187 protein-coding genes and 1 pseudogene (2 of these 188 only partly in view) are annotated in these 230,686 nt (G+C 67.3%); 97 read left to right on the top strand and 91 right to left on the bottom strand.

All coding sequences use genetic code 11. The features are described from left to right. The 6 genes from KA712_07155 to KA712_07130 form a co-directional block, all read left to right on the top strand. A protein-coding gene (locus KA712_07155) for a transporter (GenBank protein ID MCG5052722.1) crosses the window boundary here: on the top strand, positions 1 to 749 show its final stretch. It extends 904 nt beyond the left edge of the window; 749 of the gene's 1,653 nt are visible here — the last part of the coding sequence; the start codon falls outside the window, past its left edge; the stop codon is at positions 747 to 749. A gap of 74 nt (positions 750 to 823) precedes the next feature. Next, on the top strand, positions 824 to 1,843 hold the full coding sequence (locus KA712_07150; protein MCG5052721.1) for a CAP domain-containing protein: 1,020 nt from the start codon (positions 824 to 826) through the stop codon (positions 1,841 to 1,843). After that, a complete protein-coding gene (locus KA712_07145; GenBank protein ID MCG5052720.1) occupies positions 1,840 to 2,586 on the top strand; it encodes a carboxypeptidase-like regulatory domain-containing protein in 747 nt (248 codons plus the stop codon). Before KA712_07150 ends, KA712_07145 begins: the two co-directional genes overlap by 4 nt. Positions 2,587 to 2,595: 9 nt before the next feature. Beyond that, the gene (locus KA712_07140; protein ID MCG5052719.1) at positions 2,596 to 3,717 is read left to right on the top strand and encodes a hypothetical protein; all 1,122 of its coding nucleotides are present in this window, start codon (positions 2,596 to 2,598) and stop codon (positions 3,715 to 3,717) included. A 40-nt stretch (positions 3,718 to 3,757) separates the two neighbouring features. Next, positions 3,758 to 4,396, top strand: coding sequence for a sigma-70 family RNA polymerase sigma factor (locus KA712_07135; protein MCG5052718.1), 639 nt, complete (start codon positions 3,758 to 3,760; stop codon positions 4,394 to 4,396). Beyond that, on the top strand, positions 4,393 to 5,130 hold the full coding sequence (locus tag KA712_07130; GenBank protein ID MCG5052717.1) for a tetratricopeptide repeat protein: 738 nt from the start codon (positions 4,393 to 4,395) through the stop codon (positions 5,128 to 5,130). The genes KA712_07135 and KA712_07130 overlap by 4 nt, the downstream gene beginning before the upstream one ends. Here the strand turns inward: KA712_07130 and KA712_07125 are convergent. The 7 genes from KA712_07125 to KA712_07095 are packed head-to-tail and all read right to left on the bottom strand — an operon-like array spanning position 5,125 to position 13,194. Next, the gene (locus tag KA712_07125; GenBank protein MCG5052716.1) at positions 5,125 to 5,574 is read right to left on the bottom strand and encodes a hypothetical protein; all 450 of its coding nucleotides are present in this window, start codon (positions 5,572 to 5,574) and stop codon (positions 5,125 to 5,127) included. The genes KA712_07130 and KA712_07125 overlap by 6 nt on opposite strands. A gap of 15 nt (positions 5,575 to 5,589) precedes the next feature. Continuing rightward, positions 5,590 to 9,381, bottom strand: a complete 3,792-nt coding sequence (locus tag KA712_07120; GenBank protein MCG5052715.1) for a hypothetical protein — start codon at positions 9,379 to 9,381, stop codon at positions 5,590 to 5,592. A gap of 50 nt (positions 9,382 to 9,431) precedes the next feature. Continuing rightward, positions 9,432 to 10,316 (bottom strand): hypothetical protein, encoded by an 885-nt coding sequence (locus KA712_07115; protein MCG5052714.1) that lies wholly within the window; start codon positions 10,314 to 10,316, stop codon positions 9,432 to 9,434. 12 nt (positions 10,317 to 10,328) lie between these two features. Beyond that, positions 10,329 to 10,505 (bottom strand): hypothetical protein, encoded by a 177-nt coding sequence (locus tag KA712_07110; GenBank protein ID MCG5052713.1) that lies wholly within the window; start codon positions 10,503 to 10,505, stop codon positions 10,329 to 10,331. Positions 10,506 to 10,538: 33 nt separating this feature from the next. Beyond that, entirely contained in the window at positions 10,539 to 11,783 is a 1,245-nt protein-coding gene (locus KA712_07105) for a radical SAM protein (protein ID MCG5052712.1), read from the bottom strand. A gap of 47 nt (positions 11,784 to 11,830) precedes the next feature. Further along, the gene (locus tag KA712_07100; protein ID MCG5052711.1) at positions 11,831 to 12,892 is read right to left on the bottom strand and encodes an IS4 family transposase; all 1,062 of its coding nucleotides are present in this window, start codon (positions 12,890 to 12,892) and stop codon (positions 11,831 to 11,833) included. Between the two features lie 17 nt (positions 12,893 to 12,909). Next, on the bottom strand, positions 12,910 to 13,194 hold the full coding sequence (locus tag KA712_07095; GenBank protein ID MCG5052710.1) for a PqqD family protein: 285 nt from the start codon (positions 13,192 to 13,194) through the stop codon (positions 12,910 to 12,912). Between the two features lie 172 nt (positions 13,195 to 13,366). Between KA712_07095 and KA712_07090 the strand changes: the two genes are divergently transcribed. The 11 genes from KA712_07090 to KA712_07040 all read left to right on the top strand — a co-directional run bounded on the left by KA712_07090 (position 13,367) and on the right by KA712_07040 (position 34,263). Continuing rightward, positions 13,367 to 14,434 (top strand): SMP-30/gluconolactonase/LRE family protein, encoded by a 1,068-nt coding sequence (locus tag KA712_07090; protein MCG5052709.1) that lies wholly within the window; start codon positions 13,367 to 13,369, stop codon positions 14,432 to 14,434. 187 nt (positions 14,435 to 14,621) lie between these two features. After that, the gene (locus KA712_07085; protein MCG5052708.1) at positions 14,622 to 20,348 is read left to right on the top strand and encodes an SDR family NAD(P)-dependent oxidoreductase; all 5,727 of its coding nucleotides are present in this window, start codon (positions 14,622 to 14,624) and stop codon (positions 20,346 to 20,348) included. Then, the gene (locus KA712_07080; GenBank protein MCG5052707.1) at positions 20,260 to 20,865 is read left to right on the top strand and encodes a polyketide synthase dehydratase domain-containing protein; all 606 of its coding nucleotides are present in this window, start codon (positions 20,260 to 20,262) and stop codon (positions 20,863 to 20,865) included. Before KA712_07085 ends, KA712_07080 begins: the two co-directional genes overlap by 89 nt. 21 nt (positions 20,866 to 20,886) lie before the next feature. Beyond that, positions 20,887 to 21,072 (top strand): hypothetical protein, encoded by a 186-nt coding sequence (locus KA712_07075; GenBank protein ID MCG5052706.1) that lies wholly within the window; start codon positions 20,887 to 20,889, stop codon positions 21,070 to 21,072. 167 nt (positions 21,073 to 21,239) lie between these two features. Then, positions 21,240 to 27,344: a 1-acyl-sn-glycerol-3-phosphate acyltransferase gene (locus tag KA712_07070; GenBank protein MCG5052705.1), complete on the top strand. Its 6,105-nt coding sequence runs from the start codon at positions 21,240 to 21,242 to the stop codon at positions 27,342 to 27,344. Between the two features lie 75 nt (positions 27,345 to 27,419). Then, positions 27,420 to 28,235: a hypothetical protein gene (locus tag KA712_07065; protein ID MCG5052704.1), complete on the top strand. Its 816-nt coding sequence runs from the start codon at positions 27,420 to 27,422 to the stop codon at positions 28,233 to 28,235. A gap of 141 nt (positions 28,236 to 28,376) precedes the next feature. Continuing rightward, positions 28,377 to 28,847 (top strand): NfeD family protein, encoded by a 471-nt coding sequence (locus KA712_07060; GenBank protein ID MCG5052703.1) that lies wholly within the window; start codon positions 28,377 to 28,379, stop codon positions 28,845 to 28,847. Further along, on the top strand, positions 28,844 to 29,821 hold the full coding sequence (locus tag KA712_07055; protein MCG5052702.1) for a paraslipin: 978 nt from the start codon (positions 28,844 to 28,846) through the stop codon (positions 29,819 to 29,821). Before KA712_07060 ends, KA712_07055 begins: the two co-directional genes overlap by 4 nt. A 51-nt stretch (positions 29,822 to 29,872) precedes the next feature. Continuing rightward, the gene (locus KA712_07050) at positions 29,873 to 30,895 is read left to right on the top strand and encodes a paraslipin (protein MCG5052701.1); all 1,023 of its coding nucleotides are present in this window, start codon (positions 29,873 to 29,875) and stop codon (positions 30,893 to 30,895) included. A 92-nt stretch (positions 30,896 to 30,987) separates the two neighbouring features. Then, the gene (locus KA712_07045; protein ID MCG5052700.1) at positions 30,988 to 33,837 is read left to right on the top strand and encodes an insulinase family protein; all 2,850 of its coding nucleotides are present in this window, start codon (positions 30,988 to 30,990) and stop codon (positions 33,835 to 33,837) included. 198 nt (positions 33,838 to 34,035) lie between these two features. Then, positions 34,036 to 34,263: a hypothetical protein gene (locus KA712_07040; protein MCG5052699.1), complete on the top strand. Its 228-nt coding sequence runs from the start codon at positions 34,036 to 34,038 to the stop codon at positions 34,261 to 34,263. Positions 34,264 to 34,486: 223 nt separating this feature from the next. On the opposite strand, the gene KA712_07035 is transcribed toward KA712_07040, so the two are convergent. Together KA712_07035 and KA712_07030 are read right to left on the bottom strand one after the other, a co-directional pair. Then, positions 34,487 to 35,326 carry a peptidoglycan-binding protein gene (locus KA712_07035; protein MCG5052698.1) on the bottom strand — a complete coding sequence of 280 codons (840 nt, stop codon included), beginning with the start codon at positions 35,324 to 35,326 and terminating at the stop codon, positions 34,487 to 34,489. Then, the gene (locus KA712_07030; protein ID MCG5052697.1) at positions 35,323 to 35,646 is read right to left on the bottom strand and encodes a hypothetical protein; all 324 of its coding nucleotides are present in this window, start codon (positions 35,644 to 35,646) and stop codon (positions 35,323 to 35,325) included. Before KA712_07030 ends, KA712_07035 begins: the two co-directional genes overlap by 4 nt. 337 nt (positions 35,647 to 35,983) lie before the next feature. On the opposite strand from KA712_07030, the gene KA712_07025 reads away from it, so the two are divergent. Together KA712_07025 and KA712_07020 are read left to right on the top strand one after the other, a co-directional pair. Then, positions 35,984 to 36,337 carry a GMC family oxidoreductase gene (locus KA712_07025; protein MCG5052696.1) on the top strand — a complete coding sequence of 118 codons (354 nt, stop codon included), beginning with the start codon at positions 35,984 to 35,986 and terminating at the stop codon, positions 36,335 to 36,337. 118 nt (positions 36,338 to 36,455) lie between these two features. Beyond that, complete coding sequence (locus tag KA712_07020) at positions 36,456 to 38,144, top strand: hypothetical protein (GenBank protein ID MCG5052695.1); 1,689 nt, start codon at positions 36,456 to 36,458, stop codon at positions 38,142 to 38,144. Positions 38,145 to 38,209: 65 nt separating this feature from the next. On the opposite strand, the gene KA712_07015 is transcribed toward KA712_07020, so the two are convergent. The 10 genes from KA712_07015 to KA712_06970 all read right to left on the bottom strand — a co-directional run bounded on the left by KA712_07015 (position 38,210) and on the right by KA712_06970 (position 52,821). After that, positions 38,210 to 41,449, bottom strand: a complete 3,240-nt coding sequence (locus KA712_07015; protein ID MCG5052694.1) for a family 78 glycoside hydrolase catalytic domain — start codon at positions 41,447 to 41,449, stop codon at positions 38,210 to 38,212. Positions 41,450 to 41,523: 74 nt separating this feature from the next. Next, complete coding sequence (locus tag KA712_07010) at positions 41,524 to 42,663, bottom strand: AAA family ATPase (GenBank protein ID MCG5052693.1); 1,140 nt, start codon at positions 42,661 to 42,663, stop codon at positions 41,524 to 41,526. Next, positions 42,660 to 43,577 carry an arsenic transporter gene (locus KA712_07005; protein ID MCG5052692.1) on the bottom strand — a complete coding sequence of 306 codons (918 nt, stop codon included), beginning with the start codon at positions 43,575 to 43,577 and terminating at the stop codon, positions 42,660 to 42,662. Before KA712_07005 ends, KA712_07010 begins: the two co-directional genes overlap by 4 nt. 83 nt (positions 43,578 to 43,660) lie before the next feature. Continuing rightward, positions 43,661 to 44,671, bottom strand: a complete 1,011-nt coding sequence (locus KA712_07000) for an NAD-dependent epimerase/dehydratase family protein (protein ID MCG5052691.1) — start codon at positions 44,669 to 44,671, stop codon at positions 43,661 to 43,663. Further along, positions 44,647 to 46,341 (bottom strand): AMP-binding protein, encoded by a 1,695-nt coding sequence (locus tag KA712_06995; GenBank protein MCG5052690.1) that lies wholly within the window; start codon positions 46,339 to 46,341, stop codon positions 44,647 to 44,649. The genes KA712_07000 and KA712_06995 overlap by 25 nt, the downstream gene beginning before the upstream one ends. Next, a complete protein-coding gene (locus KA712_06990) occupies positions 46,338 to 47,291 on the bottom strand; it encodes an alpha/beta fold hydrolase (protein MCG5052689.1) in 954 nt (317 codons plus the stop codon). The genes KA712_06995 and KA712_06990 overlap by 4 nt, the downstream gene beginning before the upstream one ends. Further along, positions 47,285 to 48,301, bottom strand: coding sequence for a 3-oxoacyl-ACP synthase III (locus KA712_06985; protein ID MCG5052688.1), 1,017 nt, complete (start codon positions 48,299 to 48,301; stop codon positions 47,285 to 47,287). Before KA712_06985 ends, KA712_06990 begins: the two co-directional genes overlap by 7 nt. Positions 48,302 to 48,428: 127 nt before the next feature. Further along, the gene (gene acs, locus KA712_06980; GenBank protein ID MCG5052687.1) at positions 48,429 to 50,408 is read right to left on the bottom strand and encodes an acetate--CoA ligase; all 1,980 of its coding nucleotides are present in this window, start codon (positions 50,406 to 50,408) and stop codon (positions 48,429 to 48,431) included. A gap of 111 nt (positions 50,409 to 50,519) precedes the next feature. After that, positions 50,520 to 52,013 carry a hypothetical protein gene (locus KA712_06975; protein MCG5052686.1) on the bottom strand — a complete coding sequence of 498 codons (1,494 nt, stop codon included), beginning with the start codon at positions 52,011 to 52,013 and terminating at the stop codon, positions 50,520 to 50,522. A 154-nt stretch (positions 52,014 to 52,167) separates the two neighbouring features. Beyond that, positions 52,168 to 52,821: a hypothetical protein gene (locus KA712_06970; GenBank protein MCG5052685.1), complete on the bottom strand. Its 654-nt coding sequence runs from the start codon at positions 52,819 to 52,821 to the stop codon at positions 52,168 to 52,170. Between the two features lie 78 nt (positions 52,822 to 52,899). Here KA712_06970 and KA712_06965 point away from each other — a divergent pair, with 78 nt between their 5' ends. The 6 genes from KA712_06965 (at position 52,900) to KA712_06940 (ending at position 60,600) form a co-directional block, all read left to right on the top strand. After that, positions 52,900 to 53,619 (top strand): hypothetical protein, encoded by a 720-nt coding sequence (locus KA712_06965; protein MCG5052684.1) that lies wholly within the window; start codon positions 52,900 to 52,902, stop codon positions 53,617 to 53,619. Positions 53,620 to 53,700: 81 nt separating this feature from the next. Then, positions 53,701 to 55,044, top strand: coding sequence for an IPT/TIG domain-containing protein (locus KA712_06960; GenBank protein MCG5052683.1), 1,344 nt, complete (start codon positions 53,701 to 53,703; stop codon positions 55,042 to 55,044). Further along, positions 55,041 to 56,954, top strand: a complete 1,914-nt coding sequence (locus KA712_06955) for a HAMP domain-containing protein (GenBank protein ID MCG5052682.1) — start codon at positions 55,041 to 55,043, stop codon at positions 56,952 to 56,954. Before KA712_06960 ends, KA712_06955 begins: the two co-directional genes overlap by 4 nt. A gap of 8 nt (positions 56,955 to 56,962) precedes the next feature. After that, positions 56,963 to 57,907, top strand: coding sequence for a hypothetical protein (locus KA712_06950; protein ID MCG5052681.1), 945 nt, complete (start codon positions 56,963 to 56,965; stop codon positions 57,905 to 57,907). Further along, positions 57,904 to 59,679 (top strand): hypothetical protein, encoded by a 1,776-nt coding sequence (locus KA712_06945; protein MCG5052680.1) that lies wholly within the window; start codon positions 57,904 to 57,906, stop codon positions 59,677 to 59,679. The genes KA712_06950 and KA712_06945 overlap by 4 nt, the downstream gene beginning before the upstream one ends. 60 nt (positions 59,680 to 59,739) lie before the next feature. Next, complete coding sequence (locus KA712_06940; GenBank protein ID MCG5052679.1) at positions 59,740 to 60,600, top strand: N-formylglutamate amidohydrolase; 861 nt, start codon at positions 59,740 to 59,742, stop codon at positions 60,598 to 60,600. Positions 60,601 to 60,606: 6 nt separating this feature from the next. On the opposite strand, the gene KA712_06935 is transcribed toward KA712_06940, so the two are convergent. Next, positions 60,607 to 62,106, bottom strand: a complete 1,500-nt coding sequence (locus KA712_06935) for a SpoIIE family protein phosphatase (protein MCG5052678.1) — start codon at positions 62,104 to 62,106, stop codon at positions 60,607 to 60,609. A gap of 119 nt (positions 62,107 to 62,225) precedes the next feature. Between KA712_06935 and KA712_06930 the strand changes: the two genes are divergently transcribed. Genes KA712_06930 through KA712_06920 form a run of 3 tightly spaced genes read left to right on the top strand, consistent with a single transcriptional unit; the run spans position 62,226 to position 64,077 of the window. Next, entirely contained in the window at positions 62,226 to 62,771 is a 546-nt protein-coding gene (locus KA712_06930; GenBank protein MCG5052677.1) for a hypothetical protein, read from the top strand. Then, positions 62,768 to 63,148 carry a hypothetical protein gene (locus tag KA712_06925; GenBank protein ID MCG5052676.1) on the top strand — a complete coding sequence of 127 codons (381 nt, stop codon included), beginning with the start codon at positions 62,768 to 62,770 and terminating at the stop codon, positions 63,146 to 63,148. The genes KA712_06930 and KA712_06925 overlap by 4 nt, the downstream gene beginning before the upstream one ends. Positions 63,149 to 63,168: 20 nt before the next feature. Then, entirely contained in the window at positions 63,169 to 64,077 is a 909-nt protein-coding gene (locus KA712_06920) for a sensor domain-containing diguanylate cyclase (protein ID MCG5052675.1), read from the top strand. Between the two features lie 41 nt (positions 64,078 to 64,118). On the opposite strand, the gene rlmB is transcribed toward KA712_06920, so the two are convergent. From rlmB to KA712_06905, 3 genes are read right to left on the bottom strand one after another with little or no spacing between them, the layout of a single operon-like run. After that, complete coding sequence (rlmB, locus tag KA712_06915; GenBank protein MCG5052674.1) at positions 64,119 to 64,907, bottom strand: 23S rRNA (guanosine(2251)-2'-O)-methyltransferase RlmB; 789 nt, start codon at positions 64,905 to 64,907, stop codon at positions 64,119 to 64,121. 1 nt (position 64,908) lies between these two features. Then, a complete protein-coding gene (gene pyrF / locus KA712_06910) occupies positions 64,909 to 65,643 on the bottom strand; it encodes an orotidine-5'-phosphate decarboxylase (protein ID MCG5052673.1) in 735 nt (244 codons plus the stop codon). Beyond that, positions 65,640 to 67,382 carry a proline--tRNA ligase gene (locus KA712_06905; GenBank protein MCG5052672.1) on the bottom strand — a complete coding sequence of 581 codons (1,743 nt, stop codon included), beginning with the start codon at positions 67,380 to 67,382 and terminating at the stop codon, positions 65,640 to 65,642. The genes pyrF and KA712_06905 overlap by 4 nt, the downstream gene beginning before the upstream one ends. Before the next feature lie 157 nt (positions 67,383 to 67,539). Between KA712_06905 and KA712_06900 the strand changes: the two genes are divergently transcribed. The 3 genes from KA712_06900 to KA712_06890 all read left to right on the top strand — a co-directional run bounded on the left by KA712_06900 (position 67,540) and on the right by KA712_06890 (position 70,753). Then, positions 67,540 to 67,719: a hypothetical protein gene (locus tag KA712_06900; protein ID MCG5052671.1), complete on the top strand. Its 180-nt coding sequence runs from the start codon at positions 67,540 to 67,542 to the stop codon at positions 67,717 to 67,719. Between the two features lie 95 nt (positions 67,720 to 67,814). Next, the gene (locus tag KA712_06895; GenBank protein ID MCG5052670.1) at positions 67,815 to 69,743 is read left to right on the top strand and encodes a penicillin-binding protein activator; all 1,929 of its coding nucleotides are present in this window, start codon (positions 67,815 to 67,817) and stop codon (positions 69,741 to 69,743) included. Between the two features lie 50 nt (positions 69,744 to 69,793). Further along, positions 69,794 to 70,753, top strand: coding sequence for a COX15/CtaA family protein (locus KA712_06890; protein ID MCG5052669.1), 960 nt, complete (start codon positions 69,794 to 69,796; stop codon positions 70,751 to 70,753). Positions 70,754 to 70,777: 24 nt separating this feature from the next. Here KA712_06890 and KA712_06885 read toward each other — a convergent pair whose 3' ends face one another. After that, positions 70,778 to 71,722 carry an NTP transferase domain-containing protein gene (locus KA712_06885; GenBank protein MCG5052668.1) on the bottom strand — a complete coding sequence of 315 codons (945 nt, stop codon included), beginning with the start codon at positions 71,720 to 71,722 and terminating at the stop codon, positions 70,778 to 70,780. Between the two features lie 266 nt (positions 71,723 to 71,988). Here KA712_06885 and KA712_06880 point away from each other — a divergent pair, with 266 nt between their 5' ends. Together KA712_06880 and KA712_06875 are read left to right on the top strand one after the other, a co-directional pair. After that, entirely contained in the window at positions 71,989 to 72,687 is a 699-nt protein-coding gene (locus KA712_06880) for a hypothetical protein (protein ID MCG5052667.1), read from the top strand. Between the two features lie 87 nt (positions 72,688 to 72,774). Continuing rightward, on the top strand, positions 72,775 to 73,254 hold the full coding sequence (locus KA712_06875; protein MCG5052666.1) for a hypothetical protein: 480 nt from the start codon (positions 72,775 to 72,777) through the stop codon (positions 73,252 to 73,254). A gap of 132 nt (positions 73,255 to 73,386) precedes the next feature. Here KA712_06875 and KA712_06870 read toward each other — a convergent pair whose 3' ends face one another. The 4 genes from KA712_06870 to recC form a co-directional block, all read right to left on the bottom strand. Beyond that, complete coding sequence (locus KA712_06870) at positions 73,387 to 78,075, bottom strand: Ig-like domain-containing protein (protein MCG5052665.1); 4,689 nt, start codon at positions 78,073 to 78,075, stop codon at positions 73,387 to 73,389. A gap of 239 nt (positions 78,076 to 78,314) precedes the next feature. Then, the gene (gene recD, locus KA712_06865) at positions 78,315 to 80,165 is read right to left on the bottom strand and encodes an exodeoxyribonuclease V subunit alpha (protein MCG5052664.1); all 1,851 of its coding nucleotides are present in this window, start codon (positions 80,163 to 80,165) and stop codon (positions 78,315 to 78,317) included. Beyond that, on the bottom strand, positions 80,162 to 83,776 hold the full coding sequence (gene recB / locus KA712_06860) for an exodeoxyribonuclease V subunit beta (GenBank protein MCG5052663.1): 3,615 nt from the start codon (positions 83,774 to 83,776) through the stop codon (positions 80,162 to 80,164). The genes recD and recB overlap by 4 nt, the downstream gene beginning before the upstream one ends. Next, the gene (recC, locus tag KA712_06855; GenBank protein MCG5052662.1) at positions 83,773 to 87,156 is read right to left on the bottom strand and encodes an exodeoxyribonuclease V subunit gamma; all 3,384 of its coding nucleotides are present in this window, start codon (positions 87,154 to 87,156) and stop codon (positions 83,773 to 83,775) included. The genes recB and recC overlap by 4 nt, the downstream gene beginning before the upstream one ends. Before the next feature lie 342 nt (positions 87,157 to 87,498). Here recC and KA712_06850 point away from each other — a divergent pair, with 342 nt between their 5' ends. The 3 genes from KA712_06850 (at position 87,499) to KA712_06840 (ending at position 89,579) form a co-directional block, all read left to right on the top strand. Then, on the top strand, positions 87,499 to 87,729 hold the full coding sequence (locus tag KA712_06850; GenBank protein ID MCG5052661.1) for a hypothetical protein: 231 nt from the start codon (positions 87,499 to 87,501) through the stop codon (positions 87,727 to 87,729). A gap of 64 nt (positions 87,730 to 87,793) precedes the next feature. Next, the gene (locus KA712_06845) at positions 87,794 to 88,723 is read left to right on the top strand and encodes a DUF692 domain-containing protein (GenBank protein ID MCG5052660.1); all 930 of its coding nucleotides are present in this window, start codon (positions 87,794 to 87,796) and stop codon (positions 88,721 to 88,723) included. Then, positions 88,713 to 89,579: a putative DNA-binding domain-containing protein gene (locus tag KA712_06840; GenBank protein ID MCG5052659.1), complete on the top strand. Its 867-nt coding sequence runs from the start codon at positions 88,713 to 88,715 to the stop codon at positions 89,577 to 89,579. Before KA712_06845 ends, KA712_06840 begins: the two co-directional genes overlap by 11 nt. On the opposite strand, the gene KA712_06835 is transcribed toward KA712_06840, so the two are convergent. Both KA712_06835 and KA712_06830 read right to left on the bottom strand, forming a co-directional pair. After that, positions 89,560 to 90,222 carry a hypothetical protein gene (locus KA712_06835; GenBank protein ID MCG5052658.1) on the bottom strand — a complete coding sequence of 221 codons (663 nt, stop codon included), beginning with the start codon at positions 90,220 to 90,222 and terminating at the stop codon, positions 89,560 to 89,562. The two genes, KA712_06840 and KA712_06835, sit on opposite strands and share 20 nt — an antisense overlap. A 15-nt stretch (positions 90,223 to 90,237) precedes the next feature. Beyond that, positions 90,238 to 91,437, bottom strand: coding sequence for a CDP-alcohol phosphatidyltransferase family protein (locus tag KA712_06830; protein ID MCG5052657.1), 1,200 nt, complete (start codon positions 91,435 to 91,437; stop codon positions 90,238 to 90,240). Positions 91,438 to 91,792: 355 nt separating this feature from the next. On the opposite strand from KA712_06830, the gene KA712_06825 reads away from it, so the two are divergent. Beyond that, a complete protein-coding gene (locus KA712_06825; protein ID MCG5052656.1) occupies positions 91,793 to 98,680 on the top strand; it encodes a hypothetical protein in 6,888 nt (2,295 codons plus the stop codon). Between the two features lie 13 nt (positions 98,681 to 98,693). Here the strand turns inward: KA712_06825 and KA712_06820 are convergent, their stop codons facing one another. Continuing rightward, the gene (locus KA712_06820; GenBank protein ID MCG5052655.1) at positions 98,694 to 100,133 is read right to left on the bottom strand and encodes an NAD(P)/FAD-dependent oxidoreductase; all 1,440 of its coding nucleotides are present in this window, start codon (positions 100,131 to 100,133) and stop codon (positions 98,694 to 98,696) included. An 88-nt stretch (positions 100,134 to 100,221) separates the two neighbouring features. Here KA712_06820 and KA712_06815 point away from each other — a divergent pair, with 88 nt between their 5' ends. Beyond that, entirely contained in the window at positions 100,222 to 100,731 is a 510-nt protein-coding gene (locus KA712_06815) for an adenine phosphoribosyltransferase (protein ID MCG5052654.1), read from the top strand. Here KA712_06815 and KA712_06810 read toward each other — a convergent pair. Next, a complete protein-coding gene (locus KA712_06810) occupies positions 100,726 to 101,535 on the bottom strand; it encodes a ribonuclease H-like domain-containing protein (GenBank protein ID MCG5052653.1) in 810 nt (269 codons plus the stop codon). The two genes, KA712_06815 and KA712_06810, sit on opposite strands and share 6 nt — an antisense overlap. Beyond that, on the bottom strand, positions 101,532 to 102,143 hold the full coding sequence (locus tag KA712_06805; GenBank protein MCG5052652.1) for a Smr/MutS family protein: 612 nt from the start codon (positions 102,141 to 102,143) through the stop codon (positions 101,532 to 101,534). The genes KA712_06810 and KA712_06805 overlap by 4 nt, the downstream gene beginning before the upstream one ends. A 169-nt stretch (positions 102,144 to 102,312) precedes the next feature. Between KA712_06805 and KA712_06800 the strand changes: the two genes are divergently transcribed. Continuing rightward, on the top strand, positions 102,313 to 104,769 hold the full coding sequence (locus tag KA712_06800) for a glycogen/starch/alpha-glucan phosphorylase (GenBank protein MCG5052651.1): 2,457 nt from the start codon (positions 102,313 to 102,315) through the stop codon (positions 104,767 to 104,769). 19 nt (positions 104,770 to 104,788) lie between these two features. On the opposite strand, the gene KA712_06795 is transcribed toward KA712_06800, so the two are convergent. From KA712_06795 to KA712_06765, 7 genes are read right to left on the bottom strand one after another with little or no spacing between them, the layout of a single operon-like run. Next, positions 104,789 to 105,373 (bottom strand): hypothetical protein, encoded by a 585-nt coding sequence (locus tag KA712_06795; protein MCG5052650.1) that lies wholly within the window; start codon positions 105,371 to 105,373, stop codon positions 104,789 to 104,791. Next, positions 105,351 to 106,361, bottom strand: a complete 1,011-nt coding sequence (locus KA712_06790) for a phytoene/squalene synthase family protein (protein MCG5052649.1) — start codon at positions 106,359 to 106,361, stop codon at positions 105,351 to 105,353. The genes KA712_06795 and KA712_06790 overlap by 23 nt, the downstream gene beginning before the upstream one ends. A 5-nt stretch (positions 106,362 to 106,366) precedes the next feature. Next, complete coding sequence (locus tag KA712_06785; protein ID MCG5052648.1) at positions 106,367 to 107,881, bottom strand: phytoene desaturase; 1,515 nt, start codon at positions 107,879 to 107,881, stop codon at positions 106,367 to 106,369. Further along, a complete protein-coding gene (locus tag KA712_06780) occupies positions 107,874 to 108,902 on the bottom strand; it encodes a polyprenyl synthetase family protein (protein MCG5052647.1) in 1,029 nt (342 codons plus the stop codon). Before KA712_06780 ends, KA712_06785 begins: the two co-directional genes overlap by 8 nt. Then, on the bottom strand, positions 108,899 to 110,074 hold the full coding sequence (crtY, locus tag KA712_06775) for a lycopene beta-cyclase CrtY (GenBank protein ID MCG5052646.1): 1,176 nt from the start codon (positions 110,072 to 110,074) through the stop codon (positions 108,899 to 108,901). The genes KA712_06780 and crtY overlap by 4 nt, the downstream gene beginning before the upstream one ends. Next, positions 110,067 to 110,753 carry a TRAP transporter TatT component family protein gene (locus KA712_06770; GenBank protein ID MCG5052645.1) on the bottom strand — a complete coding sequence of 229 codons (687 nt, stop codon included), beginning with the start codon at positions 110,751 to 110,753 and terminating at the stop codon, positions 110,067 to 110,069. Before KA712_06770 ends, crtY begins: the two co-directional genes overlap by 8 nt. 42 nt (positions 110,754 to 110,795) lie before the next feature. Next, entirely contained in the window at positions 110,796 to 111,350 is a 555-nt protein-coding gene (locus tag KA712_06765; GenBank protein ID MCG5052644.1) for a sigma-70 family RNA polymerase sigma factor, read from the bottom strand. A 160-nt stretch (positions 111,351 to 111,510) separates the two neighbouring features. Between KA712_06765 and KA712_06760 the strand changes: the two genes are divergently transcribed. The 4 genes from KA712_06760 (at position 111,511) to KA712_06745 (ending at position 116,539) form a co-directional block, all read left to right on the top strand. After that, positions 111,511 to 112,473: a MerR family transcriptional regulator gene (locus KA712_06760; GenBank protein ID MCG5052643.1), complete on the top strand. Its 963-nt coding sequence runs from the start codon at positions 111,511 to 111,513 to the stop codon at positions 112,471 to 112,473. Then, the gene (locus KA712_06755; protein ID MCG5052642.1) at positions 112,470 to 113,930 is read left to right on the top strand and encodes a DNA photolyase family protein; all 1,461 of its coding nucleotides are present in this window, start codon (positions 112,470 to 112,472) and stop codon (positions 113,928 to 113,930) included. Before KA712_06760 ends, KA712_06755 begins: the two co-directional genes overlap by 4 nt. Beyond that, positions 113,927 to 115,144, top strand: a complete 1,218-nt coding sequence (locus KA712_06750) for a glycosyl transferase family 1 (GenBank protein MCG5052641.1) — start codon at positions 113,927 to 113,929, stop codon at positions 115,142 to 115,144. Before KA712_06755 ends, KA712_06750 begins: the two co-directional genes overlap by 4 nt. A gap of 207 nt (positions 115,145 to 115,351) precedes the next feature. Then, positions 115,352 to 116,539, top strand: coding sequence for an HDOD domain-containing protein (locus KA712_06745; GenBank protein MCG5052640.1), 1,188 nt, complete (start codon positions 115,352 to 115,354; stop codon positions 116,537 to 116,539). Here the strand turns inward: KA712_06745 and KA712_06740 are convergent. The 4 genes from KA712_06740 to KA712_06725 all read right to left on the bottom strand — a co-directional run bounded on the left by KA712_06740 (position 116,518) and on the right by KA712_06725 (position 119,809). Continuing rightward, positions 116,518 to 117,174 carry an HAD hydrolase-like protein gene (locus tag KA712_06740; protein ID MCG5052639.1) on the bottom strand — a complete coding sequence of 219 codons (657 nt, stop codon included), beginning with the start codon at positions 117,172 to 117,174 and terminating at the stop codon, positions 116,518 to 116,520. The two genes, KA712_06745 and KA712_06740, sit on opposite strands and share 22 nt — an antisense overlap. A gap of 334 nt (positions 117,175 to 117,508) precedes the next feature. Continuing rightward, positions 117,509 to 118,123, bottom strand: coding sequence for a hypothetical protein (locus tag KA712_06735; protein ID MCG5052638.1), 615 nt, complete (start codon positions 118,121 to 118,123; stop codon positions 117,509 to 117,511). A 418-nt stretch (positions 118,124 to 118,541) separates the two neighbouring features. Beyond that, positions 118,542 to 119,258 carry a hypothetical protein gene (locus KA712_06730; protein ID MCG5052637.1) on the bottom strand — a complete coding sequence of 239 codons (717 nt, stop codon included), beginning with the start codon at positions 119,256 to 119,258 and terminating at the stop codon, positions 118,542 to 118,544. Between the two features lie 35 nt (positions 119,259 to 119,293). Beyond that, entirely contained in the window at positions 119,294 to 119,809 is a 516-nt protein-coding gene (locus KA712_06725; protein ID MCG5052636.1) for a hypothetical protein, read from the bottom strand. 804 nt (positions 119,810 to 120,613) lie between these two features. Between KA712_06725 and KA712_06720 the strand changes: the two genes are divergently transcribed. From KA712_06720 to KA712_06705, 4 genes are all read left to right on the top strand, one after another. After that, on the top strand, positions 120,614 to 122,437 hold the full coding sequence (locus KA712_06720) for a hypothetical protein (protein ID MCG5052635.1): 1,824 nt from the start codon (positions 120,614 to 120,616) through the stop codon (positions 122,435 to 122,437). A 203-nt stretch (positions 122,438 to 122,640) separates the two neighbouring features. Next, a complete protein-coding gene (locus KA712_06715) occupies positions 122,641 to 123,093 on the top strand; it encodes an RNA-binding protein (GenBank protein MCG5052634.1) in 453 nt (150 codons plus the stop codon). 158 nt (positions 123,094 to 123,251) lie between these two features. Then, positions 123,252 to 124,340 carry a thioredoxin domain-containing protein gene (locus KA712_06710; protein MCG5052633.1) on the top strand — a complete coding sequence of 363 codons (1,089 nt, stop codon included), beginning with the start codon at positions 123,252 to 123,254 and terminating at the stop codon, positions 124,338 to 124,340. A gap of 155 nt (positions 124,341 to 124,495) precedes the next feature. Continuing rightward, the gene (locus KA712_06705) at positions 124,496 to 125,398 is read left to right on the top strand and encodes an HDOD domain-containing protein (GenBank protein ID MCG5052632.1); all 903 of its coding nucleotides are present in this window, start codon (positions 124,496 to 124,498) and stop codon (positions 125,396 to 125,398) included. A gap of 38 nt (positions 125,399 to 125,436) precedes the next feature. On the opposite strand, the gene KA712_06700 is transcribed toward KA712_06705, so the two are convergent. Further along, positions 125,437 to 126,120, bottom strand: coding sequence for an RNA pseudouridine synthase (locus KA712_06700; protein ID MCG5052631.1), 684 nt, complete (start codon positions 126,118 to 126,120; stop codon positions 125,437 to 125,439). Between the two features lie 133 nt (positions 126,121 to 126,253). Here KA712_06700 and KA712_06695 point away from each other — a divergent pair, with 133 nt between their 5' ends. Beyond that, positions 126,254 to 126,682: an HIT family protein gene (locus KA712_06695; GenBank protein ID MCG5052630.1), complete on the top strand. Its 429-nt coding sequence runs from the start codon at positions 126,254 to 126,256 to the stop codon at positions 126,680 to 126,682. Between the two features lie 58 nt (positions 126,683 to 126,740). Here the strand turns inward: KA712_06695 and gnd are convergent, their stop codons facing one another. From gnd to KA712_06670, 5 genes and pseudogenes are all read right to left on the bottom strand, one after another. Then, complete coding sequence (gene gnd, locus KA712_06690) at positions 126,741 to 128,165, bottom strand: decarboxylating NADP(+)-dependent phosphogluconate dehydrogenase (GenBank protein MCG5052629.1); 1,425 nt, start codon at positions 128,163 to 128,165, stop codon at positions 126,741 to 126,743. A gap of 79 nt (positions 128,166 to 128,244) precedes the next feature. After that, positions 128,245 to 128,823 carry an HAD hydrolase-like protein gene (locus tag KA712_06685; protein MCG5052628.1) on the bottom strand — a complete coding sequence of 193 codons (579 nt, stop codon included), beginning with the start codon at positions 128,821 to 128,823 and terminating at the stop codon, positions 128,245 to 128,247. Further along, positions 128,820 to 129,149: a hypothetical protein gene (locus KA712_06680; GenBank protein MCG5052627.1), complete on the bottom strand. Its 330-nt coding sequence runs from the start codon at positions 129,147 to 129,149 to the stop codon at positions 128,820 to 128,822. The genes KA712_06685 and KA712_06680 overlap by 4 nt, the downstream gene beginning before the upstream one ends. Positions 129,150 to 129,261: 112 nt before the next feature. Then, a pseudogene (locus KA712_06675) lies at positions 129,262 to 130,771 on the bottom strand (Ppx/GppA family phosphatase). Between the two features lie 224 nt (positions 130,772 to 130,995). Next, positions 130,996 to 131,190, bottom strand: coding sequence for a helix-turn-helix transcriptional regulator (locus KA712_06670; protein MCG5052626.1), 195 nt, complete (start codon positions 131,188 to 131,190; stop codon positions 130,996 to 130,998). Between the two features lie 663 nt (positions 131,191 to 131,853). Here KA712_06670 and gluQRS point away from each other — a divergent pair. Then, positions 131,854 to 132,867: a tRNA glutamyl-Q(34) synthetase GluQRS gene (gene gluQRS, locus KA712_06665; GenBank protein MCG5052625.1), complete on the top strand. Its 1,014-nt coding sequence runs from the start codon at positions 131,854 to 131,856 to the stop codon at positions 132,865 to 132,867. Positions 132,868 to 132,886: 19 nt separating this feature from the next. Here gluQRS and KA712_06660 read toward each other — a convergent pair whose 3' ends face one another. Together KA712_06660 and KA712_06655 are read right to left on the bottom strand one after the other, a co-directional pair. After that, positions 132,887 to 133,759 (bottom strand): hypothetical protein, encoded by an 873-nt coding sequence (locus KA712_06660; GenBank protein ID MCG5052624.1) that lies wholly within the window; start codon positions 133,757 to 133,759, stop codon positions 132,887 to 132,889. Next, positions 133,756 to 134,748 carry a serine/threonine protein kinase gene (locus KA712_06655; protein MCG5052623.1) on the bottom strand — a complete coding sequence of 331 codons (993 nt, stop codon included), beginning with the start codon at positions 134,746 to 134,748 and terminating at the stop codon, positions 133,756 to 133,758. The genes KA712_06660 and KA712_06655 overlap by 4 nt, the downstream gene beginning before the upstream one ends. A gap of 196 nt (positions 134,749 to 134,944) precedes the next feature. Between KA712_06655 and KA712_06650 the strand changes: the two genes are divergently transcribed. The 5 genes from KA712_06650 (at position 134,945) to KA712_06630 (ending at position 140,802) form a co-directional block, all read left to right on the top strand. Continuing rightward, positions 134,945 to 136,099 (top strand): hypothetical protein, encoded by a 1,155-nt coding sequence (locus tag KA712_06650; GenBank protein MCG5052622.1) that lies wholly within the window; start codon positions 134,945 to 134,947, stop codon positions 136,097 to 136,099. Between the two features lie 78 nt (positions 136,100 to 136,177). Then, on the top strand, positions 136,178 to 136,426 hold the full coding sequence (gene xseB / locus KA712_06645; protein MCG5052621.1) for an exodeoxyribonuclease VII small subunit: 249 nt from the start codon (positions 136,178 to 136,180) through the stop codon (positions 136,424 to 136,426). Next, positions 136,423 to 137,274, top strand: a complete 852-nt coding sequence (locus KA712_06640) for a polyprenyl synthetase family protein (GenBank protein MCG5052620.1) — start codon at positions 136,423 to 136,425, stop codon at positions 137,272 to 137,274. Before xseB ends, KA712_06640 begins: the two co-directional genes overlap by 4 nt. Positions 137,275 to 137,523: 249 nt before the next feature. Beyond that, a complete protein-coding gene (locus KA712_06635) occupies positions 137,524 to 138,321 on the top strand; it encodes a diguanylate cyclase (GenBank protein ID MCG5052619.1) in 798 nt (265 codons plus the stop codon). Positions 138,322 to 138,381: 60 nt separating this feature from the next. Continuing rightward, on the top strand, positions 138,382 to 140,802 hold the full coding sequence (locus tag KA712_06630) for a tetratricopeptide repeat protein (protein MCG5052618.1): 2,421 nt from the start codon (positions 138,382 to 138,384) through the stop codon (positions 140,800 to 140,802). A gap of 21 nt (positions 140,803 to 140,823) precedes the next feature. On the opposite strand, the gene KA712_06625 is transcribed toward KA712_06630, so the two are convergent. After that, the gene (locus KA712_06625) at positions 140,824 to 142,623 is read right to left on the bottom strand and encodes a hypothetical protein (protein MCG5052617.1); all 1,800 of its coding nucleotides are present in this window, start codon (positions 142,621 to 142,623) and stop codon (positions 140,824 to 140,826) included. Between the two features lie 167 nt (positions 142,624 to 142,790). Between KA712_06625 and argC the strand changes: the two genes are divergently transcribed. Next, positions 142,791 to 143,786, top strand: coding sequence for an N-acetyl-gamma-glutamyl-phosphate reductase (gene argC / locus KA712_06620; protein MCG5052616.1), 996 nt, complete (start codon positions 142,791 to 142,793; stop codon positions 143,784 to 143,786). 1 nt (position 143,787) lies between these two features. On the opposite strand, the gene KA712_06615 is transcribed toward argC, so the two are convergent. Both KA712_06615 and KA712_06610 read right to left on the bottom strand, forming a co-directional pair. Further along, entirely contained in the window at positions 143,788 to 144,636 is an 849-nt protein-coding gene (locus KA712_06615) for a hypothetical protein (protein ID MCG5052615.1), read from the bottom strand. Further along, positions 144,633 to 145,238, bottom strand: a complete 606-nt coding sequence (locus tag KA712_06610; GenBank protein MCG5052614.1) for a hypothetical protein — start codon at positions 145,236 to 145,238, stop codon at positions 144,633 to 144,635. Before KA712_06610 ends, KA712_06615 begins: the two co-directional genes overlap by 4 nt. A gap of 156 nt (positions 145,239 to 145,394) precedes the next feature. Here KA712_06610 and KA712_06605 point away from each other — a divergent pair, with 156 nt between their 5' ends. From KA712_06605 to KA712_06575, 7 genes are all read left to right on the top strand, one after another. After that, a complete protein-coding gene (locus tag KA712_06605) occupies positions 145,395 to 147,008 on the top strand; it encodes a serine/threonine protein kinase (GenBank protein MCG5052613.1) in 1,614 nt (537 codons plus the stop codon). A gap of 7 nt (positions 147,009 to 147,015) precedes the next feature. Further along, positions 147,016 to 147,831, top strand: a complete 816-nt coding sequence (gene argB / locus KA712_06600) for an acetylglutamate kinase (protein MCG5052612.1) — start codon at positions 147,016 to 147,018, stop codon at positions 147,829 to 147,831. A gap of 208 nt (positions 147,832 to 148,039) precedes the next feature. Further along, positions 148,040 to 149,737, top strand: a complete 1,698-nt coding sequence (locus tag KA712_06595; protein MCG5052611.1) for a sigma 54-interacting transcriptional regulator — start codon at positions 148,040 to 148,042, stop codon at positions 149,735 to 149,737. Between the two features lie 96 nt (positions 149,738 to 149,833). Beyond that, on the top strand, positions 149,834 to 150,154 hold the full coding sequence (locus KA712_06590) for a hypothetical protein (protein ID MCG5052610.1): 321 nt from the start codon (positions 149,834 to 149,836) through the stop codon (positions 150,152 to 150,154). Between the two features lie 93 nt (positions 150,155 to 150,247). After that, positions 150,248 to 151,342 carry a hypothetical protein gene (locus tag KA712_06585; protein ID MCG5052609.1) on the top strand — a complete coding sequence of 365 codons (1,095 nt, stop codon included), beginning with the start codon at positions 150,248 to 150,250 and terminating at the stop codon, positions 151,340 to 151,342. A 46-nt stretch (positions 151,343 to 151,388) separates the two neighbouring features. Continuing rightward, a complete protein-coding gene (locus KA712_06580; protein MCG5052608.1) occupies positions 151,389 to 152,150 on the top strand; it encodes a CDP-alcohol phosphatidyltransferase family protein in 762 nt (253 codons plus the stop codon). Continuing rightward, on the top strand, positions 152,147 to 152,560 hold the full coding sequence (locus KA712_06575) for a hypothetical protein (GenBank protein ID MCG5052607.1): 414 nt from the start codon (positions 152,147 to 152,149) through the stop codon (positions 152,558 to 152,560). Before KA712_06580 ends, KA712_06575 begins: the two co-directional genes overlap by 4 nt. A 9-nt stretch (positions 152,561 to 152,569) precedes the next feature. Here KA712_06575 and KA712_06570 read toward each other — a convergent pair whose 3' ends face one another. Continuing rightward, positions 152,570 to 153,193 carry an AgmX/PglI C-terminal domain-containing protein gene (locus KA712_06570; GenBank protein MCG5052606.1) on the bottom strand — a complete coding sequence of 208 codons (624 nt, stop codon included), beginning with the start codon at positions 153,191 to 153,193 and terminating at the stop codon, positions 152,570 to 152,572. 358 nt (positions 153,194 to 153,551) lie between these two features. On the opposite strand from KA712_06570, the gene KA712_06565 reads away from it, so the two are divergent. The 4 genes from KA712_06565 to KA712_06550 all read left to right on the top strand — a co-directional run bounded on the left by KA712_06565 (position 153,552) and on the right by KA712_06550 (position 156,335). Further along, positions 153,552 to 153,839, top strand: a complete 288-nt coding sequence (locus tag KA712_06565; protein MCG5052605.1) for an integration host factor subunit beta — start codon at positions 153,552 to 153,554, stop codon at positions 153,837 to 153,839. A gap of 48 nt (positions 153,840 to 153,887) precedes the next feature. Then, a complete protein-coding gene (locus KA712_06560; GenBank protein ID MCG5052604.1) occupies positions 153,888 to 154,622 on the top strand; it encodes an RNA-binding protein in 735 nt (244 codons plus the stop codon). Positions 154,623 to 154,688: 66 nt separating this feature from the next. Further along, positions 154,689 to 155,738 carry an RluA family pseudouridine synthase gene (locus KA712_06555; GenBank protein MCG5052603.1) on the top strand — a complete coding sequence of 350 codons (1,050 nt, stop codon included), beginning with the start codon at positions 154,689 to 154,691 and terminating at the stop codon, positions 155,736 to 155,738. A 96-nt stretch (positions 155,739 to 155,834) separates the two neighbouring features. Continuing rightward, positions 155,835 to 156,335: a cysteine rich repeat-containing protein gene (locus KA712_06550; GenBank protein ID MCG5052602.1), complete on the top strand. Its 501-nt coding sequence runs from the start codon at positions 155,835 to 155,837 to the stop codon at positions 156,333 to 156,335. 147 nt (positions 156,336 to 156,482) lie between these two features. Here KA712_06550 and KA712_06545 read toward each other — a convergent pair whose 3' ends face one another. Further along, entirely contained in the window at positions 156,483 to 156,836 is a 354-nt protein-coding gene (locus KA712_06545) for a hypothetical protein (protein MCG5052601.1), read from the bottom strand. Positions 156,837 to 156,849: 13 nt separating this feature from the next. On the opposite strand from KA712_06545, the gene KA712_06540 reads away from it, so the two are divergent. After that, on the top strand, positions 156,850 to 157,188 hold the full coding sequence (locus tag KA712_06540) for an OmpA family protein (GenBank protein ID MCG5052600.1): 339 nt from the start codon (positions 156,850 to 156,852) through the stop codon (positions 157,186 to 157,188). Beyond that, positions 157,118 to 157,312, top strand: coding sequence for a hypothetical protein (locus KA712_06535; protein ID MCG5052599.1), 195 nt, complete (start codon positions 157,118 to 157,120; stop codon positions 157,310 to 157,312). Before KA712_06540 ends, KA712_06535 begins: the two co-directional genes overlap by 71 nt. Before the next feature lie 96 nt (positions 157,313 to 157,408). On the opposite strand, the gene KA712_06530 is transcribed toward KA712_06535, so the two are convergent. After that, positions 157,409 to 159,613: a thioredoxin domain-containing protein gene (locus KA712_06530; protein MCG5052598.1), complete on the bottom strand. Its 2,205-nt coding sequence runs from the start codon at positions 159,611 to 159,613 to the stop codon at positions 157,409 to 157,411. 193 nt (positions 159,614 to 159,806) lie between these two features. On the opposite strand from KA712_06530, the gene lipB reads away from it, so the two are divergent. Beyond that, positions 159,807 to 160,454: a lipoyl(octanoyl) transferase LipB gene (lipB, locus tag KA712_06525; protein MCG5052597.1), complete on the top strand. Its 648-nt coding sequence runs from the start codon at positions 159,807 to 159,809 to the stop codon at positions 160,452 to 160,454. A gap of 1 nt (position 160,455) precedes the next feature. On the opposite strand, the gene KA712_06520 is transcribed toward lipB, so the two are convergent. From KA712_06520 to murA, 5 genes are all read right to left on the bottom strand, one after another. Then, complete coding sequence (locus tag KA712_06520) at positions 160,456 to 160,629, bottom strand: hypothetical protein (protein MCG5052596.1); 174 nt, start codon at positions 160,627 to 160,629, stop codon at positions 160,456 to 160,458. Positions 160,630 to 160,715: 86 nt separating this feature from the next. Beyond that, positions 160,716 to 161,849, bottom strand: coding sequence for a bifunctional methionine sulfoxide reductase B/A protein (locus tag KA712_06515; GenBank protein MCG5052595.1), 1,134 nt, complete (start codon positions 161,847 to 161,849; stop codon positions 160,716 to 160,718). A gap of 66 nt (positions 161,850 to 161,915) precedes the next feature. Further along, positions 161,916 to 162,614, bottom strand: coding sequence for a hypothetical protein (locus KA712_06510; protein ID MCG5052594.1), 699 nt, complete (start codon positions 162,612 to 162,614; stop codon positions 161,916 to 161,918). Positions 162,615 to 162,681: 67 nt separating this feature from the next. After that, positions 162,682 to 163,539: an ATP phosphoribosyltransferase gene (gene hisG / locus KA712_06505; GenBank protein ID MCG5052593.1), complete on the bottom strand. Its 858-nt coding sequence runs from the start codon at positions 163,537 to 163,539 to the stop codon at positions 162,682 to 162,684. A 4-nt stretch (positions 163,540 to 163,543) separates the two neighbouring features. After that, complete coding sequence (murA, locus tag KA712_06500; GenBank protein ID MCG5052592.1) at positions 163,544 to 164,806, bottom strand: UDP-N-acetylglucosamine 1-carboxyvinyltransferase; 1,263 nt, start codon at positions 164,804 to 164,806, stop codon at positions 163,544 to 163,546. A 57-nt stretch (positions 164,807 to 164,863) separates the two neighbouring features. On the opposite strand from murA, the gene KA712_06495 reads away from it, so the two are divergent. The 7 genes from KA712_06495 (at position 164,864) to KA712_06465 (ending at position 172,951) form a co-directional block, all read left to right on the top strand. Continuing rightward, on the top strand, positions 164,864 to 166,786 hold the full coding sequence (locus KA712_06495) for a TldD/PmbA family protein (protein MCG5052591.1): 1,923 nt from the start codon (positions 164,864 to 164,866) through the stop codon (positions 166,784 to 166,786). Between the two features lie 18 nt (positions 166,787 to 166,804). Then, entirely contained in the window at positions 166,805 to 168,025 is a 1,221-nt protein-coding gene (locus KA712_06490; GenBank protein MCG5052590.1) for an acetyl-CoA C-acyltransferase, read from the top strand. A 51-nt stretch (positions 168,026 to 168,076) separates the two neighbouring features. Continuing rightward, a complete protein-coding gene (locus KA712_06485) occupies positions 168,077 to 168,409 on the top strand; it encodes a hypothetical protein (protein ID MCG5052589.1) in 333 nt (110 codons plus the stop codon). 600 nt (positions 168,410 to 169,009) lie between these two features. Beyond that, positions 169,010 to 169,840, top strand: coding sequence for a hypothetical protein (locus tag KA712_06480; GenBank protein MCG5052588.1), 831 nt, complete (start codon positions 169,010 to 169,012; stop codon positions 169,838 to 169,840). After that, the gene (locus tag KA712_06475; protein ID MCG5052587.1) at positions 169,803 to 170,606 is read left to right on the top strand and encodes a hypothetical protein; all 804 of its coding nucleotides are present in this window, start codon (positions 169,803 to 169,805) and stop codon (positions 170,604 to 170,606) included. Before KA712_06480 ends, KA712_06475 begins: the two co-directional genes overlap by 38 nt. Further along, positions 170,551 to 172,167 (top strand): HEAT repeat domain-containing protein, encoded by a 1,617-nt coding sequence (locus tag KA712_06470; GenBank protein MCG5052586.1) that lies wholly within the window; start codon positions 170,551 to 170,553, stop codon positions 172,165 to 172,167. Before KA712_06475 ends, KA712_06470 begins: the two co-directional genes overlap by 56 nt. Next, positions 172,109 to 172,951 (top strand): HEAT repeat domain-containing protein, encoded by an 843-nt coding sequence (locus KA712_06465; GenBank protein ID MCG5052585.1) that lies wholly within the window; start codon positions 172,109 to 172,111, stop codon positions 172,949 to 172,951. The genes KA712_06470 and KA712_06465 overlap by 59 nt, the downstream gene beginning before the upstream one ends. A 93-nt stretch (positions 172,952 to 173,044) precedes the next feature. On the opposite strand, the gene KA712_06460 is transcribed toward KA712_06465, so the two are convergent. The 5 genes from KA712_06460 to KA712_06440 form a co-directional block, all read right to left on the bottom strand. Further along, positions 173,045 to 173,866: a hypothetical protein gene (locus KA712_06460; protein ID MCG5052584.1), complete on the bottom strand. Its 822-nt coding sequence runs from the start codon at positions 173,864 to 173,866 to the stop codon at positions 173,045 to 173,047. Positions 173,867 to 173,990: 124 nt separating this feature from the next. Further along, the gene (gene rny / locus KA712_06455; protein MCG5052583.1) at positions 173,991 to 175,550 is read right to left on the bottom strand and encodes a ribonuclease Y; all 1,560 of its coding nucleotides are present in this window, start codon (positions 175,548 to 175,550) and stop codon (positions 173,991 to 173,993) included. Continuing rightward, the gene (locus KA712_06450; protein MCG5052582.1) at positions 175,547 to 176,179 is read right to left on the bottom strand and encodes a 5-formyltetrahydrofolate cyclo-ligase; all 633 of its coding nucleotides are present in this window, start codon (positions 176,177 to 176,179) and stop codon (positions 175,547 to 175,549) included. Before KA712_06450 ends, rny begins: the two co-directional genes overlap by 4 nt. A 138-nt stretch (positions 176,180 to 176,317) precedes the next feature. After that, positions 176,318 to 176,602 carry a cell division protein ZapA gene (locus tag KA712_06445; protein ID MCG5052581.1) on the bottom strand — a complete coding sequence of 95 codons (285 nt, stop codon included), beginning with the start codon at positions 176,600 to 176,602 and terminating at the stop codon, positions 176,318 to 176,320. A 53-nt stretch (positions 176,603 to 176,655) separates the two neighbouring features. Then, complete coding sequence (locus KA712_06440; GenBank protein MCG5052580.1) at positions 176,656 to 177,027, bottom strand: PilZ domain-containing protein; 372 nt, start codon at positions 177,025 to 177,027, stop codon at positions 176,656 to 176,658. Positions 177,028 to 177,313: 286 nt separating this feature from the next. On the opposite strand from KA712_06440, the gene fliD reads away from it, so the two are divergent. The 5 genes from fliD to truA all read left to right on the top strand — a co-directional run bounded on the left by fliD (position 177,314) and on the right by truA (position 183,454). Further along, on the top strand, positions 177,314 to 179,041 hold the full coding sequence (fliD, locus tag KA712_06435; GenBank protein MCG5052579.1) for a flagellar filament capping protein FliD: 1,728 nt from the start codon (positions 177,314 to 177,316) through the stop codon (positions 179,039 to 179,041). Between the two features lie 52 nt (positions 179,042 to 179,093). Continuing rightward, positions 179,094 to 179,927, top strand: a complete 834-nt coding sequence (locus KA712_06430; GenBank protein MCG5052578.1) for an MBL fold metallo-hydrolase — start codon at positions 179,094 to 179,096, stop codon at positions 179,925 to 179,927. A gap of 29 nt (positions 179,928 to 179,956) precedes the next feature. After that, positions 179,957 to 181,819: a chloride channel protein gene (locus KA712_06425; GenBank protein ID MCG5052577.1), complete on the top strand. Its 1,863-nt coding sequence runs from the start codon at positions 179,957 to 179,959 to the stop codon at positions 181,817 to 181,819. 94 nt (positions 181,820 to 181,913) lie between these two features. After that, the gene (locus KA712_06420; protein MCG5052576.1) at positions 181,914 to 182,696 is read left to right on the top strand and encodes a hypothetical protein; all 783 of its coding nucleotides are present in this window, start codon (positions 181,914 to 181,916) and stop codon (positions 182,694 to 182,696) included. Further along, positions 182,696 to 183,454: a tRNA pseudouridine(38-40) synthase TruA gene (truA, locus tag KA712_06415; protein MCG5052575.1), complete on the top strand. Its 759-nt coding sequence runs from the start codon at positions 182,696 to 182,698 to the stop codon at positions 183,452 to 183,454. The genes KA712_06420 and truA overlap by 1 nt, the downstream gene beginning before the upstream one ends. Here truA and KA712_06410 read toward each other — a convergent pair. Then, positions 183,448 to 184,200, bottom strand: a complete 753-nt coding sequence (locus KA712_06410) for a 1-acyl-sn-glycerol-3-phosphate acyltransferase (GenBank protein ID MCG5052574.1) — start codon at positions 184,198 to 184,200, stop codon at positions 183,448 to 183,450. The two genes, truA and KA712_06410, sit on opposite strands and share 7 nt — an antisense overlap. A gap of 25 nt (positions 184,201 to 184,225) precedes the next feature. On the opposite strand from KA712_06410, the gene pssA reads away from it, so the two are divergent. Next, positions 184,226 to 185,131 carry a CDP-diacylglycerol--serine O-phosphatidyltransferase gene (gene pssA, locus KA712_06405; protein ID MCG5052573.1) on the top strand — a complete coding sequence of 302 codons (906 nt, stop codon included), beginning with the start codon at positions 184,226 to 184,228 and terminating at the stop codon, positions 185,129 to 185,131. Here the strand turns inward: pssA and KA712_06400 are convergent. The 6 genes from KA712_06400 to KA712_06375 all read right to left on the bottom strand — a co-directional run bounded on the left by KA712_06400 (position 185,128) and on the right by KA712_06375 (position 191,460). Then, the gene (locus KA712_06400; protein MCG5052572.1) at positions 185,128 to 186,408 is read right to left on the bottom strand and encodes a PAS domain-containing protein; all 1,281 of its coding nucleotides are present in this window, start codon (positions 186,406 to 186,408) and stop codon (positions 185,128 to 185,130) included. The two genes, pssA and KA712_06400, sit on opposite strands and share 4 nt — an antisense overlap. 2 nt (positions 186,409 to 186,410) lie before the next feature. After that, complete coding sequence (locus KA712_06395) at positions 186,411 to 186,839, bottom strand: hypothetical protein (GenBank protein ID MCG5052571.1); 429 nt, start codon at positions 186,837 to 186,839, stop codon at positions 186,411 to 186,413. A 101-nt stretch (positions 186,840 to 186,940) separates the two neighbouring features. Beyond that, on the bottom strand, positions 186,941 to 188,323 hold the full coding sequence (locus KA712_06390) for a M23 family metallopeptidase (GenBank protein MCG5052570.1): 1,383 nt from the start codon (positions 188,321 to 188,323) through the stop codon (positions 186,941 to 186,943). A gap of 64 nt (positions 188,324 to 188,387) precedes the next feature. Then, on the bottom strand, positions 188,388 to 190,169 hold the full coding sequence (gene recN / locus KA712_06385) for a DNA repair protein RecN (GenBank protein MCG5052569.1): 1,782 nt from the start codon (positions 190,167 to 190,169) through the stop codon (positions 188,388 to 188,390). A gap of 105 nt (positions 190,170 to 190,274) precedes the next feature. After that, positions 190,275 to 191,138 carry an NAD(+)/NADH kinase gene (locus tag KA712_06380; protein MCG5052568.1) on the bottom strand — a complete coding sequence of 288 codons (864 nt, stop codon included), beginning with the start codon at positions 191,136 to 191,138 and terminating at the stop codon, positions 190,275 to 190,277. A 145-nt stretch (positions 191,139 to 191,283) separates the two neighbouring features. Further along, positions 191,284 to 191,460: a hypothetical protein gene (locus KA712_06375; protein ID MCG5052567.1), complete on the bottom strand. Its 177-nt coding sequence runs from the start codon at positions 191,458 to 191,460 to the stop codon at positions 191,284 to 191,286. Positions 191,461 to 191,838: 378 nt separating this feature from the next. Here KA712_06375 and rpsU point away from each other — a divergent pair, with 378 nt between their 5' ends. The 7 genes from rpsU to ffh all read left to right on the top strand — a co-directional run bounded on the left by rpsU (position 191,839) and on the right by ffh (position 199,126). Then, positions 191,839 to 192,054, top strand: a complete 216-nt coding sequence (gene rpsU, locus KA712_06370; protein ID MCG5052566.1) for a 30S ribosomal protein S21 — start codon at positions 191,839 to 191,841, stop codon at positions 192,052 to 192,054. A gap of 142 nt (positions 192,055 to 192,196) precedes the next feature. Further along, a complete protein-coding gene (locus KA712_06365) occupies positions 192,197 to 193,321 on the top strand; it encodes an aminotransferase class I/II-fold pyridoxal phosphate-dependent enzyme (protein MCG5052565.1) in 1,125 nt (374 codons plus the stop codon). Between the two features lie 11 nt (positions 193,322 to 193,332). Next, the gene (locus tag KA712_06360) at positions 193,333 to 194,220 is read left to right on the top strand and encodes a 50S ribosomal protein L11 methyltransferase (protein ID MCG5052564.1); all 888 of its coding nucleotides are present in this window, start codon (positions 193,333 to 193,335) and stop codon (positions 194,218 to 194,220) included. A 13-nt stretch (positions 194,221 to 194,233) separates the two neighbouring features. After that, on the top strand, positions 194,234 to 195,019 hold the full coding sequence (locus tag KA712_06355) for a 16S rRNA (uracil(1498)-N(3))-methyltransferase (GenBank protein ID MCG5052563.1): 786 nt from the start codon (positions 194,234 to 194,236) through the stop codon (positions 195,017 to 195,019). Positions 195,020 to 195,067: 48 nt separating this feature from the next. Then, the gene (locus KA712_06350; protein MCG5052562.1) at positions 195,068 to 195,598 is read left to right on the top strand and encodes an RDD family protein; all 531 of its coding nucleotides are present in this window, start codon (positions 195,068 to 195,070) and stop codon (positions 195,596 to 195,598) included. A 1-nt stretch (position 195,599) separates the two neighbouring features. After that, positions 195,600 to 197,459, top strand: a complete 1,860-nt coding sequence (locus tag KA712_06345; protein ID MCG5052561.1) for a hypothetical protein — start codon at positions 195,600 to 195,602, stop codon at positions 197,457 to 197,459. A gap of 59 nt (positions 197,460 to 197,518) precedes the next feature. Continuing rightward, complete coding sequence (ffh, locus tag KA712_06340; protein ID MCG5052560.1) at positions 197,519 to 199,126, top strand: signal recognition particle protein; 1,608 nt, start codon at positions 197,519 to 197,521, stop codon at positions 199,124 to 199,126. 71 nt (positions 199,127 to 199,197) lie between these two features. Here ffh and KA712_06335 read toward each other — a convergent pair whose 3' ends face one another. The 7 genes from KA712_06335 to KA712_06305 all read right to left on the bottom strand — a co-directional run bounded on the left by KA712_06335 (position 199,198) and on the right by KA712_06305 (position 208,140). Beyond that, positions 199,198 to 200,211, bottom strand: a complete 1,014-nt coding sequence (locus tag KA712_06335; GenBank protein MCG5052559.1) for a class I mannose-6-phosphate isomerase — start codon at positions 200,209 to 200,211, stop codon at positions 199,198 to 199,200. 36 nt (positions 200,212 to 200,247) lie between these two features. Further along, positions 200,248 to 201,264 (bottom strand): FHA domain-containing protein, encoded by a 1,017-nt coding sequence (locus tag KA712_06330; protein MCG5052558.1) that lies wholly within the window; start codon positions 201,262 to 201,264, stop codon positions 200,248 to 200,250. A 3-nt stretch (positions 201,265 to 201,267) separates the two neighbouring features. Then, positions 201,268 to 201,795 carry a histidine phosphatase family protein gene (locus KA712_06325; protein MCG5052557.1) on the bottom strand — a complete coding sequence of 176 codons (528 nt, stop codon included), beginning with the start codon at positions 201,793 to 201,795 and terminating at the stop codon, positions 201,268 to 201,270. 8 nt (positions 201,796 to 201,803) lie between these two features. Continuing rightward, a complete protein-coding gene (locus KA712_06320; GenBank protein ID MCG5052556.1) occupies positions 201,804 to 202,319 on the bottom strand; it encodes a hypothetical protein in 516 nt (171 codons plus the stop codon). 71 nt (positions 202,320 to 202,390) lie between these two features. Continuing rightward, positions 202,391 to 203,443: a prolipoprotein diacylglyceryl transferase gene (locus KA712_06315; protein MCG5052555.1), complete on the bottom strand. Its 1,053-nt coding sequence runs from the start codon at positions 203,441 to 203,443 to the stop codon at positions 202,391 to 202,393. Positions 203,444 to 203,580: 137 nt separating this feature from the next. Further along, positions 203,581 to 205,491: a molecular chaperone DnaK gene (gene dnaK / locus KA712_06310; protein MCG5052554.1), complete on the bottom strand. Its 1,911-nt coding sequence runs from the start codon at positions 205,489 to 205,491 to the stop codon at positions 203,581 to 203,583. A 159-nt stretch (positions 205,492 to 205,650) separates the two neighbouring features. Then, positions 205,651 to 208,140 (bottom strand): MMPL family transporter, encoded by a 2,490-nt coding sequence (locus KA712_06305; GenBank protein ID MCG5052553.1) that lies wholly within the window; start codon positions 208,138 to 208,140, stop codon positions 205,651 to 205,653. A 201-nt stretch (positions 208,141 to 208,341) separates the two neighbouring features. On the opposite strand from KA712_06305, the gene KA712_06300 reads away from it, so the two are divergent. Next, positions 208,342 to 210,048: an alkaline phosphatase family protein gene (locus tag KA712_06300; GenBank protein ID MCG5052552.1), complete on the top strand. Its 1,707-nt coding sequence runs from the start codon at positions 208,342 to 208,344 to the stop codon at positions 210,046 to 210,048. A gap of 18 nt (positions 210,049 to 210,066) precedes the next feature. On the opposite strand, the gene KA712_06295 is transcribed toward KA712_06300, so the two are convergent. From KA712_06295 to KA712_06280, 4 genes are all read right to left on the bottom strand, one after another. After that, a complete protein-coding gene (locus KA712_06295) occupies positions 210,067 to 211,152 on the bottom strand; it encodes a hypothetical protein (GenBank protein ID MCG5052551.1) in 1,086 nt (361 codons plus the stop codon). A gap of 139 nt (positions 211,153 to 211,291) precedes the next feature. After that, positions 211,292 to 213,745, bottom strand: a complete 2,454-nt coding sequence (gene lon / locus KA712_06290; protein MCG5052550.1) for an endopeptidase La — start codon at positions 213,743 to 213,745, stop codon at positions 211,292 to 211,294. Positions 213,746 to 214,041: 296 nt separating this feature from the next. Further along, positions 214,042 to 215,253: a recombinase RecA gene (gene recA / locus KA712_06285; protein ID MCG5052549.1), complete on the bottom strand. Its 1,212-nt coding sequence runs from the start codon at positions 215,251 to 215,253 to the stop codon at positions 214,042 to 214,044. A 56-nt stretch (positions 215,254 to 215,309) separates the two neighbouring features. Beyond that, complete coding sequence (locus tag KA712_06280) at positions 215,310 to 216,638, bottom strand: CinA family nicotinamide mononucleotide deamidase-related protein (GenBank protein MCG5052548.1); 1,329 nt, start codon at positions 216,636 to 216,638, stop codon at positions 215,310 to 215,312. 175 nt (positions 216,639 to 216,813) lie between these two features. Between KA712_06280 and KA712_06275 the strand changes: the two genes are divergently transcribed. Then, positions 216,814 to 217,578 carry a Stp1/IreP family PP2C-type Ser/Thr phosphatase gene (locus tag KA712_06275; protein ID MCG5052547.1) on the top strand — a complete coding sequence of 255 codons (765 nt, stop codon included), beginning with the start codon at positions 216,814 to 216,816 and terminating at the stop codon, positions 217,576 to 217,578. Between the two features lie 13 nt (positions 217,579 to 217,591). On the opposite strand, the gene KA712_06270 is transcribed toward KA712_06275, so the two are convergent. Together KA712_06270 and KA712_06265 are read right to left on the bottom strand one after the other, a co-directional pair. Then, a complete protein-coding gene (locus KA712_06270) occupies positions 217,592 to 219,166 on the bottom strand; it encodes a HAMP domain-containing histidine kinase (GenBank protein ID MCG5052546.1) in 1,575 nt (524 codons plus the stop codon). 36 nt (positions 219,167 to 219,202) lie between these two features. Further along, positions 219,203 to 219,691 (bottom strand): transcriptional repressor, encoded by a 489-nt coding sequence (locus KA712_06265; protein ID MCG5052545.1) that lies wholly within the window; start codon positions 219,689 to 219,691, stop codon positions 219,203 to 219,205. Between the two features lie 228 nt (positions 219,692 to 219,919). On the opposite strand from KA712_06265, the gene KA712_06260 reads away from it, so the two are divergent. The 4 genes from KA712_06260 (at position 219,920) to KA712_06245 (ending at position 225,796) form a co-directional block, all read left to right on the top strand. Further along, positions 219,920 to 220,657 (top strand): HEAT repeat domain-containing protein, encoded by a 738-nt coding sequence (locus KA712_06260; protein MCG5052544.1) that lies wholly within the window; start codon positions 219,920 to 219,922, stop codon positions 220,655 to 220,657. Between the two features lie 35 nt (positions 220,658 to 220,692). Further along, positions 220,693 to 224,013: a carbamoyl-phosphate synthase large subunit gene (carB, locus tag KA712_06255; GenBank protein ID MCG5052543.1), complete on the top strand. Its 3,321-nt coding sequence runs from the start codon at positions 220,693 to 220,695 to the stop codon at positions 224,011 to 224,013. Continuing rightward, positions 224,006 to 224,491 (top strand): transcription elongation factor GreA, encoded by a 486-nt coding sequence (gene greA / locus KA712_06250; GenBank protein MCG5052542.1) that lies wholly within the window; start codon positions 224,006 to 224,008, stop codon positions 224,489 to 224,491. Before carB ends, greA begins: the two co-directional genes overlap by 8 nt. Positions 224,492 to 224,593: 102 nt before the next feature. Next, entirely contained in the window at positions 224,594 to 225,796 is a 1,203-nt protein-coding gene (locus tag KA712_06245; GenBank protein ID MCG5052541.1) for an MFS transporter, read from the top strand. Positions 225,797 to 225,829: 33 nt separating this feature from the next. Here KA712_06245 and KA712_06240 read toward each other — a convergent pair whose 3' ends face one another. Continuing rightward, entirely contained in the window at positions 225,830 to 227,101 is a 1,272-nt protein-coding gene (locus KA712_06240) for a rhomboid family intramembrane serine protease (protein MCG5052540.1), read from the bottom strand. 140 nt (positions 227,102 to 227,241) lie between these two features. On the opposite strand from KA712_06240, the gene KA712_06235 reads away from it, so the two are divergent. Next, a complete protein-coding gene (locus tag KA712_06235; protein ID MCG5052539.1) occupies positions 227,242 to 227,598 on the top strand; it encodes a hypothetical protein in 357 nt (118 codons plus the stop codon). 7 nt (positions 227,599 to 227,605) lie between these two features. On the opposite strand, the gene KA712_06230 is transcribed toward KA712_06235, so the two are convergent. Continuing rightward, the gene (locus tag KA712_06230) at positions 227,606 to 229,078 is read right to left on the bottom strand and encodes a TIGR01777 family oxidoreductase (GenBank protein ID MCG5052538.1); all 1,473 of its coding nucleotides are present in this window, start codon (positions 229,076 to 229,078) and stop codon (positions 227,606 to 227,608) included. Positions 229,079 to 229,158: 80 nt separating this feature from the next. Continuing rightward, a complete protein-coding gene (locus KA712_06225; protein MCG5052537.1) occupies positions 229,159 to 230,124 on the bottom strand; it encodes a sugar kinase in 966 nt (321 codons plus the stop codon). A 93-nt stretch (positions 230,125 to 230,217) separates the two neighbouring features. Between KA712_06225 and KA712_06220 the strand changes: the two genes are divergently transcribed. After that, on the top strand, positions 230,218 to 230,686 hold the 5' portion of the coding sequence (locus tag KA712_06220; GenBank protein ID MCG5052536.1) for a serine/threonine protein kinase. The gene runs 1,589 nt beyond the window's last position; only the first 469 of its 2,058 coding nucleotides appear in the window; the start codon lies at positions 230,218 to 230,220; its stop codon lies off the right edge, out of view.

The raw sequence follows: 230,686 nt of genomic DNA, 5'->3' as shown, positions 1-230,686 counted from the left end.
GCGAGCTCGCAGGACGGACGGTGCGCGAACTCGAGCTCGAGCGCCGCTTCAACGCCCAGATCACCCGGCTGCGGCGCGCCGACCTCGACATTCTGCCCTCGGCAGACATGCGCCTCGAGATCGGGGACCGCTTGCGGGTCGTCGCGCCGCGGAGCCAGCTCAAGGCGCTCGGTGCCTACTTCGGCGATTCGGAGAAGTCGCTCGCCGAGGTGGACTTCGTCTCGCTGGCGTTGGGCATCGTGCTGGGCTTGGTGCTCGGGCGCGTTCCGTTGCCCGCGCCTACGGGCGCGATCACGCTGGGCATCGCGGGAGGCCCGCTGGTGGTGGCGCTCGTGCTCGGGCGCCTCGGCCGCAGTGGCCCCTTCGTTTGGACCATGCCCTACGAGAGCGCCGTGGCCCTTCGTGACTTTGGTCTTCTGCTCTTCCTGGCCGGCGTGGGGGTGAGCGCGGGCACCTCACTGCGGCAGCTGCCCGGGCGCGAGGGGCTGGGCATGGTGGCCCTGGGGGCCCTGGTCACGCTGATCCCCACCCTGCTCGTGCTGAGGGTCCTGCCGCGCCTGGCCGGCGGCACGCTGACCGGGGCGCTCGGCACCTGCAGTGGCCTGCAGACCCAGCCCGCCACGTTGGCAGCGGCGTACGAATTGTCGGGGCGCTCCGACGCCACCTACGTGGCCTACGCCGTGGTCTATCCCGTGGCGATGATCGGCAAGATCCTCATCGCACAACTGCTGCTGCTTGGCATACCCTGACGAATGTCAGGCGACCGTGCGGCCCCTCACTTTCCTCGTGACCCGGCAGGCGCGAGCGCGGCCTCCGTCCTCCCATGACCCCTCGGCTCGAAGCTGTTCACCGGCGCTGTGGCAGGCCCAGCGCCTTCTTTTCCAGCCTACGTGCCCGCCCGCTGCGTGCTTTCGCGCGCGGCGTTCTGCCCCTGTTTCTCGCAGCCGCCGTGCCCGCGCTTGGCTGCTCCGATGGGGATGACGGCGGTGAGGCCTCGAGCGACGAGCCAGGCGGGATGGGCGGGATGGGCGGGATGGGCGGGAGCGGACAAGGGGGCAACGCGCCCCCCGCGCCCGGGAGCGGAGGACGAGGCGGCTCGGGGAGCCAGGGAGGCCAGGCAGGCAGCGTCGACAACCCGGGGCCTTCGACCGGAGGCCAGGGCAGCGGGGGCACAGGCGGAAGTCCCAACCCCGGCGGCACCGCGGGCATGGGAGGATCCAGTAAGGGGGGCGCTCCGGGAGGCCCCCCCGGCGCCGGCGGCGCCACGGGCAAGGGCGGAAGCGGGGGCCCCGGCGCGGGAGGCCGCGGGGGAAGCGCTTCAGGCGGAAGCGGGGGCACCTCGATGCCCCCACCCATGGGCGGCACGGGAGGAAGCCCTCCCGCGCAGACCGCCGCCTGTTCAGTCACCAAGCCCAATGCCACCGGGAACGAGCCAGGCGGCGTGATTCCGGTGTGTTGCACGCCCAACGCCACGGACAAAACGATGATCGACGAGGCGTTTGCTCTGCTCAACGCCCACCGCATGGCGAACGGCCGCTCGGCCCTGGCCTACGACACGAAACTCGAGCAAGCGATCCAAGGGCACTGCCAGCACATGGCGCAACACTCGTTCTTCGATCACGGCGCCCCCGAAAGCTCGGTGTCGAAGTTCACGGATCGGGCGCAGGCCTGCGGCGCATCGGCGTTCGGAGAGAACATCGCCTACAACCAGCGCACGGCCGCCCAGGTGACGACCGGCTGGAAGAATAGCTCCGGCCACAACATGAACATGCTGAACACGAGCTACAAGCGCGTGGGCATCGGTCTTTCCCAGTGGCGCTGGGGCCAGATCTTCGGCCGATGAAGAACGTCAAGCGCCGCGTGGCCGGCGCGACGCTCGCCACGGCGGCTCTGGTGCTCCTTGCGTGGCGGCTCCTTCCCGCGCCTCCCCCGAAGGTGGCGCCCGCCGTCGAAACGTCGGGCGCGCACGAGGAAGCCCCCACGCCCGTGACCCAGCCCCCCTCGCCCCCCACACGGGGCGCCGATGGGGCGCCTCTGCGCTCCCTCAGGGGCCGCGTAGTGTCGGACGAGGGCTTGCCCGTGGCGGGTGCCCTCGTGGGCAGCACGGCACCGGCCGCGGAGACGGCACGCACGGATGCCGCCGGGCAGTTCCGCATGCACGGCGTGCCATCGGGCTGGATTCAGGTGTACGCCGTGGCCCCAGGCCACGCGGATCGCCATGTCCTGCTCGAGCCCGGCCAAAGCGACGTGGAGCTGGTCTTGCCTCGAGAGGCCAGCATCCTGGCAAGCTTGCGCGGTCCGGCGCCCTCGGAGCTTCTGGCCTCGATCTGCCGCCCGCTAGACCCCATGCAGGACACCCCGTTCTGCCTGGCCCGCGTGGTGGTCCAGGCCGGCCAGCAAACGTTTTCTCTCGCGCGCTTGCCTTCGGGCGCGCACGAGCTGTGGATCGAAGCGGGGGACCAGATTCTGCTCAAGGTGCCGGTCGAGACCCGCGCGGGTGAGCAGCTCGAACTGCGAGGGCTGGAGATGAACGCCGCAGGTGGGACACGCGAGCAGGTCGCGGACCAGGAGGCGACGCGCTTATAATGACGGCTCGTGCTGCGGAAGACCTCAACCTGGCGTGGACGGGCCCAAGCCCTCGTCGCCGCCACCCTGTCTTGGGGGCTCGGGGTCGCCAACACGGAGGGAACGGCGGCCGCCGAGAGCCCGCCCAAGCTGCGGGTGCTGTTTCTGTGCACCGCAGCTGCGCCTTGTGAGGGCTTCAGGGCACGGCTCAAGGGACAAACCAGCGACCTGCGGCTGAGGCTCGTGGAGGACGAGCTCACCGAGACGACGCCTGCCCGCTCACGTGACGACGCGGTGGCGGCTGCCGAAGGTTTGGCCATCCAGCACGAAGCCCAGGTGGTGGTGTGGTGGCGGGAGGGCGCGCTCCTGGCGCTGCTCCGGGAGCCCGCGCCTGGGCGCCTCCTGGAACGAGAGGTGGTGAAGAGCGCCAAGGCCACGGCTCCTCCCGGCACCGCCGAGCTGGAGGCGGGCTCGCTCATTGCGCGCAGCGCAATCGTGGCGGCTCTGCGGGGCACACCCATCGGCGAACCCCTTCCACCGCCCCCGCCGCCGGCCCCTGCGCCTCCGCCGGAGCCTCCGCCCGCCCCCCCGCCCCCGCTTCCGCCCCCTGCCGCCCCGCCGTGGCAGGTGAGTGCCAGCCTGGGCTGGCAGGGCCTATGGGATGGCCTGCCCACGGAGCCCAGCCATGGCCTGGAGCTGCGCCTCGGCGGCCGCCGGGGGCGCCTGGTGGTCGGCGGGTCGTGGATCGAACGGAAAGAGGTCTCGATCCGTCTGCCCGAGGCGCGGGGCGCCATAGGCAGCCGGCAGCTGGGAGCCTTCGGTGGCTACGAGCCCTTCGTGCGGGGCCCCCTTGCGCTGTCCCTGGAAGCGCGCCTGGGTTGGCTTTTGAGCCGGGTCGAGGCCCTATCGGGCCCACGCCAGGGAGAATCGCCCAGTTACTCCCATCTTTTCGCCGGTTTGGGCACGCGGGTGCGCTACCAGGTCGCGTCGCGCTGGCTCTACGGCTGGGCTGCCGGGAGCGTTGACTTCGTCCAAGACGCATTCTTCGTCGGCTTGCGTTCGGGCACGACCTTTCGGGCGATCTGGGAGCTGTCTCGGGTTCAGCCGTCCGTGGCGATCGGGGTCGAGATGGTTTTTCCCGAGGGGCGTTGACCCGGTTTGCCGTCCGACGGTCTCTTCATGACGAAACCGGATGCTGCCCCTCACTCACGCCCTGCAACTTGTGCCCGCCCTGTGGGGGCGGGATAGGCAGCGGAACGTCGTGAGCACCACCCTCGAATCCCTCCTGCCGCGGGCCGTGGCCGGGGAGGCGGCCGCCCTCGAGGCGTTGCTGACCAAACTCGTGCCCCGGGTGCGCAACCTGGTGCGGTATTTGGTATGGCGAGACTCCGATGTCGACGACCTCACACAGGAAGCTTTGCTGGTGGTCCTCGACGGCCTTGCCAGTTACCGGGGCGAAGGCAGCTTCGAGGGCTGGGTCGACCGTGTCGCCGTGCGCGCCGTGTTCCGCAACCTGAAACGCCTCCGGAAAGAGCCTTCCCGCGTGCAAGGCACAGAGCCTTTCGACGGGGCCGAGCTCGTCGCAAGCAATCCCCACCCGGACGAGTACTTGAGCCGCCGCCAGGCCGTGGCCGCGCTCGACCGCCTCTCACCCGAGCAGCGCCACGTTTTGGTTTTGCACCACGTGCTCGACCTCACCGTTCCCGAGATGGCGGCCCAGCTCAAGATCCCCGCCGAAACGGTGCGCAGCCGCTTGCGCCTCGCCCGCCAAAACCTGCGCGCGCACAACCTTGCCCCGGGCGAGGCGTCGCGCACCGAGGAGACCCCGTGACTCATCTTTTCGAGCCAACGGATACCCCCGCGCCCCGTCTGCTTCCCGAGCTGGACGATGGTGCAGGCCCGGCGCCGCGGATCTCGGCGCAAGCAACGAAGGCCCTGGTCGCAAGCACGCTACGGGCTCATGAAGCCCGCAGGAAGGCTTCGGGATTCAGGCTGTGGCAGATGGCCGCAGGGCTGGTGCTGTTCCTTGGGGTCTCGGGGGTCTCGGCCGCCTTGCTGCTTCGCCCTTCCGCCGCGCCTCCCGCCTCGCCCCCGCGCTTCGTGAGCTCGCACGTCACCGTACCCGAGCAACCGCCCCCGCCCGAGTCGCCCGCTTCGGGCCCAGAAGAGCCGGTACGCGAGCGACGCGCTTCCACGACGGCCGATCTGCTGGCCCGCGCCAACCACTTGCGCAGCCAGGGGCACTGGAAGCTGGCGGCCCGGACCTACGGCAAGGCCATCGCTGCCGGACCGCGCGCGCCCGAGGCGTACGCGGCCTTGGTGGCGTCGGGAGCGCTCTACCTCGACAAGTTGGGCGATGCCCGCCGCGCCACCGCGCTCTTCCGCCAGGCGCTTGCGCGTCAGCCGCGGGGCCCCTTGACCGAGGAGGCGCGCTGGGGGCTTGCGCAGGCGTACCGGAAGCTCAGGAACAAAGGGGCGGAGGCCACCGCGTTGCGGATGTTCCTGGCAAACCATCCGCAGAGCGTCTTCGCGCCTCAGGCCGAAGCCCGGCTGCGCGATCTATGAAGCCAGGGCATTCGGTGCCACGCGAGCGACCGCAAGCCGCAGGCGCGCCCAGGCATGCAAGAGCACGAGAGCCCGTGGAAGCCACAGGGGGCGCTCGACACACTGGAGCCTGCCGAGCAAGCTGCTTTCGGGCAAAGGCCCATCGACACAAGGCAGAGCGTCGCCCTTCGTAACGAAACCCGGTACCTCACCCTCCGTCGTGCGGGCCACCAAGCGGTGGAGCAGGAGCCGCCCTTCCGTCATGAAGAGGTAGACCTCGCCGGTCCGCAGGAGCCGGGGCGAGCAAGGCTCGACCCACACGACGCTGCCGTTGGGAATGGCAGAACCCATGGACCATCCGTACGCGCGAAAGCGCACCGCGATGCCGCGGCCGAGCAGGTCCGACACGACCTCGACGAACGGGGAGACCTGGGAACGCGGTTTCGTCGATGACGGGTTCGGCATGCGCTGAGGGCCTCCTCACGAGGGCCGCCGGCGCGCACGCCAGAGCCACGACACCACGAGTAGCCACAGGGGCGAGCCAGGACCGCCTCCGGCCGAGGAGCAGCCCCCGAACGGCGGATCGGCCGCGGGCGGGGGCGATGCCGGGAGGTCCGTTGCCGGCGGAGGCGATGCCGGGACCGGAGGCAGCTCGGTCAGAGGTGGCAGGTGCGGGGGTTCGGGGGACGGAGCGGGCGCCTCAGCCCCCGCAGGAACCCAGGGCAAGAGCAAACTGGGATCCCCGAGCAGCGTGAAGCTGAGGGAGGTATCCGAGACGGGTAGCTCCGCGCGCGCAGCGCGAATCGCATCCCCCAGGCGACGGGCCTGGCTGCGGTTCACCTGGCGCGCCAGCGCCTCGCTCAGGCGTTGCTGAACGACGGGGTCCGTCATCCCGGTAGACGCCCACACGGCCACCGCGGGACCATGAGGCGCGGTCAGCAGTGACTCTGCGAGGCTCCGCGAAAACAGATCGTGGAAGAAGCCGTTCAGGCAGGTCAGCAGCGCAAAGACTGAGGGAGGTCCCGTTTCGCGGACGAGGGTCGCTGCTTCCTTCGATGAAAATAGGTTTTGCCGGCCCCAGGTCTCGACCGAGCCGTGCCCGAAGTAGGTGATGAGACGAGCGGGCCGGGAAAGAGCCTCGAGCAAAGAGCCCCGCGCCAGTACCGGATCGCCGGCGAAAGAGATGTGCTCATTCGCCGTGCCCATCGCCGTCTTGAAACCTTCACCGAGCGCGCCGAGGTCGATCTGCTCGTCGTCGCCCGTGAGCATGAGCGTTTCGTCGGTCCAAGCGTTGGTGTCCGTGGCCTCGAAACGTCGCAGCGTCTCCAGCACCACGGCGAGCTGCTCGACGTCCTGGACCGGCAGCCGGCCGAGCGCCACGTTGGGCCGCCCGTCGCCGTCGAAGTCGGCGTAATAATCGTCGTAGGCAGTCTCGAGCCCGCGCGCGTTGCGCGTGGGGACGGGAATCAGGTCGGGCAGGCCCTTCCCCAGGTGATCGAGTGGATCGAAGTGGCCATCACCCACCAGCAACACGAAGCCCCACTCTCGTGCGAGGAACGTGGCCTCGAGGGCGGCCCGGATCGCTTCGGGATCCTTGTGCCCACTCGCGTAGGCGTCGTAGATCGCCTGCGGCGTGGTCAAAGCGACGCGCAAGCCCTGCGCTTCCCGCAAGGCCACGTACGGGCCCAGCGTCTCGTGAAACGCGGCGGGCGCGATGATGAGCAGCTCCGTTTGCGTATCCGCGCGGTAGGGCGCCGGAACGCCGAGCGCGGGCTCGTGAGGCACCGGCCCCTCCCACAGCACGACCTCGTGCACCCCCTGCCCCGGCAGGACGACGCTCCCCGATGCGGGCGCGCGCAGTTCGGTGACCTCGTCGTTCGTGAGCAGCCACAGCCGTGCGGCTTTGCCCCCTGCCGCGAGCGCCACCGCAGACCCTGAAGGGACCTCGAGCACGGTTCCGCCAGGCGTGGGCCGCGCGGCGCGGGCGTACGTGACCCTCACCGACGAGATCGCCACCATGTCAGCCGGCCCCCCGCGGGTGCGAAGAGACAGCGTGGCCTGCGCAGGCAACGAGAGCTCGGCCACGGCCACGCTCCGCCCCTCGAAGAGCGTGGTGCCTACCACCTCGTCGTCGGCGCGCAGCTCGACATCGTGTGGGACCAAGGAGACCCCTTGAAGCTCGATGCGGATGTGGCTTGGGCGCTCGGCAACGCGATCCGGAAGGGTGAGCGGCACGACCACGCCGTTCGTGCCGATCAAGGGACCCACGAAGTTGTCGCGGGGGCCGTTGTTGAGGGCCGCGAGATAAAGCGACTTCGGCGCGTGCGCCCACACACTCGAGCCCTCTTCCACGGGTTGTGCGCCCTCGGGTGCGGGCGCAAGGCGCGTTTTGACCCGGGCCCCGCCCACGCGCCAGGTCAGCGCAAAAACCGTCTGCGCGCTCCACAGCGTGGGCCTGTGTTCTCCCCAGAACAAAAGCGCGTCACGCGACGAAAGCAGCCCATCACCGTCGTCCTCCAAGAGCAGGGGCACGGGCGCCCCCCGGTAGGCCAGCGCGAACGCCTCGAGCGGGGTTCCAACAGGCAGCCCCTGCGCCAGCAACGCCGCCCCCGAGAGGCGATGGACGCCCGTGTCTTCGATCGATACGGCAAGCGCGTGGGGCGGTCCGGCCTGCGCGAGCACCGTGGGTGCCCCGCCCACCGGGGCCCGCCGACGCCGGGGCGGAAAAGCAGACCACACCCCGCGGAGCTGACTCAGCGTGGGCGTGGGCGCCCGGCCTGGCTCCGCCCGCACCGACGCGGGGGCGTCCGACACGGGCACGGGACCGTGCCACGAGGAGCGACCGCGCGCGTCCACGGCCTCGATGGCGTACGGGGCTCGCAGGGAGACCGGCCCGTCGTCCACGAACTCATAGTCGGTGGCGGCGTATCCCACCGTCCGCGAGGACCGGAGCGAATGGCTGGCGATGAGGTCCTTGCCCAACCTCACCCATCCGCGGGTCCGTTTTTTCCACACCGCAAAACCGAGGTTGTCGGTCTCGTGGGCGACCTGCCACGCGACGCGGGTGCCTGCCCCCTCGCGGTAGGCGCGGGCCCACGCAAAACCCACGGCGAACTGAGGCGCGTCTTCCTCCGCACCCACGGCGTGAAAGGTCGAGGGGCTGCTTTGGTTGTTGTACGACGTCTTGAGGTAATCGCCGCTCTTGCCCACGTTTCCCAGCCGAACCTCGTCGAGCAAGCCGCCCCAATAACGGGCGTTCGGCACGGCGTCGTTGTTTCCGATGACCACGGGCTGCGTGTTGGAGCTGAGCGTGCCTGACTTGTCCCCCGTCACCTCGCGTTCGCCGTTCAGGAATAGGCTGAGATCGGTCCCGTCCCAGGACATGGCCACGTGGTACCAGGTGTTCTGTGACATCGTGGTGACGCCCGTGAAGGTCGCTGCACTGGCGCCGCCGGTGGCCAACCTCCCCCGCAGGCGACCCGTGTCCGTCACGCCGAGCGAGAAGATGTAGTTGCTGTCGGGAAAGACACTGGAGGCCTTCGAGATCACGCGGTCATCACCGCTGCCGACCCGGTACACCCAGGCCTCGACGCTCAACGCGGAAAGCCCGCTCATGTAGTCGCCCGTGTCGATGTAGTCGTTGACGTCATCGAAATCGAGACACTGCTGCACTTGGCAGGCCACGAGATCTCCAGAGGTCATGCTTCCCACGCTCGTGCCATGGCGGCCATTCGACGTGCTGTCCAAGATCTGCGGGGCTGTTCCGGAAGGATCTTGGCTCATGTGCCAAACAGCCTCATAGGCGCTTCCCCACACGGCTTGCGGCCGTTGCGTGCTGCTCGTGATCTCGCTGTTGCCGTAGTAGAGGTAAACCACCGTGTCGGTGCCCGCCAAGTTGGTGTTCACCGAGGGCACCCTCACCCAGGCCACCAGGCGGCCGGTCGCGGGCTCGTAGCTCTCGAGCTCGTGATCCAGGGTGCACACGGCGTCGCCTCCACAGGTCGTCGTATCCAGGGCACGAAAGACGATGTCGTGGCCCTCTGCACTCACCACGTGGCCGCCGTTCGCCTGGGTCCGCAGCTCCGGCAGCTGCACCGACACCAACATGGGGAAGTTGGCGAGCGTGGTGTTTTCGGTGCCACTTTCCCCCACGCGCGTGCGGTCGAGCGTCAGGCTCATCCGGTAGCCGAAATCGGCGCGGACTTCGATGGGCGCGCTCACGCTGCAGAGCACGACGACCCAGGCGCTCAAAAGACACCGGAAGGCAGGCATGTGTCGCCCTCCCTGGGCATCGGCGCTTTCGCCGATCGGCTTGACTTTTGCTAAGGCGCGGAGCTTGACCGATCGTGCTGGCGCAGCAGCCACGTCACGACCGATGGGTCAGGCACGAAGTCGAGTTGGTTCATGGGCGTCCGCGCGACGACCGCCGCCAGGGTCTCGAGCAGCGTGGTGGTCACGGAACGGCTGTGGTAGCTGAGAAAGGTTGCGACAAGCAACCGAGAGAGCGCCTCGGACGCAGGCACGGGCGTTCCCCGGTTCTGCGCTGCCTTGCCGAGAAAGTACACGCGCGCGAGCCGTGTGGGGCCCGGGAACACATGCCGCCCCTCACCGTGCCAGGGCGTGCCATGAATCCAGAATGATCCGTCCTTAGATCGGGTGAGGACGGTGCGTTCGTCGCTCAGCACCTGGAGCTGGCCCGAGCGCGCGCACAGCCCACTCAGCGTGGTTTTGCCCCCGCCCGAGGGCGCCACGAAAAGCACGCCCTCCCCCGTCGCCGTGGTTGCCGCGGCCGCATGGAGGGACACGGCGCCCGCATCGGCGAGGCTCGTTTGCCACAAGAGCTCGAGCATGGGGTAGTCGAGCCCCGCGAGAGGGCGGGTGGCGGGAAAGGCCTCGGGGTGCACACGCAGCGCCGCTTGCGCCTGCTCGCGATCGAGCGACAGGGCGGCAAAGGGGGCCCCTGGCACGCGGGGGCTGTAGAACACCCACTCCCGGCGGCTGCCGGCTTCACGCACCTCCCAGAGCCCTCCGCTCGCGAACGCCGGGGGGCCCAGGGGCACGGGGGGGATCGCCCGGGCAATGTCGACCGTCAGGTCGGGGGCGGCGTGCGACGCAAACGGGGCGAAGGCCGCAGGCCAGGTGATGGGGTCCGCGCTTGCGAACGCCAGGGTGTGCCCGCCGATCGTGTACACCCCCGCAAAGGCCATGGCACGCGCCCGTCAGGAGCCGATCGAGCTGCACATGGTGATCATGCAGTCTTCGGAGGCGGGGCCTCCGAGCCCGAAGCTCTTGCAGGCGCCGAGCACGGCCTCCTCGGGCCGCAGCGGCACCTTGGAGAGCTGCGGTTTGCTGTAGGGCCGCTTGCCCGCGGGTGGGGAGTCATTTTCGTTCGGCATGTGTCACTCGTCGTTCGGGTTGTCTACCAAAGCTCAACCGCAGCCACAGCCCGAGCCGCAAGCGCCGGCGCCCTCTGCAACCAGGGGCAAGCTTCGCGGACGTGGGCTGGGCTCGCGAGGGGCCGCCAGTTTCTGGCCCCGCGCCTCGAGCGCCTGGCGGGCGTCGGGCGCGCAGTGCGCGCAGGCGCCGTGCGCGGGGACCTCGAGGCCGAGCGTGGCGGCCCGCAGGTGCGCCACCTCGCACAGAAACTCGACCGGCTCCTCGGGATCGCCCCCCGAATGCATCTCGGCGTTGGCGGGGCACATGCCGCACATGGATTTCAGAGCGCAGTGGTTGCATTTCGTGGGGCGCGTGATCGGACGCGCGCGCACCTGCCGCAAAAAGCCGTTCCAGGCCTCGGACAGGCTCCCGCTCCGCCAATCGTAAAACTCGCGCGCCGACAACACGCACATCGAGATGCGCCCGTAGGGATCGAGCGCAAAGGACGTGATCCCCGCACCGCAATGGTACTGAAGGTCGGCTTGGGCGCTCGGAACACCATGGCTGAGGTGAAGCGCCCGCCACGCGTCCACGCGCCGTGTGTCCTGGAGGTCCAGGGCGACGATCTCGTCGGCGGTGAGCCGCACCCGCAAGGGGCTCGAGGAGCAGTCCGTGCGGGGGTTCACGAGCGCGTCGAACTTGAACGCGACACCCAGGCGATCGGCCACCTCGCGCATGCGCGGCAGGTCTTCCAGGTTGTGGGTGGTGGGAACGGTCTTGAGCTTGAGAGGCAAGCCCGCGGCCTTGAGGGCCTCGAGGGCGCGCAGACAGCGGTCGAACCCGTCGCGCAGGCCCGTCATGCGCTCGTAGGTGGCGTTGCTGGCACCGTAGAGGGTGACCTCGATCGAGAAAGGACGCCGCGCGGACAAGCGCTGCACCACGGACTCGTTCACCAAAACGCCGTTCGTGAACAGCGTCACGAGCATGCCGCGGTCGTGGGCGTATTCGTAGATCGGGAAGAAGTCTTTTCGCGCGAAGATCTCGCCTCCCGTGTAGAGCATCCACAGACTGCCGGCCGCCACGAGCTCGTCGACGAAGCGATGGTGTTCGGCTACGGAAAGCTCTTGCCGCGAGGCCGGATCGTTCTGGGGAAGGTTGTTGTAGCAGTGGCGGCACGCCAGCGGGCAGCGGTGGGTCAGCTCGACGGCGGCGCTGAGCGGACGGCGCGCAGAAAGAGCCGCGTTGCGGACCGCGCCCGTGAAGGCCGTGTAGCTGATCTCGTTGACGGGAAAGGTCATGGGCTTGGCTCCGGATCGGGGATCGCACTAACCACAATGCTGTTCACTTAAGCACCACCCCTTTGGATGGTGCGACCGAAGGGACGTTTGCACTCCCTCGGATAGTGCCTGTCTTGTTGTGGGGCGTACGCGAACATTCGAAGGGCGGCGATGTCATCGTCCATCTGTTCATGGATGGATTTTCCTGAAAGCATCGCAGAGAGCAGATCACCGGCCGCTCGTAGGCAGTCTGCGCGAACGACGCGTCGGCCATCAAGGGTACGCTCCGCTTCTGCTTGAAGGAACGATGCCAGGGCTATCCAGATCATCGCGGAAATGAGTTCCTGTTCACATCCTTGGACGCTCTTGCTGTGGAAGTCCTCGGTCTGCATGAAGCTCTTCATTTCCTTGAAGAGAGATTCGATTCCCCATCGAGAGGCGTAGAGCTTGATGATGTCTTTGCGATCGAATCCGTCCTTTCCGCTCAAGGTGGACACGATGACCATCCTTTCGTTCTTCGTGCCTTTCCTCGGGCGGCCTGGCTTTGCGTCGCGCTCGACGACGCGCACCTGAAGCTCAATGTTCCCTCTCGCCCCCGGAAGCGTCAGTGTCACTTTCGCGGTCTTCTTGTTTGAAGACAAGAATGGCTTGAGCTCTTTCCACGCCGTCGCCTTCGATGCGCTCATTCTCGCAATGATGTCAACGCCATGTTCAATCAAGGCTGAGAACAGGTGGCGACTCGGAAACCCTCTGTCCATGACGGCCACGTCGCCTGCCTTGAACGGCAATCGGTGAACCAGCTTCTGCATGGACGTCCTCTCGCCGATGCCTTTTCCGGTCAGGGACCAATCCAACGGAAGACGGCGAAACACATCCGCAGCCATCACCACCAACCCTTGTGGATTGTGCACCGACGTCCCATTCGGCCGCTTCGGCCGCGCCATCTTCCTCGCTGTATCCGCGCTGCGCGGCAACACAACCCGCGTTCCATCGAACGCGATGAATCGACGTTTCCCCCACGGGGTTTTCGGAGTCGGCATGATGGACTCGCACCGCTCGACCAGCTGGTGCAGCAACCCACGGCATGTCTCGATCGAGACCTTCTTTCTTGCTTCACTGATGGACGACAACGTCGGTACCTTCGGCACTAACCAGGGCTGTCTTCGACCAGTCCCTCAGTTTTCCACTGCGCGAGCAGGCTCTCCACATCCGCGCGGGCCTCGGCTTCGGTGACGTCGTAAGTGGCTAGCAGGCGCGCCACGAGATCATCGAGCGAGGCCGCCTGCGGTAACCACTGCCACAAGTCGGCGGCCGTCTCGTTGAGCACGTAGATCGCTTCGAGGTCGGCCACGTGCCGTCGCAAGGGCACCACGATGGTCTCGCCACCTACCTGCCGCGAAACCAAGTCCGGGTGCTGTCGAACCCATGCCACACGCGCAAGATTAGGTCCGCGCTCCGTGACTGGCAACATATTGCGCCGCGAGAGCCTGAGGGACCGTTGTAAGGCGGGGTGGGCGAACGTGGTGATGCTGACCCCACGCGCACCTGGCGTCCGCTTCATTTTGGCGCCAGCCAGCGTGCACGCCGATGTACCATGCCTCGCCATGTCCGATTGCTCGGGATCTTCCTCATGTCCGCGGCGGACGGTGCTTGCAGCCTTCGCCTGGCCTCTCGCACATTCGTCAGCCGCCCACGCCCGCACCTTCGGCCCCGATGCGCCGCCGGTGCGCTACCCCGAACCTGACGTGGTGGTGCTGGATCCACGCTTCGCGAAGTACAAGTTGGGCAACGCCCCCATCGAGAGGGTGAGCCACGGCATGTTGTTCGCCGAAGGTACGGCCTGGAACGCCGTTGGTCAGTACCTGATATGGAGCGACATCCCGAACAACCGGCAACATCGCTGGCTCGCCGAAGACGGGCACACCTCGGTGTTTCGTCGCGACGCGGGCTACAGCAACGGCAACACCTTCGACTTTCAGGGCCGGCAGCTCAGCTGCGAACACGGCTCGCGCAGCGTCGTGCGCTACGAACACGATGGCAGCAAGAGCGTGTTGGCCTCGAGCTTTCAGGGCAAGCGCTTGAACGCGCCCAACGACCTCGTCGTGCACCCGAACGGAGACGTTTGGTTCACGGATCCGGGCTATGGCAGCCTGATGAACTACGAGGGTTACAAAGGGGCGCTCGAGCTCAAAGAAGCGGTGTACCGCATCGATGCGCAGGATGGCACCCTCCACAAAGTCACCGACGAGATCGTGAAGCCCAACGGTCTGTGCTTCTCCCCCGATTACCAGAAGCTCTACGTCGCGGACTCGGGCGCCACTCACGTGCCTTCCACTCCCAAGCACATCAAGGTGTGGGACATCATGGACACCAAGAAGCTGGCCAAGGGGCGCGCCTTCGCCTCGATGATGTACAAGGGCAAAGGCGCCTTCGCCGATGGCATTCGCGCCGACGTGGACGGCAACATTTACGCCAGCACGGGCTGGGTGGGCGATGGCTACGACGGGGTTCACGTGTTCGCGCCCAACGGAGAACGCATAGGCCTCATTCGCTTACCCGAGACGGCGGGCAACTTGTGCTTCGGAGGGCCTCGCCGCAACCGCCTGTTCATTGCCGCCAGCGCCTCGATCTACGCTGTGTACCTGGAAACCCAGGGTGCGCACATCACGTGAGCCGAAACGCAGCGCCCACGAAAAACGCTGCGCCGAACGCCAAGTCCCCCCTGCCGTTGAGCCCACCAAGAGGACGCGCCGCGACATGTCGCCGCGAACCATCCACAATCGCGCCCTTCCGGGGGTGTCGCAGCGCGGTTCAGCCTCTATACTGCCGCGTTCTCAAGGAGCTCTCCCCCTGTCCGAGTTGCCCAAGCCCGCAAGCGTCCCCCCGAGGGACCAACACCCCGTAGCGCCCCCCCTTTCAGAGGCGCCGATCGCGGTGGTGGGCGTCTCGGCGCTCTTCCCCGGTTCGCTGGGCAAGGAGGGCTTCTGGCGGGACATCTTGGCGGGACGCGATCTGGTCACCGATGTGCCGGCCACGCACTGGCTCATCGACGACTACTACGACCCCGACCCGCAGGCCCGGGACAAAACCTACGCCAAACGGGGCGCCTTTTTGCCCGACGTGGACTTCGACCCCGTGGCCTGGGGCGTGCCACCCACGATCGTTCCCACCACGGACACCACGCAGCTCTTGGCCCTGATCGTGGCCCAGCAGGTCCTCGAGGACGCCTGCGGGGGACAGTTCGCGCGCATCGATCGGAAGCGCACGAGCGTCATCCTGGGCGTGACGTCGTCTCAAGAGCTTCTGGGCAGCATGGTGAGCCGGCTGCAAAAGCCGGTGTGGGTGAAGGCCCTGCGCGAGATGGGCTTGCCCGAATCTGAAGTGCAAGAGGCCTGTGACCGCATTGCCTCGCACTACGTCGAGTGGAAGGAGAGCACCTTCCCGGGCGTGCTGGGCAACGTGGTGGCGGGGCGCATCGCCAACCGGTTGGATCTCGGTGGCACCAACTGCATCACCGATGCGGCCTGCGCCAGCAGTTTTTCCGCGTTGGCCATGGCGGTGGCAGAGCTACGGCTCGGCCAAAGCGATCTGGTGATCACGGGTGGCGCCGACACCATGAACGACATCTTCATGTACCTCTGCTTCAGCAAAACGCCCGCCCTGTCGCCCACGGGAGACTGCCGGCCGTTTTCCGACGCAGCGGATGGCACCCTGCTCGGCGAGGGCATCGGTATGGTGGCGCTCAAGCGCCTGGCCGACGCCGAGCGCGACGGCGATCGCATCTATGCTCTCGTCAAAGGGGTGGGCAGCTCGTCCGATGGGCGCGCCAAGAGCGTCTACGCACCCGTGCCCGAGGGCCAGGCCGTGGCGCTGCGCAGGGCCTACGATCAAGCCGGCTACGGCCCCGAGACCGTCGAGCTGATGGAAGCCCACGGCACCGGCACCAAGGCCGGCGACGCCGCCGAGTTCGAAGGGCTGCGCCAGGTGTTCGACGAAAGCGGTCGCACCGATCGCAATTGGTGTGCGCTCGGTTCCGTCAAGTCGCAGGTGGGACACACGAAGGCGGCCGCGGGTGCGGCGGGTCTGTTCAAGGCCGTCATGGCGCTTCACCACAAGATCTTGCCCCCCACCATCAAGGTGAAGCGTCCCGATCCCAAACTGAAGATTGAAGCCAGCCCCTTTTACCTCAACACCCTGCCTCGCCCCTGGATTCGCGGAGAGCACCCACGCCGGGCTTCGGTGAGTTCCTTCGGCTTTGGGGGCTCGAACTTTCACGTGGCCCTCGAGGCGTACGAAGGTGAGGGCCTCACGCCGGCGCGGCTTTGGCCCGAAGGTGGGCACCTGGTGCTGGTGGGCGGCGCAACCTCCGCCGACGTCGCCAACGCCTGCACGTCGCTTGCGCGAGAGGTCGAGGCCTTCGGAGATCCCACTGGCGAGGGCTTGTTGGCGTTTTTGGCTCACGAGAGCCAGCTTCGTTTCGATCCTCACGCGCAGGCACGCTTGGCCCTCGTGGCCCAAAATCACGGTGACCTGCGGGACAAGCTGGAACAGGCAGCCCGGCTGGCGCAAGCGGAACGGGAGGGGCAAACGCCCACCGGCGTGGTGTTCTCGGTAGCACCTGCCAGCCCGCACGTGGCATTTTTGTTCCCCGGTCAGGGCAGCCAGTACCTTCACATGGGTGCCGCGGTGGCCATGGGCTTTGCGCCCGCGCAGGCCGCCTGGGATCGTGTGGCGCATGTCGCACGCGGCGCGGGCGCGCTCGCGCGGGTGGTGTTTCCTCCCGCCGCGTTCGACGACGCGCAGACCGAGCAGCAAAAGAAGACTCTGACCGATACCGCCTGGGCGCAGCCTGCGATTGGCGCCACGAGCCTCGCGCATCTCGCGCTGCTCGACACGCTGGGGGTGCGGCCCACCTGCGTGGCAGGGCACAGCTTCGGTGAGGTCACCGCCCTTTATGCCGCGGGCGTGTTCGACGAAGCCGCGTTCCTCGGCATTGCCCGGCAGCGAGGGCAGCTGATGGCCGAACAGGCTCAGCACACCCAAGGGGCGATGCTGTCCGTGGCGGCCCCGCGCGACGAGGTCGAGCGCCAGCTCGGGGAGCTTGGCCTGGCAGAAGTTCTGGTCCTTGCCAACCACAACGGCCCGCGCCAGGTGGTGCTTTCCGGCCCCGTGGAGGCGATCGAAGCGGCCTCACGGCGCTTGCAAGGCCAGGGGCTTTCGACCACACGTCTCGAGGTGGCCACCGCTTTCCATTCGCCGATCGTCGGGGGCGCCAGCCAGCCTTTCGCCGCGTTTTTGGAAGCGGTGCCGTTCTCGGCCCCCCGCGTGCCCGTGTTCGCCAACACCACGGCGGCCCCGTATCCCCACGATGCGGCCGACATGCGACGCTTGCTGGCCGAGCAGCTCGCAAAGCCCGTGCGCTTCGTCGACCAGATCGAAGCCATGGCCCTGTCGGGGGTGAGCACGTTCCTGGAGGTGGGACCAGGCCACGTGCTCACCACGCTGGTGAGCCAAATTCTGGAAGGGCGCCCTCACCGGGCGCTGGCCCTCGACCGCAAGGGACGCCCAGGTGTGCCCGCCTTCCTGCAAGGAGTGGGGGCGTTGGCGGTGGCGGGTGTGCCCATGGACTTCGCCCGCCTCTGGGCGCCCTTTGCCGTCCCCACCGATCCCCGATTGAAACCGAAACCTGCCTTGACCCTGAAGGTCAATGGCGCGGGGTATGGAAAGCCCTACCCGCCGCCCGGAGGAACAACCGCTTTGCCGAAGCCCAACGAACCCGCTCCCGTTTCGCAACCTGCCCCGCCTGCACCCCTCGCGGCCGCGCCGGCCCCGGCGCCCGCGGTCGAGGCCTCGGTGCAGTACGCGTGGCTCATGGCCATCGCGGAAAGCCAACGCCAAACGGCCGAGGCGCATGCCGCATTTCAACGGGCGATGGCCGAGTCGCATACGGCCTTTTTGCGGGCGGCCGAGTCGACGCTGCTCGGGCTCTCGCACGCGATGGGGGCCCCAGGGCACTCACCCCTGCCCCTGCCCGCGCCGGCCTTCGCGCCCCCCGTGCCGGCCTTCGCCCCCCCGCCGGTGCCCGTCTACGCGGCACCGATGCCCGCCTTCGCGCCCTCGCCGACGCCCGCCTTCCCGGCACCGATGCCCGCCTTCGCGCCCTCGCCGGCGCCCTACGCGGCTCCCGCGCCGGCGTGGATGCCCACGGCACCTTCCCTCGCAGCACCGCCCGCGCCCGTCGCGACGCCGCCCTTTCCGCCGCCCGCGGCCCCAGCCCCTGCGCCAGGGGTGGCCCTGGCACCCGCAGCGCCCGCGGCCACGCCCGACAAACGGCAAGGGCTCGAACGGGGGCGGGCTGACCCTGGAGGCCCTGCAGGCGTTGATGTTGAACGTGGTTGCCTCGCGCACGGGTTACCCCGAGGACATGTTGGGCCTCGACATGGATCTCGAATCCGACCTTGGGGTCGACTCGATCAAGCGGGTCGAGATCCTCTCCGCGGTGATGGAGCAGGCGCCGGGTCTGCCCGAAGTGAACACGGCCCGCATGGGTGCCATGCGCACACTGCGAGAGATCGTGACGTTCCTCGCCCAGGAAAGCGGCCTTGGCGCCCCGGAGGGCGGCCAAGAGGGGCACAGCAACGGAAAGCCTCATACGAACGGCGCCGGGGAGGCTGCCGCGCGCCCTTTAGGCGCAGCGCCGAAGTAGCGGCGCCCAAGGTCGTGCTTTCCCGGGCCGAGGTGCAGGTGAGCCCCGCGCCGGCGCTGGGCTTCGCCACGCCAGGGCTGCGCAGCGCCAGCCTCGTCGTGATCACCCAGGATGCGCCCGGCCATTCCGCAAGCGTGGCCCACGCGCTGGCGGCGTGCCTTCGCGCCCACGGCGTACAGGCGAAGGTGATCGAAGGTCACGACGTCCCTGACGACGCCGAGGCCGTGATCTGCCTTCAGGGGCTCCGCGCGCTTGCCCTGCCGGAAGAGGGCGTTCCCAGCGCCGAGGCCCTCGCGCACGCCGCTGCGCTCAACCACGATCTTTTCCGCGTGGCGCGCGCCGTGGCTCCGCGCTTTTCGGCCCGCGGGGGCACCTTCGTCACCGTCCAGGATACCGGCGGTGATTTCGGCCTTTCGGGTTCGCCGCGCGCCTGGATCGCCAGCGCCGCAGCCCTCGCCCGTACGGCCGCCGTGGAGTGGCCGGCATGCACGGTACGCGCCATCGACCTTGCGCGGGAGGGGCGCAGCCCCGAGGCCCTCGCCGCAGCGTTGGCGCACGAGTTGCTCTTCGGCGCGCCCGAACCCGAAGTGGGCCTGCGTGCCAACGGCGAGCGCTTGCGGGTCACGCTGAACGCTCGGGCCGAGGCGCCAGGGCCCACGGCTGCAGCAATCGACGGCGCGCTCGATTTCGTGGTGGCCACCGGGGGCGCCCGCGGCGTGACAGCCGCATGTGTGCTCGAACTGGCCCGGGCCGGTCGGGGCCGCTTTTTGCTGCTGGGACGCACCCCCCTCGAAGCAGAGCCAGCTTGCTGTGCGGGGGCGCTGACCGACGCCGCCCTCAAGCGCGCGTTGCTCGACGAAGCGCGTGCGCGCGGCGAAGCGATGAGCCCCGCCGCGCTCGGGCGCCGGGCCGATGCCGTGCGCGCCGGGCGCGAGGTGCGCGCAACCTTGGAGGCGATCCGCGCCCTCGGCAGCGAGGTGGCCTACGCGGCGGTCGATGCCACCCAGGCCGAAGCGCTGGCGGCCGTGCTGGCCGATCACAGGAGCCGCTTTGGCCCCGTCACCGGCGTGATTCACGGGGCGGGCGTGCTGGCCGACAAGCTCATCGCCGAAAAAACCGATGAACAATACGAACGGGTCGTGTCCACGAAGGTGAAGGGCCTGGCCTCCGTCATGGCAGCTACGGCCGAAGATCCCCTGCGCTTCGTGTTCTTGTTTTCCTCGGTGGCGGCCCGTTCGGGGAATCTTGGGCAAAGCGACTACGCGATGGCGAACGAGGTGCTCAACAAGGTGGCGGGACGCCTGCGCCACGAACGCCCCACCTGCGTGGTGCGCGCCCTCGGCTGGGGTCCCTGGGAAGGCGGCATGGTGGACGAGGGCCTCAAAGCCCGCTTCGCGCGCCTGGGTGTGGCGCTCGTCCCGGTGGAGGGCGGGGCGCGCGCTTTCGTGGACGAGCTGCGTCAGGGGCCCCGGCGCTGCGGAGATCCTGATCGGCGGCCCGGCGCTGCCTGGCGCGCACGCGCAGCACAGCCTGGCCGGCCCGAGCGCCCGTCCCTTCGAGGCCGAGCTGTGGCTGTCCCGCGACACCCACCCCGAGCTCGATGGCCATCGCATCAAGGGTGTGCCCGTGGTGCCCGTGGCCTGGGTGCTCGAGTGGTTCGCGCGTGCCGCCGCGCGCGTGCATCCGGAGCTCACGCTCGCGGCCCTGCGCCACGTGAAGGTGCTCCGCGGGGTGCGCCTTTTCGGCTTCGACGAGGGGCGGGGCGAACGGGTGCGGGTGCGGGTCCGCCCCTTGTCCGAAGGCGAGCCCAGCCCCACGGAGCGGCTTGCCCTCGAACTGGTCTCGGCCGAAGGGGCGCCGCTTTACACCGCGACCTGTGAGCTGCGCGAGCGCCCGCCAGGTCCCGGCGTGGCGCCCTTGCCTTCCGAAGGACTCGCACCCGCGATTCGCCCGCTTTACGGCGAACCGCCCCTCTTTCACGGCCAAAGCTTCCAGATGCTGCGCGCCCTCGACGCCCATGGCCCTTTGGGCTTGACCGCGCGCACGGAAGGCGTGGCGGCGCTGGGATGGTCGCAGAGCGGCCCCTGGCATACCGATCCAGGACTCGTGGACGCCGCTTTGCAGCTGGCCCTGGTCTTCACGCACGAAACCCTCGGGGGGGTGTCCTTGCCGACGGGGCTCGACGAACTCAGCCTGCACCAAACGGGCGCGGCGCCCGGAACGCTCCGGGCGATCCTGCGCAGCCACCTACGGAGCAGCCGCGACCGGTGCGTGTGCGACGTGGCCTTCGTGAACGAGGCCGGCGTGCTCGTCTGCGAAGCCAAAGGCGTCGAGACGCACGTCATTGCCAACGCCGAGACGCCCTCCCTTGCCAAGCCCGTGCTGCCTCCCGTGTAAACGGCCCCCTGCGCGATGCCCATGACCCCGATTGCCATCGTTGGCCGCGCCTGCGTCTTGCCCGGCGCGCTCAGTCCCGAAGAGCTATGGACCCTGGTGGCCGAAGGCCGCGTGGCCACCGCGAGAGGTCCCCGCCTCGCGCTGGGGCGTGCGCCCGGCGCTGATGCGCGGAACGAGCAAGGACACCGCCGACAAGGCCACGAGTGACGTGGGCGGCTACGTTCACGGCTTCGACGCCGTGTTCGATCCCCACGGTTTTCATCTGCCGGCGGACTTCATCACGGAGCTGGATCCCCTCTTTCGCTGGCTGCTGCATACGGGCCGCCAGGCGCTCGTCGGAGTCCGGGTACCGGGGCGCCGGGGATCGCGTGGGCGTGATCGTGGGCAACCTGTCTTACCCCTCGGAGGCCCTCGCGCGCTTCGCAGAGCGGGTGTGGCTCGAAACTCTGCCCGATCCCCGCACGGGCGCCGTGCCCCCGAAGAGCCTGCTCGAGACGCTGGGGCTTAGGCAGGTGGATCCTCACAACCGCTTCATGTCGGGCTTGCCTGCGCACCTTTTGGCCCAGGGCCTGGGCCTGGGGGCCGGCGCATTCGCGCTCGACGCCGCGTGTGCCTCGTCCCTCTACGCGCTCAAGTTTGCCTGCGACGCCCTCGCCAACGGCCGCGCCGATCTCATGCTGGCAGGGGCCGTGAACCGCGCGGACGATCTGTTCATCCACGCGGGTTTTTCGGCCTTGGGCGCGCTTTCGCCCACGGGCCGCTCGCGCCCCTTCCATGCCGAAGCCGACGGTCTCGTGCCCGCCGAAGGCGCCGCCCTGCTCGCCCTCGTACGCCTCGAGGAGGCCCTGGCCAAGGGGCAACGCATTTACGGGGTGATTCGCGGCGTGGGCTTGTCGAACGACGGACGCGGGCGTGGCCTGCTCGTGCCCTCGCAGGCAGGTCAGGTGCGCGCCTTGCGGGCTGCGTACGCCGCCGCGGGCCTTCATCCTGACCGCGTATCGTTCGTGGAGTGCCATGCCACCGGCACGCAAGTGGGCGACGGCGTGGAGCTCGGCACCTTGAGCGAGGTGTTCGGCACGCGCAACGACTTGGCCATCGGCTCGCTCAAGGCGAACCTCGGACACCTCATCACCGCCGCCGGCGCGGCGGGCCTCTTGAAGGTGCTGGGGGCCTTTGCGGCTGGCATCAGGCCCGGCACGCCCTCGGTGTCGCCCATGTCGGCTCTGCCTGCGTTGAGGACAGGCGCCCTCAAGCTTCTGCAGACGAACGAAGCGTGGAACGACGAAGGGGGCCCTCGGGTGGCGAGCGTGAGTGCCTTTGGCTTCGGGGGCAACAACGCGCACGTCATCGTCGAGGAGCCCCCCGCGGCCGGAGCCCCGGTTTCCGTGGCCCTGCCCGCACCCGCAAAAACACGAAGTCCCGTGGCGATCGTGGCCCTGGGCGCCCGGGTGGCCGACGGCCAAAACGCCGCTGATTTCGCCGAAGCGCTGTGGAGCGGAACCTCCCGCGTCGCTCACGGCGCCGCCCCGGCCACGGAGGTGGCGATCTCGCTCGCCGGGCTGCGCTTTCCTCCGCGCGATCTCGAAGAGACGCTGCCGCAGCAGCTCATGGTGTTCGCCGCCGCGCACGAAGCTGTAGCCGCCGTCGCCTCTCTGCCCGCCGAACGCACGGGGGTGTTCATTGGCATGCAATGCGATGCCGAGATCGCGCGGCACGGCGCCCGTTGGCGCGTGGCCGAGTGGGGCGCCAGGCTGGGCGCGCCCGCGGGATGGGTGGCGCGCGCACGGGAGGGATTCGTGCCGCTGCTCGGCGCGGCCGGCGTGGTGGGGGCGATGCCCAACATCCCGGCCAACCGCCTGAGCAGCCAGCTGGATCTTCAGGGGCCCAGCCTGACGTTTTCGTCAGAAGAGCTGTCGGGCCTCCGGGCGTTGGTGCTGGCGCAGGACCTGCTTGCACGAGGCGAGCTGGACGCGGCCCTCGTGGGTGCCGTGGATCTGTGTGTCGAGCCCGTGCACCTGGCAGCCGCCAAGGTGCTCTCGCCCAAGCGCCAGGTGGGCGGGGATGCGGCCGTGGTGCTGGTGCTCAAACGCCTCGAAGACGCCGAGGCCGGCGGCGATCGCATCCTCGCGGTGCTCGACGGTACCCCCTCGGATCCCCAGGCCGAAGACCTGTCTTTCGGTGACGAAGAAGGTGCCTTGTCCCTGCAGTCCCTGTTTGGCCACGCCCACGCCGCTTCGGGCCTGCTTCACGTGGCCGCCGCGGCGCTCTGCTGCGAACGAGGGGTGCGGCCCCACGTCCCACGTGCGGCCGTGGCGACGGCCGAGGGCCCGGCGCGCCTGCCGTGGCAGCCGGCCGGTGAACGCCGCGCCCGGGTGCACGTGACCGCGCTCGGTGACGAGCAGGTCACGATCGGGCTGCGGGCCCACCGACCTGCGGCGACGGGGGACCTTCCCGGAGGCCTCGCACCGGAACCGGCCTACACACCTCGGCCCCCGATACTCGCGTTTGCCGTCCACCGGCCTCACCCCACGTTGCCCGCTTTCGCGGCCGTGGCCGCCGCGCCCCCAGCGATCCTGCAGACTGCCACGCCGGACGCCCCGGCGCCTTCGCCGGCCCTCGAGGCCGCCTTGCCCCCAAACGCCGTCATGCCCCCCGCGACCCTCATGCCCCCTGCCCCCGCCCTGCCCTCCGCGCGCACGAGCCCGCCGCGCGCCGAGGCGCCCGTGGCCCTGCCTCTGCCAACGCCGGAAGCTCCGGCGGCCGCGGACTATTCCCCTCCTCTGCTGCAAGCGCTCGCGCATCGCCAGAACGTGACGGCCTTGCACCACAGCTTCATGGCCCATCAAGCGGCCGCCCACGCGCACTTCCTGAGGATGCGCACACGCGCCGTGGATCTCTTGCTGGGGCATGCACCGGCTCCCCTGCCCGCGCCCACACCTCCCCCCGCACGCGGGGGAGACCACGCCGCGTTGCCGCCGTCACCCGCACTGCTCCTGTCACCCGCGCCACCACTTTCACCCGCGCCACCCGCGTCGCCTGGCCCCGACGCCGTGCCCACGCCGGCTTCGGGCGCCCCGCCCCTGCGCACCCCCTCGGGCCCCTGTTTTTCTCGAACGGAGCTCGAGGTGCACGCCTCCGGGCGCATCTCGCAGCTCTTCGGCCCCGCGTTTGCTGGGCAGGACGAACACCGCCTCCAGGTGCGTATGCCCGAGCCGCCCCTGCTGCTCGCCGATCGCGTGGTGGGTCTCGCCGCCGCGCCGGGCTCGATGGGACGCGGCACGGTGTGGACGGAGACGGACGTGCGCCCTGACAGCTGGTTCCTGAACCGCGGCTACATGCCCGCGGGAATCATGATCGAAGCAGGCCAGGCCGATCTCTTCCTCATCTCGTACTTGGGGATCGATGCCCTCAACCGCGGCCAACGCGCCTACCGGCTTTTGGGCTGCGAGCTCACGTACCACGGATCTTTGCCGAAGCCCGGCGACACGCTTCGCTACGAGATCCATGTCGATGGGCACGCCCGGCAGGGCGACATTCGCCTCTTCTTTTTCCACTACGACTGCAAGGTGGGCGACAGGCCGGCCTTGACGGTGCGGCAGGGCCAAGCCGGCTTCTTCAGCGAAGACGAGCTGGCCCACTCTGCCGGGGTGCTGTGGAGCCCCGAGGAGCAAGAGATCACACCCCACCCCCGCCTGGACCCGCCGCGCGTGTTGGCAAAAGGGCGTGCCTTCGATGCGGCGGCCGTGCGCGCGTTCGCGGCCGGCGATCTTTACGGGTGCTTCGGTGAAGGCTTCGAGCGCGGCCAGACGCACACCCGATCACCGGCCATTCAACAGGGGCCGATGCTGCTCGTGGACCACGTGGCCGCCTTCGATCCGCAGGGGGGCCCGTGGGGTCGTGGCTACCTGAAAGCCGTCACACCGATCGCGCCCGATGACTGGTTCTTCGCGGGGCACTTCAAAAACGATCCCTGCATGCCGGGCACCTTGATGTTCGAGGGGTGCTTGCAGGCGATGGCGCTATACCTTGCGGCCTTGGGCCATACCCTCCCGCGGGACGGCTGGCGCTTCGAGCCCGTGCCCGAGGAGAGCTTCAGGCTTCAGTGCCGCGGCCAAGTGCTGCCGGATGCAAAGGAGCTGGTGTGCGAGCTCTTCGTGGAAGAAGTGCATGACGGCCCCTACCCCACGCTCTATGCCGACTTGCTGGGCACCGTCGATGGCCTCAAGGCCTTCCACGCCCGGCGCGTGGGCCTACGCCTCGTGCCCGATTGGCCGCTTTCGAGCTTGCGGTGGGATGACGAAGCCCCCCCGGAGGTGAAGGCCTTGAAGGACGTGCCGCCCGATCCCCGGGTGGCCGTGGTGGACGGATTCGCCTTCGACTACGCGTCGCTGCTGGCGTGCGCCTGGGGACGACCCTCGGACGCCTTCGGCCCGATGTACCAGGTGTTCGATGACACGCGCCGGGTGGCGCGGCTCCCCGGTCCGCCCTACCATTTCATGAGCCGCGTCGAACGCGTGGACGGTCCTATCGGGGTGTGCAAGCCCGGCACGACGATCGAGATCGCCTACGACATACCCGCGCTCCCCTGGTACTTCCGGGAAAACGCCGCAGCGGTCATGCCCTACTGCGTGCTGCTCGAGGCGGTGCTGCAACCTTGCGGCTGGCTGGCGAGCTTCGTGGGCAGCGCGCTTCTCGGCCGAAGCGATCTTTCCTTTCGCAACCTGGACGGTACCGGGCGGGTGCTGCACGAGATCACGCCCGAGACGCTCGAGGCCGCCGGCACGCGCACCTTGCGCACGGTCACCACACTCACGAGCGTGTCGCGCTCGGGCGACATGATCCTCGAGACCTTCGACGTGACCTGCTATCTGGGCACGACGAAGGTGTACACGCTCACGACGGGCTTCGGCTTTTTCCCGCAGGCCGCGCTCGAAAACCAGGTGGGCCTGCCCACCACCGACGGGGAGCGCGGCACGCTGCGACTCTCCGGAGGCACCTGCGTGGACCTGACCACGCGGCCCGCCCGCATGTGCGCGGGGGCCTTGCGCCTGCCCGAACCCATGCTGCTCATGCTCGATCGCGTGGTCACCTACGATTCGCAGGGGGGGACCGCGGGTCTCGGCTTCGCGCGGGGCGAAAAGGACGTGGACCCGAACGAATGGTTCTTCAAGGCCCACTTCTTTCAAGATCCCGTGCAGCCGGGCTCGCTGGGTCTCGAGGCCATGGTGCAGCTGCTGCAGTTCACGATGATCCACGACGAGCTCGGTGCGGGCTTTTCGCACCCCCGCTTCGAGGCGATCGCCACGGGGCAAGAGATGACCTGGAAGTACCGAGGCCAGGTGATCCCGGAAAACCGCGTGATTACCACCACGCTCGACATCACGAAGCGCGAGCGCGACGACCGCGGGTGCCCCGTGGTGACGGCGAACGCCAGCCTCTGGGTGGACGGCAAACGCATCTACAGCGCGAGCGGCCTGGCGATGCGGGTGGTGGAAGGCACCACCCCTGCCGGGCGCGCGCGGCCAGCGGACACGCAGACGCTGGCACCAGCCGCCCTCCTGCCGCACCTGCGCGCGTACTGGGCCCGGGCGCTCGGGGCGCTGCCCGCGCCCGTGGACGACCTCTTCTCCGCGCTCGTCAGCCGCTTCATCAACGCGGTTCACGTGTCCCCCCCCACGCGGGCACGTCTGGCAGAGGGGCCCGTGCTCTTCGTGGGCAACCACCAAACCGCGATCGAATCGACCCTCTTCGCCATCATCGCCTCGGCCTTTTCGGGCGCCACCTTGCTGACGCTGGCGAAGGTCGAGAATCAGGAGTTCTGGTTCGAGCGGCTCATGCAGCACGCCTTCGCGTACCCGGGGCTTCACCGCCCCGTGACCACGCGTTACTGGAACCGCAGCGACGCAACCGCCTTGCCAGGGGTGATCGCCGAGATGGCCGATGCCGCCCGCACCCGCGGCGCAAGCGTGATGGTTCACGTCGAAGGCACCCGCGCGCTTTCGTGCACCGAGCCTGTCCGCCGCATGAGCGGCACCTTCATCGACATGGCGCTGGACCTCGGCTGCCCGATCGTGCCCGTACGCTTTTCCGGAGGCTTGCCCCGCACCCCGGTCCGTGAACGCCTCGACTTTCCCGTGGGCCTCGGCAAGCAGGACATTTTCATGGGCCCGCCGATCGAAGCGGACACGTTGCGGCCCTTGCACTACGGCGAACGTCGTGAACGCGTACTGGCGGCGCTCAACGGCCTGCCCCCTGGGCCCGACGACGAAACGCCCTTTGCACCCGACCCCGAGCTCGAGGCGGCCGCGCACGCGTGGAACGCCCGCACGGGGGTAGGCTTTGGCCACGCCGTCATCGCAACACTCTTGTCGCGCGGACCGAACACCTCCCTGGCCCTGCAGGAGTCGGCTTCGGTGTCGCCCCGCGACCCGGCCGCGCACGCCTGGTTCGCCGAGCTCTCGCGGAGACTACGGGGGTAAGGGCCGCCACCTGCGTGGCAACGAGTTCATTCCGCGCCACGTCCGATGTACGATGCGGACACGTCGAAGTGTTGCGTGCGTTCCTGGGTGCAAGGCGGCCTGCTGGCCGCTGCCTTGGTGATGGGGTCCGGTTGCGAGGACGAGGAGAGCTCTCGCCTCCCCCCTGACGCGAGCGTCATCGGGCCGGGAGGTCCGGACGCAGGGGTGCTGGACAGCGCTGCGGATCGCGGAGCCGCCGACGTATCGCCCCTGGCCGACGCCCTCGGGGAGGACGCGCCCCCGTCTGACGCCGGTGCGGACGCGCTCCCCTCTGACGCCGGGGGTGACGCCACAGCCGCCCTGCCGCTCTGCACGCTTCCGGCAGAGGCGCAGAAAACCGCCATTCTGCGTGTGACTGCCGACGATTACGTCCGCATCTGGTTCAATGGGGCCCTCGTGGCCGAGCCCAACTCGCTGTGGGGCGTGCTCAAGCAGTACGACGTGCAGGTGTTCCTGAACGGCGGCAAAAAGAACGTGATCGCGGTGGAAGCGCGCAACGAATGGAAACAGTCCGGACTCGACCGTGGCTTCATTGCAGAGCTGGCGTACACCGTGGCCGACGTGACCTCCTTCGTGAACACCGACGCCTCCTGGAAAGTCAGCACAAGCGAGGCCGCGAACTGGACGGCGCTGGACTTTGACGACAGCGCTTGGGCCACACCCGTGGTGCTCGGCCCCTCGGGCATTGCCCCCTGGGGGCCGGTGGTCTTCAACACGAACGCCGCATGGTTGTGGAGCTACCTGCCCAACCAAGCGGCGGAAGCCAAGGTCGACAAAGAGACGTTGTGGTTCCGCAAGGTGTTCTTCATGAACGACCAAGGCCTGGCGTCCGACGTGCAGCCTTGCCGCTGAGACGCAACCTGCGTCATCCGAAGGTGGGTTGATCCACCTGACGCAGGCACGGCACCCAACTTCGGCTGGATCGAGGAAAAATCGAGGGCAGCTGTCCCGGTTTGCCTTGAGGCGCCCCGACCCGTGTGGTTGGATCGGGTGATGTCCGTGGAGACTGTGACGTGGGTATGGTTCGGTGCCGGGGTGCTGCTGATGGCGCTCGAGCTGCTGCTGCCAGGCCTCATCTCCGTTTTCCTGGGCCTCGGGGCAGTGACCGTGGCCGTGGGCCGCTGGGTGGGCCTGGTGCACGGTCTTGGCGCTTCACTCATCACCTGGTTCGTGAGTTCGATCCTGCTCACGCTCGCGCTGCGGAGCGTGCTGACACGCTTCGTGCCGGGCGCCCGCGAGCGGCAGGGCACGGACGAGGACGTAGATGCCTTCGGCGAGGTGGTCGATGTCACGAACACGGTGACGGACGGGCCTGGCGGACGGGTGCGCTTGCACGGCACGACCTGGCAGGCGCGCACCGCCGAAGGGAGCATTCCGGCAGGCAGCCAAGCCCGCATCGTCTACCGCGACAACACGGCCTTTATCGTCGAGGCCGTCAGCCCGAAAGAGGAGCCCGCTTCATGACTTTCTTTACGATCCTGTTCGCCGTCGCGTTGTTCGTCCTGTGGAAGACGGCAGCGATCGTTCCCATGCGCGATGCCTACGTCAAGGAGAGGCTCGGCAAGTTCAGCGGGGTCTTGCAGCCCGGCTTGCACTTCCTGATCCCCTTTGTCGACAGGATTGCCTACAAGCAAGAAATGCGGGAGCAGGTGCTGGATATCCCTCCGCAGACCTGCATCACCCGCGACAACATCCAGGTCACCGTGGATGGCGTCGTTTACCTCAAAGTCATGGACGCCGAGCGCGCGTCCTATGGCATCGAGGATTACCGGCGGGCCAGCGTGAACCTGGCGCAAACCACGATGCGCTCGGAGATCGGCAAGCTGGACCTGCATGAATCCTTCGCCGAGCGCGAAAAGCTCAACGAGGCGATCGTGCGCGAGATCGACCGCGCCAGCGATCCCTGGGGCATCAAGGTGCTGCGCTACGAGATCCGCAACATCGAGCCTTCGGCGCACGTGGTCCACACGCTGGAAAAAGCCATGGAGGCCGAGCGCTCACGGCGCGCCGAGGTGACCTTGGCCACGGCCCACAAGGAGGCCACGATCGCCAGCTCGATGGGACGCCGACAGGAGGCGATCAACCTCTCGGAAGGAAAGAAGCAAAAAAGCATCAACGAGGCCACGGGCCACGCCCGCGAGATTGGCATTCTGGCGGATGCCACGGCGGAGGGACTCAAGAAGATCGCGGCGGCGATCGCCCAACCCGGCGGTGACGTGGCCCTCAAGATGCGCATCGCCGAACAGTTCACGGATCGGCTCGCGCAGGTGCTCTCGACGGCCAACGTCTCGGTGGTGCCAGAAGGGCTGGCCAACCTTCAGGGCTTCTTCGCAGGGCTTGGCGAGACCTCCCGCACCATGAACGGACAGCCCGCGATCAACGGTGCCGCCGCGCAAGGTGGTGGCCGCGTGCGGGCCGAGGGGGCCTCGCGCAGCTAAAGGCGTCGCCTGCCCCGAAGCCCCCCGCACAACCTCCACGAGGAAATGGTCATGTCTGAGTTCGATCTGTCTTTCGACAACCCCTGGGATCTCGTCAACCTGGGCTTTTGGGCCCTGGTGTTTTTGGCTTTCGTGCGCGCGCTGATTTTGTCCGTGCAGCTGGTACCCACGAAGAGGGCCCACGTGGTGGAGCGCCTCGGCCGCTACCACACCACCTTGCGGGCGGGCTTTCATGCCCTGCTGCCCTTCATCGACCGGGTGGTCTACAAGATGGACCTGCGCGAGGAAACGATCGACGTGCCTCCTCAGGACTGCTTCACCAAGGACGAAATCAAGGTGGAGGTCGACGGGGTCCTCTACATGAGCGTGATGGAGCCGGTCAAGGCGGCCTACGGCGTCACCGACTACCGGCAAGCGGCCACGCAGCTGGCACAGACCACGACCCGCTCGGTGATCGGCACCCTGGAGCTCGATCGCACCTTCGAGGAACGCGAACTCATCAGCGCGCGCGTGGTCGCGGCCCTGGCGGAGGTGCAAGAAGCTTGGGGCGTGACGGTTCACCGCTACGAAATCAAGAACATCGCACCGCCGCTCACGGTGACGGAGGCTATGGAAAAGCAGGTGACGGCCGAGCGTGAGCGGCGCGCGATCGTGGCGCGTGCAGAGGGCGAGAAGCAGGCGCACATCAACCGCTCGGAAGGCACACGCATGGAGCTGGTCAATGCCTCCGAGGGCGAGATGCAGCGGCGGATCAACGAAGCCGAAGGCCGGGCCGCAGCCATTTTGGCCATCGCGGAGGCCACGGCTGACTCCCTTGGCAAGCTGGCTTCGGCCGCGTGCGTGCCGGGCGGCAAAGAGGCGGTGCAGCTGTCGCTCTCCGAACGGCACCTCGACTCTCTCGGCAAGCTGGCTTCGCCCAAGGTCAACGTGCTGTTGCCAGCCGACCTCACGAACCTGAACGCCTTGCTCTCGGGACTCGGCTTGCCCGGGCAGGGCCAGCCCGAGCTGCCCAAAGCCCGGCCGCTGGCCGCCGAGGAAAGAGCCGGGCTGGAACATGCGGAGCATGTAGCGTAACTCGGCTTACGATTGACTGGATTCCTCACCGGGCGCAGCCTGCAAAGACATCCGCCGCTGCCTTGCGGCACTCGAATCGCTACAATGGGCGCATGCGCCCGCCACGGAAAGTCCATGCTCTGCCCTCTCGATGCGCCGCCTTGGGCCTTTTGGGCCTGCTCTTCGGCGTAGGCTGTGCAGCCACGCAGCTGCCCGATGAGCCGGTCCTGAAAGATCACGCGCTCGCGCAGCGCGTGTTCGAAATGAAGAGCGGCCTGCGGGTGTTGGTGCAGCAAGATCACACGTCGCCACAGGTCGTGGTCACGTCGACCTTTGCGGTGGGCAGCAAGGACGACCCCGTGGGCAAGGAGGGCCTGGCCCACTTCGTGGAGCACCTGGCCTTTCGCTCGAAGCCGGGGGGCGAGCAGGTGTGGGATCACCTCAAGCGTACGGGGGGCGCCTTCAACGCCTTCACCGCCGCTGACATCACGGAGTACTACACGATCACGCACAAGGATCAGCTGCCCTTCCTGCTGCAGCTCGAGGCGTGGCGTTTGGCGCGCACGCTCGAGGGCGTGACGGAAGACGTGTTCAAGGTGGAACGCGAGGTGGTCCGCAACGAGCTGCGACAGCGCGGTGAGACCACCGTGGGCTCGAAGGTGTTCGACGAAACGCTCAAGCAGATGTTCCCCAAGGGGCATCCGCTGGGGCGCACCTTGGCAGGCACCCCCGAATCCATGCTGGCCACGCAGCTCGAAGACGCAAAGGCCTTCGTCAAGCAGCACTACACGCCCGACAACTGCACGATGGTCATCGCGGGTGATGTGAACCCGGACGAGGTGGCAAAGCTTTTGGGCATGTGGCCTGCCGAGGTGCTGTTTGGCCCGGACGGGCCGGAGGGCCCGGCGGTCAAGCCCCGCAAGCGCTTCAACGAACTGCCCAGTGCCGAGCCGCCGCCTCCCGTCAACACGAAGCTGGTGAAGGTGAAGGGGCCCGTGCTCGAGCCGCTCCTCATGATCGGCTGGTCGTTGCCCGGTGGGCTGCGCGGCAAGGACAGCAAGATCTCATTTGCCGCCCAGGCGTTGAACGTGGCGCTGGGCATGGGCCTCGAAAGGAAGTTCAAGGACGCCTTGCAAGGCGTGGGCGCCTTTGGTTACCCCATGGTGGACGGCTCGATCATGGTCATCCAGGCCTCGCTCAAGCAGGGCGCCGACCCCGAGAAGATCCGGCGCCGGCTGCTCGACGCCGTGGCCAACACCTGGGCCGGCGACGAGGACGTACGCCTCACACAGCAGGCATACTCACTTTATGGCAAGTGGGGCACGGCCACCGAGCTGGTGCGCGCCAGCGGTGATCTGGTGACGAGCGCCCTGGGCCTGGCCGAGCACCTGGCCGCCACAGGTCGCTACACGTTCTTCAAGGACTCGCTCGAAGATCTGGCGTCAGTGAAGAACACGGACGTGAAGGAGTTTGCGTACAAGTACCTCAAGCGAGAACGCGCGGTGGCCGTGTTGTTCGAGCCTGAGCATGACGAGGTCAACGCCAGCGCGAGCCCCGCAGGCGGAGGGCACCGCTTCGGCGCAGGCTCGAAGCCCAACATTTCAGGCATGGGCCCCGACGAACTCAGGCAGATCCTGCGCAAGCCCGAGCTTGCCGGCGTGGCGCACGTACAGCTGGAAAACGGGCTCACCCTGTACACGGTACCGCGCAAGAACATGCCCGTGGCGCGGATCAAGCTGCGCCTGCCGGGCGGCAACGCCACCACGCAGCCCTACGCGCTGGCGCGTTTTGCCAAGGCCCTTTCCTACACGCGCTGCCAGAACCACGGCAGTTTGTTCCCGGTGGGCGGGCGTTTATGGGATTCCGGAGGTGACATGTCCTCCACGGTCGATGTCGAAGTGCTCGCGGGCAACTTGGTCAATGGACTGGCCGTCATGGCGGACACCGTGTCCTGCCAGGAGGCCAGCGAGGAGTACTTGATGAACGCAGGCGAGGCCTTCGACGCCATCGCCGAACGGATGACGTACATCCGGAAACGACAGCAATACAAGGCCTCCGCGCGCCTGTGGCAGGAGCTTTACCCTGGCCATCCCTACGGCCAAATCGCCGAGAACGTCGACGAGATTCGCCGCGTGCGCTTCTCAGAGTTTCAGGCGTTCATCCAGGGGCACTACCGGCCCGACGCCGCGGTGGCCGTGGTGGTGGGGGACGTGTCGGCCCCCGAGGTGGAGGTGATGGCCCGCAAATACCTGGGGCCCTGGACGCGGGGCCGCTCGGGCGCAAGTACCGCGCCGCCCGTGCCCGCGGCACCGGCAGAACGCAAGGTCATCGTGTACGACCGCCCCGGGGCGAGCCAAACCATGGTGGGCCTGGCGTGCCGGCTTGCCGATACGAGCGCCGAGACGTTGCCGGCCGCGGACCTCGCCGAGTCGATCCTCACCGAGTCTTTGTGGGAGCTGCGTGAAGCGTGGGGCGCGACCTACGGCATGTACGCGGCCATCAGCAGCCGCCCCGGAGGGACCACGCACATGGCGATGGGGGGCGCAATCGAGACGCCCCAAACCGGGGCAGGCCTCAAGGCCATGCTGGACCTCGTGGCCAAAACGGCCGACGCGGGCCCGCACGTGGTCACGTTCACCTCGGCCCGCTGGGATCTGGCGCGGGCCTTCAACCGCCGCTTTGCCGATGCAGACGCCGCCGGCAACGCCATCCTGACCGCCGTGGCCAATGGGTGGTCGCCCGCGATTTGGGACGAGTACCCCGAGCGCCTCGCCACGCTGACCCGTGCCGACGTCAAGAGCGTGGTGGAGCCTTGCGCGGGGCATGAGATCGTGGTGCTGCTCGGTGACGCCAAGGTGATCGGGCCTCAACTCGAGGCGCAGGGTTTGACGGTGACGGAGACGGTGGAGGAAGAGCCCACAGACGACAAAAAGAAAGCAGGGGACGAGGTGACGTCCCGCTGAGGATCCCCGATGCGGCCATCGGCCGCGGGTGACTCGTATGCACTGCAATCATCTCTCGTCGGCGGCGGCGGGGTCGTCTTTCCCGCTTCGGAGCGGGTCCTTAGGGGAGGCTGGCGGGCCGTCCGGAAGAGATTACCTTGCGGCACCAACGGTTCTTTGGCGATGCCCTGCCCAAGAGGCGATACCGGAAAATCACATTTGTCGAGTGCTCCTTTTGGGCGAGTCAGGCTCAAGAGTCTCAGCGATTTCGCGAAGGAGTACGGCAACGCCTTTCACCGCATCGAGGCGCTGTCGAAAGTCGACAGTGTCATGCGCGTCCTGGACATGAAGCGCGAAGACGTGCGCGAGGCGGTGCTCTACCGCGAGTGCGAGGCGGTCGAACTTTACCGGTCGGAGCTGGGAGTGGACTACGAGCCGGGAGAGTAACGGGCCCGGCTTCTTGCACAGCGGCACTGCTGGTGTGGGCGACCGCCCCGTGGGTCCACTCGGCCGCCGGCTCGGCGCGATTAAGTAGCCGGGTCATCAATGAGGTCCACCACGAGGAAGTGCGGACGCTGGGGGTGGACTGAGAAGCGTCATGGAGAGGGTCGTTCTTCCACAGATGAACCCTCAACGATTCTGATCCCTCGAAAAACGCGGGGCACTTTCGTCATGGGCCGCGGATGCCGAAGTACCTCTCCGTCTCGGAAGGCCTTTCGGGCACCATGCACATCTTGCGGTCATCATCATAAGCCTCGGGAACTGGAAGGCGGATGAAGCAGTGGACGAGGGTGGTCGACCGTGACTTGCGTCGGCAGGTCGTCCCTTCGCGGCTGCCTTGCTCATTCGTATTCCCTTCGATGGTCTCGATTTGCTGCGCGCTCGTGACGCTTTCCACGATGCCGATGTGCGAGAAAGTAAAGACGACGATGTCGCCTTTGTGTGGCGAGAACTTCGGATCACCAGGCTCGAAGATCAAGCACGACTGCGCGGGTGCCCACCTCGTGCGAAACATGGTCACGCTGGCCACCCGGGGGGCCTTCACCTGCCGGAAGATGAGGCTCGTGGCTATCAGTTTCTGCACGCACAAGGAAACGAAAGCCGCACACCATGCATAGCCGTCGGTAGCGCCGTCTTCACCCTTCAGCGCATCGGCCTCGAAAATCTCGCGCATCCGATCATCGTTGCCCATCCGGTTAATCGGCGACTCTGTGGCGCCGATGTAGGTCGCGGCCACGTCGGCGAGTGGCTCTTGCGGACCCGCGCGGTAGGTGAAGATCATTCGACTCGCCGGGTTCTCGAGCAGCTTCCTCCAGGTAGCGCGGCCAACGACTCCGTCGACCTTCAGAAACACCGTTCTCTGGAAGTCACACACGGCCTCTCTTGTCGCTGCGTCGAACTTCCCTGTTACCGTCATTTGCGGTTTGAGCTTCACCGCCGCGTTCAACATCTCCTGGAGCTTCCTGACGCGCTGGCCGGTTGCCCCTTCCGCAAGGAGCTTGAAGCTCATGGCCGTTCCTCCTGACGCTCGTAACGGATCCAGAGGCTTTTAGGAATTCCTGAGACGCCACTGTCGCGTTCAAACACCAAGATAGCGTCCGGCAAGCCGATGATGGTGATCTTCTCCCCCGTAAGGGCATTCTCCGAGACCCTCAGTGTCTCGTATGTGGCGGTCGAACTCTTGAGGCCCGGCTCTTTGAACTGCCGCTTGAAGCCGGGGGCTGTGCCCGCAGTGATCTCCCCCCGCAAGACTGCGCCACCAATCTCGGCTGCGTACTTCCCCGGCTGCACAGGCTGCCCATGCGCCAGATGCGGCTGCAACGGCTCCACATCGGTTCCTATCAGCACTTGCTGCGGAACGTCTTTGAGCTCGGGGGGAGTTTCCTCTCGTTGAGCTGTCGCATCTTGACCGGACGCTCCAGGGGCGATCTTCGGAGAGGGGGACTTAGCAGGGGGCGAAACATCAGAACCTGGAGGCGCCTGAGAAACAGCGGCCCGACTGCAGCCAGCTCCCGTCTGCAGCAGAGCCAAGCACAAGAGGGCTTTGCAACTCGTCTTCATTCTCATCGCAGCGTACAGGAAGCTCAAGCACCAAGTCCACTCGCGTCATAAGGATGTCAACGCAAAGTAGAAATGTACGCTTTTGTGCAAAGTAGAAATGTCCTTCATGCGGCGCGTTGAGGAGGGGGTAGCGAAGTGCAGGGCCGCGCCCTTCATCGCCGACGCCAACGCGATCAAAGACGCCGTGATTGCGGCGTTGGAGGGGCAAGCCCTTCCGGGGCAAGACGTGAGCTTGAAGCCAGGCGGTTTGGGCGGCGTGGCCCACGAGGTGGGCACGCTGCGCATGGGTCTGCCTGGCGAAGCCGTCGTTGACCCTCAGTTGAAGGTGAACGCCTACGACAACATCTACGTATGCGACTTGTCGGTGTTTCCCACCTCGCCGGCGGCGAACCCCACCCTGACCTTGGCCGGGCTTGCCATGCGCTTGGCGAGCGAACTCAAGCAGCGCGGCGGGTGGTGAAGGCGGTACCCCACGCGCTGTCGTTTGAAGCATGCTGCCTGTTCGTGTTAAGCTTTGAGGTCGCCTTTGGATGGCAGGCCTTCCGGGCCGTCCGAAGCCGCGCGCACGAGACCTCACCGTGAAGTACCTATCGTTTTGCTTCGTTGCGTCCGTTCTCGTGGTGCTGACCGCTTGTGGCAGCAGCGACCAGCAGGAGGACGAAGCAGGCACGGGCGGAGGAGGCGCCGCAAGCCTGTCTGGTGGCGCTGCGGCCGGGGGCAGAGCGGCCGGAGGGAGCATGGCATCCGGAGGCTCCACAGCGTCTTCTGAAGGGGCCACAGCCTCTGGAGGCGTCCCAGCGTCCGGAGGCTCCCCTGCGTCGGGAGGCGTAGACGGCGCAGGGGAACTTGCGGGGCGGATGACGCCTCCCAAAACCTACAATCCCACCACGAAGTACGAATGGACCGCGCCGGCTGCCGATGTGGTGGTCAACGCCCTCAGCGCGGGCGCCGCGGGGGCCGTGACGCTGGCTGACGCTCTCGCTTCCGCGGGTCACGGCACGGTGATTCGCATTGCCCCCTCACTTGCGGGGGCCGTGCTCCGCACGAACGCCCCGCTGGTCGTCGGCAAGTCCGTCACCCTCGACGCAAGCCAAGCCCCGGGTTTCACCATCGACGCCGGCGAAACGAAGGGTGGCCTGCGCGTGGGTCGCGACGTGCACACGCGCTTCATTGGTTTGACCATCAAAAACGTCCGCACCACCGACGTGGGCGGCGGTCTGTATGTGGATCAGGCGGACGGCGCCGAACGGGGAAGCGTGGAGGTCATTGGCTGCACCTTCGAGAACAACCATGGGGCCGCAACGGGAGGCCTTTACATTCGCCGTAGAATGAACGCGATCGTGAGAGACAGCGTGTTTCGCAAGAACCGCGGGCTCAACGCGCAAGGAGACGACCTTGGCAAAGCCGGCGGCGCGATCTCGTCCCGCGCCGAGGGCAGCCTACGCATCGAGCGGGTGGTCTTCGTGGAAAACGACAGCCCCGAGGCCGGAGCCCTCTATAGCATCGGCCAACCGTTGACCGTCATTCACAGCGTGTTCCTGGACAACGGTGGGACCGCAGGGCACGGCGCCATTTTGAGCGACGGCGGCTCGCCCTTGCAGCTCGAAGGGGTGCTCTTGCAGGGCAACCACGGCGCGGCCTTTGGAGGGGCGATCCAGCTTTACGGTTACGCCAAACAGGGGGATCACGTCATCGTGAAACGCTCGGTGTTCGTCGACAATTGGACGACCAACAACAAAGGGGGCGCGGCCTATTTGATCGGCGCCAAGATCGACATCGAGTCGTCAGTGTTCGTGCGCAATCGATCGCTCGTGGACGCGGGCGCCATTTACTTTCCCGGGGCAGGTGACGTCCGGATCACCAACAGCGTGTTCGGAGACAACGTGTGCACCTCGCGCTCCGGGGGTGGGTTCCGTAAGGACGGCGGGGGCCCCGTGACCATCGAGCGCAGCCTCTTCGCCTACAACCAGGCGGGCGAGTCCGGCGGGGGCTTCTGGATGCAGCCGACCCTTGCCGTGAGTTTCGCCAAAACAATCTTCACCGAGAACAAGGGAGGCCCCTTCGTGGGCGCTGCCGCCACCAACGCAGGCGGCAATCTGTTTTTCCCGGTGGTCAACAACCCCCAGGGCGCCCTCGCCAACAGCACCTTCGCCGACCCGCGCCTGGGCCCGCTCACGGAAACGAATGGGGTGTATTGGTATCCCTTGCAGGCTGGAAGCCCTGCCGCGGACATCGGGCCGTCGTTTCCGGAAACGCAGGGAAACTAAAGCGCCCCCGTAAGCCCACCGCTCTGCGCGCGGACGGGCGACCCCGCACATCGCCCCGGCTGCACTCACCGGCCTGCGACCACCGCATAGCGTCCAGGCCCCGCCTCGAAGCTATAGCCGCCCTCGGGAAGCTTGCGGGCGCCCAGGCCGGGGACGTCGTCGATGGCACGCCCATTGAGCGTCACCCTGGCGCCGGGGGCGGCGGGCACGCGAAGGGTTGCCCTGACGGTGGTCGGCACTTCGAAGGCGAAACGCACGCTGTCGCCCTCGCGCTCCCACCGGGAGAGCACCTTGCCGCGCACGGTGTCCACGCTGGCCTCGACTCTGTCGAGCTCCGGCACCACCTCGGGCGCCAACGTGACGTGCGCAAAGCCAGGCGCACTGTCGTCGGGCTGTATGCCGGCCAGCACTTCGTAGTACCAGGCGTCGATGTCGCCGAAGAAGACGTGGTTGCGCGAGCTTTCCCCGCTCCAGGTCTCCCACAACGTGGTTGCCCCCTGGTCGATCCAGTGGCCCCATCCGGGCGCCGTCCGCCGGTTCGCCACTTTGAAGGCCACATCGGCATGCCCCGCCTTCGACAGCGCCCGCAAGAGCGCCCCTGCGCCCAGCACGCCCGTATCCGGATGAAAGTCCGTCTTTTCGACGCTGGCAACGAGCCGCTGCACCACCGCCGGCCGCAGCGTTTCAGGCACGAGCCCCTGAAGGAGTGCCAAGGCCAGCGCCGTTTGCTGATCGTCGGCCACCTGTCCGGTGCGGGCGTTCACGAAGGCGCGCTGAAACGCTTGTGAGATCTTGTCGGCCAGCGCCGTATAGCGCTTCGCGAGGTCAGGCTGGCCGAGCGCGCCCGCGGTCTTCGCGGCCAGGGTAGCCATCAGGTGGTAGGCCGCGGTGGACGTGACCGCCACGGGCGTTTGGGTCTTCCAGTGCGACCAATCCCCCAGGCCAAAATCGACCAGGCCCTCGGGCGCCCGCGCTTCGAGGGAGGCCAAGTACTTTTGCTGCGCGCCGAACGCCAGCATGAGGGCCGTGCGATCCCCCGTGAACTTGTAGACGCTCCACGGCACCACGAACAAAGCGGCGTCCCAGGCGGGTCCGCTCCACTTGTCTTCGTAGCCCCAGCCCGGCGACGGCACGATGCCCGGCAAAGTGCCCTTGGGGCTCTGCGCCTCCGTGAGGTCGCGGATCCACTTGAGGTAGGCAGCCGCGTTGTCGAAGTTGAACAAGCCCGCGTCGATGGCCAAGTGAGCGTCGCCCGTCCAGCCGTTTTTTTCCCGGTGCGGGCAGTCGGTGGGAATGCCCACGTAGTTGCTTCGGTACGACCAACACGTGGCCGCGTGGATGCGGTTGACGAGCGCGTCCGAGGTCTCGAAGTGGCCCACGCTCGCGAAGTCCGTATGCACCACGCGGCCCTCGATCGCGCTTGCCGGGGGTGTGCCCGGGAACCCCTCCACTTCCACGTAGCGGAAGCCGTGGTACGTGAAGCGCGGCTCCCAGACCTCCTCGGGGCCACCGCGCAAGATGTACTGGTCTTCCTCGAAGACGCCTTGGCGCAGGAGGCCCTCGAGCGCCTTGCGATCCAGGCGGCCGTCAGGCCCGAGCTTCTCGCCGAAGCGCAAGGTGAGCTTCGTGCCGGTGGGCCCCTGGACGCGCAGACGCGCCCACCCCGCGATGTTCTGCCCGAGATCGAAAAGGTGCACCCCCGCGGCCACCTGCTGCACGCTGCGCGCCTCCAGCGTCTCGGTCACCCGGATCGGGGGAGCTTCGCGCGGCACCAGGCGCCCCCGGGGCGGCCCGACTTCGCGCACGGGGCGAGCCCCTGGCGCCTCGAACCCGGCTGTGGCGAAGCCGGGCCTCTCGAGACGGGCATCGTAGTGCTCACCGTTGCGAAGACCATCGAAGCGAATCGGCCCGTCGGCGGCTTTCCAGGTGCCATCGCTTGCCACCACGAAGCGCTCGCCCGTCTCGGTGAGCGCCTCGATCTGTACGCGCACCTTGGGCTCGTCTCGCCACGGCGCCTTCTCGTAGTTCCACACGTCCGCCGCGTGTTGGTTGTAGTACCCGTTGCCCAGGATGATGCCCACACCGTTGTTTCGGGGCTCGAGCAAGCGCGTGACGTCGAAGACGGTGTACTCGACGGTTTTGTCGTAGTCGCTGAACGGCGGCTCGAGCACGTGATCGCCCACCCGGCGGCCGTTGAGGTAAAGCTCGTAGTAGCCGAGCCCCGCGACGTAGGCGCGCGCCCGCGTGATGTGGGCCGGTGCCGAAAACGTACTGTAAAGGTAGGGCGCGGGCGCTGCCCACGCGGGCAGCTGAGGGCGGCCCGCGAAGGGAGGGGCGCCGAACTTGGCGATCACTTCGGCGTCCCCGAAGCCGCTCGGCTCGCCGACCTGCTGCCAGTCGGCCCCGGGCCGCGCGGCGGCTTGCCACCCCACGTCCCCCGTGTGAATCGCGAACGTGCCGCCTTCAGCCGTGGTGAGCTCGAGCGCCAGCAAGAGACCCGCGGGCCCTCCCGTGTTGTGCACGTCGGCCGCAACCACGTTGCGCCCGGGGCGCAGCTGGGCGGCCACGTCCACGGGCGTGGCGAGGCGGCTCAGGGACCCGCTGGTCACCTTTTTCCCGTTCACGAAGACCTCGGCGCTGTCGTTCGCCCCCACCCACAACACCGCGTGCTGAATGTGGCCCCCGGCCGGCAGCGTGAACTCGTTGCGGAAGTAGCGGTGCCCCACCGGGGCCGCGTTCCGCGCGTCTTCGCCCGCCGCCCACACCCAGGACGCCGCCCGCAGGGGCGCCGCGGGATCCGCCGCTGCGCCTTGCCGGGAGGCGCCAATCCACTTTGCCGTCCAATCGCCGGGCGCGAGCAGGCCGAGCTCGAAGGGGGCCGGTGCGGACAAGGGCGAGACGTTGCCGCGTTGGTCCCACACGCGCACCGCCGCGAAGCCCCGTTGGCGCGACGACAGCGGGGCCCCCGCCCAGGGCACACCCGCCGCCTGGGAGCCCTTGACCTTGCCACTGTCCCACAGGCGCCCCTCGCCGCTGTAAAGCCCCTCGGGCGTGGTGGCCGCTACGACCTGGTAGGCGGTCTGCATCGTGCCCGGCAAAGTGGACTCCAGCCGCCACGACACGCGCGGCGGGCCCGCGAGCCCCAGGGGCTCGGACATTCCGTTCAAGCGCAGGTCGCGCACCGCCAGCGTGGCAGAGCCGTCGCTGCGTTTGATGACGCCGCTCGACTGGCACGAGAGGGTCACGAAGAGCAGGAAAGCCACGCCGGAAGCCCGCGGGGCCAATCGAAACAGGATCGCTCGCATGTCGCGAGGGGGACCCTACAACATGAACGGCGTCCCGGGTGGCGCCCCCGGGGCCCGGGGGCCCGGTCGCCCGCTCACATGCGGAACGTGCGGCCCATGAGCAGGTCCGCCAGGGACAAGAGCGCCTCGAAGGCGCTGTTTTCCCGGGTAAAGCGCGGCAGCACCCACAGGGGGGCCCGGCCGGCGAGCCGATCTCGCAAGCTGGCGGCCAACGCCGCGTCGCGGTCCACACCGTGGGCTTCCACGGAGGCAAGCGCCCGCAGCTTCGCGAGCGCGCTTTCCTCCACTGGGCCCCGCAACGGCGGCAGGCGTTCGGGCGTGGGATACGGCAAAGACGCGGCAGGCGCCAAGCTTTGGTTGAGCACGTACCCACCGATCCGCACACCAAGCTCCCGCGTCCGCGCCTCGAAGTGAACCGCCTCGTCCACGGCGGCCTGGGCCGGAGACGTGACCAGCAAAAACGCCACCTGTTGGCTGGCGAAGAAGCGCTGCATCTCTTCCTGGTTGCGGTTGAGGTGCCGCAAGATCACCTGAAACAGCGACAGAAACTCCTGCAGCTCGACCCGGGACTCCTTGCCGAGCCCCAAGTCCAAGATCTTGTTCACCAGCGCCGTGCCGGCCCTCCGGAAGATGTTCGATTCGGAGGGCAAAAACACGCTGAAGATGCGAGGATCCAAAAACGCGTTGGCGCGCGAGGGCGTGTCCAAAAAGCGGATCGCGTTGCGAGAGGGCGGCGTGTCCAGCACGACCAGATCGTAGTGGTCGTCGCGAATGAACCCGTGCAGGGCTTCCACCGCCGTGTACTCGTGCATGCCCGCCACGAGCGTGCTCACGTTCTGGTAAAGCCGGTTTTGCCGCATGCGCTGCTGCGCCTCGGGATCCTTCGTCACGGCGCTCACCACCTGATCGCAGACCAGCTGCGGATCCAGCATCCAGGCCGAGAGGGTGCCCGGAGGCGTGACGCCCACGGCCGCGAGCCGCTCCGCCGAGAGCATCGTGGGGCTCTGCTGGTGCTGCGAGACCCCCAACGCCTCGGCCAGGCGGCGGCTGGGATCCACTGTGATGGCGAGCACCCGCAGGCCTTCCCGCGCGGCGGAGAGCGCCAACGACGCCGAGACGGTGGTTTTGCCCACGCCTCCCGCCCCGCAGCACACGATCACCCGGCGGCTCGCGAACAAGTCCGCGACGGTGGGGGGTGAGCGGCCCTCGTTCACGACGGCCCCTCCCCCTGGCGCAGGGCCAAAAACTGCGCCACCAAGCCCTCGCAGGCGTTGCCCTGCTCGGGAGGCACCTCGGTGAGCCGCACCAACGGCAGGTGGGTTGCGTCTTCGAGGCGCCGCACGGATTCTCCCGCCATGAGGATGCGTTCGAACGCGAAGCGCCCGCGCAGGCGCTCGGCGGCAAGCCACGCGGAGGCAGCCTCTCTCTCGGCTTGGCTGAAGGGATCCCGCAAAAAACGGTTCAGGATCACGCCGCCCAAAGGCACCCGCGAACGCCGCAGGCCTTCCACCAGTTCGATGGCTTCGCTGACGGGCAGCGGTTCGGGCAGAGTGACCACCCACGCGGCCGTCTGAGACGCGTCGTAGATGAAGCCCTGGCCTTTGCGCATCGCCGTGGCCACGGGTCCGCGCGGCACCACCCGCAGGGCCACCTCGGGCAGCGTGGTGAGCGCCAGGGTGTGCCCGGTGGCCGGCATGTCCACCACCACGGCATCGTAGCGGGGCTGTCCGGCGTCCTCACGCTCGAGCAGGTGCAGGAAATGGTAGAGAATGCCGAGCTCGTAAAACGAGGGCGCGGCGCGCATGAAGCGACGAAGCGGCTTCGAACGCATGGCCGCCGACACCAGGGGGCCCGCAGGAATCACGGCGCGGGCAAAAAGCTCGTGCCCCGTGTTTGCCCACAACTGGCATGCGTCCACACCGGGCGCCACCGCGCAGGGCTCGTCCGAAAGCCGCACCCCGGCGAAGTATTCCCCCAGAGGGGAGAACGCATCGTCGGCCTCGCCCGTCTCGGTGAGCAAAACCCGGCGTCCCGCACGCGCCAGCGCGCGCGCCAACGCCACGGACACGATCGTCCGGCCCACGCCGCCCTTCCCGGTGATGAGATGTATGCGCTGCTGGAAATTCAACGGGCCGATGGGGCAAGCGTAACGCGCCTGGCGAGCCGCCACCACTTTGGCCCGCCGAAAAGCCGGCCGCCCCGCGGAGGGCCTCAGCTTCCGAAGGCGTCGCGGCGAAGGCGCGCGAGCCCCGTGGCGATCGATACCCGGGGCTCGTATCCGAGGTCCCGGCGGGCGGCGCTGATGTCGAACCAGTGGGCGGAGGTGAGCTGCCGGGCCACGAAGCGCGTGAGGGGGGGCTCGCGATCCCAGATGCCGCGGACCCTCCACCAGGCCTCCGCCGCAGCGCCCGCCCGGCGCAAGATCCAGGGTGCGACGGTGGGGAAAGGGCCCGGGATGCCCACCGCTTCGAGTACCTGGGTGATGAGGTCTCGCTGCGGCAGGGGCTCGCCCTGGCTGATGAAATACGCCCGCCCTGCACAGACGGCCCCGGGCGCCAACCGCGCGAGGGCAGCCAGGTGGGCGTCGACGGCGTTGTCGACGTAGGTGCAGTCCACCCGCTTGGCGGGCCCCCCGGGCAAGCGCAGAGTGCCGGCGCGCGCCCGCGCCACGACCCGGGGGATGAGCTGCGTGTCACCCGGCCCCCACATCAAGTGAGGCCGCAGGGCGAGCGTGGCCAGAGCGCGGCCGTTGGCGGCCAACACCAGCCGCTCGGCGATCGCCTTGGTGCGCGGGTACTCGGCGTCGAAGGCCTCGGCGTAGCCGTGGCTTTCGTCGATGCCTTCACAATCACCCCGGCCGTGGGCCACGGACGGCGAGCTGGTGAACACCAGGCGGCGCACGCCGTGCTGGAGGCACGCGGCGATCACGTTCCGGGTGCCCTCCACGTTGGTCCGCTCGAAGAGCGCGGGGCGTCCCCAGCTGCCCACCTGGGCGGCGGTATGAAACACGGCCTCGCAGCCCGCCACCGCCGCCGCCACGTGGGCGGGGTCGGCCACGTCGCCGCACAGCACCTCGACGCCTTCGGCGCGCAGGGCGGGGCGGGCGCGTCGCCCGAAAACCCGGACACCGTCACCGCGGGCCAACAACCGACGCGCCAGCGCGCTGCCCAGAAAACCGCCGCCCGTCACGAGCACGTTCACGAGACGCGCCCTCTCGCCCACAGCGCGAGCGCTTCACGATCGATTTTGGCGTTGTGCCGAATGTCCACGGGGAACCCAGGATGCGCAAGGAAGTGATGAATGCGCTGCGTTTCAGGGCAGGCCTGCCCGAGCGCCCGCAACGCGGTGGCGAGCCGCGGCCACGCGCCCGCCGCGGGGTCACGCTCGACGCACACGATGGAGTGCGTTTCACCCCCGAGCGTCACACCCACGAGCGCAGAGCGCCGCACGGCGGGGTGCGCGTTGAACACACCCTCGCAGGCGACAGAGAACAAAACGTGGCCGTCAGCCAGCACCACCCGGTGCGCTTTGCGGCCGCAAAACCACAGGCGCCCTTCGTCATCGAAGGCGCCCACGTCGCCCATCCGGTGCCAAAAACCCACCCCGTCGGCGGTGGGGATCTTGGCCAAGGCGTCGGCCTGGGGCCGTCCCCAATACGACCGTGTGACTTGAGGGCCACGCACCACGATCTCTCCGCGCGTAGGCGGCGGCAAGCGCAGCTCGTCACGCCATACACCGATGGGCTCGTCATGGAGCGGGATGATCGCCACGTCGACACCGGCCACCGGACGGCCCACACAAATGCCCTGCCCGGCCGCGCTGCGCGCGCCCACGCGCAGGATCTCGTCGCTTTCGATCACGGCCACGGGCAACGCCTCGGTGGCGCCGTAGGGGGTCACGACCTTGCCGTTCGGCATCAGCTGCAAGAGCTCTTTGACGAGGGCTGGGGACACGGGGGCGCCCGCCGAGACGATGCGCCTCAGGCCCCACACCCGTTCGCCCGCAGGCACCGCATACCGCACCAGGGTGCGCAGCAGCGCCGGTGACGCGAACATGTTCGTCACGCGCCTTGCGGTGAGCGCCCGGAGGATGCGCCGCGGGTTGGCGCGGGCCGGCCGCGTGAAATCCATCTGCGGCACCACGGTCGACATGCCAAGGGCGGGATCGAAGAGCGCAAAGAGCGGAAAGGTGGGCAGATCGATCTCGGCGTCACCCAGTCCCGCGATCTCGCGAATCGCCGCGACCTGCGCCGCGAAGTTGGCCTGCGTGTAAACGGCCCCCTTCGGCACACCCGTGCTGCCGCTCGTAAACAGGATGGCCGCGACGTCTTCGGCCCGCGTGGGCGCCAGAGCTGGGCCGCGCGCCTCGGCCCCTCGCCGCAGCACTTCGGACCAAGAGACCCCCGCACGACCGCCCCAGACCCGAGAGCCTCCCACCACCACGTTCATCCCGACGGTGCGCTGGCCCCAGCCGAAAAGGGCGCGCGCCACGTGGGCCTTCGGCGAGCCGATGAACGCTTCGGGTGCGGCTTCGTCGATGCAGGCGGCCAGATGTTTACGGGGCAGGCCGGGATCGATCATCACCGGCACCACACCCGCCTTGGCCATGCCGAAGGCCAATGAAAAAAAATGCGGCCCCGGGGGGACCATCAAGACGGCCCGCACCCCCTGGCCGATCCCGATCGCGGCCAGCCCGCGCGCCACCTGGTCGCTTTGCTCGTCGAGCTGGCGGTAGGTGAGTTCACGGTAGCGCCCCCCTGCCCCCGCAGGCTCGGCCAGCGCGAGCCTTTCGGGCTGCGCGGCCGCGATCTGCGGCAGGCACGCGGCGACGTTCACCACGTCGCCCCGCTCCGGCGCCACGGCGGGAGGGGAGGACACGGGGGGCGCGTTCATGTGGGAAGCGAGGGTAGCGGCGAAGGTGGCGCGAGCGGATGCTCCGCGAGGAACGCCGTCACCCGCGCGCACACTTCGTCGGGCGCATCCTCGAGCAGGTAGTGCCCACAATCGTCGAAGGCCTTGACCTCGGCCTTGGGCCAGCGGGCGCGCCACGACGCCAGCACGGCCGGGGTGAACACGAAATCATGCATGCCCCACAGGAGCAACGCAGGCGTGTCGCGGAACTGCGGCAGTGCCGCCTCGGTCTCGCTCACGAGCGCGTAGGAGGGATGCGTGGGCTCCGCGGGGATGTCTTGCACGAACCGCAGCGTGGCGAGGCGTGTCTGCCAGGAGTCGTACGGCGCACAGTACGCCGCGCGCACGTCGGCGCTGAGCTTCGTGCGGTGGGTGCACACGCGCGCCGCCATGCGGGCGAACGCGTTGAGGCCCAAAACGGCCAAGGGGCCAAGGGGTGTCTTGCGAAGCGCCTGAAGAGACAGCGGAATCTTGGAACCGGCAGGCACGTGAAACGCGGCCGTGTTCATCAGCACCAAGCGAGCCACCCGCTGCGGATGGCGGGCAGCATAGGCCATGCCGATCATGCCGCCCCAATCGTGCAACACCAAGGTGAGAGGCGGCCCCGCATCGAGCCCGAGGTGAGCAATCAACGCCTCGAGATCGTCTACGCGGCTCTGTAGGCGGTAATCGTAATCCTCGTCCTGCGGCTTATCCGAAAGCCCCATCCCGATGTGATCCGGCACCACCGTGCGGTAGCGGCCGTGCAGCGCCCGCACCAGCGCGCGGAAGTGAAACGACCAGGTGGGGTTGCCATGCACCATCACCACCGGCTCACCCTGCCCTTCGTCGATGTAGTTCATGCGCAGGCCGCGCCGCACGAAGCTGTGGGGAGCAAAGGGGTAAAGCGCCGCGCTCACGCCTGCGGGTAAGGTCTTCTGTGTGCTCACCACGAAACCGCTCCTGCCGTACAGTTGAGGCCACTGCCAATGCCTGCCAAGATCACCCGATCGCCCGGGTTGAGGGTGCGGGCCTCTTGTGCCCGGCTCAAGACCAGGGGCACGGAGGCCGGTCCCACGTTCCCGTATTCGGGGTAAACGAGGGGGGCTTTGCCCACAGCGAACCCCAGCGTGCGGGCCAGCTCCTGCGTGTGCAGCTCGCTCACCTGATGAAGGGCGAAAAGATCCACGGTGTCGCTGGGCCACCCGAAAACGGCCTGGGCCTGCTGCCACGTGCGGGCAGCCAGGGCCACACCGTTGACGAGCAGACTGCGTGTGTCCGTCAGGCCCACGTCGGCCTGGCCGCGGCACAGGCTGTTGTGCTGCGTGGCCGCCAAACTCACCGTACCGTGAAATCTGTGGCCCCACGGCGCCACCCGGCTGTGGGCCAACACCATGGCCACGGCGCCAGCGCCCAAGGTCAGCGTGGCCAGCTGTTCCTTCAACGTTGCGGCGTCGCAGTGGGGCGCCTGCAGGCGTTCGAGGGTGCGCTCCACCACGAAGCGACCGCTCTCGCCGTCGACGATGAGACCGTAGTCGATCTGACCCCGCTCGATCATGTTGCCCACCACGCACATACCATCCAGGAACCCGAGGCAAGCGTTCGCGAGATCGAAGTTGAGGCAGGTCTCGGGCAGGCCCAGACGGTGGTGAACGAAACACGCGACGGACGGCTCGAGGTAATCCCGCGAGACGGACGTGTTCACGAGAGCCCCCACCTCCTGCGGCATAAGCTGCGCGGCGGCGAGCGCCTTTTCACCTGCCCACGCGGCCGCCTCGCTCGGCAGGGTCTCAGGATCCCAAAACCGTCGGGCCCTCACGCCGGTCAGGCTCTCGAGCAGCCGCGCGGGCAGGCCCAGGCGCGCGTACGTCTCGGCCAGGGCGCGATCGAGATCCTCGGTAGGCACCCGGTGGGGGGCATCCACGTGGGCCAGGCCCACGATGTTGACGCTGTCGAAGCGCATGAAGCGGGGCGGACTGTAGCACCCCCGCGCGGGCGCGGGACCGCGAGGCGAGCACTTCTGCCCCAAGGAAGCCGCGGAAGCCCCCGGCACGAAGGCGGGCGGCGGCTTCCGCGGAACGAGAGGCGCCTCAGTCTTCGTCCGAGTGCTTGGCGGCGAGGCTCGACAAGACGTTCAGGTCCTCGAGCGTGGTCGTATCGCCCACGGCCGCACCACCGGTGGCGATCTCGCGCAACAAACGCCGCATGATCTTGCCCGAACGGGTCTTGGGCAACGCATCGGCAAAGCGGATCTCGTCAGGCCGTGCCAGGGCGCCGATCTCCCTCACCACCTGATCGCTCAGCTTCTTTTTCAGCGCATCGGTGGGCGTCACGCCGGCCTTCACGGTGACGAAGGCACAAATGGCTTGCCCCTTGATCTCGTGGGGCGGCCCCACCACCGCAGCCTCGGCCACTTCTTCGCAGGCCACGAGGGCGCTTTCGATTTCGGCCGTGCCCAGCCGATGCCCCGAGACGTTCAGCACGTCGTCCACGCGGCCCATCACCCAGAAATATCCATCGCTATCCTGGCGGGCGCCGTCGCCCGTGAAGTACGAGCCCGGCATCTCGGACCAGTAGGTCTTCACGAAGCGCTCCTTGTCGCCGTGAATGCCGCGCAGCATGCTGGGCCAGGGCTTGCGCATCACCAAAAACCCGCCTTCGTTGGCCGCGCAGGGCGTGCCATCCTTGTGCACGATCTCGGGCGCGATGCCGAAGAAGGGTATGGTGCAGCTTCCAGGCTTGGTGGCGGTGATGCCCGGCAACGGCGTCATCATGATGGCGCCGGTTTCGGTCTGCCACCACGTGTCCACGATGGGACAGCGCTCGCCGCCGATCACCCGGTGGTACCACATCCAAGCCTCCGGGTTGATGGGCTCGCCCACGCTGCCGAGCAGGCGCAACGAGGACAGGTCGTGCTTCGTGACGAAGTCGTCGCCCCAACGTATGAAGGCGCGGATCGCCGTGGGCGCGGTGTAGAACACCGTGACCTTGCGCCGCTCGATGAGGGACCAAAAGCGATCTTTGTCCGGCGCGTCCGGCGCGCCTTCGTACATCACCACGGTGGCTCCGTTCGAAAGGGGCCCGTAGATCATGTAGCTGTGCCCGGTGATCCAGCCGATGTCGGCCGTACACCAGTACACGTCGTCCTCCTTGAGGTCGAACACGTACTTCGACGTGAGGTGCGTGCCGAGCAGGTAACCGCCCGTGGTGTGCTCGATGCCCTTGGGCTTGCCCGTGGTGCCAGAGGTGTAGAGGATGAACAGCAGCTGTTCGGCCGGCAAAGACGCCGCAGGCAGTGTCTCGGGGGCGTTCGCCACGGCGTCGTGCCAATAGATGTCCCGGCCCGCCTGCATCGGCACGTCGCCGCCCGTACGATTCACCATGATCACGCGGGTCACCGAGGGCGTCTGGGCCACGGCGCGATCCACGTTGTCCTTCAAGTTGATCACCTTGCCGCGGCGGTATCCCCCATCCGCGGTGACCACCAGCTTGGCCCCACAGTCGTTGATCCGATCGCGCAGGGATTCTGCGGAAAAGCCGCCAAACACCACCGTGTGGGCCGCGCCGATGCGCGTACACGCCAGCATGGCCACGGCGGCCTCCGGGATGAGCGGCATGTAGATCGCCACGCGGTCGCCCCGTCCGATCCCCTGGGCCAAAAGGGCCGCCGCGAACTTGCACACCTCGGCGTGCAGCTGTTTGTACGTCAGGATGCGCTCGTCGCCGGGCTCACCTTCCCAGACGATCGCCGGCTTGTCGCCGCGAGCCGCGAGGTGACGATCCAGGCAGTTCACCGAGACGTTGAGCTCGCCATCCTCGAACCAGCGCACGAAGGGCATCTCGCCCGACAGCGTCTTCGTGAAGGGCTTTTCCCACGCAAGCTCCGTGCGCGCTTGTTCCGCCCAGAAGGCCTCCGGCTCGTCGAGCGAGCGTTGGTACATCTGCCGGTACACCGCGGGATCCGACAGGCGCGACGCGCCCACGAAGGAGGCCGGCGGCGGGAACTTACGGTTTTCCTGCGAGATCGAAACGATGCTGCCCGATTCGTTGCCTGCTTTGTCGTTGCTCATGTTCTCCTCAAAATGTGAACCGGCCGTTCCTGCCGGTTGCGAACCCATTCCGCCAAGCCGCCGGGGAAGGCCCGAGGGCGCGCGGCGCTCTCACGCGCTCGCCCCAGGGGCTCACGGCTGTCCCTCCAGGCGGCACCCGGAGGTCAGGCCCTTAATGGGGGCGCGGCCGGGCGTCGTGGGCCTTTCGTTAGCGCGGACCCAGACCAACTCCGCCCCCCCCGGCCCCGCCACGCACGTGAACACCCACTGCCCCCGCGCGTCCACCATGGACGCCGTGGGCGGTGACGGCAGCGTCGCGAGCAACGGGGTGGCCGCCGCGGCCACGGCGAAGAGCCCCCCACCCGCCTCGCCCTGGTCCTGGGCACTTACGAACACCTGGGCCTCCACGGGAGGCGTACGGATGGCGGCGCCGCTTGGTAGAGGACGCGCCGGCGAGACCGCAAGCGCCACGGGAAAGGAGGCCTCCCCCAGGGCAAAGCGTCGCGCTCCGGTGAGCGGGGCCTGCAGGGACCCGGCGACGCTGAACGCCGTCACGTGCGCGGGCCCGAGGGAGGGCTCCGCCGTTTTTGGAGTGCTCCCCGACAAGACCCACAGGGTGCGTCCGTCGGGCGAAAAAGACAGGTCGACGAGGGGCGGGGCGGACACGGCGGTGTCCACCTTTTCGTGGGCCACCAACCGAGCGTCGGCGCGGTCCGACAACGCGAGCAGGGCCACGTGGCCACTCCCCGCCAGCGCCACGGCGAGGTGCTGGCCATCGGGGGAAAGCGCCGCGCCCACCGGACGCCCGGCGCGCACCTCCGGGGGAAGGGGCCGGGGGCGGCTGCGGGGTGGCCGCAACGCCTCCGTCGTATCGAGAACCATCACGTCCTCCTCGCGCACGAGTGCCAACACGGGCGCGCCGCGAGAGGCTTCGAGCCCCAAGACCGGCGTGCCTTCGAGTTCGAGTGCAAACACGGCCCGCGGCCCCCCCTGGGCCGTCATGTCCACCACGGTGAGCCGGCGCCCGTCGGGCCCCACGACGTAGGCGGCGCGCCCGTCGGACGAAAACGCAAGGTGCGCCACGAGGGGGACGGAAGGAGCGAGGCCCGCCAGCGGCGCGGGCACACCGGCGTCCACCCAGGAGAGCTGCCCCGCCGCGTCCCAGGCGGCCGCGAAGCGCTTGACCTCGACCACGGTCTCGGCCTGCCCAGCGGCCGTGCGCACCGAGAGAGCCTGCCGCCCCGTCGCCGCGCCGGCCGGCACCCGCACCACGAGGCCACCGTCGGCCGTAAACCCCAGCACGGGCGTGACCTCACCGCCCAGCCGCACCGTGGGCTGGCGCCCGAAGCCCGGGCCGCGGAGCCACAGCGCCTCTCCCACCACGGCCACGCCGTCACCGGCTTCGAGAGGCTGCACCTCGCCCCGCACGGCCGCACCGCCCAACTCGACGACACGTTCGATGCGGGGACGGGACGCCCCTTGGCTGAGATCGCGAGGCGGCACCAGCAGCCCGGGCCGCGCCGGCGCGCAGCTTGCCAGCCCCAAGGCAATGACCGAGGCGGCCGTCAGACGACGGCAGAGCCGGGCACCCGCGTCGTGCGCACGCCTGGCCCGGGGGCTCACCATGTCCTGAAGGTGTCGATAGTCAGGCATCCACTCCCCAATCAGCCGACCAACCTTATCGCATACGCGCCGCGCTGAAAACCGCAGCGACGGTCGCGCACGCGGGGGCCGCGCACGCACCGGGGCACGGCCGCGCCTCGCGAGACGCCCTTCTCGCTCAGGGGTGACCGGGCGGCGTGCCGCCGTGGGGACTTGGGCCGCCCCGCATGCCACCGCCCAGCACCTGGTCCTCCGCCTGGAGCGTGCCGAGTTCGATCTGCACGTCCTTCGAGCCGACCTTCACACCGTTGACCTCGCCGAACACATCGCCCTTGCGGCGGGTCATGGGGTCGCCGTCCTTGTCGACACGAACGGAGATGTTCACCTCGCCGTCGAACTTGCTGCCGGGGATCATGGCGTCGCGGCCACTCACCACGAAGGGCATCGGGAAGTCCTCCGCCACCAGCTTTTGCACCGCCAGCATCGAGCCCGGGCCCGGGGCGCCGCCTGCACGCCGCACGATGAGGAAGAGCATATCGCCCTTGGCCACGTCCTTTTTGCGGGCCTTGGGCACGACGATGGTGCCGCTCACCGATTCTTCCTCCTTCGGAGCCTCAGGCACGGCCTCGGCTTCCGCCGGAGCCTCGGGGGCTTTGGCCGGCTCCGCCACAGGCGGGGGCGCCTTCTCGGCGAGGGCGGGTGCCGGCGGCAGGGCCGCAGGCTTGGGCGCAGAGGACTCCGACTTGCAGCCGGCACTCCCGAGCGTTGACACGGACAGGCCGGCCAGTGCCAGCCCACACAACAAGGACGACTTAGCCCCAATGGCGCGCATGCCAGCCAAACTACTGCAATCGAACCGGATTGTCAGGCCCCGGGTTCCGACGCCCGCCTGCTATAAAGTCGCTCTCCCATGTCCTCTGGCCCGCTCAACGCCCAACTTACTTCCGTGTCGCCGGTCTCCGGCGATGTCAGTGACCTTCGCTTTGCCATGGTCAGCCCGCCTCGTCTCGCGTTCGAGCCCGGTCAGTTCGTCACGCTCGCGGTCGGCACGGACGCCGCCGGGCAGCCCATCCGCCGCAGCTATTCGTTGGCGAACCTCACCCGCCGGGGTGACGAGCTGCGGCTGCTGATCAAGCTTCTGCCCGACGGCGCCGCCTCCGACTTTTTCGGCCACCTCGCCCCGGGGGCCGAGGTCTACCTCACGGGACCGCACGGCTTTTTCACCCTCGACGCCGCCCACGCAGGTGACGTGGTGTTCGCGGTCACGGGCACGGGCCTCGCGCCGGTTTTGCCCATGCTCGACGAGCTGGCGGACAGGCCCCGCACGGGCCGGCGCCTGCTGTTTTGGGGCCTGCGCAGCGAAGCCGACATCTTCATCCGGGAAGAACTCGAAGCGCTCTGTGCCCGGGCCGGCGCCGAGCTGCGCCTGCATCTGTCTCAGCCCGGACCCGCCTGGCCGGGGGGCGGGGGCCGCATCGTGCAGCCCGTGCTGCAGGCCTTGCCCACGCTCGAGGCGCCCACGTTTTACATGGTGGGCAACGGCGCCATGATCCGGGAGCTCAAACAAAGCCTGATCGACCTTGGCGTAAACCGGAAAAAGCAGATCAGGACCGAAGCGTTCTTCGATTGACCTCGCGGCGGGCGATGTCCGTCACGGCGGGTGCGCGGCGGCGTGGTGCATTTTCGAGATGAGTTCTACAATCCGGGCCTGATGGGCATGTTTTGGCCCCCGCGCAGCCCCCGCCGTTTTGCCGTACCTGCCCTGGGGAGGGGGCGCCCGACCTGCCTTCGCGGAGGTCGGCTCGCCGCCCTCGTGGCCGGGTTGGCGCTGGCGGGATGCGAGCCGGAGGGTCCGCAACCCACGCTCGCGAGGATCGAACCACAAGAGGCCTACAGTGACCAGGACACGCTGGTGCGGCTCGTGGGCACGCAGTTCGTACCGCCCTTCACCCTGGATTTGGCGCAGGACCTGAGGGTGCCACAAGCGAGCGGCTTTTCAGGTGTGGTCTTTGGCGCGGGGGGCTCGGCCCGCCTGCGGGACGTGGTGTGGAAGAGCCCCACGGAGCTTGAAGCCGTGCTGGAAGCGGGACTGTCAGGGGCCCCGGGCTACAGCGTGACCGTACGTGACCCGCGCGGGCAGCAAGCCACCTTGGCCAACGGATTCATCGCGCTCGGCGCCGATACGGTTCCGCCCGACCTCGTCATCGAAGCCCCCACCCCCACCAGGCTGCTCGGGCCCGGGGTGGCGGTGCGGGTGGACGCGGTGGCGCAGGACTTCGGCCCCGGCAAGCTGTCCGACCTGAGGTACGAGATTGCGCTTGGCCCTCGGCGGCTGGTCGATGGCCGCTGCGCGCTGGCGGCTCACGGGGGCAGCACCCGCTGCAGCTTCGATGCGCTCGCCCCGCCCGAGGCGGCCCCAGGCGCGCTCTTTCGCATCACCGTCAAGGCGATCGACGCAGGGCCTCTGGCGAACCAGGCGACGCAAACGCTGGTCTTCGTGCTCTCCCCGCCTCCCAGCCTCTCGGCCATCGCGCCTGCGAGCGGCAGCCGAGAGGGCGGCACGGACGTGGTCATCACGGGGAAAAACTTTGCACCTGCCAGCCAGGTGCGCGTGGGGGGCGCCCTTCTTTGGCCTGACGGAGGCCGGATGCTCGACGCACAAACGATCGTGGGCCGCACCCCCCCGGGGGCCGTGGGCGCCGTCGACGTGACGTTCGAGGGCCCCACGGGAACCTCCACGACGGCGGGGGCCTTCACCTACCTCGAGGCGCTGGCGGTGACGGACGTATCGCCGGGGCAGGTGGCGGCAGCGGGCGGGACCCTGCTCACGATCGCGGGCGACGGGTTCACGAAGGACACGTTGATCCTCTTCGGAGACCGCCCCACGAACGCCGTTCCGCTTTTGGACATCACCTGGGAGAGCCCCTCACGCATCCGTGGCTTCGCGCCGCAAGGCACGGGCGCGACCTCCGTCTGGGCCACGGCGCCCGGGCTGGGACGGGCCCGCTGGAGCGGCACGTTCGTGTGGACGCCCGCCGTGGAGGTCGCGCCATGAAGCTGCGCGCGAAGTTCATGATCACGGCCGTCGCGGTCTGTGCGGTGCCCATGGCCATTGCCGGATACTTCGCAGGGCGCATCGGCCAAGATGCCATTCGGCGATCCATCGAAGCGCAAGAGCAGACCGTGGCCGTTCAGGTCGCCGATTACGTTGCGGCCGAGATGGCCGCCGTGGCCGACACCCTGCGCGTTCAGTCCCGCGTGCTCGACCTCACCCAAAAGGGCACGGAGGCCCCCACGCCGGAACGGCTCCAGAAGTTCTTGCAGTTCGTCTACCACCAAAAAGAGGTCTTCAGCGTCGTGGGCGTGTACGACGAACGAGGCACGCCGTTGGCGCCCCCGGCGTTTCAAGAGCGCCCGAGGGACAACGCCGCCCTCGGGCGGCACGACGCGATGACCGCTGACGACGCGGCCGAGGTGCCGAAGCGCGCGCCGCTGGCGGAGGCCCTGGCGCACAACGTGGCCACAGGCGAAGTGTTCCTCGCGGGACGCGACGCCAGCCCCCAGCTGATCGTGGCGTTGCGCTACGAGCCGATGCCCGACGAGGCCCCTCAGCTCATCCTGGCGATGGTCTCCCTGCGCCCGCTTGCGCGTTATCTGCGCGAGCTCGAGACCGCGGATCGCCGCCTCATGCTGCTCGATCGGGCCTCGCGCGTGGTGGCAAGCTCCGACCGAGAGAGCCAGACCGCGCTCGAACCCCGGCTGTTTCCGAACGGGTTGCCCGGCACCTTGCCCGAGCGCCCCTTCGTGGCCGCATACCCGTCGCAGGACGGCACGCGCGTGGTCGGCGCGTTCGCCCCCGCAAACCCGTTCCACCTGGGTGTGGCCACCGAGCGGCCCCTGTCGCAGGCGATGGAGCCCGTCACACGCATGGGGTTCGCCACGGTCTACTGGGTCTCAATCTCGGGCGTACTCGCCGCGCTCGTTGCGGCCTGGCTGGGGCGCAACCTCTCCCGGCGGATCATCGACCTCGGCAGCGCGGCGCGCGCCGTGTCCCAGGGGCGACTGGATACACAGCTCCAGGTCCGCACCCGCGACGAGATCGGCGATCTGGCGAAGGCCTTCAACGCGATGACCACGTCCCTCGACGCCGCGCGGGCCGAGATTTTGCGACAAACCCGCGAGATCAAGAATTGGAACCGCAACCTCGAGCAGCGGGTCGCCGAGAAGACGCGGGAGCTGCAGCAAGCACAGGACGTGTTGCTGCGATCGCGGTCGCTGGCAGCCATCGGCGTGCTGGGCTCGGGGGTGGCGCACGAGATCAACAACCCCCTCGCCGGGGTGCTGGGGCTCTCGCAGCTGATGCTGGCCGACATGCCCGAGGACCACCCCTGGCGCCCCATGGTCGAGGATGTCGAAGGCCAGGCGCTGCGCATACGCCACATCGTGGCCAACCTGTTGCGCCTGTCGCAGCGGCAAGCCGGCGAAGACTTCAGGTTGGTGGATCTGTCGCGGGTGATAGACGACGCCCTCGAGTTGGCAAGCCCTTCGTCCCTCGCAGACGCGCACATCGTGATCGACAAGCGGGTGGTGAGCCCCAGTCCGCCCATCCGCGGCAGCGCGTTTCAGCTTCAGGCCGCGATCATTCACATCATCAAAAACGCACGAGTGGCCATGGAGGACGGCGGCGGCACCCTGACGCTCGAGACCTCGTTGCCAGCGGCGAAGTTGTTGTGCCTGCGTGTTTCCGATACGGGCCGGGGCATCAAACCCGAGCATTTGCCTCGGATCTTCGATCCTTTTTTCACCACGAAACAAAAGTGGGACGAGACGGGGATGGGGCTCGCGGTGGTGCACAAGATCGTGGAAGACCATGGCGGTCAGATCCGCGCGGAGAGCCGTGTGGGGTACGGGACCAGCTTCTTTTTGACCTTTCCCCTGGACGAGGGTCAGGCGACCCTCACGTAAAACCAGCGATGGCCCGGTTTCGACTACGTCCCCCCCTCTTGGTTCTTGGCTTTTCGGCCCTGGTCGCCGGCGCCTTGCTTTTGGCAGGCATGGGATCGCGGCGCCTTTTCGAACGGCCCGAGGCCGCACCGCCCACGGTGCTGCGTACGTCGCGGCCCCTGTTTCCTGCACCTGACCCGGGCCGCTTTCGCGTCGCCGGCGTGCAAGGCAAGGTCGAGTGCGTGCAGGGCGGCCGCGTGTTCGTGTTGCAGGCCGGCGATCTGCTGTCGCTACAGGACGTGCTCCGCACGCGGGAGGGCGGGCGGGTGCTTCTGCGCCGGGGCAGCAGCGAGATCGAGGTACGAGAAAACCTGGAGCTCCGGCTCGAAGCCCTCGCCGAGCAAACGGCCCGCTTCAACCTGCTCTCGGGTGCGGGGGACGTGGCCGCCTCGGTCGAAGGCGCGGGCGAATCGGTCGCGATCGCTGCCGCCGAGACGTTGGCCGTCAACCAGGGGGCTTCGCGCTGGGTCGTGGCGCGGGCCGAATCGGGCCAAGTCGCCGTGGCCGTGACGAAGGGCAAGGTGGCCTTCGGCAGCCGAGGCCAAACGGTGACCGTCAGCGGAGGAGAAGAGAGCGTCGCGCCGGCCGGAGAGCCCCCCGCCCCCCCTGAGCCCTACCCTGATGACCTGCTCCTTTCCGTGACCTGGCCCGAGGCCCTGCCCCGGCAAGAGGCGGTGACGGTGGAGGGCACCGCGAAGCCGGCGTCACGCATTTCGGTGAACGGCCGCACCATCGAGGTGGACCCCGATGGACGCTTCATCGCCGAGGTGCCCGTGGGCCCCGCGGATACGGAGGTGAAGGTACATGCCGAAGATCTGCTCGGGCGGCGCAAAACCGTCTCGGGGATCCTTCGCCGACGTGCGCCAGCGCCCACGCTCGAGAGCAAGCCCGAGGCGCTCTGGGACGCGCCATGATCGCCGTGCTGCCGCTGCTGCTCGCGGTGGTGATGGGGACCGACGCCGTCCCGGAGCCGGCGCCGCGGCCCTCCGAGGGTCCGCCTGCCGAGCTCGGGCCCGCGGCGGCCGTGACGGTCGCCCGCGGCCTGCGCTTCGAGCTGTCACCCGCGGCGCCCGTGTTGGGCATCGACCAGGACGTCCTGGTCCGCGTGATTCCCGAGACCGAGGGGCTGCATCCGACGACAATCGCGCTTTCGACCAGCGCGGGCTCTCTGCACGATCACACCCAGGACCCCGACGGCAGCGTCTTGGCCCGGCTTCATCTGCCCACCCAACGCTTTCCTCGGGGAGTTTTGCTGGCGGCTTTGGCCGAAACACCTCAGGGCGCGGCAGAAGCGTTCGCCTTCCTGCCTCTGCCTGCGCTGGCGGCTCCGGCCTTTCGCACGGATCCGCGGGCCGAGGTCACGGTCACCGTGGCCGGTCGTACGTTTGGACCCAAGCGCGCAGGTCCGACCGGCGAGGTGCGGGTGCCGGTGGTGGTGCCTCCCGGGGTCGAGGTCGCCCTGGCCCATTCCCGAGGCCACGCCGGCCAAGTGGCCTCGGAGTCGCTCGACCTGGGGCGCCCTGCCTTTCAACGCGTCTTGCTCCTGGCGCCTCCCGTGGCTGTCTGGGGGCGGCCCTTCGAGGCGTGGGTCCTGTCGATGGACATGGCCGCGCGTCCCGCCGTGAACGGCAGTGTGCTCGCGTCCGGGAAGCGCCTGGCGACGCCCCTCGAGACGGGTCCGGGATGGACCCGCTTTTTGGTGGAGCCCCCTCCGAACGGGCAGACGCGAATGACCTTGTCCGTCTTCGAGCGCCCCGAGCGGCTGCCTGCACCCGGACAGCCCCTGCCGGGACCCGCGGCGCTCGAAGCCACGGTGTCCTTGGTGGCCGACGCGCCCGCCCGGCTCAAGCTGATCCCCGATCGCGTCCATCTGACGGCAGGCAGCCATCAACGGCTCACCCTCGTGGTGAAGGCCGAGGATGCCTTCGGTAACCCCACGAGCGCAGAGGCCGCCAAGCTCTACGTGGACGGCCGGCCTCATCAAGGGCCGCAGATCCGCGAACAGGGACGCCTGCGTGCGGTCATCGCGGCGCCTGCGACCGCGGGGGGGGGCCGCATGTTGGTCGAGGCGCTCGTGCCTTCGAAGCCCGGACAGGCCTACGCCCACCACGAGGTGATCGTCGACGACCTGCGCCCCGCCCGCGAGCCGCCGCCCGCGCCTCCCTTCGACCCCACCTTCGCTCTCATGGCGCGTGCCCTGGCGATCTGGAATGCCGACGCGGGCGTCGGCGCCGGGGCCCGCATCGAGGCTCATGTCAGCCCACACCGGCACCTCGCTTGGCCGGCGCCTCTCTTCGCCACGCTCTCCCTGAGCGGGCTCGCCCGCGAACGGGCGGTGAGCGCGTCCGCGGGGCTCTCCCGGCTGGACGTGACGGTGCTCCCGCTCCTGGCCGGTGCCCTGTGGCGCCTGCGGGCGGCGCAGGGGGCGCTTTTCCTGGTGGGAGCGTCCGTGGGGGCGGCGCGCTTGTCGGCGACACACGAAACGTGGGGGGTGGCCGTGAGCGGCAGCGCCTGGGTGGCCGCCTACAGGCTCCAGGGCGACCTGGTCCTCGGCACGGGGCGCACGCAGGCCGTGGTCGGGGTAAGCTATCTGAGAGTGCCTGGGGATCGGCTCTCGTCTCGGGACCGGTTGCGCGGAGAGTTGGGGGGCATCGATTGCAGCCTCGGTCTGCGGCAGCGCTGGTAGGGGGTGAGGGCTGCGCGCCAGGGACATTGCGGCGCTGAGGCCCCACGAAAGGCGAGACGGATGACCAGCCAAGCAGACGAGCAAGCGGAAACAATCGTAGGCCCCTGGGACAGCTTCGACGCCCATGTGCCCCGGGTGCCCGAAACCCCGGTGGTGGTGTCGGTTCCACACGCCGGCATCGAGACCGGCCCCTTCGCCTCTGCCCTGTCGCAAAGCCTCGACTTGCGTCTGGATGCCGACCTGCACGTCGACGCGCTCTACGAGGGGGCACCTCGGGGCGCCTTCGTCCGCGCGCGGCTCTCCCGATTCGTGTGCGACTTGAACCGTCACCCCGACGACGTCTCGCCCCGGGCGGTGCCCCAGCACCCAGCCCCCCGGAACGAAAACGGCCGTGGGTTCGTGTGGGAGATCACCACGGCCGAGGATGCCGCCCTGGCACGGCCCCTCACCCTGGGGGAGTGGGAGGAGCGGCGGCAGATCCATGAGGCGTACCACCAGTGCCTGAGCACAGCGCTCGCCCGCGCCCGGGCCCGGTTCGGCTTCGCCATCCTCGTGGACGGACACTCGATGCCCTCGCGGGGCCGCGCGGGCCATACGGACAGCGGCGCCGCCCGCGCCGAGATCGTCCCCGGAAACCGACAGGGCCAAAGCTGCGGAGAGCCGCTGTCGCACGCGGTGGGGCAGCACTTCGCGGCGGCCGGCTATCAGGTTTCGTTCAACGACCCCTATCAGGGGGGCTTCGTCACCAGCCACCACGGACAGCCCACGCACGGCGTGCATGCGATTCAGATCGAGGTGCGCCGGGACCTCTACATGGACGAGGCCACCTTCGCGCGAACCCCCGAAGGATTTGCCCGCCTGTCCGCCACCCTACACGCCCTCTTGCGCCGGCTCGACGTGCTGGATCCGCGCGCGGCCTGAGACACCTCAGCGCCCCTGGTACCGAAGCGCCAGCAGGGTCACGTCGTCGTCCTGCACCGGGGCCCAGGTCATCACGGCCTGCACCACCTTTTGGACCACGACTTCGGGGGCTTCCCTGCGGTTCGCTTCGACCATCTCCATCACCCTGTCGAGTCCGAAGGGCTCGCCCTGTGCGTTCTTGGCTTCGATGAGTCCGTCCGTGTAGAGCACCATGAGATCGCCGGGATGAAGCTTGGCCTCCGAATCCTTGATCGCACGGCTCACGTTGGCCACCGCGCCCATCCAGGTGCCCGGCGTGGGCAGGATCTCGCATTTTCCGTCCCGCGCCCGGCAGATCAGGATCTCCTCGTGAGCGCCGGCATAAACCAAAGCTCCGTCGGCCTCGTAGCGCATCAAGGTGAACGTGACGTGCTCGTCGCTGGCGAGGCGCTCGCGGATGTTGTCGAACAAAACCCGGTTCAAAACTTCCAGGGCCTCCCGCGGGCTCGTCCGTGCCCTTTGCCGGGTGAGCGCCGCCACCACGCTTTGGACCATGAGCATGATGAGACCGGCCTTGAGGCCGTGCCCCGCCACGTCGCCCACGCCGATCCAGGCGCCCCCTTGGGTGGGGACCACGTCGTAGTAGTCGCCCCCCACCTCCTCGGCTGGCACCATGGCCGCCGCGATCTGCAGCCCCTCCACGCTCAGCCGCTGAGGCAGGATCGAGGTCTGGATGCGTTTGGCGATTTCCAGCTCGCGGGCCGTGCGCAGCGCCCTGTGGGTCAGGCTGATGACGGGACCCAGGTAAAAGTTCACGAAAAAGAGGCTCACCAGCAGCGCCGCCACGCAGCCGAGGCCCGCGGCGCCCAGAATGTTGTTTCGTAGGCTCTCCCCCGCGACCAACTTCGCGGTGGAGATTACGAGGGCCAAACGGCCCACGGTGCGGCCCTCGATCTGCGAGGGCGCCCATGACACCAGATAGCCTGGCCCCTGCCTGATGCCGCCTGGCGCCCCCCGGAACAAACCTTCGGGCGTTTCGGGCGCCTTGCCGTGCTGAGCGAGCACCTGGCCTTCGGGGTCGGCCGCCACGATGGCGACCACGTCGGGGCCTTTCAGGTAAGGCTTGCAGGCCTCCATGATGAGCGCCTCGTCCCCCACGACCAGCGCAAAGTCCACGGCGTGCGCAAGCTCCTTGGCCCCGCGCTGGGTCTTCCACTCGAGCTCTACCCGCATCGAGGGGGTCAACTCGGCGAAGATGCGCGACACCAAGAAGAAAATCAGGCCGGACAGGGCCAACAACAGCACGGTGATGAACAAGGTCAGCGTGACCTTGAGCCGCAGGCCTGACAAAAGGCGTGTGGCCTTCACGTCTCGGAACGGTGCAGGCGTCGGCGCAGGCGCCGCCGGGGGCGCGGGCTCGACCGGAGCAGGCAGGTCGAAGCGCACGGCGGGCATCTCGGTGGTGAACAGCGGGCTCTTCCGGGACACGACGCCGGTCTCGACCTTGATGATGGGTTTGCCAGCCACAGGCACTTCCGTTCCCCCCAGCTTTTCGGCTGACCCACGGCATCCTTGAGGTACGGGAGGCGCGCCCGAGCGCCGAGAAAAGAGAGCGCCAGCGGGCGCCATCGACGTATTCTTTTCGAATGCCTGGCCTGAAGGTTTATTTCGGCCCCGCCGATGACCTCCCTCGAAACATGCTGGACGAGGGACTCAGCCTCGAACTCACGCTCGACACCGATCCCCGGATCGTGTCAATCACGCGTCGATTCGTCGAACAAGCGATGGAGAAGCTCGTCGACGACGCCGATGCCGTCTTCCGGGTGGCCATGGCCGCCCACGAGCTGCTCGAAAACGCCGCCAAGTACGCGGAGAACCGACAGGCCAGCTTGGCGCTCAGGCTCGAGCCCAACGGCGACGGGGGCCGGCAAGCGGTCCTTACGATGACGAATCAAACCAGCCCCGACCACATCGCGCGCCTCAAGCAGAACTTCGCCGAGATGAACACACGCGAAGACCCGTACGATTACTACTTCGAGCTCATGCGTCGGAATGCGTCCGACACGACGACGTCCGGGCTCGGCTTGGCGCGCATCAGAGCCGAAGGGGAAATGCGGCTGGCCTTCGACGCCGTGGGCACGCAGGTGCTCATCCGCGCCACGGCTCAGATCCCGGAACGGAGGGCGCCATGACAGAGCCAAACATCCCGCCGATTCGAGAGGTCGATTTCACGGCGGCAGCACGCGTGGACGGCGCCACCGTGCAAACCACCCTCTCGGGCAACGCCGACCTGAACGTCAAGCCGCAGCTGGATGGCTTTCTGCTGTCGCTGCACCGCTACGCGCTCTCCGACGGCGTGAGCGAGGTGGTGGTCGACGTCCGCAACCTCGAGTTCATCAATTCGTCGTGCCTCAAGGCGTTCGTCACCTGGATAAGCTCGGTGCAAGCGCAAGAGGCCGAAGGGCAGTACCGCATCGTGTTCCTCTCGAGCCCACGGCTACATTGGCAGCGTAGAAGCCTGCACGCGCTGTCTTGTTTCGCCAACGACCTGGTCAGCATCCAAACGTGACAGCCAAGGCCCAGGATCCGATGTCTCGCCCAGATCCCTCCGAACCGGCGTCGGCCTCGAGCGCCTCGTGGCTCTTGGCCCTGCCCTTCGTGGACGCCGTGGCCAACAGCCTCGAATCCGGCGTCCTGGTGATCAACGCCCAAAAGCAGGTCGTGCTGTGCAGCCGGCCGATGGCGGCCACCTTCGGGTTGCCCGTCGAAGAGGTGCTGGCGATGACACCCGAGCAGCTGGCGACCTACGTGACCGCTTTGGTCGATGATCCGCCGCCCGTCATCAGGGATGGCCGGCTCTTGCCCTTCGGGGCGCGGATCACGTGCGAAGAGTTCGAGCTGGCACGGCCGAACCGCTCGGTCGTGCGCTGGGTGGCCCGGCGCGTGTCGGATCCCGAAGACGCGATCATCGTGGTGTGCACGGACATCACGGCCGAGGTGGACCTGGTGGCCGCATACGAGCGGCTTTCGATGACGGATCGGCTCACGGGCCTTTCCAACCGCCGCGGGGCCGAGCAGTTCGTGAGGCGCGAAGCTTCAAAGTTTCGCCGCTACGGCGGCAGCATGAGCTTCGTGCTCATGGACATCGACCACTTCAAGAAGGTCAACGACACCTACGGGCACGGTGTGGGCGACCAGGTCTTGCGCGCGGTGGGCGCCACCGTCGCGGACGTGATCCGCGTGTGCGACTTTGCCGCCCGCTGGGGAGGCGAGGAGTTCCTGGTGGTGCTGCCGAACACGAACCTGGACGGTGCGCGCCTGTGCGCCGAGCGGCTGCGCGCGGCGGTGCAGAACATCGTATTCCCGGGGGGTCTGGCCGTCACGATCTCGGCAGGAACCGCCGAGATGGGGCGCTCCGAGGAGGTCCAGGACGCGCTGACCCGTGCCGACGAGGGGCTCTACGCGGCCAAGGGCGCGGGACGCAACTGCGTACGCTGACCGGGGGACCGGCAGTGTCCCGTAAGCGCCTCGCGGTCCTGTCAGCGCGCGCGGCGCTGGCGCATGGCCTCGTAGAGCACGATGGCGGCCGCCGCACTGGCGTTGAGGGACGCGATCTGCCCGGCCATGGGAATGCGCACGATGCCGTCACAGCGGCGCGCCACGGCCTCGCGCAGGCCGCGCCCCTCCGAGCCCATCACGAAGGCCGTGGGACCCGTGAAGTCCGCCTCGAAGATCTCGAGGCCTTCCGCTTCGACCCCTGTGCCCCACACCTTCACGCCGCTTTCTCGCAGCTTGTCGAGGCTGCCGAGAAAGTTGTGCACCCGCGCGATGCGCATGCGCTCGGTGGCGCCGGCCGAGGCCTTGATGGCGCCCGCGGTGATGGGGGCCGCGTTGTGATCGGGGATGGCCACGCCGTGCGCCCCGAACACCTCGGCGCTGCGCACGATGGCGCCCACGTTCTGGGGGTCGGTGAGGCCATCGAGCCACATCAAGAGAGGCGGCTCCGCAGCCTGCCGGGCAGCTTCGAGCATGACGGGCACAGGCACGTAGGGATAGGGGCCAGCAATCGCCACCACCCCCTGATGGGCCCCCTTGCCGGCAAGATCCGCCACCAGAGCTCGGGGCCGCGGCTCGACGCTGATCCCGCGATCCTTGGCAACGGCCACCAGGCGCTGGACGTCGGCCCCCTTGAGCCCCTCGGCCACATACACGACAGCCACGTCCCGGGGACGTGCGCGGCAGAGCTCCTCCACGGGGCGCAGCCCAAAGATCACCCGTCCCGGGCCCCCCGCGGTTTCGGCAGGGGCCCCCGCGTCTTGAAGGCTCATGTCAGCGCCCTGCCCCGATGACGGAGGCGACCTCGGCGGCCAGGGCCTCGAACGCCCGCGCTGGGTTGGGGGCGTCCCGCAGGGGGCGCCCCACCACGAGGTAGTCGGCGCCTCCGGCAATCGCTTCGGCGGGTGTGCCCACCCGCTTCTGGTCGCCGAGCGCAGCCCCTGCCGGGCGGATACCGGGCACCACCAGGCGCAGGTTCGGATCGATCGCACGGGCGGCGGCGACCTCCTGGGGAGAGCAAACGAGGCCCGCGGCCCCCGCGTCCCGTACGAGGCGGGCCCGCCGGGCCACCACCTCGGCGGGTGAGCCGGCGATCCCGTCGGCTTGCAGATCTGCCTGTCCCAGGCTCGTCAGCACCGTCACGGCGATCACGTCCAGCTGGCCCTCCGCAGCGGCCACCGCCCGGCTCGTCATCTCCGCGCCCCCGGCGGCGTGCACGGTGAGCAGCTCGGCGCCGAGACGGCGCACGGACGTGACCGCCCGGGCCACGGTCTCGGGAATGTCGTGCAGCTTCAGGTCGAGAAAGAGCCGCCCGCCCCGCCGCTTGACGGCCTCGATGGCACGAACGCCCTCCGCGATGAACAGCTCGAGCCCGATCTTGTACCAGATCGGCTGCCCCTCGAGACGATCGAGGAACGCTTCGAGGCGGGCCAGATCGGGAACGTCGAGAGCCGCGATGATGCGGCTCTTCGGATCCGACGTGGGCTTGGTATCGACGACGGCGTTCATGGCGTGCTCTGACCCTCCACGGGCGAAAGCCCCGTGCGCTCACGCTCCACGCGCTCTCGCACCCACGCGACCGCCTCGGCCAAAGGCACCTTGTGCACTTCGGGGGCGCGGCGGGCCTTGATCTCCACGATGCCTTCCGCCAGCCCCTTTTTGCCCAGCGCCACCCGGTAGGGCATACCCATGAGGTCGGCGTCCTTGAACTTCACGCCAGGGCGTTCATCCCGGTCGTCGTAGAGCACCTCGATGCCCGCGGCTTCGAGCTGCCGATCGAGGGCATCGCAAGCGCTCGCCACCGCCTCGTCGTTGGCCTGCAGCGACAGCAGGTGCACCTCGAAGGGCGCAAGGGGGACCGGCCACTTGATGCCGTCGGCGTCGTGGTGCTGTTCGATGGCGGCGGCCGCGATGCGGGTCACGCCGATGCCGTAGCAGCCCATGGTGGCGGGCTTCTCTTTGCCGTCGGCGTCGAGGAAGTTGCACTTCATGGGCGCCGAGTACTTCGTGCCCAGGAAAAAGACGTGACCCACCTCGATGCCCCGGAAGCCCCTGAAGGTGCCCGTTGCGCAGCGAGGGCAGCCATCGCCGGGTGCGGCCTGTCGGAAGTCGCCCACGGAGGCGGGCACGAAGTCGCGCCCCGTGACCACGTGGCGTACGTGGGCGTCGGCTTTGTTCGCGCCGGCCACGAAGCTCGCGAGCGCCGCCACCTCGGCGTCGACATGCACCGGGATCGAAAGGCCCACCGGCCCCGCGAAGCCCACGGGAGCGCCTGTCACCTCGAGGACCGTGCGATCATTGGCCATCACGACCTCCTTGGCACCCAGGGCCCGGCGCAGCTTGATCTCGTTCATCTCGTGATCGCCGCGCACGAGGACAGCCACAGGCTTGCCATCGACCAGGCAGATGAGGGTCTTCGCGAGCTCGCGCGGGGACACCTTCAAAAACGCCGAGACCTCGTCGATCGTGCGCGCGTTCGGTGTGGCCACGTCTTGCAGCGGCTCAGAAGACGGCGTCTGGCTGACCGGCGTGCGCACCTGCGCCTCTTCCACGTTCGCTGCGTAGTCGCAGGTGTCACAGGCCACGAGGGCGTCTTCGCCCGTCTCGGCCAACACCTGGAACTCATGCGAAAGCGAGCCGCCGATGGCGCCGGTGTCGGCTTCCACGGGACGGAACTCGAGCCCACAGCGCGCAAAGATGCGGCAGTAGGTGTCGAACATGTTCTTGTACTCGCGCTTGGCGTCTTCCTCGCTGACGTGAAACGAGTACGCGTCCTTCATGATGAACTCGCGGCCGCGCATGAGCCCCGCGCGGGGACGAAGCTCGTCACGAAACTTGGTTTGAATCTGGTACAAATTCAGGGGCAGCTGGCGATAGCTCTTCACGTCCCCACGGACGAGGTCCACGATCACTTCTTCGTGCGTGGGGCCAATGACGAAGTCACCGTTTTTGCGGTCTTTGAAACGCAGCAGCTGCGCCCCGTAGTGGTCCCAACGCCCCGACTCTTTCCACAGTTCGGCCGGGATCACCGCCGGCAAAAACACCTCGGAAGCCCCGGCGCGGTTCATCTCCTCGCGCACGATGCGCGAGATCTTCTGAATGACCCGCCAGCCGAGCGGCAGAAATGAATACACACCGGCCGCCACCTTGCGCAGGTAGCCGCCCCGCACCATCAGGATGTGCGAGGGAACTTCCGCCTCGGTGGGCGCCTCTTTGAGGGTGGGAACCAGAGTCTGCGAGACCTTCATGGGCGCGCTTCATAACACGGAATGGCCGCGCCGCGGGGGCGCGAGATTTTCCCAAGAGTTCCCGGGCGTACATGCACCGGAAACAGGTCCCGCGGCACACTAACTTCGTAAGCGGGGTGGCCCGCTTAGCTGACAAATCGAAGGAGGTAGGGGAGACATGACACTGCGACACATCAAGCCGAGGACGCCGGACTGGGAAGATGCGGTGGAAGAGGGGACGAGCACAGGCGCGCAGGTGCTGACGCCGGACGAGATGTACAAACTGCGCCAGATGGTGGCGATGGAGCAGGTTCTGATGGGCATGCCGTCCCCCTGGGCGGCCCGGAACGCGCACTGAGACGGGGGCCACGGCCCGCCTGGGTCTAGGGCTGCAACGACCGAAATGTGACGCGGGAGGTGTGCGGGAGACGCGCCCCTGGTAAAACCGGGACCATGCGCGGCTCGGCGCTTCTAACCGTCATGTTGGCTTTGGGGGCTTGCGCCACAGGTGCACGCGCTCAAGGCGTGAGTCTCGGCAGCCCCGAAGGGGGCCCGGATACATCCTCATCGGACGCCGGCGAGAGCGACGCGGGCACCGCCGCCGCTCTGGCAGGCGCCGAGGCCGATTACCAACGCGCGGTGAACGAACACCGCCAGGGCAACCTGGACGCGGCGAAGGGGCTTGCCCAGGCGCTGCGCGACCACGGGTCCGGGAGCGTTCGCCCGCGGGCCACGGCGTTGCTGGCGCTCGTGCTCCTGGAACAAGGCGACGCTGCGGGCGCGCGCGCGGTCCTTGGGCCGGGCACGCAGGCGGATGCCGTCACGAACTTTCTGGCGGGTGTGGCCGAGGCGCGCCTCGGCGATCCTGCGGCGTGGCAGCGCCTGGCACCCTTCGCCGACGATCCTGCGGGCCTGACGGTGCCGGGCCTCGACGCCGCCCGCACGGCCATGATGGGCAACGTGGCCCTTGCCGAAGCCGCCGCCGCGGCCGGGCAGGTGCAAGCCACGTTGGCCGCGTGGCAACGCTACGCGGACAGGGCCGCCCCCCACGAGCGGGCGTTCGCGCTGCACCGGGCTGAGGCGGTGGTGTCCCGTGTTTCGGTGGACGAAGCGCTCGCGCTGTGGCGCGACACCGACGGGATGGTGGCGCGGGCGGCGCTGGGACCGAAAGCCGCCGTGGCGCTCGCCAGCCAGGGACGCGCCGACGAGGCCAAACGCGCCAGTGAAGAGGCGGGAGAACTTCGCAAGCGCCTGGACGCAGTGGCCTCGAGCGCGGGCAGCGCCTGGGCCGGCACGGGGGATCCCGGGCGCCTGGGGCTCTCTGTACCGCTCTCGGGGCGCGGGCAGCAGCTCGGGCTTGCCCTCACCCGCGGAGCCGTGGTGGCGATCGGCGCCCCCGCGGCGGCCCAAGACGTCGCCCCCGTGCAGGTGATGGTGCGCGACACCACGGGCCGGGGCGGGCCCCTCACGGCGGCCACGGAGCTGGCGCGTGAAGAGGCCGTGCTCGGCATCGTGGGCATGGCGGATCCCGCCACCGTCGACCAGATGAGCCGCGACGGCGTTCCGTACCTGGTGCTGGGCGGCGCCAACCCAGGCGCGCAAACGTCGGCGTTTCAGCTGGTGCACGACACGGACGCGCGCGCCCGCGCGCTGGCGCAAGCGGCACGCAGCCGGGGCGTTCGTACGTTTTCGATCTTGGCGCCGGAAACCGCAGCGGCAGGCCGCACGGCAGAGGCCTTCCGGCAGGCCATCGGCGCCCTGGGGGGGCTGGTCGTGGCCGAGGTGAAGTACCCGGCCGGCGCCACCTCGTTCACCCGCGAGGTCGAGGTGCTCAAAAAGCAGCGCTGGGAGGCGCTGTTCGTGCCCGACACGGCCGACAAACTGGAGCTCATCGCGCCGGCGCTGGCCGTGGCCGACCTCTGGCCCCAGCCGGCCGCTCAGGTGGTGGCTGCTGTCAGTGAGAAGCCGAAGCGCGGCACCACGCCCGCCAGGCGTAACGTGCTCCTGCTGTCCACCGCACCCGGTGCCTCCAAGCGCCTGCTAGATCGCGCGGGCCGGTACGTGCAGGGCGCACTGGTCGCCCCGGGCTTCCATGCCGATCCACAACAAGCCACGGCCGCCCGCTTCGTCTCCGACTTTCGAACCCTCTACGGCCGCGATCCTGGCGCCAGCGACGCCTTCGGCTTTGATGGGGTGCATCTTCTGCGGGCCTGCGTGGACCGCGGCGCCCGGTCGCGGGCCGACGTGCTGCGGCTGTTGAGCAGCGGCGCCGAGTTCCCGGGCGTCACCGGAAAGATCCGCTTTGGGCCTGACCATGGCCGCGTGGACCCCGCCCCCGTTTACGAGGTGCGAGGCGACGCTCTGCGCGCGTCTTTACCCTGAGGGCTCCTGTCTGCTTTGCACCTCGGCGCCGGTGGCGCTATGACGGCGCCGTGTCGACTTCGCGCTTCTCCCGATTCAGCCTGGCCGTCATAGGCGCCACCTTGGCAGTCATCGTGTGGGGTGCCTTCGTGCGCGCTTCGGGCTCGGGCGCGGGCTGCGGCAACCATTGGCCGCTCTGCAACGGTGAAGTGCTCCCGCGCGAGCGCAGCGTTGAGACGCTCATCGAGCTGACCCACCGGGTGACCTCCGGCCTGGCGTTCGTTTTCGTGGTGATCCAGTACCTGTGGGCGCGCCGCGTGTTTGCACGCGGGCAGGGGGCCCGCCGGGCCGCTGGCGCGAGCCTAGTGTTCATGATCACCGAAGCCCTGGTGGGCGGAGGCCTCGTGCTCTTCGAGATGGTGGCCGGCAACAAGTCGGTGGCCCGTGCCTGGTGGATGACCGGACACCTGCTCAACACCTTCGCCCTGGTGGCCTCACTCACCGTCACCTGGTGGCTCTCGCGCGAGCGCCCTGCCCTGGCCTTGCCCCGCAACCGCTACCGCCTGGCCCTCGACTTAGGCTTGGGGGGCGTGGCGCTCGTGGCGGTGAGCGGCGCCATCGCGGCGCTTGGCGACACATTGTTCCCTTCCTCCAGCCTCAGCGCGGGTCTACAAGACGATTTCACGGCCACCGCACACGCGTTCGTGCGCCTGCGCCTGTGGCACCCATTCCTTGCGGTAGGCTTCGGAGCCTACCTGCTGGCCCTTGCGGCCCGCCTTGCCATGCGAGAGGGCTTCGAGGCCCTACGGGGCACGGCCACGGCGCTTGCGGCCCTCGTGCTGGTCCAGCTTTCCCTGGGGCTCGTGAACCTTCTTTTGCTCGCGCCCATCGCCCTCCAGCTCGTGCACTTGCTGGTGGCGGACTTGCTGTGGATGACCTTGGTGGTGCTGAGGACGCGCCTGGCACAGGCTGCCGAAGCTCCCGCGCACCGAGCGACGCTGGCCGATCGGGCAGCCCCTGCGGTCGGATGAAGCAGCGAGCCTCTCGTCCGAACCTCAGCGAAGCGGACTCTCGGCTCGCGCGATTCCGGTCTGCAGCTTCCGAAGCTGCGGCACGGAGGGAAAAACGCCCAGCACGCGCGCGGGCGTTCCCAGGTCGTGCCAGCCACAGGGAGGCAGCCGAGCAACCTTGAGGTTGCGCATGCGCTCGAGCACGTCGCGGCTGAAGCTGGCGCCTCCGAACGACAAAAATGTGACCTTGAGAGCCTGCCAGCGCCGATGTTGGACGGCGCCGGCCAACGCCCGTGTGAGGCGCGGCAGGTGCGCATCGAAGGCGGCCCGGAACCCGCGGGCCGTGCCGACCGTCACGAACGTGCTGAGCAGACCGCCCGACGACAGAAGGTGCCGCGCCACCCGTGCTTCGGGCTTTTCCGCGAAGAGCCGCACGTCGCCGAGCCCTCCTTCCCTTTGGGTGTCTCGCGCAGGAACCACCCAACCAAAATCTGTCTCTGGCGCCGAGGGCTCCGCGCCCAGCAGCACCACGTGGTCACCACGGGTGGGGTCCGCGAGCACATCGGAAACCGTGTGCACGAACCTGTCGGGGTGACTGAAGTGATGATCCGAGGGCAGGTAAACCACGTTGGCGTCGGGATCTTCATCAGCCACGAGAAGAAGCGGCAGGAGCATCCCCAGGGCTGTTCCCCCGCTCATGGGTTGGGTGACGAGACGTACACCCTTGAACTCGCAGGTGTGTTCCTCGGCTTCAAGCCTGTACCGGGCGTTGACCACCACGAGGACGCGCTCGGGGCACGTCAAGGCCAGCGCCCGCACCAGGGTGTTCTGTAGCAGCGACCGGGAGCCATCCAAAACGGCGAACTGCTTGGGCACCGGGCGCCCATAGAGGGCCGCCGTGAGCGGGCCAAGGCGCCGGCCTTCGCCTCCAGCAAGCACGACCACCCATGGCAAAGCACGTGTCGGTTCGGAACGGGGCATTGCAGTCATCGGGAGACCTCCTGGGGCTAACTTGCGCCGCAGGGTCCCTTCCGCCCAATAGATAATCGGGCCGCGATCCATCGGGCAGGCCGATGGGAGACGGCGCCTGGCGGCGAGCCCATCAGGGCAGCGCGTATCAGACATCCATGAATTGGGGCGTCGCGACCTCGCCGACGTAAGTGCGCTGGTGGATTTTTTTTGCGACTTTTGGCCCAGGCGCCGTCGAGGTAGCAGCACCCACATTCTTTCAACCCCGGGTGCAAGAAACGGAAATCATGCGTAAGAAGATGTTCCTGTCCCTGGCAGCCGCGGCGGTGCTGCCTTCCTTGTCCGCCGGCAGCTCACGAGCGGATACCCTCTGGGTCGAAGCGGAGTCTGTGCGGTTCGCGAGCTTCGATGACGGCAACAGCATCACCTCGCCTTTGCGGATCGAGGACGCCGTGCTGGCCTCCGACGGCTCGTTCGTCAGTGTGCCGTCGGGGCTCAACAGCTTGAATGCCCCGCCTGCCACTGGCATCGCGCGGTACCGCATCGAGCTGGCGAACGCCGGCGTTTACGGCGTGTTCGGGCGCGTCAAGGCCCCGAGCACCACCTCGGATTCGCTGTGGGTTCGCTTCGACAACGGCAGCTGGGTGCGCTGGATGGACATCGCTCTCGGCTCGGCCTGGCACTGGGACTTCGTTCACGACAGCGTCAACGGCAACAAGCCCGCCGTCACGTTCAACCTCTCCGCGGGCGCCCACCTTTTCGAGGTGGCGTACCGAGAGAACAGCGTGCAGCTGGACGCCCTCGTTTTCACCGACGACGTGAACTACTCCCCCACGGCGTTCGTCTCACCTCTGGCTCCCCCGGTTCTCGATTACGAAAGCGGCAGCAACCGCATTCGGCTCACCTGGACCGCCGTGGCAGGCGCCACCACCTACCAGGTCCAAAAGCAGCAGGCTTCCGGGGCTTTCTCCTCGGTGCAGAAGTAGCGCGAGCTTGGTGTACAACGCGTCAGTCGACGGGCTGCTTCCGGGTGGTGCCGGTCCGCTCCGGGCTACACGGGAACGCCCTCGAACGTGGCCTGCTCCGGCTTCGCCAGCGGCGACTACCCTCTCGTCATTCGCGACGCTTCGGGCGGGTCCTACTCGTCGCCCATGTTCTGGGACTGGACCGACGAACGAGGCAAGGTGTTTCCGGGCTACAACAGCCTGAGCGCTGCCCCCAGCACCGGCTACGCCCGATTCGACTTCCGCCTGGGAGCGACGACGAAGGTCAAGTTCTGGGTCCTGGTCGACGTGCCGTCCACGTCGTCTGATTCGCTCTGGGTGCGCGTCGATCAAGGCACCTGGATCAAGTGGGACAACATCGTGCCGGTGGGCAATTACGATTGGGCAGACGTGCGCGACTCCAACGCCTCGAACGCCGTCGTACAGCCGACACTCTCTGCGGGCAGCCACACGCTCGAGTTTGCGTATCGAGAGGAGGGAATCGGCTTTCACCGCATTCTGGTCGAGTCGAACCTCTCCACGGAGCCACCCAGCGGCGTCTATGACTGAGCGTCGTCGCCCCGTGGCCTAATCGGCATAGGGGCGGGGGATGGCCCTCGCCCCGTTGGTCGATGGTTGTCGGTGGGGCCGACAAGCTCACCGGGCGCGGGACGCAACGCCCCGCGCCCGATTCACGCCTCGCTAGTTTGCGACGACGCTGATCGCGTCCAGCTTCGAGCCCGTGTTGAACCAGTTGTAGAACCCAACTGTGCCCGTGGAGAAGGTGGTGTCAGCCACCGGGCCTCCGAAGGCGGCCACCCCATCGACCTCGACGGAGATCGTTCCGCCCCCCAGGGTCACCTTCACCAGGAAGGGCGTGTTGGCGGGCTTGCCCCCCGCTTGCTGCTTCAAGGTCGTGGCGACCCCGTTGGCAACCTTCTGGAGCACCAGCACGTTGTTCTGGAGGTCCGAATACACGCGGTAGTGGTTGGTAGCGCTCTGGTGCAGGAAGGCGATGCCGATGCGGTCGTCATCGACGGTCTCGAGCGTGGCCTCCACCGTGTAGTTCGACCACTGCAACGCTGCAGGCGCCGACCACACGGCCATCGCATCCGCGTTGTTCGCCTGCACGAGTTTGCCGCCCGTGACAGACCAGCTGCCGGCGCCCGTGGTCCAGCCGGTCCAGTTGCCGTCGGAGAAATCGTCCTGCAGGAGGACGGTCCCCGTGCTGCCACCCGTGCCACCCGTACCCGGGGAGCCGCCCGTGCCACCGCTGCCGCCCGTGCCACCGCTGCCGCCCGTGCCACCGCTGCCGCCCGTGCCACCGCTGCCGCCTGCGCCACCTGCGCCACTCCGCGCGCTTTCGTCAGGACCCAGGCCTCCGTTGACGGAGCCAGGCTGATAGGCGCTGTTCGTGCTGAGCACGATGCGGTCCACTCCGTAGCCGTCTTCCCGACGTCGCAAGTTCAGACGATTGACGCCTGCCAGGAGCGAAGCCGTGGTGCCGTGCTTCTTCCAGACCCACGTTCCCGCCCCCGTGTTGTCCAGGCGATTGAGCGACGTCTCGCCGAGGCCCAACCACGCCGAATCGTCATTTTGGTTGGTGGCGATGCGACGCACCCAGATGGTGTACGTGCCCGCGGTCTGCACCTGAATGTCGTAACTCAGCTGCGCCGCACCCGCGTTCCATTCCTTGAAGGCCAGGTTCAGCTCGGGGGTTCGCACGTAGCTGCCCCCCGCGGCCGCAGGCGCCGAAGCGGTCTCCCACGCCGTAACGTCACCCAGGGTGTCGCTGGCGGTGAAGTGCTCGCCTTCCATGACCACCAGGCCTCCGGACTCCACGAACGCGCCCGAAACAGGTGCGGGTTCATCGATTTGTCCGAGGTAGGTCACGAGGTCTGCCCGTTGCTGGGCGGTGAACGCGCCCAGGTTGTGCGCGCGCTTCTCGGAGCCCGCGGGGGCCGTGGCGTCGAACTGATCGAACACCGCGTTCAGCGTGGCGGCCGAGCCGTCATGCAGATAGGGAGGCGTGGCGTGCACGCCGATGAGCGTGGGCGTATCGATGCCCGTGAGGGTGGCGTTGATGCGTTTGCCCGAGCCCGCCTTGAGCGTGCCCACGTCGTGCATGAGCCCGTCGGTGAAGTTCGGCCCGCTGTGACAGGTGGCGCAGCCCGCTGAGGCAAACACCAGCTTTCCGGCCTCGGCAGCCGCCGTGAGCGCGCCGCTGGCCGTGCGGTTCGGCGATTTGGGTACGGTCGCCGCACCCAGGGACGCCACATACGCCGCCAACTGATCGAGCGCGATGGAGCGGCCCGCCTTCGCCTTGGTGCCGAGAGGATTTTGCACCTGAGGGTCGTTCCAGTCTGCGTCCGCCAAGAACCCCAGACCGCCAAAGGCGTTCCGGATGTCGTTCTCGAAGTCCTGGACCTCGTCGAAGTTGGCTGTCCAGTGCAGCTTGCCGTGTCCGAGACCGGCGCGGCCCTGCAGCGTGATCGTGTTGCGCAAGCCTTCGCCGCGGCCCGTGAAGTCCCACGTGCGGCCGTCGTCGCCCCCATCGATGTGGCAGCCCGCGCAGCTGATGTAGTCGTCCTCGGACATGCGATCGTCTTCAGCGTTGTAGAAGATCCGTTTGCCGGCCAGGACGTTCGCGGAGAGCGTTTCAGTGGCCACCGTGCCGACGGTGGCGAGCACGGGCGCCGCCGATTGCCCTCGGACGAGAAGCGCGCTCAGGTCGAACACCGTCACGGCGCGGCCCATGAAGTTCTGCACGAAGAGCTGCTGGCGCTCGTCGTCGAGAACCAGACCCTGCGGGGCAAGCGCCTGTGGCGTGCTTCCAGTAGACGGCCGGTAAACCGTGTTGCCCGTGAAGGCGTCGCGAATCTCCACCGCGTTGCTGCCCTGCATGACGAGGAACTCGTAGTCACCGTAAGGCGAGAACGCCACGGCGGAGGGCTGCGCGTTGTTGTCCACGTCCACCCGAGTCGTCTCGGTGTTGGTGCTGAGGTTCAGCACGGACATGAGGGCGCGCAGGGTGAGGTCAGGGGCCAGGTCCTGCCCGTCGCGGAAGGTGCCGCGGAACACGTTCATCTTCGAGGCCGCAACGATCGCACGGTCGCCCGTGGGCGACACGGCGATGCCCGCGAGATAGTTGGGCACGCCGCGTCCGTTGCTACCGGTGTCGAGGGTGGCATCGGTGGTGTTCGCCAGCGTGAGCGTGCGGGTCAAGGTCATCGCGGAGGGGCTGAGCTCCCACACGCGTCCGCCGTCATCGGGTGAGATGAACCGCGTGACGAACAAGCGAGTGCCCGCGCCGTTCAGGGCCAAAGCACGGGGCCGAGGCCCCACGTTCAACGTGGCGGTGATTTGCTTGGTGCTGGTGTCGACCTTGCTCACGCGTCCGGAACCCTCGAGGGACACGAACACGTTGCCGATGGCATCAGCCAAGATACCAAACGGCCGTGAGCCGCGCGGCATCGTCACGGTTTCCGTGGCGGTCACGCCGGGGGTGACGATCACGAGGCGGTCGTCCCCCGCACAGGCGACCCACACCTTGCCCGTGGTGTCGATGGTGAGAGACTCAGGCTTCTTGCAAGCGGCGCGCTCTTCCGTCTTCTGGCGGTTGATCGCGTTGATCCGGGCGATCGTATCGGTATCGGGGTTAACCACCCACACGGCGTCCGTGGCCGCATCGAAGACGATGGGGCCACTTTGCCGGGGCTTGGCGCCCGAGGGCACGGAGGTGAGCACGGTGGCAATCACACTGTAAGGCGCGCTGACAGCACCGTTGGCGTCGCGCACACGGACGTTGACCGTGTGGTGACCGGCCGTGGCGAAGGTGTGGGTCAACGTTGACGAGCTCTGATACGTGCTGGTGGTCGAGCCGGTCTCGAACTGGTACTGCAAGGGCGTGTTGCCGTCAGGGTCGCTGGCGGTGACCACGAAGCTCATGCTGGTGCCTGTGGTGCCCGGGTAGGTCGTCTGAACGTTGGTGATGACCGGAGGAAGATTCTGAACGGTGCCGCCCGCCGTGGTGAACGAAAACGAAAAGTCGCTGCTGAGCTTGTTGCCTGCCACGTCCGAGAGGCCGTTGGCGCGCACAGTGACCTGGTAGGTGGTGCCGGGCAGAAGATCGGCTGCGGGATGGAAAGTAATGACGTCCTTGTCCGTCATGGAGATGGTTCCCGCGATGGCAGTGCCCCCCGTGGGGCGCACCGTGATGTTCGTCGTATTGACCGTGGAATCCTCGAGCGTCTCGTTGATCACGAGACCGATCCGGGTGGTCACGGGCTGATTCGTGGCGCCGCTTGCAGGGTTGTGGAAACTGACCGAGGGAGGCGTGACGTCCGGCGTCGCCTGGTGCACGATGGCGCGCGCGGTGCCACCGTCGCGATCGAACACAACCACCACGTTGCCAAGCGGCAGCAGATACTCGTCGCCCGCGTCGAACGTTTGCTGGGGGTTTGCGGCGACCTCGACGAACGCGCCGCTCTGCTTGTAGGGCGCCAGGTTGTACTTGCCGTCGCCCACGAACATCGAGTCGTCCTGGAACTGCGCATACCGGCTGACGCCCATATCGGTTGTGCCCGCGATCCGAAGACGGTACTTGAGATCGGTCGGATCCGAAAAGTCGATGAGCTTCACCTCATCGACTTCGCCGGTCTGTGTGTCATTCGCCAGCACCACGTAGTTGCGCCAGATGGAGGGTTCATAGCCAAAGCCGACTCCGGTGATTTTGTCGAGCAGCACGGGAGCTCGAGGGTTTCCGACGTCGTAGACCGCCACGCCGTCGCCGCGCACAGAGGCGGCCACGATCAGGAGATTTCCGATTGCTAGCGGCTGACCTGGAAATCCAAGCGTAGTTTCGTAGTTGATTGCGGCCAGCACGTTCGCGTTGTTCGTGCCGGGAGCGATCCGGGAGTCGACAATCAGCCCTGGGTTGGGTGCCGATCTGTAGCCATTTTGGCCCGTGTATACAAACGGCAAAGGCATCCAGTCGCGTCGTTGATTGTCCGGTTGGCGCCGGGCGTACGGGAACTCGGGAGGGTTGGTCGCCAACAAGGTGATGTTGGTCATGTCCGACATGTTCCAAATGTTGAGCTTTTCGCCCCCACCACTCGAGTTCATGTAGTAGCCGTTCACCAGGAAGTGGTGATGGTTGGACGGGTGGGCAGGCACGGAGGTGAACTCGACCTCGGACACGGTGTTCCAGTTGGCGATGTTCCACACCTGGATGCCGAACTCGCGGGTGTCGGAAAACAGGTAACCCTGCCGGTAGCCGGCCGTGGTGGTACGCGTGGTTTTGTTCGGGGAGATGTCCCACGCCTTCAAGATCGTGCCCACCGGGGCCGTAGGCTGGGTGAAACCGGGACCAACCGCCGCTTGACTCACCATCGCGATGTCGGGATCAGCCCCCGGTGAGTCAGGAAGTGACCCAGAGAGGCAGGCGGGAAGAAGAAGGAGGGGAAGTGCCCCCAGGGGCACCGAACGCTTTCGCGTTCGCAATGTTGTGTGTCTCATGTGCGGGTGACGGTGAACCCCGCACCTTGTCGCATGTCACGCAGGTAAATTCTTCGAGCCCTTCTCACCACCCGCCTCAATGACAACGCGGGGACATGGCACAGGGGTGGCACCTACGAGAGAGCGTCGCGCAAGCCCGACGCGCGCTGCACCCGCCGCGTGATCGCGGCCGCCAACACCTCGGCCGCTCCATAAATGTCCACGCGCCGGCGGGCGCGGGTGATGGCGGTGTACACCAGCTCACGGGTGAGCACGGCAGAGGGTTTGTCCGGTAGCAGCAAGGCCACGTGCTCGAACTCGGAGCCCTGGCTCTTGTGCACCGTCATCGCAAAAACCGTTTCGTGGGGAGGCAGCCGCGCCGGTGCGAAGGCACGGGTGCCCTGCCCCTCCGCGCCCGCAAAGTGAGCAAGCGGCACGCCCGTCACCGGATCGACACATACGATGCCCACGTCACCGTTCCACAGCTCCAGCACGGGGTCGTTGGCGGTCACCAAGAGCGGGCGCCCGTCGTACCACGTTCGGGAGGCATCGATGCTTCCGTCCCTCACCAGCAGAGCCTCGAGATCACGGTTCACTTGCTCGGCGCCGTGAGGCCCCTTGCGATGAGCACACAGGATCTTGAAGCGCGAAAGCCGCGTCAGCCGTTCGCGTGGTGGCAGGCTGCGCAGGCCTGCGAAGACCGCCCGCACGTCGTCCACCATCCGGCCGTGCAATCCAGGTCCCTGAGGCAAAAGACGCACGTCGCGCCCCGCTTCCGCGACCGCCACGGCCGCCGCCGCATCGCCTGCGTTCACGGCCCGCGCCAGCGCGCCAATGCCGCTTTCGGGGTCATAACGTCGGCTCCGGGTGAGCAGGATGCACCCATCTGCGAGACCGGGCGCGCCGCCGACCACGGGCACCGTGAGCCCCAGCTCCCCAAGCCGGGCGGCCATGGCCGCGGACACACCCGGCGACGCCCCTTCCCCTGCGATGTCAGCCAGGATCGAACCGGCTTCCACCGAGGCCAGCTGGTCCTTGTCGCCAAGAAGCACGAGCCGCGCGTGCGGAGGCACGGCCACGACCAGCTTCGCCATGAGCGCGAGATCCACCATCGAGGCTTCGTCCACCAGCACGACGTCTGCGGGCAAAGGGTTGTGGGCGTCATGACGAAAGCGCGTGGGTGTTTGCGGCAGGAACCCCAAGGCGCGATGAATCGTCGACGTGGGCGCCAGCAGGCATTCACGCACCGCCGGTGCACAATCGAGCGAGGCCACGGCGGCTGCCATCGACTCCCCCAGGCGCTGGGCCGCTTTGCCCGTGGGCGCCAGGGCCAACACCCGCAAAGGCCCCCCCTCGGCCCACGCAAGTTCCTGCAGCAGGGCCAAAAGGCGTGCCACCGTGAAGGTCTTGCCGGTGCCCGGTCCCCCCGAAATCACGCTCAGGTTACGCACCACCGCCACGGCCACCGCCAGACGCTGTTCGTCGCTGGCGCCTTCAGGGAACAAGCGGGCAAGGCCTGCACGCAACGCTCGTACGTCCACCGTCTCGAGCCTCCCCGCCCGGGCGTTCAAGGCCTCTGCCAGCCATCGTTGGTACCGGGCATAGCGGAAAAGATAAAGCCGGCCGCGGGCGTCCAGCACCAGGGGGCGCGGCGCGCGGTCGTCGGGCGCGGGGGCCACCAGCGTACTGTCACGCAGGCACGCAAGCCACGCCGACAGAGACGGCAGCGCCTCTTCACCCAGCGCCTCCTCACCCTCCGTGGTCAGAGGCTGGCCCGCAAGCGCAGCCAGATCCACGCAGACGTGGCCTTGTTGAACCGCCCGGCTCGCCAGCGCCGCCGCCAACAACACATCGGCAGAGGCATCGGGTGCAAGACGCGCGAGGGCGTGGGCCAGCTGCACGTCGATGTCGGCCAAGAGATGCCGAGAACGAAAGGCCTCGAGGCGACCGAAGAGGTCTTGGACGTCGGGTCGTTCCCGCTTCATGTCTTCACCGCCCGAGGTCCTCCGAACGCCGCATCCAGCGCCTGCATGCGGGCCAAGGAGGGTCGGTGAAAATGCACGCCCGTACCGCGCGGCGCGCGCGGGCTCATGCCTCGCAAGAAGAGATAGAGAACACCGCCGAAGTGGGCCTCGTAGGTGTAGGACGCCGCGGTGCGCGCCAAGTGCCGATTCAACGCCAGGGCGTAAAGATGCGACTGCAAAAAGTAGTGACCGTTCACCATGGCCTGTCCCAGCGCCTCGGCTCCGTAGTGTAAAAACCGCGGCCCCAGGTGATTGGTCTTGTAGTCCGCAACGTAGTAGCGACCCTGCCACGAGAACACCAGGTCGACGAAGCCCTTGACGAATCCCTGCAAGGTGCCGAGCGGCAACTGCCCCACACGCGTGGCGTAAAGGCGCTCCGCCTCGGTCTCCGCGTCGCACGCGAACGCATCGGCCAACGCGCCTGACAGGCGCTGCCCCGCGGGAAGCAAGGGCAGCGCAAACTCGAGCTCGGACACCCGCTCTTCGGGCGGCACGTCGCACAGGCGCACGTGGCCCTCGTCAAGAGGCAGCGGCGTGCGCATGAGGTCCGCGAGCACGAGCGGCAACGTGTCGCCCCAAGGTTCCGCGGGAAAACGATGCAGGGCCAGTTGCGCCCGCACGGCTTCAGTGTGTCCCTCGGCCTCCGCCGCAAAGTCGACTGTCTCCAGCAGCGCATGAAAGAAGTTGCCCGCCTTCGCGCCGCGCGGGAACGTGGCTAGCGGCACCTCTGCGCTTCCGCGCCCCGTGCGTTCGTCGTCGAGGCTGCCCTCGTCCCGGTCGCGCCCACCCTCCTCGTCCCCGGCGACCCACGTGCCGTGAGCGGCAGCAGCGATCATCGCCGAGAAGCTGGTCGTGCGGCGCCAATCTTCGATGCGCGCCTCCACCGTCCGCGCAGGCCCGAGAGGCATGGGTGTGGTGTGCACGCGGTAGGGAGCGACGTCGTCGCCCGCCAGCGGGAAAACCGTGACGGCGCCGTCGCAGCGCGCGCTCCAGGCGGAAAGCGGCGGCCGCAGATCCTCCAACGAAAGCTTGCCCAAATGGCCAAAGGGATCGGGCGCCCAGTAGTCACTATCGGCTTGCCGGGTGGCCAGCGGGAACAGCAAGGAGGCCAGCGCAGATTCCTTGAAGTTGTTGCCGTAGCCCCACACCAGCGTGCACCGGTGTCTCGCCCGCGTGAGCGCGACGTACAGCAAGCGGATGTTCTCGGCCAGCCCCTCGAGGCGCGCCTTGTGCATGTGCTGCGGGAACTGGGCCGAACCGAGATCCAGGACCGTTTTTCCCTCTTCGTCGTGAAAGCGAAGCACGGCGCGATCGGAAGGCAACATCAAGAAGTCCCGCCACACGAATGGGCAGTACACCACGGGGTACTCGAGGCCCTTCGCACGATGAACCGTCGTGAGCTTCACGGCGGCCTCGTCGCTCTCGAGCCGGATCTGCGCCTCTTCGGGCGCCATGCCGCCGTCCGCCCGGGTGGGCGCATGGGAGAGCCAATGCAGCACGCCCGCGGGGCCCAGGTGATGCGCCTCGGCGGCACGGTGGACGAGCTCCATCAGGTGCAGCAAGTTCGTGATCCGTCGCTCTCCATCGGGGAGCCGCAAAAGCCGCGGCTGGACCCGCTCGTGGGCCAGCCACCTTCGGAACATCGGCACGAAGCCCGTGGACAGCCACACCTCGTGCCAGCCGCGAAACTGTTCCGACCACGTGGCCCACCCCTCAGCGTCGTCTTCGAGCGCTACGAGTTCGGGCGCCGACAGCCCGAGGAGCTCGGTGGCCAGGGCCCGGCGCAAAGCCGCGGCGTTCGTGGGCTCCACGATGGCGGCCAACACGGTCAAAAGCTCGGTGGCTTCCGGCGCATCGAATACGCTCTTGTCGCCCAGCAACACGGCAGGGATCTGCAAGCGCCGCAACTCCTGTTGCACCTGCACGGCTTGACCGTTGGAGCGGGTCAACACCGCCACGTCGGCGGGGCGCACCGGGGCCCCCGCGATGCGAGCGCCCGAGTTCAACAGGCGGCAGATGTCTGCGGCGACCAGCGCCGCGATCCGCTCCTCTTGCATGTCGGAAGGCTCACCCAGCAAGACCTCGAGCGGGCCGGAGCGGTCACCCGCCTCGCAGACGTCGCGGGCGTCTGGCCGCGGCCCCACGGGCGAAAAGGAAATACCGTCGATGAAAAAAGGGGCCGGCACCTCGGGCCGCGGCGCAAACAGCGCGTTCACGGCGTTGATCAAGCGCGGATCCGAGCGCCAGTTGACGGCCATCGTGTGGTGCTGCGTGTGCGCGCGACGAACGGCGCTCAGGTACGCGTTCACGTCGGCGCCGCGAAAGCTGTAGATGGCCTGTTTGGGATCGCCTATCAAAAAGAGCGGCCCGGGCGCTTCGGCGAAGAACGCCTCGAAGATCGCAAACTGCACGGGGTCCGTGTCCTGAAACTCGTCGATCAGCGCCGCCTTGAACTGGCGCCTCACGGCGGCCACCAAGGAGGCGGCCGAAGCCCCCGCAAGAGCGTCCCGTAGCCGCAGCAGCAGATCGTCGAAGGTCATGGTACCGGCTGCCAGCTTTTGCCGGGGCAGCTCGTCTGCGAGGAACTGCACGAAGCGGCGCTTGGCCGCGAGCACCGCCGGTGGGTCCATGTGGCTGCCCGGGCCTTCCAGCTCCGCAAGGGCATCGAGCGCCTCGAAGACGGGGTGCGCCGGGGCACGTCCTTCCCGCGAGCGGTTCGCGAGGGCCGTCCGGCACAGCTGTCTCACCCCGTTCGGCAAGTCTGCGGGAGGTTCTGGGCTTGCGAGCAGCTCTTCGATCTGGGCCAACCACTTGGGCACCCACTGCGGGCTGGGTGGCTTCGTGAAATGAGGATGCTGCGCGAGGGCCGCTTGCACCTCGGCGCGATGCCAGGAGGCACGAAGCCGGTCCAAGGCCAGGGCGAGGGCCTGCTCGCGATCGTCGTGCCGGGACGGCAGAATGCGCGCCTCGGGGTTGCAGAGCGCCTTGTCGGCCAGGCCCTGCCAGAACTTCAGGTCAACGGCGTCACAGACGGCCTTGGCTTGTGAAAGCGGCAAGGCGGCCAGATCGCGAGAATGAAAGTCGAAGACGGCCTCGTCCCGGAGCGGGCGGCCATCGGCGATGAGCTCGGCCTCGAACGGCACTTCACTTTCGAGGGCTGCATCGGAAAGCACCCGCTGACAGAACCCATGGATCGTGGAAATGGGCGCCTCGTCGATCTCTTCGAGCGCCAGCTCGAGCCACGCGCGATCCGTTTCGGCCAGACCTGCGCGGCTCCTGCGCTCGGCCACGTAGCGCCCGAGCTCCGAGGTCAGGGGTAAACCCGTCTCCGCGGCCACCACGGCCTCCCAGGCGTCGCGCAGGCGCCGGCGCACACGGTCCCGCAGCTCCGCCGTGGCCGCCTCGGTGAAGGTGACGACCAGCACATCCCGCACGCGCAAACGCCGCTCCAACAAAAGCCGAACCACCAGCGTCGTGATTGCGTAGGTCTTTCCCGTGCCGGCGCTGGCATCAACGACGTTTCGTCCGGCCAAGGCAACCCTGAACGGGTCGAATCCCTGGTCTCGGCTCACGAGGCGCCCTCCTTCCACGCTTTGCGGTGGGCCAAGAGCGGCCGCCCCACGCTCAGCGCCAAGACCTCGAAGGCAGGCCCCTCAGTGATGAGGTCCTCGAACGGGGGCGCGCCCTCGGGCAGCGTGCGGTTCCAATGAAGGGCGAACTTCGCCCGTTCTTCGTAACCTTTCACGGCCACCGCCATCGGATCCTTTTTCCTGCCGCCCTCGGCGAGCTGCGCCTCGGCAAAGGCCAGCGAGGCTTCGGGCAAAAACCGCAGCGGCGCGTTTTGACCCTGAAAGAACAGCTCCACCAGGGCCGACAGGTGATCTTCGGCCTGTTCCACGGGCGTCCATTGCACGGCTTCCGCCGCTTCGCCCGATGCGCGTCCCACGAGCGTCGTGAGCAAGGCAACGCCCTTCGGCGCAAGCCAGTTGAGCACCAGATGGCGAAGCCACGCGCTCATCTGCTGCCGCCACCGAATGCGCCCAAACTGATGCGCCACGAGCCCCGTCGCAAAGAGCGGGCTCAAACTTCCCACGAGGCGAAGGCGCGAGGTGAGGGGACGATCGAAGTGCAAAGGCGCCCGAGGTCCCGTGGCCAACGCGCGGGCCAGCTTCGCCACGGCTTCGGCCTCTTCACCCAAAGCTTCGAGCGCAACGGTGCCCAGCGCCCCCAGGGGCAAGAGCCCCGTGGCCCGCACGAGCGTGTTTGTCCGTTCACGCCCCGAGGCATCGCCCGCCAGCGCCAGCAAGCGGGACCCCAGGTCGTATTTGTCGAGCGGCGACAGCACGGTGGGCTCGCGGTGCGGAATGTCGGCGGCGCCTTCGGGGAAGTCCACACGCACCCGTCGCTGCAGCAGGAACCGGAGGGGGTCTTGCCAAAAGCGCAGGAGCTCCGGCAGCGCCACCTGGCCCTCGTGCGGCATGGGCGGCAACACCCGCGAAAAAAAGGCGGGCGCAGCCTCGGGCTGCACCTCGCGCTCGGCAGCGGCCTTCGCGAAGGTGAACAAGCGCGCGTCGCCGCCGTCGAAATAGCGGCGGGAGAACCCCTGCAGCGGGTGCCGCACCACCAGGGCGTGTTCGATGACATCGCGGCGACGGGGATCGGGGCCTGCGAGCGCGTCCAGCAACTCACTCACCAACACGGAGGGCGGGCGTACGGCGTTGTCCCGAATGCTCTGCCCGGTGTACGTGATGATCAGCCGCTCCCGCGCAGCGCAGAGGGTCTCGAGAAAGAGGTAGCGATCATCGAGCCGACGATCCCGATCGCCGGGATTTGGGCCCTCCGGCCCACGTGCCACCAGATCGAAGGGCGGCGGCCGGGTGGCGCGGGGAAACACACCGTCGTTCATGCCCAAAAGACACACCACGCGGAAGGGAATCGAGCGCATGGGCACCATGGCGCAAAACGTGACCCCACCCGCCAAAAAGCCGCGCTCGGGCAGGGCCGCCTCCACCCGCTCTTCGAGCCACGCGCGCACCACGCCGAGCGCGAGGGGCGCCGAAAACGCCGCCTCAGCCGCCTCGGACGCGAGCGCAGCCAGCCCTTCACGCAGGATCTGATGCTCGCGATCCGTCTCTTCCCCGCGTCCCACCAGGTGCTCGAGGAAACGGAGCAAGTCCTCTCGCCACGTTGCCACGGGCCGTGGCTCCTCGAGCGCGCGCAGCTGCGCAAACAACTCTTCGACGAAGGCGACGAAGGTGCCAAGCTCCGCCGCCGCTTTGCCCTCGACTTCGTCGTAAGGCAACACGTCGGCGAACGTGGCCTGACCATCGGCCGGCATCGCGTACCCCAGCAGCAGCCGGTCGATGCCGAAGCGCCACGTGTTCTGCGCGGTGGCCGGCTGGCCGTGCGCCTGACGATGCGCCTCGTCCAAACCCCAGCGGATCCCCGCGTCCACAACCCAGGTGGCCACCCGATCGAGATCCGAAAGGTCTAGCCGGGCCTCGAGAGCCCGCGCGCTCAGCACGTCCAGCACCGCCGGCGCGGTCAGCCGGGAGCCCACCAGGTCCAGCGCTCGAAAGAACGCATCCACCAAGGGACTCTCCGTGCGCAAGGCGCGATCGGCGATGCGGTAGGGGATGTACGTCGGCGAAGCCGGATCTTCGCCGAACACCGCTTCGACGAAGGGCGCGTAGGTCTCCACGTCGGCCATCATCACCACCACCTCGTGAGGCCGCACGGGATCGTGCGTGCGCGTGAGCAAGGCCAGCAGGTGATCGCGGCACACCTCCACCTCCCGCATGGGCCCGTGGCAGGCCAAAACGGTCAGGCTCTCGTCGGCCACGAAGTCTGAAGACGCGGCCGGCTCGGAAGGCGCGGCGGGGGCAAAGGGCAAAGCCATCTGTGCCTCTGCGCGCTGCGGGCGCTTGCGGCTTCGCGGCGGCGGAGGGGGGGCACTCACGGGAGCGGACGGCTGCAAAGCGAAGATATCGGCTTGCAGCCGGCTGAGGTTCGACGTGAGGGGCGGGCTCGCGAAGCGCTCGTGCACCGCCTCGCCGATCTGCAACGCCTCGAAAGTTTCGGTGAGCACACGGCGAAAGTCGGCCCCCACCGCGCCACACGACGCCACCAGGGGATGCCCTTTGTCGAAGTAGCGTGCGACCGGATCGGCGCCCTCGGACAACGCCTGCGCCCAGCTCCTGCGATCGGCGCTGTTCCACCAATCCTTGTCGCTCGGAGAAAACACGAAGAGGTGGGTCTCGACCAGGCGGCTGGCCGCCGCCACCACGCGCACGTACTGCGGCGGCAGACTCGAGATGCCGAACAGGCACACCCTGTTCGGCAGCGCCGCGGGACGAGCGGACAAGGCCGCCAGGCGCTCGTGCCACAGAGGCTCGCGCGCGGCCCCGTGGCGCCCCTCGAGCTTGGGTTCCACGATGCGCCACAGCGCCGCTTGCCACAGCTGGTCGGAGGCGAGCCCCGCGTCCGCCCCCGCCGAGAACGCGCGGATCATCTCGGGACGGTAGGTGAGGTATCGATCGAAGAGGGTCCCCAGGCGGCGCGCCAGCTGAAAGCGTTTGCGATGCTGGGGGTCCTGGCGCAGGTAGCGGTGCAGGGGCGCAAACACCGGCGCGTCGAGACAGGTCTCGAAGGCCGCCAGTACGAGCCAGGTCAGCTTGTCTTCGGAGACGGTGCCGCCCGAGACCTCTTCGCCCATCACCGCCTGCAGACACCGCTCGACATACCGGCGGGGGAAGCTGAAATCCGGGTTTGCCCACACGCCGAGCCGCGCGGCCAGCTGCTGGGTGAGGAAGGCCGCCATGCCCCGGCCCTGAACCACGATGGTCTCCCGGGCGAAAGGGCCCCCCCGGGGCGACGCCACGACACGGGCCAAGTCCTCCACCAGAACCTCGGTCCGATTGCTGTAGTGGGTGGTGATGACGGGCGCGGACACGGAAGGGGGCGATTATGCCCACCCCTTCCGCCAGGTAAACCGTGAACTCGCCGACCTCCGGGAATTCGACACCCCGGGCCCTCGGGGGGGGGGGTGGATTGCCCGACCGGCTCGGGCGACGGTATGCTCGCCCCGGCGTTCTAGGCTGTACGGGGCAGCGCGAACGAAGAACGAAAATTCCCGTAACCCGAACCGAATCCCCCCGTATCCCCTTTCGTCCAAGGCAGTGCACGACGAGGCGCTGCCTGGGACGGCCGGGGCGACCTTGGAGCGAACGCTTCCGAAGCCGTCGAACGACGGCCGCCACCCCCATCCCCAAAACGAGTACAGGAGCAAACGAAAATGAGCAAGAAGGGCACTTTGATCGCAGCCATGGCCGCAGGCTTCCTCAGCGCCGGCCTCCCCCTCACCGCCTCCGCCGACACAGCAGTCGATGGCAAGCAACTGCTGGCCGAGAAAGACGGCTGCAAGGGCAAGGACGGCTGTAAGGGCAAGGACGGCTGCAAGGCCAAGGACGACAAGGACAAGAGCGGCTGCAAGGGCAAGGACGGCTGCAAAGCCAAAGCCAGCTGAGCCCGCTTCCTGCGCACACGGCAGCTTCGGAGAACGCCGAAGCTGCCGTGCGCCGAGCTGCCTGATGACCTTACCCACTCCCCCTGCGCCCCGCTCCACACCCTTTCTGGGCTACGGCATCGGTCTGCGCGCCCCCCACTATGCGGCCCTCGAGACGGGGCCCGTGGGGGTGGATTGGTTCGAGGCGATCTCCGAGAATTTCCTGCGACCCGGTGGCAACCCGCGCCGCATGTTGCGCGCCGTGCGCAGCCGCTTTCCTGTCGTATTGCATGGGGTGTCCCTGTCCCTGGGCTCGGTAGACCCGCTCAACGAGCGCTACCTCGAAGACCTCGGTCGGCTCGTGGACGAGATCGAACCCGCATGGGTGTCCGATCACCTCTGCTGGAATGGAGTCGACGGGCACTACGCCCATGACCTGCTGCCGCTTCCCTACACAGAAGAGGCGCTCGCCCACGTCGCGGAACGGATCGGGCGCGTGCAAGACAGACTCAAGCGCCAGATGGTGGTGGAGAACGTATCGAGCTACCTCACCTACACGCATTCCTCGATGACCGAGTGGGAGTTCCTGTCTGCCCTTGCCGAAAAGGCCGATTGCCTGCTGCTGCTCGACGTCAACAACGTGTTCGTCAGCGCCCACAACCACAGGTTTGATGCCCACACCTTCATCGCGGGCGTGCCTGCAGAGCGCGTGGCCCAGATTCATCTGGCGGGCCACCGGCGCCGGGGCGCATTGTTGCTCGACACCCACGATCACCCCGTGCCCCCGGGCGTGTTTGCCCTTTACGAAGCGGCCATCGCCCGATGTGGCCCCGTGTCCACCCTGGTGGAATGGGACGCCGAGATTCCCCCACTTGGCGACGTGGTGGCCCAAGCGGATGAAGCCCGCCGCCGCGCCGAACGGCAAACCGGCCCGGTGCCGGTGCCTCACGGCGAGCGCCCCCCGACGCCCCGCCCCTCGCCTCCGCTTCCGCAAGACACGTCCCATGCCGGATGACGAAATCCCCCCCGCCTTGCCGCTCTCCGCCTTGCAGAGGCGGCTTTTCGGATTGATTACGGCCCGGGGCACCGTGGCTGAGGCGCTGGACGCCGCCCCCTACCCACCCCGGTACCTCACCGATCACGTCGTGGGCGACGAGCGCCTGGACGCGATCGGACGCCTCGACATCTACAACGGCATGTACTTCTTTCGCTTGCTGGAAGACGTCTTGCAGGCCGATTACCCGGCCGTCCGGGCGTGGCTCGGCGACGAGGGGTTCACGGTGGCGGCCGCGGCCTACATCGAAGCGCACCCACCCTGCGCGCCCTCGGCCCGCGACGCCAGCGCCCGCTTTCCAGAGTTCCTGCGTACCTTCTCGGCAGCGCCACCCGGCCTTGCGGATCTGGCCGCTCTCGAGTGGGCCCGCGTCGATGTCTTCGACGAAGCCGACGACGACGCGCTCACGAGAGCCCACGTGGCCGCCGCGGCGAGCGAGGACTTGACCGCTTTGGCGCTGCTGGCTGTGCGCGCCCACCGCCTGGTGGATGCCGCGTACCCCGTGCACGAGGCCTGGCGGGCCCTCGAGAGCGCCCACGTGGCGCCCGGCCCCGCGCCTCACGTGGCTCTCGCACCGCAGGACACGGCTTTGTTGGTGTGGCGCGAAGGCCGCACGATCTACCACCGCCCCCTGCCTGCGCCGGAAGCCAGCGCCTTTGCCCTCGTGGCCGCGGGCACCACCTTTGGCGCCCTCTGCGAGCGGCTGGGCGAAACGAGCGACGAAGAGGACGCCGCCCGGCAGGTGGTGGCGTTTTTGTCGCGCTGGGTGGACGACGGCCTCTTGCGGGCGCCGGGGCTCAGACCCGCCGGCCCGTGAAGACCGGCTCGCAGAGCCTCGTCACGCCGCGGTCCCGAAACCGGGGGTTGTCCGCGAGCACGTCGATGCGCTCGAGCAGCCGCGCGCCGAACGAGGGCGCCAGCAACGCCTCGGCCTCTTCGGCGGCCACGGAGAACGGAGGCCCCCCGGCCCCGTCGTGCTCAAAGGTGACGAGCAGCAAGGACGCGCCCGGTGCGGTGAGCGCCGTGAGCCGCTCGACGTACGCCGCCCGGGTCGCGGGCTCGAGCGCCACGAGGGCGGCGCGATCGTAAACGGCATCCACGGGCGCGATCTGGTCGGGGCCGATGGCAAAAATGTCACCCACCCAAATGGTGATGTTGCCGTGCCGTAGCCCTTCGAGGCGGCCCTGGCCACCGGAGCCCACCCGCGACAACCTCTCGGGCACCACGCCCGCCTCGTCGAAAAACGCCTGGGCCGCTTCGGGCACGAACTCGACGCCTTCGACCTCGAAGCCGCGCGCCGCGAGAAACTGCATGTCCACCGTCTTGCCACACAGGGGCACCAGCACGCGGCCGGGCGCCCCGAGGTGTGCCACGTTCGGAGCCAGCCGGGGGTTCACGTCAGGCAGGTGAAACCCGATTTGCCGGTTGGCCCAACGCTCGATCCAAAACGACTTGTCCATGGACGCCGCCTGACCTCAGGACACGGCCTGGGGCGTAGACCCCTCGTCGAGCAGGGCCCGCTTTTGCTTGTCCTGGCTGGCGAGCCGCCGCTCGTTCACCAGCACCGCCACGAAGGTGGGGTAGGTCCCCACGGCGAACAGGAAAAACGCAAGGAGCGGCAGCTGGAGCGCGGTCAAGGACGCCACGATCAGGATGAACGTGTCGCGCCGCGAAGCCTCGCGCAACACCTTGAGCACTTTGGCCAGCGCACCGCCTTTGCCTCCCGAGGTCACCGTATCGGGGATGGCCATCAGATCCCCCACACCCATGCGCAACATCCGGCGGTACAAAACGAGCGCCATCACGATCTGCACGCCCAGCGTCAGCACCCCGAAGGCCATGAGATCGGCCCGCCCCAGCACCACCGCCTGTCCGTAGGCAAGACCAAAGCAGAACGCGTAGTTGGTGACGTCGTCACCCACGGTGTCGAGCCACTGGCCCACATGGGAAAACCGGTAGGTGAGCCGCGCGATCTCGCCGTCACACCCGTCCAGTACCGACTGCACCTGGAACAGCACCCCGGCCGTCACCAGCATCCACCAGGGTTGTCCCTGCGCCACCAGGAAGGCCGCCAGGAGTCCCAGCACCCCGATGCTGATCGTCACCATGTTGGGCGTAATGCCCGTGCGCACGAGCCAGCTGGACACGGCGAGCGACATGTAGCGGTTGAGGTTGCGCGAGATGAAGCCATCGATGGGCTTGCGCAGCGACAAGAGCAGCGCCCGGTGCGCGCGGCGGGCGCTCGGCCGGTCCACCACCCGAATCCCGAAGCCCCGGCCGGCGTGAGCTTCCCCGGCGCCAAGGCGTGCCACGGTTCCAGTGACGTCCCGGGCGCACGCCGCCGCCTCTTCTGCGGACATTACGCGGAAAGGCAAGCCCTCGGGCACCTGCCCCGCCGAAACGAAGCCCCGATCGAAGACCGCGTCCGACGTGGTCACGATCACCTGGCCCCCGGGGGGCCAAGACGCGAGGTCTACGACCTCGATCTTCGCGCGGTCCGAACGCGGCCGCTCTCCGGGGCCCACGAAGACCACCTGACGCACGCCCCCGAAAGAGAGAGCCAGCAAGAGCCGCTCGCCCAGGGACAGGCCCAGCAGGCGGCGGTGAGGGTCCGCCCCCTCGGGGCAGATCACGAGGGCTGTGGTGGCGGACGCGTCCCGGACGGCTTCGGTCATGTGCAGCTCGCTGGTTTGGCCTGTTCGCAGTCGCAGACCCAACGGGCCCGACGGCTGGCAACCGTGGCACAGCGACGCACCCTTGGCAACGGGCGCCCGCAGGTCTGCCCGACAGCGGCGCGCCCACCCCACAGAGGCTCCTCCCCTCCCACCCGGGGCGAAGCGCCCCCCGGGGGCCAGGTGTAAGGGCAACCAAGTCTTCCCGTGTCCCGCGCGTACAGGGCCGTATGAAAGGACTTGCATCCGCCCGGTCCAAGGACTGACAAAAATTGTCACCTGCACCGGGCCCCTCGGGAAAATCGCCAAGGATCTCGCCGGCACGCGCCTGGGAACGCCCGTTGCACACCTGCTGGCCATGCGTTCCCGCCTCCTGCGCGGCTTTTCCGCTCGCCTGGCCCTGGTCAGCGTCTACCTCGGTGTCTTCCCCTGTGCCGCTCCCGGGGGGCCTACCCCAGCCGAGGCGAAGGTCAACCCGCTCCAGTCCATCATCCGCCAGGTCAAAAAGGGCAACATGCTGGTGGTGCTGGACACGTCGGGCTCGATGACGGGCGTGCCGGGCGAGCCCTTCGACGCCGCCACCGAGCTCGGCGTCGACTGCGATCTCGGACAAGACTGCCGCGAGGTCACCCAAACGGGCGAGTGCCTCACCTCGAAACAGCCGCTGACGGGCTTGGCACGCTTGTGCTCGAACGACGCCCAATGCCGGGTGGGCGCGTGCAAGTACGGCAGCGATCCCTGCTTGCAGGATGCCGATTGCCCCACGGTGGGCAGCATCTGTTTAAAGGACGGCAAGCCTTGCCAGTACAACAGCGACTGCGCGCCCCAGTCGAGCACCTGCAAGATCACGGGTGCGTCTTGTTCCTCCGTTCAGGCCTGCCCACCCGCAGGTCGGTGCTCCGACACCAACCAGGTGTGCAACAACCCGGGGGCTTCCTGCGCCGTGCGGTATTGCTCGTACAAGCCTTCCCTCGCGTGCGCCTCGGATGCGGACTGCCAGGACGGGGCCGCCTCGACCACGCCCCCAAGCGCGGGCCTCCAGGTGCACTGGAACTTCAACGAAGCGGCAGGCGCGTCCACGGTCGTCGACCACGCGGGAGGGGACCACACGGGAACCTTCGTGGGCTCGGCCCAGCGGGGTGCAGGCTTGTGGGACACCGGATTTGCGCTCGATGCGAACATCCCCTCGGCGGCCAAGGTCACCACGGCTTTGGAGCTGGGCAACGCCACCACGATCTCGCTTTGGTACTACCCGACCGATCTTGCCGCCAACCAAATCCTGCTCGACTGGAACAGCAGGTACCAGATCCTCTCCTGGGGCGACGGTCAGTGGGGGTTTCAGATGTTCAACGACGCGTCCAAGCGGGTCATGACGAGCACGCCCCTTTTGCCTGCGACCTGGAACCATCTGGCGGTCACGTGGAACAGCGGCACGGCCAACTTGTACCTCAACGGCCAAAAGGTGGCGACGGGCTCGGTCGCGACCTCCATTGCCACCGTCACGGCGGCCCTCATCGTGGGCTCCGCGAAAGCGCCCGGTTACCTTCACCCCGTCAAGGGCAGGATCGACGAGGTCCGCGTGTATAGCAGCACGCTTTCAGACGCGGAGGTGGGCTCGATATACCAAGCAGACAACACCAACGCATCGAATGGGTTGCTTGGCCACTGGCGGCTCGCCGGCAACGCCAATGATTCGTCGGGAAATGAACTGCATGCCTCCTACGCGTCAGCGGCCTACGCGTCGGGGCCGGTCGGCACGGCCGCCGACAAGGGCACCGGAGGCCTCATTACGGTCCCGAACACCGGCGGCAAGCTGAATGCCATCACCCGAAACCTCACCGTGTCGGCGTGGTTCCGACGGGCCACGGCGGCCAGCGACATGTGGCTCGTGCACAAGGAGCTCACGGGGTCGTTGACCTACGGAATCCGCGTCACGCCCGCGGGCTTCGTGTGCGGTTCTGTTTCGGCCGTCGAGGGAACGCAGGAGGTGTGTTCGGACTTCTCATTGGTCAATGCATACGGGGCCCACGTGGGGCTGACCTGGGATGGCGTGACGGGAGCCATGAAGCTTTACATCAACGGCATGCTCAACCAGGAGGAGATCCTCGTGGGAACGCTCTTTGGGGCCTCCGGCCGCATCGCCCTCGGCTCCACGGTGGCAGGCGACAAGGACCTCAACGACCTGCTCGGTGACGTCCGGCTCTATAGCCGCACCTTGAGCGCCGCCGAGATGAGCGAGATTCACGGGGGCCCGCCTCTGGCTGGCCTGGTGGCGTACTGGCCCATGGACGGAAACACACGCGACCACAGCGGCAACGACCACACGGCGACGCGCCAAGGAGGCACGGGCTACGTCAGCGGCAAGCGGGGCCAAGGCGTCCAGTTCGATGGTGTCAGCGGCTGCGCCGAGGTCCAGGGGTCTGACGCCGAGCTCGCCCTTTCGGGACCGTTCTCGATCGCGGCCTGGGCCTACAAGACCAACGCCAACGAGACGAGTCTCGTGCATCGCAAACAAACCTCGACGACGGCTCCTTCCTATCGACTGGGTACCTCCTCTGCCAACGTGGTGACGCTACAGACCGGTGGGACCACGGCAACGGCGGGCACCTTTCCGCTCAACCAGTGGGTGCACTACGCCGCCGTCTCGGACGGCTCCACCGTGAAGATCTTCGAGAACGGCACGCTCACGACCTCGAGCGCCGTCAGCATGCTCCCTGCGTCCAGCACCGCCAACACGTTCCTTGGGTGCGAGTCCGACGGAACCACCTTGCAAAAGTTCTTCGCAGGCGTGCTCGACGAGGTGGTCATCTACAAACGCGCCCTGACAGACCTCGAGGTGCAACGGGTCTATAGCGGAACGTCGGGGGAGGCCGTCTCCACGCCCACCTCGGCTCCCCTTTTGGGCTTGTGGAAATTCGACGAAGGCACAGGGGCCACGGTGGCCGATCAGTCCATCTACGGCAACACGGCAGGGCTTCGCTGCGCGGATTCAAGTGGGGGAAACATCAACGGCACCGGTGCTGGCTGCGCCAACGGGCTGCCGGCGTGGCGGCCGGGACACACGGGCGCCGCCAGTGATAACGCGAGCCGCATTGCCTACTGGAGCTGGGCCCAGGCGGCAGGCGCTGCCATCGACGGCAAGCTCTCGAACCAGATCGCGATCAGCGCCTGGGTGCGCAAGACAAACGCCCAAGACACGCGCGCGATCCTGAGCCGGCGCAGCAACGCCGGAGGGAACGCCCGTGACTTCTGGCTGGGCGTCGACAATGGGCTCAAGCTCCACCTCACCTTGGGGTCGTCGTTCGTCGAAGACACCGTCGCCCTGCCTCTCAATGTGTGGACGCACGTGGGCGCCACCTACGACGGCAGTACGGCGAAGCTTTACCGCAATGGTCTTCTCGTCGGGCAATCGCCCATCACCCACACGTTCACGTCGAGCGGACACCCGCTGGTATTCGGCGGCGTCATCAACAGCTCGGGCATCCCGGGCGACTTCCTCGACGGCGAAATCTCCGAGGTCGCCATCTGGTCTCGCGCCCTCGACGCCCAGGAGATCGCATCACTCAAAAACGGCGCCACCCCGGTCGGCATCAGCAGCGGAGGCGTTTGCAAACCCAACGCCTGCGTCGCGCAGGACAACGCCTGCAACGTGAGCCTCAACACCTGCCAAGGGGGTCAAGTCAATCAATGTCTGGGGGTCAACGCGAGTGACGTGTGTATGATCTCGGCGTCAAACAAGGGCCCCGCCAAGATGTGTCGCTTCGAACAGGTTTTCTGTGCGGTCGACGCGCACTGCACGCGCTACCCGAACGACGAGTGCGTGCCCGCCACCAGCCGCTCCGTGGTGGCCAAGCGCGTGCTGCGCAACGTGCTGCTCAACAACGCAGATATCATGAACTTCGGCCTGATGGGCTTTTCGCAGGGCTCACCCGATGGCACCACCTGGGACCGCAACGGCGACGGCCTCATCGATGTGGGTGACAAAGATGGAAGACCCGACGACTACTACTTCCCGTACTTCAAGGTGACCACGGGCACCGGCAGCACGAAGCTCGTGGACAGATACTTCCCGCGTGACGAGCTCGCAACGCACGGATGCTACACCAAAACCGGCGGCCCCTCCGCGACGTGCACGATAGGCTCCATCACCTACACGTGGCGCAGCGGCGTGAACGCGCGGTACACCGTATTCAAAAATGGAAGCTTCGTTCAGCTCGACCAGCCCTACTGCGGCGAAAAATGCGTGGTCTTCACCCAGCCCCAAGGCTGGCTCCTCTACGAAGACGACGACGACTATGACGACGACGATCGGTTCACCGACGCCCGCGGCACGTCGCTCTTTTCCGGGGCCCACTACCAGTACGCGGTCAGCTCGGGAACCTACGACACGTGGGACAAGCCTTTGTTCAGGGACAAGTACGAGGGCCGCAACATCACCGTCAGCGGGGATCCCTACGTCTATTTCAAGCCGCGCAACGATTACTACTGGGACCCGAAGGCCGGCGCCAACCGCCCTCCCATCAAGGGCGCGCAGTGTGGCTCCCAGTGCTCGATGACCTGCGGAGGAAACTTCGACCCTGCCCTCTTTCCCATGATGGACGTCTCGGACGACCCCACCACGGGCAAAGCCAACCTTCAAAAAATGCTGCCCATGCTGGAGAAGGCCGCCGACGGGGGCTTCATGCACTGGGAACGTGGCCCCGTGGGCTGCGCGCTCCTCAACGACTTTGCCGAAGGCCCCGTGCCCGCCCCGGCCGACCGGGCCAAACACTCAGCCTGGGACTACATGTCCGCGGTGAAGGCGGGCGACACGATGGTGTGCCGCGACAACTTCATCTTGCTCATTACGGATGGTGAGACCAACGGTCCCGGCGACGTCGACGCCAACGGCGTCACCTCATGCGACAACCCCGACTGCCGCGTGCAGTGGGACGATCCCAACGCCACGGTGGGCGCCACTTGTCAGTGCAAGTCCGTGACGAACGCGCTCAAGCTGCGCAAGGCCGCAGCCATGGGGGGGCTGAACGTCAAGACCTACGTCATCGGCTTTTCGCCCGACGCCGTCATTGGCACACCGGCCACCATCAACGAGAACATCGCGAGGGCCGGCGGCACGTGTCGGGCCCCGGGCGACCCCGCCCTTGCCTCGGATGACAAGTGCATGTTCCTGGCGACGAACGAAACTGAGCTTCAAGAGGCCATCCAGAACGTGATTTTCGACGCCATCAAGGGCTCTTATTCCACCACGCCCGCTTCGGCGATCGGCGGCGTGCAGAACGAGGGCGAGATCACCCCCGGGGGCATTCTCTTCGACGCCCGGGTCGACTTTCCCAGCTGGCGCGGCCACCTCTTGGCCTACGACACCAAGGACATCGACCCCGGCACGGGTCAGCCCAAGCTCATGTGGGACGCTGGCAACCCTGCCAATTTTCCCGATCCGAACGACGTCCTGGCCTACCGCAACTGGACGGGCTGGAAGAACCGGCGCATCTACACCTCCGCCGGCGCCAACATGGTGAAGATTCAGGTCGACCCGAGCTCGGGAGCCATCGCCAACCGCGACGAGCTTTTGTCTTTGGGGCTGGGCAACACGAACGACGAAGCCGAGCGCATCGCCCAGTGGATGCTGGGGGATCCGCGCCAGCGCAACAAAGCCGTGCTGGGCGCCTTCGTCAACTCGACCCCCATCGAGGTGGGGCCGCCAGGGCTCACCAGTTTGCCGGGGGGAAAAAAGTTTCATGAAGACCAAAAGAACCGGGTTAGCCTGGTCTACGCCGCCGGCGATGACGGCCTCTTGCATGCGTTCTTCACACGAGACACGACCGTGGGGGGCGTCACCTACAAGGGCGGCGAAGAGGCCTTCGCGTACATCCCCCCGGACATGCTGCAGGTCGTGACGAACCTCTACGTCCAAGGCGGCCAGAAGGCCGATCCCCGCGCACACATTTACGGTCTGACCAGCTCTCCCAAGGTGAAGAGCCTGTGCTGGACCAACTGCGACGACGACGCCACCGCCGTGTGGAAGACCGTCATGGTGATGACCGATGGGTGGGGTGGCAACGAGGCCTTCATGCTCGACATCACCGAGCCCTTTGCGGGAGGTACCGTCGCAAACCCACCTGTCAGGGTGCTGTGGCACACCGACACGGTCATGCCCGCCGACAAGGCGCTTTACGACGACTACCTGGGCAGAACTGTCTCCGTGCCGGCGTTTTACTTCGGCAAGAGCGCCAGCAAGGACGATCACCGGGTGGTGTTCGCCTCGGGTTACCGATCGACGCCGCCCACGTCAGCGGCACAAGGCATCACGCTCGTGAATACGTCGATTCGTAGCGGCGGTTTGCTCGATGCGGACACCATCACGCCAAGCGGTTGCTCGACCGTAGAGCTCACCACCCTCACCGACGTGGCAGCCGCGCGCAACTTCGATTTCCGCGAGCAACAACAGCTATTGGGCGCGTTCTTTGGTGACACCTGGGGCAACCTGTGGCGCTATGTGCCCGCCCAGGTCGGCGCCTACAACGACACGGGCACCACGGGAGCGCTGTCCCTCGTCAAGGCCTTTGGCTGCGCGCACCCGCTTCACTTCTCCCCCACGGTGGTGCAGATGGATCGCGACGATCCTCTCAACCATCCGGGGGAGGTTTACGTGGTGCAAGTGACCAACAGCGCCCTCGACCCCGAGACGGAATCCTTCGCCGCCTCGCGCCTCGTCGTCAGGAAGGAAAAGCGCACCTCGGTGGGGGGAGGCATGGCCGCCGACGAGACCTGGGTCACCGGGGGCCAGGTGGAGCTGGTGGCCGGCAGCGGCACGCTGTGCGGCGTCTTCGATCCCAACGGAGGCGGCGGCGCGGGGAGCTGCTCGCAGGACCTGCCTGCGAACGCGCGTCCCACCAGCACCCCCTTGGCGATCTTGAAAGCCGATGGCGCGGGATTCCAGATCATCTCCTTGTGGTACGCCCCGCCCGAAGCGGTGTGTGGATCAGGGCGATCGTACCTGGCGCTTCACGAGGTGAACGTGAACTCCAACCAGATCGTGCAAAAAGCGGGCTTCGGCCTCATCGACGAACCTGTGACCTCCGCGGTCATCGTCGGCAAAAAGGTCGTGTACACCGACTCGCAGGGCAAGGTGCACGACGTCTCAAACCAACTCAACCAGACCTTCGTGGCGGGCGGCGCCATCAGTGACCTCACCCGCAACGGCGGCTTGCGCTTCCAGCAGACGGGCTGGATGGAAGTGCCCTGAGCCGGCTCGCCCTTCAGGCGCCTTGCGACGCCAGGTACGCCAGCGCCCGCTCCGCGGCACCCAAACCGCAAAGCCCATGCACGGCAGGCCCTGGCGGGGTGGACGAAGAACAAAGAAACACGTGGGGCAAGGGCGTGCCATACGGATCCAGCGTCAGCGCCGGACGCACCACCATCTGCCACAAAGACGCCGTACCGCCCGCAATGTCCCCGCCCACGTAGGTCGGGTTATAGGCCGCCAGTGCGGGCGCCGTACGGGTGTGTCGCGCCAGGATGAGATCGGAAAACCCCGGGGCATGCTGCTCGATCTCCGCTTCGATCACCTCGGTGGCGTCCTCGTCGCTCTCCCAGGGCACGTGACAGTAAGCCCAAGCGGTGTGCTGGCCCGCGGGCGCCCGTGAAGGGTCGCCCACCGTGGGTTGCGTGAGCAGAACGTAGGGCGCCGCGAGAGGCCCACCCGGCGTCACGAAAGGTCGTGCCTCGGAGCGCAGGATCTGGTCCAGGGAGCGCCCCAGGTGCACCGTCATCGTCTCCCGGCACGCCTGCGCCTGCCACGGAATGGGGCCCGAAAGCGCCCAATCGACCTTGCACACCGACGGGCCGAAGCGCCGCCGCGCCAACGCCCGGCGTGTCCGGCGCGGCAGCTCGGGATCGGCCATCTCGGCCAGCTGCCGGGGTGTCACGCTCAGCAGAGCCACCCGGTGCGCGGGCAGATCCGACAAACGCCGCACGACCGCCTGCGTGCGCAGCTGCCCGCCCAACTCCCGGTAGTGCCCGAGCAAAGCCGCGATCAGCCGGCCGGCACCGCCTTCGGGAACGGGCCACCCTTCGGCGTGCCCACACAGGCCCAGCACGAGGGCCGCGGCACTCGTGCCCCGCCAGGTGAGCGGCGGACCACCGTGTGCCGCCAGACCTGCCCAAAACCTTCGCGCCGCTTCGCCCCGGAACCACGAACGCGCCACGCCTGCCGCCGAGCGCAGCGCGACCATCCCGAAGCGCCCCATCGCCACGGGCCGGCGCGGGAACCCGAGAGGCCCAAGCACGTCGCCCTTGATCGACGGCCACGCGGCCACAAGGGGCGCCATGTGACGACGGTAGCGGGCGCCATCTTCTCCCAGCGAGGCCACCGTGTCGTCCAAGTCCTGCGACAACACCGCCGCGTCTTGCCCCTCGCCCGGGTGGGCCATGGCGAAGCGTGTGTGCCGCCACACGAGTCCGTAGCGCGCCAGGGGCAGCTTTTGGAAGTAAGGCGAGGCCACGCCGAGCGGATGAACGCTCGAACATACGTCGTGCACGAACCCGGGCAGCGTGAGCGCGGCCGAGCGTGCGCCTCCCCCGGGCTCGGCGTTTGCCTCGAGGATGAGGACCGAGCGCCCGGCCTGCAAAAGGCGAATGCCCGCCGCCAGGCCATTCGGGCCCGAGCCCACGACCACGGCGTCGTAGCGTTCGCTCACGGTCCGGAGGTTAGCCGAGCCCACGCGCCCCGTCCGGTCCTCCGCCCACAATCACCCGATCCCCGTTTTTCGGGTACCCTTCGGCGCCATGAGCGATCTGCGCCGTTACATCGTCGACGTCCCCGATTTTCCGAAACCTGGCATTCTTTTCCGCGACATCACGCCGCTCTTGGCGCAGGCATTTCGCGAGACCATCTCGGCGATGGAAGCGCTGTTGTCGGCGCCGGAGTGGGACACGATCACCGCCGTTGCCGGTGTGGAATCACGCGGCTTCGTCCTGGCCGCCGCGTTGGCCGAACGTCGCAACAAGGGGTTCGTGCCCATCCGCAAGCAGGGCAAGCTGCCGCCGCCGGTGGTCGACGTGCCCTACGACCTCGAGTACGGCGCGGGCGTGCTCGAGATGCAGGCGGGACGGGGCCACCTGCTCCTGGTGGACGATGTGCTCGCCACCGGCGGTACGCTCAAGGGCGCGGCCGACCTCTGCGCCCGCGCCGGATACCAGGTGGGTGCGGTGGCCGTGCTCATCGACTTGCAGCTGGTGCCGCCCTTGCATTTTGGCGGTCTCGCCCCCCGCGCGGCGATCATCTACGGCTCATAACGCCATCAACAGACGGCTCACGTCGTAGAGCACGTCACCGCGGAAAGATACGGGCAGCACGCGCTCGGGGAAGCCGTGCTGCTGCACCATGCGGTTCCAACCGAGCGCGGCCAAAGTGCGCAGGTTGATGACGTCGTAGAGGTTGTATTCGACGAGCTTCGTCAAGGCAGCCCGATCGCCGAGCCGCGCGTGCTGCCAAAGCCAGGAGGCATGTGAGCCGTCGAGGTGTTTCAAATGGGCAGGGCGTCCGATGCCCACGGCGTCCTCGAGGGCCTTGAGCCCTCCCCAGTGCCCCAGGCGATTCCACACGTGGCGAAGGTCCATGTGCGCAGGCGGGGCCTGCCACGCCTCGAAGTGCTTGCGCAACATCGGCACGTCGAAAGAAGCGCCGTTGAACGTAACCAGCAAACAATCGGCAGGGACGTAGCCAGGCACCCGCGCCAGGTCCCGCCCCGCCAGCAGACAACGAGGCCCCTCGCGGTCGAGCAGCCCCACCACGGTGACGCCCTCCTCGCGATCGGTCTCGATGTCGAGGTACACCGCACGGCTCTCGAAGGCCTCGAACAAACGCCAGTGTTCCCCCGTGGGCATGCGGGTGGCCACACCGACGAGATCGTTTGCCTCGAAGCAGGCACGCAGCTCTTCCACGGCGACCTTGAGCTCGTCACAGAGTTTCAGCGGCAGGCGCAGGTCCGTGGCCGTCGCTCCGAGCACGTCGGTCCAATCGCGTAGTCCTGCCGCCCACAGCGCCCGTTCCCGCCGGGGTCCGAGCCCCCGCACCAGCTGAAACGTGGCACGAATCACCCCGCGCGCCCCCGGCGCAGCCGCACCAACAGGGCGCCCTCGCCACCCAAGGGCCGCGGGGCCGTGGCAAACGCAAGTACGCAGGAGGCAAGGGGTGGCGTCGAGAGAAGCTGAAGCACCACACGCTTGAGCACCGGGCCCTCGCTCGACGAGTGGTGCCCTCGTCCGTGCACCACCAGCACGCACGACTTCGCGTCGGCCACCGCCGCTGCCACGAAGCGCGGCACCATCTCGCGCGCGAGCGCCGCGGTTTTCCCGTGCAGGTCGAGCTTGCCCTGCGGCTGGGGGTTGCCCTTGGCCAGCTCCCGGACGAGGCGGCGGTCCACGTCGGGCCCTCTCCCGGTGACCCGCTCCCCGTCCTCGAGCACCTCGAGCCCCCCCCCCTCGCCCCGCCCGAGGGTTGGAAAAGCCCCCGCCAACGGCAGCGACCCCGGCGTCGGGCGCGTCGCGCGGACGCGCGGGTCCGGCAGCGCGGCAGGCACCCGCGCCTTGCCCGACGCCAAAGGTCGTACGCCCTGCATCGCTTCGTCGAACAGGGCCTTGTCCTCGGCGGAGAGCTCAGGGTTCGGGCCGGTGCGACCTCCCCCGGATCCGATTTTACGCGGCATGTTCCCATCCGAAACGCTTCGTTAACGGATCCCCGGTACCATCTTCAAGGTGTCCAACATCAGCAACCCGAATGCGGTCGAACGCGACGACCTCCCCACCAAACCCGCCGCCCTGACCGCGACGCCCACCAGCACGGCCAGCAGGAAAGGCGCCACGACCCGGGGGGGCATGGACGCAGCGGGCTTCAAGCGGGCAGTGTTGGATCACTTGCTGTTCACCTGTGCCAAGGATGCCACGGACGCGTCCACTTTCGACATGTACCAGGCGCTCGCACACTCCGTTCGGGACCGCCTGGTGCACCGCTGGCTGGCCACGCAGCACACCTACGACACCCTGGACGCGAAGCGCGCCTACTACCTCTCGTCCGAGTTCCTGACCGGCCGCAGCCTGGGCCTGTGCCTGATGAACATGGGCCTCTTCGAGGCGGCCAGCTCCCTGGCTGCCGAGCGCGGCTACGATCTCAACGACATCCTCGAAGCCGAGGGTGACCCGGGCCTCGGCAACGGGGGTCTTGGGCGGTTGGCGGCGTGCTTCATGGACAGCCTGGCCACGCTGGAGCTCCCGGCGATGGGCTACGGGATCCGCTACGACTTCGGCATCTTCGAGCAGCGCATCGAGCACGGCCAGCAGGTGGAGTTCCACGACAACTGGCTGCAAAACGGCAACCCCTGGGAGCTGCCCCGCCACGAAGAGGCGCAGACCGTGAAGTTCTTCGGCCGCACGGAGATGCGGCAAGACCAGGACGGCCGGCTTCGCGTCGATTGGGTGGACACCCGCACCGTCATCGGGGTGCCCCACGATTCCTTCATCGTGGGACATCGAAGCAACACGGTGAACACGCTCCGGCTCTGGGCCGCGCGGGCCACCAAGGACTTCGACCTGCGCTTCTTCAACGACGGCGACTACCGGCGCGCCGTGGAGGAGAAGATCGACAGCGAGAACATCTCGAAGGTGCTCTATCCCAACGATCAGACCGAAGAGGGCAAGGCGCTGCGGCTCAAGCAGCAGTACTTCTTCGTGGCCTGCTCGATCGCCGACATCGTCAATCGCTACAAAAAGCGGCACCAGTCGTTCGATCTGTTCCCCAAGCGGGCAGCCATTCAGCTCAACGATACGCATCCGTCCATCACGGTGGCCGAACTCATGCGCGTCCTCGTGGACGTGGAAGGTGTGGACTGGGAACACGCCTGGGAGTTGGCGGAAGCCACGTTGGGCTACACGAACCACACCCTGCTTCCCGAGGCGCTCGAGCGCTGGCCGCTGCCCCTCTTCGAGCGCATCCTGCCGCGTCACATCCAGATCATCTTCGAGATCAACCAACGCTTCCTGCGCAAGGTGCACACCCGCTGGCCCAACGAGCCCGAGCGGATGCAACGCATGTCCATCATCGAGGAAGGACCCGTCAAGCAGGTACGCATGGCCCACCTGGCGACCGTGGGGTCCCACAGCGTCAACGGCGTGGCTCGGTTGCACACCGACCTCGTCAAGCAAGAGCTGCTGTCGGACTTTTACGAGCTGTGGCCTGAACGCTTCAACAACAAGACCAACGGTGTCACGCCCCGGCGTTGGCTGCTGCACGCGAACCCGCGCCTGACGAGCCTCATCTCGTCACGCATCGGCTGGGATTGGATTCATCGCGATCTTTCGCAGCTCAAGCAGCTCGAGACGCTCGAGAACGATCAGCCGTTCTTGCAGGCGCTGTGGGACGTCAAGGAGGCCAACAAGCGCGACCTGTCACTCTTGGTTCAGCGCCGCATCGGCGTGGAGCTGCCCATCGAGGCGATGTTCGCGGCGCAGGTCAAGCGGATCCACGAATACAAGCGCCAGGTGCTGGCCTGCCTGCAGATCGTCAGCCACTACATGGCCCTGAAAAACAACCCCGAGCTCGACACCGTGCCCCGGGTCTACGTGTTCGCCGGGAAAGCCGCGGCGGGGTACGCGATGGCCAAGATGCACATCCGCCTCATCAACGACGTGGCGGCGGTCATCAACAGCGACCCGGACGTGAACGGGCGCTTGGCCGTGGCCTTCATCCCGAACTACGGCGTCTCACTGGCCCAGTCCATCATCCCGGCAGCGAACCTGTCGATTCAGATCTCCACCGCGGGCAAAGAGGCCTCCGGCACGAGCAACATGAAGTTCGCGCTCAACGGCGCGCTCACGCTGGGCACGCTCGACGGCGCCAATGTCGAGATCCGCGAAGAAGTGGGGCCCGACAACTTCTTCCTCTTCGGGCTCGACACGGCCGAAGTCGCTGAGCTCGTGCGCAGCGGCTACCGCCCGGGGCCGTTCATCGAAGCAAGCCCTCGTCTGTCCGAGGCCCTCGCGATGATCGAGTCGGGCTTCTTCAGCTTCGGTGAGCCCCAACGCTACAAGCCCGTGGTGGACAACCTTCGCTACCACGATCCTTTCCTCGTGTGCGCCGACTTCGACGCCTACGTGGCCGCAGAGGCAGCCGCCGCGACGCTCTATCGTAACCCGCTCGAGTGGTCCCGGCGGGCCCTCATGAACATCGTGGGTGGAGCCCGTTTCTCGAGCGATGAGACCATCCGCCAGTACGCAAACGAGATCTGGAACCTGAAGCCCGTGCGGGTGGATCCCTCGGTCCTCACGCCCACGGACTAAGGACCGTCCTCGGGCGCCGTCAGGCGAAGCCGAGGACCTCGAGGGTACGGGCTACGCCCCCGTACCCCAGCTGGTACCAGCGCCACCAGCCCACCATCATGATGCCGTGCCCAACCAGAATGAAGACGTGGCTCCACATTTCCACCACGTCGGATTTCTGAGTCAGGTACCGGCGCCAGTGCATGACCTCGTCGACCAGACTGTAGACGAACGACAAGACCGTCAGAACCATCGCCGGGATCGCGTACATCGGGCGTGCGGGGTACGCCGCACAGAGCAGCATGCAGCTGCCGATGCCGGCAAAGATGATGATGTGGTGGACCAAGCCCTCCCCGCCCCTCAGCACCTCCTTGTACACCGTGCGGTGCCCGATGGTATCGACCGAGATGGCCGCCGCGAAGATCCCTGCGCCCAAAGGCACCATGTACGCTTCGGCGGGAAACACCGCACCGTTCATGGCACCCACCAGCAGAAAGGCCCCCGTGGCCGCCATCAGGCCCACCATGAGCCCCACCCAAGCGACGTAAACCACCCAGTCGATGGGCTCGAACACGCGAAACCTTCCGAAATAAACGCGAAGCTCAGTCAGCAGGGAGGATGTCATCGGGGTACCTGGCAATGCGGGTGGGCGCTTTTATGGGGGTAAGCGGAGCGGAAAACGGTGAGACCGGCAGGCGGGACGGGACCTCCGCCAGGGCCGAAAGGGCCGCACGGCACGCCAGCCACAGCTTACGCCGCAACGGCACCACCACACGCCCACGGGTCACGTCGAAGCCCCGCCGGGCCAAGCGCCGGCCGATGTCCCGGTAGACCCACGCCGCCACACGAATCGCGAGCGCGGTTCTCGCAGACAAAGCCCACAGTCCCTTTTGGCCCGAACGATAAAGCTGCTCGGCCTCCGCGAGCAGGGTGCGCACGGCGGGCGCGAGCGCGGGGCCCATCGCTTGGGGCAGCGAGGTTCCGGCCTGCGCGGGCCCCGTGACGTGCGCCGTCAGGTCGGCCGGCAGGTAGAGCCGCCCGCGCGTCCAGTCCTCGGCCACGTCCCGGCAGATGTTCGTCAGCTGCATGGCGATGCCGAGATGGGCGGCGTTCTTGAGGGCGCGATCGTCACGCACACCCAGTACGTGGCACATCATCAACCCCACCACACCCGCCACGCGGTGGCAGTAGAGCCGCAGCTCGTCGAGGGTCTCGTACTTGACGCCTCGGGCATCCATGCCCATGCCCTCCACGAGCTCGAGGACGTAGTGCTTGGGCAATCGTGTGCGTGCGACGAGGGCAGCGAAGGCGCGCAGCCGCGGATCCTCCTGAGGCCGGCCCTCGTAGAGCGCGGCGACCAGCGCGTGCAAACGCGCCACCGCCGCCGGGGCCTCGGCGGCTGGAACCTCGTCCACGGCGTCGTCCACCAAGCGGCAAAAGGCGTAGCAAACGGCGGCGTCTTCGCGCACCCGGTGTGGCAGAAGCTTCCCCGCAAGCGCGAAGCTCTTGGAGCCCTTCGCCAGATCCCGCTGGGCCAGCCGCTCCCCCTGGCTCTGGTCTGACCCCTGCGATGCGGCCATATCCCCGTTCTTCACGCCCTGCGAGGCCTGCATGGATTTCAGATGAAGCCCAGATCGGAGAGCACCGTGTGCGCGGTGGCCTTGGCGGAGTTGATCACGCCCGGCACGCCCGCGCCGGGATGGGTGCCCGCACCCACGATGTAAAGGCCCGGGATGCCGCCGTCGCGGTTGTGGGGGCGGAAATATGCGCTCTGCCGCAGCCGCGGTGCCACCGAAAACGCGCTGCCGTTGAAAGCGTGAAGCGTAGACTGGAAGTCGCGCGGGGTGAACGTGCGCTTCGTGACCAGGTTGGCGCGCAGATCCGGCAACCAGCGCTCGAGGTAAGCCAAGATGCGGTCGGCGTACCGCTCTTTTTCGGCTTCCCAGTCGACGTTGGCGTTGCCGAGGTGAGGTACCGGCGCCAGCACGTAGAAGGTCTCACACCCCGGCGGACCCAAGGAGGGATCGGTCACGGTGGGGGCGTGAAGATAGAGGCTGAAGTCGTCCGGCAGATTCTGGCCGTGAAAGATGTCGTCGAGCAACTCGCGGTAGCGTGGCCCGAAGATCACCGTGTGGTGAGCAAGGTTGTCGTACTTCTTCTTCGTTCCGAAATAGAGCACGAAGAGCGACATCGACCATTCCATCTTCTCGAGCCGCTGGGTCCGTCGCGCCGCTCCGGGCACCCCGTTGTAAAGTGTGCCATAGGTGTGGTGCAAGTCCGCGTTCGAGACCACCACGTCGAAGGTATTGGTCGTCTGTCCCGAGGTCACCGTGTGCCGGCCATCCGGCTCCACCCGCACGCGCTCCACGGGCGAGGAGAGCCGAAGCTGGCCGCCCAAGCGTTCGAAGAGCGCTGCCAGTTCCCGCACGAGCGCACCCGTACCCCCGCGAGGGAAGAACACACCCCACTTGCGCTCGAGGAAAGGGATGAGCGTGTAGATGGCACTTGTCTCGAACGGGTTGCCCCCGATGAGCAGGGCATGGAAAGACAGCGCCTGCCTCAGGTGCTCGTCCTTGACGTATTTGGCAACGGCCCCGTACACGGTCCGATCGGCTCGCAGGCGCGCGAGCTGCGGAGCCACACGCACCATGTCTCGAAAACGCAAAAACGGCGTGGCGGCCAGGTTCTCGTAGCCGGCGTGAAACACCCGGCGGCTATAGTCAATGAAGCGGCGGTAGCCCTCGAGGTCCTTGGGGCACAACCGCTTCACCTCGGCGTCCATGAACGCCTCGTCGCCGTCGTAGTCGAGCGTGGCGCCATCACTCCACAACAGACGATAGAAGGGGTGAACCGGCAAAAGGTCCACGTGCTCGGCCAGCTTTTCACCCGCCAGCTCGTAGAGCTCCTCCAGGCAGGTGTGAGCCGTGATCACCGTGGGGCCGGCGTCGAACGTGAAGCCTTCGTCTTCGTAGACGTACGCGCGGCCCCCGGGCTTGTCCCGGCTCTCGAACAGAGTCGTCTTGACCCCCGCGGCCTGCAAGCGAATGGCCGCGGCCAGCCCTCCGAAGCCGCTTCCCACGACAGCCGCCGATGCCGAGGCGGGTGCCTTTCGTGCCAATGCCGGTTCAGCCATAACTTGCCTCCAAACGAGCGATTTCGTTGCGCAGAAAAGCGGTGACGGGCGTACGGCCGAACACACACTCGAGATCACGGGACGCGGAAAGAACCTCTTGCCCGATCTGGCGCCGCCGCTCGGCGCCTGCAACGGCCTTCAAGCGCGCCGCAAGCCACTCACAGCCGGCCGTTTTGTCGCCACCCTGGTTTCGCAGGTCGATGGCCGCGGCCACCAGCTTCCCGAACGCGTCTGCGTCCAGGGACTCTGCCGCCCAGGCCCAAGGCCAACCGAGGCGCCCGTTGCGCAGGTCCTCGTGGCGCTTGTCGGGATCTTTGTGGCCACTCAGGTTGCCAAGATCGTCGAGCTGCTGCAGCGCAAATCCAAGACGTCGGCCGAAGCGCTCGGCTGCCTCGAGCAAATGCCCCGAGGCGCCCGCTGCGCCCGCACCGAGCGCCCCAGCCAGCCCCATCAGAGCCCCCGTTTTGAGAGCCGTCGTTTCAGCCACGACGTCGGCCACCCGGGCTTGCTCCACGTCACCCACCAGCACCCCCACGTCGAGAGCTTGTCCGCGGTGACAGTCGGAGAGCGTGGTCAGCGTGCGTCCGATGAGAAGACTTTCCGTGTGCGGCGGCAATGCCAGGCTACGCAAAAGCTCGAACGGCCAGAAGTACATCCAGTTGCCCGCATTCAAGGCCAGCGGCACACCGTAAAGGGTGTGGAGCGCAGGCCCCCCGCGCCGGGTGGATGAACCGTCCTCGATGTCGTCCACCACCATCGAGCCCGCATGAAGCACCTCGATGACGGCCCCCAACTCCGCGGGAGGCTCCCGATCCGGAGCCACCAGCCGCCAGGCAGCTTCCACCAAGTGCGCGCGGAACGCCTTGCCCGGGCGCGACAGGATCTCTTCCACAGGCCCGAGAAGCACCTTACGCCACAGGGCGAGGGGCAGGGATGAACGCGACGACGCCCAGTGCCGCTCGAGCAGGCTGGCCAGGGGCGCTGGCGCGGATTCGGTCTTCGGCATCGGTTGTGCACTCATGACGCTTCCTCCATCACACGCATCAGTCGACCCAACGTGAACCGGGAGAGGGGCACGGGAGGTCTTCCACCTATGATGCGTACACGATCCCAAATAGAACTTTCGCCCGCGTAAAACCTCTCGATGAGCGGCGCGGGCAGCCGATAAAAACGCTCGAAGACCGCACAGCGGTCGTGGTCGTGCACGCCCCGGAACGAAAGCCGGTTGAGCGTGCGGTAAAAGCGGTTCCGCGCCACCAGCCGCCTGCGCACGGGCGCGAGGGCGGCGCGAACGCTCGGCTGAGACAACGCCTCAGCGTCCGCCACCGCCTGGGCCACACGAACCGCAGCGGGCAGGGAGTACCCCGTGGCCGCCTGAAAAAAACCGCCCCGGTAGCCCACCTCGATGGCGGCGTCGGCGCGCGGGCGCAAGGGATTTTCCACCCACGGCATCGGCAAGACGCCCTTTTCCTTGCGCACGATCCTACGCAGCCTCCAGCCGGCCGCTTGCAGGTAAGCCGTCATGCGGGCTTCGATGTCGGCCTCCCTCAGAAGGCCCGTCGACGAAAAGTAGGTGTCTTCGAGCAGCGCGCGGGCTTCACCAAAAGGCAGGACGTACATGAAGCGGTAGCCGTCCACCTGATCCACCCGCGCATCCATCAGCAAGGGTCGGTGCGGAAGAGGCGCCGACCCGTGGTCGAGTTCGACCTCCCATCCCACGAACTTTTGGTAGCCGGTGCCCTGCGCGGGCGCCTCCGCACCGCGGCCGTCCAGGACCACCTCGCCCTCCACCACCCGGCCGTCTGCCAAGAGCACCCGACGGTCGCTCGCGTGGGTCACGTCGCAGCCCAAGAACGAACGTCCCCCCATGGCCCTGACAGTCTCCTCGAGCCGTGTCGCCAGCGGCTGACCCGCGATGCAGTGGTAGGCGGAGGAAAAAGATCTCTCGTAGGCGGGAAAGCGGACGTCGTAGCCAGCCCAGCTGTGGGACACCACAGGCTCGAGCCAGCTCCAGGCCCTGGGCACCGCATCCACGTCGCTGCCGTGGAAACAAAAGGTCTGCTCGAAGTCGAGAGCGGGCTTCCGCTCGACGAGGGCCACGCGCACACCGGGCCGCAGCTTCGCAAGAGCCAACGCCGTCATCGCGTTGGCTAGCCCGGCGCCGACCAAGACGACGTCGAAGCGCTCAGTCATCCATCACGTCCCGCGCGATCTTCCTCCACTCTTTGCCTTCGTCGCCGTACTTGTCGCCCGCAGCCTCCAAAGTGGCCAGTGCGGATGCTGCCAGCTTCTTCGCCCTGTCGCGTTCGCCGTTATCCTTCAAGAAGTCGGCTGCGAAGGCCTGGTTGCCCGGATGCTCCGGCGCCAGCTTCAGTGCCCGCTCCAAAAATTTGCGGGCCTTCGACGAGGAGCCCACGGAGACCACCGCAGGGGCCTGGTCGTAAAGCCTGCCGAGCACCCGTGCCGCGCCGCCTTCGGCGAACCCCGGCTCGAGCTCGTCCACCTTCAAGAGAAGCCGCTCCATCTTGGGCACCACCGGCAAAGCCGACATCTTGCCCCGCTCGAGCGCCTCCGCACCCATGTTCACGGCCAGCCAAAACAGGCCTTCCGGGTCCTTGGGATCTTTATCGACCAGCGCCCGAGCCTGCTCCATGCCCTTTTGGAAGTGCGCCCGGCGCGCCTCCCCTTGCGCGGCGCGCCCCCGCTTGAACTCGTCTGCAGGGGACGCTTCGGCACTGGCGATTGTCGTCATGTTGAGGCCTCCCAGCCACGCGAGCGTAAAGCTTGCCGTCCGTAGCCAGGCAAGACCCCTTGCCCACCACGTCTCACCCACCCTGCCCCGATGGCCGCCACCCAGCTCACCTCTGCGCATGCGTCGTCCTCCTTGTCGAACCCGGGCGACGGCCGCAGTCTCCTACGCCGCCACCTTCACCTCTTCGCTGAGCAAGTTTTGTAGTCGCTTGCGAGCGCGCCCCACTCGGGTGCGCACCGCGGAGGGCGTGAGCTTGAGCGCACGCGCCGCCTCCTCCGCCGTTTCCTCTTCGTATACACAGCGCTCTATCACATCCCGGTACTCTTCGGGCAGCTGAGCCACCGCCTCGCGCACGCGGGTGCGGCTGTCGTGCTCGGCGAAGGACGCTTCCACGGAAGAGCTTTGGCCCCCCATCGCCCACGACACCGGCAAACCGGCCACGCCAGCCGCCCCCAACGCTCCCAGGTGGCGCCCGGCGCGCTGGCTCTTGCGAAGCGCCATCAACGACGCGTTCACGGCGATACGGTGCATCCATGTCGTCACCTGTGCGTCGCTGCGAAACCTGTCCGCGGCCGCCAGAGCCTGGACCACGGCGTCATGTGCTGCATCTTCCGAATCTTCCTCCGACCTCAACACCCGGTGAGCGATCCTTACCAGACGGCGGCGAATGTCGGCGTTGCCCAGTGCGCTCTCGACGCGTTTCTTGTAGCTAGCCATCGCGAATTCCTTCCTTGGTCGTTCTGAAAGTCAGTCTAGGGTTTGTACAAGGTTTGTCAATCACAACCGTGGACAAACTATGTACAAACCTGAAATTTCAAGGAATTAATCGCTCGACAAACCTTGAACAAAGTTGGCACACTCGACTATCTAAGAAGATATGTACCGAATTCGCCGCGCTGCTGAGCTTGCCGGGGTGAGCCCCGAGCTCCTCCGGGCGTGGGAACGCCGCTACGGGCTGGTGTCGCCCATTCGCACTGATTCGGGCTACCGGGTCTACACCGACCACGACGTGAGAGTGCTGCGCGGCGCTAAGCGGCTCGTCGACGGGGGACAAAGCATCGCAGAGGTGGCTCAGTTGCCTCCCGACGAGATCCTGGCCGCGGCGGGTGGGCCGCCCGCGCCCCCCGCCGCCTCTGCAGCGTCGCTGCGGGAGCAGGAGCCCCTGCGCGAAGCCCGCGGCAGCCTCGACCCGCTGGACCTCGGGCCGCAGATCGAGGAGGCGATCGCTTCCATCGGTGCGTTCGATCAGGAGCGGCTCGAGGGCACGATGTTCCGCGTGATGTCGCTCGGGGTGCTTGCGCCCGAGGAGATCTGCGACCGCTTCTTGCTGCCTCTACTCGCCGCGATCGGAGACGAATGGGAGGCGGGCCGCCTGTCGATTGCCGCCGAGCACTTCGGCTCGGCGCTCATCCGCAGCAAGATTCTTCGCCTCATCGAACCCGACCGCAGCCGGGGCAGCGCGCCCGGCATCGTATGCGCCTGCCCCGCCGGCGAAGAGCATGAAGGGGCGCTGCTCGCTTTCGCCGTCTCTGCGAGCCGTGCGGGCCTGAGGGTGATCTACCTCGGTGCCGATACGCCGGCCGACGACATCGTGCGCGCGGCCGAGCGAACGGGCGCGCCCATCGTCGCCCTCTCGGTCACCAAGCCGCTCATGCCTGCCGAGATCCAGGCGCTCGTGCTCACCCTGGAGCCCTGGCGGGCCTCGTCTTCCGACCGCTCCGTCGTGGTCGGGGGCCGAGGGGCGTTGAGAAGCCGCCACGAGCTGGAGGCGGCAGGCCTTCGTGTCGCTGACCGCATCGACGGTGGCTTACGCGCGCTCCGCAGAGGCGCTCCGCAGTGAGCCGGCCCCGCGCCCTGGTGTGGTTCCGCACGGACCTGCGCCTCTCGGACAACCCCGCGCTCAGCGCCGCGGCCCGCGCCCACGAGGTCGTGCCGGTCTTCATCTACAGCCCCGAAGAGGAGGGAGACGCCGCGCCCGGCGCTGCCAGCCGCTTTTGGCTGCATGCCTCGCTCGCCAAGCTGACGGCCGCGCTCGCATCCCGCGGTCTGCGCCTGATCCTGCGGGCCGGCCCTGCGTTGGCCGCGCTCGAACGGCTCGTGGCGGAGACGGGCGCGCAGGCGGTGTTCTGGAACCGGCGCTACGAGCCCGAAATCGTGGCCCGCGACACCCGCGTTAAGGACGCCCTGACCCGGCGAGGCCTGACCGCCGAGAGCCACAACGGGGCGCTGCTCTTCGAGCCGTGGGAGGTGCAAACCTCCGCAGGCAAGCCCTACGCGGTCTTTTCCCCCTTCTGGCGAGCGTGCTTGGCGAAGGGCGTACCGCCGCTGCCCGCCCCCGCGCCCTCGTTCCTCAGCGGACCCGAGACCTGGCCCCAAAGCCTGCCCCTCGACGCCTTTGGACTGCAGCCCACGCCCGACTGGGCAAGCCCGTTTTTGCGCATGTTCGAGCCGGGCGAGGACGGCGCTCACGCCCGCCTTCAGCGGTTTTTGCAAGGCGGGCTGGGCCACTACGCCGAGGGCCGTGACCGCCCGGACCTCGAAGGGGTCTCACGGCTTTCGCCGCACCTTCACTTTGGGGAACTCAGCCCCCGCGCCGCCTTCCACGCCGCCCGCCAGGCCGGCGAGGCGGGCGCCGTAGCGGCGCCCAACGCCGTCAAGTTCACGAGTGAGCTCGGGTGGCGTGAGTTCGCCCACCACCTGCTCTTCCACTTCCCGGCCACGGTGCACGAGCCCTTGAACCCTGCGTTCACGCGCTTTCCCTGGGCCGAGGACGAGCGGGCCCTCGGGGCCTGGCAGAAAGGCAAAACCGGGTATCCCCTGGTGGACGCCGGCATGCGGGAGTTGTGGCAGACCGGGTTCATGCACAACCGCGTGCGCATGGTGGTGGCATCCTTTCTCGTCAAGCACCTGCTTTTGCCCTGGCAACGAGGGGCGGCATGGTTCTGGGACACCCTGCTCGACGCCGACCTCGCGAACAACACGCTCGGCTGGCAGTGGGTGGCGGGCTGCGGTGCCGACGCTGCGCCCTTCTTTCGCATTTTCAACCCGGTGATGCAGGCCGATAAGTTCGACCCTCGAGGCGCCTACATCCGCCGCTTCGTGCCCGAGCTGGCCAAGCTACCGGACAAGTGGCTCGCACGCCCCTGGCAGGCCGAGCCACACGTCCTGCGCAGCGCGGGCGTGACGCTGGGAACCTCCTACCCGCATCCCTTGGTCGACCATGCGTTTGCGAGGGAACGCGCCCTCGCGGCATTTGCCGAGCTCAAGTCGAGCGCCCCATCCCCCGCACGCCCATGAGCCGCCGACGCGTTCTCTTCGTCTCCGAAAACATCACGCTGGCCCAGATCGTGCGCCTCGTCGTGCTCGCGGACGCCTTGCCACCCGACGAGTTCGAGATTCACTTCGCGGCCAGTGACTTCCCGGCCTTCATCTTCGGCGAACGCATCGCGAGTGGACGCTGGAAGACGTGGCCCCTGTGGACCGTTGCGCCCGAAAAGGTGTTCAAGTCTCTGGAGTCGGGCAAGCGCCTCTACGGACGCCGAACCCTCGCGCGCTATGTGGCCGCCGACCGCGCCGTCATCGACGCGGTCAAGCCTCACCTCGTGGTGGGCGACTTGCGATGGTCCCTGACGGTGAGCGCACCGCTCGCCGGCGTGCCCCACGCGGCGCTCATCAACGCCTACTGGAGCCCCCACGCCGCCCGTGAAGCGTTCCCGTTGCCGGATCATCCGATCGTGCGGTGGCTTGGTGAAGAGCGGGCCGCGCGCCACTTTCCGAAGGCGCTTCCTTTCGTCTTCAAGCATTTCGCAGCGCCGCTCGACAAGCTGCGCGCCCGGCATGCGCTGCCGCGTCTCGGCGACTTGCTCGCCGTGTTGATGGCGGGAGACCATGTACTCTTCGCCGACACACCCCGGCTCGCGCCCGTTCGTCACATCAAGCCGCACCAACGGTACCTGGGGCCCGTGCTCTGGTCCCCCAAGGCGCCTTTACCCGAACCCTGGCGGGCGCCCGCCACGCGCCCCCGCGTGTATGTCACCTTGGGCTCCTCGGGCCGCCTCGGCTTGTTGCCGGCCACCCTCGAGGCTTTGGCCGGCCGGCCCGTCGATGTGCTGCTGGCCACCGCGGGCCGCGTGTCCCCCCGTGACGTTCCCCCGAACGTGCTGCCCGTGGACTTCGTCGATGGCGACGAGGCCTGCGCCCGCGCGAGCGTCGTCATCACCAACGGGGGCAGCAGCACTGGCTACCAGGCACTCGCGCGGGGTAAACCCGTGATCGGGATTCCCAGCAACTTCGACCAGTACCTGGCCAGCCAGGCCCTGGAAGCCACCGGAGCCGCGCTCACCATCCCGGCCCGCCAGCTGACGGCCACGCGCCTGCAAACCTGCCTCGACCAGGTGCTCGCCGCACCCACCTTCGCGGAGGCAGCGGAAAGCGTCGCTCACGAAATGAGCCAGCACCCCACGGCGGACCGGTTCCGGCAGCTCGTGCGCGAGGCCGCCCTCCCGGCGTGAGCCCCCCCAGGACCCAGTCTGGGTGGGTCCACCCGCGCAAACTTTGCTGCAGCGGAAGGGCTGTTCTGCCGATGTCCGGGTCCGATGGTGACAGAGACGAGACGATTCGCCGGTCGACCCCCACCCGGGCAAACGGCCTGCTCCCGCCCTTGGGGGCGGGTCGACCACGTACAAGGATTCGTCGCCCGCACGCTTCCCAGGTGAACCATGCTGTCAGCCGAAAAGATTCGCCCCTTCATCGTCGACCTCATCTCCCGCAACGCCGTCAGCATTCCGCCTTACCCGGCGAACGCCATGCGCCTGCGCGCCATGGTCCAAGGGGGAACGTTCGGGATCAACGATCTCGCTCGCCTGGTGAAGGAGGACCAGGTGTTGGCAGCCGCGATCTTGCGAGCGGCCAACTCGGCCCTGTTTCGGCGCTCCGAGGCGATCACCACGCTCGACCGGGCGGTATCGCATCTTGGCGCCGAGGAGGTCTGTCGCGTGGCCCTGGCGGCTAGCCTGGGAAAGATCGCCGCCGGCCACGGCCCCCTCGCCGAGCTGCGCCGGGTGGCCTGGCGCCAAGCGCTCGCCAGTGCGATCTGCGCCGGGCACCTCGCCCACCGGCGCCGCATGAACACCGAAACCGCGTTCGTATGCGCCTTGCTCCACGACTTCGGCAAGGTGATCGGCATCGCCGCGCTCGAAGAGGTGGTTCGCACCCAAAACCTCCAGGGACAGCTCCCCGCCGAAGACTGGAGCCAGCTCATCGAGGACATTCACATCGACCTGGGACTGCTCATGGGCAGCCGCTGGAAGCTCTCCGAGGTCATCTTGACCTGTATCGGGCACCACCACGCCCCCGAAAAGGCCCAGGACAACCGCGACTTCATCGACGTGACGGTGGCCTGCGATGGGATCGTCAAGCTCATGGAGGACTGCCCCTACCTCTTGCCCCACGACCTCGAAGCCATTCCGGGTGTGTCCTCGCGCGAGGCGTTCGGGCTCATGGAGGCCCTGCCGCTCATTCCCGCGTACCTCACGAGGCTTTCGGACATGATTCCCGATACGGGGCCTGCCGTACCGAGCCAGGTCGGCAAGCCCGATTCCTTGCTGGGGCCCGAACGCCGCCATGCCGAGTGGAACATCGCCTGGGTGAGATCGAACGGGGATACACCGTGCCAGCTGCACTTCCTCACGCCCGACGGCCTCTCGCTGTCCTGCCCCGAGCCGCTTCCAGACGGAGGGGTGGCCCGCCTGCGCGTGGGCGACGGTGCGGGGGCCGTCGAGGTTTCGGGCCGCGTCTTGCTCACCGCCCGTGAGCAGGACAAGCACCGCTCCGAGGTGCGTCTCTTCGTCATCCCGGGCGTGGGCAAGGCCTCCTGGGAGGCGGTCTACCAGCGCGCGGCCGACTGAGCCTCCACCCAGGAGACGACGCTCGTCAACGTGGACAGCACCGGCCGCCCCGTGCGGCGGAGGCGGCGTTCGTTCTGATGCCCCTGCGAGAGCAAAACGCACTGGCAGCCCACCGCCTCCGCGACCTCGTGATCGTGCTCCGTATCGCCCACGAACACGATCTCGGCGGCGGCGGCCGACAGCGCCGACAACGCGGCCACGCCGATCTCCACCTTCGAGCCTGCCTGCAGGTTCTGTGTGCCTCGGTGATCTTGCAAGTGGGGAAGCACGCCGTAGTCCGCCAACATGAGTCCGAGCAGGTTGTGCTCCATGGCCGAGACCACGAGCTGCCCCTGCACGCAACGCCCGAGGCGCCCCAGCACATCGAGGGCGCCCTCGTGCAGGCTGACCTCGGCACGCAGCCCCCGGTAGGCCGCGATGAACTCTTCGGAAAGAGCAGCGTAGGCGCCGGGTGAACAGTCGAAGCCCAGCGTCTCGTAAAAGGGGCGCACCGGAAACCCGAAGCGCTCCCGGTAGGCCTCGCGGGTCATCGACCCCAGGCCGCGATGGCCCAGCATGCGGTTGAGCACGTGCACGCACCCGTCCACGTCGTCGAGTAAGGTGCCGTTCCAATCCCAGGCCACGTAGCGAATCATGCGGGCGCCAAAGCTAGCAGAGGAGGCACGGCTGGCGCACGGCCAGGCGGCGCCGATGATTACCTCGCTGGACGTTTGCCAACCCCGATTGCGCCCAATACCGCTTGGAGGTTTCCCTTGGGGACCGTTCTACTTGCTCGTTGCGGAAGGGAAGGCAGGGACGCACTGCTGTGCGAAGGCGCGTCAGCCCGGGGGCCTTGGAATGGCCCCCGCCGGCGGCACCTGTCGGTATAGCCCACGGCACTCCGGTTAGACTTACATGCCCTTCCCGTCGTCGCCCATCGGGCTCTCCGAATCAGACTGGCTCTGGTCTTTCAGGCTGGATTCTTCCGTATCAAGGCGTGCATTGAGCCCCTGACGCCAGCCTGCCTTCGCAGCCCCCCGCTAGGGCCATGATGGAGCTGACTGTATCGTATCCGCTGCTGCACTCGATTCGCTTAAACGAGTTACTGCGGTCGTCGAAGCAATCATTGCCGTTACCTCCAATGAGCTGCTCGGTCCCTACGGCTGCCGATAGGGCGATCAGGCTGTCGTTGCCGTCTCCGCCGTTCAAGTAAGTATCTGTCGCGAACGTGGTGAGGCGATCGTTGCCTGCTCCGCCGTAAACAGAAACCTTACTGTATGCTGGTTGGACAACAATTATGTCGTCTCCACCTAGGCCGAACAGGCTTATGGTACGTCCATTGGTCGGAAGAAGCCCATTGGCCGTGATGTTCTTCCATACCCCGTCGACCGTGCACGAGATGACACCACCTCCCATGGCAATCCCGTCGTGAAAATGCGATGGAGCGCTCTTGGCAGGAGAGAAATTGGTTCCCTCTACTTTCAGGTCCTGCGCTAGACCGGCGGTACCGGAGCCGATATCGTTGACTTCACATACGTTGCTGCTCTTGTTGTGGAAGACTACCAACATTCGGTTGTCGGCTTGCAATCCGATCAGAGCGTTCACAGGTGACGTCCAGGCTGAAGGTGGGCGGCAGGTTCTCAGGCCCGCTGAAACTGAGCACGCTGCGTTTGCCTTGGCAGCGCCGAACGCGACCGTCGCGAAGAGTATCCCAGACTTTAGAACAGTGAGTTTGTACATGTTGGCTCCGTTGCACGTGTTATGGAACCGGCTAGCCGGAACGCCCGTCGGTTCGGGGGCTACTCTGCCTGACGAGGACCATCGCCGTGATGTCACCATTTGTGACAAGGTCAGCCTGGGTCGACAGCAATCCTGAGACGGCATAGGGTCTTTAGGACTAAAGCCCTGGACGTCGGTGCGAGCGGCAAGAACATCGGAAATTAGCGAGAAGGTCCGCACGTCCCTGAAGTGTGCGGCTAAATTGTTAGGGCGTTCGGCCCTTGGGCGCCTTGTGGCCTGGCCTTTACTGCTCTACCTGCTCCATGCCGGGGAGGCCCTGCGGAGGTGACACCACCAGCCGTTCAGTCGTCCGCGCGTCCTTAGCATGCGAACCCAGAGCGAGCATTGAGGGCGTGGGGTCTAACCCGCTGCTTTGCCAGGCGTCGAGCAGCGTCCAGGTGACCACGTCTTCGCGCCCCCCTCGCTTTGCCAGAACGCACTCGAAGCCACGCGAACTTGCTGTTTCAGGCAAGTCCATTTGCAGGTACGAGTACATCATGATTTCCGCGTCGGTCGCCCCTTGCTCGCAGAGCTTGTTTTCCAGCTCCCTCGCGAGGTGTGGCAACGTTTCGGGAGATGCAGACTTGAGCGCATGGGCCATTCCCTGGATGAATTCCGCCTGGGACCGACCAACTACCTCTGGGTTGGGGTGGTCGCCCATTGGACTGGACCTGAGCCGCTCGGTCAGAAGACCAAAGAGATGTCGCGCGTGTTCGCCGTGGGCCTCCAGCGTGTTGTCTTCGCGAGCGTCGGCGATTGGCTCCTCCGTCTGGAGACTAGGCCTTGTGAACATCGGCAGCATGCGCGGCATTGGGGCCGGTTCAGGTATTGAAGCGATCACCGCCCCCCCACAGGCGGGTCCAGCCAACACGGGCGGATCGGAGCGGGCATTTCCAAAGACAAAGAATCCCGTGCACAGGCCCACGCTCAAGGAAATGGCGGCGATCAGCGTCGTCTTCAAGTTGCTCTCCTGTGATTGTCATTTGTTGGCTTGTCTCAGATCTCTGGTGGGTATTTCCGCAGCTTTCGATAAAGCGTTTGGCGTGGGATCTGTAAGAGACGTGCAGCTTCGCTGAGGTTGCCCCGACACTGATATATCGCTTCGTTCAGGTATTCCCACTCATTGCGCGCCAAACTCTGCATCCGCGGCGATGCAAGCGCTTCGTTGGCAGCGGGCATGTCGGGCGCATGTATGGCTCGCAAGACGCCATCAAGCCTCGTTGATTTTGTGAGAACAGGCAGGCCACGCTCGTTGGCCACGCGCTCAAGCGCCCGCGAACGATACTTGCTTACGACCACGGTCTTTGAAATGTTGGTCTGCTCCCCAAGCAGCTCGATCGTGGCGAACCAGTTGCCTAGAGGAAGGTTCGGCTCCGCTACCACTGCGTCCCACGATGAAGTTTGCAGCGCAGCTTCAAGGGCGGGTGCAGTGGCCACGGTACAAACCAGAAAGCCACTTTGCGACAACAGATGCGCGAGCAGCGTCCGGAACGTCGGGTCGTCATCCGCCACGAGGGCCCTTCGACTTTGTAGAGGGACAAACCTTGCGTTCGTGCGGAGCTCAACCGGTCCCACCAGGTCGGGCAACAAACCGCAATGCGGGAGCGAGCGAGCGTCAGTCACTTGGCCGGGGAAATTAGATTGATGCGAAACTCGAAGTAATCGCGGTGAGCCTATGGTTTCTGACACGATACTTCACCCCGAGACAGATAAGGTGTCGCAAAATGTTACAGGAAAGCTCTTCCGAAGAGTTTGCAGGCGAGCCATGCAAGCCCGGGGATTAGCCCAAGTCAGTCACAGCCGGATGCAGTCCGACAGACAAATCAATGGTCCCCTTTTTGGCGCTCGGGGTGCAAAGTAGGCGAGAAGGAGCGGGGAAAGAGGCAGCACGTTCGAGCAGATAACTTGGAGGAGATGGCCCAGGCGAAGGGGTGATTCGGGCGGCGGGCATAGCTGCGCCTCAGGGACCACAGGAAGGAGCCACCGCAGCGGGAGGACCTGAGTTTCGCCCCGCCAGTTCCTCCTGACGAGGGGGGCGCGAGCGGGGGCAAGTGGCGGGCGGCGGTTACGAGCCCACTCACGGCGCCAACATGTTTCGATGGAGCATCGGTGTCATCACGAGTTGATAGCGCCGCGCCTTTTCGGTCTCCCGCCGCCGAAGCATGGCCACTTTGCAACGGATGCGTCGTCCACCCGGTCAGCGCGCCAGGCAGCGCGTTCGTTGCCAGGCTGGTTCGCCGTCAGCGAACGGAACGCGCGAGGAGCGGCTTTTTTTGCGCTTCGCACACTCCCGAGAATCGCGACTATGCTGGCGTGATGACTTGGTCTTTGCGCACGGTCGTCTGCCTGGTCGTCACCATGGCGGCTCTGGCCCGCGGCCCGGCGGCGCACGGGCGCACGGGCGATGACTGCCCCCCGGCTGCGGACGGACTCACCCTGTGGCTCTCTCCCGAGGCCCCTACCACGGGCCAGGCGGTTCACGTCATGGCCACGGCCGCGAGCCCCCTGCCGGCAGGGGCCGAGCTGCGGCTCGACGGCCGCCCCTTGCCCGTGGAGGCGGCCTCCGATACCGGCGCACGCTGGCGCAGCGCACGGCTTGCCACGCTCCCGTCGGGCCGGCACCGCATCGAGCTGCAGGACGGGGAGCGCACCCTGGCGTGCACGACGGTGAGCGGCGCCCGCAAGTCCGCGGTTCCCGCGGCGCCGAAGACCCACTGGCCCACCCGGCACGCGTGGACCCCCGCGCACGAGGCGTACTACCAGGCGTGGCTCGAGAGGCTGTTCATGGCACCTCCCGACGTCGACCTCACCTTCCGGCCCCTCGGCGAAGCGCTGAAGGACCCTCAGCGCAACGGGCTCTTCAACCACCTGGGGCTGGGCGAGGACGGCCCCGGTCGGGGCGCGCTCGAAGCCGCTCCCGATTGCGCCGACCTGCCGTATTTTCTGCGTGCCTACTTTTCGTGGAAGCTCGGCCTTCCCTTCGCCTTTCGGGCCTGCGACCGCGGCACGGCCGATCGCCCCCCTCGCTGCCCAGCCCTACACCACAACGAGGAGCCCACCCGCGCCACGTCCCCGCTCGGCGCCTTCAAAGGCTTTGTGCGCTTCATGGTGAACAAGGTCCACTCCGGAGCCTTGCGCACGGCCCTCGACGACGACGCCACGGATTTTTATCCCGTCCCCCTCACACGCGAGGCGCTTGCGCCCGGCACCATCTTCGCCGACCCGTACGGGCATGTGCTCGTGCTCGCCCGCTGGCTCGATCGGCCGGCACGTCCCGGCAGGCTCTTCGCCGTGGACGGACAGCCCGACGCCTCGGTGAGCCGCAAGCGTTTTTGGGAGGGCAACTTCATCTTCGCCAGCGACGTTCCCAGCGCGGGCGCGGGCTGGAAGGCGTTCCGCCCCTTGCGGCGTGCCACCCCCAACGAAGCACCCGCAGCGTGGGTGCAGGCGCGCAACGCCGAGATTGCAGAGGGCCCCCTCCGCTTCGATCGCGCGCAGGCGGGCATGAGCCCCGAGGCCTTTTACGCGCGCATGTTCCAGCTCATCACGCCGCAAGGCTCGGACGCGGCCACGGTCTTCGACGAGACGCTCGACGCCCTCATCGAGCAGATCGAAGCGCGGGTGCGCTCGGTCCAAAACGGAGAGGATCACCTGCGGCACACGCAGGGGGCGGTGATCGAGATGCCCGAAGGCGCGCAGATCTTCGAGACCGTGGGCCCCTGGGAAGATTACGCCACCCCTTCGAGGGACATGCGCCTGCTCATCGCCATGAACGTGCTGGCCCAGCTTCCCGAACGGCTCACCACCCACCCCGAGCTCTTTGCGCTCGGCGCGCAGACGCCGGGCGAGGCCCGCAAGGCGCTCGAAGAGCGGCAGCGCACCCGTACCGCCGCGCGCACGATCACCTATCTCAACAGCGCAGGAAGCCCGGTCGCGCTGAGCGTGGCCCAGATCCTCGCCCGTCGCCGTGCCTTCGAGATGGCCTATAACCCCAACGACTGCGTCGAGCTGCGCTGGGGCGCCGAGCCCGGCTCGGCCGAGATGTCCACATGCAAGCGCCGGGCGCCCGCCGCGCAAACCGAGCGCATGCACCAGGTCCGCCGCTGGTTCGCCGAAGCGCGCCGCCCCCCGCGGACCTGAGCGTGCCGGCTTCGCCAGGGCAAAGCCTTGGTGTGAAGTGGACAGTTCCCAGGGAAAAAATTATCTTCGAAGCGTCCTCTGACCGCGTCAGCGCTCCCCGCTCTCGGACTCCCAACGTCAGGGCCCGGGTCTGTGCGGATCCGAGGACGACGAACGCCCTCGGGACAGCCAGGGCGCCACAACGCAAGGGGATATCGAAGGACATGGGAAAGAAGCTGTACGTTGGCAATCTGTCGTTCGACGCAACGGAGGTTGAAGTTCGCGATGCGTTTGCCTCCTGTGGAGACATCGCCGCCGTCACCATCGTCATGGACCGCTTGACGGGACGGTCACGCGGTTTTGCGTTCGTCGAGATGGGCGCCGAAGACACTGCCCAGCGCGCGATCGAACAAATGAACGGCCAATCCCTTCACGGACGCCCCCTGCGGGTGAGCGAAGCCATCGAGCGGCCGCGCCAAAACCGCTTCGACGGCCCCCGCAGCGGCGGGGGCGGCGGCGGCGGGGGCGGCGGCGGGGGTGGTTATGGCCGCGGTGGCTACGACCGCGGCGGCGGGGGTGGGGGGGGCGGCGATTTCGACCGCGGAGACCGCGGGGGGCGCCGGGGGGAGCGAGGAGAGCGTGAGCGGGGAGGACGGCGAGACAGAAATCGCTGGTAATTTGTCTCACGTTCACAAAAGGCCCGTCCCCAAGGCGGGCCTTTCTTTTTGCTTCTTTTTCGTGGATTTTGGCGCGCGCTTCGGAAAGTCTGTCGCCTCGTGCGACGGAATCTTCCAAACTTGGGCCGTCCGAAACTCTTGAAGGTTTGAATCGAAACATGAACAAACGTCTCGTTCCCGCATTCGTCCTGTCGCTCGCCTCCGTGAGCCTGGGCTTTGGTTGTCAGAAACAGCAGGCGGCGGCGCCCGCCCCCGCCGCCAAGCCTGCGGCCTCCGCATCCGCCGACGGCCTCGATCCCGCACGCGTGGTGGCCACCATCGATGGCCAAACCCTCACCCTGGCCGAGCTCGACGCCGAGGCCAAAGGCGAGCTGTCGCGCGCCCAGGCCGAGCACGCCGAGCGTGTGCATGGCATCCGCTCGCAGACCCTCGACGGCCTCGTGCAAAAGCGCCTGGTCGACAAGAAGGCCAAGGCTGAAGGCCTCACGGCCGAGCAGCTCATCGAGCGCGAAGTCACGTCCAAGGCGCCCAAGCCCACGGACCCAGAAATTCAGGAGCTCTACGACCGCACGAAGGCCAGCGGCCGCCCTCTGCCGCCGATCGAGCAGGTTCGTGAAGACATCACGAAGTTTTTGACCCAGCGCAAGTCTCAAGACCTCCAGACCGCCTTCATGGACGGCCTGAAGAAGGATGCAAAGGTGGAGACCAACTTGCCGCCGCTCCTCCTGCCGCGCGTCGAGGTGGCCGCCGAGGGCTTCTCCAAGGGTGAAGCCGGAGCGCCCATCACGATCGTCGAGTTCTCCGACTTCGAGTGCCCCTTCTGTGGGCGCGCCGAAGAAGCGGTGAAGAAGGTGATGGAGGCCTACAAGGGCAAGGTGCGCTTGGTGTACCGCGACTTCCCGTTGCCGTTCCACGCCAAGGCCCAAAAGGCTTCGGAAGCGGCCCTCTGTGCTGGCGAACAGGGCAAGTACTGGGAGATGCACGAGACGCTCTTCGCCAATCAGCAAGCCCTCGAGGTGTCGCAGCTGAAGGACCACGCCAAGAAGGTTGGTCTCGAAGACAAGAAGTTCGCCGAGTGCCTGGAGAGCGGACGCACCGCCAGCACCGTGGACGCCTCCAAGAAGGCCGGCGAAGCCGCAGGGGTCACAGGGACACCCGCGTTCTTCATCAACGGCCGCCCCTTGTCCGGCGCTCAGCCCTTCGAGCGCTTCAAAGAGATCATCGACACCGAACTCGCCGGCAGCTGAGCGGCCGCCCCTTCATCGACTGCTAGCCAACGGGCCTCGCCTCAGCGGGGCCCGTCGTGCGTTCGAAGAGCCGGTGCGCGGCCCAGTCAAAAACTTGTCGGTCCATGGCGCTTCATGGACGCCCTGTAGCCGCCGATGTCCCGGGGGAGCCTACAATGCACCCCTCGCTCACGCCTCGGCAAGGCATCGACACCTTGGCCGCGTTCACGGAAACCCTGCTGAGAAGTACGCAGGCCGCGTTTGCGTCCGGCGAGATCACCGTGCCTCCCCTCAATTGGGCGGCCGCCGGCCTGCTCACGCGACACGAAACGCCCTCGCTCGATTGGCTCGTGGGCGCGGTGGCCAGCGACGATGCCCTGGCCAGTGCGGTCTTGCGCATCGCGAATGCGCCTTCGTATCAGCCGCGCTGGCCCGTGGTCTCCGTGGGCCAAGCCGCCACCCGGCTCGGTGCAGAGGCCTTGGCCGAAATCGCTTTGGCCGCCTCCATGCAAACCCACCTGTTCGCCGTTCCCGGCTTCGAGAACGAACAGCGTGCCTTTTGGCGTCAGGCGCTCGCGTCGGCCGTCCTGGCCAAGGAGCTGAGCCGAAGCTGCGGGGTCGCGGAGGCCGAGGGCTTCGCCTGCGGCTTGCTGCACGAAGTGGGAACCCCCATCGCCCTGTGCGCGACGGCCACGCGCTGTCACGACCTGGGCTGGGCGCCCGCGGCACCCGGCGTGCGCGAGGTGGTCCTGGACGTGGCGCGCCGGGTGGCGCCGCTGGCGGCAGCCACGGCCATCGACACGTGGGCGCTGACCTCACCCCTGGCGGGCGCCATCCGAAGACACGAAGGCGCCTTTCGTGTGACCGACTCCGCCCACGCCACGGTGGCTCACATGGCCACACGGATGGCCGCAACGCTCTACCAGGGAGACGGCCCCTGGCGCCCCTCTTACCCCGTTGCCTTGCGGGCCTCGGCCCCGGACCGGGTGTTGCGGCAGACGACGCGGGACCCCACCTCCGACCACCTGGAAGGCCTCGGCGAGTCCGTGCGGGTCCACGTGGACTCTTTGACGGTGTGACGGCGGTAAGGCGCCGCCCCAACGGCCAGGGTCTTGGGTTACCCGAAAAGGCCCGGCACCTGCAGCTCTGAAGGCACGCCCAGCTCGTCGCTGAGCGCGCCAGGGAAAACGAGCGACACGGATCGAAGCGCAATCCCCTCGCGCGAGGGCGCAGGAGGCCCCCCGTAAAGCGGGTCACCCAGCAGCGGAAACCCCGCAGCGGCCAGATGCACCCGCAGCTGATGAGGCCGGCCGGTCTCGGGAAACAGCTTCCAGATACCGAGCGGCGGAGCCACACCCTCGAGCCCGGGAAGGCCCACGGCGCTCTCGAGCCGGCGTACGAACACGGCCCGCGTACGCGCCCACTGACCGTAGGGCGCAGCGAACGAGCGGCGCTTGCCACGGACCAGCTGACTCTCCCAGGTCCACGCCGAACCGGGGTCCGGGGGCGCCGGCGGCAGCGCGGTGAGCCCTTCGTACGTCTTGCGGACCAGCCGTTGCTCGAACGCCAGGGACGCCGCCCGGTGCGCCCCGGCATCGCAGGCGAAGACCACCAAACCCGCCACCTCGAAATCGAGCCGATGCACGGGCCAAAGCCGCACACCCAACTCAGCCTCCAGCCAACGCCCGAGGCACGGCCGGCCGTCCCGCTCGCCCTGTCGCCCGGGCACCGTCAACACGTTCGCCGCCTTGTCGACGGCCAACAGGCGCTCGTTTCGCCATACGATCTTCCCAGGGCTCATGCTGTGCTCACGCGGCCGCGTCCACGCGGGCCGCGTATCCTGCCTCCCACGCCTGGCGAACGCCACCCCCATCGACCCAGCGACCGCACGGGCAGGGGCGGGTCTGGCGGCGAACGGCTGCTAGACTGCCGCCATGGCTGAAACGATCTTCACGAAGATCCTGGCAGGCCAAATCCCCTGCCACCGCGTCTACGAAGACGAGCACGTGCTCGCGTTCCTCGACATCAACCCTCTGTCGGCTGGGCATATGCTGGTGATTCCCAAAGAGCCCGCCCAAACCTTGGACCAGTTGTCCGACGACGCAGCCGCTGCCATCGGGCGCGTGCTTCCCCGTCTTTCGCGTGCCGTGTTGAAGGTCACGGGTGCCAAGGCCTTCAACGTGCTGCAGAACAACGGAGCCGGCGCGCACCAGGCGGTGTTCCACGTGCACTTCCACATCATCCCGAAGTTCGACGACGGCCGCAGTGACCCAGGCCTCGGGCTCACCTGGAAACCGACCCAGCTGGCCCAGGGCCTGGGCGCCGATCTCGCCCGGCGTATTCAGCTCGCCGTCGCAGGCTGAACAGCTTACCCGGGGCTGATGGTGGGCGAGCGTCGCAGCGCCCGCCCCCACCGAGGCGCTACTTGAGCCACTCGCTGTGGACGGAGCCCAGCTCGGGCCGGTCCCAGCGCTCGTAGGTGTGCGCGCCGAAAGCGTCGCGCTGCGCCTGCGTGAGATTCTGAGGCAAGCGCGCGGTGCGGTAGCTGTCGAAGTAAGCCAGGCTCCCCGACATCGCGGGCACCGGGATTCCCAGCGCCTGGGCGTAGCCGATCGCCTTGCGCCAACCCGCCTGCGCCTCGAACATACGGCCCTCGAACTCGGCGTCGAGCAGAAGGTTCGGCAGCTCCGGGTTCCTCTGGTAGGCCCGCATAATCGCGTCGAGCAGGCGGGCGCGGATGATGCACCCCCCTTTCCAGATGCGGGCCATCTCCTCGAGGCGGATCGACCAGGCGTACTGCTCGCTCGCCTTGCGAATCAAGGCCAAGCCCTGTGCGTACGAACAAATCTTGGAGGCCAAGAGGGCGTCGTGAACGGCGGCCACGTACGCCTGCCGCTCGGCTCCTGAGACCTTGGCCGCGACCACCCCGCGGATGCGAGGTTCTGCGGCCACGCGCTCGGCTTTCATGCTCGACAGCACCCGGCCATCCAACGCCGCGGTCACGGTGGGAATGGGCACGCCCAGGTCCAGCGCCAGCTCGGCCGTCCACTTGCCCGTCCCCTTTTGGCCCGCCTTGTCCAGGACCAGCTCCACGAGCGGTTTGCCCGTCTCGACGTCCTTCTTGGCGAAGACTTGGCCCGTCAGCTCGACAAGGAAAGACGAAAGCTCGCCTTCGTTCCAGCGCGCAAACGTGCTGGCCAATTCGTCCGCCGAGAGGCCGAGTCCTCGGGCCAGCAGATCGTAGCTTTCGGCGATGAGCTGCATGTCGCCGTATTCGATCCCGTTGTGAACCATCTTCACGAAGTGGCCCGCGCCGTCGGGACCCACGTGGGTGACACAGGGGCCCGAATCGGTCTTGGCAGCGATCGACTCGAGCACCGGCTTGAGCGCCGTCCAGGCGTCGGGGTGACCGCCCGGCATCAGGGCGGGTCCACGGCGGGCGCCTTCTTCGCCTCCCGAGACGCCCATGCCCACGAAGCGGATCTGCAAGGCTGCCAGGTCCGCCTCGCGACGGCGGGTCTCCTGGAAGTGGGTGTTTCCACCGTCGATTACGATGTCGCCCGGCTCGAGCAGCGGCTTGAGCTGCGTGAGCACCTCGTCCACGGGCTTACCGGCCTTGATCATTATCATGATGCGGCGGGGGCGTTCGAGCGCACCCACGAATTCGGCCAGCGTCTTGGCGCCCACGAAGCGCTCGCTGCCGTGTTCTTTCACGAACGCCTCGGTGACGGGCGTCTCCAGGTTCCACACGGCCACCTTGAAGCCGTGATCCGCCACATTGAGCGACAGATTGCGCCCCATGACGGCAAGGCCGATCATCCCGAAGTTCGCTTGTGCTTGGCTCATCTTTGCTTTCCCTTCTCGAACGCAGTGAACGAATGGACCCTCTCGTGCCTGACACGCCGACGCGCGAGCGCCAAGCCCCTCACGCCCGCTTCCACGGCGGGACCGCGGGCAGCCGCGCCGTGAAGGCCGCGATCAAGGCCGCCTCGTAGGCACCGGCGTAGGTCTTGCCGAAGAAGCGCGGTAATCCCTCCTCGACGAGGTGGGCCCAGGAGGCTTCTTCATCTCCCGGATTGATCGGGAAAAACAAGGCCCCCACGGATTGGGCGGCCTTCAGATCGCCGGGGGCGTCACCCACCATCAGCACGGCGTGCGGATCGTACTTCCCCTTGGCAGCCAGCGTGAGGTGCTCCGTCTTCGAGCCCATCTCTTGCCCGGCGATCAGGCTGACGTAGGCATCGATCCCGTGTTCTGCCCACTCGCGCTCGAGCGCCTCGGCGGGGGTGGCCGACACCACCAACACGTCGGCCTTGCCCTGGAGCTGCACGAGCGCCCGGCGCGCGCCCACGAACGGCGGCAGCTCCTTCACGATGTCCTTGACGAATGCGTTGACCCCCAGGCTCCACGCCATCACAAGCTCGAGCTCGCGCCGGGCGTCGCCCGAGGATGCCTGGATGCGGGTGGCAAGGGTGGGGTTGCCGAGCGTGGACTCTTCCTTCACCCAGAACGCGCAGCGCGGGCAGCGCCGGAACACTGACCCCCGCCGCCACCACCTTCGGCATCTCCCGAAGCAAGTCCATGGACGTCGACCAGCGCCTTGAATCGATTGCAGCCACGGGACTGCGAGTAGAGGTTCACGAAGTCCCAGGCCTCGTGCACCTGGCGTGACACAGCGGACAGCCCGAAGTGCTTCACCACGTTCACGCTGAAGCAGTCGTTGTGTTTGACCTCCATCGAGTTGAAGACACAACCGTCGGAGTCGATGCCCACGAAGAACGCGTGGGACGGAGAAAAAGCCTTCAAGGCCGCTTGGGGATCGGAGCTCATCGCCCCGGGATCTACGCGCAAACCCCCCGATACCGCAAGGGGCCGCCGCGAAAACCGCGACGCTCTCCGGGCTGCTCCTGACGCAGCAAGAAAGCCCCCGCCAGAGTCCCCCTCAGCGGCGCGCCCAGACGAGCTCGAGCCGCTTACGGAAGACGCGACGAAACAGCTCCGCTTCCCGGGAAGCGTCCCACAACTCGAGGTCGACCGGACGGTCCGAGACCACCTTCAGCGCCACCTGCACCGTCGCCATGCGGGCCCGCACGTGCTTGACCGGCTGATGGTGGCTGCGATCCAGGCAATCGGCAACGCGCAGCAACGTGGCAAGCTTGGTCACCTGCTGGACCTCGTCGGTAGAAAAGCCCGCCATCGCGTTGTGCGTGGGAGCCGGAGGGCTTCCTCGGTGGTAGCGGGCAATGCTCGCCACCATGTGGCGCTGGTGGTCCGCAAGCCCCGGGATGTCCCGCTTGGTCGATGAGGTAAAACGTGTGCCGGTGGTGCTTCTGATAGTTCACTGCGTGGCCCACGTCGTGGAGCAACGCCGCCGCCTCGAGCAGGGGGCGCAGCGAGGCGGGCAGCTTGTGAAGATCGGCCAGCTGGTCGAAGAGCTCGAGCGAGAGCCCGGCCACCTGACGCGCGTGCCGTTCGTCGAGACCGAAGCGGCGCCCAAGCGACAAGGCGGCATCCGGTAGCGATGGGTCGTAGGCCTGACCCCGACCACTGCGAATCAGGTCCACGAGGATTCCCATCCCGCAGCCCGCTCGGCACGGCCGCCACGGACTCGAGATGCAGGCCCTTCATGACCGCCTCGACGATGACCGCGCCGGCCAGGATGACCTCGGCCCGGCCCGGCTCGAAGTGCGCCCGCCGCTCCTCCATCGTCATGAGAGCCAGCTCCTTGACGGCCCTCACGATCTGCTTGCGCGTCGCATGGCCCGTTCCCGGGGTGGCGGCGTACCCCACCAGCGCGCGGATCGAGCCCGAACTGCCGAGCGCCGCCTGAGGCATCCCGATCACGTGGGAAGGCAACGACTCGGAAACGAGCTCCGAAGCGTAGGCGCGGATCATCTTGAGCCCCTTGGCATCGAGCGGCTTGCTGGTGTCGAAGGTTTCCGACAGCCGTACCGCTCCCAGGGCGATGCTCCACAGATTCGTGGGCGTTTCCCCCTTTGGCCGAAGCCACCTCCGTGGAACCGCCGCCCACGTCGATGAGGATCGAGCGCTGGCTCGGGGGCCTTGCCCCGCAGCACGCCCAGGCAAATCAGCCGGGCCTCTTCGCGCCCGGAGACCACGTCCAGCTCGAAGCCACACTCACGGTGCACCCGGCGCAGGATCTCGTCCCGGTTGCGTGCCTCTCTGATGGCGCTGGTGGCCACGGCGCGGACGCGAGCCCCGTGTCGTTTCGACAGGGCCGCATACCGCCTCAAGGTGGACAGGAGCCGGTCGGCGACCTCCTTGCGCATGACCCGGCTCTTGAATACGCCCTCGCCAGGACGGATCGGGTCGCGCTCTTCGTGCAGCGGCTCTATGGCACCGTCGGACAGGATGCGCGCGATCTTCAAGCGAACGGCGTTCGTTCCCACGTCAATGGCCGCGAGCACGGCGGGCGACTTTGTTCTCCTCAATGTGAGCCCAGTCTATCAGCGCCCTCGGCTTTGCCGCTGCAAAACGCGCGGAAAGCCACGCGCATGAATCGAGGGGCGGGCCATGGACGCGCGGCCGGCACAGCTACCCCTTCGGGGTCCAACCTCCCAAGGGGGTAGAGCGCCTGGCCGCGGCCGGGGCTCCCGTTCCGCAGGTCGTGCCGGAGGCCTTTGCCCCCGGTTCCGCCTGCGGTGTTCACGCGACGTCAGACGCCCTCGAACTCCTCACGCAGCCGTGCGAGCAGCTCCACCTGCGAGTGCACCTGCATCTTCCGGAAGATGGACTTGAAGTGGTTGCGCACGGTGTGTGGGCTGATCTGAAGCATCTTGGCGATCTGGGTGACCCGATGTCCCTTCGCCAGCCAGCGCGCGATCTCTTCCTCGCGGTCGGACAGCGGCATCCGCTGCGACTCTTCCTTGCTGTCGAAGCCGTAACCCGGTGGGCCCCAGCAAATCGACGGTTTTGCCCAGCAGGTCTGCCAACTCGAGCGCCTGCTGCCGCATGTACTCCACGTAGCGCTTCGCCTTGACGAGTCGCACGTTTTGGTCGGCGGCGGCCGCCACGTCGTCCGGCGTTGCCGGCTTGATGAGGTAGTCGAGCGAGCCGGGGCGGCGCCCCCTGAGCGGCCACCCAGGGGTAGAGCCGCTCGAGCAGCAACAGGGTCGGCATGCGGGCGCGATAACGCCCCCTTGTCGAACGCCTCGTCCAGCTCGCGGGCCTGAAGCTCGGTATCCCAAATGACTAGATCGTAGGCCTTGTCCGGGTCTCGGAGCCGTGCCATCCCCGAGTCAGGTGAAAGTGTGTGTTCACATGTGTAGCCGGCGGTCTCGAGCGCGCGCACGTACGTCTCGCTCCGCTGGCTTCCTCCGATGAAGAGGACCTTGCTGCTTGTATCGATTGTGGTGTTCATTGGCTCCTGCCCCCGTGGGGCTCCCCCTGTTGGAACCTGGTGTTCGAGTGTGCAGTTTTGTTGGTTGCTTGGCTGTTTGGCAATAACTTTCGTGGGTCATTTGTAAGTTGTGCCCCTGGCCGAGTTTCCCCCCTTCCTAGCGCAGCACGCAAAATGACGAGCCCCCCCCTAGCGCCTCCAATCCCTCCCACCGTTCCCACCGGCCGCCTGGCGCCCAGCCCTACCGGCGCGATGCACCTGGGCAACGCGCGTACGGCTCTGCTCGCCTGGCTTTCGGCCAAGTCTCGGGGCGGGGCCATCGTCCTTCGCATCGAAGACCTGGACACGCCAAGGGTGGTTCCCGGGACAGCCGCAGGGATCATTGAGGATTTTCGGCGTTTAGGCCTCACGTGGGACCAGGGGCCCACCGGGGATACACCGCATCCCGATCACTGGCAGAGCCAAAGACATGCGCTGTATCGCCAAGCCCGCGACACCCTTCTCGACTCAAAGCGATGTTTCCCCTGCGCCTGCTCACGGGCCGACCTCGCGCGCGCCGCCAGCGCACCTCACCTGGCGGAGGAGGGCCCGGCCTATCCCGGGACATGCCGGACGGTGCCCCCCGATCAGGTCAGTGCCCACGCGCGCGCCAGAGACAAACAGACCGCTTTTCGTTATCGGGGAGGCGAATCGGTCTCCTTCGAGGACACCATCTGCGGGCCCCAAACGTCACGCGTGGATGATTTTGTCCTGTGGCGGGCCGACGGTCTGGCCTCCTATCAGTTGGCCGTCGTGGTCGATGACGGGTTAATGGGGGTTACGGAGGTGGTCCGGGGCGACGATCTGCTCGCCTCCACGCCCCGGCAGCTCGCCCTGCACCACGCCTTGGGCTTCACCCCACCCCGTTACGCGCACGTACCTATGGTCCTCGCGCCCGACGGCGTGCGCTTGGCAAAGCGCAACCGCCCGGCGCCTATCGCCACGTTGTTCGCCCGGGGGATCGAGCCGGAGGCCCTCGTGGGCGCGCTCGCGGCGTCCGCGGGCCTGTGCGCGCCCGGCCAGCGCCTGCGCCCAAAGGACCTGTTGGGCCGTTTTTCTTGGGACCGCGTGGCGCGACACCCAGTCGTGATCGACCCCGAAACACTCGAGGCCCACCCTGCCCGGCTCCCGGCCGGCGGGGCCCCCTAAACGGCCGAGGTGTTCGGCGTCAAGACGCCCCCAACTCCTTCAGCGCGTCCTCGATCTCTTTGCGCACGCAGTCGTTGCCCCCCTCCAATCCCAACCATCGCCCGAGCGTTCCCGAACGGTTTCGTCGGGCTTTTTTCAGAATGTCGATCACCCGCGCGTCCCGCGTGGCCGTGAGTCCCCCGATCGCCTCGCGTTTGGCGTCGCAGGTCTTCGCCTGCCGCAGGTCCAGCTCGAAGCTGCCAACCAGATCCACGTCGTCGAGGCAGTCGTGCGTCTCGCAGGCGGCGCGGGCGGTCTGCCTGAAATGGGACCGCAGGTCGCGACTCGCGATCTCCGCCAGCGTCTCTCCCGCGGGAGCCCCCACCTTCTCGGCCAAAAAAGCGAGGGCTGCAACGTCGCGGCGCCGATCGGCCAAGAGCGCCTTCACGTTGTACAGCAGGGCCGCATCGCCCCGCAACCCGGGGTCCAGAGCCAGGGCCTCACCGTAGCGTTCGAGCCCGGCATCGGGATCGCTCTCGGAAAACGCGATCGTGCCCAGGAGGAAATGAACGCGGGCGCTGTCGGGGTGACTCGACAGCTGCTGCATCAGAATAGCCTTGGCTTCGGGGATCTGACCGTCGGCGATCGCATGTTCGGCTTGCTTGAGCGGCCCGCGGAGCGCGGGTTTGACCGGCTTCGGCGCCACGGGTTCGCGCCCGAGGAGCGTGGGCACGAAGACCAACGCCAGCGCCACGGCACCCGCCCCCAACAGCAGCCGCCTCTGTTTTGGGCTCTGCCCAGGCAACCGCCAGACGGCGCGACGCGCGGGCAACGACGCCTTGCCACGAAGATCCCGGAGCGCCTTCCCTGGACCGACGAACGCGGCGCTGAAGAGAGACCCGGGAAGGTTCACCCGCTTGAATGTGAGACTCGGCCTGATCGAGCGCCGCCAGAAAGTCGATGGCGGACGCGTAGCGACGCTGGCGCTCCTTTTCCAGGGCCCGCATGACCACGCGTTCGAGCACCGCAGGGATGTCGGACTTGGGCACCACTTTGTCGAAGGAGGGCGGAGGGGCCGTGACCTGCATCGCCATGATCTTCACGAGGTCGTCCGCCACGAAGGGCTTTCGCCCTGCCAGCATCTCGTACAACATGACGCCGCAAGCGTAGATGTCGGTGCGGTGATCGACCTGTTCGCCCGTGGCTTGCTCGGGAGACATGTAGCTTGGGGTCCCGAAGATCATCCCGCCCCGGGGTCAACGCCACTTCAGCCGTACCAGCTGACTCGGTCATCTTGGCGATGCCGAAGTCGAGGATCTTGACCCCCTCGATGCGGCGCGGTTCCCCGTCTCGCTCGACCAGCATGACGTTGGCAGGCTTGAGATCGCGATGGACCACGCCCGCCTGATGGGCATGTGCCAAGCCGCGCAGGATCATGCGGCAGACGGACAGCGCCTTGAGCGGGGACAGCCGGCCTGTGCGCTCGAGGTAATCACCCAAGTGCACACCAGGCACGAACTCCATCACCAGGAAGAGCTCTCCGGATTCCGCGCGTCCGAAATCGGTGACGCCAACGATGCTCGGGTGCGACAGGCGGGAGGCTGATTGGGCCTCGCGCTCGAACCGCTTGACGGCGTCGTCGAGACTGCCGAGCTCTCGGTGAAGCAGCTTGATCGCCACCGGCTTCTTCATGAGCACGTGTTCCCCCCGGAACACGAGCCCCATTCCCCCTTCCCCCAGCCGGGCCAGAATGCGGTAGCGCTCCCCAATGAGCCGGCCCACGTACGCATCCGGCGGAGCGCCGGGCGGTTGAGCGTCGTCGCCTTGCGCGCCCGCCCCCGCGGGGGCAGGCCGCGCCCCCGTGGCGAAGTGCGTTTTGGCGACCGAGTCGGCGTCTTTCACGTCCTTAGATTACCATCGCCCCGCCGCACCGAAAGGTAAGCCTGGGATTCCGGGGGGGAAGTGCCACCTGCCTCCGCGCCCGGGCCGAGCTGCGATGACACCATTGACGCCCGCGGGCCGAGGCCGCATTTTGTAGGGCCTCAACGCCGGCTTACTCACCCCGCCCCGATCACTCTCCTTCTGTTGGCACGGCCTCATGGATCCGGAAGTCATCCAGCGCTTCGTAGAAAGTGTCGGCAAGAAGGCCGATGTCGAGCTTTACCTCAAGCTCTTCAGGTCGCAGCGCAAGGAGAGCTTTGCGATCATCTCGGCCGACGCGCAGATCCTCAAGACGGCGCTCGACCCGCTGCACTTCGATCTGCGCATCCTGACGGGCCTCGGGCTGATCCCCGTGGTCTTGATCGGCGTGCTCGACGCGAAGGAAGCAGACGACAACGCGCGACGGGTGTTCGAGTGGCTCCACGAGGATCAGGTGCCGGCTCAGATCATCGGTGCTTCCGCCGATCTGGGAGCGCCCGACCTCACGCTGGTCCGCCACGCCATCGCCACGAACCAGATCCCCATCGTGTCGCTCCAGGCCGCACGAGCCTTCACGGCGGAGGCCCGCTTCGGCACGCTCGCCCGGCTGGCAAGCGCCCTCGAGACCCGCAAGGTGATCTTTTTGTCCACCGGGGTCGGCGTCGAGCGCCGAGGCGCTGCACGCATCGACGTGGTGAACCTGGCCACCGATTACGATCATCTGCTGACCGGGACCGACTTGCCCCGGCGGAATCAGCTGCTGTTGCGCAGAACCAAGTCCCTTCTCGACGTGGTCCCTCACCGCATGAACGTGACCGTCGTGAACCCCTTGCACCTGCTGCGCGAGCTGTTCACGGTGTCGGGCTCGGGCACGCTGATTCGCAAGGGCTCGCGCATCGAAACCCACCGCAGCCTGGACACGCTCGATCGCGAGCGCCTCGAAGGGCTCATCGAGAGCGCCTTCGGACGCAAGCTGCGGGCGGGAGCCCTCGAGCAACCGTGGGAACGGATCTACCTCGAGGAGAACTATCGTGGAGCCGCCATGCTGCTCAACTCGGCCCAAGGCGCATACCTGTCGAAATTTGCAGTCGAGCGGCAGGCCCAGGGCGATGGCATCGGAGGCGACATCTGGAACCTCGTCTTGCGGGACTATTCGCGCTTTTTCTGGCGTGGCCGCGCCGACAACCCCATCGACCCCTGGTACACGCGCAAATGCGACGGTCTGGTGAGGCTGCCCGATTGGCACGTGTTTTGGTACGGGGTCGAGCCCGCTGAGCTGGCCTCGGTGATCGAGTTTGCGGCCGCTCAGCCGCGGGATCTCGAACCGCTCTGAGCTGCGACATCGTCGGGGTTCGGCAGGCCAGCGCTGCGCCGCTTGCTCGAAGCGCCCGAGGGCGATAGAAGCCGGGCCATGACGGACCCACAGTCGGCAAGCGAGGCGCCCCGCCGCTTCGACGAGCTTCTGGAAGAGCTGCGTTCCTTGGTCGAACGCCTGGAGAGCGGAAACCTCAGCCTGGAAGACAGCTTGCGTTGCTTCGAGCAAGGCATGAAGCTGTGTCGGCAGGGCGCCGGTGTGCTCGACGAAGCAGAAAAGCGCGTCGAGGTGCTGCTGGCCGGCCCCAACCTCGAGACTGCGCCTTTCGGGGGGGGCCCGGAGTGAGCGCTCCCTTCGACTTGTCTGCCTGGGTGCGCGTGCGCCGCACAGAGATCGAAGCGTTGCTCGAGGCCCGCCTCCCGCAGCCCGTGGCGGCCGAAGACCCGGGCCGCTTGATAGAGTCGATGCGGTACTCGCTGCTCTCCCCAGGCAAGCGGCTGCGCCCGCTCCTGGGGTTGGCGGCCGCCGAGGCCCTGGGTCACCCGCTCGACGAGCCGGTGCGGGTGGCGACGGCAGCCATCGAGCTGGTCCATTGTTATTCGCTGGTGCACGACGATCTGCCCGCGATGGATGACGATGACCTGCGCCGGGGCCGTCCCACGAACCACAAAGTCTACGGCGACGCGATGGCCATCCTGGCCGGAGACGGGCTGCTGACGTTGGCGTTCGGATGGGTGGCCGAAGCCGGGGCCTTGGCCTCGAAGGATGAGCCCGGCAAGGCCCTTCCCTACCTGGAAGCCACGCGCCTCCTGGCCGAAGCCAGCGGGCTGTCGGGAATGGTGCGAGGGCAAGCCCGTGACCTGGGCGAGCCGGCGCCCACCACCATGGACGAGGCCGATCGGCTGCACGCCGAGAAGACGGGCGCGCTGTTCCGCGCCGCCGTGGAAATTGGCGCCGTGGTGGCGGGAGCGGCCCCCCGAGAGCGGGCCGCGCTGGCGCGATTCGGACAGGCTTATGGCGTAGCCTTCCAGCACGCCGACGATCTCGCCGACCACGAACACGCCGCCTTGGCCGGGCAGGCGCGCACCCGCCTCACCGACCTCACCGCCGAGGCCGTGCGTGCACTCGACGGCTTTGGGCCCTCCGCCGCCCCGCTGCGGGCGCTTGCCGAGGCCCTTGCCCGTCAAGCGTGAGCGGAGGCGAACCTGGGCGCCTGTAGGTTGGGAAGAAGCGCGCCTGACCCCGCTCGGAAGTTGGCGGCGCGGTCCGTTTCGATTTAGAAATCGTCGTCGCAGGCGATTTGGCCAGGCCGATGGTACTATCGAGATGAGACTTCCGTGAGCTGGGACGACGTCACCCACGTACAGGCGCCACCACAACTTGCCCCGGGGCGGAGCGCCCCGAGGCGGGATCAGGCTTATCTCATCGTGTTGGCTGGCAGCATGATGGGCGAGATGTTCAAGCTTGGTCGCGAGCGCACGATCATCGGCCGTGGGCAGCGAGCCGACATCCGCATCCTCGACGAGGGGATCTCGCGTGAACACTGCGAGCTGGTGGTCGAGGGCGACAAGGTCTTCCTGCGCGACCTCGGCTCCACGAATGGCACCTACTGCAAGGGCATTCGCGTCTCGAACCACGAACTGCAAGACGGCGACAAGATCCTGGTTGGCTCGAACACGGTCCTCAAGTTCACCTACCACGACAAGCTCGACGAGGTATTTCAGAGGCAGATGTACGAATCGGCCCTGCGGGACGATCTGACGAAGGCCTTCAACAAGAAGTACTTCATGGACCGCGTCGAGAGCGAATTCGCGTATGCCGTCCGCCACCACATTCCTCTCACGCTCGTGGCCTTCGACCTCGACCACTTCAAGTCCATCAACGACACCTACGGACACCTGGCAGGCGACTACGTGCTCTCCGAGGTGTCGTCGATCATCCTGGCCTCGATCCGGGTGGAGGACGTGTTCGCCCGGGTGGGCGGCGAGGAGTTTTCAGTGATCTGCCGGGGCACCGATGGCAACCAGGGCCGCATCGTGGCCGAGCGCCTGCGCTCGGGAGTGGCCAACAAACAGTTCACGTACGACGGCAAGGTGATCCCGGTGACCATCAGCGTCGGCATGGCTTCGGTGCCGAACCCGTCGTTGCGAGATGCCATCGAGTTCATCGCGGCAGCAGACCAGGTCCTTTACGAAGCCAAGCGGGGCGGCCGCAACCGCGTCTGCGTCTGGAAAAAATAGAGCGCGAAAGGCGCGCAGGGCTTTTTGCCCCTCCCTCGCCAAGGTCGTAGGCTTTCACGGGTGCGCCGAACCCTTTCGTCCTCTCACCCCCTGCTGACCTACCTGCTCGCAACGGTCTTGGGCGGCGTCGCGGCCCCCGCAAGTGCCACGGGAGCGAAGGCCCGCGAAGCAGCCCCGGGCATCGACAAGGTTTGGCTCAACCCCTATTTCCGTGCGGGCGCACCGGCGAACGCCGCCGCGCTCTACCGCCTGGACGATTACCGCGGAGCCGTGAGTGCGTTTGATGCCGCACTGGCACACATGAAGGACGGCCATCCGGAGGCGCTTCCAAGCCGATTCCTCCGCGCGCTGGCCCTGACGGAGGCCGGACAGTCCGCAGCGGCTGCGACCGCCTTCGAGGGCCTGCACGCAGACTACCCTCTTCTAGCGGACTACCACGCATACCACGCCGCCCGCGCGCACCTGCGCGCAGGCAACGCAGCGGCTGCCCTCGCGTGGGTCGAGCGGGTGGACCCGCAGGCGGTGTCGGACGCCGAATCGCAACTCGTCGCGCTCGAGGCGCTCGAGCGGCTCGAGCAATGGGAGCAGCTCGAGGCCAAAGCCGAGACCTTCTTGCGCAAGTACGAAAAAGGCCCCCGACGCGCCGAAGCCCGCTTTCGCTTCGCCACGGCTCTCGAGAAGCGCGGCCGCCCTGCGTCGGAGGTGATTCCCCAGTACCGGATGATATGGAGTCTGGCGCCCCTGGAGGCCTGGGCACGCCGAGCCGAGGACAGGATCAAAAGCCTCGTGCCTTCACTTCCCCCCGAGGCCGCACACCTCGGCAGCCCCTCGCCCGAAGATTGGTTCGAGCGCGCCAAACAGCTGCACGAGAAGAACCAGAACGGTGAGGCCGAGCCCGCCTTTGCAGAAGCCCTCAAGAGCGGAAAGGACGGCAAAGGTGGCCTGAAGGATCCGACCAGCGTATGCGAAGCCCGCTATCTCCGGGCGCAGGCCGTCTTCAAACAGCGGCAACGTCCCCTGGCCTCGGCACTTTACGACGAAGCCGAGGCCTATTGCCGCGCGGCAGGAAACGAAGATCTGGTCGTCAAGGCGCTCTACCAAGGCGCCCGTTGCCGTGCGAGCGCGGGAGACCGAGACACGGCGCTCGCCAAGTACGCCATCGTCGAAAAGGAATTTCCTGCCCACAGCTACGCCGACGACGCCCGCGTCCGGGCGGCCGAACTGCTGCAGGACAGTGGCGATACGGAAGGCGCGCGCCTGATGTTGGAAGCGGTCCCCAAGCGCTACGCGGAAGGCGATATGTTGGGAGAATCTCTTTTTCGCTTGGCCTTCGCCACCTATGACGGCAAGGACTACGAAAAGGCGCTGCACTGGCTCGACGAGAACCTACGGCTCATCCCGCGCGAAACGATGTGGTTTGCTGAAGGGCGCGCCCTCTACTGGAAGGGGCGAATTTATCAGCGGCAAGGCCGTATGGCAGAGTGCCGCGCCGCCTTCGAAGCCGCGATCCGAACCTACCCGCTTTCGTACTACGCACTGTTGGCCTTCAGCCGCTTGCGCGAACTCTTTCCAAAGGTCGCGCGCGAACTCGTCAGTGAGCTTCACGCGAGTCTCGGCGACGATCCCTGGCCCGTCGCGTTTGGCCACAGCCCCGTCTACGCAACCCCCGGCTTTGCACGTGCCGTGGAGCTGGCGCGTTTGGGGCTGGGCGCGGAGGCCCGGCGCGAGCTGGCGCGCCTGGATCTAGCGGAAGCGGGGAACGAAGGTGAACGCGCGGAAGGGGTGTCCCTGCGTGAACGCGCGCTGTGGCTGTCGGCCGTCCTGCTCGACCGGGGTCGGGTGTGGAACGCCTCTCACGCGATCCCCCGGTATACGCTGACGGACTACAAGCGGGAACACCCGCAGGGCGCGCGGGCCGCAGCCTGGCGTTTGTCGTACCCGCGTGCCTTTCCCGAGTACGTGGCCACCCACTCCACGGCCAACGACGTACCCCAGTTTCTGCAACTGGCGATCATGCGCGAGGAAAGCGCGTTTTCTCCCACCATCGAGTCCTTTGCCAACGCCATCGGCCTCACACAGATGCTGGTCAAGACAGCCCAGCGCTTCTCCGACCGCCCCGTCACGCGAGAGACGCTGCTCGACCCCGCCCAGAACATCGCGCTCGGCTCACGTTTCCTTGGCTTCTTGCTCACCCATTTCAACCGCACCGTTCCCCTCACGATCTCGGGCTACAACGCAGGCGAAGGTGCCGTGGATCGGTGGCTCGCCGAGCGGGGAAGCCGCCCGCTCGACGAATTCATCGAAATGATCCCCTATGACGAGACCCGTGGGTATACCAAGCGCGTGCTCTCAACCTACTTCACGTATACATGGCTTTATGGGACCGGCGATCCAGTGCCCCGGCTTTCGTTTTCCTTGGCGCCGGTCACGAAGAAGGGTTCCGTGAGCCGGAGCGCACGACGGCCCAAGGCGCGTCGATGACGGCCCCGCAGGGGTTGAGGCTCAGTCGTTCGCGCCAAGCGCCTGATCGTCGACCCGGACCTTGACGGACGCCTTGCCGAGCACGATCTCGGGGCTTTCGATCACAGTGCGGCCGAAGAGGCGATGAAGCTGTGCCCTTCGGGTCTCGTGGGCCGGTATCAACGTGTCGAGCGCGGAAGGAGGCAAGGCGCCAAGCGCTTCTCCCCGAAGCGCCGCGCCGGTCTCGGGAAGCGTGACGCTCACCACCAGCTGGCCCGCCGTGTAGTACGTGCCAAACGAGGCGATGAGATCGGCCAGGCTCTCGGGCTTCGGCACGAACGGCGTCACGGTGGCACCGCTCGCCACCTCGATGTCCACCGTGCGGCCCTCGATTCGATGAGGCAGGGCGATGCTGACCGTCCGCCAGGTGTCGCGCCCGCCGAAAGGACGCAACAGCACCCGAAGGTCGAGCGGTTTGCCCGCGCGGACCGGACGCCGCGGGATCTGGACCCCCACGATCTCCAGCGTGTCGCGTTTGTACGTCACGTTGGCCTCGATCGACAGCGCGCGCAGGTCGACGCGGCCAAAGGGGTTGTCGAGCAGCGCCTTGAACGCCTTGAACCCCTGCGTGGCAGACAACAGCCGCGGCGACAACCCCGCCGTGGAAAACGCCTGATCGCGCAAAACGACCTGCTTGCCACCGCCGAGCTCGATCTTCGTGGTCAGATCCACCACCATGTCCACCGGATCGTGTTCACTCACGGACACGGCACTCGACGTCACCACGGAGACCAAGAGCGGCGTCAGGGCGTCGTTCTTGGCGATGTCCACGAAGAAGGGGCGAGGGTTCTCTCCCGCCCGGGTCACGCTGACGGACAGAGGAACACGCGGCGCCTTTTCGCCCAGCTGCCCCACGATGGCGGCGCCCCGATCCTGGCGCAACGCCCCTACCTCGCCGAGGGGAGAGGCCAACTTGAAGGCATTGGCCAGGTTCGGCATGATGGCGTGGATCTCGGCGCCGACCATCGGCAGATCCACCTGGCCCGCTCTCATCATGGGGTGGCCGAAGGCCAGCACGGTGTTGCCCTCGACGTACGTCACGGTCCCCGTGGCCGTCACGGACATGTCTCCCCGCACGAGCTCGACACCTACCGACCCACCAGGCACGATGGCAGGCACGATCTCGGGCCGCCCTGTCCCGCCTCCGCCTCCGGCGCTCACGGGCATCAGCCCCAGGTCGGAAAACGCCTCCCGCACATCGTCGATCGCCTCGGGGGCCACGCCCGAGAACGCAAGCGGCACGCCGACGGGAACGAGCTGCGCTTGCCCCAGCAGGGGCTGCGACGCCCGCGCGCCCGCGGCACCGCGGTCCGTGGCGAGGCTTGGCATCGCGGGGGGACGCAAGGGGCGTTGACCGTCCTCCAACATGGCCTCGATGGGTGTCACCCCCGCGAGAGGCTCCTTGGAGAAGGCCCACGCATAGGCCAACGCGCCCACCACCTTGCCGTCGATGTAAATCGGGCTGCCGCTCATGCCGGCCGCGACCCCCGTGTGTTCGACCCTCGGATCCTCGACGCGCATCAGGATGACCGACTGGCGCGGCAAAAAATTGCGAAGCACCGAGACCACCTTGACCTTGAAGCGCTCCGGTGTGACGCCCTGGAAGACCGTGAGCCCGTAGCCTTCCATGCCGGGCTTCACGTCGGCGAGCGGCATGATGGGCTCGCCTGAGGGCTTGCGGACTGCGGGCTTCTCAGCGGCGCGGGCAGACCTGACGGTCCGGGACAGAAGCAGCGGTGCCAGGGCGATACACGACAGGAGAGCCAAGCGACCTCGGAACATCGATCTCAGCACGCCTCGAGCCTGAGCGGCTCCCCGAGCACTGTCAACGTGAACTGGCTCGTTTCGTGCGCATGGCCACCTGCAAAGCGTAGACTTCGAGAGTGAAGATCACGCAGAAGGCCTTCAAGGCAGCCGTCATCGGCGGTAGTGGCTACGGCGGCGCGGAGATGATTCGGCGGTTGCTCATGCACCCTCACGTCGAGCTCGTGCGCGTGGCTTCGGCTGACCACGTCGGTGAACTCTTGGGGGCGGTTCACCTACCCCTCACGGGCCGAACGAACTTGCGCTTCGAGAACGTGACACCCGCCGTGGCAGCCCAGGGTTGCGACGTCGTGCTGCTGGGTTTGCCCCACAAGATCTCCGCGCGCGTCGCGCCCGACCTGCTCGCGCTGGGTGTGCGCATCGTCGACATGTCGGGCGATTTTCGGCTGAGCCGCGCCGAAGACTACGAAGCCTACTATGGCGGTCCCCACCCTCACCCCGAGTTACTGGGACGCTTCGTCTACGGCTTGCCGGAACTCAATCGGGGGCGCATCGCCTCGGCCGAGGCGGTGGCCTCCCCGGGATGTTTTGCGACCTCGATCGAGCTTGCGCTCCTGCCTCTCGCACGGGCGGGCTGGTTGACGGGCGCGGTGGCCGTGCAAGGCATCACGGGTTCCTCCGGCAGCGGGATCTCACCGTCGGCGGGCACGCACCACCCCACCCGCGCGGTGAACCTCAAGAGCTATAAACCCATGGCCCACCAACATACGCCCGAGGTGGAAGAGACCCTTCGCGCGGCGGGCGCGCGCGATTTCGAACTGCGCTTCGTGCCGGTCTCCGCCCCCCTGTCGCGCGGCATTCTGGTCACGGCGTTCGTGGAGCTACCCGACGACATCTCGGACGAGGCGCTTCGCAAGGCTTACACGGACAGCTACGCCAACGAGCCGTTCGTGCGCTTCCTCGAAGGACGCCTTCCGGAAGTCGCCGCCGTGGCCCACAGCAACTTCGCGGAGGTGGCGGTGGTGAGCGGGCCCGTGCGCAACGGCAGGCGGATGGTCTGCGCTCAGGCGGCGCTCGACAACCTCATCAAGGGGGGCGCGGGTCAAGCGATTCAGAACATGAACCTGATGTTGGGCGTCGACGAAGGCACGTCGCTCGAGGACAGCGGACCCTGGCCGTGAATCACTGACAGGTGAGGGCGCGGGCGTCGCACTCTCGTTGCTCACAGGTGGTGTCCTGCCGATCGCAGGCGCCGTTGTCGCAGACGTACTGCGAAAGTACGCGCCCGTTCGACCCGCAGGTGGCAGAGCGGCAGCTCGTACCGTTCGCCGCGGGGGCACAGCGGCCGACGGGCTGCCCTGGCGCCTGGCAGGTAAAGCAGCTGCCGAAGCAGATCCGGTCGCAGCACACGTTGTCCCGACACGCCCCCGAGACGCAGTCCGTCCCCCCACCACAACTTTCACCCGCTTGCTTTTTCTCGGGAGAGGGCGAAATGCCCGAGCCTCCCGCGCCCCCACGTCCGCTCGCGCCTGCGTCGACCGGGGGAGCTGCGGCGTTCCCACCGGCCCCCCCGCCCTCCCCTCCCGTGGCGCCGTCCGGCACGCCGCCGTCGCCCGCCGCCGGCGCCCCCCCTTCAGCGCCGAGGAACCCCGGCATCAAGGTCACCACGGCCCCCACTTGGCGACCGGTCTGGGGCACCACCTCCGCCAGCCCGGAGGACACCACCTGCCCACCCCGTCGCCCGAAGACCAACACGCGGAGCCGAGGCGTCTCGGGCGCGGGGTAGATCACGAGATCGCCGAGAGTCACCGAGGTGCCGCTCGCGACGAGACGCGATACCGACTGTCGCACCTGAGTGCTGCTGCCCTCGTACAAGTCGATCTGCACCTCGTTCGGCCGCTCGAGCCCGGGAGCGTTCTTCACGGACAGCAACACGCTGGTCCCGGGGGTGTCCGCGCCGCCCCCACACGACAGGGCAAGCATCCCCCAAAGCAGGAAAGCCGGCAGTCCCCCCCGTACCGGAGCGTTCATAGCCTCAACTCTCCCCAGCTGCCGTTCGTGCGGCCTGGGTCACCACCCCCGCTCAGCGCCACGCCCACGACCACGCCGGCCGCGACCAAGGCCCCCAAGCCTGCCCAAAAGTACCAGCGTTGCACGAGGGGTGGAGGGGCGGGGGCCGCGCTCGCGTCGGCGTGCATGACGACCGGGGGCGCGGCCTGAAACGCAGGAGGGGCATCGGCTGCCGATGGCAGGGGCGGCCCGGACGTCGCCTTGAGGGCGTCTTCTTCGGCCAAGAGCGCGTCCACCTCCTTGACCATTTGTTCCGCCAAGCTCCGATCGGCGGGCTTCGGATCCGTCAACAGGAAGCGCTTGTAGGTCGCCAGCGCCTCCCGCATCTGCCCCAGTTTGCGCTGCGTGTGGGCCACGTTGAGAAGAAAGCGCGCCCGGTGAGACAGCTCGTAGCCCTGTTGAAAGGCGGTGAGTGCGTCCTCGTACCGGCCTTCCTTGAAAGCGAGGTCCCCGGTCGTGTACGCCTGCCGCGCGGCCTCGCGCTGCTCCGGCGACTCCGCCCACGCGGCACCCGCCCCCGCGAGACACATCAGAAACGCTGCGACAAGGACCGAGAACTTCATGGTGACATCCAACATCCAAAAAAGGAGGGCCATGCCCTGTGGCCCCCGCGGACCATCGGCAGATCCTCACTCTCGTTTGAGTCGTGGGTGCGTCGATGTAGCCGAAGCCCCGCCTCGCGGATTCGCGGAAAATCCGTTAGCGTTGAACATCTGGTGGTGGCAGCAGCAGTCAAGATGTCCGTTCAGCCCGAAAGGTACGGTCGCTACGTTCTGCTGGAAAAGATCGGCCAGGGCGGCATGGCGGAGGTGTTTCGCGCCGTGGCGCGCGGAACACAGGGGTTTCAGCGCGTGCTCGTCGTCAAGCGGATCTTGCCGGAGATGTCCCGGGATCCACGCTTCGTTCAGATGTTCATCGACGAAGCCAAGATCTGCGCGCTGATCTCGCATCCCAACGTCGTTCAGGTCTACGAGTTCGGTCGGCTCGCCGACACGCACTTCCTCACGATGGAATATGTGCACGGCCGTAACCTGAGCGCCGTGATGGAGAAGCTTGCCGTCGACAACGAACTGCCTCCTGCCGACGTGATCTGCGAAGTCGCTCGGCAAACGTGCTTGGGTTTGCATCACGCGCACATGATGACGGGAACCGACGGAAACCCCCTGCAGATCATCCACCGCGACGTCACCCCGGCCAACATCATGTTGGGCTTCAACGGCGCCGTGAAGGTGCTCGACTTCGGCATCGCGCGCGCGGCCGAGGAGGTGAAGGAAACGAAGACGCAGGCCGGGGCGGTCAAAGGCAAGGTGGCGTACCTCGCGCCCGAGCAAATCCACCGACGCCCCGTCGATCATCGCATCGACGTCTTCGCCCTGGGCGTGGTGCTCCACGAGTGCCTGACCGGCCAGCGGCTGTTCAAGGCGGACCACCCCCTGGCGGCGATGAAGGCGATCCTCGAGATGCCCGTGCCACCACCATCCAGCATCAATGCGGGTGTCACCCCCAAGGTGGATGCCATCGTCGCCAGGGCGCTCGCGCGTGACCCGGACCTCCGCTATTCAAGCTGCAAGGCGATGGCCTTGGACCTGGAGACGGCCTTGCACGAGATGCGCTACTTCAGCCAGAGGCTCCCGAACTTTCTTCGCGAACTCTTCAAGGACGAGGTCACCGAGAGCAAAGATCGCATTCTGCCCAAGGAGCTCTCGGCCATCTCGCTGGCGTTGGCCGAAGCCGAAGACGCCGCGGCGGCAAAGGGCCACGAAGACGCTCCGTTCGAGGACCCGCCGTCAGGGCGCGGAGTTCACGATCGCCATGACACCGCGTTGCCAGCGCGGACGAGCGCAATCTTGCTGCGGACGCTTCGCTGGGTGGGCCAAAGCCGAAGGAGAACGCTGGGGATGGGGCTCGGATTGGGCACGCTGCTGGCTCTGTGGGCCTTCGGCGTTTCGAGACGAGCGGCCCCCGGGGCGGCGCCCCCGCCCGCATCGGTCATCCCCGCGGCCCCGCCGCCTCCCGCAGAGCCTCTGCTTGCCCCCACCACGCAGATCTCGGTGGACTCCTTTCCTCAGGGCGCAGACATCGTGGATACACAGGGCACTCTGCTTGGTACGACGCCGCATACCCTCTCGCTCGACCGCAGCGCCAGCCCGCTCGACCTCACCCTGCGCCTCGAGGGCTTCGAGAGCGCCCAGCTCCGGGTGATCCCCGATATCGACAAACCCGTGTTCGCCAAGCTCGAGGCGCTGCCCGTGAAGGCGAAAGCGGCCCGACGGCCGTCGCCAGGCCAGCGGCGGCGCGCGTCAGCCATGCCTCTCGACCCCTTCGCAGAGTGAGGCGACCATGGGCTGCATCGTCGTCAAACTGGGCGGAGACGTTTTGGCGGACGGCGTGCGGACCGTCGTGGCAGAGGACATCGCCCGCGCGGTGGCTGAACACCCGCAACATCGTTTTGGGCTCGTCCACGGAGGAGGCCCCCAGGTGACCGCTCTTGCGCGCCGGCTTGGCGTCGACACGCAGACGGTGGCGGGGCGCAGGGTCACGGACGCCGGCACCCTGGAGGTGCTCACCATGGTCGTGGCGGGCCAGTTGAACGTCCAGCTCTGCGCCGCTTTGCTAAGGGCAGGGGCGCGGCCCGTGGGTTTGCACGCGGGCAGCGGGGCCGTCCGGGCGGGGAAGCGGCCTCCGCGCGTCATCTCGGGAGGGCCCCCGGGCCCCGTCGATCTCGGGCTCGTTGGTGACGTGGTGGGCTTCGATCTGGCGCTCCTCGAGACCCTGTGGGGCGACGGACGCCTGCCGGTGCTCTCCTGCCTGGGCTACGCCTCCGCTGGTGAAGCGCCCGTTCTGAACCTCAACGCCGACCTCGTCGCCAGCCGCCTCGCCGAAGCGCTCGCCGCGCCCACGTTCGTGGCGGTGTCGGGCGTCGGTGGCCTACGAAAGGACGCCAGCGATCCCGCAAGTCGCCTCAGTCACCTCACCGTAGCCGAGGCCCAGGCGGCCATCGCCAGCGGGTCGGTCACGGGCGGCATGATCCCCAAGCTCGAGGAAGCCTTCGTCCCCCTCGGGGCGGGAGTCGGGGCGTTTCACATCGTGGGTCCCGGGGAAGTGAGAGCGGCCCTGGGCTCTCCCGGATCGGTGGGCACCCTGCTTTCGCCCTGAGGACGGTGAGGGACAGTCCCTCGCAGGGGCGTAAGTGGGGCTGCAGGGGCTCAGGTGCGACGCCAGTCTACACCGTTGCCGATAGGCCCATATGGCCCCCTACGCAGGCCTACGTGCGTCCAGTTTCCCCCCCACGAAACGGGCCATCGAAAAGCGACCAGCGCGCCTTTCGGACGCGGAGATGAGCTGTCACTATGTGGCGGTTCTCATGACGTTCACGCGTACGATACCCATCCTGCCGCGCTCGGCGGAGGGCCGCGCGCTGCATCTTTTGGTCATGGGGCCCGACGCTTTCGAGACCCATGCCCTGCCGGGCTTGGGCACCGTGGTCATCGGGAGGGACCCGGAGGCCGACGTGGTGCTGCTCGACCCGCAGTCGTCCCGGCGGCACGCCCAGGTTCACGTCACCGAGACCTTGTTCGAGATCGAAGACCTCGGGAGCTTCAACGGCACCTGGGTGCGGGAAGAAAAGCTCAAGCCTCACGTGCGGATGCGCATCTGGCCGGGGGAAGGATTCCGCATTGGCACCTTGATGCTCATGCTGCAAAGGCACCGTCCGCGGCTCGAAGCCCGCCGCGTGTGGCCCCACGGCCACTTCGAGGCGTTGTTGGCCTATCAGTGCGACCGTAGCCGCATGGCAGGGGGGGCGTTGGCTGTGGCCCGGGTGAGGGTCGACGAGCCCATCACCCCTGCCCGCTTCGCCGCCACGGTGTCCGCGACCCTCCAGCCCGCCGACTTGTTGGCTCTTTACGCAGCCAACGATTTCGAGATCTTGATGGTGGGTCGGGCCCCGGAGCTCGCCCGCCGCGCGCTCGAGCACATGAGCAAAGCGCTCGAAGCCGAGGGGTTCACCACCCGCACGGCCCTTGCCTGCCATCCCCAAGACGGACGCGACCCGGAGGCCCTCATGGCTGCCCTGCGGGACCGCATGCTGGGCATAGAGCGCGTCAGCATGGGCGGCGAACGGGTGCTGGTCGACAGCGAGGCGATGCGCATCACCTACAACATCGCGATGCGGGCGGCCGCGTCGAACATCAACGTGCTCATTCTCGGCGAGACCGGAAGCGGTAAAGAAGTGCTGGCCCGCTCGATTCACCGGGCCTCTCCCCGCTCCAAGGCGCCCATGGTCACGCTGAACTGCGCGGCCCTGCCGGAGACCCTGATGGAGAGCGAGCTCTTCGGGCACGAGCGGGGCGCCTTTACCAGCGCCGACTCCTCCAAGGTTGGCCTGCTGGCCTCCGCGCCCGGTGGCACCATCTTCCTCGACGAGGTGGGCGAGATGCCCTTGTCCACTCAGGCCAAGCTCCTCCGCGCCATCGAAGAAAAGGTCGTGGTGCCCGTGGGCGCCGTACGCCCGGTGCCCATCGACGTACGCTTCATCGCTGCCACCAACCGGCCTCTGGAAGAAGAGGTGAAGCAAGGCGGATTCCGCCCCGACCTCTTCTTCCGGCTCAATGGCATCAGCCTGACTTTGCCACCGCTGCGGGAGCGGGTGACGGAGATCCAGCCCTTCGCGCGCCTCTTCTTGTCTCAGGCCTGCGCCGAGATGGGCCGCACGGAACGTTTGCAGCTGTCGCCGCAAGCTCTCGAGTGGATGCAACGATACCCTTGGCCTGGCAACGTACGCGAGCTCCGCAACGTCATCGAAAGGGCCATCGTGCTCTGCGAAGGCGAGACCATCGGGCTCGAGCACCTGCCGGTCGAGCGGATGCGCGATCTCGACGTGAGCAGCGAGCCGATCGACATCCTGGGCGTGCCGGAAGGTGAGCGCAAGGAGCGCATCGTGCGCGCGCTCGACAGCTTCGCGGGAAACCAGACGCGTACGGCGGGATTCCTGGGGATCTCGCGAAAAACTCTGCTGACGCTGCTCGACCGCTACGGCATTCCGCGACCTCGGAAGCGCTGACGAACGCCGTCCTTCGCACGAGAGACGACGTGCGAAGGCGCTCCCGGCCGTTGGCGAACTTGCGGAACGCCGACGGCGTTTGATAGTTTGCCGCTCATGCTCGCATTTCGTCCGCGCACGATCGGCCGCTCCCTCGCGGGGCTCATCGGCTTGATGGTGACCGCTCTGTCAGTCGGCGCATGCGGCTCTTCCGACGAGCGTCGTGACCAGTTTTACGGTACGGACGCCGCAGCGGACTACACGGGACCCGATGGGGGGCTTTTCGAGGCCGGCGCCACGCCAAGCCAGGCCGATGCCGCGGCCGACGGCCCTGGCACTCCGGAAACCGATGCCCTTGGCGAGGGGACCTCGCCGAAGGATACGGCGGACCCCGCCGATGATACCCTCGACGCCGGCGACGCGGCCCCCGGCCTTTGACCTCAACTTTGCGACCCTCGGAGACTCCTCGTGCAAACTGCCCCATCTAACGCCCTGGAATGGGAAGGCGGATCTATCGATGATCTGATCCACATGCTCGCGGCACCCGCGTTGGCGGTTCGCGTCGAGGTGAGAACGCCTGCGGCCGGCAAGCCCCGCAAGGTAGGCGAAATTCACATGGTGGCGGGCGGCGTCCAGGAGACGATCGCCGGAGAGCTCCGCGGCGACGACGCCATGGAGCAGCTTCGCGGCGTGTCTCCCCTCAGCTTTCGGCTGCAGCCCCGGCTCCCCAATCCGGACGATGGCGGGCTCTTGATTCCGGGCCCCGGCGAGGGCACCTTGGCCGAGAGGCCCCCCGCCGAGCTCATGCGCTATTGCGAGCTTTACGTGCTCACGTGCGTGCTCGAGGTGTGGCGCGACACCGACAGGGCCTCGATCGAGTACAAAAAAGGCGACATCGGCAAAACCATCGTGAACGGCAGCGAGTCGTCGGATCGCCTGGCCGAGGTCATCAATTGGGATAGCGGTGGCTACCGCATCGTCCTGCCGGACCTGTCCTTGCCCGAGCCCCCCCGGCCCGTGCAGCGAGCGGCGCCGCAGCCGGCCAAGACCATGTTCGGCTATCCCGCGGCGGCCGTGACCGCGCCGCCCTCTCAACCCGTCGCCGTGCAGACGGCCTCGGTGCACGCCCGCGCGCCCCAGGCAGCGGCCGCCGAGGCGGCTCGCCCCACGCCCGTCAAGCCGGCGCCCGGGGTGGCCCCCGAACCCGCGCCCATGGCGTCTCCTCCACCCCGGATCGTGGCCCGCGAGCCAAAGTCCGAATCGAAACCGGCTTCGGTGCAGCTGCCCGTCGAAGCGGCGCCCGGCGCTGCGCCCCCGAGCCCTGCACCCGCCAAGGCGGAGAGCAAGACGGTCGAGGACCACAAACCCGAGGCGGCGCCGGCGAAGGAAGCCCCCCCGCCCGACCCGCGCAAGACGGAGTCTCGGAAGACCGAGTCCCGCAAGGCCAAGAAGAGCAAGCCTCCCGAAAAGCGCACCGACGACAAGCGTATCGAGGGGGCGGCGCCGGCCCCGATGGTGGCAGCACCTCCCAGGGAAGGCAGCATGTGGTCGGCCATTGGCCTTGGCTTGGTGGTGGGGCTGGCACTGGCAGGGGTTTATTGGCTCATTCGCGCCGTAGGCAATTGATCGTCCTTTCGGCGGCCCCGTCCGTTTGCTAGGGGGCTCGACGTTCATGTTCGCCGCGATCGCCGACGCTTACCGCCGAACCCGCAAGCCCGTTGATCTGGTCTTCAACCGCTACGTGGCACGGCCGCTCGCCGCGGTGCTCGTGGTGGCCGTTGCGAGCACCCGCCTGACCCCGAACCAACTGACGTTCGGCTCTCTTGGTCTTTTCGTGATCGCGGCAGCGGGCGTGGTGCTCCTGCCAAGTCACGAGGGCCTCATCGCCAGCGTGGCGCTGCTCGAGCTCTCCTATGTGGTCGACATGGCCGACGGTCAGCTGGCGCGGTATCGAGGCACCTCGTCTCCCGTGGGCGCCCACCTCGATTACATGGCCGACGAGCTCAAGGCCCTCCTGCTGGTCGCGGCGTGCGCCGTGCGGCTGTGGCAGCCTGCGAGCGAGCCCCGGTGGTTGCTCGAAGGGCTGCTCGGAGCGGTGACGGTCGCGACCGCGGTCACGCTGACCTCGTTTCTGAGGCGCCCCGAGGTGGTCAGCACCGCCGGCGCTCTCGCGGCCCCCGCAGCGGGCGACTATGGGCAGGGCCTGCCCACGACCCAAGGGCCCGTGCGCGGGAGCGGTCTGGCGCGGGCTGCCCGGGCCCTCGAGGCCGTGGGCAAGTTCGTGGTTCATTACCCGACCTACCTTTGGGCGGTGGCCCTGCTGGACCGCCTCGACCTTTTCCTGCATGCGTACATCTTCATGAATTTGGCCTACGCGGGCCGCTGCCTCCTACTCACCCTCTGGCGTCTCGGACGCCTCGCCCCCAAAACATGACCCCGGAATCTGGCACCGAATGGCTCGATCGCCTTTCCGCCGAGGACTGGCTCGCGGCCGCCCAGAACGAGCTCGCCCATAGCCGGGCGGCGCTCGAGCGGCGTGGCTACCGCCCCGGCATCACCCACGCCCGCCGTGCGGCCGGCATGGCTCTCAACGCGGTGCTCCGGCTCGCGTTCGACGCATCCTGGGGCCGCAGCTACATGGACCACGTGGTGGCGATCGCGAAGGACGACCAGCTCCCGCAGGTGGTGAAGGTGGCGGCCCAGACCCTGGTCCAGACGCCCCCAGCACCCCCGGAGTTGGTGCCTCTCGGGAGGCCGGACCTCGGCACGTGGGAGGCCGCGGCCGAAATCGTGGGCTGGGCACGAAACCGGGTTCAGACGCTACGCGCCGCCCGGACGTCGTGAGCGCCCCTGTCAGCTGAGCGCAAAGGGATAGGTCACCACCTGGCTGCCCCGCGAGGCCGGGAATTTCAGACCCATGACCACGTCCTTGACGCACCCGTAAAGGCCGCCTTGCTGCAAGATGGCAGGCGCTTCGACCCGCACCCCCCGCACCTGACCATTGCGCTGGATCCGAAACTGGATGCTCACCTGGCCGGGCACGTAGGTCGAGGGATCGGGCCGGGCCGTCTCGATACAGTCGAGGATGGCCTCTTGCCGCGCCCGAAACCGGTCGTCGATGTCGGACTGTTCCAACTCCGGGAGCTCATCGCCGCTGCCCATGTCCAGGTGCAACACGTCGGGACGGGAGAGGTTGTCTCCCCGGGCCTGAGGCCGAAGCTCGGCCGCCGTGAGCTGCCGTTGGGGGACCTCTTCCTCAAAAGTGGAGTCAGACCCACCCGGCTGGTTTGGGTTTTCTACCACCTGACGTGCCCTGCGACGGGTCCGTCGGATGCGCTTGGGCGCTGCGGGCTCGGCCGCGGGCTCGACCCGTGCCTCCTCCGTCCGTTCCGGTACTGCAGGCCGAAGGAACACGAAGTAGTACCAGCCCGCGGAGGCAAGCGACGCGCCCAGTAAAAAGCCAACGAACCCCTTCATGCGGACCTCTTCACATGCACCTCGACGTAACGCTGCAGGTTAACAGGACTCGTGGGAAACGAAAGTCAGACCGGCCGACCAGGGGATCCTTCCTCGAAAACGGAGGGAAAACGTGAAACCCCGGGCACCTCCGTCTGCGGGATGCGCCGCGTCGCTCCACAGTGCCGCTTGACCTCCTCGTCTTCCCGGGACTATCTTTACCGACCAGTGGGCGGCTCAAGCCCGATTTTCGTTCGGAGTTGGCATCAATAAAGACCTCGTCGTCTCGGCAGAAGCAAGGCTTCCTTACGTCGCCTTAGGCTGTAACTGTCGCGTTCCCGCCAACACATGAACCCGTTCTCAGGAGAGTTTCCTCAGTATGAAAAAAGCAGATCTCGTCGACTCGGTGGCCCGCCAACACAACTTTGCGAGGCCCCAGGTCGAGACGATTGTCGACGCAACCCTCGAGGCCGTGGCCGCCGCGATGGAGCAAGGTGAGAGAATCGATTTTCGCGGCTTTGGTGCTTTCCTCGTCAAGGAAGCAAAGGCGCGTACGGCGCGTAACCCTCGCACGGGCGAGGCGATCACGATCGATGCGAAGCGGGTGCCGACGTTCCGCCCCGGCAAAGAGCTGAAAGACCGGATCAACAAGCCGCAATCCGAGTAACGACGTCAACGAACAACCAAGGAATTCGCGGATAAGGCACGACAGGTCATGGGTACCCGTCTTTTCGTTGGGAACCTCTCCTACAACGTTACCGAGCAGGAGCTGCGAGACACCTTCACAAACGAAGGTGTCCAACTGCGAAGCATTCGTGTGGCGCTCGATCGTGAGACCGGGCGACCACGAGGTTTTGCGTTCGTGGAGGCAGCCACCGACGCCGACGCGCAAAAGGCGCGTGAGGCCCTCTCGGGACGTCTGCTTCAAGGTCGTGCCATCGTGGTCGAGGAGGCGCAGGAGCGGCCCGCGGGTCCTCGACGCCCGGGCGGCCCTCCTGGACCGGGAGGTCCCGGCGGCCCGGGTGGTCCGGGTCCCGGGCGGCCAGGCGGATTCGGAGGTGGCTACCGGGGTGGGCCGGGGGGCCCGGGTGGTGGCGGAGGAGGCTACGGAGGGGGTCCTGGCGGCTTCGGGCCTGGTGGGGGCGGCGGCGGGGGCTATGGCCCCGGCGGCGGCGGCGGGGGTGGGTACGGCGGGGGTGGGTATCGGCCGGGCCCGGGACGAGGTCCTGGAGCCCCCGGCGAGCCTTACCGGCGTGACCCATTTGCGCAGGAACCTCCCCCTCCTCCCCAGGATGACGCCCGCGGTCCGGGTTTCCTCTCGCGGGACGAGGACGAAGAAGCCCGCAAAGCCAAGAAGGCTTCCAAGAAGGAGGTCAAGAAGCGCTCCAACCGGCCGCAAGAAAAAGAACGCGGCAACTGGCGTTGGAATGGCATGGTGGACGAGGACTAGCCTGCGTCTTCGACCCCAGGTCCCCGTCCGGCGTGCGGCGCCGGGCGCGGGGCTGGCCTGGCTGCCATGACCGCAGATCCCCGCTTCCCCACCGACGGTACGGAGGTGGAGTCTGACGGCGCCGAGGAGGACGTCCTGGAAGGCACCGCCGCCTCGTGGGCAGCCGCCGAGGGCTCTGCCCCGGCCGACGTCATTTCCCTGCGGATCCCCGTTCCACCCATGTGTGACGGGTGGCGCCTCGACCACTTCCTCAAATGGCGCATCGACCGGCTCTCGCGCACGAAGGTGCAAGCCATCATCGACACGCAGATCCGCTTCGCGGACGGGCGAAAAGCCCGCCCCAGCGCCCGGGTGCGCTCGGGCGAACTCGTGCACCTGGAACGTCCTGCCCCCATCGAACCCGAGGTCCCGCGGTACTTCGATGTTTTGGCCGAAGACGAGCACTTCATTGCCATCGACAAGCCAGCCGGACTCCCGATGCACACCACCGCCAAGTTCTGGCGGAACACCCTGACCGCGCTGCTGCGGGAACGCTACCCCGACGAGCCGATTCAGCTCTGTCACCGCATCGATCGCGAGACATCGGGTGTTCTGTTGCTGGCGAGGCATGCGCGCGCGGCCTCGAGCCTAAAAAAAGCGTTTGCGAATCGGCGGGTCAAGAAGAGCTACCTTGCCCTCGTTCACGGACGCGTCGAAGCCGACCTGGGCTTGATCGACGCCCCGCTGGGGCTGCTCGACACCCCGACCCACTTGATGATGGGCGTGGTGAACGAGGGGCTCGAAGCCCGCACCCGTTTTCACGTCCGTGAGCGGTTTCGGCACCATACCTTCGTGGGCGCCGAGCCGGAAACGGGACGCCAGCATCAGATCCGGGTTCACTTCGCGCACCTTGGGCACCCACTCGTGGGAGACAAGCTTTACCGCGCCGGTGAAAAAGCGTTCATGGCTTATTGTGATGGTGGCATGACCGACGAGCTGCTGGCGCTCTTCGACGGCCTGCCCCGCCAGGCGCTGCACGCACACCGGTTGAGCTTCCCCCACCCTGCCGCCGGCGAGCTCGTCACGGTGGAAAGCCCCATTCCCGCTGACCTGACGGCGTACATGCAAACCCTCTAGGTGGTGCGCGGCCCGGCCCCGTACGGAAAAACAGCAAAACGGGGACGGCTTGGTTTAGAACCGCACGACCACACCCTCGCACACCGGGAGATTCAAATGAACGCACGATCGATTCTACGCCTTGCGGGCTTCGGCCTGGCCTTGACCCTCGTCCTCCTCGCCGGCCCAGCCGCGCAGGCGAAACAAAAGAAGAAGCCGGAAGCGCCAAAGGCCGAAGCTGCGCAGGTGGCCGAGCCGGTCCCCGCGCCAGCCCCCGTCGTGGAGCCGGCCGAGGAGATCCTGGCGGACCTGCCGAACCCCGACAAGGCCTGCAAAAAGGATATCGAGACGCACTGTGCGCAGGTGAAGTATGGCGACAATCGCGTTGCCAGCTGCCTGCGGGCCCAAAAAGACGGTCTCAGCAACGGCTGCAAGAAGGACATCTACGAGTATCTCAAGAAGCGCTTCGAGCAAGCCTGCAAGGCCGACATGAAGAAGCTTTGCCTCAAGGAATCCACGCAACAGGGCGGCCTCATGCCCTGCATGCAGAAGAACGCCGAAAAGCTCTCGGCTGCGTGCGCGGACGTACTCGGCCTCAAACCTGCCGCCGCAAAGTGAGCGCGGCAAACCCGCGTTCGCCACACCTATCCCGGAAGACCACATAACCTTCGGCGCGCCCGGCCTCTTTACCGGCCGTGCGCGCCGACCGTTCACTCAGGAGGAAACGAACCGATGAAGAGATCACGACTCTGGCTGGCGTTGCCGTCACTGCTGGTGGCCGCTGGATGTGTCACTTCGGGCACGTACAAAGCCAAAGAAGCCGAGCTTGCGCGCACCCAGAAGACCTGCGCAGAGCGCGAGCAGGAGCTCAGCGCCGAGCTCGACAGCACCCGCCAAGCCCTGGCCGCACGCACGGGCGAACGCGACAAGCTCAACCAGCAACTCGATGACACGTCGGCCCTGGTTGCCGAGCTCAAGCGCCGCCTCGAGCAGCTGGGACAAAACGTGGAGAAGCTGGCAAGCGAGAAGGGGCAACTCGCAGCGGGGCTCAACGATGCCAAGGAGCGCCTCGAGGAGCTGCGCCGGCAAAAAAGCGGCCGCCGAGGCCCGGGCAGCCACCTTCCGTGGCCTCGTGGCGCGCCTCAAGGCGATGATCGACGCCGGCACCATCAAGGTCACGATCCGCAACGGGCGCATGCTCTTGGCCTTGCCCAACGACGTGCTCTTCGACTCCGGCAAAACCGCCGTGAAGCCCGATGGACAAGCGGCATTGCAGCAGGTGGCATCGGCATTGGGCTCAATCGCCGACCGCCGCTTTCTCGTTGCGGGGCATACCGACAACGTGCCCATCAAGACGTCGCGCTTTCCCTCGAATTGGGAGCTCTCCACCCGCGCGCGCCGTGGAGGTCACGAGGCTGCTCATCGAGTACGGCATGAAGCCCGAAGTCCTCGCGGCTTCCGGCTATGGTGAGTTCGATCCCGTTGCTGCCAACGACACCACGGAGAACAAGGCTCAGAATCGGCGCATCGAGATCGTGCTCGAACCGAACCTTTCGGACCTGCCCTCCCTCGAGGGTGTGCTCGAGGGGAACTGACGGGTCTTCGGCCAGGCAAGGGATCCTCCCGTTTCGGACGGCCGTTTCGGACGGCCGTTCCGGACGGCCGTTCCGGACGGATCCCTTGTCGTGTCCTCAGTAAGGTCGCACCTTCTGAAGTTGGGCGGCGAAGCGGGCCGGATCCGTGACGGGCAGTTCACACCGCCCCTCTTCGCAGACGTAGGCGGTAGCCCGCCCCCCCTCGGGCTCTTTCCCGGAGACGAACGGCACCCACCGGGCGAGGGCTTCGAGCGATGGGCCTGCTTCGGCGGTCACCAGGGCGCGATTCGGAACGAAGGCCCTGCGCACCACGTCGATGAGCGGCTGGGCCGTGTGCCGCTGCCCCGGAGGCCAGACGATCACGATCTCGCGGGGCTTGTCCGCATGACGATCGAGTGCCAACAGAGCCTCGGTCAAACCCAGGCCGCTTTGCACGAGGCGAGGCTGAAGGGACGCGAGACCCTTCTCGGCCACGGTCTTCCACGCTGGGTCGCTCGCGAACGTGTAGAGCCGCAGAGCGTTCATGATTGCCACCGAGGTGCCCGAGGGCTCGGCGCCATCATAGGCCGGGCGCTCCCGCGCGAGCAGAGGCTCTCCATCATGCGCAGACGTGAACCATCCCCCTCGCTCCAGGTCGGCGAAATGCTCTTCCGTGGCCTGCGCCAGGCCCTGTGAGGCCTCCAGCCAGCGGGGGTCGGCCGTGGCCTCGAAGAGGTCCAAAAGCCCCGCCGCCACGAACGCCTGGTCTTCGAGGAAGCCCCGCGGCTGAACCCGCCCCTCCTTGTAGCTACGCACCATGCGGCCGTCTTTGCGCATGTGCCTGAGCAAGAAGTCCGCGGCGCGGGTGGCGGCGTGTACATACCTGGGCTCATCCAGCACCCGCCCCCCCACCGCAAAGGCGGAGAGCATCAGACCATTCCACGCCGCCAGGATCTTCTCATCACGCAGAGGCGGTGGGCGAAGGCGACGCGCTTCGTACAGCTTCTGACGCGCGCCCGCCAGGGCTCCCCAGGTCGCCTCGTTCGGGACCAACACGTGCGGAATGTTGGCGCCCTCGAAGTTCCCCTGCCGTGTGATGCCATAGTGCTGCGCGAAGGCCTCGGCCTCGGGGCCCAGCACCGCTTCCAGTTCGTCCAGCGACCACACGAAGAAGACGCCTTCTTCCCGGCGTCCGTCGGGCCCGGGCGAGTCGGCGTCGGTGGCCGAGTAAAAGCCACCTTCGGGTGAGGTCATCTCGCCGAGCACGTAGTCGAGAACTTCGCGGGCGACGCGGGCGAAATCTTCGCGGCCGCTCTGCTGAAAGCCCTCGAGGTACGCGACGGTCAGCAGGGCATTGTCGTAGAGCATTTTCTCGAAGTGGGGCACGAGCCACAGCGCATCGGTCGCATAGCGGTGAAAGCCGCCACCCACCTGATCGTAGAGGCCTCCCGCTGCCATCTTCTCGAGCGTCAGCAACGCCATGTGCAGCGCCCGTTCGTCACCCGTACGCCTGTGGTACCTGAGCAAGAGCCGGATCGGCACATTCGAGGGAAACTTGGGCGCGCGGCGCAGGCCCCCGTAGACCGGATCGAAGGCGTTTTTCAGATATCCGACGGTGGCCGCAATCACCTTGGGCTCGGGCACGCCGCTGCCGGCCGCGTCGGCCGCACCCTCCATGTCGTCCTTGACGGCCTTGACCAAGGCCTGCGCGGCCTGACGAACCTGCGCAGGATCCTTCTTGAAGGTCTCACCCAGCTCACGCACCAGCGTCAAAAACCCTCGACGCACGCCCCGGACGCCATCCCGCGGCGGGAAGTACGTGCCCGCGAAGAACGGTTCACGATCGGCGGTGAGCCATACGCTCATGGGCCAGCCCCCACCGCCCGTCAGGTTTTGCACGGCGCTCATGTACACCGCGTCCACGTCAGGGCGCTCTTCTCGGTCCACCTTGATGCACACGTAGTGCTGGTTCAGGTAAGCTGCAATCTCTTCGTCCTCGAACGACTCCTCCTCCATCACGTGGCACCAGTGACAGGTGGAGTAGCCTATGGAGAGAAAAACGGGCTTGTTCTCACGACGCGCGGCCGCAAACGCCTCTTCGCCCCAGGGGTACCAGTTCACCGGGTTGTGCGCGTGCTGGAGCAGGTACGGGCTCGGTTCGAGGACCAGGCGGTTCGTATAGCGGGGTGCACCCGCGTCCAGGTGCTTGGTGCGGGGGACGTATGAAGGCCCTTTCGCCGAAACGGCTTGCGCCAGCTCTGCCACCACTGCGCCCGGCATGAGCGGTCGGCCCGGCAGATTCGTTTCAATCGGTTGCGTCATGGTTTCGTTGCCTTCGCGCGAGGGCGTATGCAGGACCCGTGCGCAGCCGCCCCGGCACGCGGCGGCCACGAGACCCATGGTCAGAAGAAATAACGGCCAGGGAAGCCGGCGCATCGGCGGGCAGCATAGCGCGACCCGAAGCCGGAGCCCGGTGCGCAAGAGGTGTACCCGCGTATGCTATGGCCAAGAAGCGATGTCACACGCCCCTTCTCCCGCGCGCGTCCTCGACGCGGGCTTTCGCTCTTTCGAGGAGACCTGGGCTCTGCAAAAGCAGCTCGTGGCCGCACGACAGGCCGAAGCGATCCCCGACACGCTCGTCTTGGTCGAGCACCCTGACGTGCTCACGCTCGGGCGCGGAAGCCACGCAGAGAACCTGCTGGCTCCCGGGGATATCCCCGTCTTCGAGGTCGAGCGCGGCGGCGACGTCACCTACCACGGTCCTGGTCAACTCGTGGGATACCCCATCTTTCACTTGAGGGAGGGGGAACGAGACCTGCACCGCTACCTGCGGAACCTGGAGGAGGCGCTCATCCTCACCGTCGCGCACTTCGGCGTCACCGCCGGGCGCAACCCCGGCTGGACGGGAGTTTGGACGGAGGCCGAGCCGCGACGCAAGCTGGTCTCTCTGGGCGTCGCCTGCAAGAAGTGGGTGACCTATCACGGCTTTGCGCTCAACGTCGATACGGACTTGAGCCGGTTCACGCTCATCAACCCCTGTGGGCTCGAGGCCAACGTCATGGGATCTCTTTCCCAGCTCTGCGGCAGACGGGTCGATCTGTCAGAGGTGAAGCCGCGGGTCGTAGAGGCCTTCGGTCAGATCTTCGGCCGTTCGTTCGTCTGAGTCACCAGAAGTATCCGAGCAGACGCCGCCAGGCCGAAGGCGCGTCGCGGCGCTCGTACGAGGCAAACGCGAGGGGCGCCATCACCGTGGCCACTTCGATGGCGAAGGCATCGGACTCCCAAGACGCCACCCCCGAGGGGGGAGGGTCCCGTTCGTCGCGAGGGCTCGGGAGCATGGACCTACGCTACCGCCACGGCCCACGCCGCGCACACCCGCATTTGCGAAACGATTGCGTGACGCAGCCGTGCCGGCCCCCTGGGCTCAGTCCCGCAAGTAGTGGCAGGTGTAGCCGCCCGGATTCTTTTGGAGATAGTCCTGGTGGTAGTCCTCGGCTGCCGTGAAGGGCCCCGCGGGCAGGATCTCGGTTACCACGGGACGTTTCCACTTTCCCGTGGCGTCGATGCGGGCCTTCACCGCCGCCGCCGTCTCCTTCTGCGCCTCGGACGTGTAGAAGATGGTCGAGCGGTACTGGCTTCCCACGTCATTACCCTGGCGGTTGGGCGTGGTGGGATCGTGCATACGGAAGAACCAGCGCTCGAGGAGCTCCGCGTAGGAAAGCTTGCTCGGGTCGAAGAGCACCTTGACGCTCTCGGCGTGGCCGGTTTGCCCCGTCTTCACGTCGCGGTAGGTGGGGTCCGCCGTTTTCCCCCCCGCGTAGCCCACCTCCGTCTCAATGACCCCTGGGATGCCCCGCAGAATATCCTCCATGCCCCAAAAGCACCCGCCGGCCAGAACCGCCTCCTCGACGGTGGCGTTGCAGTTGGCGCCCGCACCCGCATCACCGACGGCACAGACGTTGTCATGGTGAGGGGGAAGCGACGCCTTTCCCGAAAACAACGACGCGTAAGCCCCGTAGCCCGCCGCAGCCAGCTCGGAGACGGGCACGAATCGAAGGGCCGCCGAGTTGATGCAGTAGCGCAGCCCGGTGGGGGCGGGGCCGTCCTCGAACACGTGGCCCAGGTGCGAATCGGCGGCGGCAGAGCGGACCTCTACCCGACGCATACCGTAACTCGTGTCGGCACGATCAACCACGCGGTTCGGCTCTACCGGGCGCACGAAACTCGGCCACCCCGTGCCCGAGTCGAATTTATCGGTGGAGCTGAAGAGCGGCTCACCCGAGACCACGTCGACGTAGAGCCCTGCTTCGTGATGGTCCCAAAAAGCGTTGCGGAACGCAGGCTCCGTCGCGTCGTCCTGAGTGACCCGGTACTGCAGAGGGGACAGCTGCTTTTCGAGCACATCCCGAGGCGGTTTCGAATACGTTTGGCTGGACACGGTCTTCCACTCCCTTTGCAAGTTCGGTTCTGGGGCCGGCGACGTCTTGCGACGAGCGGCACACGAGCTCGTGGCCAGTAAGATGATCGCGAACGGGAAGACGATCCAAAAGTGGCGCATGTCGACGAACCTCGCTGGGTATACGCTGACACGCAGATCCGGGTTACGCCGGTTCCCGCGACCGCGCTACCCGGCGCGGAACTGGAAGTCGCGTTGACCCACGATCGTGGAGGCGTCGGGATCGACCACGAAAGCCGTTCCCTCACCCACCATGCCGTTAAAGTTGCGCAGAAACCACACCTCGACGGCCCAGCTCGGGTGCCCCGTCTCCGCGGGCGAAACCCATTGCGCCGATTCAGGGCCGCCCAAACCGACGGGCCGGTCTTTGGCCGCCTCCCTCAGGACTTTGTAGGCCTCCGATTCGCGCACAACCTCTTCGGCGCGCCGGCCGACGCTGGCCGCTACGGTGTGGCGCCAGGCGCTCGTCAGACGGTAACGCTCGGGGGGAACGCCGCCCACCTCGAACTCCGCCTCGTACGCTTCATCGGCGTCGAGACCTCCGAAATCCGGAACGTCGAACTCCGGAAAGAGATCCTGACGGGCAATGGCCTCCGACCGTACCGCGAAGCTCCGCTCGCCGGCGGCCAAGCGGTGTTCGTCGTAGTAGGCGTACAAGCGCACCACCACGTTTTTCGACGGGAGCCGATGGTCCCAATCGAAAACCCAAAACGCCCCGGCGTAGCGGCGCTTCTCGAACGCGACGAACGCCGGCAATGCACGGGCCAAGGCGCCAACGGCCTCGGGCGCCGCCAACAGATCTTGGTGCGCGATCCGGGAGTGGCGCTTGGCCATCCCCAGCAAATGTTTCAAATCGACGCCCCCCATGGGTTAGTGCATTTTCACCGAGGCCCGGGAAAGGTAAAGAGAAACGTTCGGTGGCACCGCCCTTCGGCTAAAGCACCTTGGCCAGTCGGTTGGTCAAATCGTCGATACGGGCTGCAAACAAGCGGCTCGACGCCCGCCCGACGCACAGGCGCGCGCTCACCTGCATGATGGTCTCCACCTCGACCAGGTTGTGCTGGCGCAGCGTTTCTCCGCTCGAGACCAAGTCGACGATGCGGTCGGCCAGCCCCACGAGCGGGGCGATCTCGATCGAACCGTACAGTTTGATGATCTCGGCAACACGGCCCTGGGCCTGCAAGTACCGGCGGGTGATCTCGGCGAACTTCGTGGCATAGCGCTCGTGAAGGTGGCTGCCTGCGCCGAGGGGCTTCTCTGCCGGCTCGGCCACCACCATCCGGCAGCGCCCGATTCCCAGGTCGAGCGGCTCGTAGAGGTCTCGTCCCTGCTCGTCGAGCACGTCGCGCCCGGCGATGCCGAGGTCGGCCGAGCCATACTCGACATAGGCCGGCACGTCCGTGTCGCGCACGATGAGGACCGTCATGTTCGCGGCCTCGACCGGCACGATCAGGCGCCGGCTCTCCTTCGCCTTCACCACGGCAGAAAGGTCCACCCCCGCCTTGGCGAAGAGCGCCACGGCCTCGTCCATGATGCGTCCGCGGGGCATCGCGAGCACCAGCGGCCGGCTGCTGCCCGGCGGCACGGGAACGGTGGGAGCGGGAGAGGTGCGTTTTCGTTGTGCGGCCCCCGCGGGCAGGCGCGACCGCGCGGTGACGGACGCCGCGGGCGACGAGGCCTTCTTGGAAGCCTTCTTGGGGGACACCTGGGGGGGCGGTGCCGCCTTCGTGCCGCGCGGAGCCCGGCCCTGGGAGACCGGCTGACGGGCCCCCGTCTTGCCTTTCGCTTTCATGTGTTCACGGTCCTTTGGCTTTGGCACGGCGAATGTCGGCTCCGAGTGCGCGTAGCTTGCGCTCGATGTGTTCGTAGCCGCGGTCCAGGTGGTAAATGCGGTTGATCTCGGTGGTACCTTCGGCCACCAACCCAGCCAGAACCAGGCAGGCAGAGGCCCGAAGGTCTGTGGCCATGACCCGTGCCCCCTTGAGCTTGTTCGGGCCGCGCACGATGGCAGTCCGCCCGTCGATCAGGATCTCGGCGCCCATGCGCTGCAGCTCGGGCACGTGCATGTACCGGTTCTCGAAAATGTTCTCCGTGAGAACCGACTGGCCCTGGGCGCGCGTCATGTAGACCATGAACTGGGCCTGCATGTCGGTGGGGAAACCAGGATGCGGGCGCGTGACGATGTCGGTGGGGTTCACTTCGGCGAACCCGCGCACCCGCACCCCCTGCGGTTCGATCGAGACCTCGGCCCCAGCGGCCCGTAGCTTGGCCATCACCGCGTCGAGGTGCTCGGGCACACAGTCTTGCACGAGCACGTTACCCCGGGTCATCGCCGCGGCCACCATGAAGGTGCCCGCCTCGATGCGGTCGGGGATGATCGCGTGGTCCACGGGCGCCAACTCGTCGACGCCCTCGATGTTGATGACCGACGTGCCGGCGCCCTGGATGCGGGCCCCCATCTTGTTCAGCACGCTGGCGAGCTCTTCTACTTCGGGTTCGCAGGCCGCGTTCTCGAGGGTGGTGTGACCCTTGGCCAGAGCGGCGGCCATCATGACGTTCTCCGTACCCGTGACCGTGACCACGTCGAACACGATGAGCGCCCCCCGAAGCCGGCGTGCCCGGGCGGTCACGTTACCGTGCTCGAGCTCGATCTTGGCGCCGAGCGCCTCGAGTCCCTTGAGGTGCTGGTCGATGGGCCGGGCCCCGATGGCGCAGCCCCCCGGCAGCGACACCCGCGCCATGCCGTGCCGCCCCACCAGCGGGCCCAGAACGAGGGCGGAGGCGCGCATCGTCTTGACGAGCTCGTACGGCGCCTCGAAGTTGTTCACCTTCGCCGTGTCGATGGAGGCCTTGTGGCCAAGGCCCGAGACGGAGCTGCCGAGCTGCTCGAGCAGCTGCAACATGGTGGTCACGTCGTTGAGCAACGGGACGTTCCGATAAACCGACTTGCCGCTGGCCAGCAGGGAAGACGCCAAAATGGGCAGGGCGGCGTTCTTGGCACCCGAGACGCGAACCTCGCCCCTGAGCTTCTTTCCGCCGTTGATGACGATCTTCTGCATGGCTGGTTTTTGGGGCGCCGGCGTGTTCCCTCAGGCCCCGCGGGACCTGCGGCGGCGATGGGACCGCTAAAATGGTGGACCCTCGCGCGCGAGTCAAGGGGAGAGCCAGGACCGGCAGGCAGGCTCCCGGCGCCGGGTTCTTCGCCGAGCGCATGGGATGGCAATCGGTGCTACCGTGAACCGGTGCCAGCCATCCCCACTCGCCCACCCCTCCGCCCGACGCCCCTGGTTCTGGGGCTCTGGCTCGCAGCTTTCGCCTCCGCATGCTCCACCTCGCACGCAGCGCAGGCCGCCGAGAAAGCCCCCCACGGGGCCGCCTCACCCGCGGGCGATACCCGTCTTTCCGTGCTGAAGGCCCTCAAGACCGAGCTGGCCCGCTCGCAGGAGAAGCTGCGCCTTCCGGAGGAGCCCGGGCCCTACTTCATTCGCTACCTCGTGCGGGACTATCACGAAATCGATTTGGCCGCCCGCTTCGGCGCCCTCATCGAGGACAGCCAGCAGACGGCGCGGCACGCGTCGGTCGAAGTGCGCGTGGGCGACTACAAGTTCGACAACACCGCCGACGATGGCGCCGCACACGGGTTCGACATGGACGACTTCGATCGTTACGACCCCCCGATCGTCGCGCCCCTGGGCGGTGATCTCGAGGCGATCCGGGGCGCGCTCTGGCTGCAGACCGACGCCCAGTACAAGCGGGCGCTGTCGAGCCTGCACAAAAAGCGAGGCAAACGCGTCACCGAGGTGGTGGAGGACGAAACCCTCCCGAGCTTCTCGAAGGAGCCCCCGACCCGACAGATCGACCCACGTCTCGTGCCCACCTTGAACCGCGCCACATGGGCAACGCGGCTCGAGAGCGCCTCGCAGCGCTTCAAGCGTGACCCCAAGATCTTCGACGCCACGGTGAAGCTGAACGTGAGCCACCAGGTGCGCACCGTGGTCACCACAGAGGGCACGGAGCTCGTCAACGAGCGGCTGATCTACGGGCTCCATCTCAGCGCCACCACGCGCGCCGACGATGGCCTGCTGATCAGCCACGGCAAGAGCTATTACGGCGCCCAGGAGAGCGAGCTTCCCGATGAGGCGACGCTGCTCTTGGCGACAGGCGCGCTCGTCGAGGAGGTGGCGGCGCTCAGGCGAGCTCCCATGCTGGACCCCTACAACGGTCCCGCGATCTTGCTGCCCGAGGCAGCCGGGGTGTTCTTTCACGAAGCCCTCGGCCACCGGCTGGAGGGCGAGCGCCAAAACTCGAACAGCGAGGGGGCCACCTTCAAAGGCCAGGTGGGTAAGCCCATCTTGCCCACCTTCATTTCGGTCTTCGACGACCCCACGCTTGGCAAAGTGGGGCCTGTCTCGCTGAACGGCCACTACGACTTCGACGACGAGGGGGTGGCTTCTCGTCCGGTTACGCTCGTCGAGGACGGGATTCTTCGCGACTACCTCAAGAGCCGCACCCCCGTAAAAGATTCGCTGCACGCGAACGGCCACGGGCGCGCCGAGGGAACGGCAGACCCGATCGGGCGGATGGCCAACACCATCGTGCGCTCGAAGAAACAGCTCCCCTATCCCGCCCTCAAACAGTTGTTGCTCGAGGAAATCAAGCGACAAGGCAAAGACTTCGGCCTCATCATCGCCGACATCACCGGGGGCCAGACGAACACCACCACCTACGACTTCCAGGCCTTCAAGGGTATGCCGCGTATCGTTTACCGGGTGGATGCCGCGACAGGAAAGGAGACTCTGGTGCGGGGCGTGGAGTTCGTGGGCACACCGATCGGATCCCTGAACCGCATCGTGGCCGCCGGAAACGAAGCCGGGGTCTTCAACGGTTACTGCGGCGCCGAATCGGGCTTCGTGCCCGTCTCCACGGTCGCCCCTGCGCTGCTCATCAGCGAGATCGAGCTGCAACGCAGCCGCCGGGCGTTGGAGCGCGCCCCTATCTTGCCGCCGCCCTGGGCCATGCCCGAGGCAAAGCAACGCTAGAGCACGAGAGAGCCCTTCGTGACGGACGCCTTCATCATCGACGCCGTTCGGACGCCCGTGGGTCGCCACGGCGGGGCGTTGGCCTTGGTCAGGCCCGACGACCTGGCAGCCCTGGTGATCGCTGCGCTCGTGACACGCACCGGGGCGCCTCCCGAGGCGATCGACGATGTGCTCTTCGGATGCGCAAACCAAGCCGGAGAGGACAACCGCAACGTGGCCCGCATGGCGCTCCTGCTCGCGGGCCTGCCCGTCACGGTCCCGGGGGCCACAGTCAACCGGCTGTGCGGCTCGGGGTTGATGGCCGTCGCCGACGCGGCCCGGCTGATTCAGTGTGGCGAGGCGGATCTGGTGATCGCGGGTGGCGTGGAGTCCATGTCACGTGCGCCTCTCGTTCTGCCCAAGGCGGAGGACGCCTTTGCCCGAGGGCACGTCACCGCCTTCGACACCACGCTCGGCTGGCGTTTCGAGAACCCCCGTATGGCGGAGCTCTATGGCTGTGACTCCTTGGGAGAGACCGCCGAGCGGGTGGCGGAACGGTACGGCGTGTCTCGCGAAGCGCAGGATGCCTTCGCTCTCGAGAGCCAGCGTGCGTGGGCCGCAGCGCACGCGGCCGGCCGTTTCGCCGAGGAGCTCGTCCCCGTGCCCGTACCCGGAAAAAAGGGCGTGGCGACGCAGGTCGCGGTGGACGAACACCCCCGGCCCGACCTCGACGAGGCTGCCCTTTCGCGGCTTCGGCCGGTATTCCGGGCGCACGGCACCGTGACGGCGGGGAATGCCGCCGGCATCAACGACGGTGCCGCCGCGCTGCTCTTGGCCTCGGAAGCCGGGGCCGCGCGCCTCACAGGGGCACGGCGAACGCCTCTCGCGCGCGTGGTGGGTGGCGCCGTGGCGGGCGTCGAGCCCGGCTTGATGGGACTTGGCCCCATTCCGGCGACGCAAAAGCTGCTCGGCCGCCTCGGCCTGTCCGCGCAGGACGTGGGGCTCGTCGAGTTGAACGAAGCCTTCGCGGCGCAGGCCTTGCCTTGCATCGACCAGTTGGGGCTCGACCCCGCGGCGGTCAACGTGAACGGAGGCGCCATCGCCATCGGTCACCCCCTCGGATGCTCCGGCGCACGTCTCGCGTCCACGCTCGTGCACGAGATGAACCGCCGGGGAACGCTCCGCGGACTGGCCACGATGTGCATCGGCGTGGGCCAAGGCATCGCGCTGCTCTTCGAGCGCACCGCGACCTACCCGTGATCGGCAGTGCAGATTTGGCGCGACGCAAAGTCCTCGTGATACGGTTTCGGGGTGCCCCCTCGCGATCCCAAGGTCACGCCGATCACGCGCCACGAGCCACGTAAGTTTTATGCCACCCGCGTGACCCGTACCCGGGCCAGCGAGGTCTGGGATCTGTGGGCCGTGCAAGACGGAAGGCGGGTGGGGTTCCTCTCCGTCGTGGACGATGGCCACGTGGTCTACGCGTTGGCGGCCGTCCGCAGGGGGACCGACCACGAGGAGGTCGTCGATCTCGTCGAGGGGTTCTTTTCCCCCTCGTCCACGGACGCACACAACATCGAGATCATCGTCTCCGATTACGACGAAGAGCCCACGCTCTTCGAGTCGGGCGTGAGAGAGGTGTGAAGCCCTGAGGCCGTCCCCGCGGGGCGCGGCACCCTAGCCGCACGTCGCCCCCTGGGCGCGCCGGCTCAGTTCATACTGCTCGGCTCGATACGCCGGAAGTCTTCCCAGACGTCGTACTCGTCGGCGTACATGTCCGCCGCCCGCTCGAAAAACGCGATCTCCACGGGCGTGAAGACGTCCTCGAGGGGCGCCGGCACGGGCGTTTTTTCGCGGCGTCGTTTGCGTGCTTTCGGCGGCGCAGACGCGCTGTCACGCGAACCCTTGCCGTGCGCAACCGTCTCCGGTTCGGGTCCCGAAGGCGGGCCCTCGTGGGAATGAGTTGATTCGGTCGCGTCCGCGGCGGCTGCATGTCCGGTGCGCGCACGCTTCGTGGGGGGTGACTTTCGTTTTTTCGGGTTCAAGGCATGCCGCGGGGAAACCGGTTTTGCGCGTAGTCTGCCAGACGCAAGTGCCTCGTCCAACCTTCTCGTTCGTACGAAATCCTGGCCGCGTCGACTCCTGGGCGGTGCCCCGGCGCGGCTCGCTGGCGAGGCCGCAAAATGCGGCCATTCCTTGCTTTTTTCCCTGCGCGCGGCGGCAGGCCCGGATATTCTCGGGCCGATGATCCTGTCAGGCGTGGCTGCGACGGGCCCGTTTCGGGGGGCCCTCCCCTTCGACGAATCGGGAAGCAGCGTTTTTTTCGGCCGTCAGGTCGAACTGGAGGCTCTGTACACCCAAGTTCTGCAAGACGGCGTGCGTGTTTCGGCGCTCACGGGTCCGTCGGGGGTGGGTAAAACCTCGCTGTTGCGTGCAGGCCTGCTTCCAGTCCTCGCCAGCGAGGGCTACCTGGGCCTTTACGTGGGCGACTACGAAGACCTCGATCAAGAGCTCATCCAGGCGGCCAGCCGCAGCCGCGCCGAGCCGCCTCACGCCGGCGAACCCATGGTGGACTACGTGGCGCGCTTGACTCACGCCTCGCGGGGCGGCGCGGTGCTCATGCTCGACCATCTCGAAGCCGTGGTCTCGGACAGCGCGCCGGCGGATGCGATCGACAAGATCAAGCGCTTCCTGTCCGGCGTGCTCGCCGCGGGCGGGGCCCGGTTACGCCTTCTGTTTTCGGTCGACTCCGACGCCTACCACCTGCTGGGGCGGCTCTTGCCTCGCAGTGTCCTGGCCGCCACGGGCTCGACCTTCGAGCTGCGCACCTTCGACGAAGACCAAACGGCGGCCGTCATCGAGCAAACGGCCCTGCAAACCGGTACGTTCATCGAGGCGGGTCTTGCCGGGAAGATGTCTACCGACCTGTGCCGGGAGGGGACGCTGTTTCCCGCTCGACCTGCAGATGGTGGCGCGCACGATGATGGACCTCCGCCTGACATCGGTGCGGCGCTACGAACGAAGCGGCGGCGCGGTGATGCTGGCCCAGACCTTCTTCGACCGCGTGGTCGCTGAGGCAGGCGGCCGTATCGGGCAGCGCGTTTTGCTGGACGTTCTCGACCACGGGCTTTCGAGCGTCGAGGAGATCGCCTCACGCAACCAGCTCTCGCGGCCCGACGTCGAGCGCGCCGTCTCGACCTTCGTGGGGCGAGGCGTGTTCGGCAAGCGTGAGGCGGAGCGCGCCGATCGTTTTGCTTTTCTGCACCCGGCGCTGAGCGCGCGAGCGGCCGCGTATTGCGCCCTGGATCGGGCGAAGGTCGCCCGCATCCGGCGCCGCCTGAGGCAGCGTATGCTCGCCGGGCAACGCTTGACCACCCCCGAGCTGGTCTCGGTGTGGCGGCACCTGGGACGCGCGATTTCGCCCGATGAGCTGGCGACGTGCAAGCGGAGCATCCAGCGCAAGGTGTTCAACGCCAGTCTCACGGCCCTCATCGTCAGCGCCGTGGTGGTGGTGCTCTTCATCGAGCTGCGCTCGTCGTATTCGCTCGGCTTCGAGCCACCCGGGGGACAGGGACAGGCGCGGGTCGTCGTCAGGATGGGCCGCCCCGGACGCCCGTTGGTGTCCCTGCTGCCGCACGACCCGCCCTTCGGCTCCGTGCTCGCGGATACGGGGTTTGCGCGCGCGGGGCTGGCCGAAGATCTACGCGATCGCATCGAGTCGGAGCGCGCCAGCGGGAAACTCGAGCGGGGGCCGGAGCGCCAAGTTGCCCGGGTGGCTTCACACGGTGCTGAGCGGCTTGCGCCCCGTGCAGCGGGGGACGGCGTCGATCCTCTTGGGTGAGCCCGCGGGGATCAAAGCGCTTCAGCAAGCCTTCGCCGAGCCGACCTTGCGCCGAGAGACGCTCGACGTGCTCGAAGTGGTTGGGCAAGGCGGCGCGGGAGAGGAAGAGCTGCTGGCCGCGGCGTTGGCCGACCCCTCGGCCGAGCTGAGGCGGAGAGGCGTGGAGGTCGCGGCCGCCATCGACCGGCGCCTTGGCAGGGCTTCACACGCCGCCACGCTTCGTGCGGCGCTCTCCGATCCCGATCCCCTCGTGCGCAACGCCGTGTTGGCCAATGCATCCGCGTTGCCTCCCCAGGAAGCCGCCGACGTGCTTCGGGTGGCCCTGGCGCACGCCGATCCGAACGTGCGCGCCCACGCCGAAGGCGCTCTGGTCGAGCTCGCGGCCCGGGCGCCCGCCGAAGCGGCGGGGGCAGCCGCCGAGGCGGCCAAGCACGACGATCCCTACCTGCGACGCGCAGGGCTCTCGATGCTCGAGCGGGTCAGCACGCAGGCGCCCTCCCAGGTGAGTGACGTCTTGGGAGCACTCGTTGCGGACGCAGCCGTCCCCGAAGACACCCGCGTGACGGCGCTGCGCCTCTTGCGACACGGCGGGGCCTCGGCGGAAGGCCTGCGCCCCGTCATCGAGCGGGCGATCTCGGTGGAGGGATCCCCCCGCCTTCGGGCCGCGGCCCTGCCCATCTTCTCGCGCACGCTCGAGCCCGACCAGGCCGAAGAGCTGGCACGCACCGAGACCAAGGGTCCCGTGTTGTCCCGCGCCGCCGCCGCCGCGATCTGGGGCACGCTGTCTCAGGCGCGACCAGAGGCCACGGCAAAGGCCCTCAAGGTGGCGTTGTTGGACCCAGCGCCCGAGGTGCGCGCCGAGGCGGCCCGGGCCCTGGGGGGCCTCAAGCGCGACGGGCTAGCCCTGCTGGCCCGCACCCTGCTCGACAGCCACCTCGAGGTCCTGCGCGGGGGGCTCGACGCCAGCGTCGAGCTGGCGACGGGCAATGCACCTGTCGTCATCGACACACTCACGAAAGGGCTGCGGCTCGTGCGGCCCGCCTGGCGCAGCGAAATCGTGGGAGCGCTCGGCCGCGTGGGCGACAAACAAGCCTCCCTCGTGCTGCCGCCGCTCATCCGAGCCTTCAAGGAAGGCCCCGGCGACGCCAAACGCGCCGTGGCCCGCACCTTGTGCGATCTCTCCCGCAGCGAGCCCCAGGTCACGTCGCCCTACTTGCGTTTGGTGGCGCGCGACACTGACGGCTCAGTCCGGGCCGCGGCCGCGGCCTGTCTCGACGACCTTGCGGCGGGCGATCCCAAGGGCGCCGCCCGGCTTGCACGGGAGCTGGCCGTCGCCGAGGATCCCGCGGTGCGAGCAGCCGCCGCGCAGTCCCTGGGCCGACTCGCCAAGGCGGCGCCCGAGCTCGTGGCCGCCCCCCTCCTCGCCCTCGCGAGCGATCCGCAGGCGCCCCCCCCGACAAGCCGCCCTCCTGGCCCTCACCGATGCCGGCGAAAGCGGACTGGTGTTCGAGCGGCCAGAGGACGCCGAGCGGGCGCTCGATGCCTTGATTCGCCAGGGTGACCACCAAGAGCGCAAGCTCGCGGTGAACGCCGCCGCGGCGCTTGGCCTGGAAGGTCTGGTTCGGCAAGCGGCGCTCGATCGCGACGAGACCATCCGCCTCGAGGCTCTGCGCGGCGCCGCCCGGCTGAACCCTCCAGCCGTCGACCTCCTGCGGGCCGCCGCCGACAGTGGTTCGCCTTCGGTGCGGGCCGAAGCCATGCGCCTCTTGGTTCTGGCGGGTGGTGAGGCGGCCGCGCAGGTGCTCCCGATCTTCCAGGCCATGGTTCACACGGGCAACCTCGAGACCCGCCGCACGGCGGCGCTCGGCCTGGGCGAGCTGGTGGGTGCCGAGACCGAGGCGGTGCAGGCGCTGGCGCAGCTCATGTCCAGCCGCAGCGAGACCATCCGTCGCAGCGCTGCCGAGGCGCTGTCAGCCGTCGCAGGACGCGAGGCCACGCTGGCCCGCCCCCTGCTCGAGCAAGCACTCGGAGACTCTGCCCACGACGTCCGTGAGGCGGCGAGCCGGGGTCTGGCCGTGGCCTGGGCCGCCGACCAAACGCCCGAGGCCTTGGCGGCGGTCTTACGCGACGCCGAGGCCGATAGCCGGAGACGCTTCGTGGCCCTCGAAGCCCTCGTCAGGCGGGCCAAAACACCCGAGGCACGTACCGCCGTGCTCGACGCCCTGAACGGCGTCGCCACCTCGGGTCCCTCGTTGGCTCGTCTGGCCGCCCGGGTGGGCCTGGCGTTCATCGATAGCCCGGCGACCGAAATGCGCAGCTTCCTCGACCGGCTACTCGGAAGCTGATGCGAGCTTGGGGCCGGCAAAACACCGCGGCCGGTGATCCCGCGCAGGGACACCGGCCGTGGCTCTCGAACGGCACCTACGGGCCAGCGGTCGTCAGCCGTTCGTGCCAGCGTCAGTGGCGCCTGCGTCCGCCCCGGGCGTGCCCCCCGATCCTCCCAGGTTCGTGCACTGACCTGCGAAGTTCACGGACTGGGTACAGGTGGACGTGAGCGGATTGCAGAGCAGCGTGCTCTGGCAATCATCGTGTGACACACACGCCGCGCCCATGCCCAGGCGCTCCTGACACAGGCCGCCCGAGCAGCGCAGGGTTTCGGCGCACAACGCGGTGGCACTGCAAGCACTACCGAGGGCGGCACGCGCCGCGCAGGCAAAGAACCCGGTCGTGGCATTGCGTGTACAGGACTGAGTCGCGGGACATACCTCACCGGGATTCGAGCACGGCGCATTCGCCGCCACGACGCGTGTGGTGCCACAAACGCCCTTGTCACAGACCAACGGGCTCACACAGTCGAGGTCGACCGTGCACGCTTCGTTGGCCTTGGCCAGGCCTTCGAAGGTACGGGAACAAACGGAGCGCAGTTTTTTCCAGTCGGCCGCAGAGACAATGGGCGAAAACGAGCGACGGGTCTCGGCGAGACAAAGCTCTGCTTTGGCTTCTCGAAAGTCCCGCTTGCCGGGGACCCGAAGGGAGGCAGCCTCTTGCACGCAGACTTGCTTGCGCTGTGCCTCACAGGCGGCCAGTGTGGCGCCCATGAACCCGCAGCCCGAGACGAGCGTCCCGCATTCGATTGCGGCGGTCTGGTTGCAGAACTCATCCTCCGTGAGGGGCGTTCCGCCGTCGCCGCCTCCACAGGCACTCAATCCGGCGGCTCCCAAGGCGAAAAACGCGGCTATCCACTGGGTCGATGTCTTCATGGTCACTCCTCGATTCGAGTGTTGAGCTCGCAGTCTCGCCAGAATCGGCCGTGCGAGCAAGGGTGACCGGGACGTGTGCCCCGGCCCCAACGATTCGATCTCCTCGACGCCGCGCGCGCGCCGTTTATTTCGCGTAATCGGTCGCGCGCGTCTCTCGCACGACGGCCACTTTGATTTGTCCCGGGAAAGCCAGCTCGGTCTCCACCCGCCGCGCGATGTCTCGTGACAGCAGCCTGGCCTGGTCGTCGCTCACCCGGCTGTTCTCTACCAGCACCCGCACCTCCCGCCCCGATTGGATGGCATAGGCCTTGGAAACCCCTGAAAACCCGGTGGCAATGCGTTCGAGGTCTCCCAAACGTTGAACGTAGGATTCCAGCATTTCTTTGCGGGCGCCCGGGCGCTGACCCGAAAGCAAATTGGCGGCATCCACGAGGTGGTCTAGCACGTCCTCGCTCGGCACGTCCTGGTGGTGCGCCTCGATCGCATGACAGACGGCCGGCGATTCGCCGTACTTTCGTGCCATCGCGGCGCCCACGGCGGCATGCCCTCCCTCCATCTCCTGGTCCACCGCCTTGCCGATGTCGTGCAGCAAGCCCGCGCGCCGAGCCACCTTCACCGAGAGCCCCAGCTCACCCGCCATGGCGCCGGCGAGGTAAGCCACTTCGATCGAGTGCTGCAACAGATTCTGGGCGCTGCTGGAACGGAACTTGAGCCCCCCGAGGAGCACCAGGAGCTCCGGATGCAGCTTGCCGAGGCCCAGGTCGAAGAGGGCCTGTTCAGCGGCGTCGCGGCACTGCTGGCCCACCTCCTCCTCGGCTTTCTTCACCATCTCTTCGATCCGGCTCGGATGAATGCGGCCATCGGCGATGAGCCGGGTGAGCGCGATACGGGCGATCTCCCGCCTTACGGGGTTGAAGCAAGAGATCACCACCGCCTCGGGGGTGTCGTCGATGATGAGATCGATGCCGGTGGCCGCCTCCAGCGCGCGGATGTTGCGGCCCTCCCGCCCAATGATGCGGCCCTTCATGTCGTCCGAAGGCAAAGCAACGGTGGACACGGTTCGCTCGGTGACGTACTCGCTGGCGTGACGCTGAACCGCGGCGGCCAGGATGGTGCGGGCCTTGTCTTCGGCGTCCTTGCGGGCGGCGTCTTCGATGCGCTTGACCTCCGCGGCGGCCGCGGCCCGTGCCTGCTCCCGCTCGCTTTCCTCCAAAGCGCGCCGCGCCTCCTCCAGATTCATCCCAGCCACTTTTTCGAGCCGCGTCCGCGCCTCGGCAGCCAGCACCGTAGCGTTGCGCGCCACCGCCTCGGTCGCCTCTTCGCGTGCGTCGAGGTCCTTCTGCTTGCGCCGAAAGGCCTCGGACTCGGCCTCCAGCTCCTTCTCTCTGCGCTCGAGGGCGTCAGCCTTCGCCGACGCTTCTCCGATCTTCCGCTGCAAGTCGGTCTGCTGCGCCCGCAGGGCCTCCTCCACCTCGGACTTGCTCTTGCGCGCGACCTCGGCGGCGTCGAGCTCGGCCTGCTTGCGGATGGCAGCAGCTTCAGCTTGCGCGGCTTCGACCACGCGGCGTTTTTCCTCGTGACTTTCGGGGCGAGCGGGAGGACGGCCGCTGCGACCCATGGCAAAAGCGGCCATGCCTGCAACCAGGGCGGACACGACGGCGACGAGAACGGTCAATGCACTCATGTAGGGGACGATTGGCGAAGGGCTTGGCAGGCGATGGTCTGTCGATCGGTGACGATCCAATCGATCGGCGCATCGAAGGACTCGTGGGGGCAGCGGCTCACGACCTGGAAATCGTGGGCCACCCCGAGTAGCAAAACACGTTGGCGGACTGGCAGGCCGGCGATCAACTCGTCGTAGTAGCCTCCGCCCCACCCCAGGCGATAGCCGCGCGGATCGAAAGCCAATCCTGGGGTGACGAAGGCGTCGATCGCCGCCACGGGTACCTCGGGGCAGCCGGGCTTGGGCTCGAGGATCCCAAAGGGGCCATGGCCCCAATCGTCAGCCCCGCTGACCCTGAAGAACGCCAGGCGCGGCTTTCCTCGACCCACCCGCGGCCAGACGATCACCACGCCTTGAGCCGCAAGCGCCTCGAGCGCCGGTCGCGGGTCGATCTCCCCTCTCACGGGGACATACCCGGCCACCACGGCGGCGGCCTGAAGAGGCGCAAAACCTTCGAGGCGCTCCGCCAACGCGCGAGCCGCCTTCGAGCGGGCCAGCGGAGAGCAGACGCGACGCCGCTCGGCCATCTCGTGCCGCAGACGACGTTTTTGCTCGGACACCGAGCGACCGGGGGTGGAAGACACTGCCATGGAGACGGGCCGGCCGGTCGCATCAGGGAGCGGCCGGGGGCGCCACTATAGCCCCGAAGCGCGTGAAAACAGAGCCCAATCGTGGGTTGATGGTTGACGAATCGAGAGGCGCCCCGGGGCAGCGCCACGCCAGGCCGCTCAAACCAGCGCGTGTCTCTCGATGAGCGCCAAAAGGGCCTGGCCCCGCGTGCGGACATCGGCTTTGAGCTTGGCGTGCAACAAGCGTTCGCGCTCGAGCGCTTCAGCCAGCTGCAGGGCCACGAGCACGGCGACCTGTTGCGTGTCAACGCCTCGGCCGCTCTTCATCACGGCCCGGATTCGCGCGTCGACGTCGGCCGCGAGGCGGCGTACGGTGGCGTCGTCTCCGTCGCTCCGCAGAGGATACGTCCGGCCTGCGATTTCGACGGACACGGAGCGCTTCATGCGTCGAACGTACCAGATCTCCAACGCCCGGGGCGAGAGAGCCCCACCTCGTTTCAGGCGTATCCCGTACGGGCACTGCCCTGGCTTCCCTCGAGCAGCGCGGGAAGGCTGGCCAGCAGAATCCTGTCCTCGAGGCTCACGTCCACCAGGCGGATGCCCATGCCAGACCCCAGGGGCGCGTCGTTCACCCAACGGACCTCACCCCGCAGCTCGAGTGGCTCGGGGCGCGCGGGCAAAAACACGGACAGTCTTGCCATCTCGCCGCGCGCATCCAGAAAATCACTGGCGAAGAACAACCCCTCGGCGCTCACGTCGGTCACGACCCCCTCCAGGGCCAGGTGGGCGCTCAGGTAGCGGGCGGTCACGTGGATGCGCCCGCGGCTGACCCGGCGTTTGTCGATGGAGCGGGAGAAGGTGGGGAACATGGGCCTGCGACCCGGCGAGGCGCACGGGCCAAGGCCCATCATGTCCACCTTCGCCCATGGCTTCAAGACGCAAGTGCGAGCCGGCCCCGGGAATCGCCCCTTCTGCGACCCCAGCCCACTGCCCCGTACCCGGCAATGCGGCACAGCGTCCCGGGCACCCGGTCATTTTTTCCCATTCCCGCACGGCCACTAGGCAATTTCTTCCCTGGTGCCCCGTCGAGGGTATATAATTAGTCAGGAGAATTACTTGACAGGCCAGCGCTTCCCTCTGCGCTGAACGCAGACGATGCCCTTTCCCATCACATACAGCCCGGACCGCAGCGTCCTGGCGCTGGGCCCCACCCAGCCGCCGAACCAAGCGATGGGTTCGCTGCTGCCCGTCTCGGCACTCAAGGGTGTGCGCGAGCTCGCAAGCGCCCGCGACGAGGTCATGGGCAACCTCGCGCAGCAGGTGTTCGCGCGCCGAAAGCCTCACGAGCTGGCAAGCCGAAGCCGCGCGGGCGCGAGCGCCACGGACGCCGTATCCGTGCGCGGGGCGTCCGACCACGTGGTCACGGTTCACCAGACCGCGCGAGCCGCCCAGGCCGCGTCGGCAGGGTTCGCCGAGGGAGAAACCCTACGCGCGGGGTCCCTGTCCTTGAGGCTCGACGACGAGCGCGTGACCGTCGCAGTGGCAGAGGGTGGCAGCCTCTCTCAGCTGGCTCAGGCGATCCGGGACGCAAGTGCCGCGATCGATGCCGAGGTTCAGTCCGAAGGGGAGCGACAGCGCCTCGTGCTGTCGCGCAGGCAAACGGGTTACGACGCTCAGCTGGGCGAGAGCAGCGCGCTCGAAATCTCACAGACCTTCACGGGCGGAGAGGGGCGCGAGCTCGGCCTCGCGGTCACGCAAACGGCCCAGAACGCGCGCCTCACCGTCGACGGGCAAACGATTCAACGCCGCTCGAACACGATCAACGACGCGATCGTCGGTACCACGTTGCGGCTGGACGCGTTCGACCCCGGCGGCACGCTCCGCGTGAGCGGGCAGACCGCGCCCCCCAGGCCCCGCCTGGCCGATGGCTCCGGCAGCGCGTTCACGGTGAGCGTCGAGCAGATCGCGGCCGCCGCCCAGGCCCGCTCGGCGAGCTTCTCCTCAGCTTACGAATCAGTGCAGGCGGGCAAGGTTCTCATCTCCGTGGACGGAGGTCGTTATCTCATCCCGGTGGCCGAGGGCGCCACGTTGCTGCAGGCGGCGGCCAGCATCCAGGCTTCGGAGGCTCCCGTCGACGTGAGCCTGGAAAAAAACGCCGAGGGCGTGGCCCTGGTCCTCACGGGCAAAACTACGGGGCATGCCCCCGCTTTCGACCCCGAAAGCGCCTTTCAGGTGGCCTTCGAGCCTTCGGTGGCCTCCGGCCAAGCGCTGGAACTCGAGGTGGTGCAGGCCCCACGAAACGCCCGCGTGGTGCTGAACGGCAAGAGCCTCGAGAGCCGCACGAACGAACTGCAGGGCACGGGCGGCGTGGCGTCGCTGTCCTTGCATGCGCCCACGGAAGGTGCGCAAACGGTGGTGCCCGAGGGGCCCGAGGGTCTGCCGTCCGGTCGCGCCGAGCGGAGCCAGGTGGACGTTCGCGTGGCGCGGCTTCTTCAAGACCAACTCGTCATCGCAGCGCCGGCCCAGCGCGAAGCCTCCGCCGCCCAGGCGCGCAAAGCCTACGCCGAAACGAACGAGGGCGGGGCCGGGGGATCCAAGAAGCCAAACGCAGCGCTGGCACCGCCACGACCTGACGCCGAGCGCGGGGCGTCTGTCCCGAAGGCCCCCGGGGCCACTAGCTCCGCCGCCGAGGGCGCGTCATTCGAGCCCGCGGCACGCACGCCCGCTCCTCCCGCCGGCCTACCGGGGCCGGGGACCGCCTCGCTCCGACAGCGAACCCCCGAGGGCACGAGCTGGCAAAAGGGCGAAGAAGAGGAACTACTATTTCGGCGGGGTCTCGGACGCCGCGCACGGCGCGCCTACGAGCCGTTCGCGCCGCTGTGAGCCTCGCATTCGGCTTTGCACCCACCGGCCCACGGCGATACGCTGCCCGCCCATGAGCCAAGGCAGGTCCACGGGCCGTCCCGCCGATCCGAGGCCCCGCGGGGCGACCGGCAGCAAAGCCGTGAGAAGGTGGGTCATAGGGGCCGTGGCCGCCGTGTTCGCGCTGGGGGTGGGGCTCGGCTCGGCCCCCGCTCAGCAGCTCCCCCCTGTCCCGCGCCTGACCTGGTATGGCCAGTCTTGCTTCCTCTTGGAGACGGCCCAAGGCACCCGGGTGCTGATGGACCCCACCTCCCACGGCGCGGGCTTCCGGCTGCCGGACGCCGTGCCGGCCGACTTGGTGACGGTGAGCCACGAACATCCCGACCACACCAACCTGGGTCTGGTGTCGGGCACCCCCCGCGTGCTCCGGGGCCTCACACCCGACAAAAAGGGTTGGCTAAAGATCGATGAACGCTTCCGCGACGTCTCGATTCGTACGATCGGCGTTTATCACGACGACGAGCTCGGCACCCGTCGGGGTCTCAACGCCATCTTCGTGTTCGAGACGAGCGGCGTGCGCGTGGCTCACCTCGGCGACCTGGGACACACGCTGACCGATCAGCAGCTGTCTGAGCTCGGGCAGGTCGACGTGGTCTTGGTGCCGGTTGGGGGCACGTACACGATCGATGCAGAACGCGCCGCCCGCGTCGTCGACCAGATCAGGCCCCGGCTCATCGTGGTGCCGATGCACTACAAAACGGAGACATCCGCCGTCAAAGAGTTGGCCCCGGTCGACGTCTTCACCTCGGGCCGCCCGCACGTGCGCAAAGTGGAGGGAAACATGGTGGCCGTGCGGTCACTCAAGAGCCGCCCGGGTGCCGAGGTCGTGGTTCTCTCCCCACCCTGACCCGCAGCCGTATCCTCCCTTCGGTTTCAATGAAGCTCTCGACTCTCCCAGAGCACCTTCGTCGGCTGCGCCACGACCTTCAGACGCGGGTGGGCGCGTGGCTCGAAGATCCCGAGCGCGAGCGGTCGGTCTTTTTGGTCCTCACGCTCCTGATCGGAGCTGTGGTGGGTGCCACCACCGTGGCGTTCATCCTGGTCACGGAGCGCTTGGGCGCCCGCCTTTTTCCGCTCGATAGCTCGTCCTGGCGCCGGCTCGCCGTCCCCACCCTGACGGCCGGGCTGGCCGGATTTCTGCTTCACCGCTATTTCCCCGAAGCACGAGGCAGCGGGATCCCGCAAACCCGGGCCGCCCTTCTGAGAGACCGTGGCCGCATCTCCTTGCGCACGGTGCTGGGAAAGTTCGCTTGCACGTCGGCCACCATCGCGGGGGGGGTGCCGCTGGGGCGGGAGGGCCCTTCCGTCCACGTCGGTGCCGGGGTGGCTTCGGTGTTCGGGCAGTCTTTGCGCCTTTCCACGAAGAAGGTGAAACAGCTCGTCCCCGTGGGGGCAGCCGCCGCCATCGCCGCAGCGTTCAACACGCCGGTAGCGGCCGTGCTCTTCACCCTCGAAGAACTGATGGGGGACCTTCACGCCCCGGTCATCGGAAACGTCGTCCTGGGCGCTGCCACTTCCTGGCTGGTGCTACGTCTGATGCTCGGCAACGAACCGCTCTTTCACGTGCCCCACTACGAGCTGGTGCACCCCGGTGAGCTCGTCATCTACGCGGTACTCGGCTTGATCGGAGGCCTCGTCTCGGTGGGGTTCGTCCGCATGCTGCTGTCGCTCCGTTTGCGGTTCAAAGCCCTCCCCGCCCACACGCGCCCCTTCCAGCCCATCGCGGGGGGACTGCTCGTGGGGGCCCTCGCGCTCTTCATTCCCGAGGTGCTCGGCAGCGGGTACCGCTTCATTGGCGACTCGCTCGTGGGCCGCATGGCCATCACCGTCATGGCGCCGCTGCTGCTGCTCAAGCTTCTCACGGTGGCGGTGGCGTATGCTTCGGGGAACGCGGGCGGCATCTTCGGTCCGAGTCTCTTCATGGGTGCGATGACCGGGGGGTGCTTGGGCACCCTGGCGCACTGGTTGCTGCCCAACCACACGGCGGCGCCGGGCGCGTATGCGCTCGTGGGGATGGGGGCGCTCTTTGCCGGGATCGTGCGCGCGCCGTTCACGTCGGTGGTCATGATCTTCGAGCTCACGCACGATTACGCGATCATCGTGCCGCTGATGGTGAGCAACCTGGTCAGCCTCTTCGTCTCGCGCAGGCTGCAGCGGGAAACCGTGTACGTCGCGCTGTCCAAGCAAGATGGCTTTGCGCTGCCCGAACACGAAAGCCGGCGCGAACGCACCCTTCGGCAAATCATGCGGATCGCCACGAAGGAAGAGGCGGACGTGCTCGCGCTCCTCGACGACGATCGGCAAGGCCCTCGCTTGGACCCTGACGATTCGCTCGAACGCGCCCTGGAAAAACTGGGCGCCGCGGGGACCTCGCTCGCCCCCGTGCACGACGACGATCGTCCAGGCCCGAGCCGCTACGTGGTCACGCTGTCAGACATCCTTGACGCCTATGGCGTGGGCCAAAAACACGGAGCGGGTCACCACGGCGTGCCTTCGGCGCCCCTGAGTGAGGGGAGCCGTCAGAGCGTCCGCTTCGAGCTCGGCCCACGCGACGAGCGCGGCGCGCCTGCGGCCGCGCAGGCCTCACCGGGCGCCGATGAGGGCGGCGGCGTATGGGAAGTGGAAGACCTTGCGCCCGACGGCGTGCGGTCCGAACGCGAAGCGCCGGCCTCTGCTGCCGACGAGGCCTCTCGGCCCGGTCAGCCCTCTGGCCCCCCGCCTTGGATACCGCGTGGCTGAGGAAAAACACCGCCGCCGCCCAGAGTCACCCCCAGGCCGCACGCCCGGCTTGACGGCGCGCGGCCGCATGCCCAAGCTGGGGCGGAGGTTTTTCGTGAACGACCGTTTTCGATGTTTGGCGTGCGCGGTGGCGCTCGGAGCCGCGGCCCTGTCGGTTGCAGGGCAGGCCTACGGGCAAGAGACGGTGGTCTCGCGGGGCGATCGGTACCGCTCGCCGAAAAACTGGGCCATGGAGCTGCACCTTGGGCCTTACCGTCCGAATATCGATAGCGAGTTTGGCAATCTGCCGGAAGACGAGCGTCCCTTCGCGCTCTACTTCGGCGATGACCGCAGGCTGATGGCCCGCGCAGAGCTCGATTATCAGATCTGGAACGGGTTCGGGTCGGTGGGGCTGGGCGTCTCCGTAGGTTACACGCGCCAGTCGGCCAAAGCCTTCGTTGAGCCTGAGCCCGGAGCCCTGCCCGAGACCCGATCGGGAGACGATACGAAGCTCATGCTGTTGCCCACGTCGGTGTCTCTGGTTTACCGCTTCGACGTGCTGGCTTTGCGCTGGAGTCTGCCACTCGTTCCCTACGCGAAAGCCGGCTTCGACTGGGTCTACTGGTCGATCTCGAACGGCAACGGCGACGTGGCCCGCGACGCCGCAGGTAACCGCGGCCGGGGTGGCACGTCCGGCTACCATCTGGCCGCCGGGCTTTCGATTCTGCTCGACGTCTTCGATCCGGGATCCGCCCAGGCGTTCGACGCCGAGACCGGAGTGAATCACACCTATGCGTTTGCCGAGTACCGCCACGCTGTGATCGACGGACTTGGCTCGGCCAACCGCCTTCACGTGGGCGATAGCACCTGGTCGGCGGGTCTGATGTTCGAGTTCTGATGAGCGCCGGACCCGATCCCGTTACACGCACGCTGCGTCTGCTGGTCGAATACGACGGAACGGCTTTCTGCGGCTGGCAGCGCCAGGCGAGCGATCGCACGGTTCAGCAGAGCATAGAAGAAGCGTTCGAGGCGATGTTGGGACACCCCGTAGCGGTGCGAGGCGCCGGACGCACCGACGCCGGCGTGCATGCGCATGGCCAGGTGGCCGCAGCCGACGTGGTGGAACGCATTCCTGTCCTGGGATTTCAGCGGGGTTTGAACGCTCATCTGCCCCGCGACGTCGCCATCGTGGAGGTCTCCGAAGCCGCGCCTGGATTCGACCCACGTCGCCATGCGCGGGGCAAAATCTACCGGTACACACTGTGGAACCACCCCACCCGCTCGCCCCTCAATGAACGGACTGCCTGGCACGTCAAGCGTCCCCTCAATCTCTCGCTCATGCGGCAGGCCGCAGCACGCCTCGAAGGCGAACACGATTTTCGGGCATTTCGAGCTGCCGACTGCCAGCGCCCATCCACGCGCAGGTTGATCCGGCGGATCGACGTGCGAAGGAGCGGCGCTCTCGTGACAATCGACGTCGAGGGCACGGCGTTCCTCAAGAACATGGTGCGCATCATGGCGGGCACTTTGGTGGGGGCGGGGCATGGCGAGATTCCTGCCGCGCAGATCGACGAAGCCCTCGTGCTGGGCACGCGCACCAAGGCAGGGGTGACCGCTCCGCCCCATGGACTGGCCCTGGTGCAGGTGATCTACTGACGGACGGCGGCCGGACGCGCCGCGACCGGCCGTTCTTCAGACGCTGCGAGGCGCGCGGCCACCATCGCTTGCACCCGCTCGACCAGGTGTGAACGTTCCGTGTCGGCGAGCCCCTGGGTGGGGACGGGGGGCGCCAGCACGACCTCCACCGGCCCCGGGCGGATCCACAGGGTTTTGGGAGGCAGAAGCGCGAAGGTGCCTCGCACGGCGACGGGCACGATGGGAACGCCGGCATTCACTGCCAGATGGAAGCCGCCCTTTTTGAACGACCCGAGCCGCCCATCGCGAGATCGTGTGCCCTCGGGGAAGATCAGCACCGACACACCTCCTCGGATGCGGCGAGCCGCTTCGTCGATGCTGCGGCGGGCAGCGTGCGGATCCTGCCGGTCGATGAAGACGAAGCGGCCGGCACGCAGCGCCCAACCGAAAAAGGGAATCGCACCGAGCTGCTTCTTGGCGATCATCCGGACCCGCACCGGCAAAACCGCGTAAAGCGCCCAAATGTCGGCGGCCGAGACGTGGTTCGCCACGAACACGTAGGGGCGTCCGGGCTCGAGGGTTGCCTCGCTTCGCAGCGTCACGCGCATCCCCGTCAAAAAGGCGAGCGTCTTGCCCCAGACGTGGGCGAGCTCGATGACTTTGTCGCCGGAGTTGTCTACCAGGCGCGCGACGTAGGCTAACAAGGAAAACACGAAGGTGGACAGGGCCACCAACAACGTGTTGAAAACGCTACGGACGAAGACCAAGACGGCCGCATGGTATCCTCGGGCCGTGGATTTCCGGAAGACCTTTTACATCCTTCCCAACCTGTTCACGCTTTCGAGCGTGCTTTGCGGGTTTGCCGCGCTGACCTACGCGGCCTCGGATCGAGACGAATCGGATCTCTACCTGGCCGCGTTGGCGATCTGTTTCGGCTTCTTCTTCGACACCTTCGATGGGCGGGTGGCGAGGCTGACCCGCACCCAAACGGACCTCGGGCGGGACCTGGACTCCCTCGCCGACCTCATCACCTTCGGCGCCGCCCCGGCGTTGATGATGTACAAGTGGGGACTGACCCGTTTCGGCAAGCTGGGTGTGTTCGTGGCAGGTCTCTTCGTCTGTGCCGGAGCGCTGCGTTTGGCGCGCTTCAACGTGCTGGCACGCCGAGACGGCGAGCACGAACGCAACAAAGGCCCGGGAAAGTACACGTTGGGTTTACCCATCCCGCCGTCCGCTTCGGTGCTGGTGCTCATGGTCATCGTGAGTCACAACGCGGGTCAGTACCGCGCGGTGAGCGAAACCTCGACGGCGGCCGTGGTGATCGTGCTTTCCGTCTTGATGGTGTCTCGTGTGCGGTTCCGGTCGTTCAAGGATCTGCGCCTCACCCGGCGCACGGTGGGCGTGTTGCTTCTCCTGGCCGGCGCGTTCGTGGCGACGGTGCGGGCGGGCATCGAGAAGAGCTTCGTGTTTTTGGTGTTGGTGTCCGCGTACATCGGGCTCGGCCTGGCCGAGGAGGTAGTGTTCTTTCGCTCGCGTCGCGCCGAGCGCCTCGTGGCCAAGCGCACGAAGGCTCAAAGCGATCACGCCGACCGCGAGGCGGACGACGCCGTCCTGCGAGAGCTCGGCGCGTTTGAGCCTCACGGTGAGGAGGCCTCCCCGAATGACGCGAGCAAAGACCCCTTGGGCCGGCCCGCCTAGAACCGCGGCGCCTGGAAACGGACCGGCGGGGCCAGCCCGTCCAGGGTGGCCCGCACGATCTTCAGCAGGTCTTGCGGAGAAAAAGGTTTGAGCACGAAGTTTTCTCCGGGTGTCAGTGCCCGCGTCTCGAAGATGGCGCTCTCGGCGTAGCCCGACATGAAGATCACACGGAGGTCCGGGTACCGGCCGCGCAGGCGCTTGACGATCTCGGGCCCCCCCAGCCCGGGCATGACGACATCCGTGAGCAGGAGATGAAGGGGCGCCGCGTGGGCTTCGGCCACACGAATGGCCTCAGGACCGCTGGCGGCTTCGAGTACGCTGTACCCCTGCCGCACGAGAATCCGCTTGGCCAGCTCTCTGACCAGCAGCTCGTCTTCCACCAGAAGCACCGTTTCGGTGCCGCTCGGCAAGGCATCGAGGGGTGCACTGTGGCTCCCCGTCTGCGCGGGGAGCGCGGAGGCAGCCGGTTGCGTGGCCACGAACCGCTGCTGCAGGAACCGCCTTTCGGTGGCGTCGATGCCCATGCCGGCCAGTAACGTGCGGCCGCTGTCTCGCAGGGGAAATTTGAGAGTGAAGAACACACGTTCTCCACCCGGACCACGGAGAGCCTCTTCAACGGCCTTGGGAAGCCCCGTCGTGAGGACTTCTCGATCCGACACCTGGATCGGCCCTGCCACCTCGGCCGGCCACAGATCGTGAGCGGTCTGCCCAACCCAACCTGAAGAGCTCAGACCCAAGCTGTCCACGAAAGCGGGATTGGCGTAGACGAAGCGTCCTTCCTCGTCCTTGAGGAAGGCGATGGCGGGACTGTTGCGCATGAAGGCCTCGAAGCGGGCCTCGCTGTCCCGCCAGGCCGCCTCGGCGTTCTTGCGCTCGGTGATGTCGATGCAGTACCCCGTGCACTCGAAGGGCTCGTGGATGGGATCGGCCTCGGGTAGTAGGCGCACCTCGTTTTGCAGCCAACGGTAGCCGCCGTCGCGGTGCTTGAAGCGGTACTCCCAGACACGGCTCCCCTCGGCGAGCAGACTAACCGCACCGCGCTCAGGCAAGCGCGAGCGGTCGGCCGGATGGAGCCGCGACAGCCAAAGGGCAGGATCGGACAGGATCTCTTCCGCCTCGAAGCCAAGCACCCGCCTTACGTTGGGACTCACGTACGAGAACGTCCACAGGCGGCCGAGCGTGCAGGTGTAAACGATGGCGGGGTTGTGCTCGAGCAATCGGTCGAGCTGCTGGCCGCTCACGCCTGTCCGGCGAAAGCTCTCCTCCCACGCCCCCACGCTCACTTCCCTTTGGGCTTCGCCTTCGGGTCGGCGGTCGCCGCGGTCCCGCCGCCGTCGTCCACTTCGACGAGAACGCCGTACACGATGCCCACCACAGCCCCGAAGAGGAAAGGAACATCGACGAGCGGTGTGCCCGCGGAAACGCTCAACGCCTCGGGAAGGGGCAACGAAAAGCCGCCCAGGAACTTGCGGGCTCCGAAGTAGACCAAACACGACAGCCCCGCACCAACCAAACCCTTGACGACCGGCGTCCACAACGTTTCCTGCCGCCACAGCGGCTTGCCGCAGATGACCCCGGTGAAAAAGCCAACGAGAGCGTAGACCAGATAGCCCGTACTCCCCGCGCCCAGGCCCAAAGTGTAAGCCCCGTAGCCAAGGCCACCGCCAACGATGCCGCCCTTCAGGAGACCAGTGATGACGCGAAACATACTGCTGGCAGTATAGCGCCGAACGGAGGGAGGGGGGCGGGGTTCCGCCCGTCCGTACGAGTTGCAGAGTGGGCGACTTGTTGCACCACCCCGCAGGTGGGTCAGTTCTTGGCCAAGACCCCGTCCAGGGCCTCGAGTTGCCGCTGCCAGGGCCGGATGGCCTCGCGATAGGTGGACGGCCGCGCCACGGGTCGATCGCGCATCCCCTTGACCTTCATGGGATCCACGAAGGAGCCATTGAGGGTCAAGCCGAAGTGCAGGTGAGGCCCGGTGGATAGCCCCGTGGTGCCCACGTAACCAATGACCTGCTTTTGCGATACGGTCAGACCTGCCTTGAGTCCCTTCGCGAACTTGCTCAAGTGGTAGTAGCGGCTGGCGTAGCCGTTGTCGTGGCGAATCACGATGGTGTTGCCCGAACCGCGCTTCATGGCGGCTTCCACGACCTTGCCACTTGCAGCGGCCCAAATGGGAGTTCCCACCGGGGCGGCATAGTCGACGCCCAGGTGGGCCTTCGTCATATGCAGCACGGGATGGAAGCGCTTCGTGTCAAACTTCGAGCTGACCCGCACGTAGCGAAGTGGTGTTTTCAGGAAGCTCTTCGTGATGGCCTGACCCTTTTCGTCGAAGTAACCCTCCTTGCCTCCTTCCACGTGACGGAACGCACGAAAGGTTCCCACCTTTCCGCTGTACTCCGCCGCCAGTACGTGACCGTAACCCTGAAACCCGCCGTCGAGGTACCGCTTCTCGATGACCACCTTCCAGACGTCCCCGGGATGTTGGTCCGTGTAAAAATTGATGTCCCAGGCAAAGAGGTCGACAAGCTTCGCAACGAGCGCGGGCGCCTCCCCGGCTCCCTGGATCGATCCGTAAAGGGACGAGTCGATGCGCCCGGCCACGTTCTCGGTGCGTAGCTCGACGGGCCGCTCGTGCTTGCTCGCCGACCAGCCGCCATCCGCCTGCCGGGTCACGACGTAGGTGAGGATGGCGCTTGGACGATATTCCATGCGTTCGGGTTGGCCCTCCTCGTCGAAACTGAGGGCAAACCTGTGACCCGGCCAAATGCTCTTTGGGTCCACCACCTTGCCGAGCGCGGCCGAGACCGTCAGGGCAACCTCGGCCCACCCCTCCCGCGCCAGCACGGTACTCAGCGTGTCGAGCTTGCCGAACTCACCTTCCACGACCCGCCCCTGATTCTCGGCAGCCGGATCTGTCGGATGTCCGTCGTCTTTGGCGGGTACCTGCCCCTGCCCCGCCTTGTCAGTGATCTCCGCGATCGACTCGGCCTGATTCTCCGCCATGGTGCGGGTCATGGAAGACGCCTCGAGCAACTCGGGGACGGCCGTGTCCTTCTTGAAGTAGAAGACGTAGACGTTGATCCCCGTCAGCCCTGCAAGCAGGAGGACCAGGCGTATCGACCCGCGCGCCGAGGCCCCCATGCGAGGGCTGCGGCGGCGGCGTTTTCCGGTGGTGTGCGGGCGTGCCACGGAACAACACCAGCACGCGAGGTCCGAGCCGTCAACTTAAGGACGCGCGCCTTCCGATCACGCGTCACGCGCGGCGCCTCTGCCGCGCCTGCTTGAGCTGCAAACGGGCGCCGCGAGCGCGGCGCAGCATCTGGCGGGCATGCTCTGCAGCCTCCGGCGTCGGTTCGATGCCTCCCAGCATGCGAGCGATCTCCTCCTCCCGCTCGGCGAGCTCGAGATCACGCACGCGCACGAAGGTTCGCCCCTTATCGGTGACCTTCTCGACCCGCAGATGGCGGTCCGCGTGGGCCGCGATCTGGGGAAGATGGGTCACCGCGAGAACCTGCCGCTCCGCCGCGATGGCCCTCAGCTTGAGTCCGATCACCTCGGCAACGGCTCCCCCGACGCCTGTATCGACCTCGTCGAAGACGTAGGTGAGCGTACGGTCCGCCCGGGCCAGGGCCTGCTTGACGGCCAACATCACGCGCGACAGTTCACCGCCCGACGCGATCTTGGCAAGAGGCCGCGGGGGCTCGCCCGCGTTGGGCGCGAACTGAAAACACACGCGATCACGTCCCTTCGGACCGAGCCCTTCGTTGCCGCGGTCTTCCACTTCGACGAGCACCCGCGCCCCCTTGAGGCCAAGCTCCTGCAGGGTCTCATCGATGGCGCGCCCCAAGCCTCGTGCGACCTGGCGACGCTTCTGTCCCAGCTCGACCGCGAGAGCATCGGCCTGCTCCCGTGCACGCGCCAGGATTTGCCGCCGCTCTCCCAGCGAGTCTTCGTAGGCCGCCAACTCGGAGAGTGAGCGCGCCAATTGGTCGCGGCTGGCGATCGCCGCCTCCAGCGAGCCGCCGTGCTTGCGCATCAGCCGGCCCAGCAGATAGAGACGTTCCTCGATTTGCTCCAGGCGTTGAGGGTCGAAACGGACGGTCGAAGCGTATCGGCCTAGCTCCCGCGCCACGTCCTCGACCACGGCTTGGGCATCGAAGAGGCGCCCCGCCGCCGCACCGAAAGCGGCATCCAAGGGTGCGAGGATCTCGAGCTCCCGCGCCACCGACCCGATCATTCCCACCGCAGCCGCTTCTGCCGAGTACAGCACTTGCTCCCCCCGCGCGGCGGCTGCCAGAAATTTCTCGGCGCCCCGCACGCGCTCCCGCTCGGCACGAAGCGCCTCGTCTTCCCCTGGAACCAGGTTGGCTTCTTCGAGTTCCCGGATTTGGAAACGAAGAAAGTCCTCGCGTTCAGCCCGCGTCCTCGCGTCAGCCTCGAAGGCCGCCACCTCGGACTCGGCATGCGACAACGTGCGGTGAACGTCCTCCATGCGGGACAGCAGCTCTCCGTTCTGAGCGAACGCGTCGACGATGGCGAGCTGGCTTTCGGGATCCATCAAGGACTGTTGGTCGTGCTGGGAGGTAATATCGATGAGTCCCCCCACGGTCTCGGCCAACTCCGCGGCCGTCGCCAGGCTACCCCCGAGGTAGATCCGCCCCTTGCCACTACGAGGAAGCACACGCCGAACGAGCAAGCCTTCGTCCGTCTCGTCACCCGCAGCGCCGGCCGCGTCTTCGTCTGGCGCCGGTTCCGGCGCCGGCTCGCCCCCCTCGGACGAGCGCCCGGCCTCAGCCAGCGACCGCCAGCGCGGGTCGTCGGGGCGCAAGGACCACACAGCTTCGACCTGCGCCTCTTTACAGCCCGTGCGCACGAGGTCGGAGCGCGCCCGCCCACCGCGAAGCAGGCCGAGCGCATCGACGATGATGCTCTTGCCCGCGCCCGTTTCGCCGGTGACGACCGTGAACCCCGGCCCCAAAGGCAACTCGAGCGACTCAATCAGGGCCAACCCAGAGATTCGAAGAAACGACAGCATACTGATTACCTGTTCACCTGTTATTGTGTTCAGTATTATCGGTCGAAAGTCCAGTGGGTTGCGGATTATTTTTCCGGGATCGTCGGCAGTCCCTGCGATCGCGCGCTAGCCCTGTCGTTCGCCCCAGCGCAACTTCTGGCGCAAGACCGTGAAGAACGGGTGGTTCGGGCGATAAAGACGAGCGGGGCGCTCTGCCTTGCTCACTTCGACGTGGGCGCCAGGTGGCAACTCGCGTCCCCACTGCCCGTCCAACGTCAAGCTCACCATGGACGGAGAGACGTTCTTCACGATGAGGCGGCGGTCGGCGCGCAGCACCACCGGACGGTAGGTCAGCGTATGCGGACAAATCGGCGTGAGCACCATCGCGTCCACCTGCGGCGTCAAGATGGGGCCCCCCGCGGCCAGGCTATACGCCGTACTTCCCGTGGGAGATGCCACGATGACCCCATCCGCTTTGAAGCTGGCGATGGGTTGCCCATCTGATTCGGCTTCCAGGTCGAGGAGACGGGCCATGCTCCGCTGCGTGAGCACCGCCTCGTTGAGTGCGTTGCGCTCGACGACAGTGGTGCCGTTCTCGACGACCGACACGCGAAGGCGCATACGCTCCTCGACGTCGAGCTGGCCGGATGCAGCCGCTCGGACCACGTCCCTCGCCTCGGGCAGCGTCCAGTGGGTCATGAATCCCAACGAGCCCAGGTTGATGCCGAGGAGCGGGACACCATGGTCTGCGACCAAGCCTGCGCCGTGGAGGAAAGTGCCGTCGCCCCCGAGCACCACCAGAGCATCGATGGCAGGCCCCAGCTCCTGGCCAGGCACCAAAGTGGCTCCCGGGAACTCGGTCGCATCGCCGGCCACGTCCTCTCGAGGCATCACCGACGCACACCCCAGGGACCCGAGGAGTTCGATCAAGTCGCGCGCGACGTGGCGCGCTTCCTCCTTACCGCGCTTGAGGACGAAGCCGAACCGCATGCGGTCGCATCATGTCACGTGGGTCAAAGCGGCGAAAGCAGAGCCTGCGCTGTGAGCGTTTCGCCGCGTAGATACGCGTGCAGCGCCGGAGCGTAAGCCCCGGCGCTGCCGCTGGAAAACGGGTGACCGCGGGAACGGGCCCGGTCTACTTCTCGTAGAACAACGTAATCGTCAGGCAGTGGAACTCGCTGTCCGAACTCTGAGTGACCACCTTGTTGGTGACCCGAACATCGGGGTTGTCACGCAGCCAGCGGGTGACGGCCTCACCCAGTTCGTCCCGCTCCCTTGCCTTGGTCGCTGTGAATACCTTGGCCCCCAACATGTGTGCTCCTTTTCGTGTCTCGCGCTATCGCCCCGCCTTCGGCGGTTTGCGGTACATACCGCAGAATTTCGAGATGTGTAAAGAAAATTAACGTTAGTGGGAATACATTCGGCAAGCAGTCACATGCGTTCAGGTGCGACTTGGACCAAAAGAAAGGAGCTGACGCCCACGTTCACCAACTCCTGACCCTCTTTCGTGTTTCGATGCCTGTCAGCCTTACGAGGCGTCAGACGATTCCATCCTTTATGAAGTGACTCCCGAAAAGCGAGCAGCACCCCCCTCCCTGGCGAAATCCGGCGCTTGACCCCCATGACCATGAGTGCTTTACTCCCGCGCTCACTTTCACCGCGCACGAACGCATCTAACTGGAGTTTTTGTTTGGAGACATTGGTCGGAAAACCCCTCGAGGTCGAGGTACGGGATTCCATCGACAAAGCCGTCAAGATCCTCAAGCAGCGCCTTTCGAAAGAGGGCGTGCTTCAGGAGCTGAAACGACGTCGGTATCACGAGAAGCCCTCGGTCAAGAAGAAGCGCAAGATGCGCGAGGCGCGCAAGAGGCGTCGTCGCGAAGCCAAGCGCAAGGTCATCCGCTGAGGGGTCGCGAGCCGCGATGACGAAGGACAAGCCCCCCGGCCTGTCCACGTTGGCGGTATCCGCGGGTGGCCCAGGCCCCCGCCCCGGTTCAGCTGCACACGGCGAGTCACTGGCTCCGGACTCGGCTGGCAGACCTGCTCGCGTGCAGGGCGGCCTTGGTCCTGCGGGTGAGCGCCCGCACGTCGCCCCGATCTACCAGACCTCCATTTACGAATACGCGGACGCCTCCGCTGCCGATGCGGCTGCGGAAGGCGGCGCGTATATCTACTCCCGCTACGCAAACCCCACCGTGGAAGCGCTCGAGGCCGCGGTGGCTTCGCTCGAAGGAGGCGACGAGGCCTGTGCCTTTGCGTCGGGCATGGGGGCACTCGCCGCCACCTTGCTCGCCCTCGGCCGTGGCGCCCACGTCTTGGTTTCAGACGGCATCTACGGCGGCACCACCGAGTTGGCGACGGGGCTCGGGCCTTCCCTGGGCTTGGCCGTGGAGTCCGTGCCGGCCTGGGACCTCGACGCAGTCGAGGCGCACCTCCGAACCGAAACGCGGGTGCTGTTGGTCGAGACCATTTCGAATCCCTTGCTGCGCGTGGTCGACCTGCCCGCCCTCGCCGCGCTTTGCCACCGCAACGGCACGGCCCTGGTGGTGGATTCCACATTCGCCTCTCCCGCCCTCGTCCGTCCGCTGGCCCACGGTGCCACCGCCGTCGTGCACAGCGCCTCGAAGTACCTGAGCGGGCACGGTGACGTGATCGGAGGCGTGGTGGTGGCCGCACGCCCAGTGCTCGAAGGCATCCGCCTCCGCAGAAAACTGCTGGGCGCCAACCTCGCGCCCTTCGAGGCGTTCTTGACCTTGAGGGGCCTTCGCACGTTGGGCCTGAGGCTGCCTCGGCAATGCGACAACGCCGCGGCCGTGGCTCGACACCTGCAAGGGCACGAGAAGGTCCGCGCGGTCCACTATCCTGGTCTTTCCCACCACCCGGACCACGAACGCGCCAGCCGCCTGCTCGCACGGCCGGGCGCGATGGTGAGCTTCGAGGTGGCAAATGTGGCGGAGGCGCGGAGGTTCTACGACCGCATCCGTGTTTTCCACCGCGCCGCCAGCCTGGGCGACGTTGCGTCGTTGGTCACCCATCCGGTGTCGTTCTCGCACAGAGGCGTTCCTGCCGACGCGCGGCGGGCGGCGGGCATCACGGAAGGCCTGCTGCGCCTTTCGGTCGGTATCGAGGACGAAGCCGATCTGCTCGACGACTTGGACCAAGCCCTGGCGTAAAGGAGCCTGACATGTGGACCGAAATCCAGATCGAGACCACCGAAGACGGCGCCGACCTCGTGGCCGCGACGCTCGCCGACCTCACCGGAGGCGTTGAAATCCGGGACGCGCAAACCCTCATCGCCGCCCAGGTGGGGCGCGCGGTGGTGGTGACCTTGTGCGCCCCCGAACGGCAGGGGGAGGTGCTCGAAGCCACCGAAGACGTCCTGGGATTCGCCCGCGAGGCGGGCACCACCGTCGACCCGGTGGCCATCCGCACGCGCCAAGCCCACGAAGAAGAATGGCGGGACGTTTGGAAGCAGTTCTTTCGCGCCACTCGCATTGGGGCGCATTTCGTGGTGCGCCCCTCGTGGGATCCGGGCACCCTCGTGAGCGGTGACCACGTCATCGACCTCGACCCGGGACGAGCGTTCGGCACGGGAGCGCACCCCTCGACCCGCCTCGTGATCGGCGCCTGCGAAGCCTTGGCCGACGCAGGCAACAGGCCTGTGCGCATCCTGGACCTCGGCTGCGGTTCGGGCATTTTGGCCATCGCAGCGGCGCGCCTGTGGCCTGCGAGCGAGATCTTGGCCGTCGACAACGACCCGGAAGCCACGGCCTGCACCGAAGAAAACGTGGCACGCAACGCGGTGACGAACGTCCGCACCCAAACCGGAGTTCTTGACGACCTAAGCGCTTCGTTCGATCTCGTGCTCGCGAACATTCAAGCGGACGTGCTGTGCCCGCTGGCGCCGGCGCTCTGGAGCGCGACGGCGCCTGGCGGGCACGTCCTGCTCTCGGGGATCCTGGTCGAGCAGAAGGACGACGTGAGACAAGCCTTCGCCGCCGCGGGTTTCGAGCCCCAGGAGAGCCGCGACGAGGGGGAATGGACGAGCTGGCGCTGTCGCCGGCCGGGCTGAGGCGAGCCCCTCCATGGCGGCGAGGCTTTTTTGGCCCCCCGCGGGCCACGCGGTCGACGGGAGCGCGCCCGAGCAGCGGCTGCCCCCCGAGGCGCATCGGTACCTCGCCCGGGTGCTGCGCCTCCGCGTGGGGGATACCCTGGTGGTATTCGACGGAGAGGGGCGGGAATGGGACGCCACCATCGTCAGGTCGCAGGACGAAGAGACGTGGATCCAGCTGTCGAACGGACGCCAAACGGCCGCACGCGGGACCACGCTCACCTTGCTGCAGGCCCTGCCGAAGGCGGACCGCATGGAGTTCGTCGTCCAGAAGGCCACCGAGCTGGGCGTCGACCAGATCGTGCCGGTGCTGACGAGTCGCGTGGTCGTACGCCTGGATCCCGACAAGGCTGCGGCACGGCAGCAGCGATGGCAGAAAATCGCGCAGGAGGCGGCCCGGCAGTGCGGCCGGGCTGACGTGCCGCGGGTGCACACCCCCAGCACGCTCGCAGACGCCTTGGGCAACTTGCCTCCTGGCAAGCGCCTGGCTGCCTGGGAGGACGCGCACGGGCAACCGCTGCTTGCCTGCGTAAACCCGAACGACGAGCACCTCCAGATCCTGATCGGCCCCGAAGGAGGTCTGAGCCGTGACGAAGTCGCTCGTGCCGAGGCTTTGGGCTTCGTGCCGGTGACCCTGGGACCCAGGATTCTTCGCACCGAAACGGCGGCGCTGGTGGCGCTCACGCTGGCGCAGGCCGGTACGGGAGGCCTCGACGAGAGCCACGAAGCACGACGCGCCCGCGCGTTGACGAGCGCATGAGTAAGCGAATACTTGACCCGGGTGACCGGCCGTCTTGAAAATCAGTCCATGACGTCTCACGCCGCCACGCTTGCGGCTCCTGCAAGCCACACCCTGCCCCGCGATGAGCGGGTGCTGAAAGTTCGAGCGGCATCCTTTCCCCGGCGCTTCGTGGCCGTGGTGATCGACACCGTCTTGGTGGTGGGGACGGCGCTGGGCGTATTGGCGCTGCTGGCGTTGGCCCTGCGCCTGGAACTTCCAAACGTCAAGGAGCTGGGCCCCGACCTCCTGGTTGCCGGCGTGCTCGATCGCAACCCCATGGCCGTGGGAGCGGTAGGCTTGCTCTTCGGGCTGGGCGCGCTCTACCACGTCTACCTCGCGGGCGTGGCGGGGCAGACCTTGGGGTTGCGGCTCATGGGACTGCGCATTATCTCGGTGCGCGGCACGCTTCCGGGGCCCGCGCGGGGCTTCCTGCGCTACCTCGCGCTTTGCCTGGCCGTGCTGCCCGCGGGCCTCGGTTGGTTGTGGTGTCTCTTCGACCGGGAGCGAAGGGCGCTGCACGACCACCTGGCGGGTACCTTCGTCATCTTCGACCAGTGACATGACCGCCGGCCGGGGCCTGGAAGAGCGGCTGGTTTCGAGCGGAGCCCTGCGCCGCGAAGCCGTGCTGATGGCCCGACGCCGTCAGCAGGTCTACGGAGGCGGTTTCGACACCGTCTTGCTGGAGATGGGGCTGGTCGACGAAGGCACGCTGTGGGCCTTGTTGGTCGAGGACAGTGGCCTTCCCCCTTTGCCCCCGGCCCTGCTCGAAGGGCCGATGATCGAGCCTGACGTGCTCGTGCGTCGCGATGTGGCGCGGCGCCTGGGCGCCTTTGCGTTCGAGTCCGAGCGGGGGGACTCCGAGCGGGTTCAGGTGGTGGCCCGTCCCAGTTTCGACACCGAGGCCGTGCGCGCGCTGCTCTCCGGGCGCGACGCCGACACCTACATCGTTCCTGAAGTGCGCTTCGAGGCCCTGCTCGGGGCCTTTTACGGACACCCCGTTCCGCCCCGGTTTCTGTCTTTGCTTGGGCGGCTCATGGGGGCCGAGCAGGTGCGCCGCTGGGCGGCGGCGCGGTCGCCTCGGCCACGCCTTTCGTCGCCCCTGGTCGATCTAGGCCCGCGGCCCCGTCCGCAGCCGGCTGCCCCAAACCTGCCCTCGCAGCCCGTGGCCGCGCCCGTCGAGACCACGCCGGCCCCCGCGGATCTGCCGCCTCGAGGCGCTCCGGACCCCGAAGCCAGGTCGGCAAAAGGACGCGCCCCGAAGGCCGCTCCCGCGGACACCCCGGCCCCAGGGGCCGCCCCTGCGGACACGCCAGCCCCGGAAGCTGCCCCCGCAGACGCCCCGGCTCCCGGCACCGCGCGCGTAGACACGCCTCTCACCGACGCAGCATCCGGTCACGCACCACGCAGCGAGCCGGTCCCGAGCGCCCTTTCGGCGCCGGAAGCCGAACGGCGGGCCCTGGAAAGGGAGGTGGAGGCGGCGCTCGACCGCATCGCCCCCCCACAGCCGGCATTGGCACAGGTAGCCCCTGTCCCGGGAAGCCCGCAGGCCCCCGACGAACTTTTGGGCGCGCTCGATCTCGTGGCTGAACTCGAGGGAGGGCCCCGCGCGGCCAGCGCCAGCAGCGCCATCCTTGCGCGGTATTCGGCCGAGGAGATCTTCGCGCGCCTACCGCAATTGGCCCGAAGGGGCGAAGGCGTTGCCCGGGCCGCCTTACCCCTGGTGGCCCAGGCGGCCCCCCTCCCGTGGCTGTTGGGCCGCCTGAACGCCGAGAGCCCACGCGAACGCCAGTGGGCGGCGTCGGCGTTCGGGTACCGGCTGCAAGGTCTCGTTGACCCTCCGGGCCCGGAGGCGCTGCAGACTCTGGCACGCCGGCTGGCGGATGAACCCGAGCGTGAGGTCAAAACGGCCTTGGCCCGGAGTCTTCGTCCCTTTGCGACGCACCCGGCGCTTCGCTCTACCATCACCCGCTTGGCGGCCGAGCTGACCGATTCGAGCGCACTCGACCCCGGTCGGGCGGCGGCCGCCTCCGTCCTGGGGGAGCTCCGCAGTGACGCCCCTGAGATCCGAGACCCGCTGGTGGAGGGTCTCGGAGCCAAAAACCTCGAGGTGATCGAGCTTTGTCAGGGGCAGCTGTTGCGGCTGACGGCGCACGACCACGGACGAAGCCGGGGCCGCTGGCAGCGATGGTTCGGGGCCCACGGGGACGAGGGGCGACAGACGTGGCTGGTGGAGGGGCTTGAAAGCAAACGCCCAGACTTGCGCCTGGTGGCCATCACCGAACTCGCGGAGCTCACCGGGCAGACGCTCGGCTACCACTTCGACCTGTTGCCAGGTCCCCGGAAAACGGCCGTAGCCCGCTGGCGGCGCTGGCTCGAGGACGGCCCACCCCGGCCGCCCGTGTCCCGGCCTTCGCCCTGACGCCCCCCCGCCGCCCGGGCCCGCAAACCCGGATCCACTGTGGTAGAGTCCGCGGCCCCATGTTCGAGACGCTCACAAAAGGCTTCCGCTCCGCCCGCCAACGCTTCCAGGGCCTCGCCGAACTCGACGAAGCCACGGTCGACGAAGCGCTGAAAGACGTACGCACGGCTCTGCTCGAGGCCGACGTCGGCTACGACGTGGTTCAGGACTTCTGCAAACGGGTGCGAGACAAGGCCATCGGCCAGATCGTGAAGGTCAAGGCCGGCACGGCCGACAAGACCCGCAAAGTGAGCCCCGTCGATCACTTCGTCAAGATGTGCAACGACGAGCTCGTCGAGCTCATGGGGCCGACGAACAGCGAGATCACCTTCGCGAAGAAGGGCCCCACCGGCATCATGATGGTAGGCCTTCAGGGCTCCGGCAAAACCACCACGGTGGGCAAGCTGGCCTTGTTGCTGAAGAAGCGGCACAAACGCCCCCTGCTCGTCGCCGCCGACGTTTACAGGCCGGCCGCGATCGATCAGCTCAAGGTGCTGGGCGAAAAGCTCGAGGTGCCCGTCTACGCAGAGCCGGGCGGCAGTCCGCCTGACATTTGCGAGCGGGCAATGAAGTTTGCCGCCCAGAACGGCCGTGACGTCATCATCTTCGACACGGCCGGCCGTCTGGCGATCGACGAGCCGTTGATGAACGAGCTCAGCGAGATCAAGCGGCGCTGCAACCCTGCCAACATCTTCTTCGTCGTCGACGCGATGATCGGGCAGGACGCCGTGGCGACGGCGAAGACCTTCAACGATCGGCTCGACTACGACGGCGTCGTACTGACAAAGCTCGACGGCGACGCGCGTGGCGGCGCCGCGCTGTCCGTCCGCGCGGTCACCAGCAAGCCGATCAAGTTCGTGGGTATGGGTGAGTCCTCGGAGCGGCTCGAAGAGTTCCGCCCTGACGGCATGGCCAGCCGCATCCTGGGCCAGGGCGACGTGGTGGGCCTCATCCAGCAGTTCGAGGAGGTGGTCGACCAGGAGAAGGCCGAGCAGGATGCGATGCGCATGCTCAAGGGGAAGTTCGACATGAACGACTTCCTCGAGCAGATCAGCGTGCTGCAGAAGATGGGCTCGCTGCGCGAGATGGTCGAGATGATCCCCGGAATCGCGGATCACATCCCAGAAAACGCGCAGATCGATGACAAGGAGCTGGTCAAGATCAAGGCGATCATCTCGTCGATGACCGACGACGAGCGCAGGCACCCCGAGCGCTTCATCGTCACCAGCTGGGAAGAGGTGATCGAGGGCGAGCGACGAAAAAAGAAGCGCAGCGCCTTTTACGACCAACACCGGCTGCGCCGCGTGGCCCGCGGCTCGGGCCGTCGGGAGCAAGATGTCGCCGACATCCTCAACCGCTTCGCGATGATGCGGCAGATGATGCAGCAGATCGGTCAAAGCACGGGCCTGCTCGGCCGATTGCCCGGATTCAAGCAGCTGGGACAGCTGCGCCAGATGGGTCAAATGGCGAAGATGGGTGGCCTCGACATCAATCAGCTGGCCAGCATGATGTCGACGCCCAGCATGGAGCGCGGTCACTTCTCGGCCCCAAAACGGAGCGTCGAGAAAGTGAAGATGAAGCAGAAGCGCCGCGAACAGAAGAAAGCACGCAAGAAGAACCGCAACTAACGTGCGGCCTTCGGCCTGGCGGAGACGGAGCGCGCAACGCCGTCGGGCGTGACGAACGCGGCGCCACCGCCTCAGGTGGGCGGGAACTTTGGGGTGGCGGCGAGCACCTTGAAGTCATCCGTCGCGGCCACAGCCTGCCAGCCCCCGGCCAAGGCGGGGACGAGCGCGGTCTGCATGGGCCCCAGGGCCAACGTACCCCCTTCCGTGACGAGCTGCCCTCGTCCCCCGAGGCAGGTCACGATCGTGCAAACCCGGGCGCGCGTGGGCGTGGACGCCGTGACCTGACCGCTTCGCTCGAGCAGACGCTCCTCGACGGCGAAGTACGCGCACGACGCCAGGCTGCGCACCAGTCCACCTGCCGGGTGCGCCTCGCACGCTGGGCGCACGGGCCCAAACCCGGTACGGGCAAAATCGATGGTCGCGAGCGACTCGGCCACGTGCAGCGGACGAGGCTGGCCGTCGAGCCCCACACGCCCCCAGTCCCATACGCGGAACGTGATGTCGGAGGTCTGCTGCACTTCGTAGAGCAAACACCCCCGCCCCAGAGCGTGTACGGTCCGTGCCTCGAGGAAAAAGAAATCTCCGGCCCGCGTCTCGAACCGGTTCAGAGTCTCCTCGACACGCCCCTCGCCCAAAGCGGCCTCGAACGCGGCGCGATCCACGCCGGGTTGCGTTCCCTGAAAAAGTTCGCCTCCCTCACCCACCATCAGCCAACATTCTGTTTTGCCGTTCTGCCCGAGCCCCAGGCTCTGGGCCAAGGCGTCGTCGGGGTGCACCTGCACGCTCAGGCGATCGGCGGCATCGATGAGCTTGACGAGCAGAGGAAACGGCCCCCCCGCGAAGCCGTCACCCACGAGCGCCCTGCCAAACCGCAGCGTCAGCTCTCGCAGCGTTTCACCCGCCAAAGGTCCCTGGGATACAACGCTCATGCCACGCTCTTGGTCCGCAAGATCCCAGGACTCACCCACGGGCCCTTCGGGCAGATCCGTGCGGTACGCCTCCATGCGGCGGCCGCCCCAGACGAGCACCTGGTAGCGCGGGCTAAACACCAAAGGAGCGCGAAGGGCGGCAACAAGGTCGGTCATGGGGCGCAGAATAAGAGCCAGAACCCGCGGCCGCAATCACATCGCCAGCACCAGCACCAGGCCCGCCAGCGCCAGCAGCACGCCGCCGGCGAGCAGCCCAAACCACAAGGCGACACCACGAGCCCGAGGCTGCGGTAAGCGCTGTGTGCGCCCGGCTGGCGGATGCCCTGCCGCGCGCAAGGGCTGACGGGCAGGCCGCGCGGCGGAACCCTTCCCCGCAACCGCCCGCGGCGTGCCCGCCTCGGGTGTTGGGGCCGCAGGAGGCGCGGCCACCGGGTTTTCGGGCCCACTGGGGTCCTGCATGACCCGCAGGTATCGGTCTTCCGGATCGTCGAGGCGCAGGCGGGTGGCGCCCAGGACCACGAGCGTGCCGTCTCCCAAACGCACGGCGCCTGCGATGCGCTTTCCTTCCACCATCACGCCGTTTTTCGAGCCCAGGTCGGTCACGAAGATCCCGTCCCAGCGGCGCTCGAGCGCCACGTGTTCACGGGAGGCGTCCGCGTCCGACAACACCAGATCGCAGGTGGCGCCACGCCCCACGCGGTACACCCGTCCGCTGTCCGGCAGGGGAAGGCGCTGCCCACGGTCGGGGCCCTCCACGACCTCCACCACGGCCACCTCCGTGGGGCGCACGGCCCCGAAGAGGTCCGCCACCAGACGCCGCGCGATGGTGGTGGTGCCATGCACCTCGCCCGTGCCCACCGGGGGCGCGGGGCCGTCGCCCACGACACCTGCGAACACCACGGTGATGTCAGCCAGGCGCAGCTCGTCTCCGCCGCGCAGGGGCTCGGGGCGGTGCGCGCCGATGCGGCGAGGGCCAATCCAGGTGCCATTGACGCTTCCAAGATCTTCAACCCACCACTGTCCGTCGAGCGCAAAGACGCGGGCATGCAAGGTGGAAACGGTGGGAAACGGCAGCGTGAGACCCAGGTCGGGCCCCCGACCGAGACGCACCTCGCCCTGGGCCGCTTCCATCTCGACCATGCGTTCGGTGGCGCGGGCGCCCCCGAGCAGCGCAGGGGGTCGCAACACGAGGCGGATGCGCTGGTTCATGGGTCAGGACGAAGCGGGGTGCTTGCGCTTGCCCGCCACGGGATCGATCGACCAACGCCACTGCCCTGGCCGGTCGAGCCCCTGCGCCAACCGGATCCTCAGCGCCTCGCCCTTGAGGAGGCCCCGGCCCAAGGGGCGCCCGAGGAGCAAGCCCGCCAAGGACGAAAGGATCGGCTCGTGGGCCACGAGAGCGATCCGGCGCGCGGGCGCGAGCGCGCGCACGAACTCGATCACGGCGCGCGGTGAACGTTCGGGCTCGAGGCAACGATCCACGACGACCTGGCCGGCGTGGTCCAGGCGGGCGATCACGATCTCGGCGGTCTGCACGGCCCGCACCAGGGGGCTCGAGACCACCACGTCGAAGCGGGTCCCGGTGCGCAGCAGACCTCGGCCCACCCGCGCCACCTCTCGCCTCCCGCCCGGGGTGAGCGCCCGGTCACTGTCGCGATCGGCGTCGTGGGCGGTGCCGTGACGAATGAGCGTGAGGTGGATGGGCTTTTCGCGGAGGGACGGCGGGTTCGCTTCGCTCATGCGCTCCCTCACGCCTGGCCGGAAGGGTCAGAGCCACGAACCCCCGTGCCGGGCGCAGGCGGCGGTTCTTCTGCCGCCAGAGGGCCTGGGTCGATGCCATGGCGCTGCAGGGCCGCAAGATAGTGGTCGCGCTCGGCCTGCGCGCGCAGCAGCCGGGTCCGCATGACGTCGTTGTTTTTCTTGAGCCGTTCGATCTCCGAGATGTCGCGCATGCGGGTCGCGTCCATCTTGGAGGCCCGTGAGAAGGCCTTGAGGAAGTCGGGCAAATCTAGATCCGCGATGGGGTTGGCGCGGTACTTGCCCACGTCCACCTTCTCGATCGCACCCTCGGCCCCAAGCCCAATCAATGTGCGGGCCACTTGCGGCTCTGCCGCCCCGATCGCCAACGCCACGTCCACGGCGGAGAAGACCTCCCCGCCTTCTGCGCGCTTGCGGAGCTCGTCGAAGAGCACCTGTCGATCGACCTTCACACCGCTGCTGTCGGACCCGAGCGTGGTCGCCCGCGTGCCAGCACTGCGCTTCATGCTCATCGCTGCCTCCCCGTTTTGCTTCTTATACCAGCAATCGCGGGCGAGGCCCACGCGGAGCCATCGCGTCAAGTCGAACCAGAGCGGACGCCTCCCTTGTCCCACAGCCGAGAAGACGACGGATCCCGCCGGTGTTTGCGCACGAGCACCCGAGACAGCCCCAGGGCGAGCAGCACGGCAGTCATCCCGATGGCTTGCGAGGTCGAAAACGGCCCCACCTGGCCCCGCTGGTCGTCATCCCGCAGGATCTCGATGAGGGGACGACCTATGCCGTACCCGATCACCCAGGCCAGGAACACTTGGCCTGAAAAGCGGCGGCGGCGCCGCACGCCCAGCAACAGGGCAAAGAGGGCAAACCCCAGGAGGGACTCGTAGACCTGCGTGGGGTGCACCGGCAAAGAGCCCGCAGCGTGTGGCTCGATGAATCCCCGTCGGATGTGGGCGTCCCAGGCGGGGCTGCCGTTCGGAAAGACCAGGGCCCAGGGTCGATCCGTCGGTCGGCCGTAGTCACATCCGTACAACAAACAACCGATCCGCGTGATGCCCGTGCCCAAAGCAACGGACGGAGCCGCCACGTCCGCCCATTGCAAGAGAGGAAGCTTGCGACGCACGCAGCACCACCAGCTGGCCAAGAACCCTCCGATCATGCCTCCATAGGCAACCATGCCACCCTTTTGAACCATCAACGTCGCCATCAGATCGCCGGGGCGATTGAAGGCTGAGAGGTTCGTGAGCACATAGAGCAGCCGCGCGCCCACGAGCGCCCAGACCGCGGTCCACATGTAAATGGCTCCTGCCTGTTCCTGCGGCACCCCGTCGGCCTTCGCGAAACGAAGCGCCACAAACCATCCCAGCACCAGCGACGTACCCAACATCGTGCCATAGGCGTAGATGGGCAGAGCGACCCAGGGCTCTCGGAAGGTCGCCACCCTGGGCACGAACGCGCCGCCCCGCAAACCCATGAGCGCCCAAGCCCCGGCCAGCAGAAGCCAGGGGGTCGAGGAGGCCTTGGCGCCCGGACGGCCGCGGGCCGCCCAGGCTCGTACAAAGCTCGCGCCGGCAAGGATCACGGCCAAGAGCGCCAGCACCTTCGAGGGCAGTTCGAGGAGGATCGGGCTCATGAGGGGCACCTGAGCCTAGCAGCGGGCTCACCCCGCGACAGGCGCAGCCACTTCACGCGGATTCGAAAGACGACAGCGCGCCGGGATCATCCCGACGCGCTGCTGATTTCGTTCCCGAGCGGCCCGTACGTACGGGCTCAGCTCTTGGGAGCGTCGGTGTACTCGGCGTCAATCACGCCATCGTCGTCACCGCCGCCGCCCGCGGCGCCGGCACCCGCACCGCCGTCGGGTGCGCCGGCCGCCCCCTTGTACAGGGCCTCGGCCATCTTGTGCGACGCCTTTTGCAGCCGCTCGAAGGCGCCTTCGAAGACGTCAGCCTCCTTGGGCGTTTTGTGGTCCTCGAGCACATCTCGGGACTCTTTGAGCGCGGCTTCGAGGTCGCTGCGATCGCTCTGCCCAATCTTGTCCCGGTTTTCCTCGAGGTGCTTCTCGACGCTGAACACCAGACCTTCGAGCTGGTTCCGCTTTTCGATGGCTTCGCGGCGCTTCTTGTCTTCGCCCTCGTGCTCCTGGGCCTCGCGTACCATGCGGTCGATCTCGCCCTCGGACAGACCCGACGACGCCGTGATGGTGATCTTCTGCTCCTTGCTCGTGGCCTTGTCCTTGGCAGACACGTTCACGATGCCGTTGGCGTCGATGTCGAAGGTGACCTCGATCTGCGGCACGCCTCGTGGCGCCGGCGGGATGCCTTCAAGCCCGAACTTGCCGAGCAGCCGGTTATCGCTGGCCATGGGACGCTCGCCCTGGAACACCTTGACCTCGACCGAGGTCTGGTTGTCGGCCGCGGTCGAAAAGGTTTCGGACTTCTTCGTGGGGATGGTGGTGTTGCGCGGGATGAGCGCGGTCATGACACCGCCCAACGTCTCGATGCCGAGCGAAAGCGGCGTCACGTCGAGCAGCAACATGTCCTTCACCTCGCCCGAGAGCACGCCGGCCTGAACCGCCGCACCGAGCGCCACGACCTCGTCCGGGTTCACACCCTTGTGAGGCTCCTTGCCGAAAAACTCTTTGACCGCTTTTTGCACGAGCGGGATGCGGGTCGAGCCCCCGACCAACACCACCTCGTGGATGTCGGAAGGCTTTTTGCCCGCATCGGCCAAGGCCTTCTTGCAGGGCTCGATGGTGCGCTTGACCAGATCGTCGATCAGCTGCTCGAACTTCGCGCGCGACAGCTTGATCTGCAGGTGCTTCGGGCCCGAAGCGTCAGCCGTGAGGAAGGGCAGGTTGATCTCCGTCTCCATCACCGACGACAGCTCGATCTTGGCCTTCTCGGCCGCCTCGCGCAGACGCTGAAGGACCATCTTGTCCTTCGAGACGTCGATGCCCTGGTCTTTTTTGAACTCGTCCATCAGCCACTGCATGACGCGTGAGTCGACGTCATCACCGCCGAGGTGCGTGTCGCCGTTCGTCGATACGACCTCGACCACGTTCTCGCCCACCTCGAGCACCGAAATGTCGAACGTGCCGCCACCGAAGTCGTAGACCGCGATGAGCTCGTCTTTTTTCTTGTCGAGACCGTAGGCGAGCGCGGCAGCGGTGGGCTCGTTGACGATGCGCTTGACCTCGAGGCCGGCGATCTTGCCCGCGTCTTTGGTAGCCTGGCGCTGCGCATCATTGAAGTAGGCCGGGACCGTGATGACCGCCTCGGTCACTTTTTCGCCCAGGTACTCCTCGGCGGCTCGCTTGAGCTTGCCGAGCACCTTGGCAGAGACCTCGGGAGGCGCCATGCGCTTGCCGCGGGCCTCGACGTGCACGTCGCCGTTCGGGCCCTTGACGACTTTGTAGGGAATGCGCTGCGCTTCGGCCTGGACCTCGTCGAACCGACGGCCAATGAAGCGCTTCGCGGAAAAGACGGTGTTTTCGGGGTTCGTGATGGACTGCCGTTTGGCGATCTGGCCCACCAGGACCTCGCCTTTTTCGTCCCACGCCACCACCGACGGCGTCAGCCGGCTGCCTTCCTCGTTGGGGATGACCTTGGGCTCCTTGCCATCCATGATGGCCACCACGCTGTTCGTGGTCCCGAGGTCAATACCAATTATCTTTCCCATAGTTAGCCGTCCTTTCCGCTGAGTCGGGGTGTCTTGTGACTTGAGGTGCAACGTAAGCACGGAGCCCCTGAGCGTCAAGCGACGGCCTCGGGCTTTTCGGCACCCCCGAGGGGAGAGTGCGGGCTTTGGTCGCGCCCGCGCGCTCGACAGGCCCGGACGTCAGGCCGCTTGCGCGGGGTCAGCGATGGCGCCCTGAGGGCGGCCCCGATCTCCCAGCCACAGGAGCACGGCCGGGAGCACCACCACGCAGGAGAGCGCGTTGACGAACAAGCCCGTCAGGGCAACCCAGCCAAGCGAATTGAGGCCGCTGTGGTCAGCGAGCACCAGGGCCCCAAATCCAAGCGCCGTGGTGAGCAAGGCCGCCAAGATGGCTTGAGACGTTTCCGTGATCGCCCCCAGCCGCTCCTCCGGCCGCATGCGGCGGGTCACCAGGTGAACCCCGCCGTCGACCCCCATCCCGAACAGCACCGGGATCATGACCACGTTCAATGTGTTGAAGGAAAGCCCGAGAAGCGGCAGCAGGCCGAAGGTCCCCACCAGGGTAAGCGCAGCGGGCACCAGGCACAAAACGCTCTTGCGGAAAGAACCGACGAGGAGCCACATGGACAAGAACACGAGCACGAGGGTGAGGCCCATCACGAGGGGCGCTTCGCTTGCCACCAACGAAAATACGTCGGCCAACACGAGCGGTTCACCTGCTGCAGACACGGTTCCCCCCCCCTCGAGCGGGACGTTGCGCACGTCTTCGGCGAAGCGGATGGCGTTTTTGCCGTCCGAGAGGTCCAAGCTGCTGAACACCAGGACGAAGCTGCCCGCTTCGGCCGCGAGGGGCGCCCCGCCAGGGCCCAGCTGTCGGGGGCTCTCGAACTGGCGTCGGATCTCGGCAGGAATGTCTGCGTAGCCGAAGGGCAGTGCCTTGACTCCTTGCTGCAGAGCCGCAAAGCGCGCGTGCGCATCGCCCTCGAAATCCGAGGCCTCGAGCGGATCGATCAGTTTGCCGATTCGTTCGATGACAGCGCGTTTTTCGGCTTGGTCTGGAGGAACGAAGTCACTCTTCGCCATCACGAGGTCGATGGTGCTCTTGTCTGCCCGGCCCGCCTTGCGCGCGCGAAAGCCCTCCACGATGCGACGCTCGTGGGATTGGTCGTTGGCCAGCACCACCATGGGCGTCATCGAGTAGCCGAGCAGGCCATCGAGCGCGGCGTCCAGCTTGAACGATTCGAGATGGCTTTGTGCCAGGGCCCGGGTGTCGTAGTCGAAACGCCCCTGGAAGGAAGACGCAGCCAGAGCCACGAACGCAACACCCGCAATCGCAGTGGCCACACCCGGACGCCGGGAGAGCGCCTGCACCAGGCCGCCCATCACACCCGCACTGGGCGCGCGCGGCTTCCAGCCCCAACGCGACAAGAGGGAGAGAGACGCCGGCAGGATCAACACCGTGGACAGCACCACCATGGTGATGCCGAAGGCCGCAAGGATGCCGAACTCGCGAAACGCCCGAAACTCGGAGAGCGCAAGCCCGGAGAATGCCACCAGAGTCGTCAAGGCTGCCAGAACGACTGCGCGCCCGGTGCGGCCGAACGCCTGTGCGATGGCCTCGTGAAAAGGCCGCGTCTTCAGCTCCGACTCGAAGCGCCCGAGCAAATGAATGCCGTGGTCGATGCCGAGGCCGAGCAAAATGGCACCAATGAAGCCCGTGAGAATGTTGAGGCGCCCAAACACGAGGCCTGCGAGGCCGTACGTCCAGGCCAGGCCCACGAGCAGCGGCACGAAGAGAAGAGCCGCCGCGCCCAAACGCCGAAAGTAAAACACCACGTAAACGAGAATGCCGATCAGGGCCACGAGCGTGGTCAGGCGCAGATCGCGCGTGATGAGTTCCTGCTGGTCCACGCGTTTGGTGAAGGTGCCGCCCAAGGAGACGCGGAAGTCGGAGCCGTAGCGGTCGAGATCCAGGGACGCTACCGCGGCCTTCACGTCGTCCACCACGCGCCGGGAGAAGTTCAGGTCAGAGCCGATCCCGCTTGGCTTGACGAAGAGCGCGATGAGTCCTTCTTCGCGGTCGATGTAGTACGACTCCCGCACCTTCGAGAGGCGCCCCGCCCCGCCCACCGTGTATTTGTCGACGAGGTCGTCAACCTCGACGGCCGGGGGTGCTTCGTCGTCGAGGCCCACGAAGAGGGGGTTCTTCTGCCGTTTTTCCCAGTTGACCCGCTCCGCGATCCGCTCTTCGAGCGTCTGCAAGTCCTCGGTTTCCAGAAAGTAGAGGAAATGCTCCTGGAAAAAATCCTGGGGGCGCTTGTGGTCGACGTAACGAACGGTGGGTAGCCGCTCGAGCTCGGGCGCCAGATCGTCGGCGAAGGCTTGCAGCGCTTCTGGGGATCCCCCTCTCCCCACCACGGCGACGTAGCCGAAGCCCCCGAAGCGGTCCTTGACCTGCTTGAGCGCCTGCACGCTCTCGGCATTGTCGGGCAGCAGGCCCATCAGGTCGGCGTTGAGGGAGAGCCGGCGCGCCGGGACGAGGGCAGCCAGGGTCACGGCCAGCAGCACGAGCAGGGTCGCGACGGGTCGCCGGGCCGCCAAAGAGGCTAGTCGGCCCAGGGCGGCCTCCACGGCGGTGACGATGAGGTAGGACTTTTTCGGGGTTCCCAAACGTGATTCCTGTTCGGCGCGTACGCGGGCGGGTTTTAGCCTCGGGCCCCCCGTGGGTGCAACCCGCAACCCGGGTTGGATGCGTCGAGGAGGGGGAAGATTCTGTAGCGCGCGTGTTTTTTGGCGGCTTCCGACACCCCTTCCGGCATGCGCGGCGCAACATGACGCGCAGGGCGGCGAATCGGGTTGCGCCCCGAGCCGATGTGGGTCAAGACCCGCCGGGTGCTCCGTCGCCGTTGGCTCCGTGTGCTGGGGGGCTTGGCCCTCGTGGCGGTGATCGCCTGGTTCATCCTCGTGCCCTCGGCGCGGCCACCAGGGCGCCCTGCCGAGGGCAAACTCCTCACGATCTTCCTCATCGACGGCCTGTCGCAAACGCACTACGAGGCGCTCTCGCGCGCCGGGCGTTTGCCGCACCTTGGCCGGCTCGCGGCCGAGGGGACCTCCGTGGCCAACGGGATCTCCGCCTTTCCCAGCATGACGGGCTACGGGTTTTACCCCTTCCTTACGGGCCGCGACGCCACCGGCAGTGGGCTTTTGGGTCTGCGTTGGTTTGACCGCACGCGCACGCGGGGACAGATCCGCAACTACGTGGGGCGCTCGAACCGGCACATGAATACGGACCTGGCGGCCGTACCGCCCACGCTCTTCGAGCAGGTGGCCCCCGACCACAGCTTTGCGATCAACGCGCTCGTCGATCGCGGTGTTCGTTCCAAGGTGATGACCGGCTGGGACTTCACGATGGCGAAATACAACCAAAGCTGGTGGTTGCCGCGTTGGTTGCGGGCCTTGCCCGCGCTCGGGCCTCGGGTGGCCCCCGACCTGGCGGAGGCTGAAAGGCGGGTCTGGGCAGCCGCCGTGGCCGACTTGGCTCACCAACCGAAGATCCAGTGGGTCAGCTTCACCTCGCCGGACGCCCATGCCCACCTGCACGGCATGGACGCCGGTTACGATGCCCTGCTCGAGACGGTCGACGAGCTCATCGGACGTTATCGGGCCGAAAGCCAGGCGCGGGGCGAGGAAGGGCGTCGTGTGTATGCGGTGCTGACCGACCACGGCCTGGTGGACGTCCACGCCAACGTAGATCTGCGGAACTCGCTCGGTCGCGCGGGCATCCGGGTGGATCGCGAAGAGGCCACGCGGGTGGTCGACGACACTTTGGACGATGACCTCGCGGAACGCCTCGCGGGCGCAGATCTCGTGTTGCTCGTGAACGGCAACAGCCTCAATTACCTTTATGCCCGCAACCCCGAGGCCCCGCCCGACGCGGGCGACTTTTCCGTGCGGGTGCCGCGGGAGGCGCTGCGGGCGTTTCCCGGCCCGAGGGGCAAAGCCGTGGATCTGCTCGCCACCGTGCTAGCCACCCCGGGCGTCGACATGGTGTTGGCCCGCGACCGTGGCGGCGACGTCTTCGTCCACAGCCGCGACGGCGAGGCCCGCATCACGAAGACGGAGGGCGGCTTTGGGTACGAACCGCTCGGGGCCGATCCGCTCGGCTACGTCCAGGATCCCCGAACGGCCGCACTCATCGATGGACACCCCCACCCCGGAGACACCTGGCTCGCCGCCTCGGCACGGACTTCGTTCCCGGATGCGCTCGTGCGGGTGCACGCCCTGCTCTCGCAGCCGGGGTGCGGCGACATGGTGGTGCTGGCGAAGGCCGGTTACGACCTGGCCGCAGACTACGAACGCTTCGTGTCCAACTACCGCGGGGGGCACGGCGGCCTGCGCGCGGAGGAGCTGCGCGTGCCCTACCTCCTGGCGGGGCCCGGCATCGCGCGCGGTGTGACGGTCGAGGTGGCCCGGGCCGAGGACGTGGGCGCCACCCTGGCCGCTCTGCTGTCCCTCGGCCAGGCGCCCCGTGCGGAGGGACACCCGCTTGCACGCGCCCTCGCCCCGGCAGGGCCCTGACAGCGCCGCGTGTCGCCCTCAGAACGCCAGGCGGGCCCCCGCCACCACACCGATGAGGCCCCGATCCGGCATCACGTTGACGTGGGTGAAGACCCGCAACACGGTCAGGTTCACCTGAACGCCCACCAAGCTCCGCAGCTTGCCCGTGGTGGGGCTGACTGACTCACGGGCGGTCAGGCGCGCCGTGCCCACATTCACTTTGTCCCCGACCTGAGGCACCACACCGAGCAGCGTGCTGTTCAGGTCCATGCTGAGTTCGTTCGTGCCGAACTGCCAGTCGTAGCCGAAGCCGCCATAAAGGGACAGAAGGTAGAACAGCCGCACGTTCGTGGTGACCTCGATCGGCACCGACCAAACGCGCATGTCCGCGTTGAACGAGCCCGATGTGTTCGCCTCGATGTAGGGTGCGCCCGCGCCACTCGCAAGCGGGATGCGGCTCGTGACCGCATCGGCCAAGGTCAGCGACAGCCGGCCGTATTGAAGCCCCGTCGTCACGTCGATGCCCCCCCACCCGAACACCGAGCTGCGCTTCGGGTCGTGCACGTCCTCGAAGAGTTTCACCTGCCCGTGAACGCCGAAGTTTTCGGTCGTGCCGTCGAAGCGCTCGTAGGCCCCCGAGGCGCGAAAGTAGTTCGCGTAGATCGTGACAGGCCGCAGCCCCGCCCAGTCGAGATTCGTGCCGGCCATCACGGAGAAGTTGGCCCCCACGCCGTCGATGGGAGGCTGGCGGCCGTTGCGGCTGTCCACGTAGGCCTCGTCCGTGGTGGCCGAAACGTTCACCGCAAAACCGATGATGAACTTGCGAGGGTTCGAGGCATAATCGGCGCCAAGCCCCCGATTGGCGAAGGCCTGCGCGTCACCGAAGGCTTGAATGTAGCGTCGCGCGTCCGAAGCGCGGTAGAGCGCCTCGAGTTCCGTGCGGAGCGCGCTTTCGATCTGGGAAAGAGGCACCCCGGCCTCCGTCGCGTAAGCCGCCCCGGGCCCTGGCTCGAGCTGGACTGAGATCTCGCCTGCTCGGGCCATCCCGGCCCCTGCGAGGGCCAGAGTGCCCCAAAGACAGATCTTTAGGACGAACGAACGGGACCCCAAACGAGCTCGCTTCATGTGAACCTCAGATGCGGAACAGGCTGCACCCTGGCCAAGCCTGGCCGCGAAACGCACCAGCGGCAACAGCTCCCCGCACCGGTGGGAAAACTGTTGCCCTTGCGCCTCCCGTACGGGACCCAAGGTCCCGGAACAGAGGTCAGGCCGAAGGCGACGTGACCTGGGCGGGCGTGATGGAGCTCGTCATCGAGCCGACCAAGGTCGGCATCTCGGTGAGCGCGAGCGGCAAGATCTCGTCCATGCGCTTGACGTAGATGATCTCGATCTCCTTGCGCAGGTGCTCCGGGATGTCGATGACATCCTTGCTGTTACGCTCGGGCATGATCACCCGCTTGATTCCCGCCCGGTGCGCGGCAAGGAACTTTTCCTTGATGCCCCCCACGGGCAGCACCAGGCCCCGCAAGGTGATCTCCCCGGTCATGGCCACGTCCGAACGGATGGGCTTGCCCGTCAGCAGCGAGGTCATCGACGTGAACATCGTGACGCCGGCCGAGGGGCCGTCTTTCGGGATCGCGCCTGCCGGGATGTGCAGGTGGATGTCCGTTTTGTCGAGGAAGTTGTCGTCGAGCCCCAGCCAGCGGGAGTGCGAGCGAATGAAGGAAAGCGCCGCGGTGGCCGACTCTTTCATGACGTCACCCAGCTGCCCCGTGAGTACCAGGTTGCCTTTGCCGTTCATACGCGTGGCCTCGATGAAGAGGATGTCGCCGCCCACCGGCGTCCAGGCCAGGCCCGTGGCCACCCCTGGTTCGCTCGTGCGCTCGGCCACCTCCGGAAGGTGCTTTTGCGGCCCAAGAAAATCGGGGATGCGCTCGAGGGAGAGCACCTCCTTCTCCTTGGCCTTGTCCTCGGCCACCAACACGGCCACACCTCGGACCACGGAGGCGATCTCGCGCTCGAGGTTGCGGACGCCGGCCTCACGCGTATAGGCGTCGATGATCTCGGCCACCGCGGTGTCCTCGAAGACCACACGCTCTTCCGTGAGCCCGTGCTCTTCCAGCTGCTTTTTGATCACGAACTGTTTGGCGATGTTCAGCTTCTCTTCGCGGGTGTAGCCAGGAATCTCGAGAACCTCGAGACGATCCCGAAGCGCCGCGGGGATCGGATCGAGGATGTTGGCCGTGGCCACGAACATCACCTTCGACAAGTCGAAGGGCACCTCGAGGTAGTGATCGGAAAACGAGAAGTTTTGCTCGGGGTCGAGCACTTCGAGGAGCGCCGCTGCGGGATCACCACGGAAGTCGTGCCCCAGCTTGTCGAGCTCGTCGAGCATGAAGATGGGGTTATTCGACCCGGCCTTTTTCAGGCCCTGCACGATGCGGCCAGGCAGCGACCCCACGTAGGTGCGCCGGTGGCCCCGAATCTCGGCCTCGTCGCGCACGCCACCCAGGGAAATGCGCACGAACTTGCGGCCCAGCGCCCGCGCGATCGAGCGACCCAGCGACGTTTTGCCCACCCCGGGCGGACCCGCCAGGCAGAGGATGGGACCCTTTTTGTCGGCCTTGAGCTTACGAACCGCCAGATACTCGAGGATGCGCTTTTTGACCTTCTCGAGGTCGTAGTGGTCCTCGTTCAGGATGTCGCGGGCCTTGGCGATGTCGAGCTTGTCTTCGGTGCTCTTCGACCAGGGCAGCTCGACCAGCCACTCGAGATAGGTACGGGTGACCGTATACTCGGCCGAGGAGGGCTGCATGACCTTGAGACGGTCGAGCTGCTTGAGCGCCGTTTTCTCGGCGTCGTGAGGCATCTTGGCCTCGGCGACCTTCTCGCGGAAGTCGTCGAGATCCCCGCCCGAATCGTCAATCTCGCCAAGCTCTTCCTTGATGGCCTTGAGCTGTTGGCGCAGCACGTACTCGCGCTGGTTGCGGCCCATCTCTTCCTGAACCTGGGTGTTGATCTTCTCGCGAACCTTGAGCACCTCGTGTTGCCGCGTCAGGAACTGCAGCACGCGCTTGAGGCGGGCCTTGAGGTCGAAGATCTCGAGGACCTCCTGCTTCTCGTCGACCTGCACGTCGAGGTTGGAGGTGATGAGGTCGGCCAGCTGCCCCGGATCGGTCACGCTGTCGACGAGCGCGGAGGCTTCCTTGGGAAGCTCGGGCATCAGCTTGATGACCCGCTTGGCCACGTCCTTCAGGTTGCCCACCAGGGCGTCGAGTTCGACGTTCGACTCGGTGGGATCGGGCACCGGCTGCACCCGCGCGGTGATGTAGGGATCTTGCTCGCTGATCTCCAGCATGCGGATGCGAGACACGCCCTGGAGAATGACGGAGAAGTTGTCCTTCGCGAGCTTGATGACCTTGAGGATGCGGGCGGCACATCCCACGGTGTAGAGGTCCCCCGGCTCGGGGTCTTCGGTGCGGGCATCGCGCTGGGTGATGATGCCAATCACCGGCTTTTCCTTGCTGATCGATTCCTCGATGAGCTTGACCGAACGCTTGCGGCCCACGTCGATCGGAATGATCGAGCCCGGGAACAGCACGGCGTTGCGCAGCGGCAGAATCGCCAGCTGGTCGGGAATCTCCACGGGTCCCTCGGGGACGTTCTTCTTGGTTGCCATTGATCGGATCGTAATATGGGGGGAGGCGGCGCGCGACATTATTTGGTGAGCTGCCGACGCTCAACAACGCAGAACCAAACGGATCTTTTCAGGAAGACCGGCGGTGCCTTTTGTTCGGCGCACGGAATCCTTGGCGTCAACGGTAGGTCCGTACGATTCCGGCGCATTCCCCCGCAGGCCTGCGTTGACGCCCACCTGGAGCCGGGCGGGCGCACCCCGGATCTTGGGCGCTTCGAAACGAGTGCGGCCCCAGGGTCCAGGGCCGCACGTCTCTCATTCGTTATTTTGCTTACGATCTTTACCAAGGCCTGTAGGCAAGCCGATCCACGAGCGGCTCAGGCCGAGGCGGAGGTCTTCTTGCCGGACTTGCCCGTTTCGGCCGTGGCCGCCCCCACCGCCGCGTCCCCGAAGTCGCGGTTGATGCCATTTTTCGCCAGGATGAGGCTTTCGATCCGGGCGGCCGTCTCGGGATGCTCGCGCAGGTAGGTCTTGACGTTCTCCCGTCCCTGCCCGACCCGCTCGCCCTCGAAAGAGAACCACGCCCCAGCCTTGTCGACGATGCCGCTCTCGGCGCCGAGGTCGACCAGGTCGCCTTCGCGGCTGATGCCTTCGCCGTAGAGGATGTCGAACTCGACCTCGCGGAAGGGCGGCGCCATCTTGTTCTTCACCACACGCACCCGCGTGCGGTTACCCACCACCTTTTCACCATCCTTGAGCGCCCCCACGCGGCGAATGTCGAGCCGAACGCTGGCGTAAAACTTGAGCGCGTTGCCACCCGTGGTGGTCTCGGGGCTACCGAACATCACGCCGATCTTCATGCGGATCTGGTTGATGAAGATGACCAGGGTGTTGGACTTTGCGATCGTCCCGGTGAGCTTGCGCAGAGCCTGGCTCATGAGCCGTGCCTGAAGGCCCACGTGGGAATCCCCCATCTCGCCCTCGATCTCGGCCCGCGGGGTGAGGGCCGCCACGGAGTCGACCACCACCACGTCCACCGCGTTCGACCGCACGAGCATGTCGGCGATCTCGAGCGCCTGCTCGCCATAGTCGGGCTGGGAGACGAGCAGATCGTCGGTGCGTACGCCCAGCTTGCGCGCATACCCCACGTCGAGCGCGTGCTCGGCGTCGACGAAGGCACATACGCCGCCGCGCTTTTGCGCCTGGGCCACCACGTGCAGAGCCAACGTGGTCTTGCCGGACGATTCCGGGCCGTACACCTCGACGATGCGGCCCTTCGGCAACCCTCCCACGCCCAGCGCAATGTCGAGACCCAGCGAGCCGGTCGAGACAACCTTCACCTCGGGCGCGGGCACGCCCTCGCCGAGGCGCATGATGCTGCCTTTGCCGAACTGTTTTTCGATGCTGGAGACGGCGAGGTCGATGGCCTTGTCCTTCTCGGCATCACGCACCCGAGGGACTTCGGCGGCCTCCTTGATGACCTTCGAGGCGTCACGGGCGCCGTCATGCAGGGCCTCGCTCGACACCTCTTCCGCGGCGGCGCCGCTGGCTTTTCCGTTTTTCGACTCCGTCTTTTGCACCGTCGCCATGGGTCTCTCCTTCGTCTTCTCTTCCTGATGGTCTGCGATTCTCTAAAATGTGGGCTCTAGCGCTCGCCCGAGCGCCCCAGCAGCGCCTGCCGCGCCAGATCGAGGGCTGCGAAGGCGGCCGCGCGGCGGATCCGATCGCGGCCGCCTGAAAACAACCGTGTGAGCGTGCGCGTCTCGCCTCCGTAAGTCACCGCGAAGCAAACGGTTCCCAGAGGTTTTTGCCCAGGAACGTCGACGGGCCGCGTGCTGCCGTCGCGCGAGTCGCCTGCGATGCCCGTAATGGCAACGACCACGTCTGCACCCAGAAGCCGGCGTCCGCCCTCGGCCATGTCACGCGCACACGGCTCGCTCACGGCCCCGTGCGCGGCCAAAGTCTCGACGGGCACCCCAAGGACCCGGGTCTTCACTTCGTTGGCATAGGCAACGACCGCCCCCAGAAAGACGGCGCTGGCGCCTGGTTCTTCCGTGAAGAGCTCGGCCGCGTAGCCTCCGGTGCACGATTCGGCGAAGGCCAAGGTGCGGCCACGCGCGCGGAAAAGCTGCTGCACCACCAGGGGAAAGGTGTCCTCCCCCGTTCCGTAAACCGCCTGCCCCAGCCGAGACGTGACCTGCGCGTCGAGTGTGCCGAGCGTGGCCGCGGCCGCGGTCTCGGCCTCGGGCGTGGGCTCATGCCGGAGCACCACCCGTACGTGACACTCCGTCTGGGCCGCGCGGAAATGCAATGAAGCCGATTGCCCCTCGGGCAGCCCCTCCAGCAAGCCGGTGAGGGCGTGGTCGATGTGAGACTCACCCATGCCGTAGACGTGCCAGGTGCACACCTTCGTAGGCAGGCCCCCCGCCCGCGCGATCAACCCCTGTAGGTGAGGCACCACGCCCCCCTCGAAGATGCGGTTCATTTCCCGGGGAACCCCCGGCATGAAGTACGCGGAGGCCTCGCCGAGGCGCACGTGAAAGCCGGGGGCCAGGCCCACGGGGTTTTGCAAGGGGTCTGCGCCCGCGGGCACCCGCACCTGGCGTTCGTTGTTGGGGGTGAGGTGGAAGTTTTGGCGCGCGAAGCGGGCCCGCATGGCCTCGGCGGAGGGCCCGTGCAGCTCGGGCTCGACACCCAACATGCGCGACACCACGTCGACCGTGCGATCGTCTTCGGTGGGGCCGAGCCCGCCCGTCACGAACACGACCGCGTGGGACGCCGCAAGGCGCCGGAGCGTGGCCTCCATGACGAGGGGATCATCCGCCACCACCGCGTGCTCACCGGGGACGAGCCCCATGCCGAAGGCCCGATCCGAAAGAAACGCCGCGTTCCCGTTCACGATCTCCCCACGCAGAACCTCGTCACCGATGGCGAGCACGGCGAAGGAAGGCAGGGCAGCGGGGGACTTAGACATTTGTTCAGTACAGTAGTGAGCCCCCTGCGGCCTGTCAATCTCGGGATGGGAAACTCGCCTGCACGCCCCGCCGAGAGAGGGACCAGACCGAATGTAGGAGCCGCACCTCCTCGGATTTAACGCGCGTCGCCTTCCCCGTTCCGGCAAGCGTTACAACGTGTTATGAACGAGAGCGATGCGCATTCGCTACGCCGCCAAGACCGACCCGGGCCTCAAGCGGAGTCATAACGAGGACTTCTTTTCGCTCATCGAGGACGAGCAGGTTTTCCTGGTGGCCGATGGCATGGGAGGACACGCCTGCGGCGAGGTGGCCTCGAAGATGGCGGCCGATGTGGTCAAGGAGTTCTTCGATCGCACCCAGGACGAAGAGAACACCTGGCCCTTCAAGATGGACAAGAACATGTCCTTTTTGGAGAACCGTCTGGCCGTGGCGATCAAGATGGCCAACAAGCGTATCTTCGAGTCCGCCGCCCGCGACGCGAAGCTCAAGGGCATGGGCACCACGGTGGTCATGGGGCAAATCACGGGCGACAAGTTCTACGTAGCTCACGTGGGCGACTCGCGGTGCTACCGCATTCGCGGCGAAGAGGTGTCGCAGCTCACCCGGGACCACTCGCTGCTGGAAGACTACAAGGACGCCCGCCCCGACATGACGGACGAGGAAGAAAAGCGGTTCCCCCACAAGAACGTCATCACGCGGGCGCTCGGCATGAAAGAAAACGTTCAGGTCGACGTGAGGGCCGACGAGATCGCAGACGGAGACGTGTTCCTGCTCTGCTCGGATGGCCTTTCAGGCATGATCTCGAAGGAACTCATGGCAGAGACGGTGCGCAACGCCAGCGACCTCGAGGCCGCCGTGGCGGGTCTCATCGACGAGGCCAACAAAGCAGGCGGTACGGACAACATCACCGTGCTCGCGCTCGAGTGCCGCAAGCTTTGAGCGGGGAACGTGCTCACGCTGCGGCCGCGAGGCGCAGGCTGACCACGAACACGGCGCCCTCGCCCGGCAGAGGAGGGACCACCTCGAGCGTGCCGCCAAACGTCTCGACGATGGCCCGGCAGATGGAGAGCCCTAGCCCCGTTCCCTGGCCCGGGTCTTTGGTGGTGAAGAAGGGATCGAAGATGCGACGGTAGAGCTCACGCGGAACGCCGGGCCCCGTATCGCTCACGCGCACCAAAAGCCAATCGCTTTCGCGCGAGGCGCTGACAGTGACCTTCCCCTGGCCCTTCATCGCGTCGGCGGCGTTGAGGAACAGATTGACGAAGACCTGCCGCAGCCGCTCGGGCGAGGCCACGACGGAAGCCCAGGCGGCGGATGCGTCGATCTCGATCCCCGTGTGGCGCAAGCGGCTTCCCATGGGCGCCACGAGATCGCGCGCTGCCTTGACGACCTCGAGCGGCGAGGTTTTACCGGCTTCCTCGCGGCCCGGGCGGGAGTAGGCGAGCAGATCGGAAATCGTTCGGTGAATCCGCTGCGTCTCGGTCTTGATGCGGCTCGCGATGGTGTGGCGCTCGTCCGGGCTGAGCCTGGCTTCGTCGGGCGCGGCCGCGTCGCCCCTCAAGAGGTCGGCGTAACCGAGGATCGCCGCCAAGGGGTTCCCGATCTCGTGCGCGACGCCCGCCGCGAGCTGCCCCACCGAAGCCAACTTCTCGGTGCGGATGAGCTGCTCACGCTGGCTGGCCAGTGAGGCCGTCATGAGGTTGAACGCGTCGGCCAAGCTGACGATCTCGCGCGGACCCTCGACGACGATGGGTGTCGGGTCACCGCTGCGCACGCGCGCCGACGCCTGCTCGACCCCACGCAGGGGACGTATGACGAGCGCCGTGAGAAGGAAATACCCCAGCGCCACCAGCAAGACCGCGTTGCCCAACGCGAGGCCCACCAGCGCCGAACCCGAGGACGCCAAAAAGCCAATCATCGGGGGCGGGGCGCGGGTGACGACCCGGACCAGCCCCACCACCTGCCTGCCGGACAAAACGGGGGCGTAGGCCAAAAGCTCCGTGTCTCCCTGCGTCCCCTTACGGTAGTGGAGCACGGCGGGCACACCCGACAGCACGGCACGGGCCGCAGGCGGGTCACGGTCGCTCGCCTCGCGCGGGGGGCGGGACGCCACGAGGTTCTGTGCCTCGTCGAGGATCGAGACTTCCACGAGGGCACTGCCTTCCAGCAGCTGCCTCAGCAGGGGATCGAACCGGTTCATCGCTCCGCCTTCGGCCAACGGGCGCTCGGGAGGGGTGGCGGCCGAGATGGCTGACGCCGCGGCAGCGGCGAGCGTCGAGGCCGTGGCCTCTCGTTCCTGCCGAAGGGCATCCGCCGCCGCCCACAGGGCCAGCGTGCCGGTGGAGATGACCGCGAAAAGCGCCACGACCGCAAGTCCCAGCAGCACCTGCGTCCGCAGGCCGAACGCGCCGCGCCTCTGCGGCAGGCGAATGGCCGTCTGCGTGGCTTCCCCGGGCAGCCGCGACCACGAGGCAGGTTCCGAACCCGGGCCCGTGCGGGGCTGCTCGCCTGGCGCCTTGCCGGTCAAGAGGGCTTCCTGGGTGGATGCGAACTTAACGCAGCCTCAACGCTTCTTGGCGCGTTCGGCGGGGCAGGTGCCTTCGGGGAGGCCTCGTGCCTTGTCGCATAGACCAAACAGCTCGTGCCGATGCTGCACGATCTCGAACCCATGACGGCGCGCGATCTTTTCCTGGAGCGCCTCGATCTCGTCGCTCTCGAACTCGACGATGTAGCCGCATTCCTTGCAGATGATGTGGTCGTGGTGCTCACCGACGACCGCGATCTCGTAGAGGGTCTGCCCCGACCCGAACTGTCGAGACAAGGCCAGGCCGGCTTCTTCCAGGAGCTTGACCGTGCGGTACACCGTGGCAAGCCCGACACCGGGGTTCTTCTCGCGCGCCCGCGATAGCAATTCCTCGAGGTTCACGTGGCCCGAGGTCTCGAGGAACGCATCGACGATCGCCTCGCGCTGCAAGGTGGTCTTGAGCCCCTTGCGGCGCAGGTACGTTCGCCACGGTTCTTTGCTGCCAACCTCGGATTGTTTGCCGCCCACAGGACCCTCACGGGCTTGTCACGAAGACCTGACACGACGTTCCCGGTACGGAGAGCGGGGTTGCGAGGGGCCAAGCCGCGATAGAGCCCGCAATCATTACCAAGGCCTGCGGTGGGATCAAGACCATGTCGGCGACGAGAACGGCGGGGGTGCGAGCTAGACGCAGAGCAATAATCCGAACCCTGTCTCCCGAAACGGGTTTTTGATGATATAGAAGGCCCCAATTCCATGGGGCTGCTGGACATATTCAAGTCCAAGGACGAGCGCGCCGAGAAGTCGCGGGAGAAGGCCATCGCGCGATCACTCAACAAGTACGCGCAATCTCCCGATCGGCTTCGGGCGCTCGAAGCTTTGGCGCAAGATGGGTCCGAGGAGGCGCTCTTTGGCATGTTGCGTCGATTCGGTTTTCAATACGACAAGTCGATCGACGACGAGCAGGAAAAGGAGTGGGTGTTCGAGACCCTGGCGGGCAAAGGCGACAAGGCGCTGGCCCCCGTGCGCCGCTACCTGAAAAGCGCCGATTCCGTGTCTTGGCCCTTGCGCCTGCTGTCTCAGATTGCGGCTTCGAGGCAACAGGAGGTGGAGGTCTTGGGAGAGGTGCTCGAACGCCACGAGCCCGGCTATGAACGCGATCCCACGAAGAAGATCCAAATCTTGACTCATCTCGGCCAAATCAAGGAGGCGGGCATCTCGAAGCTGGTGGCCCCCTACCTGGAAGACATGGACGAAGGGGTCCGCTACGCCGCAGCCGAGGCGCTCTTGCGCCATAAGGAAGAAGCCACGAGCCGCACGGCGCTGCTCACGGTCTTCGTGTCGGAGGGCGAGGACAGTGTGCGCCTGCGCCGGCGCATCGCCGAGGGGTTCGCGGACCTCGGCTGGTCCACGGGCGAGCTCCGCGCCGCCGTGGAAGCCAAGTTGCCCGACGGATTCCAGCTGGACAAAGCCGGCCACGTCCAAAAGAAATAGCCCCCATCAACGCCCGAACCCGAGCCTCCCTGAAGATGCCGAAGCGAACTGACATCAAAACCGTCCTGCTCATTGGCTCCGGCCCGATCGTCATCGGGCAGGCCTGCGAATTCGACTACTCGGGCACCCAAGGTGCCAAGGCTCTGCGTGAAGAGGGCTACCGGGTGGTGCTGGTGAACTCGAACCCCGCCACCATCATGACGGATCCCGAGCTGGCCGACCGCACGTACGTCGAGCCGCTCACCGTCGAGATTCTGACGAAGATCATCGAGCGCGAGCGCCCCGACGCCCTGCTGCCCACCCTGGGCGGGCAGACGGCCCTCAACCTGGCCGTGGCGCTCGGCAAGGCCGGCATTCTCGAAAAGTACGACGTCAAGCTCATCGGTGCGCAGCTCGACGCCATCGAAAAGGCCGAGGACCGAGAGCTCTTCAAGCAGGCCATGGCGAAGATCGGCCTGGCCGTCGCAAAATCGGGTTACGCCCGCTCCCTCGAGGAGGCCCGCACCATCCAACGCGAGATCGCCGAGCAAACGGGCGAAGGGTTCCCGGTCATCCTGCGCCCTTCGTTCACGCTGGGCGGCTCGGGCGCCGCCGTGGCCTGGAACGCGGAAGAGTTCGACGCGAAGATGCTGTGGGGCCTGTCGGAGAGCCCCCGCGGCGAGGTGCTGGTAGAGCAGTCCATTCTCGGCTGGAAAGAGTACGAGCTGGAGATCATGCGTGACCGCAACGACAACGCGGTCATCATCTGCAGCATCGAGAACCTGGATCCGATGGGCATCCACACGGGCGATTCGATCACCATCGCGCCCGCGATGACTCTGACGGACAAGGAATACCAGTACATGCGCGACGCCTCCATCGCGGTCATCCGCGAGATCGGCGTCGAGACCGGCGGCTCGAACATTCAGTTCGCGGTGAACCCCCGCACGGGCGAGGTGGTGGTCATCGAGATGAACCCACGCGTGTCGCGCAGCTCCGCGCTCGCGTCGAAGGCCACGGGCTATCCGATCGCAAAGATCGCAGCCAAACTGGCCGTGGGCTACACCCTCGACGAGATCACCAACGACATCACCCGCGAGACGCCCGCCTGCTTCGAGCCCACGATCGACTACGTGGTCACGAAGGTCCCGCGCTTCGCGTTCGAGAAGTTCCCGGGCGCGGACACGACGCTCGGCCCACAGATGAAGTCCGTGGGCGAGGTCATGGCCATCGGCCGCACCTTCAAGGAGTCCCTGGGCAAAGCCCTGCGGTCCCTTGAGATTGGCCGCTGGGGCTTCGACTACACGAAAGAGGGCGAGTCCCTACCCTCGCTCGAGGAGCTCAAGCGCAACATCACGAGCGGAGGCCCCGACAGGTTGTGGCAGTTGGCCGAAGCCATGCGCATGGGTCTCTCCGTCGACGAGGCTTATCAGCTGACCGCCATCGATCCTTGGTTCCTCACCCAGATCGCCGAGGTCCTCTCGGAGGAAGAGACCGTGCGCGGCAAGGGCGCCAAGCTGCTGGAAGAGCCCACGGCGCTGGCCCGCGCCAAGCGGGCGGGCCTGGCAGATCGCCGGCTGGCGACGCTCACGGGTACGAAAGAGGAAGACGTGCGGCAGGCGCGGCAGCGCCACAAGATCGAGCCGGTGTACAAGCGCGTGGACACCTGCGCCGCCGAGTTCGAGGCCCACACGCCCTACCTTTATTCCACCTACGAGTCGGGTACCGTCTCCAACAGCGCGGGCAGCACGGCCCCCGAAGACGAAGCGCAGCCGACACAGAAACGCAAGATTGCGATCCTGGGTGGTGGGCCCAACCGCATCGGTCAGGGCATCGAGTTCGACTATTGCTGCGTGCACGCCGTGCAAGCGCTTCGCGCCGAGGGGTGCGAGGTGATCATGGTGAACTGCAACCCCGAGACTGTCTCCACCGATTACGACACCTCGGACCGCCTCTACTTCGAGCCCCTCACCCGGGAAGACGTGCTGGAGATCCTGAGGGTCGAAAAGCCCGAGGGCGTCATCGTGCAGTTCGGCGGGCAAACGCCGCTGCGCCTGGCGGTGCCTTTGCAAAAGGCAGGCGTCACGCTGCTGGGCACCAGCGCCGACGCGATCGACCGCGCCGAGGACCGCCAGCGCTTTGGTGAGCTCGTCACAAAGCTCGGCCTGAAGTCGCCCGCGTGGGGGACGGCGCACGGCTTGGCCGAGGCCCGCGCGATCGCGGATCGCATTGGCTATCCCGTGATGGTGCGGCCCTCGTACGTGCTCGGCGGGCGTGCGATGGAGATCGTGTACGACGGAAGCGGCCTCGAGCACTTCGTGGGGCGGGCTTTCGAGGCGTCTCGGCGCGAGGCCCTGGCTTCGGGCGGGGGCGGCGGTGACGAGGACGCGCCCATCCTGATCGACCAGTTCCTGGACGACGCGATCGAGCTCGACGTGGACGTGGTGGCCGACGGTGAACGTGCGGTCATTGGCGGCGTGATGGAGCACATCGAAGAGGCCGGCATTCACTCGGGCGATTCGGCGTGTGCCCTGCCGCCCTACTCCCTGGCGGCCGACGTGATCGAGATCGTCAAAACGCAGGCCCGGGCCCTGGCCATGGAGCTCGGTGTGCGGGGTCTCATGAACGTGCAGTTCGCCGTGCCCCGGGACAGCAAGGATGTGTACATCCTGGAGGTGAACCCGCGCGCCTCGCGCACGGTGCCGTTCGTCTCGAAGGTCACGGGCGTGCCGCTCGCGAAGATCGCCGCCCGGATCGCGATCGGACAAACCCTGGCCCAGATGGGCGTCAAGGAAGTCACGCCGAAGCACGTCGCCGTCAAGGAAGCCGTGTTCCCGTTCGTGAAGTTCCCGGGTGTGGATACGCTGCTCGGCCCCGAGATGCGCTCGACGGGCGAAGTGATGGGCATCGACACCACTTTCGAAATGGCGTTCGGCAAGAGCCAGTTGGGCGCCAACACCCGCCTGCCCTTCGCCAAGGAGGGCAACGTCTTCATATCGGTCAAGGACCGAGACAAACCGGCAGCCGCGAAGGTGGCTCTCGAACTCGTGAAGATGGGTTACGGCATCGTGGCCACGGGCGGAACGTGGGAATACTTGAACCGCCAGGGCGTCGCCGCCGAGCGGGTCAACAAGGTCCGCGAAGGTCGGCCTCACTCCGTCGACAAGATCGTCGACGGCGCGATTCACATGGTGATCAACACCACCCAGGGTGCGGAGGCGATCCGCGATTCGTTCACAATCCGGAGAACCGCTCTCGTCAAGGGTCTCCCCTACTACACCACCATGTCAGCAGCCCGCGCAGCGGTGGGTGCGCTCGCAAAACTACGCTCGGGCGCCATGACCGTGTGTTCCCTGCAGGAGTATCAAAATGGGTGATCGCATTCCCATCACGCCGCGAGGGCTCTCGGCCCTCCGAGAAGAGCTCAAGCACCTCAAAGAGGTGGAGCGGCCAAAGAACGTCCTGGACATCGAAGAAGCAAGGGCCCACGGCGACCTGCGCGAGAACGCCGAATACCACGCCGCCAAGGAGAAGCAGGGCTTCATCGAGGCACGGCTGCGTGATCTCGAAGGCACCATCGCCCTGTCGGAGGTGATCGATCCGGGCAAACTCTCGGGCTCGAAGGTGGTGTTCGGCGCCACGGTGCATCTGACCGACCCCAACACCGAGGAGGATGTCACCTACACCATCGTGGGAGACTCGGAGTCGGACATCAAACAGGGCAAAATCGCGATCTCCGCGCCGCTGGCGCGCGCCCTGATTGGCCGCGAGGAAGGTGACGCCGTCACCTTGCGCACGGCCAAGGGAAATCGCGAGTACGAGATCGTCAAGGTCGAGTTCATTCCTCAGTCATGAGGCGTGGCGAGCGGGAGCTCGCTTCCTTTTGCGCTCAGGGTTTTGCCTCCCCGGAATTTCCGAACCCGTGAGGATGATGTAAAACGGGGATCCGGAAACCGCGTGCTCAGCTCGACCCGAAAGATTGCCTGGATCAGCGCCGTGACCCACGGGCTGGTCCATGGGGCCGTCTTGTTGTTGCCACCGCTGCTGTCCGACCTGCGCGCCGAGTTTGGTGTTTCGCTTCTGGCCATCGTGGGCGTGGCGAATCTGATGCAGCTGGCGTTCGGCCTGGCAGCGATTCCGGCGGGGCGCTTGGCCGATCGCTACGGCTCGCGCAGCATGCTGCTCCTGGCAGCGGGAGGCTGCACGGCCTCTCTCACGGCTTTGGCGCTGGCGCCTTCGTTCTGGGTGCTCTCGGCGGCGCTCGTCACGCTGGGGCTTTCAGCCGGCATTTACCACCCGAGTGGACTGTCGATGCTGTCTCGGGGGGTCTCTCGCCACGAACAGGGGCGCGCGATGGGGATCCATGGGGTCGGAGGCAACTTGGGCGCCGCCCTGGCGCCCGCCTGGTCGGCGTTGTTCGCCGCGCAGCTTGGCTGGCGCTTTGGCTTCGCCGCGGCCGCCGTGCTGTCGTTCGTGTGCTGGGCGCTCACGATCACGCTGCCGAACGTGAAGGCAGAGGCGCCCGTCGTTCACAGCCACCGGGCCGGGCTGGCGTCCCTGCGGGATCTGCTCCTGGCCGTGCGCGCCCTGTGGCGCTCGCGGCCGCTGCGGTGGCTCTTGGTGTCCACCACGGCCGGGGGCTTCGTCTACCAGGGCGTGATCACGTTTTTGCCTTTGCACCTGGCTGACAGCGCGGGGGGGATCCTCAACGCCTCCTTCCTCATGTCCCTGGTGCTGCTGGCCGGGATCGCTGCCCAACGCTTCGGGGGGGAGCTGGCCGACCGGCTTCCGCGGGAGCGATTGCTCTTGGCAGAGATGGCGCTGTTTGCGCCCGTGATGCTGCTTTTGGGGCTGAGCTCGGGCGTGGGCCTCATCGCCCTGGCGTTGTCGGCGGGTTTCCTTTGGTTCATGGCCCAGCCCTTGTCCGCCGCCATGGCGGCCGCCTATGCCGACCATCGCGATCACGGGTTGGTGTTCGGCCTGCAGTTCGCCGCGACCTTCGGGGTGGGCTCGTTCGCGTCGACGCTCGGGGGCCTTTTGGTGGCAAAGGGCGGAACGCCCCTCGCGTTTTTGGGCTTCGGGGTCGTGGCGCTCCTGCAGCTGGGGGCGGCGATGGTGTTGGTGGCCTGCGCGCGCCGGCCCGCGGTCGAAACGCGCTGAGCGGGCCGCCGGAGGGCCCGGACCCGCACGCGCCTAGATCGTCCCCGCCGCAGTCCCTTGGGGTGATCGCCCCGCCAGCTCCTGAGCCTTCACGAGGGCGATCCCCAAGCAGAGGGCCATGGCGGCCGCCACCAGCACGGCCGCCGCGGTGATCCAGCGGGGCGTGGGAACCGGCTTGCCTTGCGCGAGCGCATCGGCCGCCGCGGAGGCCGAGGCGGTGCGGTTGCCGAGCCAGCCAGACAACGCCAGGGCCAAGCCCACCGCCCCACCGCCGAAGTGAGCCCGCAGGTCGATGCCCGGGACGAACGACAAGGCGATGTTGATGAGCAGGGGCGTGGCCAGCCCGCGCTTGAGGCGCGACGCAATCACGGGAGGCAAGATCCCGGCGGGCTTGAGGGCCAGCCCAAAGCCCGCCGTCATCAAGCCCCAAATGGCGCCCGAGGCGCCTACGGACGGAACCTCGCCCCCCAGAAGCGCGCTGGCGGCACCCGCGCCGAGGCCCGAGAGCCCGTAGATCAGTAAGTATCGCGCCCGCCCCACCACCTGCTCGAGGAACGAGCCCAGGAAATAGAGCGACAACATGTTGACGAGCAGGTGGGTCTGGCTGCCATGCAAGAACGCGTAGGAGAGCAGCCTCCACACCTCGCCGGCCGTGACCGCAGGTCCGTAGTTCGCGCCGGCTCCGAAGATGGCGTTGGCCATGCCGCCGCTGCCGGGCGTTCCGCCCCGGAGGAACACCAGCACGCACAGCGCGCCCAGGATCAGGCTGACCAAAGGAAAGCGCCCGCGGGTCTGTTGGGCGAAGCTCACCGCCTCGGCGTGCCGCTTCTGTGCCCGCTCGACCTCGGCCGAAAGCTCGGCCTCGCTCACCGCGGGCCAGGTGGCCAGCTTCTTGGCGGCTGCCTCCAGGGGGCCGAGGTGGCGACCCTCGACGTGCGCGAGCGTGCCCGCTTTGACCAGGTGGTAAAGGCCCAAGCTGCGCAGCTCCGGTGCCTTTCGCGCCACATCTTCGAGACACGCGCGCATGGGGGCATCCTCCCCACCCACGATCACCAGGTAGAGTGTTCCCGGCTGCGCCTGCATCACGGCGAGCAGCCGGTTACCAAAGGCTTCGAGCGCTTCGCCCCGGTAGGTGATGATGGCGACGGGGGCCCCGGTGGCACTCACGCCGAACAGAGCGCTGGCCGCGTCCACCCGCACCAGGGCCAGCTCGTCCTGCGCGGTCTGCAGCGTGGCGGCCACCAGGCGGTTGCGTAAAGCCAGCGTCTCTGCGGCCACCGACGACGTTGCGGGTTCAGGATCCAAGATAGCGGAGGGTCTATCTCGCGTGCCCTCCCCTGTCACGGCCCTTCGCCCCGACAGGTGCTGCGAGGGGCTCGTCACAACGGGCGTGAACCCCGGGGTCGTGTCGGCTAGATTCGAATGAATTCCGAAATCTGAATCACATGCGCCGCGGCAAGAAGAAGCAAGCCGACCCGAAGGATCTGGCTCTGGTCGTGGGCCCCACGGAAGACCGCAAGGGCTACCAAGTGCTGCGCCGGCGCAGTGACGACGCACCCCTCGAGCTCGGAACCGTGCGGCCCCTCGAGGAGGGCAAGCCCATCGAGGGCGAGGTCGTGGGCATGAAGCCCCGGCAAGAGCATCCTCTGCTCTTCGAGGTCAAGACCGAGCTCGACACGCGGGCAGTGGCCGCGCCCCGTGGCACCTCCGTGGGTCCTGCGCAGGTGGCCACGGACCAGTACCGCCGCGGCTGGGAGGCGATCTGGGGCCCCCGCGACAAAGATCCGAAAGTGCTGAACTGACGGCGGCTCAGCCGGTGGCGCTGCGGGCGAGATAAGTCGCCGCAGCGCCCGTTGCGGTCCGCGTGAGCCGAGGCAGGGGGTTGGTCCCGAGCAGGTGGGCCAATGCGTCCTCGAGCTTGTCGAAGCGAAAGGAAAAGCCCGCCCGCGTGAGGCGTTCGGGCCGCATGAGCACGCTGCTCATCGCCATCTCCCCCATTTCGCCGAAGGCAAGCTTCAGGGCGGCCGCAGGCACCGGCAAGAAGGTGGGGCGCTTGAGAATGTGGCCCAGGGTCTCCGTGAAGACCGCATTCGTCTCGGCGCCAGGAGCCGCCACGTTGAAGGGTCCTTCCAGGGATTCATCGACGAGCGCGTGATGCAGGGCCCCCACGAGGTCATCGAGGGCCACCCAGCTCATCCATTGTTTGCCGCTGCCGAGCCGCCCCCCCACCCCCGCCCGCACGGCCGGGAGCAGCTTGCCGAGAACACCTTCACGAGGGGCCAAGACGAGGCCGATGCGCGGCATCGCCACGCGGATCCCCGCCCGCCGGGCGGGTTCGGTGGCCGCTTCCCAGTCCTGACAAAGCTCTGCGAGGTACCCCGTGCCCACGGCGCTCTCCTCCGTGAGCGGCTCGTCGCCCCGGGGTCCGTAGATCCCCATGGCGGACGCGTTGAGAAATACCTTGGGCCGCGGGTTCATCGCAGCGAGGGACTCCGCCAAAAAGCGCGTGAGATCGACGCGGCTCGTCCGGAAGCGCTTCTTGCGCGCATCGGTCCATCGCCCGCCGGCGACATTCTCGCCCGCCAAGTTGATCACGGCATCCAGGGGCGGCAAGGCCCTCACGTCCAAGATCCCCTCGCGCGGCTGCCACGCCACCCCGGTCCCCACGGCGTCGGCGGGCACTTGCGAATCGGGGCGGACGAGCCGGTAGACGTCGTGGCCACCCGTCGACAAAAAGGCGCAGAGCGCGCGCCCCACGAGGCCGCTGCCGCCGGCCACCAGGATGCGCAAGGGTGGCCCGGTGTACGCGGCGTGGCGTGTGAGATCGGCCGCCAGCGCTTCGTGGCGGTAGCTAAACAGGCGCAGCAGCTTCGCTTCCACGCTGCCGCGGCCGAACGCCCGCCCCAGCGCCCCGCCGGGCACCTGATAGTCCACCAGGTCCTGGATGGTGGTCCCCCCCGGGGCCGGCGTGAACCGATGCGTTTGCACCCACCGCGAAAAGGGGCCGCGCACCTGCTCGTCCTTGAACTCGACCCCGGGCTCGAAACCGAAATGGCGCGCCTCCCACACCAGGCGCAGGGGCCCCGCCTGCACCTTGAGCAAGGCCACGTCACCGTCACGGATCGTGCCCTGGCGCGCCAGCACCTCCACCGTCTCCCACGGGGGCGTGAGGCGGGAGAATGCTCCCGGCCGCTCGTGCCAGGCGAACACCTGGGCTTGGGGGTGGGGAACGAAGCTCGTGGCCTCGAACGAGAGCGCGCCGCCCGTTTCGCTTGTCGTCACCGCCATGCTCCTTCTGATGCCCGCCACCTTTGCCTTGCATCAGGCGCGCCGCCGGATCCGGCGCGCCTCGTCGCAACGGCTCAGAACCGGATCTTCTCGAAGTGCACGAGATCGGCGAAGGCGTTGAAGCGCTCGCGCACGGCGGTCAGGTCGAGGCTCTCGAAGCGGTCCAGGCTGAAGTCCTCCACGCAGTAAGAGGCCAGCACCGAGCCCAAGATCAGGGCGGTGCGGATGTCGGCCGGGGTGGTCCCGCCCATGCGGGCCAGCCAGCCCATGAAGCCACCCGCGAAGGAATCACCCGCGCCCGTGGGGTCCACGACGGTTTCGATCGGGTACGCGGGTGCGGCGAACACCCCCCCCTCGTGAAAGAGCAACGCGCCCGCGTCGCCACGTTTGATCACCACGGCGCTCGGGCCCATCTTGCGGATGGCCCGTGCGGCGGCCGGCAGGTTCGAGAGGCCGGAGAGCTGACGCGCCTCCTCGTCGTTGAGCAAGAGCATGTCCACCTTGGCCAACAGGCGGCCCAGGGCCTCACGCTTACCTTCGATCCAGAAGTTCATGGTGTCGCAGGCCACGAACCGAGGCTTGTTGACTTGCCCGAGCACGTCGATCTGCAACTCCGGGTCGATGTTGGCCAAAAACACGAATTCAGAGTCGGTCCAGGCGGGGGGCAGCTTGGGCTTGAACGCCTGGAAGACGTTGAGCTGCGTGTCGAGCGTCGTGCGTGAGGAAAAGTCCGGAGCGTATCTGCCCGACCAGCGGAAGGTCTTGCCCTCGGCCACCTCGAGCCCGGCCAGATCCACGTGCCGGCTCTTCAAGAAGGCGACGTGCCGGTCGGGAAAGTCGCTACCCACCACCCCCACGAGCCGGGGCGGTGCCAAAAACGAGGCGGCCACCGACGAGTAAGACGCAGCGCCACCCAGGATCTCCTCCCGGCGGCCCACGTGCGTCTCCACGGTGTCGAGGCCCACGGAGCCCACGATCAGCAGCGAGGAAGGAGAATGGGGGGTGTGTGCGCCCGCACCGGGCGAGTTCTGGGCTGTCATGCCCTTCTGCTACCATAATCCGAACGCTTTCGGGTCGGCTCGTTGTGCCGGGCCGCCCCCAACGACGGGGCACGTTCCGTACGCCCGCACCCCATGACCCGCCCAACGCCCCCGCCGACTGCCTCAGCCTCGTCGCTCGATCCCGTCGACTTTTTGGTGCGCGCAGGACGGCACGAAGACGCCGCAGCGCTCGCCGAAGCCGAGGGGGACCTGGCGCGCGCCCTGGCGCTCTACGAGAAAGTATGGCGCTTCGACAAGGCGTGGCCGCTGGCCGAGGCGCTCGCCGACTGGCCCCGGGCCGTGAGGCTGGCGCTGGAGGCCCGCGCGCCGGCCGAAGCCGAACGCATCGCTGACCGCCTCGTCGGTGCGGAGGCCTCCACCCTCGTGCGGGTAGCCGAGGCCTTCGCCGGCCGAGGCCACTTCGAGAGAGCGGCGACCCTGGCGCAAGAGGCAGGCGACTTGGCGCGTGCCGCCGACCTCTACCGAAGAGCGGGTCTGCCCATCGCCGCCGCCCGCGCCCTCGCCACCGCGGGTCGCCTCCGGGATGCCGTCCGCATGCTGG

The organism is Myxococcales bacterium (assembly GCA_022184915.1).
GTDB lineage: Bacteria > Myxococcota_A > Polyangia > Fen-1088 > Fen-1088 > JAGTJU01.
This window is presented reverse-complemented; position numbering and strand designations above follow the sequence as displayed.

Bases quoted from the DNA above. Each gene is read 5' to 3' on its own strand.
- KA712_07150 (MCG5052721.1), top strand. From the start codon at position 824: ATGACCCCTCGGCTCGAAGCTGTTCACCGGCGCTGTGGCAGGCCCAGC.
- KA712_07145 (MCG5052720.1), top strand. From the start codon at position 1,840: ATGAAGAACGTCAAGCGCCGCGTGGCCGGCGCGACGCTCGCCACGGCG.
- KA712_07135 (MCG5052718.1), top strand. From the start codon at position 3,758: ATGCTGCCCCTCACTCACGCCCTGCAACTTGTGCCCGCCCTGTGGGGG.
- KA712_07125 (MCG5052716.1), bottom strand. From the start codon at position 5,574: ATGCCGAACCCGTCATCGACGAAACCGCGTTCCCAGGTCTCCCCGTTC.
- KA712_07120 (MCG5052715.1), bottom strand. From the start codon at position 9,381: ATGCCTGCCTTCCGGTGTCTTTTGAGCGCCTGGGTCGTCGTGCTCTGC.
- KA712_07115 (MCG5052714.1), bottom strand. From the start codon at position 10,316: ATGGCCTTTGCGGGGGTGTACACGATCGGCGGGCACACCCTGGCGTTC.
- KA712_07110 (MCG5052713.1), bottom strand. From the start codon at position 10,505: ATGCCGAACGAAAATGACTCCCCACCCGCGGGCAAGCGGCCCTACAGC.
- KA712_07105 (MCG5052712.1), bottom strand. From the start codon at position 11,783: ATGACCTTTCCCGTCAACGAGATCAGCTACACGGCCTTCACGGGCGCG.
- KA712_07090 (MCG5052709.1), top strand. From the start codon at position 13,367: ATGTCCGATTGCTCGGGATCTTCCTCATGTCCGCGGCGGACGGTGCTT.
- KA712_07075 (MCG5052706.1), top strand. From the start codon at position 20,887: ATGACCCCGATTGCCATCGTTGGCCGCGCCTGCGTCTTGCCCGGCGCG.
- KA712_07060 (MCG5052703.1), top strand. From the start codon at position 28,377: ATGTCCGTGGAGACTGTGACGTGGGTATGGTTCGGTGCCGGGGTGCTG.
- KA712_07055 (MCG5052702.1), top strand. From the start codon at position 28,844: ATGACTTTCTTTACGATCCTGTTCGCCGTCGCGTTGTTCGTCCTGTGG.
- KA712_07050 (MCG5052701.1), top strand. From the start codon at position 29,873: ATGTCTGAGTTCGATCTGTCTTTCGACAACCCCTGGGATCTCGTCAAC.
- KA712_07045 (MCG5052700.1), top strand. From the start codon at position 30,988: ATGCGCCCGCCACGGAAAGTCCATGCTCTGCCCTCTCGATGCGCCGCC.
- KA712_07035 (MCG5052698.1), bottom strand. From the start codon at position 35,326: ATGAGCTTCAAGCTCCTTGCGGAAGGGGCAACCGGCCAGCGCGTCAGG.
- KA712_07025 (MCG5052696.1), top strand. From the start codon at position 35,984: ATGCGGCGCGTTGAGGAGGGGGTAGCGAAGTGCAGGGCCGCGCCCTTC.
- KA712_07015 (MCG5052694.1), bottom strand. From the start codon at position 41,449: ATGCGAGCGATCCTGTTTCGATTGGCCCCGCGGGCTTCCGGCGTGGCT.
- KA712_06995 (MCG5052690.1), bottom strand. From the start codon at position 46,341: ATGAACGCGCCCCCCGTGTCCTCCCCTCCCGCCGTGGCGCCGGAGCGG.
- KA712_06985 (MCG5052688.1), bottom strand. From the start codon at position 48,301: ATGCGCTTCGACAGCGTCAACATCGTGGGCCTGGCCCACGTGGATGCC.
- acs (MCG5052687.1), bottom strand. From the start codon at position 50,408: ATGAGCAACGACAAAGCAGGCAACGAATCGGGCAGCATCGTTTCGATC.
- KA712_06975 (MCG5052686.1), bottom strand. From the start codon at position 52,013: ATGGTGAGCCCCCGGGCCAGGCGTGCGCACGACGCGGGTGCCCGGCTC.
- KA712_06970 (MCG5052685.1), bottom strand. From the start codon at position 52,821: ATGCGCGCCATTGGGGCTAAGTCGTCCTTGTTGTGTGGGCTGGCACTG.
- KA712_06965 (MCG5052684.1), top strand. From the start codon at position 52,900: ATGTCCTCTGGCCCGCTCAACGCCCAACTTACTTCCGTGTCGCCGGTC.
- KA712_06960 (MCG5052683.1), top strand. From the start codon at position 53,701: ATGGGCATGTTTTGGCCCCCGCGCAGCCCCCGCCGTTTTGCCGTACCT.
- KA712_06955 (MCG5052682.1), top strand. From the start codon at position 55,041: ATGAAGCTGCGCGCGAAGTTCATGATCACGGCCGTCGCGGTCTGTGCG.
- KA712_06950 (MCG5052681.1), top strand. From the start codon at position 56,963: ATGGCCCGGTTTCGACTACGTCCCCCCCTCTTGGTTCTTGGCTTTTCG.
- KA712_06945 (MCG5052680.1), top strand. From the start codon at position 57,904: ATGATCGCCGTGCTGCCGCTGCTGCTCGCGGTGGTGATGGGGACCGAC.
- KA712_06940 (MCG5052679.1), top strand. From the start codon at position 59,740: ATGACCAGCCAAGCAGACGAGCAAGCGGAAACAATCGTAGGCCCCTGG.
- KA712_06930 (MCG5052677.1), top strand. From the start codon at position 62,226: ATGCCTGGCCTGAAGGTTTATTTCGGCCCCGCCGATGACCTCCCTCGA.
- KA712_06925 (MCG5052676.1), top strand. From the start codon at position 62,768: ATGACAGAGCCAAACATCCCGCCGATTCGAGAGGTCGATTTCACGGCG.
- KA712_06920 (MCG5052675.1), top strand. From the start codon at position 63,169: ATGTCTCGCCCAGATCCCTCCGAACCGGCGTCGGCCTCGAGCGCCTCG.
- rlmB (MCG5052674.1), bottom strand. From the start codon at position 64,907: ATGAGCCTTCAAGACGCGGGGGCCCCTGCCGAAACCGCGGGGGGCCCG.
- pyrF (MCG5052673.1), bottom strand. From the start codon at position 65,643: ATGAACGCCGTCGTCGATACCAAGCCCACGTCGGATCCGAAGAGCCGC.
- KA712_06905 (MCG5052672.1), bottom strand. From the start codon at position 67,382: ATGAAGGTCTCGCAGACTCTGGTTCCCACCCTCAAAGAGGCGCCCACC.
- KA712_06900 (MCG5052671.1), top strand. From the start codon at position 67,540: ATGACACTGCGACACATCAAGCCGAGGACGCCGGACTGGGAAGATGCG.
- KA712_06895 (MCG5052670.1), top strand. From the start codon at position 67,815: ATGCGCGGCTCGGCGCTTCTAACCGTCATGTTGGCTTTGGGGGCTTGC.
- KA712_06885 (MCG5052668.1), bottom strand. From the start codon at position 71,722: ATGACTGCAATGCCCCGTTCCGAACCGACACGTGCTTTGCCATGGGTG.
- KA712_06880 (MCG5052667.1), top strand. From the start codon at position 71,989: ATGCGTAAGAAGATGTTCCTGTCCCTGGCAGCCGCGGCGGTGCTGCCT.
- KA712_06870 (MCG5052665.1), bottom strand. From the start codon at position 78,075: ATGGTGAGTCAAGCGGCGGTTGGTCCCGGTTTCACCCAGCCTACGGCC.
- recD (MCG5052664.1), bottom strand. From the start codon at position 80,165: ATGAAGCGGGAACGACCCGACGTCCAAGACCTCTTCGGTCGCCTCGAG.
- KA712_06850 (MCG5052661.1), top strand. From the start codon at position 87,499: ATGAGCAAGAAGGGCACTTTGATCGCAGCCATGGCCGCAGGCTTCCTC.
- KA712_06845 (MCG5052660.1), top strand. From the start codon at position 87,794: ATGACCTTACCCACTCCCCCTGCGCCCCGCTCCACACCCTTTCTGGGC.
- KA712_06840 (MCG5052659.1), top strand. From the start codon at position 88,713: ATGCCGGATGACGAAATCCCCCCCGCCTTGCCGCTCTCCGCCTTGCAG.
- KA712_06835 (MCG5052658.1), bottom strand. From the start codon at position 90,222: ATGGACAAGTCGTTTTGGATCGAGCGTTGGGCCAACCGGCAAATCGGG.
- KA712_06830 (MCG5052657.1), bottom strand. From the start codon at position 91,437: ATGACCGAAGCCGTCCGGGACGCGTCCGCCACCACAGCCCTCGTGATC.
- KA712_06825 (MCG5052656.1), top strand. From the start codon at position 91,793: ATGCGTTCCCGCCTCCTGCGCGGCTTTTCCGCTCGCCTGGCCCTGGTC.
- KA712_06815 (MCG5052654.1), top strand. From the start codon at position 100,222: ATGAGCGATCTGCGCCGTTACATCGTCGACGTCCCCGATTTTCCGAAA.
- KA712_06805 (MCG5052652.1), bottom strand. From the start codon at position 102,143: ATGCCGCGTAAAATCGGATCCGGGGGAGGTCGCACCGGCCCGAACCCT.
- KA712_06800 (MCG5052651.1), top strand. From the start codon at position 102,313: ATGGACGCAGCGGGCTTCAAGCGGGCAGTGTTGGATCACTTGCTGTTC.
- KA712_06795 (MCG5052650.1), bottom strand. From the start codon at position 105,373: ATGACATCCTCCCTGCTGACTGAGCTTCGCGTTTATTTCGGAAGGTTT.
- KA712_06790 (MCG5052649.1), bottom strand. From the start codon at position 106,361: ATGCAGGCCTCGCAGGGCGTGAAGAACGGGGATATGGCCGCATCGCAG.
- KA712_06785 (MCG5052648.1), bottom strand. From the start codon at position 107,881: ATGGCTGAACCGGCATTGGCACGAAAGGCACCCGCCTCGGCATCGGCG.
- KA712_06780 (MCG5052647.1), bottom strand. From the start codon at position 108,902: ATGAGTGCACAACCGATGCCGAAGACCGAATCCGCGCCAGCGCCCCTG.
- crtY (MCG5052646.1), bottom strand. From the start codon at position 110,074: ATGACTGAGCGCTTCGACGTCGTCTTGGTCGGCGCCGGGCTAGCCAAC.
- KA712_06770 (MCG5052645.1), bottom strand. From the start codon at position 110,753: ATGCGCAGAGGTGAGCTGGGTGGCGGCCATCGGGGCAGGGTGGGTGAG.
- KA712_06765 (MCG5052644.1), bottom strand. From the start codon at position 111,350: ATGGCTAGCTACAAGAAACGCGTCGAGAGCGCACTGGGCAACGCCGAC.
- KA712_06760 (MCG5052643.1), top strand. From the start codon at position 111,511: ATGTACCGAATTCGCCGCGCTGCTGAGCTTGCCGGGGTGAGCCCCGAG.
- KA712_06750 (MCG5052641.1), top strand. From the start codon at position 113,927: ATGAGCCGCCGACGCGTTCTCTTCGTCTCCGAAAACATCACGCTGGCC.
- KA712_06745 (MCG5052640.1), top strand. From the start codon at position 115,352: ATGCTGTCAGCCGAAAAGATTCGCCCCTTCATCGTCGACCTCATCTCC.
- KA712_06740 (MCG5052639.1), bottom strand. From the start codon at position 117,174: ATGATTCGCTACGTGGCCTGGGATTGGAACGGCACCTTACTCGACGAC.
- KA712_06720 (MCG5052635.1), top strand. From the start codon at position 120,614: ATGACTTGGTCTTTGCGCACGGTCGTCTGCCTGGTCGTCACCATGGCG.
- KA712_06715 (MCG5052634.1), top strand. From the start codon at position 122,641: ATGGGAAAGAAGCTGTACGTTGGCAATCTGTCGTTCGACGCAACGGAG.
- KA712_06710 (MCG5052633.1), top strand. From the start codon at position 123,252: ATGAACAAACGTCTCGTTCCCGCATTCGTCCTGTCGCTCGCCTCCGTG.
- KA712_06705 (MCG5052632.1), top strand. From the start codon at position 124,496: ATGCACCCCTCGCTCACGCCTCGGCAAGGCATCGACACCTTGGCCGCG.
- KA712_06700 (MCG5052631.1), bottom strand. From the start codon at position 126,120: ATGAGCCCTGGGAAGATCGTATGGCGAAACGAGCGCCTGTTGGCCGTC.
- KA712_06695 (MCG5052630.1), top strand. From the start codon at position 126,254: ATGGCTGAAACGATCTTCACGAAGATCCTGGCAGGCCAAATCCCCTGC.
- gnd (MCG5052629.1), bottom strand. From the start codon at position 128,165: ATGAGCCAAGCACAAGCGAACTTCGGGATGATCGGCCTTGCCGTCATG.
- KA712_06680 (MCG5052627.1), bottom strand. From the start codon at position 129,149: ATGAGCTCCGATCCCCAAGCGGCCTTGAAGGCTTTTTCTCCGTCCCAC.
- KA712_06670 (MCG5052626.1), bottom strand. From the start codon at position 131,190: ATGCCGCTGTCCGACCGCGAGGAAGAGATCGCGCGCTGGCTGGCGAAG.
- gluQRS (MCG5052625.1), top strand. From the start codon at position 131,854: ATGACGAGCCCCCCCCTAGCGCCTCCAATCCCTCCCACCGTTCCCACC.
- KA712_06650 (MCG5052622.1), top strand. From the start codon at position 134,945: ATGGATCCGGAAGTCATCCAGCGCTTCGTAGAAAGTGTCGGCAAGAAG.
- xseB (MCG5052621.1), top strand. From the start codon at position 136,178: ATGACGGACCCACAGTCGGCAAGCGAGGCGCCCCGCCGCTTCGACGAG.
- KA712_06635 (MCG5052619.1), top strand. From the start codon at position 137,524: ATGATGGGCGAGATGTTCAAGCTTGGTCGCGAGCGCACGATCATCGGC.
- KA712_06625 (MCG5052617.1), bottom strand. From the start codon at position 142,623: ATGTTCCGAGGTCGCTTGGCTCTCCTGTCGTGTATCGCCCTGGCACCG.
- argC (MCG5052616.1), top strand. From the start codon at position 142,791: ATGATTCGGCGGTTGCTCATGCACCCTCACGTCGAGCTCGTGCGCGTG.
- KA712_06615 (MCG5052615.1), bottom strand. From the start codon at position 144,636: ATGAACGCTCCGGTACGGGGGGGACTGCCGGCTTTCCTGCTTTGGGGG.
- KA712_06610 (MCG5052614.1), bottom strand. From the start codon at position 145,238: ATGAAGTTCTCGGTCCTTGTCGCAGCGTTTCTGATGTGTCTCGCGGGG.
- argB (MCG5052612.1), top strand. From the start codon at position 147,016: ATGGGCTGCATCGTCGTCAAACTGGGCGGAGACGTTTTGGCGGACGGC.
- KA712_06595 (MCG5052611.1), top strand. From the start codon at position 148,040: ATGACGTTCACGCGTACGATACCCATCCTGCCGCGCTCGGCGGAGGGC.
- KA712_06590 (MCG5052610.1), top strand. From the start codon at position 149,834: ATGCTCGCATTTCGTCCGCGCACGATCGGCCGCTCCCTCGCGGGGCTC.
- KA712_06585 (MCG5052609.1), top strand. From the start codon at position 150,248: ATGCTCGCGGCACCCGCGTTGGCGGTTCGCGTCGAGGTGAGAACGCCT.
- KA712_06580 (MCG5052608.1), top strand. From the start codon at position 151,389: ATGTTCGCCGCGATCGCCGACGCTTACCGCCGAACCCGCAAGCCCGTT.
- KA712_06575 (MCG5052607.1), top strand. From the start codon at position 152,147: ATGACCCCGGAATCTGGCACCGAATGGCTCGATCGCCTTTCCGCCGAG.
- KA712_06570 (MCG5052606.1), bottom strand. From the start codon at position 153,193: ATGAAGGGGTTCGTTGGCTTTTTACTGGGCGCGTCGCTTGCCTCCGCG.
- KA712_06565 (MCG5052605.1), top strand. From the start codon at position 153,552: ATGAAAAAAGCAGATCTCGTCGACTCGGTGGCCCGCCAACACAACTTT.
- KA712_06560 (MCG5052604.1), top strand. From the start codon at position 153,888: ATGGGTACCCGTCTTTTCGTTGGGAACCTCTCCTACAACGTTACCGAG.
- KA712_06555 (MCG5052603.1), top strand. From the start codon at position 154,689: ATGACCGCAGATCCCCGCTTCCCCACCGACGGTACGGAGGTGGAGTCT.
- KA712_06550 (MCG5052602.1), top strand. From the start codon at position 155,835: ATGAACGCACGATCGATTCTACGCCTTGCGGGCTTCGGCCTGGCCTTG.
- KA712_06530 (MCG5052598.1), bottom strand. From the start codon at position 159,613: ATGACGCAACCGATTGAAACGAATCTGCCGGGCCGACCGCTCATGCCG.
- lipB (MCG5052597.1), top strand. From the start codon at position 159,807: ATGTCACACGCCCCTTCTCCCGCGCGCGTCCTCGACGCGGGCTTTCGC.
- KA712_06520 (MCG5052596.1), bottom strand. From the start codon at position 160,629: ATGCTCCCGAGCCCTCGCGACGAACGGGACCCTCCCCCCTCGGGGGTG.
- KA712_06515 (MCG5052595.1), bottom strand. From the start codon at position 161,849: ATGCGCCACTTTTGGATCGTCTTCCCGTTCGCGATCATCTTACTGGCC.
- KA712_06510 (MCG5052594.1), bottom strand. From the start codon at position 162,614: ATGGGGGGCGTCGATTTGAAACATTTGCTGGGGATGGCCAAGCGCCAC.
- hisG (MCG5052593.1), bottom strand. From the start codon at position 163,539: ATGAAAGCGAAAGGCAAGACGGGGGCCCGTCAGCCGGTCTCCCAGGGC.
- murA (MCG5052592.1), bottom strand. From the start codon at position 164,806: ATGCAGAAGATCGTCATCAACGGCGGAAAGAAGCTCAGGGGCGAGGTT.
- KA712_06495 (MCG5052591.1), top strand. From the start codon at position 164,864: ATGGGACCGCTAAAATGGTGGACCCTCGCGCGCGAGTCAAGGGGAGAG.
- KA712_06480 (MCG5052588.1), top strand. From the start codon at position 169,010: ATGATCCTGTCAGGCGTGGCTGCGACGGGCCCGTTTCGGGGGGCCCTC.
- KA712_06475 (MCG5052587.1), top strand. From the start codon at position 169,803: ATGCTGGCCCAGACCTTCTTCGACCGCGTGGTCGCTGAGGCAGGCGGC.
- KA712_06460 (MCG5052584.1), bottom strand. From the start codon at position 173,866: ATGAAGACATCGACCCAGTGGATAGCCGCGTTTTTCGCCTTGGGAGCC.
- rny (MCG5052583.1), bottom strand. From the start codon at position 175,550: ATGAGTGCATTGACCGTTCTCGTCGCCGTCGTGTCCGCCCTGGTTGCA.
- KA712_06450 (MCG5052582.1), bottom strand. From the start codon at position 176,179: ATGGCAGTGTCTTCCACCCCCGGTCGCTCGGTGTCCGAGCAAAAACGT.
- KA712_06445 (MCG5052581.1), bottom strand. From the start codon at position 176,602: ATGAAGCGCTCCGTGTCCGTCGAAATCGCAGGCCGGACGTATCCTCTG.
- KA712_06440 (MCG5052580.1), bottom strand. From the start codon at position 177,027: ATGTTCCCCACCTTCTCCCGCTCCATCGACAAACGCCGGGTCAGCCGC.
- fliD (MCG5052579.1), top strand. From the start codon at position 177,314: ATGCCCTTTCCCATCACATACAGCCCGGACCGCAGCGTCCTGGCGCTG.
- KA712_06430 (MCG5052578.1), top strand. From the start codon at position 179,094: ATGAGCCAAGGCAGGTCCACGGGCCGTCCCGCCGATCCGAGGCCCCGC.
- KA712_06425 (MCG5052577.1), top strand. From the start codon at position 179,957: ATGAAGCTCTCGACTCTCCCAGAGCACCTTCGTCGGCTGCGCCACGAC.
- truA (MCG5052575.1), top strand. From the start codon at position 182,696: ATGAGCGCCGGACCCGATCCCGTTACACGCACGCTGCGTCTGCTGGTC.
- KA712_06395 (MCG5052571.1), bottom strand. From the start codon at position 186,839: ATGTTTCGCGTCATCACTGGTCTCCTGAAGGGCGGCATCGTTGGCGGT.
- recN (MCG5052569.1), bottom strand. From the start codon at position 190,169: ATGCTGTCGTTTCTTCGAATCTCTGGGTTGGCCCTGATTGAGTCGCTC.
- KA712_06380 (MCG5052568.1), bottom strand. From the start codon at position 191,138: ATGCGGTTCGGCTTCGTCCTCAAGCGCGGTAAGGAGGAAGCGCGCCAC.
- KA712_06375 (MCG5052567.1), bottom strand. From the start codon at position 191,460: ATGTTGGGGGCCAAGGTATTCACAGCGACCAAGGCAAGGGAGCGGGAC.
- KA712_06360 (MCG5052564.1), top strand. From the start codon at position 193,333: ATGTGGACCGAAATCCAGATCGAGACCACCGAAGACGGCGCCGACCTC.
- KA712_06355 (MCG5052563.1), top strand. From the start codon at position 194,234: ATGGCGGCGAGGCTTTTTTGGCCCCCCGCGGGCCACGCGGTCGACGGG.
- KA712_06350 (MCG5052562.1), top strand. From the start codon at position 195,068: ATGACGTCTCACGCCGCCACGCTTGCGGCTCCTGCAAGCCACACCCTG.
- KA712_06345 (MCG5052561.1), top strand. From the start codon at position 195,600: ATGACCGCCGGCCGGGGCCTGGAAGAGCGGCTGGTTTCGAGCGGAGCC.
- ffh (MCG5052560.1), top strand. From the start codon at position 197,519: ATGTTCGAGACGCTCACAAAAGGCTTCCGCTCCGCCCGCCAACGCTTC.
- KA712_06335 (MCG5052559.1), bottom strand. From the start codon at position 200,211: ATGACCGACCTTGTTGCCGCCCTTCGCGCTCCTTTGGTGTTTAGCCCG.
- KA712_06330 (MCG5052558.1), bottom strand. From the start codon at position 201,264: ATGAACCAGCGCATCCGCCTCGTGTTGCGACCCCCTGCGCTGCTCGGG.
- KA712_06325 (MCG5052557.1), bottom strand. From the start codon at position 201,795: ATGAGCGAAGCGAACCCGCCGTCCCTCCGCGAAAAGCCCATCCACCTC.
- KA712_06320 (MCG5052556.1), bottom strand. From the start codon at position 202,319: ATGAAGCGCAGTGCTGGCACGCGGGCGACCACGCTCGGGTCCGACAGC.
- KA712_06315 (MCG5052555.1), bottom strand. From the start codon at position 203,443: ATGAGCCCGATCCTCCTCGAACTGCCCTCGAAGGTGCTGGCGCTCTTG.
- dnaK (MCG5052554.1), bottom strand. From the start codon at position 205,491: ATGGGAAAGATAATTGGTATTGACCTCGGGACCACGAACAGCGTGGTG.
- KA712_06300 (MCG5052552.1), top strand. From the start codon at position 208,342: ATGTGGGTCAAGACCCGCCGGGTGCTCCGTCGCCGTTGGCTCCGTGTG.
- KA712_06295 (MCG5052551.1), bottom strand. From the start codon at position 211,152: ATGAAGCGAGCTCGTTTGGGGTCCCGTTCGTTCGTCCTAAAGATCTGT.
- lon (MCG5052550.1), bottom strand. From the start codon at position 213,745: ATGTCGCGCGCCGCCTCCCCCCATATTACGATCCGATCAATGGCAACC.
- recA (MCG5052549.1), bottom strand. From the start codon at position 215,253: ATGGCGACGGTGCAAAAGACGGAGTCGAAAAACGGAAAAGCCAGCGGC.
- KA712_06280 (MCG5052548.1), bottom strand. From the start codon at position 216,638: ATGTCTAAGTCCCCCGCTGCCCTGCCTTCCTTCGCCGTGCTCGCCATC.
- KA712_06275 (MCG5052547.1), top strand. From the start codon at position 216,814: ATGCGCATTCGCTACGCCGCCAAGACCGACCCGGGCCTCAAGCGGAGT.
- KA712_06260 (MCG5052544.1), top strand. From the start codon at position 219,920: ATGGGGCTGCTGGACATATTCAAGTCCAAGGACGAGCGCGCCGAGAAG.
- carB (MCG5052543.1), top strand. From the start codon at position 220,693: ATGCCGAAGCGAACTGACATCAAAACCGTCCTGCTCATTGGCTCCGGC.
- greA (MCG5052542.1), top strand. From the start codon at position 224,006: ATGGGTGATCGCATTCCCATCACGCCGCGAGGGCTCTCGGCCCTCCGA.
- KA712_06235 (MCG5052539.1), top strand. From the start codon at position 227,242: ATGCGCCGCGGCAAGAAGAAGCAAGCCGACCCGAAGGATCTGGCTCTG.
- KA712_06225 (MCG5052537.1), bottom strand. From the start codon at position 230,124: ATGACAGCCCAGAACTCGCCCGGTGCGGGCGCACACACCCCCCATTCT.